This window comes from Enterococcus sp. DIV0970a (assembly GCF_051711265.1).
GTDB lineage: Bacteria > Bacillota > Bacilli > Lactobacillales > Enterococcaceae > Enterococcus_D > Enterococcus_D casseliflavus.
Genome location: NZ_JBIOMF010000001.1, coordinates 2,397,501 through 2,628,186, shown reverse-complemented (window position 1 = coordinate 2,628,186; position 230,686 = coordinate 2,397,501). Strand labels below are relative to the sequence as shown.

Sequence of the window (230,686 nt, the reverse complement as noted above, 5' to 3'; positions counted from 1 at the left end):
AAATACGGCAAACCAATCGTGAATATTCCCCCGCAAGCATATATTCCGATACCGATCGGGATCGAGAAATTAGCACAGCTAGTCAAAGAAAGCATTGCATTAGAGAAAAGTGCGAAATAAATGGAGGTAGGCTATGGATAGTGAAAAAATTCAAGAAATATCCTTTGAACTTATTTTAGCAAGCGGTGATGCCCGCACGATGATTCATCAAGCCTTTGAACAGATGCGAATCAGCAGTTGCCAAGAAGCGCAAGAGTTGTTGGACACAGCCAATGATTCATTAGTCAAAGCCCACCGCATCCAGTCAAAAATGCTGCAAGAATATGCTTCAGGGACTTCATTTACCTGCGATATCTTGTTGATCCATGCACAAGATCATTTGATGACAACCATGACCCTCAGAGAAGTTGCACTAGAAATGCTAGGGATTTATCAAAAAATGAGTAGCCTTGAAGAAGCGATCCAATGCAGGAGTGCAGATGGCGAGTAAGCAAGCAAAAGTTGCTCAAAGAGATGCGTCGCAAAAACTGACGAAGAAAAATCTCTATTTTCAACGTCTGTTGCTATTGCGGTACTTAGTGGCATTCTTTTTCTTTTTTAACCTATATTGGCTGTTGGCTGCTTCTTTGGCAGGGCAATGGCTGCGCGTGGTTCCACTGAGCCTGTTGCTTTTTTCAATGGGAGCGATCAGTGAGTTTATCCGCTTATATGGACACCACGCAACCATCGTTTCCAAGCAACTCTTTTTTACAACTTGGTATTTACGCCTTCAAATGGGGACAATGGTCATTCTTTTTTTATTGACTTTTTTTGGAGTGACAGAAGTTATTTTCCCCTATTTCACCTCGCAAAGTACCGAGTATATTCGCATAGTTCTCTGGATAAGCGGCGTCTTTGCTTGGAGTGGTATCAGAAAATTGAAGAAAATTTTTCGCAATGAAGACCGACATTGGCAATGGATACGCGAATTTGAAGAGATAGAAAGAAAGGGTGATTGATTTGACAGAATCGAACAATAAACTATTTCAACTTTTGGAAAAAGCAGTAATGGGTCCGATGGGAAAGATTTCCCAATACAAAATCGTTCGTAGTATCATGGCGGCAGGTATGGCGTCGATTCCTTTTACGATCGTAGGCTCAATGTTTTTAGTATTCAACATTTTACCGATCACGTTTCCGTTTTTAGCTAACTTTTTTGAAGCGACTTTTTTGAATTTCAGTGATTTGTATATGTTAGCAAATAGTACGACCATGGGGTTATTGGCATTATATTTTTGTATCGTTCTGGGCTATGAGTATTCCAAGATCATTCAAGTCGAGGAGAATCTCGACCTGACGCCGATCAATGGGGCGTTATTAGGTGTTTTTGCTACATTGATGTCGATTCCTCAGCTTGTTTTTGATGGCGGAAAAATGATACGGATCAATGATGTGGAAGAAGGGCTGATCAATGGTTGGTTGATTGGTGCCGATGGGGTCGCACGTTTAGGAACTGTTGGTATTTTCACTGGGATCGTGATGGCGGTCGTTGCCGTTCAGCTGTATCGTCTCTGTGTAAAAAACAACTGGGTCATCAAAATGCCTGAAGAAGTGCCTGAAGGTGTGGCTCGTAGTTTTACGGCACTGATACCAGCCTTTGTGGTAGCAGTCGTGGTTCTGACCATCAATGGTGTTTTAGTGGCTTTAGGGACGGATATTTTTCAACTAGTAGCAATTCCGTTCGGGTTTGTTACCCACCTTACGGATAGCTGGTTGGGAATCATGGTGATTTACTTCCTCGCACATGCCTTGTGGTTGGTAGGGATTCATGGATTCAATATCATTAGTCCACTGATCACACCAATCATGTTAGCTAATTTAGCTGCCAATGTTGAAGGGGCGAGTTTCCCATTAGCAGGCCAATTTACCAACGGGTACGTGACATTAGGTGGTTCGGGAGCAACCCTTGGTTTTACCTTATTTATGATCTACATTGCTAAATCGAAACAGATGAAAGTATTAGGGAGAGCTGCCATCGTCCCGTCGATTTTCAATATCAATGAACCGATCATTTTCGGCGTGCCGATCATCTATAACCCTTATTTAGCAATTCCTTTCTTGTTAGCACCGATGGCATCCGCCACGATCGTGTATTTTGCCACAAGGATGGAATTGATTCGTCCCATGATCGCCAATATTCCTTTCCCAACACCCGTTGGACTTGGTGGCTTTATTGGCACCGGTGGAGACTGGCGTGCAGGCGTCGTTGCCATTGTTTGTGCAGTAGTTTCTTTCTTGATCTATTTTCCATTTGCGAAGTTTTATGACACAAAATTGCTGAAAGAAGAACAAGAAGCCGCATAAGACGAGTAGTTGGGAAAACAGCAAGTAGCTACATTATCCCTATAAGAAAAAAACAGTTGTCCCTTTGCAGTTGAAGGGATAACTGTTTTTACAATGGTCCTTCTTTTTCATGGTAAAATAAAGAAAAGCAAATCGAGGAGGGTCCTTATGAAGTATGAATGGCGCAAACTAGAAAAAGAGCTCTATCTTCCCAAAAAACCAACAGTGATCGAGGTGCCAACGTATCAATTTATCAGTTTGAGCGGCAGCGGCGATCCGAATCGTCCTGAATTCAGCGAAGAGATCGCCGCTTTATATACGATTTCTTATTCACTCAGGATGGGATTAAAAAAAGGGGCTTTTGGCAATGAACCCTTTGAATACACGGTCTTTCCTTTAGAAGGTGTGTGGACCTCTCTGACAAAGCCAGACGGTGCCGTCAACAAAGAAGAATTGATCTACAAAATCATGATTCGCCAACCAGAACCAGTCACGGAAACACTGTTTCAAGAACAGCTCTTGGCCGTCAAAGAGAAGAAAGACAATCCAAATCTAGAAAAGCTCATCTTTGAGCGCTATGAAGAAGGATTGTGTCTGCAAGCGATGCATACAGGTTCTTTTGACACTGAAGCGGAAACATTTGCGCAAATGAAGGAGCTGTTAAAACAAGAGCAGTTAGTGATCCGTCCAACGATGGACACGTTCCAGCATCGAGAAATCTATTTGTCTGATCCGCGAAAAGTTTCACCAGATAAAGCCAAAACCGTCCTGCGATGGGCAGTAGAAGCAGAAGGTGGGATTCAGTGAATAAAAACTATTTAAGCATCGACATCGGCGGCACGAAAATCAAATCGGCTGTCATTGATCGCTCGGGGAATATTGTGACACGAGGACGGATGGATACGCCGAAAAATCTTACGGAATTTCTGACAGGGATTGAAACGATCGTTGAAGACGTTCATGGAAGCATTCGGGGCATTGCTGTTAGTACTCCAGGAAAAGTCAACCCAGAGACAGGGACGATCTCGTTTGGCGGGGCATTGCCTTTTTTAGATGGAGTCTCCTTAAAACAGCTGCTGGCAAAGTATCAAGTGCCGCTGGCTGTGACCAACGATGGCAAAGCAGCCGCATTAGCTGAATGGTGGCTAGGAAACCTTAAAGGGATTCAAAATGGGGCTGCCATAACATTAGGTACTGGTTTGGGCGGTGGTGTGATCGTTGAAGGAAAACTGATCCAAGGTGCACATTTTCAAGCAGGGGAATTAAGTTTTCTACTAAATGCCACTAAGAGAAGCGATGCTCCAGAAAACGCTGAGCAACCAAATAATCAGGGATTGACCCTGCAGCAATTGGCAGGTTTTAGCGGTTCAGCGGTCGCCATGATTCGCCGCAGCGCCCAACTGCTAGGCTTAGCTGATCTTGCGGATGGTGAAGCAGTTTTTGACGCTATCAATCAAAAAGAGCCACAGGTCTGGGCACTGTTTACAGCGTATTGCCGAGAAATCGCGTGTGTCATACTCAATGTTCAAGCCGTGATTGACTTAGAGCGCTTCGTGATTGGTGGTGGCATCAGTGCCCAAGCGATCGTGGTGGAAGAAATCGACCGTCAGTATCAGCAACTGCTGGCTAGTTTACCGATTTTGCAGCAGACCTTGACGAAGCCGGAAATCCAAGCCTGCAAATTTCAAAATGACGCCAATTTATTAGGGGCGCTCTATCATTTCTTTTTGGAACATGAGATGAAATAAAATAGAAAAAAACTGCCGCGAACCAACGATTCGCGGCAGTTTTTTAGGCTTTTTTCTTGGTGCCTTTGTCTTCATCACCTAGGTAATCTTTGCTAGTGAAGGCACTGTGGAAGTATTTGCCGTCTTGACCGTAATAGCGGTTGTAGCGCTGCTTGAATTTGCGGAACACGTAAACGACAAGAACTTTTAGCAGACAATAAATCGGGATTCCGAAAATCACCCCAACGATTCCCATCAAATCACCCATCACCAATAAAACAACCAGAATCGTAATAGGATGGATTTTCAATCGGTCACCCATCACACGGGGCACGACTAAATCGCCATGAAGCAGCTGTACAGCAAACCAAGCAATCAAAAACTTAACCAACATCCCGGTGGAGTCTTGTGCGGCAATGAAAAGCCCCGGGAAAAAGACGATAAAAGGTCCGATATAGGGGATGATGCAAAGCAGACCAGCAGCGATCGCCAGAATACTGGCATACTCTAGGCCGATCAAGAGAAAAACGACCCAATAGATCGCCCCTAAAATCAAGGATGAAATGATTTGTCCTTTCAAAAAGGCACCGACTTGTAAGTCAGAGATCTTGACGATTTCATTAAAGTCTTTGCGAAAACGTGGTGGCACTAATGAGAGGACCGAAAAATAAAACTTGTTTGGGTTACGCAATAAGAAAAAGGCAATGATCGGTCCAGTAAACAAAGCAATGAACAAGGTCGAAATGGTTGAAAACAAACTGCTGAGCCCAGCGGCACCAGTTTGCCAATAGTCTCCAATAAAACTCATGATATTACTGGTGATATTTTGTAGTGTGTCTGTAATTTGTGCCATCTCATCTTGAAATGGGGTATTTTCTAAAAAGGCGGTCGCGTTTTTCTCAAAGTCACTGACCAAACTTGGTAAGCTATTGATCAGATCGGTGGTTTGCTGCTCCAAAATCGGATAAAGCTGGAAACCAGCAAAGACGATCAACAAAAGAATCAACAGATAGATCCCAGCAATCGAAGCACTGCGGGGAATTTTTTTCGTTTCCAATTTATCGACCACCGGATTAAACAGATAGTAAAGGATCAGCCCAAATAAAAAGGGTGGGATAATAGCTGTAAGAATGGCTGAAAAGGGTGTAAATAAAAAAGAAATCTGATTTAGCAAAAAGACAGCAACTGCCGACAAGATAATCAGTCCTAAGACATAATAGCTTGTTTTGCCGCCTAAAAAGTGGATCAATCGGTTATTTTTCATAATAAGCCTCGCTTTCTTAGCTACATTATAACGAAAGACCCCTATTCTGTAAAAAAACAACGTACCTTTCGAAAAAACCACGCTCACATTCTCAATAGCTTTATAATGAAAGAATATCTTTAATAAGGCGTTGACTGGTGACCACTTTCTTCAAAACAGACCAAAAAACGCTCCCGTGAGCACAATGCAGGAGCGTAAAGGATTATTTGCGCACAGTCGTTAAGGTGCAGCGCCCAACGGCAGTTTTTAACCCGCTAGCTAACCAAATAGTGGCTTGCCAAGTTTGGATACGAGCGCCGATACGATCAGGACTAGCTTCTACAATCAGGGTTCCTTCTTGGGCGGCGGCTAGATGGTTGACTTGCAGGTCAACGCCGGCGGCAAAGGCTTCTTCTTGAGCCAAAGCTTGATTGGCACCGATGCTGCAGGCAGTCTCGATCAAAACGCCGTTAATGCCACCGTGAACGAGACCAAAAGGCTGTTTGTGCTGTTCTTTGATGGGCATCCGTAAACGAACAAAATCGGCTGTTGCTGCTTCTACTTCGATTTCTAAAGCTTCTAGTAAGTTCATTTTTTGCTCCTTTTTCTAAGAAAGTTACCATGATTATAGCACGAGTTTTGGTAGAAATAGCCGAAGTTCTAAGAAAGACAGCAACAGGTGGAGAAGTCTTAAGAAATTCCCTTAAACAAAGCAATTTCTAACGAAAAGCGACTAGATATGTGTATAATAGAGCTATGTGAATTGAGGAGGAACAAGTAATGAGAGAATGGAAAACCTTAAAAGAGTACGATGAAATTTTATTTGAACAACATGGAAAAGTGGCGAAAATCACTATCAACCGCCCAGAAGTCCACAATGCGTTTACACCAAAAACGGTGTTTGAAATGATTGATGCGTTTTCAATCAGTCGCGATGAACCAGGCATCGGCGTGATTATTTTGACAGGCGCCGGCGACAAAGCCTTTTGTTCAGGCGGAGACCAAAAAGTCCGTGGTCACGGTGGCTATGTTGGGGAAGATCAGGTTCCTCGCTTAAACGTATTGGATCTGCAACGCTTGATCCGTACGTTGCCAAAACCGGTGATCGCCATGGTCAAAGGCTGGTCGATCGGCGGCGGGAATGTTTTACAATTAGTTTGTGATTTAACGATTGCCGCTGACAATGCTAAATTTGGTCAAACAGGACCAAATGTCGGTAGTTTTGATGGTGGCTATGGTTCGGGCTATCTTGCACGGACGATCGGACATAAAAAAGCCAAGGAAGTTTGGTTCATGACAAAACAATATACTGCCGAAGAAGCATTGGCGATGAACTGGATCAATACAGTCGTTCCTCTTGATCGAGTAGAAGATGAAACGATGGAATGGGCCGAAACGATGTTGCAAAAGAGCCCGTTGGCGTTACGTATGATCAAAGCATCAATGAATGCCGATACGGATGGATTAGCTGGCATTCAGCAATTAGCCGGCGATGCGACCTTATTGTATTACACGATGGATGAAGCCAAAGAAGGTCGTGACGCGTTTAAAGAAAAACGTCAACCAAACTTCGACCAATTCCCTAAATTCCCATAATGACTGGGAGTTGGCTGCAAAGGCAAGCACAACTTCATCCAGAACGACCAGCTTTTTATTGGCATGAAAAAAGCTGGTCGTTTGCTGCCTTGCAAAAAGAGGTTTATGCTTACGCTGCTTATTATCAAGCCCAGTTCGTTGATCAGCCAAACCGGGTAGCCCTTTTTAGCAATAACTCCCCTGAAATGGTTTTTACGATCCTTGCGTTGTGGGAGTTGGGGATCGAAGTCCAGCTGTTGAATACGCGATTGACAGCCGCTGAAATCACCTTCCAATTGCAAGATGCCCACTGCGACTGGCTGATCACGGCAGATCAAGCTGCAGTCCCAGGTGTTCGCAGCATGGCCTTTGGACAAGCGATCAAACAGGCGGAGGCTTTTGTCGGTTCTGTTGTTCCTTCGTTTGTTCCTAATAAAGCAATCTATCAAGCAGAACAAGTGGCTTCGATTATGTATACATCCGGTACGACGGGCAATCCCAAGGGTGTGCCGCAAACCTTTAGGAATCATCTAGCAAGTGCCGAAGCGACTCAAAAGAACTTAACGATCACTAGTGAGGATTGTTGGCTTTGTGCAGTTCCGCTGTATCATATCAGTGGATTATCAATTCTCTTGCGTTCCTTGCGACTTGGAATGAGTGTTCGTTTGTATGAGCGCTTTGATGCTGTAGAAATGGCGAAAGATCTTGAGGCAGGAAAAGGGACGATCGTTTCTTTGGTGGCGAAAATGTTGACAGATTTGCTGCCGTTGGTGCCTCAACAAGGCTTTGATTCGTTGCGTTATGTACTGCTAGGCGGCGGGCCCATTGCCAAAAGTATATTGGAAAAATGCCAGCAAAAACAGCTTTCTGTGATCCAATCCTATGGGATGACAGAAACCTGTTCACAAGTGGTGGCATTGCCGCCAGAAAAAGCTTCAGAAAAAATCGGCTCCTCAGGGGTTCCCCTGCAAGGTGTCCATTTACGAATTGCGGTTGATGCGAAAATGGCAGATCATCAGACTGCTGAAAGTACCCAGTCGATCGGAGAGATCCAACTGCAAGGACCGGCGATCACGACCCGTTACTTAAACGATCGCAGTCCACAGCAGTGGGACCAAGAGGGCTGGTTTGCCACAGGAGATCTAGGGTATCTTGATCAAGAGGGCTTTTTGTATGTAGTCAGTCGTGCAAGCGAACTGATCATATCTGGTGGAGAAAACATCTATCCCGCAGAAGTGGAGCAAGCCTTGTTGCAGCATCCAGCGGTCAAAGAGGCAGCTGTGGTGGGGGAACCAGACGAGGAGTGGGGACAATCTGTCGCGGCTTATTTAACGTTAAATGAGTCCGTCCGACTCCAAGCGTTGTTGGATACATTAGAAGGGCAGATCGCCCATTATAAATTTCCGCGCCGTTTTTATCACGTGCGAGAAATGCCGCGCACAGCAAGCGGCAAACTTTTAAAACGGCTATTGCTGAGTGAAGAAAGAGTGAACTACATTGAACAGCAAATCAACAAGTAATTATGAAGCAGCGATCGCTGCCGGGAAAACCTATTTGAGTGAGTATCAGCCTTTAGAAAGGTGTGACTTACTGGCTCTTTATGCAGCGGCACAAGAATATCAAGGGGAACGCTATTTCTGGCGTACTCCTGATGAAACGACTAGTATGGTAGGGTTGGGTTGGTTAGTCACTTTTTCGCAACCCAAACTTGCAGACTTTTCAGAAGTCCGATCTCTCTTAAAGCAAGCCCATTATCAACCAGAGGCACCTTTGCAGGCGCAGTTGGTTGGTGGTTTTGCTTTTGATGAACAGGCAGAAGTCAGTCAGGATTGGGCTGAGCTAGGTGCCGGTCTCTTTGCGTTGCCAGAAATACTGGTCAGCAAAACTGGTGATCAGTGTGGCGTCGTTTATACAGTAGCCGCTTCTTCCGAGGAACAACGACAACAAAAAGTCGATGCCTTACAGGAAAAAGTCGCAAGCTGGTTGAATGCCAACCCGGACAAGAGTCTTGTAGCAGAAACGCCTGTTTTTCAGGCACAAGAGGAACTAGAGGTGCCCCAATGGCTGCAAGCGGTCGAAGAGACAGTGGCAGCCATTCGCTCGACTGAAACACCGTTGAAAAAAGTGGTTCTGGCCAGGAGAATGAAGATAGAAACGAAGCAGTCGATCATTAGTGCTGCGGTGTTGCAACGGTTGGCGCAACAGCAGCCGAATACCTATCTTTTTGCCATCGAACATGGGGGCCATGTTTTTGCTGGTGCGACGCCAGAACGCTTGCTAAAAGCGACTGTCGATCAATTTGAAACGGTAAGTATCGCAGGTTCCGCACCAAGAGGCAAAACCAAAGAAGAAGATGAGGCACTGGCACAAGCCCTCTTAGCGGACGCAAAAAATACCCATGAACATCAAGTAGTTGTCGATCGCTTAGAAACGGCATTGGCCACTTTGTTAGCTGACGGCTTTCAATCAGAAGCCCGTTCCGTGATCAAAAATCGTGACATTCAGCATTTGTTTGTTCCTTTGGCAGGGCAAAGAAAAGCAGGAGTCAATTTTCTGAGCGCCGTGCAAAAACTACACCCGACCCCAGCATTGGGGGGAGAACCGAAAGAAGCAGCCGTCTCATGGATTCGTACCCATGAACCAGCCAGCAGAGGGATGTACGGTGGACCGATCGGTTGGTTGGGTATTCAAGAAGATATTGGCGAGTTTGCTGTGGCGATCCGCTCAGGATTCTTTAGCGGCAATCAAGCAACGCTGTATGCGGGTTGTGGGATCGTTGCCGATTCAGATGCGGAATCCGAACGTCAAGAAACACGGTTAAAATTTCAACCGATGAGGAGAGGGATCTTAGGAGATGAATAACCAGACAGTCATGACAGACTATTTACTAGCGGCAATCCAAGGACTAAAAGCAGCGGGTGCGAAGCGAGCAGTCATTAGTCCCGGTTCACGCTCCACGCCATTGGCGCTACTATTGCATCGTGATCCTGAGATCACCTGTACGGTGGCTGTCGACGAACGTTCGGCTGCTTTTTTTGCTTTAGGGATGGCCAAAGTTGATCTCCAGCCGACGATCTTACTGTGTACCTCTGGAACTGCAGCAGCCAATTATTATCCAGCTGTTTGTGAAGCAGAAGCTACCAACTTGCCACTGATCGTCTTAACGGCTGATCGCCCACCAGAACTGCGGGGCGTTGGGGCGCCACAGGCAATGGATCAACAGAATTTGTATGCCTCTCATGTCAAAAAGATGGTAGAGATGACGGTGCCAGAAAACGATCCTGCTTTGTTGCGTTATAGTTTTTGGCAAGCTGCAACTTGCACGATCGAAGCGCAAAAACAGCCGAAAGGCCCTGTCCAAATCAACTTTCCATTACGGGAGCCGCTGTTGCCTGACTTTAGTCGCCAATGCAGTATGCAGCAAGACGTGAGCTATCTGGCACCACAACAAGAGCTGTCAGCAGAGATGATCACCCAGCTAGCCCCATACTTTGATAAAAAAGGTATTCTGATTGCTGGAGAAAGCCTTACGATCGAAGAAGCGCAGCAGTTGCTGGCTTTTTCGGAGAAATTAGGCTGGCCGATCGTCGGCGATCCATTGACCAATCTGGCGACAGCCGGTACCAAAGTAGGAACATTTATCAGTCAAGCCGATCTTGTTTTCCCGCAATTGACTTCTGTCTTCCAACCAGAAGTGGTCGTGCGTTTTGGTCGCTTACCAGTCACCAAAAATGTCCTATTATGGTTGAACAAAGCAGCGGATACGACGACGTGGCTCTTTGTTGATCCATCGGGGCAGTGGCAAGATCAGCTGCATCGGGCAAACTATTTGATCGAAGCAGCGATCAGCACTTTCGTGGCGGCCATCACCCAGTTGCCGATCGTCAAACATACGGCGTGGCAACAACAATGGCAAGCACTTCAAGCGCGGGCAGATCAGGTGATTGCTGCAAGTCCCCAGTTGCAACAATGGGATGAGAGCAGCGCTGTGCGCATGCTCCAACAATGTTTGCCTGAAGAAGCGCAAATTCTTTTGGCAAACAGTAATGCGATTCGTTTCTTTGATCGCTACGGCAGCAAAACTACCTCCACTTATCGAGTGTATGGAAACCGAGGCGTCAATGGGATCGACGGCCTTGTCTCAACCGTGGCTGGGATTGCTTCCGCCAGTCAAAAGCCTACCTACTTGTTGATTGGTGATTTAGCGTTGTACCATGATATGAACGGCCTACAACTACTGCGCCAGTATCAATTGCCAGTAACGATCATTTTACTGAATAATAACGGTGGTGGGATCTTTTCCTTTCTGTCACAAAACACCTTAGAACCAAACGACTTTGTCCCGCTCTTTGGTACTCCGTTAGATCTTGAGTTTCAAAAAGTGGCGGCCTTATATGAGGCAGATTGGCACACACCGACCTCTTTGCTAGAGTTTCAAACGATTTTAACGGAAACAAATCAACAGCCGCGCTTTCAAATAATCGAAGTGAAGGGTGAGCAAAAAGATCCGGTCAACACTTGGCAAGCACTCCAACAGCAGTTTAGCGAGGCGGGAACGCAGCAATGAAGGACACGATAAATGGCGTCAGTTATTTTTATCAGTGGTTGCAGCCGTATCGTCCATCCTTACCAACCCTTGTGGCATTGCATGGCTTCACGGGTTCTTCGGAAAGCTTTCGACCGGTTTTTGCAGAGGAAGGTTCTTACAATGTATTGGCAATCGATTTGATTGGACATGGACGCTCATCGATTTATGTCCATCCCATGCGTTATGAACTTCCTTTACTGGTGGAGGATCTCGCACACCTTTTAACGAAGTTAGGGATTGAACGTTATGGCCTTTATGGCTACTCGATGGGGGCGCGAATCGCACTTGTCTGGGCGGTCATGGAACCAACGGCAGTGACCCATCTTTTGCTTGAGAGTGGTTCACCCGGGTTAGCTGATCCAGCGGAACGACTCGCTCGACAGCGACACGATCGTCGCTTAGCGTTGCGATTACTAAGGGAGCCTTTGGTCGATTTTGTCGATTACTGGCAAGAACTGCCGTTGTTTGCTAGTCAAAAGGAGCTACCTTTAGCGCAGCAGGCTGCTGTACGGCAAGGACGCTTGCAGCAAAACAAATTTGGCTTGGCAGTAAGCTTGGTTTACGGTGGTACTGGCAAACAGCCAAGTTGTTGGTCGGCACTTCCGCAGCTAGCTTGTGAAATTCTTTATTTAGCGGGGGAAAAAGATTTAAAGTTTCGTAAAATCGCCCACCAAATGAAGCAGCTGCAACCAGAGATGACCATCAAAGTCGTTGCTAATGCTGGACATTGTATCCATTTAGAACAGCCGACACAGGTTCGTCATGAAATCGATCAATGGTTTGTAAAAGGATCGGGGCCACAGTCAGCTGATTGACAAGGAGAGAACGCAATGAAGATTGAAAAAATTGAACGCATCGCCTGTCGCTTGCCCCTCAAACAACCCTTTGTGACAAGTTATGGACAATTAACAGAAAAAGCTTTTGATCTTTATTTGGTGACAACAGAGGATAAAACGATGGGCATCGGTGAATTGGTCGCTTTTGAGCAGCCAGATTACATTGAAGAAACCCTCTTTTCTGCTCGACAAGTGATTGAAACAGCACTGATCCCATTATTGATTGACCAAGAGATCGAGCATCCGCAAGAAGTTTGTCAGCTGTTTCAAACGGTCCAAGGAAACTACATGGCAAAATCGGCTTTGGAAACAGCGATTTGGGATCTATATGGCAAGCAAACGCATCAAAGTGTGAAAGAGCTTTATACCGCAACCCGACCGAGTGTCGCTGTTGGCGTTAGTCTTGGCATACAAGACTCTGTCGAAAAACTAGTGGCTCTTGTTGCCGATTATGTCGCCCAAGGGTATCAACGAATCAAATTAAAAATCAAGCCTGGGCAAGATCTGGTACCCTTGCGAGCGATTCGACAAGCCTTTCCAGAATTGCTTTTGATGGCAGATGCAAACGGAGCCTATCAGAGTGAGCCAGAACGCATTTTGGCACTTGATGACTTAGGCTTGGTGATGATCGAGCAACCACTTAAGGTACGAGATCTGGTGGGGCACAGTCAGCTGCAGCGGCAGATGAAGACGCCTCTATGTTTGGATGAAGATATTCGAACGGCAGAAGACGTCGATACCGTCGCAGCCCTGGACAGCTGCCGTGCGATCAACCTGAAAATCCCCCGTGTCGGTGGGATCACCGAAGCCTTGCGAATCCTTGATCGATGTCAAACCCATGGACTACTCGTTTGGTTAGGCGGCATGTTTGAGTCTGGTGTGGGGCGAGCCATGAATTTGCAATTTGCGAGTCAAGATATTTTCCATTTTCCTGGGGATCTTTCCGCTTCTGATCGTTACTTTTATGATGATGTCATTACACAGCCTGCAACTTTGCATGAAGGCAAGCTGCTGGTACCTGATGGAAAGGGCTTTGGCATCACGTTAGCAGAAACAAAGCTAAGTCAGTATGGGCAACCTAAAGAATGCATCTACTCAATAAAACGATCAGCGAAAGAATAACATCATCAAAGAAAAAACAGTAAAAATAAAAGAAATGGCCAGCAGGGAAATCTGCTGGCCATTTCTTTTGCTTTATTCTGCGTTTTTGAATTCTTTTTCAATTTGTAGTCGTTGGACTTTCATGGTTGCTGTTCGTGGGATATCTTCGTAGTCGCGTAAAATTGGCTGATTGAGGTGAGGGAGATCTTCCACCATTTTCCACCAAGCATCCCAATCCATTTGACGATTTGGTGCTAAAGCAATGATTGGTTGCGGTGAGTTTTCTTTGTCGCGAACGATCACGACTTCGGCAAGGAAGTCTAAATGATCCAGCAAAAGGTCTTCCAAGGCAAGATTGCTTTCAATATTTTTGATCAAGTCCACTTGACGGTCTTTTAAGTAAAGATGTCCCTGATCATCCATCATGCCGTAATCACCACTGTCCCACCAAGCGCCATAGACATTGTCAGCAAAACGCTGATCTTCTTTATAATAGGTCAACGCGCGTCCTTTTGAAAGGAAATGGATGTGCCCATCGGTATTGGCTGGCAGCTCGTTGCCCTCAGCATCGGCGATCCGTGCTCTCGTTAAGTCCTCCAGACCGACACCCATATCACGGGCATCGTTGGTAGCGATGCTTTCTAAGGTATGTGCTTTTAGGATCATTGGCCCGCATTCACTTTGGCCATAGACTTGTAAAAAGAGTGCTTCTTTTGTTGCTGAAGTATTTAAAAAAGTCGCCATTGTTTGATTGTTGATGGCATCAAAGGTTGAGTGATAGTAACGAATATTGGCGAAAGCATCTGGTTGTTCTTTTGCCACAAAGCTCCATTGGACAAAATTGTTTGGATGAGTTTCCAAAGCGATCGGTGGGTATTCTTTTAACATGCCTACGACATGAGCACCGTTGGCATTGGCTAATGGCATCATCGGGAAGCCCATCGCCATCAAGGAGGAGATACCGATGTTGAAGCGGGAGTGCACCGGTGAAATATGGAACGCAATTAAATCAGAGTCAGCTTTGGTGCGATCGATCTTGGTGAAGATCGTTTTTTGCCATTTTGTCCGCCAGCCCATGGAGTTTGCTGAATGACAAATCAATTTTGGAATACCCGTCGTTCCAGAAGTATGGGTCATATAGGAAATTTGATCCACCGGTAATTCAGTTTGTTCCACTGGTTCCTCTGTTTGTTGTAGCAAATGGCGAACAGCGATCTGTTTGTCAGTACTGCTATTTTTCACTTGTGCGACGCGGCCTTCGGTTTCTTCATCAAATAAGATGTAAGGATCTTCTAAGCGATCCACAAACACTTCGATGGTTTCAGCAGGAAAATGATAGGAGATCATAGCAGGAACGGCACCAAGGTAAGAAGCAGCCGTTGCTAACAAATACGTATCGAATTTTGAAGATTTATACAGAATGATTTTATCTCCTGCTTGCACGCCAAGTGAGGCAAGTTGATAAGCACGCTTTAAAATCATTTCATGGCTCGAACGGTAGGTACTACGATAGCCAAGCTCAGGAAATGCTGGCAACACTTCATCATGGATGATGGGGGTGTCAGGAAACGTCTCAGCAGCTTCGCGATAATTGGTGTATAGATTCAATGGACGATAGTCTAAAATGGACAAATAGAACACTCCTTTAAAAGTTCGTGAAAAACTTCATTTGATTTCTCCATTTTAGCACAGGAATTCCTCGATACAATAGATATTTTGTGTTTTTTATTTATTTCTAAAAAATCATCCGGGCAAAGACTTTCGAAGAATGAATGATTGTGATGTGTTATCATTCATTCCTCGTACTAAGCGGAAAAAGTGCATAATCAACGGGTGTATTTTGCTACAAAATCTTTGATTGGGAGGCGAAAGTCTAAATAGCGTGCTTTTAATTCTGCACGATTCCAATTCCACCAAGCGATTTCTTGCAAAGCAGTGATCGTTTCTGGATCAAAGCGGTATTTGATCACTTTTGCTGGAACCCCGCCGACGATCGCATAAGGCGGCACATCTTTGGTTACGACTGCGTTTGAGGCGATCACGGCACCATCACCGACGGTCAAACCAGATTGGATCACGGCACCGTGGCCGATCCAGACATCATTGCCAATGACGGTCGTTTTTGCTTTGCGTTTTTCTAAGAAGGACTCGTCCTTTGGCGCAAATCCATAGCCTTCGCCATTATAGGCAAAAAGATGCTGACTAGGGCGTTCATAGGGATGATTGGTAGGGCCGATGCGGACCATCGCTGCGATACTGATAAAACGTCCTAATTGGCTGTTCTGAATAAAGCAATATTGCCCCGTATAGGTATAATTGCCGATGGAAGAATGATCAATGTGATTGGCTTCGCCAATTTCGACATAGTCTCCTAAAGTTGTGTCTTGAAGCTGCGAGTCTTTGCCAACGATCGGCTGTTCATCTGGAAAATTTGTGATCGATAGGTGCATAGAAATCATCCTCTCTTGCGTATTGCTATCATTTTACCGCACTTTTTTGTACTATTTGACTAATACGCACTAAAGACAAAAGGAGGTCTGCTTTATGGAGACGATTTATCAGTTAGATAAGATGACCGAAACGATAGCTAAGCGAGCAATCAAAAAAGGATACTCGTTAAAAAATCAAGCGGCCCCAGAGGCGCTGTTTGTGCGCAGTTCAACGGTTCCTAACGAATTGATCACACCAGAATTAGCTGTGATCGCTCGCTCAGGAACAGGCACCAATACGATCGATTTGGCACGGTGTACTCAAAATGGCACAGTAGTTTTCAATAGTCCTGGTGTCAATGCCAATGCAGTCAAAGAGTTGGTGCTATCCAATTTATTTCTCAGCGTCCGCCCCTTATTCAAAGCGATCCAGACGGTAGCCGATTTGCAAGAAGAACTAACGTCCGGTCAATTTGAAGCAGAAGAGGTGTTGAAGGTAGCTGAAGAACGGCGAAAAGAAGTGATTGGCGAAGAATTAGCTGGAAAAACCATCGGTATTTTAGGGTTAGGAGAGATCGGTGAACGGGTGGCAAAAGCCTGTCATCAGCTAGGGATGGAGGTTTTGGGCTATGCCCGAACGAAGAAAGCAGCACACGATTACGAGCAAGTCAGTGACCTGCAAATGCTGTTGACCGAATCAGATTTTGTGGTGGTCTTGCTCCCTTTAAGTCAAGAGACCAAAGGCATGCTGAATCGACAAACGATTCAGCAGATGAAAAAAAATGCAGTGTTGATGAATTTTGGTCGCGGGGAAATCGTGGAAGAAGCAGCCGTCTTAGAAGCATTAGCCAAAAATCAGCTCAAACAATACATCACTGATTTTCCTAGTGCGGGCTTGATCGGACAACCGAAAGTGTTGTGTTATCCGCATATCGGCGGCAGTACTACCAATGCCTTGGAAAAGGGGGACCACGTAGTTTTTGATCGCATGCATGCCTATTTACGCGCTGGGACGATTCAAGAATCGGTCAATTTCCCCCATGCAGAGTTGCCTTTTTTGGCACCGTATCGCTTAGCGCTGTTTTATCACGACAAGCCTGGTGCTTTTGCCCCATTATTGCGGATCATTTCTGAAGCAGGCGTGGATATCGATAATTTGGCGAGTGAGAGAAAAGCCGGAGTTGCCTATACTTTGATTGATCTTGATGAGACAAATGAAACACTGCTGCAAGATCTACAGCAGCAGATACGGCAAGAAACAGCGATCATTCGTGCCCGCTTGATCAAAAATTCGCGAACCAGTGAATAGTTGCCACCAACAATGTTTCTTGTTATGATGAAAAAAAAGTAAAGGAAGTTCATCATGACGAATAAGTTTCAAGATAAAAAGAAGGTCGCTTTGCCTCGTTATCAGCAGATTGCCGTAGCGATCGCGGAACGAATCGTTGAAAATCGCTACCAAGTTGGGCAAAAGATCCATGCACGCTCAACGTTAGCCAGCAATTTCAATGTCTCTCCTGAAACAGCCCGCAAAGCGATCAATGTATTAGTTGATTTAGAAATCATGGACGTCCGTCATGGCAGCGGCGCCTATATTGCTTCAAAGGAAAAAGCACAGGCCTTTGTGGAACAATACCAAGATGTGCAGTCGATCCAAGAAATTAGACAAGATATTTTAGACAGTGTGGAGCGGCAGCAGCAAGAGCTGGATAATTTTTCTGACTTGTTGAACACGCTAGTGCAGCAAACCAAAAAGGTACACCACATGAGTCCGTTTGTGCCCTTTGAGCTTCAGCTGACGGAACAGGCGCAGCATTTAGAAAAAAGTATCAACGAATTGAATGTTTGGCAGGCAACAGGGGCGACGATCATCGCGATCCAAACAACCGAAGAATTGTTGTTGTCACCGGGACCTTATGCGAAATTCAGTGCAGGCAATACGATTTATTTTGTCGGGAATGAATTGGCGTTGCAGCGCATGACCAATTTCTTCTATCCAACGGACCATTCAGCGTAATTCTTTTTCCTGATTCCCATGCTTTTTTTGCAAAAGAAAAAGCAGTGGGAAATTTTTTTTGACAAAGTGACCACATCTTGTTAAGATAGTATGGTCACTTTCGTGAAATTTTTCAGAAAAAGGAGTATTAATCATTTGAGTAAAGTTAAAGTGGAACACTTAACCAAAATCTTCGGTAAGAAAAAGCAGCAAGCTCTTGCCATGGTCAAAGAACAACGCAGCAAAAACGAGATTTTAGAAAAAACGGGTGCCACCGTTGGGGTCTATGATGTGAACTTTGAAGTCAACGAAGGCGAGATTTTCGTCATCATGGGCCTTTCTGGAAGCGGGAAGTCAACATTGATTCGACTATTGAATCGATTGATCGAGCCGTCTGGCGGAGATATTTACATAGATGGCGTGGATGTTGCCAAAATGAGTAAAGAGGAACTACGAGAAGTTCGCCGTCACAAAATCAACATGGTTTTCCAAAGCTTTGGCCTTTTCCCTCATCGGACAATTTTAGAGAACACAGAATACGGACTAGAAGTCCGTGGGGTCTCGAAAGAAGAACGAACAGCGAAAGCGGAAAAAGCGTTAGAAAACTCAGGATTGCTTTCTTTTAAAGACCAATACCCTGACCAGCTGTCTGGAGGGATGCAACAGCGTGTGGGACTTGCCCGTGCGTTAGCCAATGATCCAGAGATCCTCTTGATGGATGAGGCCTTTTCAGCATTAGATCCGCTGATTCGCCGTGAAATGCAAGATGAACTTTTAGAATTGCAAGCCAATGTTCAAAAAACGATTATCTTTATCACCCATGATTTGAACGAGGCCTTGCGGATCGGTGACCGGATCGCTTTAATGAAAGATGGTCAGATCATGCAGATCGGTACAGGAGAAGATATTTTGACGAATCCTGCCAACCAATACGTGCGTGATTTCGTGGAAGATGTCGATCGTTCCAAAGTCTTGACTGCGCAAAACATCATGGTCCCAGCATTGACGACGAACATCGAGATCGATGGACCAAGCGTAGCATTGAACCGGATGCGGAAAGAAGAAGTCAGCATGCTGTTAGCCGTCGACAAACGTCGTCACCTAAAAGGAAGCCTGACAGCCGAGTCTGCTCGTGAGGCACGGAAAAACAATCTGACCTTGAAGGAAGTTATTGATAAAAATGTTAAAAAGATCGATAAAGATATGCTGGTAACGGATATCTTCAATTTGATCTATGATTCGCCTACACCTTTAGCCGTGGTAGAAAACGATCGCTTGATCGGAGTCGTGATCCGCGGAAGTGTGATTGAAGCATTGGCTGAGACTGATTCAGCCGCTCAAGCAGAGGAAGGGGTAGTGACAAATGGATAATTTCTTACAACATACGATTCCGGTGGCTGATTGGGTCGAAAACTTTACTGATTGGCTAACAGGAACTTTCAGTGGATTGTTTTCAGCCTTACAGTCTTTCGGACAATTTATCATGGACGCTATTACAAATGTATTACTGTTTGTACCACCGTTATTAATGATCGTCTTATTGACGGCTGCTGCCTTTTTCGTTTCACGCAAAAAATTCGGCTTGCCAGCTTTTACTTTTGTCGGGTTGCTGTTCATCTATAACCAAGGGTTATGGACAGACTTGATGAACACCGTCACGTTGGTCTTATTGTCGAGTTTGGTTTCGATCATCATTGGGATTCCACTAGGAATCTTAATGGCGAAAAGCGAAAAAGCGCAAAGTATCGTGACGCCGATCTTAGACTTTATGCAAACGATGCCTGGTTTCGTTTATTTGATTCCTGCGGTTGCTTTCTTTGGGATCGGGATGGTTCCTGGGGTCTTCGCCTCAGTGATCTTTGCTCTACCACCAACCGTTCGGATGACGAACTTAGGGATTCGCCAAATTTCTCGTGAATTGGTGGAAGCCTCTGATTCCTTCGGTGGGACTGGCTGGCAAAAACTGATCAAATTAGAATTGCCACTAGCCAAAAGCACTATTTTGGCTGGGGTCAACCAAACCACGATGCTGGCATTATCAATGGTCGTGATCGCGTCAATGATCGGTGCTCCTGGGTTAGGGCGCGGCGTCTTGTCCGCCTTGCAACGAGCACAAGTCGGTAACGGATTTGTCAGTGGGGTATCCTTAGTTATTTTGGCGATCATCATGGATCGCTTTACCCAGAATTTGAATCGTTCGGCACATCAAAAAGCAGCCAGCAAGACAAGTCGCAAACAAAAACGTCTTTTTGGCGGGATTGCTGCAGCGGCAGTCGTTGCTTTGATTGGAGCATCGTTTGCCTTTGGAAATGTTTCTGACAGCAAAGGCACGGTGAACTTGGCGTATGTCGAATGGGATACGGAAGTTGCATCTACCCATGTGGTGGCAGAAGTTTTGTCGCAAATGGGCTACGAAGTCAATACGACGCCTTTGGATAATGCCATCATGTGGGAATCGGTGGCAAAAGGGGAAGTTGACGGGATGGTCGCTGCTTGGCTGCCATCTACGCATCAATCCCAGTATGAACAGTACCAAGACCAAGTTGAAAACTTAGGTCCTAACTTAGAGGGGGCAAAACTGGGGATCGTTGTACCAAGTTATATGGATGTAGATTCCATCGCTGACCTTTCTGACGAAGCTGGAAAAACCATCACTGGTATCGAACCAGGCGCTGGTGTCGTAAATGCAGCGGAAAATACAGTTGCAACGTATGACAACCTTTCAGATTGGAATGTCGCTACCTCTTCTTCAGGAGCGATGACAGTGGCATTAGGCCAAGCCATCAAGAACCAAGATGAGATCGTTATTACTGGCTGGTCTCCACATTGGATGTTTGCGAAATATGATCTGAAATATCTGGATGATCCAGAAGGAACAATGGGTGAAGCAGAAAGCATCAACACTGTTGTACGCCAAGGATTAGCAGATGACATGCCAGAAGTCTACGAAGTACTTGATCGTTTCAACTGGACACAAGAAGACATGGAAGAAGTCATGTTAGCAATCAATGACGGAACGTCAGCCGAAGATGCAGCCAAAGATTGGGTAGCCAATCACCCAGAAGAAGTTGCTGCTTGGACGAACTAACGTCTAAAAAAGAACGACCGCAGATTAAAGCGGTCGTTCCAGACTGTAGACAAAGTACTAGTTTTTAGTGCTTTGTCTTTTTTTATCCGTTAAAATAAGAGTATCAATTGGAGGTGTATCCAGATGCTCTCAAAACAAGATATGAGTAAACGCGCACAAATCGGTTTCTTTTCTCTTGAAGACTTGGTCCCACAGGACCATTTATTGCGGCAAATAGATCAATGTATTGATTTCTCCTTTATTTATGAATTGGTTAAAGAGAAATACGATGAAATCCAAGGACGTCCTAGCTTGGATCCTATTCTTCTAATTAAATTACCAATGATTCAATATCTATTTGGTATTAAAAGTATGAGACAAACAATAAAAGAAATAGAAGTGAATATCGCTTATCGCTGGTTTTTAGGTTTGAGTTTAGAAGATCCCGTTCCTCATTTTTCAACATTTGGTAAAAACTATACGCGACGGTTCAAAGGAACAGATCTCTTTGAAAAAATTTTTTATGAAATTCTAGAACAATGTATCGCTGAAGGTATCGTAGATACTTCCAAAGTATTTATTGATAGTACGCATATTAAAGCACATGCGAATCGTAACAAAAAAGAATCTGTCGAAGTAATGGAACAAGCTGTTTTTTATACAGATAAGCTGACAAAAGAAATCACCAAGAATCGAGAAAAACATTTAAAAAAGCCCTTAAAAGAAACAAACGCAGAAAGTAAAACTTCCTTGAAAAAAAGAAGTACGACTGATCCTGAAAGTGGTTGGTTTCATAAAGGTGAACACAAAGAAGTTTTTGCCTATAGCTCACAAGTGGCGTGTGATAAACATGGATGGATATTAGGTTATACTACACACCCAGGGAACTTTCATGACAGTCGTACGTTTGTTTCTTTATTTAACAAGCTCAAAGGAGCTTTTCCCCTAGAAAAATTAATTATGGATGCTGGGTATAAGACACCAGCAATTGCACATTTACTACTCGAACATAAATTGACCCCAATTTTCCCATACAAACGTCCTATGACTAAAAAAGGCTATTTCAAGAAACATGAATATGTTTATGACGATTACTATAATTGTTATATCTGTCCCAATAATAAAATACTCTCTTATGCCACTACCAATCGCAAAGGATATATCGAATACAAAAGCAATCCAAAGGATTGTAAAAATTGTCCTTTCTTGTCTAAGTGTACCAACTCAAAAAATCATACCAAAGTAATCACTAGACACATTTGGGCTGAAGCTATAGAGACCTGTGAAGAGATACGCCATCAAAGTTGGTTCAAAGAACTTTATAAAAAGAGAAAAGAAACCATTGAACGAATTTTTGGGACAGCAAAAGAATTTCATGGGTTACGTTATACCAATCAAATAGGAATTGAAAAAATGCACATGAAAATTGGGCTTACTTTTGCGTGTCTTAATATGAAAAAGCTAGCAAAAATAAAAAGGATCAGAGCGCAAAAGAGACGTTTTCCTAAAGGAAAACTGCCTAATCTATCGATTATCCATAGAATATTACATAGAAAAAAGACAAACCTCATGTTTGTATAAGGTTTGTCTACAGTCTGGAACGACCGCAGATTAAAGCGGTCGTTCTTTTTTTGTTTAAAATACTTAGGTTCGTAACGAAAGACGAGGGGATGATTTTTGCAAAAGACGGAGCTTTTGTGCAGGTTAAGCAAAACGATGAAAAATCGGCTGCATCTGTTCAAACGTACAGAGCTTTGTAAATCCTAATGACCGTAAAAGATCTTGTCCCTCTTTGATTTGAAACCCGAGGTGCTCTGATTTATGACTGTCGCTGCCGATGGTTATCACGCTTCCCCCCAAGTCACGATAAAGCTTGAGGATCTCGATCGATGGCGTATACCCGTTGATTCCGTAACGGTGGGAAGAGGTATTCAGTTCAATGCCTTTGCCATTTTTGATCACGACTTTCAAGATCTCTGCGATTTGTTCTTTCGTTTGTTCAAAAGCGTCCTTCTCTTTATCTAAATAACGACGAATCAAATCCATATGGGCTAAGACGGAATACTCTTTATATGTCGTGACCAGCTGATACATTTCATCATAATAGCGCTCGTAGCATTCCTGTTGGCTGCGTCCTTTTTGAAATTCTCCAGTCCAAAATTCTTGATCGTCTACCTGATGAACGGAAAGTAAAATGAAGTCAAAGGGATGCGAATGATAAAGACGGGTAAATTGTGGGATCGTGTGCATTTGCATCCCAAATTCCAGCCCAGTTTTTAGCTTGATTTGGTCACTGTATGTTTCCTTTAAGCGTGCCAGTTCGTTAAAATACAAGTCGTAGTAGACATTTTTTACGACTTTATTGGCTCCGACGAGGTACGTATCCGTCGCTTGCCAGTCTTCTTTGACCCCATAATCCACATGATCGGTAAAGCAGATTTCTGCTAAGCCTAGTTTAATGGCGTCTTTGACTACATCTTCCATCAAATACCAAGAATCATCGCTGTAATCACTATGGACGTGATAGTCTGTAAAAATCATGGCGTCTCCTTTTGTTTCGTTATTTTTGCTGCTTCTGCCAGTCTGCTCGTTTTTGATGATAGAGCTGGGCGGCAGTTTCCCAATGTTCTTTGTCAGCCGGCTGAATCTCACGGATCACACGGGCTGGATTGCCGCCGACGATCGTATTCGGCGGCACATCTTTTGTGACGACGGAACCAGCAGCGACGATGGTATGTTTGCCGATCGTGACACCTGGTAAAATCGTACTATTGCCCCCGATCCAAACGTAATCTTCGACGGTGATCGGTAGGCCAAATTCCAAATCTTGACTGCGGACCACAGAATCGATTGGATGACCGGCGGTATAGAAGCTGACCCGTGGTCCCACCATCACATGATCACCAATCAGAATCTTATTGACATCTAAAAAAATGCAATCCATATTGGCATAAAAGTGATCACCAATCTCAACATGGCGACCATAATCAACATAAAGGGGTGGTTGGACAAAGCAATGCTGCCCAAATTTGCCAAAGAGTGCTTTTTCTTTGGCGATGATTCGTTCTCGGTCATTGACTGGTAAATGGTTGATTTCCTGGGCACGTTTTTTTCCCTCCGCTGAACCATTCTCAGGGAGAATGCCAGCAGCTTGATACAATTGACCAGCCAACATCGCTTGATAATCAAAGTCTTCTTTCATTGTAAAATCCTTTCTAAGACGGTAAATCGTCGGTGGTTAATTCAATCAAATTGCCTTCGGGGTCTTGGACAACTGCTTCATAATAGCCATCGCCTGTTGTACGAGGACCATTTAAAAGAGGGTAGCCATCTTCAACAAACCGTTGAGCGTATCGATCGACGTCAGCTTGATCACCAACTGCAATCGCAAGGTGAGTGTAGCCTAAGCTTTCGCTGATACGAGGGCTTAAAAATTTCTTGGTCGTTAATTCTAACCGACTTCCAGAATCAAAGGTCAAAAAATAGGACTGAAAGCCTGTTTTCGGATTATGGTATTTTGTGTTGCTGACCGCCTGAAAGTAGGTTTCATAAAATGTCCTCATTTTTTCCAAATCATTGACATATAGTGCGATGTGTTCAATTTTCATTATCGACAACTCCTTTAATAAGCAATATAGATCGTTTTTTTTGAACCTAGTAAACTTTGTTTAATAAGTTGCTTCTATTATACCTTTGTTAACAAAATTAATAAAGGTATATTCCCAGCTTTTTATCTGTTAAAATAGAAGCGTTGAGGGGGAGAAAAATGAAAGCTTATCAGCCAACGACCATTAAATTACATAATCAGGCAGTATTGCTGGATTTGCTAAAACAGCAGCAAGCGCCTATGACCAAGCGCCAACTGGCAGATGCCTCTCAATTAAGCGTGGTAACGATCAACAAGCTGCTTCCTGAATTGATTGAAAAGCAGTTGCTTTTGACGACGGATCAACCGCAACGAACGGGAGGACGTCAAGCTGCGGCTTACCAGTACAATGCGCAACGGACACTGTTGTTGATCATTCAGTTTATCGAAGAAGACCAGCAGATCGTGATTCGTTTTTCAGTCGTCGATCTCGTCGGGAACATTTTGCATCATGAGCAGTCAGCAGAGGGCCGATTGCCGCAGTTCTTGCAAGCGATTCGTCAGATAAAACAGGAATACCCGAAAATCAGCTTGGCAGTCGTGGGAATTCCTGGTGTGGAAATTGCTGGAAGACTGAAGATCATGGATGCTCCAGCATTTAAGGACATGGCGCTAGGGGAATTGATTGAAAAGGAGATCGCTGTAAAAACGCTTATTGAGAATGACGTGAATGCTGCGGTATTTCATTTCAAAGAAGAGAAAAAAATCGTGGCTGGCATTTATTTTCCGAAAAATTATCCGCCAGGTGCGGGACTGGTCATCGACCAACAGCTCTTTAAAGGAGCCAACCATTTAAGTGGCGAAATCAAGCATTTGCCGCATCTCTACACGGCTTCTTACCCTTTGGCAACAGAGGCGATCCCAGAACAAGTGACTGCCACTCTTCAAGCGATCGTGGCAGTGACGGACCCGCATCAAGTCATTTTGTTTTTGCCCTCTGAATGGCAGGCGCTCGTGTCGCGCTCCTTTTTGGAAAAGCAGCTGGCAGCAGTATTTCAATATGGCGTCTTGCCAAAATTACACTTTTCCGATCGGTTTTCAGAAAATTATTTGGCTGGGTTGATCACGATGGGAATCGAAGCAGCTGGCTTAGGGCTTTGATTCCCAGCATTCAACTGGTACTGAGGACAAAAACTGCCGCTGCTTCCTTTATTCAGAAGTAGCGGCAGTTTTTTTGAAAATACGAGAACTCACAGCTTGGCGAGTTTCTGTGCTTTTTCGGTATTCGCAAAATGCAGTTTGGCATATTGACCTAATAGTGCTATGCCACCTTGCTGCAGTAATTTTGCGGCAACTTGATCAGCAGCTGCGTGGGCGCCAGAAGGCAAGCGCAAACCGACTTCTTTAGAGGCTGCATCTAATTCATCCAAAAAGACTGTACGACATAAAATAGAGGCTGCCGCTACTGCTAAATGATATTGTTCACCTTTCGTCGCAAAATAGAGCTTTTCAGTGACCGCTACTTGTTCCGACTTTAAATAGGTGCGATAATTTTTTTCGCTCGTGAACTGATCGATCAAAATGGCATCTGGTGTCTCAGGAGCAATCTTTTGCAAAAGCAAACGAATGGCTTGATTATGCAAAGCAACTTTCATTCGGACTGTGTTGTATTTTGGTTGGATCTCGTTGTATTTGCTGGGCGTGACGGTGAGCAATTGGTAAGGAACCAATTCTTTGATTTTCGGCGCCATCTTACGGATCTCTGGATCTGTCAGCATTTTTGAGTCCTTGACTCCTAAAGCTTTCAGCTGTGGTAATTGCTCTTTTTTTGCATAGACGGCACAGACCACCAAAGGACCGAAATAACTGCCATTACCGACCTCGTCACTGCCGACGACGCTTTTTTCGCTAAATCCTGCTGGCAACGCAGTGGATGAAACAGTCGCTTTTTTCTTATCTGGTACAGCACTTGCCGTATCGCCCCATAAGGAAGCTTCTTTTTCAGCAGTCGCTCCTTGGAACATGACTTTTCCTGACGTATAAGCAGTGATCGTCGTTGGCCCTTTTTTGGCGACAAACACTGTATAAGGAACTTTCTTAGCTAGCAAATCTCGTTGGTAAAATTGCTGCATCTTTTGGATAGTTGAAGTTGGTACTTTGATAACGATCGTACTCATTTGATTCCTCCTGATTTTTTGTCTTTTTTTAGGTAGACAAAAGGATACTTTAAGATTTTACCATACTTCTTATTCTTTTTTACTAAGACGATCAGCAAACAAACGATTGGCATGGAAATTCATAAGAAAATCACGTATAATAGTTAAGAGTTTGCGACACATGTTCAATAAGTGATAGAATAGAGCAGAATGTAAGCAATGGGAGGAAATATTCCTATGACGGAGCAAAAGAAACGTTATAAAGCAGTTATCGCGAATCAAAGTTACACGATTATTGGACGCGAAAGCAAAGAACACATGGATATGGTGACAAGATTGGTCAATGACCAACTGCTTGAGATCATGCAATTATCGCCACAAACCGATCAAGAACAAGCGTCGATCTTATTAGCGATCAACGCTGTTTCCGACCAGCTGAAAAAACAAGAACAGCTTTTGGTCCTACAAAAAAAGGTGGACGAGCTGCGAGGACAAGCCATTAAAGCAACGGAGCTTGAGAATCGCATTAAGCGGATCGAAGCGATTGAATCCGAAGCACGGAAAGTTCTCGATGAGACAGGTCGCAGTGATGTGGAGATCCATAATCATGTGGAAGCACAACAGATCTTAAATGAACAAAGGAAACGAAAAATTCAAGAAAAGACAGCCCATGGGTAGTGCGGCGTAGAAAGGATACCTAAATGATTGGATTATTTGTCTTGGTTTTGTTGTTGGCAGCCTTTTACGGCGGCGCACGGCGCGGAACCAGTTTACAATTGGTCTCAGTTTTGGGCTATTTGATCTCTTTTTTCTTTGCAGTAGCAAATTACCAAGAAATTGCGAAGAAAATTGAGCTCTATGTTCCTTATATGTCAGTAACGGCGGACTCAAAGTTAAAATACTACGATATGGAACTGGCTTTAGATTTAGACAAAGCCTATTATGCAGCCATCGCTTTTGTGATGGTGCTCTTTGCTGGATGGCTGATCACAAAACTAGTGGTGATTTTTGCAGACAGTTTGCGTTACAAACGCCTAAGTTTTTTAGGTGGTTATGACTGGGCAGTTGCGGGTGTTTTGAATGTTATCTTGATGTATATCAATTTGTACATGTTTTTCATGATTCTCTCAATGATCCCGTTTGCCACGATTCAAAATCTGTTTGAAACGAGCGGAACTGCGAATTTCATCGTTGATCGGTCGCCGATTCTCTCAGATTACTTCTATCGATTGTGGATCACAGATGTGATTGGGTAAAAAGCAGGCAGATGGTTGCAGAGCCATTCTGCCTTTTTCTTAGGAACAAAAAGTTAAAACAAAGCAGGTGAGAAAAGAATGAATACTAAGATCCTTGATGTTTTAGGATTTGAACAAGTAAAGAGTCAAATCGGTCAGTATATTGTAACAGCCCAAGGGAAAGAAGCTTTAGCAAAGCTTGTGCCATCAAGTGATGTGCAAGTCATTTCCTCTTGGCTGGCAGAAACAGAAGACGCGATCAAGATCCAACGTTTAAGAGGCGGAATCCCTGTACCAAAGATTGAGAATATTCGTCCCCAAATGAAACGGATCGAAATTGGCGCCGATTTAAACGGCATTGAGTTGGCACAAGTTGCCCGTGTCTTATCAACTACGCAGGAATTGAAACGCTTTTTTGCTGATTTGTCTGAAAGCGAGATTGAATTTTCCCGCTTGTATCACTGGGAAGAACAGTTGGTGTCTTTGCCAACCTTGAATCGACGCTTGAAAGAAGCTATCGATGAGGATGGCCGAGTCACAGATGATGCCTCTCCAGCACTACGTGGAATTCGCCAATCGATCCGACGAGCAGAACGGACGATTCGCGAGACATTGGATGGCATCGTCCGAGGTGGCAATGCAAAGTATCTAAGTGATACGATCGTAACCATGCGAAATGAGCGTTATGTGATTCCAGTCAAACAAGAGTACCGAGGTGTTTTCGGCGGGGTAGTCCACGACCAAAGTTCCTCTGGTCAAACCTTGTTTATCGAACCGAAACAAGTAGTGGAACAAAATAACCGTTTGCGCCAGCATCAAATTGCGGAACGGGATGAAATTACACGTATTCTAGCAGAATTGTCAGCAGAGTTAGCCCCATATCAAAGAGAGATTCTCCATAATGCGTATGTGATCGGGATCATGGATTTCATGAATGCCAAGGCTCGTTTTGGAAAAGAGATGAAGGCAATCGTACCAGCGATCAATCAAGACAACCATGTCTTTTTTAAGCAAGCACGTCATCCATTGATCGATCAAGAAAAAGTCGTTCCTAACGATATTACGATTGGAAAAGACTATCAAGCCGTTGTCATTACTGGGCCGAATACCGGTGGGAAAACGATCACCTTAAAAACATTAGGGCTATTGCAAATCATGGGCCAAGCTGGTTTACCAATTCTGGCAGAAGAAGAAAGCCAAATGGGTGTCTTCAATGAGATTTTTGCGGACATTGGGGATGAACAATCCATTGAGCAAAGTCTATCGACCTTTTCTTCTCATATGACAACGATCGTTGATGTGTTGAATAAAGTCGACGAAACAAGTCTGGTGCTTTTTGATGAACTAGGTGCTGGAACCGATCCCCAAGAAGGGGCGGCACTAGCGATTGCGATTTTGGACGAACTAGGGGCTAAGTCGGCTTATGTCATGGCGACGACCCATTATCCTGAACTGAAGGTTTATGGCTATAACCGATCCAATACGATCAATGCCTCTATGGAATTTGATGTTGATACCTTAAGTCCGACCTATCGCTTGTTGATCGGGGTTCCAGGACGAAGCAATGCGTTTGAGATTTCGAAAAGACTTGGCTTGCCAGAGACGATCATTGATCAAGCCAAAGAGATCATGGATGGAGAAAGCCAAGACCTGAATGAAATGATCGCTGATTTAGAAAATCGAAGAAAAATGACGGAAACCGAGTATCTTGAAGTCCGTCATCATGTAAAAGAAGCGGCCCGCTTGCACCAAGAGCTAGAAGCAGCCTATAGTTATTTCTTTGAAGAACGTGAAAAAGAATTGGCGAAAGCTCGGCAAAAAGCCAATCAGATCGTTGAAGAAGCCAAAGAAGAATCTGAAAAAATCATTGCCGATATTCGTAAAATGCAGTTAGCCGGCGGTCAAACGAAGGTCAAAGAACACGAGCTGATTGACGCGCGCACCAAGTTATCAGGGCTACAGCAAGAAGAACATCTGCAAAAAAACAAGGTTCTGCAAAAAGCCAAGGCAGCCAAGACGCTGAAAGAAGGAGACGAAGTGCTGGTAACTTCTTATGGGCAGCGAGGAGTCTTGTTGAAAAAAGCAGGCAAAAATCAATGGCAAGTCCAAATCGGTATTTTGAAAATGAATTTGCCAGAAACAGATCTCCAACCAGCAGCGCCAGTGAAGGAGCCTACACAGCGTATCGTCAATACGATTCGTTCTGCTGACAGCAGTCCAGTGGTCAATCAGTTGGATTTACGAGGCAAGCGGTACGAAGAAGCCCTCAATGAAGTGGATCAGTATTTGGATGCGGCGATTTTGGCAGGCTATCCGCAAGTGACGATCGTCCACGGAAAAGGAACCGGTGCGCTGCGTCAAGGGATTACCGATTATTTGAAAAACCATCGCTCGGTGAAAAGTTTTGAATTTGCCCCAGCAAATCAAGGGGGCAATGGGGCGACCATTGTGAAGTTTAATTAACCTTTAAGAACCCTTACCTTTTGTAAGCAGACGATTTTAAAAAACTTCCGATACGTGGTATACTTTTTTTAGTTTTAAAAATGGAGGGGAAGTACGATGGCAAAAGAAATTACTGATAAAACTTTTTCAGAAGAAACCGATAAAGGCTTAGTCCTTATTGATTTTTGGGCAACTTGGTGTGGTCCATGTCGGATGCAAGCGCCGATCTTGGAACAATTAGCGAATGAATATGAGGAAGACGAATTGAAGATCGTGAAAATGGATGTGGATGAAAATCCTGAAACACCAGCTTCATTCGGGATCATGTCTATTCCAACTTTGTTGTTGAAAAAAGACGGCCAAGTCGTTGATAAAGCAATTGGGGTGCATACAAAAGATCAATTGAAAGCTTTAGTTGCGGAACATATGTAATAGAAGAAACGTTTTTGAAGCAATAGCCGAAAGTGGCTATTGCTTTTTTTATTTTGGGGACAAAGTCTTTGAAGAATGCCTTTGACGTTTCTAACTTCTACTCTTTGTTCCATGCACTGCTGCTGGGGTTCACTCAATTGCTAACGAGAAAAGTGAGAATGAACATTAAGAAAGCAGTCATTCTCCAGCAATGTTAGCAGATCAGAAAAAAAAGATTGACGCTGGTTATATCATTCGATAATATATCATTAAGTGATATAGCTAGTGGGACGGAGGAATCAAATGGATGAGGCATTGACAGATTCAACCTATTTGATTTTATTAGCGCTTTTAAAGCCGAAACATGGGTATCTCATCATGAAACAGATCCATGAGCTAAGCCAAGGGACGTTTGAGATTGGTCCCGCAACGATGTATACGATTTTAAAGAAGCTGACGAAAAAGGGGTGGATCGATTTAGAGGAGAGCGTTGACCGAAAAAAAATCTATCAGATTACACCAGAAGGAAGACAAGTTCTGGAGAGAGATATTCAACGGCGCAAATTATTTTATCAAATCGGAGAACAGGTTTTCGAAGCGTTAGGGGGAGAGCAAGATGGGCATCAATAAGAAATACCTTCTTTCACTTGGTGTAGCCTATTACCCAGAAAAGGAAATGGTTCGTCTGCAAAAACAAGCGTCGTTAGGGTGGCACTTTGTGAAGATGAATCGGTTAGGGTTTTTGAAGTTTATCAAAGGAGACCCAGAAACGACCAAATATGCAGTAGACTTTTTCGAAGGAGAGCCCTCTGAGATCGTTGATTACTTAGCGATGTATCAAGCAGGAGGCTGGACTTATATCAGCAATTATAAAGATCGCTATTTTTATTTTAAAGCGTCTCCTGACACACCAGCGATTTTCAGTGACCAAGAAAGCTATCAAGAACGGATCGATAATGAAACACGGTATTTAATGAAAAAATCTATTCTACTTTCGGTGATCAGTTTAGTGATATTGGCAGCGATTTACTTTTTGATCCGTTATTTCAATATTCGCACAAATCCATTTTGGTCCTTTGGACTAGGTTTGATTACGGGGCTGGTGTTTATCCCGATTGGGGTAGGATTGACCACGATCCTGATGAAATTCTTATATAAAAATCGAGCAAGTTATTACAATGAACCAGAGAAACTGGCGAAGCGTCAACGAGTGATCCGCGATACCGTCATCTTGATGTTTGTCGGAGCGATCATTGGCGCCGTTATCGGCTTTTTCTTTAGTGATATATTTTATTAGACAGGGAAGGTGAGCATGTGTTAGAAGCAAAACAATTAGTAAAAACATTTGGCGATTATACAGCAGTCGATCAATTGTCCTTTACCATCAATGATGGACAGATCATGGGCTTGATTGGTCAAAATGGTGCTGGTAAAACGACGACATTCCGATTGATCTTGGATTTCTTGAAAGCCGATCAAGGGGAAGTATTGTGGGATGACCATAAAATTAGTGAAAAAGAATACAATATTATCGGCTATCTGCCAGAAGAACGCGGCTTGTTTCCAAAAGTAACGATTGAAGATCAATTGATCTATTTCGCGCGGTTACGAGGCAAGAAGAAAGAAGACATCGTACCAAAAATCGACTATTGGATGGACAAATTTAAAGTCAAAGGCAAGAAAACCGATAAAGTCAAATCGCTATCAAAAGGAAATCAGCAAAAAGTTCAGCTGATCTCAACGTTGATCCATGAACCAAAATTGGTGATTTTAGATGAACCATTTAGTGGGTTAGACCCCGTCAATGCAGAACTGTTGAAAAATGGGATCATTGAACTGAAAAAAAATGGCTCATGTGTCATTTTCTCCAGTCATAATATGGATAATGTGGAAAAAATCTGCGATCACTTGATTATGCTGCGGGATGGTCAAACCGTCTTAAACGGAAAAGTTCATGAAATTCGTGAATCCTTTGGGCGGACGAAAGTCTATTTAGAATCCAACTTGACGAAAGAACAGCTCTTGGCAGTGGCAGGTGTCGAGGAAGTTCTTGCCAGAGAAGATGGCAGCTATGATATTACGATCGCTGATCCTGCAGTAGGAAAAACCTTATTTGATTTAGCAACGGCGGATGGTTATATCCCTATGTTCAATCAACAACCACCAACGTTAGAAGAAATCTTTAAGCGGAAGGCGGGAAAAATGAATGAGTAAGTTTTGGGTAATCGCATTAGATGTTTATAAAAAAAATATCAAATCAATTTCGTTTTTGATTATGATTCTCGTGCCATTTATTGCAACGGGGGCATTTTATCTCATTGGTTATTTTGCTGATGGTATGAACAGTGTCGATAAAATTGCCGTTTATGCGAATGAACCAGCCATTGCGCAGACCTTTGTGGACCAAAGCGGCGATGATTTTGAATTTGAAATTGTTGACAGCGAAGAACAAGGGCAGCAACAGATGGCAGACAAAGATGCTGATGCTTTGTTACTTATTACTGCTTCTGGGGATACGCTGCAAGGGGAATTATTAAGCGAGTCCTCGATGGGGCAAGCTTTAGAGCTGACGATCCAACAGTTATTGACGGGTTTGCAGTCTTCCTATAGAGCTAGTGAGCTTGGCCTGACTGCTGAGCAAGTGGCAGTCCTTAGTGAAGTCGCACCGCTTGATCGTCAAAAAGTTTCCTTCGGTGAAGATGGCGAAATGACTTATGGGGAAGACAATACCGCGATGCAATCAGTAGTTAGTATGATCGCAACAGTGATCCTCTTTTTCTTTATCATTACTTACGCACAGATCATTGCACAAGAGATTGCCTCTGAAAAAGGCACACGCATCATGGAAGTCATTTTGTCTAGTACACGGGCGCAAATCCATTACTATGCCAAATTGACGGGTGTAATCATGGTTGCAGCGACCCAGCTAGTTGCTTATGTTGCGATTTTTGGTGGGAGCTATTTCTGGATCAAGGATAACCCAATGGTAAAAGACTTGTTGGCAAACTTTTCGACAGATGGCATTTTTGGTCCCTTCCTGGTGTTTGCGATCGTTTTCGTCTTCTTAGGAATTTTGATCTACTCGGTCTTGTCAGCCCTTTGCGGGTCGTTAGTGAACAAAGCAGAAGATACGGCGAAAGCCATCATTCCAGTGACGTATCTTTCATTGGGCGGGTATATGCTTGGAATCGTGCTAGGCGGTATGGATCCTCATAACGTGGTCTTACGAGTAACTTCCTATGTACCATTTTTATCTTCCTTCATTATGCCAGTACGGCTTGCTAATGATACAGTGGGTATCGGCGGTGCATTGATTTCAGTAGGAATCCTTGCTGTTACCACGATCGTCCTGATGCTGGTTTCTGCAAAAATGTACAAATCAAATGTCCTGATCTATAACGACAATGGCATTTTAGCAACGTTGAAACAATCATTAGTGTTAATGAAAAACGAAAAATAAGCAAAACGCCCGATCCTTTTCGTGATCGGGCGTTTTTTATTCGCTAAAATCTAGAAACAAGATGCAAGCCTTTAGAATTCCTGCACAAAAAAGTTGAAGATCGATTGCTCAGAAGGCAGCTTGTGAGCGGCTAGCTCAGGATGCCACTGAATGCCTAAGATCGGTGCGCCATAGGCAGTGGATTCAATGGCTTCAACGACACCATCAGGAGCGGTCGCAATCACGTTGAAATCATCCGCAACTGTTTTGACCGCTTGGTGATGAAAAGAATTGACGTGATAGGTTGTGCCTAAAAGAGCAGCCAAACGACTGTCTTCCTTGATTTTTACCCGATGTGTAGGGAATTGAAAGAACGTCGGCAATTGCACGTGTTTGATCGTTGGGTGATCGATCAAAGAGAGATCTTGGTACAAACTCCCACCAAATGCGACATTGAGTAACTGCATGCCGCGGCAGATTCCAAAGATCGGTTTGTTTTGAGCCACTGCTTCTTTGATCAATGCCAATTCAAAGACATCACGATCAGGATGAATGCCTTGAATCAAGGGATGAGGATCTTCGCCATAGTGAACAGGGGAGACATCGTGACCACCGGCTAACAAGAGTTTATCGATTTTGCTGATGTAAGTCGCAGCATCTTCCACGACACCCATTGGTAATAATAGGGGAATGCCTTGGGCTTGTTGGATATGGGTCACAAAATTTTTGGGTGTATAGGACAACCAATGTTCTGCTTCTTCAATCATTGGTCGTTCATTAGCAGCGATGCCGATAATGGGTTTCATTTGATCAAACCTTTCTACTAGTAAATGGATCGAAAAAGAAAAAAGGACACGAGGTCCTTTTTTCGATCACCTTCGCTTTATTTTTCGCGAATAACTTCGATTTTGTAGCCATCAGGATCTTTCACAAAATAGTAAGAAGGAGAAGTTCCTGGGAGTCCTTTCAGATCAGTGACATCAAATCCAGCCGCTTGGTGCTTCTCATGAAGCGCTTCTAGATCATCGGTACTGATGGCGATATGGCCATAGCCGTCGCCTAACTCATAGCCAGGATGGTCATAGTTATAGGTCAACTCTAGCTCGTAATCATCACCAGGCAAAGTTAAGTAAACCAAAGTAAATTTATGTTCAGGAAAATCACGACGGCGAGATTCTTCAAAACCAAAGGCAGTTTGATAAAAATCTAGAGAAGCCGTTAAGTCTTTGACGCGGACACATGTGTGAGCCATTTTCATGGGTAAATCATCCTTTCGATCTTGATAGTTGTATGATAACATATTTTCTCTTTTTGTAACGAATAAAAGACAACCGAGCGTTATTTCCAGCTTGTCCAGACTATTGGCATAGGGTAAAATGGAAAGAAAGTGTTGGTGGAGGGAATCATGCCAGAAAAGGAAATTGTGTTCGGGGAAAAAGAAGCGGGGAAACCATACAAATCAAGATATGGGGCGTATGTCGTTCTTCCAAACGAAAAAAATGAAGTGATCTTGGTGCAAGCACCCAACGGCGCATACTTTTTGCCCGGTGGTGAAATTGAGCCAAATGAAAGCAAAGAAGAAGCGATCCAACGAGAATTGATTGAAGAACTTGGATTTGAAGGGGAGATTGCTGAGTATTTAGGGGAGGCAGTTGAATACTTCTATTCGCGCCATCGCGATACATTTTACCATCACCCGGGCTATTTCTATTTAATGACACAGTGGAAAAAAGTTTGCGAACCGACAGAAGAAACCAATCAATTGTCTTGGTACACGCCAGAAGAAGCGATCCAACGATTGAAACGCGGCAGCCATAAATGGGCAGTTGAACAGTGGTTGGCAAAATAAAAAAGTCAGGCTTCCGATAAAAAGGAAACCTGACTTTTTTGCACTTAGTTATTTGTTAAAACATACTTGTTGATCACTTCTGCTACACCGTCTTCTTCATTTGAAGCGGTTAGGACATCTGCGGCATTTTTCACGTTTTCAGTAGCATTGGCCATCGCCACACCGATACCAGCATATTCCACCATGGTTAAATCATTTTCATTATCGCCGATCGCCATGACTTCTTCTTGTTTGATGCCTAAGTGCTCCGCCAATTTTTTGACAGCAGCTCCTTTATGGGCTTGTTTATTTAGGACTTCCAAGAAGTATGGAGCACTTTTAACCACATTGTAGTTGTCGGTCAAACTGCTCGGCAATTGTGGGATGATCTGATCCAGTATTGCGGGATCATCGATCATCATCATTTTGATGATATTCAAGTCAGCAGTCATTTCTTCTGGTGTCCGATATTTCAATGGCATGTTGACTAAGAAGGCTTCATAAATCGTGTAAGGACTGATATCGCGGTTAGCGGTATACATGGTATCCTCAGTTTCTACATGAAGGTGAACCCCTAATTTTCTCGCAGTCATCTCAACAAAGAGATAGTCATCTTGGGACAAGCCGAATTCAGAGATGATCTCTTGATTTTTGGTTTTTTGAACCAAAGAGCCATTGTAGGTAATCACGAAATCATTGTCCGTAAATAAGTCTAGTTCCTTCAATAAATCTTGGACACCAGTTAAGGGGCGTCCCGTACACAAAACGATGCGCACGCCTTGTGCTTCTGCGTCTTTTAATGCTTTGTAAACTGCTGGAGTGATCTTGCGGTCGTTGTTCAGCAGGGTGCCATCGATATCGATGGCGATCAGTTTGATACTCATAAGTTCCTCCTAGTGGCTTGGTTTGATCAAAGCACCATTGCGAATGTGCTTGGCAAACTCTTGATACGTCTCTCCAAATAAATCATAGTGATTTTGGATGTTGGGGTCAATCATTTCTTTTGGAAAATAAAAGCGTTGGTCACCTTGGGTTTGTCCCGCTAAGGCTGCAACAAGCTGACTGGCTTGGGATAATTCCACAAGGGAACCATCTTTTTCCTGTAATTCGATTTGTGTCCGATGTTTGCCTGAAGTCGGCCGATAAAAATCATAAGGCAGATCGAAGCTTGAATTGATGGCAGTATAATAGCGGGGATTAAAGCCGACTTTTTCCACCAGTCCCTGCATTTCTTCAATCATCGGCAACTGCGTCTCATCGTCAAAGCGGGCGGATTTCAACGGTTTACGATTTAAGAACCGCTTGGCCAAATCGCTGAGGATTGGATCATTTTCTTCTGTCCATTGGGTAAAGTAGGTATTCAACACGCCATCGTCGAGTTTCAAGTATTCATCTAAAGTGAATTCTTGTTTTAAAAATGGGAGAAGCAGTTGCGAATGGCTTTGAAACATTTCCTGATCCACTTGATAAAGTTCTGCAGCACGATCCAGCAAGTGGGCTAAGATCACTTCCATCCCTCGAGAACTCGCATGGAAATAAACTTGCACATACATTTGGTAACGACTGACGATGTAGTCCTCCACAGCGTGCATGCCATTCATAGAAAAAGCAATACCGCCTTCGTACGGACGAATCACTCGTAAAATTCTGGTCAGATCAAACGTGCCATATTCAGTGCCGGTAAAATAAGCATCGCGCAGCAAGTAGTCCATCCGATCAGCATCGATTTGACTGGAAATCATTTGAACGACTTGGGGATTTGGATAGGTTTTAGTGATGACACTTGCCACTTTCTCAGGAAATCCAGCTTCCACTCGGTTCAATATCTGATGAACTTCCGTTTCAGGAGAAGTGATGATCGCCACTGTGATGGCTTCATGATCCGTATGAAAAATATGCTCGAAGGTGTGGGAGTATGGTCCATGGCCCACATCATGAAGCAATGCTGCACACAAGGTCACTAAACGCTCTTTATCATCCCAGCCGTTCGGTCCGACTTTTTCAATCGAATAATTGCGTTGGAAAATATCGCAAATGCGGCGGCTGATTTCATAAACCCCCAAGGAGTGAGAAAAGCGGCTGTGTTCTGCTCCGTGAAAGGTGAAAGAAGCAGTCCCTAGTTGTTTAATTCGTCGCAAACGCTGCACTTCTTTGGAATTGATCAAGTCTAAAATCACTTGGTGCTGCACATGGACATAGTTATGAACAGGGTCACGAAATACTTTTTCTATCGCTAAGGTTTGATATTTATATGGTAGGCTCATCGCTAAACTCCTTTATTGGTTGGTTTCGCTTTTCCATGCCAGCTAAGCGTTGCTGCATTTGTTCGCTAAGGTTATTTTCTGAAAGCCATTGATCCAGTGACTCAAGCGGATATAGGGATTGGTCTGTGATCAAGAAAAGCAGGGCTTTTTGCAAGCGGTCAATCACCTCTTGTGTGGTAAACTTACGGCCGAGAGCCGCTTCTAAAGTGGTCATGCTCGCAGGATTGACGGCTGGATAGCCATCCGTACCAAAGCGCTCTTTTAAACCTGCTTGGTAAAAACGACGAACGAGAGAGCCGCGGGCTGGTTGGTCGCCATTGATGCTCAGGTACATCATGACAGCCACGCCTTCTTTGATCCGTCGTTGTGCGGTGCCAGCAATTTTTTTTCCGTCAATACTCAGGTCATAGGTGCCTGGGCAGTACGAGTCAGCAATTTCATAAGCTAAAATTGTCCGCTCAGGAAAGGCTGTTTGCAACAATGTCGCCATCATTTCATAGGCTGCATCCGTAGTGGCAGCCAAATGTTTAGGGAAAATGAGGGAGACATTCAAAATACCGGCATCATTGATGACCCCAAGTCCGCCTGAGTTGCGGATGATCGAGTCATAGCCAGCTTCTTTCAAAACCTGCAGACCATCTATCAAAAAAGGCAGCCGGGTATCTTTCATTCCTAAAATCATCGTATCGGACAACTGCCAAAAATGACAATAAACTTGTTCAAGTTTGCCAGCAGCTTCGGTGGCAACATCGGTGAAAGCAAACGGCTCATAAGGATTGTGGATACGTGGTAAGGTTTGATCCATTATATAGATAGTCAAATCGGTTAAACTCCTTTAAAAATACCTGTTATCCTTATTATATACGATTCTTGGAAAATTACTTGGAGAAAAGAATGAAAACTTGCTTTTGTTTTCGCTTTTTTATTTTCAATGAAGAAATAGACCAAGGAGAATCAACTGAAATGATTGACAAACGAATGAAAAAAAGCAAGAATGAAACTGAAATCTTCAAAGGAGGCACACGTACATGCAAGAATTATCAAAAGGAATCCCAATCTCGATTCATTTAACAACCAATGTACGTCAAGCAGGGGAAACAGAGAACTTTCTGTTTGATCTGCAAGGACAAGCAGTCAAGATCGGTGATACCTTATATATCCGTTACAAAGAGATCCAGCCAGACGGTACCGACGTTCCCGTCACGATGAAAATCATGCCAGACGGATTGATTCAATTGATTCGCTCAGGGGAAATGCGCATGCGTTTGAAATTTTCTTATAAGGAACGGTTAGAGACGAGCTACCAAACCCCGTATGGTTTGATGATGTTCCACACCTTCACCAATCACCTGCACGTTAGCTTGAAAGACCGTCCATACTCGGGAAAGATCGATATCGATTATGACTTGTTCATGGCTGCTGACAAAGTCGGCGAATACAAACTATCTTTAGAATTTACCGCTTGATCAAAGGGAAATTGAAAGAAAAAATTGCAATTTGAGACGTAATTTTGTATGATTAGGAGTAGACTGTGAAAGGACGTGTCCCGTTTGGAAATTAATGTATTTGAAGGTGTAAATAAAAACGAATTGTCGATGATTGAAGTTGCCCATGCGATTTTAGAGCAGCGCGGTGACGTGATGGATTTTTCTGATTTGGTCAACCAAATTCAAAACTATCTTGAAACTTCAGACAGCGAGATTCGTGATTCATTGGCGCAGTTTTATACAGACTTGAATATCGACGGTAGTTTTATTTCTTTAGGCGACAATCGTTGGGGCTTACGTTCATGGTACGCCATTGATTCGATCGATGAAGAAGTCAACCATGGCATCGAAGACGAGGATGAAGATACACCACGTCGTCGCAAACGTAAAAAAGTCAATGCCTTTATCAACGATGATGAAGACGCAATCGATTATAACGATGATGATCCTGAGGATACTGATTTGTCAGATGACGAAGAAGATGATCTCTTTGATGATGATGATGAAGAGGATGAAGAAATCTCGGCATACAATTCAGACTTGCAAGAAATCGGCGCCGACAATAGCACCGATGATGAAGAAGAATTACCTGACAGCATTGAGGAAGATCTAACCATTATCGATGACGATGATGAAGATGATTTTGCGGATGAAGAGGAAGAAGAGGAGTAATCCTCTTCTTTTTTTCGCCTTATGGCTGCAAGCAGCTTTTAATCGTTGAAGGACGAGTTCGCCTTCTTACATAGATACAAATAAAAAAGGAACCGCATCAGCGGTCCCTAAGTGCTTTTGAATTATTGATTTGAATCGAGTATACTTGTAACGAAAAGAAAAAACGCGCCTTGAGGGAATCGAACCCCCGTCTCAAGAACCGGAATCTTACGTGATATCCACTACACTAAAGGCGCGAAGCACAAATATTAGTTTAACCAATTTCAGTGAAAAAAACAAGAGGTAGAATGATGAAATTTCAACAGCAATTTTCACAACAACAAAAACAGACGCAAAAGCTTGCTATGACGCAGAAATTACAGCAATCGATCCAAGTGTTGCAATTTTCTGCAGACGAATTATTGTCCTTCATAGATAACCAAGCATTAGAAAATCCATTGATTGATCTGGGGGAATATGATTCGCCCATCACACCAAGCAAAAGCAATGGCTCATCAGAACAATTGATGGATTATTTAAGCCAGATCCCTGACCAGCATACGTCTTTATTCGAATACCTCATTGATCAAGTGCATTTAAACTACCGAGATACCTTCTTGCGGACGATCGTTTTATTTTTAGTCGAGTACATTGATTTAAACGGCTTTTTGACGATTGATCTGGAAGAAGCTGGAAAGCTTGTTGGTGGGACCCCAATCCAAATGCTCGATGCCTTGACCTTGATCCAGCAGCTAGATCCAGCAGGCGTCGGTGCTCGTGATCTAAGAGAGTGTTTGATGCTGCAAACGGAAAGAGATGACTATGCGCCGCCAATGGCCTATCTCATTTTAGAAGAATTTTTTACGGAAATGGCAGAGCGCAAGTGGGACAAAATCAGCAAAGCGCTGCAGATTCCATTAACTGAGATCCAAAAGGTCTTTGACTATGTTCAAACATTGACCCCCACACCAGGGGCTGCGTTTGGGGCAACCGATGGGCTTTACATCGTTCCTGACCTGCGGGTGACGGTTGAAAAAGGACAGCCGATCGTGAAATCAAACAAACGCGCCTTGCCAGAGGTTCGCTTTCAGCAGCAGTATTTTGATCAATTGAAGCAAAGCGGTGATCCAGAGGTATTAAGTTATTTAGACAATAAAGCCCAAGAGTTCGAGTGGCTGAAAAAGACCTTGCTGCAACGAGGGGATACCATCTATCGTGTCGGGGTGCAGATCGTTGCACGGCAAAAGGAGTTTTTCACTCAACCAGATCGCCCATTAAAGCCATTGGTTTTAAGAGAAGTTGCCGAAGAATTAGGGATTCATGAATCAACGGTCAGCCGAGCGGTCAACGGGAAATACTTGGAAACCTCCTTTGGGGTGTTTGAATTAAAACTATTTTTTGGACAGAAAGTTTCGACACAAGAAAGCGGTGATGACCTGACGACGGCATCGATCAAACAGCAGCTAAAGGCACTGATCGATGAAGAAAACAAAAATAAACCATTGTCAGATCAGAAGTTGACAGATGCCCTCAAAGCCCAGGGCATCGATATTTCCAGACGAACGGTGGCAAAGTATCGTGAAGCTATGAATATCCCAGGTTCTTCCAAGCGGAAACGATTCGAGTAAAGCAAAACGTACTATTAACGAGTAGGAAAGGCAGCAAAGCCTTTCCTTTTTTTATCGATCCTTTCCTCTTTTTCAAATTATGACGATTTTATGAAAAGCAAGATTTTGTGACTGAAATAGTTGCGTATCAAGGCGATAAGTGCTACTATTATTGGTGTAGGAAACAGATTTAAATTTTTTTTGCAATCGATGGGTCATTTTAAGTCATTGTAGGACGAAAATTGTCCAACGGGAGGATATAAAATGCTCGATGAATTAAAATTGATTGAGGCAATCACCCCGGATATTCTCGCTGTACTCCAGGAACGTTACCGTATCTTAAGAAATATTTATTGGATGCAGCCCGTTGGCCGCCGGACACTTTCGGAAAGTTTATCAATGACGGAACGCGTGTTGAGGACGGAAACAGATATCCTTAAAAAGCTAAAACTGATCGACTCTTCAAAAAGCGGCATGCAATTGACCGCCTATGGAGAAGAAGTGTACACGAAGATCGGTGCACTGATGGATCAGCTGTTCGGAATGCACCAAATCGAAAAACGATTATCAGAGACCTTTGGCATCGAACGTTGTTTGATTGCGAGCGGCGATGGTGATCGACAACCGAAAGTGATTGCTGAATTTGGCCAGTTGCTGAATGAATCGTTGGATCTCTTATTGCCAGAAGGCAAAAACACCATCGCAGTGATGGGAGGGACGACAATGGCGAAAGTTGCCGAGGAATTGGGCAATTTGGAAACCGCCAAACGTCATAACTTGTTTGTTCCAGCCCGTGGCGGTATCGGAGAATCAGTCAACGTGCAAGCAAACTCAGTCAGCTCAGTAATGGCGATGCAGACAAACGGCGATTATCGCTCCTTGTTTGTACCAGAACAATTAAGCATGAACACCTACGAGTTTCTCTTGAAAGAACCCGCCATCGTTGATGTCTTAAACTTGATAAGTCAAGCGAATTGTGTTATTCATAGTATTGGACGGGCGTTGCATATGGCGGCTCGACGAAAAATGTCAGAACAAGAAATTCTGATGTTAAAACAAAAAAATGCAGTTGCAGAATCCTTTGGGTATTTCTTTAACGAAGCTGGCGAGGTCGTCTACAAAGTTCCTCGCATCGGACTTCAATTAAAAGATTTGCAAAAAGTCCCAATCATTTTTGCGGTCGCTGGCGGACAATCAAAAGCCAAAGCGGTCAATGCATACATGAAAAATGCACCAAAACAAACCTGGCTCATCACCGATGAAGCTTGCGCAAATGAGATTTTAAAAGGGGCAACCCTTTAAAATAAATATTTTTATGATTTTCATAAGGAGGAAATCTTAAATGACAGTTAAAGTAGGTATTAATGGATTTGGACGTATCGGACGCTTAGCATTTCGTCGTATCCAAGAAGTAGAAGGAATCGAAGTTGTGGCTATCAATGACTTAACAGATGCTAAAATGTTAGCTCACTTGTTAAAATATGATACAACACAAGGACGTTTCAACGGTACAGTTGAAGTTCACGAAGGTTCATTCAATGTGAACGGAAACGAAATCAAAGTTTTAGCTAACCGCAACCCTGAAGAATTGCCTTGGGGCGAACTAGGTGTTGAAATCGTGTTAGAATGTACTGGATTCTTCACTTCTAAAGCAGCTGCTGAAAAACATTTAACAGCTGGTGCAAAACGTGTAGTTATCTCAGCTCCTGGTGGAAACGATGTTCCAACAATCGTTTACAACACAAACCATGAAACTTTAACAGGTGAAGAAACAGTTATCTCTGGTGCTTCATGTACAACAAACTGTTTAGCTCCTATGGCGAAAACATTGAACGACAAATTTGGTGTAGTTGAAGGATTAATGACTACAATCCATGCTTACACAGGTGACCAAATGACTCTAGACGGACCACACCCTAAAGGTGACTTCCGCCGTGCCCGTGCTGCTGCTGCAAACATCGTGCCTAACTCAACTGGTGCTGCTAAAGCGATCGGCTTAGTAATCCCAGAATTGAACGGCAAATTAGATGGTGCTGCTCAACGTGTTCCTGTTGCAACTGGTTCATTAACTGAATTAGTTACTGTTCTTGACAAAGAAGTAACTGTTGATGAAATCAATGCAGCAATGAAAGAAGCTTCAAACGAATCTTACGGTTACAACACAGACGAAATCGTTTCTTCTGATATCGTTGGTATGACTTACGGTTCATTATTTGATGCAACTCAAACAAAAGTTATGACTGTTGGCGACAAACAATTAGTTAAAACTGTTGCTTGGTACGACAATGAAATGTCATACACTGCACAATTAGTACGTACTTTAGAATACTTCGCTAACCTATAAGAGTTGCGAACGACTTTAATTTAAACCATCGCAAGAGAAAGCGGGGAAGCATCGCGCTTCTCCGCTTTTTTTAACAATTATGCTAGGAGGAATCTGTTCATGGCGAAAATGACAGTTCAAGATATCGATTTAAAAGATAAAAAAGTTCTTGTACGTGTGGACTTCAACGTTCCATTGAAAGATGGAGTGATCGGAGATGATACACGGATCAAAGCAGCATTACCAACAATCAATTACGTGATCGAAAACGGCGGAAAAGCAATTCTTTTCTCACACTTAGGTCGTGTGAAAGAAGAAGCAGATAAAGCTGGAAAATCTTTAGCGCCAGTTGCGAAACGTCTAGGCGAATTGTTAGGCAAAGAAGTAACTTTCGTGGATGAAACCCGCGGCGAAAAATTAGAAGCAGCGATCAACAACATGCAAGATGGCGATGTCGTTGTTTTTGAAAACACTCGTTTCGAAGACATCGATGGCAAAAAAGAAAGCAAAAACGATCCTGAACTAGGTAAATACTGGGCTTCTTTAGGCGATGTTTTTGTAAATGATGCATTTGGTACCGCACACCGCGCACACGCTTCAAACGTAGGGATCGCTTCAACAGGTATCCCAACAGTTGCTGGTTTCTTAATGGAAAAAGAAATCAAATTCATCGGTGAAGCAGTCGAAGAACCAAAACGTCCAATGATCGCGATTCTTGGTGGAGCAAAAGTATCTGACAAAATCGGCGTAATCGAAAACTTGATTCCTAAAGCAGACAAAATCTTGATCGGCGGCGGAATGACGTATACGTTCTACAAAGCAAAAGGTATGGAAATCGGTAATTCTCTTGTGGAAGCAGACAAAGTAGAATTAGCAAAAGAATTGATCGAAAAAGCTGGCGATAAATTAGTATTACCAGTTGATTCAATCACTGCTGCTGAATTTTCAAATGATGTCCCAACAGAAGAACATACTGGTGATGTTCCTGAAGGACAAATGGGCTTAGATATCGGACCTGAAACTATCGCTTTGTTTGCTGAAACATTAAAAGGCGCAAAAACAGTCGTTTGGAACGGACCTATGGGTGTGTTTGAAATGTCTAACTTCGCAAACGGTACGATCGGTGTTTGTGAAGCAATTGCCAACCTTGAAGATGCAACAACGATCATCGGTGGCGGTGACTCTGCAGCTGCAGCAGAACAATTAGGTTTTGCTGACAAATTTACCCACATCTCAACAGGTGGCGGTGCCAGCCTTGAATTGCTAGAAGGAAAAACACTTCCTGGCCTAGCTGCGATCAACGATAAATAATCAATGACAAGCCGTGCAAAGGAGATCCTTTGCACGCTTGATAACGAAAAGGAGTGCCAGAACATGCGCAAACCAATTATTGCCGGAAACTGGAAAATGAACAAAACTGCGAAAGAAGCAAAAGAATTTGCTGAAGCAGTCAAAACAAAAATTCCTAGCAACGATACAGTTGACTCTGTGATCGGTTCGCCAGCTCTATTCTTAGAAACATTAGTGAATGCTGCTGAAGGAACAGAATTAAAAATTGCTGCTCAAAACAGCTACTGGGAAAATGAAGGTGCCTTTACTGGTGAAACTTCACCAGCAGCTTTAGCAGATCTAGGTGTTGACTATGTCATCATTGGTCATTCAGAACGTCGTGAATACTTCCATGAGACAGATGAAGACATCAACAAAAAAGCCAAAGCAATCTTTTCAAACGGCATGATCCCAATCCTATGCTGTGGTGAATCTTTAGAAACCTATGAAGCTGGCAAAACAGCGGAGTGGATCGAAGGACAAATCACTGCTGGCTTAGACGGTTTAACAGACGGTCAAGTAAGTAATCTTGTGATTGCGTACGAACCAATCTGGGCGATCGGTACTGGTAAATCAGCGGATGCAAACATCGCAGACGAAATTTGTGGCGTTGTCCGCAAAACCGTTGAAAAATTATACGGCAAAGAAGTTTCAGATAGCGTGCGTATCCAATACGGCGGTTCTGTAAAACCTGAAAACATTGCTGAATACATGGCAAAAGAAAATGTTGACGGAGCATTAGTTGGCGGCGCAAGCTTGCAAGCTGATTCATTCCTAGCATTATTAGATGCTGTAAAATAATTTCATTTTCATGAAAATAACATTTGCAGAATCGTGATTTTTTCACTACAATTAAGTTGTTCGCAAGGGGCTTTCCCCTTAAGATAAAACAAACTCAAAGGAGAGACAAAACATGTCAATTATTACTGATGTTTACGCACGCGAAGTCTTAGACTCACGTGGTAACCCAACTATCGAAGTAGAAGTCTACACAGAATCAGGTGCTTTCGGCCGCGGAATGGTTCCTTCAGGAGCTTCAACAGGTGAACACGAAGCAGTTGAATTACGTGATGGCGACAAAGCTCGTTATGGCGGTAAAGGTGTAACGAAAGCAGTTGACAATGTAAATAACATCATTGCAGAAGCTATCATCGGCTACGATGTACGTGACCAAATGGCTATCGATAAAGCAATGATCGCTTTAGACGGAACTCCTAACAAAGGCAAATTAGGCGCAAACGCGATTCTTGGTGTTTCTATCGCTGTTGCTCGTGCAGCTGCTGATTACCTAGAAGTACCTTTATACCACTACTTAGGCGGATTCAATACAAAAGTATTGCCAACTCCTATGATGAACATCGTCAACGGTGGTTCTCACTCTGACGCACCAATCGCTTTCCAAGAATTCATGATCTTGCCTGTAGGCGCACCTACATTCAAAGAAGGCTTACGTTGGGGTACTGAAGTATTCCACGCTTTGAAATCAATCTTGTCTAAACGTGGTTTAGAAACTTCAGTAGGTGACGAAGGTGGTTTCGCTCCTCGTTTTGAAGGAACTGAAGACGGTGTTGAAACAATCTTAGAAGCAATCAAAGCTGCTGGTTTAGAACCAGGTAAAGATGTATACCTAGGATTTGACTGTGCATCATCAGAATTCTACGAAAACGGTGTTTACGACTACTCTAAATTTGAAGGCGAAAACGGCGTAAAACGTACTGCTGCTGAACAAGTTGACTACTTAGAAGAATTAGTTAACAAATACCCAATCATCACTATCGAAGACGGTATGGATGAAAACGACTGGGATGGTTGGAAACTATTAACTGAACGCTTAGGCGACAAAGTTCAATTAGTAGGGGATGACTTGTTCGTTACAAATACTGAAATCCTTGAAAAAGGAATCAAAAACGGTATCGGTAACTCAATCCTGATCAAAGTTAACCAAATCGGTACATTGACTGAAACATTCAATGCTATCGAAATGGCGAAAGAAGCTGGTTACACTGCAGTCGTTTCTCACCGTTCAGGTGAAACAGAAGATTCAACAATCTCTGATATCGCAGTTGCAACAAACGCTGGCCAAATCAAAACTGGTTCTCTTTCACGTACTGACCGTATTGCAAAATACAACCAATTGCTACGTATCGAAGACCAACTTGGTGAAGTTGCTGAATACAAAGGCTTGCAAGCATTCTACAACTTAAAAAATAAATAATTTCAGTTTGATCAAACATTTTCGTTTGGCTGTACTGAAATGATGGTAAAGTCCTCTCATGTTAAATGACATGGGGGGACTTTTTTACGAGTTTTATCGGTATGCTAATTGTATGATAGACTATAGGAAAACTTAGTATTTTAGGAGAGAATGCTGATGAAAAAATTGTACATAAATAATGTAGTATCAAAGGAAGTAGAACATATTGTTTCCGCTGCAGGAATTATTGACCTATTTCCAAAAGATGTGATCCTCCAGTATAATTGGCTGATTACCGATTATTCAGGTGACATAAGTATTTTGCATTCGATTGAAAAGAAGAAAAATGGAAAGTCGCTTATTTGGCTGAGCGGCCATAATTTATTGGATGCAATCAAAGATACTTATCTTTATGAAGGGGTGCTAACTGGTTTTTTACCCAGCATTTCTTTGGATGATCTTTTGATCTTTGATTCTTACCCTGAGTGGGAAGGCTGGAATCGTGATGTAGATCTTCCGTACATTCAGCATCCATTAGGCAGCTTAGAACTAATCATTGATGATGGTAGCTCATATTCTGTCGTTACAGACGATACCGATCTATTGGTATATATAGAAAAGCATTATAAGGATATAGCTGTGTCTGATTCATGTGATGAAAGACCAGACAGATTGTTTGGCGATCTTTATAGTCAACAGTTGCTACCCACAACTGTTGGCAACTGGTGGTTAACCTTTAACGGTGAGCCGATTTCTTTTAAAGTAATCGATGGTCATAGCAATTTTTCGAGTGACTACGGTGAAAGTCATCCAGATTGGGTCAGCGAAATAATCGGTCGCTTTATCTTATTGCCTAATTTAAAAATGATCAAAGGGAAGGGAAAAATTGAGATAAAAACGAATCTTCCTCGACACTCTTTCCGTGATTTTGAAATCGTTAGTGGGCAAAGATACTATGGCGCGCAATATTTGTTAAAAAAATCTGCCAATAACCTTAATTTTGCTGTAACTCAATATTATGACGATGAGTGTTTCCTGAAAAAATCCGGGGGTGTATATCAACTTGACAGATCTGACTCGGGATTCCCAGCTTATTATATTGAGGGGAATCAAAGTCCAGCTGATTTAAGATTTTGTTTGTCATGGGGTGCATTGGCTACTGCAGATTCTTTGTCCTTGGATGTGGCTTGTGACTTTGATCAAGAGGAGATTGTTCAAACTTTTAGTAATTAAAAGTGAATGAAAGCTATATAGAAAAAATCTGTTTCTAGTAGATGAACAAGGAACAGTTTTTTTCTATAGAATGTAAGTTGAAAAGTTAAGAGAACTTATAAATAGAGGGAAAATAACAATAAGATTTTAAAGAATCTGCTAAAATTTTTGTAACCAAAAATGAAAATAATATGATTGTTTATGAAAATTTTCATTTTCAGTTTACATTTTTTTTTTTGACAAGTGAAATTTTAGCGAGTAGCCAATCACTCCTGGTGTTTAAGAGTTTTCAATGAAAGAACTTTTATCACAAACAAAAGATTCTTTCTGGATTTTGAGTATTTATAATGAAAAAAATATTCTATTGTTTTTCAAACAAAAGAAATCCTATTTCATTTTCACAAATTTCCTTGAGAGCAGGACCCATTTTTCGGTTTTTGCTCTCATTTTTCTCACAGAATCAAAATTTGGGTCATTTTGCATTTTCTCTTTTTTCCGATTAGGATAATCACCTGAGTAAAATTTGTTGTTTGGAGGAAGAGAAATGCGTACTTATGTGAAAAAAATATCTTACCCGATTGTTATGTTGTCTTTACTTGTAATGTCCTATGTGACACCATTGTTACCAGTCGTTACAGCTCATGCGGACACCGAGGGAAACACCAAAATAATTCTATTTCAAAATGAAAAAGGAACAGCGCAAGTGACCTCATCACCAAATCCTACGACAGGAGAAATCACTTGGACGATCGAGGTAGAAAAGAATCAGCAATCTGCTGCTAATCAACTGGCATTCAGCTTGAGTGAAGGAGAACGAACGGTTCTGCCAGAATCAATCCAAAGCAACGGCACGCCATTTACATATGATCCGCAAAGACAGCAGCTGATGGAAGAAAGTACTAGCAGCTCCTTTAGCCAAATGACGCTAACGTTTCAAACAAAAGCTCTTGAAACATTGATAATCAAATCCGCATTTCTTCAAGCAGATGAAGAAAATGGACAAGTGAAAGAAGACATTATCAACACAACAGATGTAGCAGTTGTTCTACCTGACAATCAATCCACAGAAGCAACGAGTGCCGAAGCAGTGCTTGCTGACAGTCAGGAACAAACAGAAGCTTCCGAAAAACAGCCTGCAACAAAAAGCAGCGAATCACAACCACAAGCAGAGTCAACTACCGCATCAACAGCAATAGAATCAACGCCTGATACACAAGTAAGTGCGCCATCAGCTGCACAACTATCAAGTGGCGGCAGCTTTAAAAATGATGTACCAGAAGTTGATGACGCACTTCTAGGAGAAGCCCAATATTTTCATATTTTTGCTAACCATGCGACGCTAAATACCCACACGAACGGAAACTTAGCAGTGGGAGAACTAAATGGAAATGTCAATTTTGGAACCAGTATTCAGGATGGTTCGTTGGCAACAGAAATCAATTATATTCAAAAGGTCAATACGATCGCAAATTCTTCTTTTGTGTCAGGAACTGATAGCAGAAAAAACAAAGTTGTCTTTGGCCCATCAGTCACAGTAGATTTAGCAGATCAAAATCAACAACCTGCCGTTTTTGTAAATGGACAGAGAATGGATCACTTGAAAACTTCCGAAGTTTTCCAAGATCAATCTGCAAGTGAACCGTATATAGATTTTAAAAAGGTATTTTCAACGTTACAGGCGACGTCAGAAAGGCTAGGAGCCTATCCGCAAACACCCGGTGTAACCAAAGATTTTACTGATAATAATCAGCGGGTCATTAATACCGCCCGTGCTGAAAATGATACGCAAGAGGTGGTGTTGACCTTAACGGATGAACAAGGAAACCCGCTTGATGACGGTGTTTACGAACTTCAAAATAAAAAGACACATAAAGAGGTTGATGAAGAGGTCACAAATGATGATGGACAAGTAATCGAAACGGATCTTCCAGAAGGGGACTATTCCTTTGTTGAAACAGAAGCGCCAGATGGTTATCTAATCGACAAGAAACCAATTTCTTTTTCGGCAGATACTATTGATGAAGAAGATCAAAAGGTAGTCGTTACTCTTTCAAAAACAGAATTAGAAAAAGATACACCAATTACCATCAAAGGGCTAACAAAAGGCACGTCTCCTGTACTCATCAATGTGGATACCGAAGGAGCAAGTACCGTTAATATCAAGTCGCAAATCAAACTAGAATATACAGATGGCACGACGCGCAATAGTCATGAAACAGAAGCGTTTGATGATGCCATTATCCTGTGGAATTTTATTAATCAGCCAGAAAATCAAATGCTTTCGATTAATAGTCCCTTCCAAGGAACGATTTTGGCTGTTGGTGATACAGTTGATGTCCACCAAAATGTTGACGGCAGTATCATTGCTGATACGGTATTGGTCAATGCGGAAACTCACCGCTGGGATCTTCAAGCCAATGAAACGATTGTACCGATAATCAAACTAGCTGCAATGAATCACCTGCTGTCTCTTGATACAACGACAGTCAGCGGAACCAAAACGTGGGACGATTATGACAACAAATTTAATACCCGTCCGACAAGCATTACGGTTCAATTACTGCAAAACGGTGAAATGTTCCAAACAAAAACGGTTACCCCGAATAAAGAGGGGGAATGGCATTATGAATTTACCGATCTACCAACAACCGACGAATCTGGTCAGACCTATGACTACGCAATTCAAGAAACACCCGTTGAAGGATACACCATCAAAGTAAATGGCTATGACTTAGTCAACACCTACCGTAACACCGAAACGACAGAAGTATCGGGAACGAAGACGTGGAATGATTATGGTAACAAGTTCAATACCCGTCCTGAAAGCATCACTGTCAAGCTGATGCAAAATGATAAGGAAATCGACAAGCAAGTCGTAAAATCAGATAGCCACGGCAACTGGACTTATCGCTTTGATAAGCTGCCAAAATACGATGCCGAAGGAAAAGCCTATACCTACACGATCCAAGAAGGAAAAGTTCCAGGATACACCAGTGAAATCAACGGTTATGATCTAGTCAATACGTACCGCAATACGGAAACAACAACAGTTTCAGGTACGAAAACATGGAATGATAACAACAATCAGCTCAACATCCGACCAGAAAGTATTACTGTCGAATTAATGCAAAACGGTAAAGAGATCGACAATCAAATCGTAAAAGCCGATAAAGAAGGGAACTGGACTTATCGCTTTGATAATTTGCCTAAATATGATGCCGAAGGAAAAGCCTGCACTTACACGATTCAAGAAGCAGACGTTTCTGGATATATCAGTGAAGTAAACGGCTATGACCTAGTCAATACGGAAACAACCACAGTTTCAGGCAGAAAAACTTGGAATGACAACGACAATCAATTCAATACCCGTCCTGAAAGCATCACTGTCAATCTGATGCGAAACGGCGAAAAATACGCAGAAAAAATCGTAAAAGCAGATAAAGAAGGGAACTGGACCTATCGCTTTGATAAGCTGCCAAAATACGATGCCGAAGGAAAAGCCTATACCTACACGATCCAAGAAGGAAAAGTTCCAGATTACACCACCAAAATAAATGGCTATAACTTAGTCAACACTTATACAGGGCCAGAGACACCAAAAACACCGAGTGATCCTAAAAAGCCGCAGGTCCCGTTGTCACCTAAAAAGCCAGATACTTCTAAACAATCGGAAGATGACAACAAGAATGACGCAAACCATGCGACTACTGAAAAACGATTGCCTAAGACAAACGAGCGCTCTTCTTATGAGTGGAGTATCCTTGGAAGTATTTTACTCGTTACAAGCGTTGGCATACTTTATCGACGAAAACATAGTTAACCAATTAAAACTTTGTCCTGCTTCTCTGCTAGAAGTCAGGGCAAAGTTTTTTTAAAGTATAGGACTTATTTAAGACGTGCGACAAAACTTTGGCTGAAATCCATTGTAAATGGTAAACTAAAATTAAGGGGGGATCCTATGGTTTGGCTATTGCTACTACTGCTTATTTTTGGTTTTTTGGTGTACTATGTATATCGCACGTCTGTTTTGAAAAAGGGCGTACGCTATTTTGTTTCGGCGATCATTATGCGAAACAATGAATGGTATGAAAAAGAAGGCAGAAAGAAACTGGGGATTCCATACAAAGAGCGGATCGCAACAAAGAGTTCGGCTTTTTGGGCACAAGGTTCGGAATGTACGGTAACGACCGCCGATGATCTGATCCTAACAGCGGAAGTCTTTGATCAGTGTGCAAAAACGTGGGTGATCTGCTTGCATGGGTATCGCAGTGATGGGCAAGCAGATTGTCAAGAGGCAGCCGAGAAATTCTGGTCTGCTGGTTACAATGTTTTAGTTCCTGATTTACGTGCACATGGCCGCAGTGAAGGCAAAGAGATCGGCTTAGGGTGGCTAGATCGGATGGATCTGCTTTTGTGGATCGATAAGATTTTGGAAAAAGACCCACAAACACAAATCTTCCTCTATGGTTTAGGAATGGGGGCTGCGACCTTGCTGCTGGCTAGTGGAGAAGTCATGCCGGTGCAAGTGGCTGGGTTGATCTCAGACAGCAGCTATACGTCCGTTTACAGTGCGATCCGATCAAGCTTGCCGCAATTTTCTCGGTTACCGATCAAACGCTTTTTGCGCTTAGCGAATCGCTATAGCAAACAATTAGTCGGTTATCCCTTCTTGCAGATCTCGGTGACCCGACAAGTCGGCAGCAACCATTTACCTGTGCTGTTTTTACAAGGAGAAAAAGATTTTTTTCTTTCGGAAAAAGAGATCAATACCTTAATGGAAGCAACGGCTGGACCGAAACAAAAAGTCCTCTTTGCGAATATGGGACATTTACAGGCAGTGAAAGATGCACCAGAATATTGGCCAACCGTTTTGCAATTCATTGAGAATATCAAACAAAATACAGACATCGTCTGATAGAAAGGAAGAAAGCAATGGAAATCAAAGAAGAAAATAAACGTTTTGCTTTGTATGATGGAGAAAAAGAGGTGGGAGAAATCACATGGCAAGAAACGCCAGATGATGTTCTAGAAGTAGACCACACCTTCGTCAACCCTGATTATCGCGGCCAGCAATTGGCGCAAAAATTACTCAAAGCGGTTGTTGAAAAAGCAAGACGGGAAGAGAAAAAAATTATGCCTGTCTGCTCCTTTGCGGTCAGAGAGTTCAAAGAAAAACCAGAATACGATGACGTACTCGTTCGCTGATTTGAACGAAAGTGATCTATGAGAAAAAGGCTGTCAGAAAGGACAGTCTTTTTTTTTAACCGTCATGCAACGATCAATGACAAAAAGAGAGTAGTAATTTCCAGCGGAAAATGCTAAAATGGAAAGGACGACTTTAGCAAGCAAGGAGGAGCTAACGTGTATAACATCTTATTAACTGCTGTGATCGTTATTTCGATTTTAATGGTCATTACGATCATGATGCAGCCTAGCAAGCAAAATAGTGCAGCTAGTGCCTTTACTGGCGGTGCAGATCAATTGTTTGGTAAGCAAAAAGCCCGTGGATTTGAAGCGGTGATGCAGCGTTCAACGGCCATTTTAGGTTTTGTTTGGATGGTCTTGCTCTTTATTTTGGCTTTTCTTTCATCAAACTAATCACTTTGTTAGCGAACCTCTCGTAAAGAGAGGTTTTTTTCTTTTTAACGGGAAGATTTTGATCGCATTTGTCGAAGTATTCTTGCTAACTATGGTAGAATTGGACGTGAGGTGAAAGGAAACATGAAAACATTTAATCAACCAAAACCGGTTTTTGCTGAACACGGCAAACGAGCGGTCATTTTGTTCCATGCCTATTCAGGCAGTCCTAACGATGTGCGCATGCTTTGTCGTTCGTTAGAACAAAAAGACTACACGGTTTATACACCGATGTTTACTGGACATGGTACACCGAATCCAGATGATATCTTAAATCAAGGAATGACTGTTTGGCAGCAGGATGCTGCGGATGCAGTTGCTTATGTGAAAGAAAAAGGCTATGAGGAAGTTGCCGTTCTTGGACTTTCGATGGGTGGGATTTTAGCGATGGATCGTTTGACGCAAGACCCAACATTGATGGGCGGCGGTCTTTTTTGCTCACCGTTATTTGAAACCAAGAACGAAGTACCAGTCAATTTTGAAAAGTATGCTGAAATGGTCATACCCTACGCTGATTTAGATGAGGCGACCCAAAAAGAAATATTGGCAGAAGTCCCTCGTAAGGTCAGAGAACAACTGCAAGGAATCGAAACAGTCGGACAAACCACAGCTGAGCATTTAGGAAAAATCGAGCGCCCAGTCTTCTTGGCGCAAGCAGGAAGGGACCAAATGATCGATCCACAGACGGTTTTCAAAACCGCAGCGGCATTGTCCCATGTTCCCTATACGCTTCAATGGTATCCCGAAAGCGGTCATGTGGTGACCGTGGGACCAGAACGGAAAAAATTAGAGCAGGATGTGTTTGCTTTCTTAGAAGCACTTGCTTGGAAAGAGTGAGTTATGACAGAAACGATTAAAACAAAAATTGTTCAGTTTCTCGAAGAAAGCCGTAAAAAAAGTTTTTCAATGGAAGAAATTGCTGAAGGTCTAGGACTTCAAAAAAGTACAGACTTTAAGAATCTTGTCCAGACAGTAGCGGCGATGGAACGAGAAGGCAGTGTGATTTTTAACAAAAAAGGCAAAGTGAAATTACCAATGAAACGAGTGTTTGTGGAAGGAACCTTCCGTGCCAACGAGCGGGGCTTCGGCTTTGTCACGTTGGATGAAGAAGAAGACGATATTTATATCCCTAAAGAAGCAACAGGCTATGCCATGGACGGCGATACCGTTGCTGTAGACATCGTGCATGTTGCCGATCCTTTTTCAGATCGCGGCGCAGAGGGAAAGGTCGTAGAAATCAAGCAACGCGCCATCAGTCAGTTGGTCGGCGAGTTTACATTATTTGACGAAAAAGAGATCGAAGAATCGGATCTATATGGCGTTGTTCAACCTAAAGATAAAAAACTAAGCGATTTAAAGGTGTTTATCGGCGCCCAAGGAATTCGTCCAGTAGACGGCAGCATCGTGATCGTTGAGATCAGCCATTATCCAGAAAAAGGCTATTCGAAAAGCTTAGAGGGGTTGATCACAAAAGTTGTGGGGCATAAAAACGATCCTGGAATGGATATTTTATCGATCGTCGTGGCGAATGGGATTCCCACAAAATTTGAGGAAGAAACCTTGGCAGCGGCAGATGCAGTACCCGATACGATCGATCCTGCTGACTTTCCAGAACGACGGGATTTGCGAGATCAACAGATCGTAACGATCGATGGAGCGGATGCCAAAGATTTGGATGATGCGGTGACGGTAAAAGCATTGCCTGACGGCAGCTTCTATTTGGGCGTGCATATCGCAGATGTTTCTTATTATGTGACAGAAAACAGTGCGTTGGACAAAGAAGCTTTTGAGCGGGGAACGAGTGTCTATCTAACGGATCGAGTGATCCCGATGATCCCACAACGTTTATCAAACGGGATCTGTTCGTTGAATCCGAATGTTCCAAGGTTGGCCATGAGCTGTGAAATGTGGATCAACCAAGAGGGGATCGTCACGGATTACAATATTTTCCAAAGTATTATTCAAACAAGTGCCCGCATGACTTATCAGGCAGTCAATCAAATTATTGAAGACAATAATCCAGAAACCAGCAAAGAATATGGGGAACTAGTACCGATGTTCCATGATATGGCCGCCTTGCACCACGTGTTAGAAACGATGCGGATCAAGCGTGGGGCGGTTTCTTTTGAAGACCGCGAAGCGAAAGTCTTGGTCGATGGAGAAGGACACCCGCAAGAAATCGTTCTGCGAGAACGTGGCGTCGGCGAACGATTGATCGAGTCCTTCATGTTGGCAGCCAATGAAACCGTGGCGCGCCATTTCAATCGGAAGCATTTACCATTTATTTATCGGATCCATGAGGAACCAAAAGAAGAGAAAATGCGTCGCTTCTTTGATTTTGCTTCTGCTTTAGGGATTGTAGTCAAACAAACCAACGGCTCGATCTCACCAAAACAACTGCAAAAAGTGGTTGAAGATGTCGCAGATAAGCCAGAGGCAATGGTTGTCAATACGATGCTGCTCAGAAGTATGCAGCAAGCGAAGTATTCAGAAGAAAACGTCGGCCACTATGGTTTGGCAGCGGAAGATTATACCCACTTCACGTCACCGATCCGTCGGTACCCCGACTTGATCGTGCATCGCTTGATTCGTTCTTACAGTGAAGATGTCTCTGAAGCCAACCAAAACAAATGGGCTGAAATCTTGCCTGACATCGCAATGCACAGCTCCCAAATGGAACGACGAGCAGTCGATGCAGAAAGAGAAGTCGATGCGCTTAAAAAAGCTGAGTATATGGCCGATAAAGTAGGAGAAGAGTTTGACGGTATCATCAGTTCCGTCGTTAAGTTTGGCTTGTTTATTGAATTGCCTAACACGATTGAAGGGCTGATCCATATCAATAATCTGAAGCAAGATTACTTCCATTATTTGGAAAACCATCTGGCACTTGTAGGTGAACGGACAGGCTTGACCTTTAAAATTGGTCAAAAAGTTCGTATCAAAGTCGTGAAAGCTGATCCTGAAACAAGAGAGATCGATTTCGAATTGGTAGCAGCAGAAGAAGTCGAAAAACTGCAAGCACCAAAAGCCAACAAACGAAACAACCATCAAAAAAATGAAGCGAACCGTCGCGGGAAAAAACAATACAACCCTGAGAAAAAACAAGGGAAACGCTTTGAACAAACCGGTAAAGGCAAGTCAAAGAAAGCTGGCAAAGTGAAAAAGAAAAAACCTTTTTACAAAGGAATCAAGAAAAAATAATTGGAGGGATGGCCCGTGCCTAAAGGAGAAGGGAAATTAATCGCCCAAAACAAAAAGGCCCGCCATGATTACACGATCCTCGATACGATCGAAGCGGGGATCGTCTTACAGGGAACAGAGATCAAAGCGATCCGTAACAGTCGGATCAATTTGAAAGACGGCTTTGTACGCATTCGCAATGGTGAGGCATTCTTAGTCAATGTGCATATCAGCCCATACGAGCAAGGAAACATTTTTAATCATGATCCACTACGGACAAGAAAACTGTTACTGCATAAAAAGCAGATTGCTCGTCTGATTGGCGAAACAAAAAATACAGGCATGACGATCGTTCCGTTAAAGGTGTATATCAAGGATGGTTATGCCAAAGTTTTGATTGGTTTAGCGAAAGGAAAACGCGAATATGACAAGCGGGAATCCTTGAAACGCAAAGATCAAGAAAGACAAATTGACCGAGTTCTTAGAAATTTCTAATTTTCTAAGAACTTCTTTTAGAATCCGATAGAGGTTATTGCTTTGAAAATCGCGCTAAATTTGGTAGCATTTAAGGGAAAGCTGTTGATATAACAGGCTTTTTCTTCCACATAGCGACACGGGGATTTTTCATTTAATTTAGGATTTTTGGCATTGTGAGTTTTTTGTCTAATTTTCTTGAAAATGCTTTGAAATTTTCCATTCGTGGTGGTATGATACCGATTGTTATGAGAGGAAACGCATTGTAACACCAGATTTTTTTCTGGAGATGACAGGAAAAGAGGTGAGAAAGATTGGAAGATAAATCGCTTATGTTTCATATCGGTCCTATATGGTTTGATGGAACTGTAGCTATGATGACAATCATTTCTTGTATTATTGTTTTTTTGGTGGTCTTTATTTGTACACGTAATCTGCAAATGAAACCGAAAGGGAAGCAGAACTTCATTGAATGGGTCATTGACTTTGTTCGCGGTATCGTAGCGGACAATCTACCAGGATCTCAAGTGAACAACTTTCATTTGCTCGGTGTAACAATGTTTCTTTTTGTGTTTGTGGCAAATGAGATCGGGTTAGTCACAAAAATCGTGACGACAGATGACATTACCTTATGGAAAAGTCCGACAGCAGACCCGTTTGTTACACTGACACTCGCACTTATGGTTATTTCCTTGACACATTTCTTTGGGATCAAGTCGTTGGGCTTCAAAAATTACTTGATCAATTCGTACTTGAAACCGGTGGGGTTCTTATTACCGCTAAAAATCATCGAAGAATTTACGAATGTCATCACGTTAGGCTTGCGTTTATATGGAAATATATTCGCGGGGGAAGTGTTATTAGGATTGATTGCCAACATGTTTATTAGTCTTGGTTGGTGGTCATTACCGATCGTGATGCCGCTAGAAATGATCTGGATTGGCTTCTCACTCTTTATTGGAGCGATCCAAGCTTATGTATTTGTTACATTGACCATGGTATTTATGAGCCACAAAATCGTGGCAGAACATTAATCGAATCGACATACAATTAGGAGGAAAAAAGAATGAACTTTATTGGAGCAGGATTAGCAATTATCGGAGCAGCAATTGGTGCAGGATATGGTAACGGACAAGTAATCGCAAAAACGATCGAATCAATGGCACGCCAACCTGAAATGTCAGGTCAACTACGTTCAACAATGTTTATCGGGGTCGCGTTAGTCGAAGCTGTACCGATTCTAGGGGTAGTTATCGCGCTGTTATTAGTCTTCCGATAAGACAAGCACGAAAAGGCAGAAACGAACAATTGCACTCGTTTTTGCTTTTTTCTAATGAAACAATGACTTTCAGAAAGGAAGAATCGTTATGCTAAATCAGTTGGTTATAGCGGAAGTTCAAAATCCAATGCTTGGCAATATTATTGTTGTCAGCGGATCAATTCTTCTTTTGCTATTCTTATTGAAACATTTTGCATGGGATGCCATCAGCAGCATGATGCAAAAACGGGAAGATAAAATCGCCAATGATTTGGATTCAGCGGAACAATCACGCTTGAATGCAGCAAAATTAGAAAAAGAACGCCAAGAAAAATTGGCACGTTCTCATTCTGAAGCTGCGGAGATCATCAAGAGCGCCAAAGATAGCGGGGAATTGAGTCGACAAAATATTTTGAGCGAGACTAAAGAAGAAGTGGCTCGTTTGAAAGAAAAAGCAAACTCAGACATCACCCTTGAAAAAGAAACTGCGTTAAAAGAAGTGAAAGATGATGTTGCAGAACTTTCGCTTCAAATCGCAGAAAAAATCTTAGGACGCGAATTGACTCCCGAAAATCATGAATCCCTAATCAATCAATATATCGAAGGATTGGGTTCAGTTAATGAAACTCGATAAATTCACAGTGGGAAAACGCTATGGAAAAGCCTTGTTCGAATTGGCGATGGAAGAACAGCGCTTGACAGAAGTTTACCAAGAATTAATGACCTTGCGTCAGATTTATCAGGAGATTCCAACATTCGGTCAGATCGTGACGGATAACCGCTTGGATCTCCATGAAAAAAGACAATTAGTCGATCAATTGCTGAAGGGCTTTGAAGGCTTGGTCAGAAATTTCTTAGAGATCGTTTATGAATATGATCGCATGGATGATCTATTGCTGATCATTGATGAATACGAACGTCGTTACGATGAATATCAAGGTCTTGTTCTCGGAACGATCACAACGGCTGTTGCTTTGTCAGCAGAACAAAAAAGCAAAATCGAAAAGCAAATCGCCGATAAGCTTGGGTACAAGCAGGCACAATTGAAAGAAACGGTCGATCCAACGATTTTAGGCGGAGTCATCGTTGAAGCAAATCATCAAGTGATCGACGGTAGTATTAAGAGCCAACTGGATTATCTGCGACAAAAAATCGGCAGATAAACAAGAGATAAGAGGTGAATCGGATGGCCATCAAAGCAGAAGAAATTAGTGCCTTGATCAAAGAGCAAATTAAAAATTATCAGAACGAACTTTCTGTAGAAGAAATCGGTACTGTCACATATGTTGGGGACGGGATCGCCCGCGCCCACGGTTTAGAAAATGCCATGAGTGGAGAACTGCTTGAGTTTTCAAACGGTTCTTATGGGATGGCACAAAACTTAGAATCAAACGACGTCGGGATCATCATCCTAGGTGATTTTGAAACCATTCGTGAAGGAGACAAAGTAAAACGAACCGGCAAAATCATGGAAGTTCCTGTCGGCGATGCATTAATTGGCCGGGTAGTGAATCCATTGGGGCAACCGATCGATGGCTTAGGTCCGATCGAAACAGACAAATCACGCCCAGTTGAAGCAGCCGCACCAGGTGTAATGCAACGGAAATCCGTATCGGAACCAATGCAAACAGGGTTGAAAGCTATTGATGCTTTAGTGCCAATCGGACGTGGCCAACGGGAATTAGTCATCGGTGACCGGAAAACCGGGAAAACAACGATTGCGATCGATGCGATCATCAACCAAAAAGGGCAAGACATGATCTGTATCTATGTCGCTATTGGCCAAAAAGACTCAACGGTTCGTGCACAAGTAGAAACATTACGCCGTTACGGTGCACTTGATTACACGATCGTTGTTTCAGCAGGTGCTTCACAACCAGCACCATTGCTTTACATCGCACCTTATGCCGGGGCAGCAATGGGAGAAGAATTCATGTATAACGGCAAACATGTTTTGATCGTCTTTGATGACTTATCAAAACAAGCAGTCGCTTACCGTGAACTTTCTCTACTTCTACGCCGTCCGCCAGGTCGTGAAGCATACCCAGGGGATGTCTTCTACTTGCACTCTCGTTTATTGGAACGTGCAGCGAAATTAAGTGATGAACTAGGTGGCGGATCAATGACGGCACTGCCGTTCGTTGAAACGCAAGCGGGGGATATCTCAGCCTATATCCCAACCAACGTGATTTCTATCACAGATGGACAAATTTTCTTAGAAAATGACCTGTTCTATTCAGGTGTGCGTCCTGCCGTAGCGGCTGGATTGTCCGTTTCACGGGTTGGTGGTTCTGCACAGATCAAAGCGATGAAGAAAGTTGCTGGAACCTTGCGTTTGGACTTGGCAAGTTACCGCGAGCTAGAAGCCTTCACACAATTTGGGTCTGATCTAGATGCTGCGACACAAGCCAAATTAAACCGCGGTCGTCGTACCGTTGAAATCTTAAAGCAAAAACTACATGAACCATTGGCAGTCGAAAAACAAGTCGTGATTCTTTATGCGTTGACGCATGGATTCATTGATAGTGTACCTGTCAATAAATTATTGGACTTTGAAGCAGAATTATTTGAGTATATCGAAGCAAACGCAGCAACGATTTTTGAAACCATTCGGACAACGAAAGACTTGCCAGAAGAAAGCTTGTTAGATGACACCATTAAAGCATTCAAAGATATTTTCATGGCATCCAACAGTTCTCGGGTGACACCGCAAGATAAAATATCGACAATGCAAAACGCATAAAAGAGGTGAGAGAAAATGGCTGCTTCATTAAATGAAATCAAGCAACGAATTGCCTCAACAAAGAAAACCAGCCAAATCACAAAGGCCATGCAAATGGTTTCAGCTGCAAAATTAACAAAATCTGAAGCTCATTCGAAACAGTTTCAAGTGTATGCCAACAAAGTACGTGAAATCGTTACGCATTTGACTGCGCAGCAGCTTTCCGATCTTGCAGGTTCTGGTCCTAAAGATGGTGTGAACTATAACAGTATGTTGGTTAGTCGCCCGGTCAAACGCACAGGCTATATCGTCATCACTTCTGATGGCGGTCTAGTGGGCGGCTATAATAGTTCCATCTTAAAACAAATGATGGCCATGCTGGATGAAGACCATGCAAAAGAAGAAGAGTATGTCATGATTGCCATAGGTGCAACTGGCGCTGACTTTTTCAAAGCACGGGGCATCAATTTGGCGTACGAGTTAAGAAACCTTTCGGATCAACCAAGCTTTGATGAGGTACGTAAAATCGTAACATTGGCAACCACGATGTACCAAAACGAGGTCTTCGATGAATTATATGTGTGTTATAACCATCACATCAATTCATTGACTAGCCAATTTCGTGTGGAGAAAATGTTGCCGATATCCGATTTAGATCCTGAAGAAGCCGAAAGTTATGAACAAGAATACTTGTTTGAACCTTCCAGAGAAGCGATTTTGAATCAATTACTGCCTCAATACGCTGAAAGCTTGATTTATGGTGCGATTGTTGACGCAAAAACAGCCGAGCATGCTGCCGGAATGACAGCGATGAAAACAGCAACAGATAATGCCAAAAATATTATTGGGGACTTGACGATCTCATACAACCGAGCGCGCCAAGGAGCGATCACTCAAGAAATTACTGAAATTGTGGCGGGGGCATCCGCGTTAGAATAGTTTCAAGAACGAATGGAGGAATACGAATGAGTTCAGGCAAGATTGTTCAAGTCATTGGTCCCGTTGTTGACGTGGAATTCTCTCTAGACCAATCATTACCAGATATCAACAATGCGTTGATTGTTTACAAAAAAGATGAGCAGAAAACAAAAGTTGTGTTAGAAGCTGCCCTAGAACTTGGCGACGGCGTTATCCGTACGATTGCCATGGAATCAACAGATGGCTTACAACGAGGAATGGAAGTAATCGATACAGGCGCCTCCATCTCTGTTCCAGTTGGGACAGAAACATTAGGACGGGTATTTAATGTCCTAGGCGATACCATCGATTTAGAAGCACCATTTCCTGAAGAGGCACCCCGCAGTGGGATTCACAAAAAAGCACCTGACTTTGATGAATTGTCAACAAGTACGGAGATCCTTGAAACTGGGATCAAAGTCATTGATTTGTTAGCTCCTTATTTAAAAGGGGGGAAAGTTGGACTTTTCGGTGGTGCCGGTGTTGGTAAAACCGTCTTGATCCAAGAATTGATCCACAACATCGCCCAAGAGCATGGTGGGATCTCTGTCTTCACAGGTGTTGGTGAACGGACACGTGAAGGAAATGACCTTTATAATGAAATGAAAGAATCTGGCGTTATCGAAAAAACAGCCATGGTGTTTGGACAAATGAATGAACCACCAGGTGCCCGGATGCGGGTGGCCTTGACTGGTTTGACATTAGCCGAGTACTTCCGTGATGTGGAAGGACAAGACGTGCTCTTGTTTATCGATAATATCTTCCGCTTCACTCAAGCAGGTTCTGAAGTATCTGCCTTACTAGGTCGGATGCCGTCGGCCGTTGGGTATCAGCCAACATTAGCAACTGAGATGGGGCAATTACAAGAACGGATCACATCGACGAAAAAAGGTTCCGTTACGTCTATTCAAGCCATCTATGTCCCTGCCGATGACTATACAGACCCAGCACCTGCGACTGCTTTTGCCCATTTGGATGCAACAACCAACTTGGAACGTAAATTGACCGAACAAGGGATCTATCCTGCCGTTGATCCACTGGCGTCTTCTTCTAGTGCGTTAGCACCTGAAATCGTTGGTGAAAAACATTATGAAGTAGCGACTGAAGTACAGCATGCGTTGCAACGTTATCGGGAATTACAAGACATCATCGCCATCTTAGGGATGGATGAACTGTCTGATGATGAAAAAACCTTAGTTGCCCGCGCACGCCGCATTCAATTCTTCTTGTCACAAAACTTCCACGTAGCGGAACAGTTTACGGGACAACCTGGTTCTTATGTGCCAGTTGAAGAAACCATCAAAGGATTTGCAGAGATTCTTGAAGGAAAATATGATGATCTTCCAGAAGAAGCCTTCCGCAGTGTTGGCCGAATTGAAGATGTCATTGAAAAAGCGAAAAAAATTGGCTATTAATTAACCAGCCTTGAAGAAAGAGGGGAACCTCATGGATCAATTTTTAACAGTCAATGTGGTGACACCTGCTGGTTTGGTTTACGATCATCACGCGAAAATCGTGGTTGCACGTACGACAGATGGTGAGATCGGTATTTTGCCGCACCATGCCCCAATCATCGTTCCATTGACGATTGATGAAGTCCGGGTCAAACGGATTGATTCAGATACCCATGTCGACTGGGTCGCTGTCAACGGCGGTATATTAGAAGTGCGAGACAATGTTGTCTCGATCGTAGCCGATAGTGCGGAACGTGATCGTGACATCGACGTTTCACGTGCAGAAAGAGCAAAACAGCGTGCAGAACGCCAAATCGAAGAAGCCAAACAAGTCGAGGATATCGACCAGCTTCGGCGCGCAACGGTTGCTTTGCACCGCGCCATCAATCGAATCAACGTGTCAAAACATTCCTAAAAAACAAGGGCATCTTGCCTTTGTTTTTTTGTTTCTTCAAGAAAACGTTTTAAAAACTTTTTAAAGTCTTTTCATGAAGGTTTCAAGAAAGATTATTTTTTATCTTGACATCTTTGTGGTATGATAGGAATGTTCAATTATGAAAAAAGGAGCAGGAAGTATGCAAGTGTATGGAATTGATGCAATCATTCGAATCGTGAGTCATTTAGCGTTCATCTATTTAGCATTTTGGGCATTGCAATCTGTGCGGATCGATGCTTTTTTTAAAGCTTTACGAACGACTCAGATACGAATGGTCATGGTGTTTCTTGCGATTGCATTAGGCTACATCGCCAGTACTTTTTTCCTTGAGTTGATTGCGCTATGTCGTAATTTATTTTTAACAGGTTTTTAAGAATTTCATTAATATATGCAAAAACACCGAATATTATGCTATAATTGGCAAGATTTGTGTGAGTCACTGCATTATTTGGAGGGAACATAAATGGAAGAGATGATCGTTCAAGGTGGTAATCGATTAACTGGAACAGTGAAGATCGAAGGGGCAAAAAATGCTGTTCTACCTATCTTAGCGGCAAGCTTATTAGCGGAAGAAGGAACAACGACATTAACAAATGTACCGATCCTTTCCGATGTATTAACAATGAAAGAAGTGATTCGGCATTTAAATGTCGCAATCGATTTTGAAGAAGAAAACAACACAATGACGATCGATGCGTCACAAGAATTAGCAATCGAAGCACCGTATGAGTATGTGAGCCAAATGCGCGCTTCAATCGTAGTCATGGGGCCTTTGTTAGCCCGTAATGGACATGCCAAAGTGGCAATGCCTGGCGGCTGTGCAATCGGCAAACGACCAATTGATTTACATTTGAAGGGATTTCAAGCACTAGGCGCGCAAATCATCCAAAAAGATGGATACATAGAAGCGATCGCCGATGAGTTAAAAGGCAATAGCATTTACTTGGATTTCCCAAGTGTCGGCGCCACGCAAAATATCATGATGGCTGCCGTAAAAGCTAAAGGCATCACCATCATCGAAAACGTCGCTCGTGAGCCAGAAATCGTTGATTTAGCAAACATTTTGAATAAAATGGGTGCCAAGGTCTTTGGTGCAGGAACCGAAACGATGCGTATTGAAGGTGTCGAACACCTGCATGCAGTAGAACATTCGATCGTCCAAGACCGTATCGAAGCAGGAACCTTTATGGTTGCAGCAGCAATGACTCAAGGAGACGTTATTATTAAAGATGCGATCTCAGAGCACAATCGTCCATTGATTTCAAAATTGATCGAAATGGGCGCAGAAGTGACTGAAGTCGCTGAAGGGATTCGTGTGGTCGGACCAGAACGCTTGAAAGCGACTGATGTAAAAACGATGCCACATCCAGGTTTTCCTACGGACATGCAAGCGCAAATGTCTGCTATTCAATTATTAGCACAAGGAACGAGTGTTGTGAATGAAACGGTATTTGAGAATCGTTTCCAACATTTAGAAGAAATGCGTCGCATGAATGCCCATGTAAAAATTGACGGCAACGTTGCAGTGATCGAAGGCGGTCATGAATTACAAGGTGCGCTGGTCTATGCGACAGATTTACGTGCCGCAGCAGCGTTGATTTTATTAGGTTTGCGTTCAACGGGACGGACGCGTGTTCGCAATCTAAAATATTTGGATCGCGGCTACTACAAATTCCACGAAAAATTGCAACAATTAGGGGCATCTGTTGAACGAGTTTCTGACGCAGTAGAAGAAGTCGTACCAGTTAACGCCTAATAGGAGTAGGAGAGAAAAAAGTGAAGTTGAACCGTTATATTTTAACTAGCTTGATAAAAATTTTAATCGTCATTTTATTAGCTATTTTATTGTTCCTAGCAGGAACGATGATTGGTTATGGAGTGATCGGTGACGGCAGTCCTTTTAAAGTATTCTCTCCAAGTCTTTGGAATCATATCTTTGAGTTTATGAAATAAACCATAACTAGGACTTACGCCACGTGCTGAGTCCTAGTTTTTTCTATCTATCTTTACTGAATCGTACGCTAAAAAGAAAGGCTGGCAAGGAATGAGTAAACTTTTGATCGGCTTTGTTCGTTTCTATCAACGTTTTATTTCCCCATTATTTCCTCCTAGCTGTCGTTATTATCCGACTTGCTCAGGATACATGATCCAAGCCATCCAAGTCCATGGAGCAGCCAAAGGAGGCTTGATGGGGGTAGTTCGTATCTTACGCTGCCATCCCTTTGTAAAAGGCGGAATAGATTACGTACCCCAGACGTTTACTTTAAAACGAAATACGAAAGACAAAGTCAAACCAACGTACCGTTATCGGAAAAGTTAAAAGGAATCAACAGAAATATAAAAAAGGAGCCAAAAAGCCATGATTCGTCCAATCGCCCCTAATGAAGCGTATCCTTGGGCGTTGCTGCTGGATGCAGATCCTGATAAAGCAGTCGTAGAAAGCTATCTATATAATAGCCAAACACTTGTTTATGAAGAAGCTGGAGAAATGATTGGTGTGCTAGTTTATCAAAATCAAGGCAAGAACTGGGAGATTATGAATGTGGCCGTTTCGCCAGAAAAGCAAGGAATGGGCATCGGTCGTCAATTGCTGCAAGCTGCCGAAGAAGCGATCCTCAGTCAGCGCCTCGGGGCAAAACGGCCGATCGTAGTGATCAAAACTGGTAGTCTGCCCTCTGCAGCCTTGACTTTGTACCAAAAGCAAGGCTATGTTGAAAAAGAGCGGGTGAAGAATTATTTCACCACCCACTATGTCGAACCGATTTTTGAGAATGGGCAGCAGCTGTTCGATCAAGTGATTTTGGAAAAACAACTCTAATGGATGAAGAGACAGTCTAAGTGAATGAGACTGTTTTTTTTCTTGTCCTCGGAAATCGCTTTCTTCAAGCGCTGACTTGCGGTAAAATAGACAGTATCAGAATAATAAAGGATTGAGGGAAAAAAATGGCGATTTTAGTCTTTGATATGGGTGGTTCAGCAGTAAAATATGGCGTCTGGGCACAAGATTCTTTGGTGAGTAAAGGGAAGTTCACTACTCCAAATACTTGGGAGGAAATGAAAGCACAGCTGCAGCAAGTGAGGGCAAGCGTAGATGAAGAGATTGAAGGCGTTGGAATCAGTGCGCCAGGTGCGGTCAATGCCCAAGAACGGCGGATCGACGGCATTAGTGCGATCCCTTATATCCATGGGTTTGATATTTACTCAGAACTCGAAGCAGCGTTTGGGGTACCCGTAACCATCGAAAATGATGCCAATTGCGCTGGGATGGCTGAGTTTTATCAAGGAGCGGGCAAAGAGTATCAGCAAGCAGCCTTCGTTGTGATCGGAACAGGCGTTGGCGGTACCTTGTTTCAAAATGGTGAGCTAGTCCGTGGGGCACATTTATACGGTGGCGAATTTGGGTTGATGATCCTAGATCAAGGCAAAACATTTTCGCAACTAGGGACAGCGGTTCAGATGGCCTGGCGGTATTGTGATCGGATCGGAGTGGATCGAACGACGATTACCGGTGAAGAGGTCTTTCAACGTGCAGAAGATGGCGATGCCATTGCGATCGAGGAAGTCAATAAATTTTACAACTATTTAGCACAAGGACTGTTCAGTATTCAGTTTGCTTTTGATCCTGAAGTGATCATTATCGGCGGTGGTGTCAGTGCCAAAAAAGGCTTGTTAGAAGAAGTTGACCAGCGCTTGAAAAAAATGTTGGCGGATCAAGCATTAAATGATTTCGTCCCACTGATCAAGCTATGTGACTATCGCAATGATGCCAATTTAGTTGGGGCGGCGGCAAATTTTCAAGCATTGTATCCACGAAACAGCCGCTAACATGAGGATGTAATGTTTTCAAACGTCCGTTTGATGAAAAAAGTAGCGAATCAAAGCATACCAGCAGCAAGCAAAGGGGAAAAAACTTTGCTTGCTTTTCTTTTTATCCAACAATTAGAAAAGCGATTCCATTGTTGCTGGATCAATGTTTTAAAAGCACCGTTTTTTATCGGCGAAAAAAATAAATTCTGAATAGGTGAAATATTCTGATAATTCGTTGACATTTCCTCGATTTTTCAGTATATTGGATAACATATTCAGGGGAAGTAAAGGAGAGGAAAATTATGAAAAAGAAATTTGCATTTTTGTTTGCGAGTTTGTTTTTATTGACAGCTTGTAGTGCAGGACCAACAGGTGGACCAACGGATAGCAGTGGTGCTGCTGAAGGTGGCAATAAACAAGAGGGAGATACCATTAAGATTGGTGCCAACTTAGAGTTGTCTGGAGCAGTTGCTGCTTATGGGACGGCTGAAAAAGAGGGGATCGACTTGGCAGTCGAAGAAATCAATGCTGCCGGCGGCGTTCTTGGAAAACAAATTGAAATCATTTCGAAAGATAACAAATCAGATAACAATGAAGCGGCGACAGTAGCAGCCAACTTAGCAACCAACGATAAAGTCGTTGCCATTATTGGACCAGCAACTTCAGGTGCCACAAAGGCGGCTTTACCGAATGTGACGAGAGCCCAAGTACCGATGGTCACTCCTTCAGGTACCGATGATGCGATTACTTACACCAGTGGAAAAGTCCAAGAATTTGCGTTCCGTTCTTGTTTCCAAGATAGCTTCCAAGGAACAATCTTGGCAAAATATGCAGCAGAAAATTTGGATGCTTCAAAAGCCGTAATTTTGGGTGATAACTCAAGTGACTACGCAATTGGTTTGACGGAAGCATTTAAAGAAAGCTACCCAGGCGAAATCGTCTTAGAGGATAACTTTACCGAAGGCGACAAAGATTTCCAAGCAGTTCTTACAAGAATCAAAGATGTCGACTTCGATGTCTTGTTCATTCCAGGCTACTACACAGAAGCTGGTTTGATCATCAAGCAAGCGCGAGAATTAGGAATTGATCAAGCAATCATTGGTGCGGATGGATTCGGTGATGAAAAAATGGTTCAAACAGCTGGTGCAGAAAATGTCAGCAATGTTTACTATACAGGTCACTTCTCTACCAAAGCACCAGCAAACGACAAAGTTGAGCCGTTTGTGGCAGCATTCAATGAAAAATATGGCAAAGAGCCTTCTGCTTTTAATGCATTAGCCTATGATGCCGTTTATATGATCAAACAAGCGATCGAAGATCAAAACTCAGCAGATTCATTGGCGATCGCAGCTGGTTTGTCTGAACTGAAAGACTTTGTCGGTGTGACCGGTGAAATCACGATGGATGAAAATCATAACCCTGAAAAATCAGCAGTTGTTTTAGGATTGACTGACGGGAAAGAAACCTCAGCAGACACTGTGGAACCTTAAAAACCTGCAGTTGTTTGGCAGTGAAAACTGGGACAGACCTGATGTGTTTGTCTCAGTTTCTTTTCTCTGACGAGAAGAACCATAATAAATGATATTGGAAGTGAGTATATGGAAATGATGATCCAACAATTGATCAACGGCTTGTTTCTAGGCAGTATCTATGCCTTGTTAGCGTTGGGTTATACGATGGTGTATGGCATCATCAAGTTGATCAACTTCGCCCACGGAGAAGTTTATATGATCGGTAGTTTTATCGGTTACTTTTTGATCAATCAATGGCAATTAGGGTTTTTCCCAGCGTTGTTTATTTCAATGATCGCCAGTGCAGCTCTTGGGGTAACGATCGAATTTTTAGCGTATCGTCCTTTGAGAAATTCCACGCGAATTTCGGCACTGATCACGGCAATCGGGGTTTCTTATTTTTTGCAAAATGTCATGATCTTTTTCTTTTCAGCCAATGTGCGCCCCTTTCCGCAAGCGATTGAACGACAAACTTATTCCATCGGATTTGTTCAAGTAAGTAATGTCCAGTTATTGATCTTGGCTGTTTCGGTTACCTTAATGATTCTCTTGCAATTGATCGTGAAAAAGACCCGTATGGGAAAAGCGATGCGGGCAGTAAGTGTTGATGCAGATGCCGCGCGTTTGATGGGGATCAATGTCAATCGAACGATTTCCTTTACCTTTGCCTTAGGCTCGGCTTTGGCTGCAGCTGGCGGGATGCTGATCGGTTTGTATTATAATTCCATTGATCCATCAATGGGCGTCGTTCCTGGTCTGAAATCTTTTGTTGCAGCGGTTCTTGGCGGGATCGGGATCATTCCTGGAGCAGCCTTAGGTGGCTTTGTGATCGGTTTGGTGGAAACAGCAGCGACAGCGCTTGGTTTTTCTGATTATAAGGATGCTTTAGTGTATGTCATTTTAATAATTATATTGTTGGTTCGTCCAGCTGGGATCCTCGGCAAAAATATCAAAGAGAAAGTGTAGGTGGCAGAAATGAAAAAGAATTTACGTTACAACTTAATCTGGCTCGCTCTGGCAGCTATTCTTTATTTTGGATTATTTGCAGCCTACAATGGCGGAATGATCAATTTGTTCTCTGATGCCATCATCGTCAATATCGGAATCAATATCATCTTGGCAGTCAGTTTGAATCTGATCATCGGCTTTTCAGGGCAATTCTCCTTAGGACATGCTGGATTTATGGCAATCGGTGCTTATGCTGGCGCGATCCTGTCGGCAAGCAATCCAACCTTTGGCGGCTTTTTAACTGGTTTACTGGTGGGGATGCTGGTTTCTGGTGCAGTCGCATTAGTGGTTGGGATTCCGACCCTCCGTTTAAAAGGCGACTATCTAGCGATCGCTACCCTAGGTGTGGCAGAGATCATTCGGATCTTGTTGGTGAACCTACGAGGCTTGACCAATGGTCCTGCAGGAATTTTCGGATTGCCCCAATTCAGTAATTGGCAGATCGTCTTTCTCTTTGCCGTTCTATCGATTCTTGTCGTTTCAAACTTTATCCATAGCGGACCAGGTCGGGCGACTTTAGCGATTCGTGAAGATGAGATCGCTGCAGAATCGATGGGGGTCAACACAACGAAATACAAGGTAATTGCGTTTGTGATGGGGGCAGTGATGGCAAGCATTGCTGGTACCCTTTATGCCAGCTATCAGCAGTCGGTTTTCCCACGAGATTACGGTTTTATGAAATCGATCGATGTATTGATCATCGTCGTTTTTGGAGGGCTTGGGAGTACCACAGGAGCAGTTGTTTCGGCAGTAGTGCTAGGAATCTTAAACATGTACTTGCAAGGCTTCTCTGATTTGCGCATGATCATTTATGCATTGGCTTTGATCATCATTATGATCTTTAAACCAAGCGGACTTTTAGGGACATGGGAATTCTCCGTAAAAGGACTGCTGGATAAATTTAGAAAAAAGGGGGATGACAACGATGCCTCTATTAGAAGTTAAAAGCTTAACGAAAAACTTCGGCGGTTTAGCTGCTGTTTCTCATGTAGACCTCCATCTAGATACCAATGAGCTGGTCGGGTTGATTGGACCAAACGGTGCCGGCAAGACAACGCTCTTTAACCTCCTGACAGGTGTGTATGAGCCTAGTGAAGGCGAAGTACTTTTTGAGACCCAAGGTAAGCCAAAACGTTTAAATGGCGTGAAGCCTTATAAAATTGCGGATTTAGGCCTTTCAAGAACCTTCCAAAACATTCGCTTGTTTAAAAACTTGACCGTGATGGACAACGTTTTGATCGCTATGAACAGTAAGCATAAAGAAGGACTGCTGACCAGCATCTTGCGTTTGCCAAAGTATTACAAAAACGAAGAATCCATGAAGAAAAAAGCCTTAGAGCTGTTACGGATCTTTGATATGGATGGCAAAAGTCAAACGTTAGCGAAAAATTTGCCTTATGGCGAGCAGCGTCGGTTAGAGATCGTACGCGCATTGGCTACAGAACCAAAAATTCTGTTTCTTGACGAGCCGGCTGCGGGGATGAATCCTCAAGAAACAACAGAACTGACAAAGCTGATCTATAAGATCCAAAAAGATTTTCAATTGACGATCCTCTTGATTGAGCATGATATGAGTTTGGTCATGGAAGTGTGCGAACGGATCTATGTGCTGGAATACGGCCAAGTCATCGCCCACGGTGAACCAGAAGAGATCAAAAACAATCCGCGGGTGATCGAAGCTTATCTAGGAGGGGAAATCTGATGCTGGAAATTCAAAATTTAAGTGTCCACTACGGCATGATCCAAGCGGTCCATGATGTTTCCTTCCACGTCAATCAAGGGGAGATCGTTTCACTGATTGGTGCCAATGGTGCAGGGAAAACCACGATTTTACGGACGATTTCTGGATTGATCCGCCCCTCAAATGGCTCAGTCACTTTTGAAGGAAAGCAAATTGAGAAAGAAGCACCGCAAAAAATTGTTGCAAACGGCTTGTCACAAGTGCCAGAAGGGCGGCACGTCTTTTCAGGTTTGACGGTTCAAGAAAACTTAGAGATGGGGGCCTTCTTGCGTAAAGACAGTGGTGTCAAAGACGACTATGAACAAGTTTACCGCAAGTTTCCTGTATTGAAAGAACGCCTCTCGCAAGATGCGTCGACATTATCTGGCGGTGAGCAGCAGATGTTGGCAATGGGGCGGGCATTGATGTCAAAACCGCGCTTGCTTTTGCTGGATGAGCCTTCGATGGGCTTGGCACCGATTTTTATCAAAGAAATTTTTTCAATCATTCAAGAAATCAAGCAGCAAGGAACGACTGTGCTGCTGATTGAACAAAATGCAAAAATGGCTTTATCGATTGCCGATCGCGGCTATGTATTAGAAACGGGGAAAATCGTTTTAGAAGGTACTGGAGAAGAATTACTAGCAAGTGATGAAGTAAGAAAAGCGTATCTAGGAGGCTAAACAATGAGTGTAAGTGATTTTATGACGAAGACGGTCGTCACCGTCGATTCGCAGACACCGATCTTTGATGCAGTAGATTTAATGAAGCAGCACGATATCCACCGTCTGCCCGTCGTTGACGATGGTAAATTAGTAGGGTTGATCACAGAAGGAACGATCGCTGAAGCAACTCCCTCAAAAGCGACAAGCTTAAGCGTTTATGAAATGAACTATCTCTTAAATAAAACGACGGTCGCTGATATCATGTTGAAAAAAGTGACCACGATTGAACCAGATGCACTATTAGAGGACGCCATTTCCGTCATGCGTAGTGAAAACGTGGGGGTTTTACCAGTCATGGATGATGATACCCTAGTGGGAATCATTACCAACAATGATATTTTCGATGCCTTTTTGAAAATCACTGGCTACCACGATGGCGGAACCCGAGTGTCCATCGAGATCACGGATGACCATGTAGGCGTGTTAGCAGACGTGACCAAGCTGCTTGCCGATCATCAGATGAGTATTTTGACCATCGTAGTCAATCGGATGGCGCTAAAAACGATTGTTGAGATCCAAGTAGAGTCGCGCCAAGTCGCAGCGATTGAGAAAATCTTAAGCGATGCTGGGTATACCGTAACCAGTGCTGTCTTGACGAACCAGAAATGAGACAAAGCAGCAAAAGTAGTCGATCGTAACGATTGACTACTTTTTTTCGTTCCAGATGAGATTTTCTTTTTCTTTTGCTGGTTTTCTGTTAAAATAGGAAGGTGCTGTAAAGAAAGAGGTGCAATCATGTCTAAGAAAAATAAAGATATCGAAGTCCGTATTGAAGAAACAACGAAAGCCATTCATGGCAAATACTATACCGTTAATGAATTATTTATTGGTAAAAAACGTATCGGTGAGATTTTAACGACTGGACCGAAAGAATTTCAAAGCTTTTTAGGGGATGAAGATCTAGGTTCAAGCAGAAGTTTAGAAGCTGCCATCGAGATGATTATTCGCCAATGGAATTTACATGAATAATTTCTAGAAAAATTTACTTTTTGCTCTTGCAATTTGTTATCTTTTTCGGTATTATAACTATTGTCAGGTTTGAGAAAAACCTTTTGGAGGAGTAGCGAAGTGGCTAAACGCGACGGACTGTAAATCCGTTCCTTAGGGTTCAGTGGTTCGAATCCACTCTCCTCCACCATTATTGGGGTATAGCCAAGCGGTAAGGCAACGGACTTTGACTCCGTCATGCGTTGGTTCGAATCCAGCTACCCCAGTCAGATGAATACGCAGAAAAAAACAGCAAGTAGTCTTGCTGTTTTTTTCGTTATTTAACCATTATTTTTTTTGGTTTGAGGAAGGGCTATAAGTTGAAGATTTTTTTTATTTGCGATACGCTAGTAGTAAAGCATTCGGGAGATGAAAACACATGAAATTTAAACTGAATCTAAAAGAAAAAGTAACGGAAGTTGCAGAGCATGTCTATGACGTTGTCAAAAAGGAAGACTATGCGATTCGTGTGGCTCCAAAAGGAATCAAAGTAACAAAACAGCGTAAGACAAAAGACACGATCAAATGGCGCGCAAAAAATCATTGATTAAAGGGCAATTAGCATAAGAGAAACTGCATATAGGCAGTTTCTTTTTTTATTCCTCAATTTCAATCCCCAAGACAGTTAGGTGACCGTTTGCCACTAGTTTGATGACGAGTTTTGCTAAATGGTCGGCGTGCATCGTTGTTTCTGCCGTTAGCCACCAATGCAGCGTGCCAACAAATATTGAGGTCATATAATCAATGATGAAGTCTAAGGGCACTTCAAGATCGCCTTCTGTAATCTTCAAGGTTGAAAAGATCTCTTGATACCGTTCCGTTAAAATCAGCCCCAGTTTTTTACGAATGATCTCAATGGCAGAGGCATCCATGATCGTCAAATAAAAAGAGCGATTCTTTTGAATGTGTAAAAAAAGTTCGGTCATGGCCGCTTCGATTTTACGGATCTTGATTCGATTGCCTTGGACGAAATCTTCAAAGTCAAGGATCGAGGTAAAAGATTCGACGGCCAAGTCAAATATTTTTTCATACAAGTCTTGCTTGTCTTTGTAATGGGCATAGAAGGTCGCGCGGTTGATCATGGCTTCGTCTGCGATATTTTGGACAGTCACTTGCTCGAAGCCTTTTTCTTCAACTAAGCGAATAAAGGCTTCAATAATGTACTTATTGGTTCGTTTGACACGTAAATCCAATTTTTTCATATTGTGAATTTCCTTTCAAAATAAACGACAAAAAACGTCTAATTGTTGTTTATCCCACACCTTCGTTGGAATTGTTTGTTGAATTATCAATTAAAAGAATTACAATGAACATAAGTATTATAACAAACGGCTTGTTATATAATCAACAAAGTGTTGTTTAGATGGAGGCAACAAATGAAAAAATATAAGGCGGGCATCGATGTCGGTTCAACAACGGTCAAGATGGTTCTGTTAGATGAACGCAATCAAACGTGTTTTTCAAGGTATGAACGACACTATGCAGACATCCAAAAGGCAGCGGAAAAAATTATTAAAGAAGCGCAAGCAGTAATCCAAGATCAGCCAGTTGCGCTGGCGATTACCGGATCAGGCGGAATGGGGCTGGCAGAAGTTTTGCGGATTCCTTTTGTCCAAGAGGTCATCGCTTGTACCAAAACAGTCGAGACAGTGATCCCAGAAACGGATGTGGCGATCGAATTAGGCGGTGAAGATGCGAAGATCACCTTTTTTGAAGGTGCGTTGGAGCAGCGGATGAATGGTAGTTGTGCCGGTGGGACCGGTGCGTTTATTGATCAGATGGCGGTTTTATTGAAAACGGATGCCAATGGGGTCAATGAGCTAGCCAAGGGATACCAAACCCTTTATCCGATTGCCTCACGCTGCGGGGTCTTTGCCAAAACTGATGTGCAGCCGCTGATCAATGAAGGAGCGGCAAAAGCGGACATTGCTGCAAGTATTTTTCAAGCGGTGGTCAATCAAACGATTGCTGGCTTAGCTGCTGGTCGTAAAATCAAAGGCAAGGTAGCCTTCTTAGGCGGTCCACTGACGTTTATGTCGGAATTGCGTCAACGATTTATCGATACGTTGAACCTGCAAGAAGCAGATATCATTTTTCCCGAGAATCCAGAACTGTTTGTGGCGATGGGGGCTGCACTGTATGCAGAAGAAGCGCAGCAGCTTTCTGTACTATGCGACCGCTTAGCCAATGAAGAAGACGGCACACTTGCGCCAACAGATACGCTAGATCCTTTATTCAAAGACGAAGCAGAACTGGCTGCTTTTCGTGCCCGCCATGCCCAAGCGGTTGCTGCAGAAAAACCTTTGTCGGAGCATAAAGGTGCTGCTTATTTGGGTATCGATGCTGGATCAACGACAACGAAAGTCGTCTTGATCAATGATGCAGGGGATTTGTTGTTTTCTTTTTATGGCAACAATGAAGGCGAGCCGTTAGCGACAACGATGGCGGTTTTCCAAGAGCTTTATCGTCAGATGCCTTCTGACGTTTACATCGCAAAGTCAACGATCACAGGGTACGGTGAGCATCTGATCAAACATGCACTGAAGGTCGATATCGGTGAAGTCGAAACGATGGCCCATTACAAAGCTGCTGAACATTTCCAGCCAGGGGTTGATTTTATCTTGGACATTGGTGGGCAAGACATGAAGGCGATGACAGTCAAAGACGGTGCACTTTCTTCGATTCAGCTAAATGAAGCCTGTTCGTCAGGATGCGGCTCGTTCATTGAGACCTTTGCCAAATCTATGAATCAGGATGTCAAAGAATTTGCGCTGGCAGCGACAAAAGCCCAAGCGCCGGTTGACCTGGGTTCGCGTTGTACCGTCTTTATGAACTCAAAAGTCAAACAGGTCCAAAAAGAAGGATCCTCTGTTGGCGACATTTCGGCTGGCTTGTCTTACTCGGTCATAAAGAATGCTATCTATAAAGTGATCAAGGTTCGGCGCCCCGAAGATCTTGGCGAGAAAATCGTCTGCCAAGGAGGGACTTTCTATAATGAAGCGGTTCTGCGCGCCTTTGAATTGATCAGCGGCCGTGAAGTCGTACGACCATCGATCGCTGGCTTGATGGGCGCTTATGGGGCGGCGTTGATCGCGTTAGAAGAAGCGGCGATCGACGATGTCAGTACGTTGTTGTCTCCTGCAGAAATGGCCGATTTTCAAGCAGAAAAAGAATTTACAAATTGCGGTCTTTGCGAAAACAATTGTTTATTAACCGTGACCCTCTTTTCGGATGGTCGAAAGTTCATTACGGGGAATCGCTGCGAACGTGGTGCGCGGATCAAAATCAAAAAAGAAGACCGCAAAGTCAATCTCGTGGATGAAAAATACCGCCGCTTGTTCAAGTACCGTTCTTTGCGTAAAAAAGATGCCCTCCATGGGGAAATCGGCTTACCAAGAGTGTTGAATCTTTATGAAAATTATCCGCTATGGCATACCTTTTTCACCCAGTTAGGGTTTCGGGTAACCTTGTCGCCGCGTTCTAATAAAGAACTATATGAGCAAGGGATCGAAACGATTCCTAGCGATACCGTTTGTTACCCAGCCAAACTAGCCCATGGACACATCCAAGCACTGATCGATCAAAACATACCGTTGATCTTTTATCCAGGAGTCATTTTTGAGCGAGTAGAGAACACTGCCGCTGAAAATCATTTTAACTGTCCAATCGTACAAAGCTATCCAGAAGTGATTCGTAACAACGTCGATGCGATTCGTGAAGGGGCGGTTGACTACCGCTGTCCATTTTTAAATCTGGCAGATGAAGCCTCAATGGTCAAAACCTTAATGGGGACGTTTCAAGATTTTGGTTTTTCTGAAGACGAAATTGCCCAAGCGCTGCGCAGCGGCTTCGAGGAACTAGATCAGTTCAAAGCAGATATTGCGCAACGGGGAGAAGAAACGCTGCGAATGCTGATGACGACCAACCAAAAAGGGATCGTTTTATCTGGAAGACCGTATCATTTGGACCCTGAAATCAACCATGGGATAGCGGAAGTCATTACCCAAGAAGGCTTTCATGTACTGACCGAGGACAGTATTGCTCATTTAGCAAATGTCGGCGATCTGCGGGTCGTGGATCAATGGGTCTATCATTCACGGTTGTATGCGGCTGCACGAGTGGTGGCGAAAAACAAGCAGTTGGAATTGGTTCAATTAAACTCCTTCGGCTGCGGGATCGATGCAGTGACCACCGATCAAGTCGAAGAGATCATGGCGCAATATGGCAAGCTGTATACGGTGTTGAAAATCGATGAGGGTGCAAACCTTGGAGCGATTCGGATTCGGTTGCGTTCCTTGAAAGCAGCAGTCAACGAACGGGATAAACAGCACTTTGTTCCTAAAAAGCAATACGAGGAACCAGCAAAGATTATTTTTACCAAAGAAATGCGAAAGCAGCACACGCTCTTATTGCCGATGTTGAGTCCCATCCACCAAAGCGGATTAGTAGATGTCGCTTTGCAGGCTTCCGGGTATCAAGTGGTCTGTCTGCCCAGTGAAGATCGAGAAGCAGTCAATGTCGGTTTGCGCTTTGTCAATAACGATGCCTGCTACCCGGCCATCATTTCCATTGGACAGCTGGTAGAAGCGTTACAAAGCGGGGAATATGACGTCGAAAACACCAGCGTATTGATGACCCAGACGGGCGGTGGGTGTCGCGCAACGAACTATATTCCCTTGTTACGTAAAGCATTGAACGATGCAGGATTTCCGCAAGTACCGGTGGTATCTATTTCGATGGGGAATACTGGTGTTGAATCAAATCCTGGCTTTCGCTTTACCTTGCCGATGATGAAACGCTTGGCGGTGGCATTTTTATACGGAGATCTCTTTGAACGGGTCGTTTATCGCACCCGTCCATATGAGCAAGAAGCAGGGGCTGTCGATCGGCTCCACCAAGAATGGCTGGAAAAAATTGCCAAAAATGTCCGCAATGGCTCCTTCAGCCTCTTTAATCGCAATATGAAGAAAATCATTCAAGACTTTGATCAAGTGCCGTTAAATGCTATCAAGAAGCCACGTGTCGGTGTCGTGGGAGAGATTTTAGTGAAGTATTCACCGACTGCCAATAATGATGTCGTTCACCTGTTAGAAGCAGAAGGAGCGGAAGCGGTCGTACCAGATATTGTCGGCTTCATGAATTATTCCCTCTACAATCAGATTTGGCGCTACGAGCATTTGGGGATGGCGAAGAAAAGCAAAATGATCGCTGATTTTGCGATCATGGCGATTGAACGGCTCCAAAAACCAATGGATAAAGCGTTGCGGGCGTCAACGCGCTTTGAGGGCATTCATTCGATCCATCAGCTTGCCGAGCAAGCGAGCGAGATTGTTTCCATCGGCAATCATACGGGAGAAGGCTGGTTCTTGACCGGTGAGATGATCGATCTGTTGGAAAATGATGTCAACAATATCATTTGTCTGCAACCATTTGGCTGTCTGCCTAACCATGTAGTAGGAAAAGGCGTCATGAAAGAGCTGCGTCGCCAATACCCACAGGCGAACATTGCAGCGATTGATTACGATCCAGGTGTTTCGATCGTCAATCAATTGAATCGCATTCGCTTGCTCATGGCAACTGCCAATAAAGCGTTGGCTGAATAAATTCTCAAGCCAGCGACCGAACCAATTTAAAAGCAAAGAGACTGCTCTTGTTTGGACAATTTGTGATAACTTCTCTTTCTGCCTATAAAATGGGGAAAGAGTTCGCACAAATTGAGAAAAACTGAGCAGTTTTTGCTTTTTTTATTAGCTATTTAGGTATATACCAGTTATAATAGGGGGGGGAACGGAGGAATGTGTAGTGGTGGAAAAATTACCTGTTTATATCCAGATTCATGATCAAATCAAAGCCAATATCGAAAACAATACATACAAAATCGGGGATCGTCTGCCTTCAGAACGGGAGTTGTCAAAACAATTCGGCGTGAGTCGCATGACGTTGCGGCAAGCGATCCAAACCTTAGCGGATGAGGGGATTCTTGAGCGCAAAATCGGTTCTGGCACTTATGTGGCTCGCCAAAAAGTACAAGAGAAAATGACGGGCACGACGAGTTTTACCGAAATTATGAATTCTCTTGGTCGTAAGCCTTCCAGCAAAGCGGTCGCTTATTTCTTGACGGCACCTAGCTCCAGTGAGATGGAAAAGCTGCAATTAGAAGGACACGAAACGATTTTACGGATGGAGCGGATTCGGTATGCGGATGATGTGCCGATCTGTTTTGAAGTAGCGAGTATCCCTGAAAAGTTTATTCATGATTTTAGCAAGGAGGAGATCATCTCTTCCCTCTATAAAGTGTTGGAAGAAAAAGGACAGCGGAAAATCGGCGGTGCTTCGCAAACGATCTCAGCTATGGTCGCTTCCGAGCAAATTGCTGATTATTTACAAATCAAACGCGGCGATGCGATTTTACGTATGCGGCAAATCACTTCATTTGAAGATGGGCAACCATTTGAATATGTGCGCACCCAATATGTCGGCAATCGTTTCGAATTTTATATGGAAAAATAAGCTGCCTGAGACGGCTGGAAACAAAAAAGACGCGAAAAAGCCGAAAGGACACTGCGAGCATACGTGCTGTTGCTCCGCATCGGTCAATTCGGTTTTTCAACGATTGGGCGTTTCTGCATTCGCTGCAGCAAGCGGCATTAGAGTCCGTGCTTTGAGGAAAAGAGCAAACCTGACAGGTGCTTGTCCTGCATAGTTACTCGGTTGGCTCCTCGATGAGGCGCTCTACATATTCGGTCTTGCCTTTGTTTAGCTGCACTTGCCCTTGCAGCAAATCAATCAAAGCGGCTTCTTGGTCGGCAAGCGTTGCTTCAGGAATCATTAAGGTAACAACGATTTTCTCGGTATAAGCAATGTCTTTTACGTAGATGTTCTGCAGTTCTAAATAGTTTTGCAGCTTACCTAAAAGGGGATAATCAATGGTCAATGCAAGCTCTTGATGCAAAACGCCTTCGACGATTCCCACCGCCTTGATGCCAGCGGAAGCTGAACTGGAATAAGCGCGGATCAATCCGCCAGCGCCAAGTTTCGTTCCACCGAAGTAGCGGGTAACGACAGCGACCATATTGATCAAGTCATTTTTCTTCAATACTTCTAAAATCGGTACTCCAGCGGTGCCGTTAGGTTCACCATCATCACTGCTGCGTTGGATCTCATGGTTTTCACCCAATACATAGGCGCTGCAATGATGATTCGCCTTCCAATGTTCTTTTTTGAGGGCTTGTATAAACGCTTTGGCTTCATCTTCTGATTGGATTCGTTTTAACGAACAGATGAAACGCGATTTTTTGATTTCTATTTCCGTTTCTCCATCTTGTCGGATCGTTCGATAAGTCACGCGTACGATCGCCTCCTTTATGTTTCTAGTATAGGCAATCGGAAGGAAAGTTACAAATAGAAGAAAGAAAAAGGCACCAACACAGACCTGAAAAAGAGGAGGCAGTTGCTTTGGGTAGACGCAAAAAGTACGATACGATCACGCACTATTTAAAAAACAACGGCGGTTCACAAATTACGTTAACCTTTACCCAGTTTGATGAATTTCTTTTCCCAGCATCTGGCTTGCCCAAAAGTGCCCGCACGAGTACGGATTGGTGGGCAAATGATTACCGACATCCTGAAAACGGGGCCTATGCGTGGCTGAATGCCGGCTATGAGGTAGTCCACGTCAATTTAAAAAAAGAGTATGTCGTTTTTAACCGTTTAGTAAAATCAAACTGGCTGCTGGATAGAAAGCGTTGACAAATTTCAAACTTGTTCTATACTAGAGATAGGAAATGTTATCTTATTCTTAAAATTCAAGGAGTGTTCGATATGGCGAAAAAAACAATTATGTTAGTTTGTTCTGCAGGAATGAGTACAAGCTTATTAGTAACAAAAATGCAAAAAGCAGCTGAAGCAAAAGGATTAGAAGCAGATATTTTTGCAGTTTCCGCTTCAGAAGCAGATCAACATTTAGAAAGCAAAGACGTAAATGTTTTATTATTAGGACCACAAGTTCGTTTCATGAAAGGCGATTTTGAGAAACGTCTAGCGCCAAAAGGAATTCCTTTAGAAGTAATCAACATGGCAGATTACGGCATGATGAACGGTGAAAAAGTCTTAGATCAAGCATTGACATTAATCGGCGAATAAGCAAGACCTGCTGTTGAAGCAAACAAGAAACCTGTAATCGGTTCAAGTACTTTTCAAAAAGTACTTGAACCGATTTTTTTGCGTACTTAAAACTGAGGTGTATGTTATGACCAATCAAAAAGGAAGACAATTTTTTGTTTTAGATGAAACAATGAGTGTAGGAAAACTCTTTGATTCTCGACCGGCAATGCTCGAGCAGGGGCAGAGAATCGTTTGTCAGCGATGCGGTTCTTCCCACCGCAAGCCGTCGGTGCAATTACCGATAGGCAGCTATTACTGTCCAACCTGTATTCGCTATGGTCGGATCACATCAAATGGGCGACTGGTGATTCAACCTACGGATAGTCCAGCCATTGATCACCACATCGTCTGGCCAGGAGCGTTGACGCAGTTTCAGCAAAAAATTTCCCAGCAATTGGTGTCTAATTGTCGACAAAAGCGATCCTCGCTTGTTTGGTCGGTCACGGGTTCAGGGAAGACCGAAATGATCTTTGAAACGATCCGCTACGTTCGGCAAGAAGGTGGTCGAGTGGCGATCGTCTCACCTCGGATCGATGTTTGTCGTGAATTGTTTCCGCGGATTCAGCAAGCATTTCCACAAGAGGAAAGCTTGCTCCTTTATGGAAAATCAGAAGAGCCTTATCGCTACACAAACATCCTTATTGCGACCACCCATCAGCTACTGCATTTTTATCGGAGCTTTCAACTGATCGTGGTGGATGAGGTAGATGCATTTCCCTACGAGGGCGATGCGCAGCTGCGTTACGGATTATACAATGCCTTAGCCAAAAACGGGTGTCTGATCTATTTAAGTGCGACGCCTTCAGAACGACTGCTGCAAGAAATTCGTGGAAAATTCGCTGTCTTGAGAATGCCGCTGCGGTTTCATCAGCGTCCATTGATCGTTCCAAAACCTGTTCATTATAGTCACTGGGCGCAGGCTTATCGCAGAAAACGTTGGCTGCGACCATTGCTGCAGCAGTTGCAGCGGCTGCTTCAAAAAAACTTTTCTTGGTGTTTTGTCCAAGCATTGCGCTGATGAAGGAAGTAGAAGCGGCTGTCCGCCGACAAGGCACGTCATGGTCTTTGACTAGCGTTTCGTCGCAAGATCAAAAACGGAGCGAAAAAGTAGCGTCTGCTCGTCGACAGATTTACAAGGTGTTGTTTACAACGATGATTTTAGAGCGTGGGGTGACGTTTGAAAACGTCTCAGTCATCGTATTGGGTGCTAATCATCCAGTCTTTACAAAATCGGCGCTCGTGCAAATTGCTGGTCGTGTCGATCGTAAAGGGACCTATACGGAAGGGGAGGTCATTTTTTTCTACGACCAAATGACGGAAGCGATCCGAAAAGCACTCAACGAAATCAAGGAAATGAACCAATTGGCAAAAAGCTGGCTGACCGATGGTGTGTAGTTGGTGTAAAAGGACTTTTCCTAGAGAACGAACGATCATTGAGGTGTTGGCTCCTTGGCGTATCCCAGAAAATGAATTGTGCCCGCAATGTGCCCAACAGTTTTCAGTGATCGATTGGCGAACCTGCTGCCCTTCGTGTGGAAAAAAAGAAACTGAGTTTTGCAGCGATTGTCTCTATTGGGAAGAAACGTGTCCCATGATACAATTGCAGCACCGAGCGCTATTTGCTTACGATCAAGGAATGAAGGATTGGCTTCACGAATACAAACTGATGGGAAACTATCAGTTGCGGGGGACGTTTGCGCCTGTGATCAAACAGAAACTCAACAGGTTTGACTATGAGTGTTTGATTCCCATCCCACTATCGGCAGAGCGTTACCAACAGCGAGGGTTTAATCAAGTCACCGCTGTGCTGGAAGCCGCCGGAGTCAGATTTCAAGAGTTACTGGAGAAAGTTGTTGATACCGCACCACAGGCACAACGTTCTCGCAGGCAACGATTAGTAGAGGCGCAACCCTTTGCAGTGAAGCCAGATGTAGCGTGTGAAATCAAAGGGAAAAAATTATTGTTGATCGATGATGTGTATACTACCGGTAGAACGTTATATCATGCAGCTGAAGCACTGCAGTCCTTTGGCCCCCAGTCGATTCGTTCTTTTTCTATTGCTCGTTGAAACGTTATTTTGAAAACGCTTAAAGAAAATTGTTCGATTTACTAGGCAAATGACCAAGAGTTCGATATAATAGAGTTAAGAAGAAGAAAAGAGTGGTCCTTTTCCTTCTTTACTGGTAGACGAAAGGGGTAATTTTTATGTTTAGATATAATGTGCGTGGCGAAAATATCGAGGTAACAGAAGCGATCCGTGATTACGTCGAGAAAAAAGTAGGTAAATTAGAACGTTATTTTAATGATGTGCCAGAAGCAACAGCACACGTTAATTTGAAAGTTTATACAGAAAAAACTGCAAAAGTAGAAGTAACGATTCCTTTACCATTCCTAGTTCTACGTGCGGAAGAAACTTCACCTGATCTATATGCTAGTATCGATTTGGTTGTTGACAAATTGGAACGCCAAATCCGCAAATTCAAAACAAAAATCAATCGCAAATCTCGTGAGACAGCGTTGGTTCCGCCAAAAGATGGTGATTTGTTCACAACTGAAGCAAACGATGAAGAAACCAATGGATCTGATTTAGACATCGTACGTACAAAACGTTTGTCTTTAAAACCAATGGATAGTGAAGAAGCTGTTTTACAAATGAACATGCTTGGACACAACTTCTTTATCTTTGAAGATGCGGAAACGAATGGAACGAGCATTGTGTATCGTCGGAAAGATGGTAAATACGGGTTGATCGAAACGGATTAACACGTGTGGGATCCTTTTCTCGACACCCCAAAAAAAGTCTTTTTTGACAGAGTAGCTGAGAAGCTGCTCTGTTTTTTTATCTTTTGTAATGAAGCAAGAAATCTTTCTATATAAAAGTTGGCTTTGTTTCTCTTTTGTTTTATTGTGTTATACTATAGATGAAATCATACAGGGAGAGTGAATCATGACTACGTTAGCAGATGTCGCCAAAAAAGCAAATGTTTCCGCAATGACCGTTTCTCGAGTGATCAACCATCCAGATAAAGTGACCGAAGAGCTAAAGCAGCTCGTTCATCAAGCAATGCTAGAACTGGATTATCAACCGAATATTGCTGCCAAATCATTAGTTTCCAAGCGTTCCCATATCATCAAAGTGTATATCTTAGAGGAGATGGACACGACGGAGCCATACTATATGAATTTATTAGTGGGGATCGCTCGTTCCATCGGCAAAGCGCATTATTCTTTGCAGCTGGTTACGACGGATGGGGTGGATCGTGGCCCAGCAGATGGTTGTATCATTACGGGATTTCGCCAAAAGGATATGGACTGGATAAAAAATTTAAAGAAACCCGTCGTTCTATTTGGTGAAAATGAAGCTGGATTCAGCTTTGTTGATAGTGACAACTACCAAGGGATCATTTCTGCTTGTAAACACGCCCTCGATACTGGCTATCAACACTTGGTCTATATTGGTTTAGAGTTGGAAGAAGCATTTACGAAAAGCCGAGAAAAAGGGTACATAGATACAGTCACAAAAACAGGACAAGCACCAAAAATCCATCGTTTTGAGAACCGTTCTTCCGCAGCCCGCACCTTTATCACAGCACAGAAGGAGCAATTTGCGGAAAATACTTGTTTTATTTGTGCGACGGATCGTTTGGCACTAGGCATCAATCAAGGCTTGCAGTCGATTGGCGCGCAGATACCAAAGGATTTTGGGATTGTCGGCTACGATGGGGTATTCTTGGATCAGGTCAGCTCACCCAAGTTGACGACTATGAAGCAAGCCATCGTTGAGATGGGCGAAGCTTGTGGTGAATTACTGATTCAAAAAATTGAACAGAACGATACGAGCCTGCGACAACAGCGCTTTTTACCGCAACTCGTGGTTCGTGAATCCACAAGGTGAAAAATTAAGCAAATGGTTGCGCAATTTCTTTTCAATTCCTCAATATCTTAATTTAAAGGCTTTTTCAATTTTTGTTATCGCTAACATTTAGAAAATGTTTGCCATTTTAAGAAACCGGTTGCATAATAGAGTTACAAATTGCAGGAGGTAAACAGGATGAAAGTGAATTGGAAAAAGGCAGCTCTAAGATTAGTTTCAGGAAGTGCGTTGTTAGCGCTTGCAGCATGTGGCGGCAACGGAGGTAGTACCGATGATAGTAATGCAGATGCAGGTTCAGGTAGCGATGAAAAAACGATCACGGTCTCTGTAGGCGCAGACTATATTGATTATATCAATGAAGTGAAATCTGACTTTGAATCTGAAAATGATGTCACCATCAACGTTGTGGAAATGGACATGTTCGATCAAATGGATGCGCTTCAATTAGACGGTCCTGCTGGGAAAGGCCCAGATGTTACGATGTCTCCTTATGACCGTGTGGGTCAAGTAGGCTCCCAAGGGCATTTGGCAGAAATGACTTTGCCAGATGATGGACGGTACAGCGATACAGACAAGCAACAAGTGACCATCGATGATAAGATCTATGGCGCACCAGCAATGATCGAAGCGGTTGTCATGTTCTACAACAAAGACTTGATCGATGAAGCACCAGCAACTTTTTCTGATTTAGAAGAACTAGCAAAAGATGATCGTTTTGCAGAAGGCGATGACAATGTTGGTTTCTTAGCTCGTTGGACGGACTTTTATTATACGTATGGTCTATTAGCGGGGCATGGCGGGTATGTCTTTGGTGATGAAGGAACAGATCCATCTGATCTAGGGCTGAACAATGAAGGTTCTGTTGAAGCAATCACGTATGCAACTAATTGGTTCCAAAATGTCTGGCCGCAAGGAATGCTTGATGTATCAGCCAACGAAAACTTGATGTTGGATTACTTCAATCAAGGCAAAACAGCAGCTATCATTTATGGACCATGGGGCGTGAACGGCTTTGAAGAAGCAGGCATCAACTATGGAGTATCGAAAATCCCAACGCTAAACAACGGCAACGACTATGAAACATTTGGCGGCGGAAAAGCGTGGGTGGTATCTAACTACTCACAAAACAAAGACGTTTCTCAACAATTTGTCGAGTATTTGACCAACGAAGCCAATCAAGAGAAATTGTATGAAATGCGTCATGATATTCCAGCGAACATTATGGCTCAAGAAACAGTCGCTGCTTCTGATGATCCAGTAGCAAAAGCAGTGATTGAGCAATACAGTGTTTCACAACCAATGCCAAATATCCCTGAAATGTCTGAGGTTTGGGTAGGGGCTGAAAACATGCTGTTTGATGCAGGTTCAGGCAATATGACTCCTCAAGAAGCAGCGGATAATGCTGCCAAAACAATCGAAGAAGCGATTGAGCAGAAATACTAATAATTAGCCGATTACGGTCTGTCATTCATGTCGACGATTCTATAGAGGATGTTTGTCAAAAGGATTCCTTGCAACGTAGCACGCAAGAAATTGCTTGACGAGATTGTTTTCTATCGATCGTCGGCCGCTTGGCAGACTTTCGATTTTAAGGAGGATACATATGAGGACGAATTCACAAGCCATGCAGACAGCGCTTCTTTCAATCATCCCTGGTGGGGGACAATTCAAAAATGGTCAGAAATTCAAAGCGGGTCTCTTTTTTGCAGCCTTTCTGATTTTTCTGGTCGAAATGCTTTTGTTTGGTGGACAAGCACTTTATAACTTTGTCACACTCGGATCAGTACCGATGGAAGACAACTCTTTGTTCTTGTTGATTGAAGGAACACTGCAGGTCATCGTTACCGTTATTTTCATTATCTTTTGGGTTTTAAATATCAAAGATGCTTATCAGGTTCGGCAAAGCATTGAAAAAGGCTTCCCGGTAGCTGTTACGAGAAAAGAATTTTTCAAAAAATTATACGAAGATGGGTTCGCGTACTTACTGACGATCCCTGCCTACTTGGTAATGATCGTAGCAATTATTTTTCCAGTAATGGTGACGCTCTTTATGGCATTTACCAACTATGATTTTCGACACATTCCGCCAGCAAACTTAATCGACTGGATCGGTTTTTCGAATTTCACGAATATCTTCACCTTAAGTTCTTACCGCGACACCTTTGTAAAAGTATTCAGTTGGACGGTGATTTGGACCGTTTTAGCAACCACCTTGCAAATTACACTCGGCATACTGACAGCAGTTGTTGCCAACCAAAAATTCGTGAAGTTTCGTCGCGTCTTTGGGGTGATTTTCTTGCTTCCTTGGGCGGTGCCAGCGTTTATCACAATCATGAGTTTTTCAAATATGTTTAATGATACCGCAGGAGCGATCAATACGCAGGTGATCCCGCTATTGAACAATCTGCCCTTTGTGGATATTGGGAACATTGCTTGGAAGACCGATCCGTTTTGGACGAAAACGGCGATTATTTTGATTCAGGGTTGGTTAGGGTTTCCTTACATCTATGTAATGGTTTCGGGGATTTTACAATCCATTTCCGAAGATTTGTATGAAGCAGCAAAAATGGATGGAGCCAATGCGTTGCAGCGTTTTCGAAACATTACGCTGCCGGCAATCTTTTTGGTAGCAGCCCCAACCTTCGTTACGCAATATACAGGGAACTTTAATAACTTCTCGATGATCTATCTATTTAACGAAGGTGGACCAGGAAGTTTAGGCGGAAATGCTGGATCGACAGATATTTTGATTTCATGGATCTACAAACTGACGACCGGCGGCTCACCACAATATTCGATTGCTTCTGCATTGACCTTGATCATTTCCTTTGTGGTGATCTCCATTTCATTACTGGTGTTTAAAAAGACGAATGCATTTAATATGGAGGATTGAGGATGAAAAAGAAGAAGTTTTCTTTCAGCAAATTATTTACCTACTTGTTTATGATCGCGTTATCGATCATTATCATCTATCCCTTGTTGATTACCGCAACCTCAGCCTTCAAGGCAGGGAACATGATCGCTTTTCGCTTAGATTTTGATGCGGATTGGACATTGAACAACTTTCGACGTTTATTCAATGAAACCCCGTATTTGACATGGTATAAAAACACCTTGATCGTGGCCGTTTCGACGATGATCATTCAAGTAATGATCGTAACGTTAGCAGGGTATACTTACAGTCGTTACCGTTTTGCTGGTCGTAAAAGTAGTCTGATGGTGTTCTTGATCGTTCAAATGGTACCGACAATGTCGGCGTTGACCGCTTTTTATGTCATGGGCTTATTAGCAAACGGTCTAGATAGCTTCTGGTTCTTGACACTGATTTATATCGGTGGTGGGATTCCGATGAATACTTGGCTGATGAAGGGGTACTTTGATACGGTACCCATCGACTTGGATGAATCAGCAAAACTTGATGGTGCAGGGCATTTTCGTATCTTTTGGCAAATCGTTTTGCCCCTCGTAAAACCAATGGTTGCCGTCCAAGCATTGTGGGCCTTTATGGGACCATTCGGCGAATTCTTGCTGGCGCGATTCTTGCTTCGCTCACAAGAGCGTTTGACCGTCGCAGTCGGGCTGCAAACCTTTATCAATGATCCCCGTAACCAACGGGTCGCACTCTTTGCGGCAGGGGCGATTTTGATCGCCGTACCGATCGCTGCACTGTTTTTCTTCTTACAAAAATACTTTGTTTCAGGTTTGACCTCTGGCGGAACAAAAGGATAGGAATGATAGGATGTCTGAACAACGATTTCCCTTAACGTACTTTGGGGCCATTTTTTCTCCAACAAAAGTCTATGCATGGCGTAAAAAATTAAATCGCTGGCAGCAAGTGTTCGTCTATGTTTTCTTGATGTCCTTGCTGATGATCCCGTTGACCTTAATGATCAGCAAGCAAACGGATCAAGCCTTTGCGGCATTTTTTCCCCATGCAAAAACACTCGTGACGGCAGAAACGGCAGCAAAATACAATGAGTTGCAGCTGGAAGATGGCAAACTTTTAGCGGATGAGTCACAAGTCTTTTCCCAAACAGAAGCGGGGATCATAGGCGTTGCGCTTTCAGAAGCGGCTCTTGAAAAAGCGAAATACGCCATCAATTTTCGGGAAACAGACTGGACCATCAAAGAAGAAATCGATGGACAAACCTATCACTATGAAATGCGTTACACGGCGGAAATGGCACCTGATCAAGTAGATGATGCGGCTTCGTTTCAAAAAGCAATCGAAGACGGCTTCTATCGCAACAACGAGACAGCGATTTTCTTCAGTCAGACGATCACAGTGGCATTTTTATTGGTGGCAATGAATAGTATTCTAGTCATAGGCGCAGCGTTTTTCCTCTGGTTGACGAAAAAATCACGACTATCGACAATCGGCAGCTTCAAAGAAAGTACGAACGTGATTTTAAATGCACTGGGGGCAGGCTCTCTCGTTGCGATGTTGGCAGGATTTATTGGCGCTGATATCGTCTTGATGATCGGGATTCAGTCTTTAGGCATGCTACTGATGCTCTTCTTAGCTTTCTTAAAAACCCGTTTTAAAACGGCATAATTTGCAAACCTTCGCAACAAGACGTTTGGGCGTGTACTGGACTTTCAGCGCCGATCAATGGCTTGTTGCGTGTTTTTTTTCCTGCGTTTCTTTAAAATCTGTGAAAAAAGGTTAAGAATCCGTTTATCACGCAAGATTGATGCGATAGTTCTATCGAAAAATATTTCATTTATGGTGAACTAGTGCTAAAATAGTTAGGAGAGTTTCCAGCTAGGATAATGCAGAAGTAAAAGGAGAATTATTAAGGTATGGCCAATTTTTTTAGAAAATTAATCGAAAACGACAAAAAAGAATTAAAACGTCTTGACCATATTGCGAATCAAGTTGAATCACATGCGGATGAAATGGCCGCTTTATCTGATGAACAATTACGCGGGAAAACCGATGAATTTCGTCGTCGTTTCCAAGAGGGAGAGACTTTGGATAAATTATTACCTGAAGCCTTTGCAGTAGTACGTGAAGCTGCAAAACGCGTTTTGGGCCTTTATCCTTACCACGTCCAATTAATGGGTGGGATCGTCTTGCATGATGGGAATATCCCAGAGATGCGTACGGGTGAAGGGAAAACCTTGACGGCGACATTACCTGTTTATTTGAATGCTTTGAGCGGTCAAGGTGTCCACGTCGTAACTGTCAATGAATACTTGGCAACTCGTGACTCGACTGAGATGGGGGAGCTGTACAACTTTTTAGGGTTGACGGTCGGCTTGAACATCAACTCAAAATCAGCAGAAGAAAAGCGTGCGGCATATGCTTGTGACATCACTTATAGTACAAACAATGAATTAGGGTTTGACTATTTGCGGGACAACATGGTGGTTTACCGTCATCAAATGGTACAGCGTCCATTAAACTATGCCATCGTCGATGAGGTCGATTCGATCTTGATCGATGAAGCGAGAACACCGTTGATCATTTCAGGACAAGCAGAAAAATCAACTGCGCTATACAATCGTGTCGACAATTTTGTCAAACGCTTGACGGAAGAAGAAGACTACAAAATCGATATCCAATCAAAAACGATCGGTTTGACAGAACGTGGGATCGAAAAAGCGGAAGAGACCTTCGGCTTAGAAAACTTGTATGATATTGAAAACACGGCATTGACCCATCACTTGGATCAAGCACTACGAGCGAATTACATTATGATTCGCGATATCGATTATGTCGTGCAAGATGGAAAAGTAATGATCGTTGACCAATTTACAGGTCGGATCATGGATGGTCGCCGATATTCTGATGGGCTCCATCAAGCGATCGAAGCGAAAGAAAGTGTCGAAATCGAAGATGAAACCAAAACGATGGCGACGATCACATTCCAGAACTACTTCCGGATGTACAAAAAACTGTCTGGGATGACTGGTACAGCGAAAACGGAAGAAGAAGAGTTTCGAGAAATCTATAACATGCAAGTCATTCAGATTCCTACAAACAAACCAATCTTACGGGATGATCGTGCGGACTTGCTTTATCCAACGCTTACGAGCAAATTCCAAGCAGTCGTTCAAGACATCAAAGAGCGTCACCGCAAAGGACAACCCGTGCTTGTAGGGACGGTCGCTGTTGAGACTTCTGAATTACTGTCATCGATGCTTGATCGTGAGAAAGTTCCTCATGAAGTATTGAATGCCAAGAATCACTTTAAAGAAGCAGAAATCATTTTGAATGCGGGACAAAAAGGTGCTGTAACGATCGCGACCAATATGGCTGGTCGGGGAACGGATATCAAGTTAGGTCTTGGTGTTGCAGAACTAGGCGGCTTGGCAGTTATCGGTACTGAGCGTCATGAATCACGACGGATCGATAATCAGTTGCGGGGACGTGCGGGACGTCAAGGAGATCCAGGGATGTCGCAATTTTACTTGTCGTTAGAAGATGATTTAATGAAGCGTTTTGGTTCTGAACGAATCAAAGTGTTCTTGGATCGGATGAAGATCGATGAAGGCGACGCCGTGATCCAAAGCAAGATGCTTTCAAAACAAGTAGAATCTGCCCAACGACGAGTGGAAGGCAATAACTACGATACTCGGAAAAACGTCTTGCAATACGATGACGTGATGCGAGAACAGCGGGAAGTTATTTACGGACAACGTCAAGAAGTGATCATGGAAGAAACGGATCTTTCACCACAATTAATGAATATGGTGAAACGTTCCATCAGCCGAGTCGTCGACAGTCATACGCAATTAGAAGAAAGCAATTGGAACTACGAAGGAATCGTTGATTTTGCGGCGAATGCACTTGTTCATGAAGATACTATCAGTATCGAGGACATCAAGGGCAAATCAGCTCAAGAGATCAAAGACTACCTAAACCAACGGGCAGAAGAAGTCTTTGAACAAAAGAAAGCACAACTTAATAGTCCAGAACAATTACTGGAATTTGAAAAAGTCGTCATCTTACGAGTTGTCGATACGAAGTGGACCGACCACATCGATGCTATGGATCAGCTGCGTCAATCGGTTGGGTTACGGGCTTATGGACAAAACAATCCATTAGTTGAGTACCAAACAGAAGGATTCAATATGTTTGAGAACATGGTTGGAGCGATCGAATATGAAGTAACTCGTCTCTTTATGAAGGCAGAGATTCGTCAAAACATTCAACGGGAACAAGTTGCTCAAGGGGAAGCACAAGGGGTAGAAGAAGCACCTGCTGCCCAAGCACCAAGTTTCAAAAACGTTGGTCGTAACGATCCTTGTCCATGCGGCAGCGGGAAAAAATTCAAGAATTGCCACGGGAAAAATATGTAACACGTTTTGAAAAAGTTGAGAGTAGGCTGGCAGACGTTTTTGTCCAGTCTACTTTCGTTTGTAAGAAAAAAAGAAAGAAGGAATTTTAATGGAAATCGCAGATATTCGGAATCAATTGACCCAGATGAATGAAAAAATAATCAGTTTTAGGGGGTCTCTTTGACTTAGATCAGTTAGAAGAGGACATTGCGGAAGCGGAACACCAAATGGCAGATCCCACCTTTTGGGATGACTCAGAAAAAGCTCAACAAGTCATTAACGCAAACAATACCAACAAAGAGACCTACGATCAGTTCAATCAGTTAGCAGAAGAATTGGAAGAGCTGGAAGTGATGTTGGAAATGATTCAAGAAGAAGCAGACCCAGAAATGGAAGCAGAACTTGAAGCACGGATCACGAAGCTAAACGAGAAAATGGCGTCTTATGAATTGTCGATGCTGTTAGATGAACCCTATGATCGAAATAACGCCATCATCGAGCTTCATCCTGGTGCAGGCGGTACCGAATCACAAGACTGGGGCAGCATGCTGTTACGGATGTATACTCGTTTTTGCGAACAACACGGGTATCAAGTAGAGACCCTCGACTATCAAGCTGGTGATGAAGCGGGGATCAAAAGTGTCACTTTACTTGTAAAAGGCCACAACGCCTATGGGTATTTGAAATCGGAAAAAGGCGTTCATCGTTTAGTTCGGATCTCACCTTTTGATTCAGCCAAGAGACGGCACACGTCATTTTGCTCGGTGGATGTGATGCCAGAATTAGATGGGGCGATCGATGTGGAAATCAACTCAGATGATTTGAAAATCGATACGTACCGCGCAAGTGGTGCGGGTGGACAGCACATCAACAAAACCGAATCTGCTGTGCGGATCACCCATATTCCGACAGGAACGGTCGTTGCTAGCCAAGCCCAGCGCTCACAATTGAAAAACCGTGAGCAAGCGATGGGGATTTTGAAAGCCAAGCTGTATCAATTAGAAGTGGAAAAGAAAGAGCAAGAGGCAGCAGCTTTGCGAGGCGAGCAGTTAGAAATTGGTTGGGGCTCGCAAATCCGTTCTTATGTCTTCCATCCCTATTCGATGGTCAAAGATCACCGAACGAATTTCGAAACTGGGAATGTACAGGCAGTCATGGATGGCGATTTGGATGGCTTTATCGACGCGTATTTGAAGCTGAAACTGAATCAAAAATAACCTTGTGTGACTTAAACAGATTGAAACATAATTGTAATCTGTTGCAAGCAAGGTGAAATATATTCATGCTATAATAAGCCAGAATGAAAATTTGAGATGGAGAGATAGCTGTATGATAGAAATGAAAGATATAATGAAAAAGTACTCTAATGGTACGACTGCTATCCGTAACCTTTCGATTTCAATTGATCAAGGAGAGTTTGTTTATGTCGTGGGCCCATCGGGTGCCGGTAAATCAACCTTTATCAAATTGATGTATCGGGAAGAAAAAGCAACTAAAGGCGTTTTGAATGTCGCAGGATATGATTTGGTCGGCATGAAAAACCGCGAGATCCCATTGATGCGTCGGGAAATCGGCGTGGTCTTTCAGGATTATAAACTTTTACCACGGAAAACGGTCTTTGAAAATGTTGCTTATGCAATGCAAGTTATCGGCCGCAAACCTCGTGATATCAAAAAACGGGTGATGGAAGTGTTAGACTTGGTCGGCCTGAAACATAAGGTGCGGGTATTTCCAAGTGAGCTTTCCGGTGGGGAACAACAGCGGGTGTCGATCGCTCGTGCGATCGTAAATACGCCGAAAGTATTGATTGCGGATGAACCAACGGGGAATCTAGATCCTGAAAACTCATGGGAAATCATGAAGCTGCTTGATCGGATCAATGCCCAAGGAACAACGGTCGTTATGGCGACCCATAATAGTACGATCGTAAATACGATTCGTCATCGCGTGATCGCGATTGAAAATGGCCGCATTATTCGCGACCAAGCGGAAGGAGAATATGGTTACGATGATTAGAACATTTTTCCGTCATCTCCTGGAGAGTATCAAAAGTTTAAAGCGTAACGGCTGGATGACTATTGCGTCATTGAGTGCGGTAACGATCACACTGACATTAGTCGGTATTTTTCTAGGTGTAATCTTAAATGCAACAAAACTAGCCGAAGACATTCGCGAGAATGTGGACGTTTCGGTTTTCGTTGATATTGGTACGGAACAAGAAGACATGGATGCTTTGGAACAGTCCTTAAATGATCTGCCGAACGTTTCAGAAGTGAAATTTTCTAGCCGAGACGAAGAATTGCAGAAGATCCAAGATGCAATGGGGGATTCATGGAACTTGTTCGAAGGCGACAGCAATCCGCTGTATAACGTGTTTGTCGTCAGTGCAACAGATCCAGAGTATACGACAGAGATCGCTGAGCAAGCTGGCGAATTGCCAAATGTTTTCAAAGCCGATTACGGCGGAGATTCTTCTGACCGAATCTTTGAATTGTCTGCTGCTGTGCGGACTTGGGGCTTAGCTGCTGCTGTCTTATTGATTTTTGTGGCAATGTTCCTGATCTCTAATACGATTCGGATCACGATTTTGTCTCGTCAAAGAGAAATTCAGATCATGCGTCTGGTGGGGGCGAAAAACGGCTACATTCGTTGGCCATTCTTCCTTGAAGGCGGCTGGATCGGACTCTTAGGTTCGATCGTTCCGATTGCATTAATGTACTTCGGCTACCACCAAGTTTATGCAATGGTCAATCCATCCTTACTGCGTTCAAATTACAGTTTAATTGCACCAAATATGTTTCTATTACAAGTTTGCGGTGTGATGGCAATGATTGGGATCGTGATCGGTTCACTTGGTTCTGTCTTATCAATGCGCCGTTTCTTAAAATTCTAAACCGATGTTTTCTGGCTCTTCGACATTTAGTGTTGGTAGAGAAAGATACAACTGAAAATTTAGTCATAACCAGTTAGGCAGATTGCTTAACTGGTTTTTGTTTTACTTGGAAGATTAAGCCTTGAATGAGATAAATTCTTGCTCGAAAGTTGTGGAAATTTCGATAGCCGTAGGCTACTCGTTTTATCACTTTTATCTTGTTGTTTCTTCCTTCTAATGCCCCATTACTATACCTGGTTTTTAAAGCATATTGAATCCCTAATTTGTATTTATTTAAAAACGTCAGCTTCTTACAAAACCATTGTGGGCGGCGTTGATCTAAGCTGTTGATCGTATCGAAAAAGCTTTGGCTGTCCTTGTGTTTAAAGTGATAGAGGAGGAGCTGACAAGTCTCGTAAGCCCTTGTTAATTGTTCGTCATAACTCAAAAGTTCATCGACGATCGCTTTTTGCGTCATTGGTCTACGAAAGGATCGATCATATTGATAATTGGAACTATCCAGATCATAAGCATGCTTAAGGAGCAATTTCCAGAATCGCTTCAATCGTCGATACTTTGTCGGTTCCGTTTTTTGAAAGCTGTTCATTGTTTTAATTCGCAACTGGTTTAACGCACGAGTGATTTGTTGGACAATGTGAAAGCGATCGGTCACGATTTTTGCGTTTGGGAAGACCGCCTTTACAAGTTCAAAATAAGGGGCATTCATATCCATCACGACGTATTTCACGTTCGCTCGTGCTTTTCGGGTGAATTTAAGGAAATATGGTTTTAAGAATGCAAGGCGACGATTCTCCAATACGCCGATCAATTGTTGGGTCTGCCCATTCATAAAGACAAAACTCATTTTTCCGCTGCAGGACTTCATTGATTTGAACTCATCAAAACAAAGGACCGAAGGTAACGTATCAAAACGAGGATGATACGTTTTTAAACAGGTGTGTAGGACACGCAGAACGGTTACGTCAGAGACAAAATAGCGATCGGCAATTTCTTTTCTTGTTGTATTCTTGGCCAGCTCCAAGGCGATTTGAACCTTTAATTCTTTTGAAAGATAGCAGTTTTCATCCACCAAGTTTGTCTGAGCATTGAATGTCGACTGACATTCTTTACAGTAAAAGCGCGTACGTACCAAGCGTAATTCTGTTTTGGTGTCTCGATAAGGCAAAAGTTGAACTTTTGTTTTGTGTGAGCCATTCTTGATGATTTGTCCTTCATTTTTGATGCCACATTTACGGCAATGGCTTGGTATATAGCTAAGTTTGGCATGGATAAGATTGATGCGAAACCCCTCTTCTTCTACTGTCTCTAACCATTCTTCTTCGAAGAATAAATTTTCATCTGTTAAACCTAACAATTTTCTAGTACAATGATCCATGGAGATATCCTTTCTTGGTTTGGTTTTGTTTTAGACGACTAAATTCTACCAGTTAGGCTATCTCTTTTTCTATCTTTTTTTACAAAAAAAGTGTCAATAGAAAATCCGTAGATTTTCCACCAACACTAAATATTGTAGAACCTGTTTTCTTAAAGTCGATCGTCAAGATCGGCTTTTTTTGTTTCATCACAGTGTTTCTTTACTTTAGGTACTATTTTTTGATATGCTTTAGTAGCGGGAAATCGGGGAAGAGGTGGAGAAATGGTTGTAATGGATAATTTGGTAACTATTTTATTTATAGTCAATATTTTGTTATCAATCATTATCATTTTCAGAGAAAGGCGGCAGACTGCTCAAACGTGGGCCTGGCTTTTGGTCTTGATGTTCATTCCAATCGTTGGCTTTGTGCTTTACTTTTTCTTTGGTAGAGGGATCTCTAAGGAAAAGATCTTTGATATGCGCTCACAGGCAAAGGTGGGGCTGAATGTTGAATTAGAAGAACAAAAACAAGCGCTCGCTCGTCAGCTGTTTCCGCATCCGCCGACCGCGCAGGTAGAAGTGCAGCAGCTGGTCTACCTGTTGACAGTCTTTGGGCAATCCCTGTATACGACAGCGAATAGTATGACGCTTTATACCGACGGACGGCAGAAATTTGATGCCTTGATCGCGGATATCGAGCAGGCAAAAAATCACATTCATATGGAATATTACATTTATCGCAGTGATACATTGGGAAATGAAGTCAAAGAGGCACTAGTGCGCGCGGCGAAGCGAGGCGTAAAAGTAAGAGTCTTATTAGATGCTTGGGGCAGCACCCAAGTATCATTAAAGTTTTTTGATGAGTTGCGTCTGCATGGCGGTCAAATTGCCTTCTTCTTTCCTTTATTCGTTCCTTATGTCAATCCGCGAATCAATTATCGAAATCATCGGAAAATCGTGGTGATCGATGGAGAAATTGGCTATACAGGCGGTTTTAATGTGGGAGATGAATATCTAGGGCAAGTGGAAAAATTCGGTTATTGGCGAGACAATCACTTGCGAATTGCCGGTTCAGCTGTCTATTCGCTGCAAAATCGGTTTTTGATGGATTGGAATTCACAACATGCGTTGGAGATCAAATATGATCCTTCCTTGTTTCCTGAAATCAAACAAGTCGGGACAGTTGCAGCCCAAGTCATCACGAGTGGTCCTGATACGGAACATGAAGAAATCAAAATGACCTATCTGAAAATGATCAACTTAGCCAAAAAGGAAATCTTAATCCAAACACCTTATTATATTCCGGATGAAGCCATTCACAATGCCTTGAAGTTGGCACTGCTTTCTGGGGTGAAAGTCCATATACAAATCCCTAACAAACCGGATCATCCCTTGGTATATTGGGCGACCTATTCCTTTGCGGCTGAGCTGCTGCATTTTGGGGCAGTCATCGAAACTTATGAGAAAGGGTTTATGCATGCAAAAACGATGATCATTGACAGTGGGCTCGTTTCGATTGGTTCGGCAAATATCGATGTTCGTTCGTTTCGTTTAGACTTTGAGGTCAATACGATCATCTACGATGCACAACTCGCGACGCAAACGAAAGAAGCGTTTCTGGCGGATTCGATCGATTCCAAGCACTTAACGATCGAAGCGTATCAGCAAAGAAAGCTGACGATCAAAATCAAAGAAGGTCTGGCACGCCTTGTGTCACCCTTGCTGTAAAAAAAGTGCCCTTTTCCAAAAGATGGAAGCCATCATTTTGGAAAAGGGCACTTTTTTAATAGGATTAACCCATAATACTTGTGTATGCTGCTAAGAAAATCGAGCCAACAGTGAGAATAAGCATGGTCCAGATCACGACTTGCGTGATTTTTGCAAAGGTACTTTTTGGTTTTTTCTCGTTCATTCTAATCCACCTTTTAGAGTTATTCTAGTGACAGTTTACCCTCAAATACACAAGAACTCAAGTTGAACCAAGGAGAAATTAAGAAATTTTCAGTTTCAGGACAAAAAAAATCATTAGAATGGCAAGATAGACTTGTTGAAGATACGCCCTTCTGTTTTAATAGGTAAAGAAATGCATTCTTCAAGACTTTCAAAAGTCAGCTGGTGAACAAAGAGGCTCCTTAAAAAATTTCATGACTGTCTTATTCCAGCTCAGATTTTTAAAAGAACTGAAACACGGATGTAAAGAAAATAAAGTATAGTGACACTAGTTGTTAGAAAGGATTTTGCTGTATGTCTGGATTTAATCCAATCGTTTTGTTTTGGTATATCTTCCCTGTGCTCGTCTATTTCGCCTGTCGGTTTATTGTTTCCGCGCTGTCCTTGAATGATCGTTACCACGTGAAGGCACCGGATTTAGCAGTACCGTTTTTGATGGTCGGGATTCATCAATTATCAAAGTATACTTTTGATCAAGCGATCACATTGTACTATTTGATCTCCATTTTTTTATTAGGGATTCTGCTGGCAGTTTTTCAGGCATATTACTATGAGGAGATCCAATATGGTCGCTATTTAAAGATGTATTGGCGTAGTATTTTTCTATTTACGATCATTTTTCATGTCGTTTTGATCATTCTAAATATTGTTAGTTACTTATAGTGTTTTGACTCTTGATAAACGCCCATTTTTTCACTTAAAGTTTTTTTAAAAACTTTAAGTAGTCGGTTTTCCTCTTTTTCCTCATTTGGTAAAGAAAAGTCAAACAACTTCCCTTTCAAATTTCATATAATTTGTGGTAGAAAGTGGGGGATTGTGGTAGACTGTGAATATCAGGTGGAGATCGGGGGTTATTTATCGATGTTTATGGGTGAATTTCAACATTCGATAGATGCAAAAGGCCGACTAATCGTCCCTTCAAAACTACGAGAAAAACTCGGAGAAAAATTTGTTGTGACACGTGGATTAGATGGCTGTTTATTTGGCTACCCCTTATCTGAATGGGAAAAACTTGAAGAAAAACTAAACGAAATGCCTTTAGCGAAAAAGGACGCTCGGACATTTGTCCGCTTCTTTTATTCTGCTGCAACAGAGTGCGAAATCGATAAACAAGGACGAATCAATATCCCTGTTACATTGAGAAATCATGCAGACCTTACCAAAAGCTGTGTGATCATCGGCGTTTCAAACCGAATCGAGATTTGGGATGAAACGCGTTGGCAAGCATTCTCTGAAGAAGCAGAAGAAAACTTTGATGAAATTGCTGAAACAATGATTGATTTTGGCTTATAGGCTTGATAGGAAGAGGAAAAAACACATGGCAGATTTTCAACACTACACCGTTATGCTACAGGAGACCGTTGATGGGTTAAAGATTCGTCCAGAAGGCGTCTATGTCGATTGTACATTAGGTGGAGCCGGTCATAGTGAATATTTATTGTCGCAACTGTCTGAAGAGGGACATCTCTTTGCTTTTGATCAAGACCAAACTGCTATCGATCATGCGAAAGAACGTTTAGCACCATATGTTGCTAAAGGAATGGTTACGTTCATTAAAAGTAATTTCCGCTATTTAAAGGAAGCATTGCATCAACACGGTGTGAGCCGAGTCGATGGGATTTTGTACGATTTAGGTGTTTCCTCACCCCAATTAGATGAAGCCGAACGCGGCTTTAGCTACCACCAAGATGCACCGCTGGATATGCGGATGGATCAAACTGCAACATTGACTGCCTATGAAGTAGTCAATCAATTCGACTACCACCAATTAGTCAAAATCTTCTTCCGTTATGGAGAAGAAAAATTCTCGAAACAAATCGCTCGTGAAATCGAGCGGGTGCGACAAGATCATCCAATCGAAACAACGGGTGAGTTGGTCGATATCATCAAAACAGCCATTCCTGCGCCAGCAAGAAGAAAAGGCGGACACCCTGCAAAACGGGTTTTCCAAGCCATTCGCATTGCAGTCAATGATGAGCTAGGTGTGATTGAAGAATCACTTGAACAAGCGATTCATCTTTTAGCAGTCAACGGACGTGTGAGTGTCATCACGTTTCACTCTTTAGAAGATCGCATCGTGAAATCGATGTTCAAGGAATACAGCACACCGAAGGATATGCCGCCAGGTTTGCCGATGATACCAGAAGAATTCCAACCAACACTTAAACTTATAACAAGAAAACCACTACTTCCAACTGAGGAAGAAGTAGCTGAAAATAATCGTTCTCGCAGTGCGAAACTGCGAATCGCGGAAAAAATCAAGGAAAGCGAAGGGTAACAACTATGGCAGAACTAAAAGTTCATGACTATGAATTCAGAGAACCACTTGAATCACAACCTATGGAACACTCTGAACCGACAACTGAAAAACTGCCTACTGATCCCCAGCGTCCTGAGGTCATCCGCGTACCAGCATCTCCGGCTCGTCGGTTAAAAAGCATTTCTACTCTGGAAAAACTGATCGCTGCCTTTGTGATCATCTCTGTATTGACGTTGGCGATCTTGACCATCAATATTCGAACCAATATCAGTCAAGTCGAACACGATATTTCTTTGATCCAATCGGATATCAATGAAAAAACAACACAAGCAGAACAGTTGGAACAAGAGAAAAATGAACTTTCTAAAACCGAGCGCATCCAAAAGATTGCTGAGGATAATGGATTGTCGATCGATGACGGCAATTTAAGGAAAGTGGACTAAATGAAGTTAACAGATAAATTCAAGCAATACTTAAAAAAGAACAATCAAACTACAACGAACAATCGCAAAAAAGTAGGTATTATTCTCTTTGCTACGAGTATTGGATTGTTCTTTTTGTTTGTCACGCGTTTGAGCTACATCGTCATTGTCGGAGATGTCGCTGGGACTTCCTTAGCTGAAAAAACGAAAAATCTTTATGAAGGCAGTGAAGTCATCAAAGCGAAACGTGGAACGATCTATGACCGCAATGGGATTCCAATTGCTGAAGATGTGACTTCCTATTCAATTTACGCTGTTTTGAACCAAAATTACAAAGATGGCAAAAAGAATCTTTTTGCAGAAAAAGCAAACTTCAATAAATTGGGCAAAATCTTGTCGGATGTATTGTCCATCGACCAAGAAACAGCAGTCAATACATTAGAAGAAGGGCTTGAGCAACAATTATGGCGTGTTTCTTTTGGAAGCAAAGGGAACAATATTACATTAGAAAAAAAGAATGCGATTGAAGATGCAATGGAAAAAGAAGGGATTGCTGGCTTTCATTTTGACAGTCATCCAGCTCGTCTTTATCCGAATGGTGTCTTTTCTTCTCACTTTATCGGGTATGCTGTTGCCAATGATGACGATACTGGTCTAGTTGGGAAAACCGGGCTAGAAGCTGCCTACAATGACGTGCTTTCAGGGACCGATGGCGAGATCGTTTATCAAAAAGACAACAATCAAAATCCGTTGCCAGGAACCGTAGCCGAAACTGTTGCAGCGGTGGATGGGAAAGACGTCTATACGACCATCGATAGTCGGATCCAAAGCTACTTGGAAACGCTGATGGACAGTGTCTTTAAAGAAAACAAACCAGAAAACTTAACAGCGAACTTAATGGATGCAAAAACGGGTGAAATCGTGGCGATGGCGCAACGACCAACCTATAATCCAGAAAATTTGGATTCCATCAATGATTGGCAAAACCTATTAGTTGAGGACAACTACGAGCCAGGATCAACCATGAAGATCTTGACGACGGCAGCAGCGATCGATCAAGGGATCTTTAATGAAAACGAAACTTTTACCCCAAGCCCTGATGGAATGAAACTTTATGATGCAACCATCAACGACTGGGACTTCGGTCAAAAAGGAACACTGACGATGCGCCAAGCACTTTCATGGTCGAGTAATATTGGAATGGTGACCTTGGAACAGCGAATGGCAGATCGTTGGCAGCAATACTTAAAAGAATTTGGTTTTGGTCGCAGTACCTATTCAGGATTGCCTAACGAAAATACTGGGATCACACCAGAGGATAACCCTGTCAGCCAAGCGATGACGTCATTTGGTCAAGCGATTGGTGTGACGAATTTCCAAATGATGCAGGCCTTTACGTCGGTGGCAAATAACGGAACGATGTTGAAACCACAATTTATTAGTAAAATCGTTGATGGCAATACAGGAGAAGAAACGGTCACACAACCAGAAGAAGTTGGCCATCCCATCACAGCAGAAGCGGCAACAAAAGTACGGGAATATATGCGTGATGTTGTCGAAAGTGAAAATTACGGAAGTGCTTATGGTGTCTATGAACTACCGGGCTACAATATTTCCGCGAAAACGGGGACAGCCCAAGTAGCCGATCCAACGACCGGTAAGTATTTGTCTGGTGGTACCAATTATCTGTATTCTGTTGTTTTGATGTTTCCTTCAGAAGAACCTGAATATATTTTGTATTTGACGATCAAATTGCCAGAGAAGCACGAAAGCACCGTGTTGGGTGAAATTGCCAATCCATTGATGAAACGAGTCATGGATCTGAAAAATTCTGCATTAGAAGATAGTACAACCTCAGGTAGTGAAACGACTGTAGGGGATTATCGTAATCTTGATACAGAATCAGCGGCAACTGACGTTCAAAAAGCTGGGTTGACCCCTGTTGTCATCGGTGATGGCGAGAAGGTCATCGCACAGTCCGTTGACAGCGGCACTTCGATCATGCCTGGCGGACGAGTACTGCTGATTACGGATAGCGACAAGTATTACATGCCTGATACGACTTCCTGGTCCAAAGCAGATTTGATCAAATTTGGCAGTCTGTTGAATGTGGACGTCAGTTTTGAAGGGGACGGCTATTGTACCAAACAGAGCGTGGAGCCTTATACTGAGTTATCGGGTCAATCGATCAAGTTTACACTAAGCGAAAACGAATAGAATAATAGGAGAGAACGATATGGAATGGACAGAGATGATATTACCTTTGGCAAGTGGCTTTGCGATCGTAACAGCCGCAATGCCTTTGTTTATCGGCTATTTTCAAATGAAGAAATACGGACAGGAAATACGTGGTGACGGCCCTAAATGGCATAACGTAAAGGCTGGTACACCAACGATGGGTGGGTTTGTATTTTTGATTTCTGCAATGATCACTGCAATTTGGGTAGGGGCATGGCAAAATCAACTGACTGCTTCATTGTTCATTCTTTTGTTCATTACCTTGGTTTATGGTGCATTAGGATTTCTTGACGATTTCATCAAGATTTTCCGCAAAAGAAATATGGGCTTAAACTCGCTGCAAAAATTGATTGGACAAATTTTAGGCGGACTCGTCTTTTACTTTGTTTTTCGAGCGGAAGGCAATGCAGACGTGTTAAATTTCTTTGGGATCGATGTGCCACTGTCGATCTTTTACGGAGTGTTCGTCATCTTTTGGCTGGTCGGTTTTTCAAATGCAGTCAACTTGACCGACGGTATCGATGGTCTGGTCGCAGGACTGGGCACGATTTCTTTTTCAACTTACGCACTGATTGCTTGGCGGCAAGATCAAATCGATGTATTGATCGTTTGTCTAGCAATCATTGGCGGATTGATCGGCTTCTTTCCGTACAATCGCAAACCGGCTAAAATTTTTATGGGGGATGTCGGCTCACTGGCTTTAGGCGGTCTGCTGGCAGCAATTTCGATTCTTTTACACCAAGAATGGACCCTCTTGCTTGTCGGACTGGTCTATGTTTGTGAAACAGCAAGCGTGATGCTGCAAGTTGCCTCATTCAAATTAACGGGCAAACGAATCTTCAAGATGTCACCCATCCACCATCATTTTGAAATGAGCGGATGGTCTGAGTGGAAGATCGACACTGTTTTTTGGTGTATTGCGTTAGGTTGCTCGTTGCTCACAATAGCCCTTGTATGGTAGGAGATGAAGAAAATGAAAAAAATTAAAACATATCAAAATAAAAAAGTTCTTGTGCTAGGATTAGCGCGTAGTGGATTCAGTGCGGCCAAATTGTTACATGATTTGGGCGCACTTGTGACCGTTAATGACGGCAAGCCATTTGCTGAAAATCCCGAAGCACAAGATCTTTTGGCGTTAGGGGTCAAAGTGATCACTGGCAGCCACCCAATCGAATTATTGGATGAAGGCTTTTCGTTAGTTGTGAAAAATCCAGGAATCCCTTATTCACAGCCCCTTGTTCAAAAAGCTTTAGAGAAAAAAATTTCTGTAATCACGGAAGTGGAGCTAGCGTATCAAATCTCTGAGGCTCCGATTATCGGCATTACTGGTACGAACGGAAAAACCACCACAACGACCATGATCGCCAATGTCTTAAACGCCGGGATGCAAAAAGGGCAGGCACTGCTTTCTGGGAACATTGGGTTTCCTGCAAGTTCCGTTGCTCAAACAGCCAAAGCAGAAGACCGATTAGTCATGGAATTGTCTAGCTTCCAATTGATGGGGATCGATACTTTGCGACCAAAAATCGCCGTGATCACCAATATTTATGAAGCCCATATCGATTACCATGGCAGTCGTCCAGAGTATGTCCTAGCAAAATGGCGTTTGCAACAGCGAATGACTGCAGATGATTATTTGGTGATCAACTGGAACCAACCAGAGCTAGAAGCATTGTCGGCAAAATCAAAAGCGCAAATCATTCCTTTTTCCACCAAGGAAAAAGTAGCAGGCGCGTACATGCTTGACGGTATCCTCTATTATAAAGAAGAAGTGATCATGGCAGCTGATGAACTTGGCGTGCCAGGAGATCATAATATTGAAAATGCATTAGCAGCGATTGCTGTCGGTAAACTTTGCGATATGCCAAACGAAGCCATTAAGCAAGCGTTACAAACCTTTACAGGCGTGCCCCATCGGACTCAGTATGTCACCACCATCAATCAGGTGAAATTTTTCAATGACTCCAAAGCAACAAACATTCTAGCCACAGAAATGGCATTAGGCGGCTTTGACAATGAGAAACTGATTTTATTGGCAGGTGGTTTGGATCGGGGGAACAGCTTTGATGACTTAGTTCCCGCACTAAAAGGGCTAAAAGCCATCGTGTTGTTTGGTGAAACAAAAGAAAAATTAGCCGCTGCTGCTCAAGCAGCAGGGGTAAAAACAATTGAAATGACAGACAATGTTGAAACAGCCGTCCCATTAGCCTTTTCTTTAAGTGCTGCTGGAGATACGATTTTATTGTCACCTGCGAATGCAAGTTGGGATCAATACCCTAATTTTGAAGTTCGCGGCGACAAATTTATGGCGGCAGTAGCAGAACTTAAATAGAAATGAGTGACGGATATGAAAATACTTGTGACTGGCGGCGGTACTGGCGGACATATTTATCCAGCGTTGTCTTTCGTCGATTATGTAAAAGAGATTGACCCGACAGCCGAATTTTTATACATTGGTGCAACAAGGGGCTTGGAAAATAAAATCGTCCCTCCAACAGGTATTCCTTTTAAAACATTAGAAATCCAAGGCTTTAAGCGTAAGTTGTCCTTCGATAATGTAAAAACGATCCAACTTTTCATGAAAAGTTATTACGCAGCCAAAAAAATCATCAAGGAGTTTCAACCGGATGTGGTGATCGGCACCGGCGGCTACGTTTCTGGCGCGGTGGTCTTTGCTGCAGCGAAGTTGAAAATACCTACAATTATTCATGAACAAAATAGTGTTCCCGGAATCACGAATAAATTTCTAACCAAATATGTGGATAAAATCGCCATTGCCTTTCACGATGCGTCCCAGTACTTTCCAGCGAAGAAAACGGTGCTGGTGGGGAATCCTCGAGGTCAAGAAGTACGCAACAGTCAAAAGTCAGCGATTTTGTCTTCCTACGATTTAAATCCGGCGAAAAAGACGGTCTTGGTTTTTGGTGGGAGTCAAGGAGCACTGAAAATCAATCAAGCGATCATTGATGCGTTGCCGCTGTTTGCTCAAAAAGAGTATCAGCTTCTCTATGCGTCAGGTGAACGGTATTACAAAGAGATCGAAGAAAAAATCGGCATGTCAAAAGATGCCTTTCCTAATATCAGTATTCGCCCTTACATTGATCAGATGGCAGAAGTGATGGCAAATAGTGATTTGTTGATTGGACGAGCAGGAGCCACATCGATCGCAGAATTCACTGCATTAGGGATTCCAGCGATTTTGATTCCTAGTCCTTATGTGACCAATGACCACCAAACGAAGAACGCCCAAAGTTTAGCCAATGCAGGAGCAGTCAAAATGATTGCCGATCATGAACTAAACAGTCAAAACCTCGTGGAAGCAGTAGACAGTATCATGCAAGATGAAGCCCTTCGTAGTAAGATGGCAAAAGCCTCAAAAGAACAAGGGATCAGCGATGCCTCAGAACGATTATTTCGACTTGTGCAAGAGGTAATCAAATAGTACAATGTGTGGGATAGAAAGGAGCGATTATCATTAGTAAAGACAAAACACCTCATGATGATCAAACCCCCTCGTCAACGGAAGAGTTGACCCCTTGGCAAAAAGAAAATCTAAAGTATTTGCAAGAAAAAGGCAATCAGCCAGCTTGGTCTTCTCCTGCTCCTGAAGAAACAGAAGATACGTCCAAAGACCATGAAGACGAGCAAGAAGAAACATTTTTTGAAGCAGATGAAGTAATGGAAGAGTCCGTTGATGAGAAGGAAGCATTGCCAGAGCCAGAAAAAAAGGCCCGCTCCTTTGCTGATCGGCTGCCTAACCTAAAGGCGTATCGCAACCAAGTGTTGATTCGCCGTTTAGCCTTGATTATTGGATTGTTGATGATTCCTTTATTGATTGTTTTGTATTTCGTTTCGCCCCTTAGTCGTTTGGCGAATGTGGTCGTCAAAGGCAATCATGAAGTATCCGCAGAAGCAATTCTCGAAAATTCGGACCTAACCGTCAATGAAGAGATGTGGCCGCAATTTTTCGAACGTAATCAAAGCGTGTCTGCCATCAAAAAAGAATTGCCACGTATAAAAAATGCCTCAATTTCTCTATCTGGTATCAATCGCTTCGATATCACTGTCACTGAATTTCAAGAAGTTGCTTTACTAGCCCAAGATGGTGGCTATGCGCCGGTTTTAGAAAATGGCGTTGTGTTAGATGAAATCAGTGAGCAGCCAGTGGAAGGATTGCCGGTTTTAGAAAATTTTTCGGCTGAAGATAAAATCAAAGCAACACTTAGTGCCTATCAAGAATTAAGTTCAGAAATTCGCGATGGCGTTTCTCAAATCAAATATACCCCCCGTGACAGCAATGATGAGCTGCTGACTCTCTTTATGAATGATGGCAATCAAGTGATCGTCAACATTTCGAATATGGTGAGTCAAATGCAGTATTATCCGCAAATTGCCAAAGATTTGACCGAGGACAGTATTGTGGATATGGAAGTTGGAATCTTTACTTACCCAATTTCAAATACACAAGAAGACGATGCAGACGAAAATCAAACAGCTGATAGTGATTCTTAGGAAAAATTCAAGAGTTTTTTTCATTAACTTGTTTCTAAAAAGCGCCATTATATGGTAGAATTGGTAACAGTGAACAAATTATTCGAATGAACTCTAAAAACGGACTGTGATGGTTCGCTATATATCCAATTTAAGTAGGAGGGAACCCCATCCATGGCAAAAACGGGAATGTATGTTGGCCTTGATATCGGTACGACATCTGTAAAAGTTGTAGTAGCCGAATACGTTGACAGCCAAATGAATATCATTGGTGTAGGTAATGCAAAATCAGAAGGAATCAACCGTGGGATCATTGTAGATATCGATAAAACGGTACAAGCCATTCAAAGAGCAGTAAGACAAGCAGAAGAAAAAGCAGGAATTCAAATTCGCAGTGTAAGTGTTGGTGTACCAGCCAATCTTCTTGAAGTGGAAAATTGTCAAGGAATGATCGCTGTCAATAGTGAATCAAAAGAGATCACCGACGAAGACGTGCGTAATGTTGCCTCCGCAGCACTCGTTCGTTCTACCCCTCCTGAAAGACAGATCATTGCTATTTTACCGCAGGAATTTACCGTTGATGGTTTTGAAGGAATCAAAGATCCTCGTGGCATGATCGGGGTTCGCCTAGAAATGTTTGGTGTTGTGTATACAGGACCAAAAACCATCATTCACAACATTCGCAAATGTGTTGAAAAATCTGGTTTGATTGTTAATGAAGTAGTCATTACGCCATTAGCACTAACAGAATCGATTTTATCAGACGGTGAAAAAGATTTTGGTACGATCGTCATCGACATTGGTGGCGGCCAAACAACCACAGCAGCGATGCACGACAAGCAATTGAAATTCACCCATGTGAACCAAGAGGGCGGCGAATTTGTCACAAAAGACATTTCGACGGTTTTAAATACCTCTTTCAACAATGCAGAAGCATTGAAGATCAATTATGGGGATGCGTATCCTGAACGCACTTCAGCCAGCGAAGAATTTCCGGTTGATGTGATCGGAAAATCAGAACCAGTGAAAATCGATGAACGCTATTTATCAGAAATCATTGAAGCCCGTATGGAACAAATCTTCACCAAATCAAAAGAAGTCCTAGACGAAATCGATGGACTTGATTTACCGGGTGGCGTGATCTTGACTGGTGGCGCTGCAAGTCTTCCTGGTGTCGTAGATCTTGCTCAAGAAGTATTCGAAACAAACGTCAAGCTTTACGTTCCTAATCATATGGGACTTAGAAATCCTGTTTTCACGAATGTGATCAGTATCGTTGACTATTCGGCAAACTTAAGCGAAGTGTACCAGCTTGCCAAAAGTGCGATCACTGGTGAAAAAACAGTGGCGCAACAGCCCGTTGCTATTCAACAACAAGAAGTGCATTACGAACAATATGAAGCGCCAGAAGAAACTTATGAAGAAGCAGAAGAAGAGAAAAAAGGTGAGTCGATCACAAACCGAGTAAAAGATTTCTTCTCAAATATCTTTGAATAATCTAAAACGATTCTCAGGAGGAAGATAAATTATGGAATTTTCAATTGATAATAACATCAATGACGGCGCTGTGATCAAAGTCATCGGAGTCGGTGGCGGTGGCGGCAACGCAGTTAATCGTATGATCGAAGAAAATGTCAAGGGCGTAGAATTTATTGCAGCCAACACTGACGTTCAAGCGTTAAAAAACTCAAAAGCAGAAACAGTCATTCAATTAGGCCCTAAATATACCCGCGGACTTGGTGCGGGCTCTCAACCAGAAGTTGGTCAAAAAGCAGCGGAAGAAAGTGAAGATTCTATTCGCGAATCATTAGAAGGCGCAGACATGATTTTCATTACCGCTGGTATGGGTGGCGGAACCGGAACAGGTGCTGCACCGATCGTAGCGAAAATCGCTAAAGAAATCGGCGCGTTGACAGTCGGTGTCGTTACTCGTCCGTTTACATTTGAAGGACCAAAACGTGGCCGTTTTGCGGCTGAAGGCATCGCTAAATTAAAAGAGAATGTCGATACCTTATTGATCATCTCAAACAACCGTTTATTAGAAGTTGTTGACAAGAAAACGCCAATGCTTGAAGCATTCCGTGAAGCAGACAATGTCTTGCGTCAAGGGGTTCAAGGGATCTCAGACTTGATCACTGCACCTGGCTATGTCAACTTAGACTTCGCTGATGTGAAAACAGTAATGGAAAATCAAGGCACAGCCTTGATGGGAATCGGTGTTGCTAGCGGGGAAGAACGTGTGATCGAAGCAACGAAAAAAGCGATCTCTTCACCATTACTAGAAACGTCGATCGATGGCGCAGAACAAGTGCTATTGAACATCACTGGCGGATTGGATATGACTTTATTTGAAGCACAAGATGCTTCTGATATCGTCGCTCATGCGGCAACAGGCGACGTAAACATTATCTTAGGTACATCAATCAATGAAGACTTAGGCGATGAGATCCGTGTGACTGTCATTGCAACCGGCATTGACCCTTCAAAAAAAGAACGGGGTTCTCGCTCTAGCAGACAAAGCCAAGGTCAAATTCATTCTATCCCTCAAAAACCAACATTAGATATGGATCAAGCACGCCCAGCGCAAGCAGAAGAAAGCAATGGCTTTGGTGATTGGGATATCCGCAAAGAACAAAATGTACGACCTAAAGTAGAAGAAAACACATTTGAAAATGTAGAAAAGAAAGAATTCGATACCTTCAGCCGTGATGAAGTACGTTCGAATGATGACGACGAATTAAGCACACCACCATTTTTCCGTCGTAAACGCTAGGGGGCAGAGCACATGATTTCTGAGAACTTGCACAAGATTCAGCAAGAGATACAGGATTCCTGTGCTCTTGTTTCTAGAAATGCCAATGATGTCTGTTTGACAGCTGTGACAAAATCCGTCGATACAGAAACAACAAGAGTCCTTTTAGAAAATGGTGTGCGGGATTGTGCAGAAAATCGAGTAGAAAAACTACTTGAAAAGAAGGCAGCACTAAAGGATTATCCAGATGTCCGTTGGCATTTTATTGGCAATTTGCAACGCAGAAAGGTAAAATCAATTATAAATGAGATTGATTTTTTCCATGCGTTAGATTCAATCAAACTGGCACAAGAAATTCAAAAACGAGCAGAGCATCCGATCAACTGCTTTGTGGAAGTGAATGTTTCGCAGGAAGCAACGAAACAAGGGATTTTTGTTGAAGAGGTAATGGCTTTTATTGAAGCACTTGCTTCGTTCGACAAAATTAGTGTTGTTGGATTGATGACGATGGCCCCGCTCACTGCTTCCAAAGACGAGCAGCATCAGATTTTTAAAGAATTAAAAAGGATTCAACAACAGATCGCTGACCTGCATCTTACACATGCCCCTTGCTTAGAAACGAGTATGGGAATGAGTAATGATTTTCCCATTGCGATTCAAGAAGGTGCAACATTTATTCGTGTAGGAACAGCATTATTTCAATAAAAAAGGAGGTTGACCGATGTCGCTCAAAGAGAAACTGACCAATTTTTTTGGATTGACTGACGAAGAAGATTACTACGAAGAAACATTTGCCACGGAAGAACCGGCACGCACAGCGTCTAAACAAGCTGTGAACCAAGGAGGAGCTTTTACAGCCCCCAGAGCAACCACGAATACGTATGCATCTGGCCAAGCGGCAACACGTACAACAAGTCAACCACAAAATCAAGCCTATCAATACAGACAGCAACCACAAGCAGCTGTCTATCAACAAGCCTCAGCTGCGGCTGAACGGGTAAGACCGGTGACGAAGACGGAAGAAAAAGTCGTTCCGATGGCACAACAAAGAAGCAATACGAGAGTCAAAGAAACAAAAGCAAAAGAAACACCCGCACAAGCAGCTGGTAAAATAACGATCGTAGAGCCACGCGTCTATTCCGAAGCGATGGGGATTGCCAAGCAGGTCATCAATGGGGATGCTGTACTTGTTAATTTTCATTTAATTGAAGAGTACCAAGCTCGTCGAATAGTTGATTTTTTAACAGGAACAGTGTACGCTGAAGATGGTGATATCAAGCGTGTTGGCGATGAAATTTTTCTTTGCACGCCTAAGGGTATGGAAATTGAAGGCACTGCCCAAACATTAGCAGATACCAATTTTTTTGATATCTAAAGTGAGGAGGAACGCCAATTTTATTTTTGAGATTCGTTAAATTACTAAGTGATGCTGTTTATCTGTATACCATTTTATTAGTGATCTATGCACTTTTGTCTTGGTTTCCAGGAGGGTATCAATCCGCTTTTGGCCGTTTCTTAGCAAAAGTGTGTGAACCGTATTTGAGTTTATTTGATCGATTGAAATTAAGTTTTGCTGGTATTGATTTTACGATTGCGTTTGCAATTATCGTCTTACAGCTAGCATCACAAGCATTGATATTGATCTTACAATCAATTTTATTTTAACGTAAGGGGTGGTTATCGGTGAACGCAAATGTCTATCAACATTTTCGAAACGATGAACGCCCTTTTATTGATTCCGCTCAAGGATGGATCGAACAAGTGCAAATGCAGTATGCGCCTTACTTAACTGATTTTTTAGATCCGAGACAAGCGTATATTTTAGAAAGCTTGATTCGTCAATCAACGGATTTAAGCTTCCGCTTTTTTGGTGGTTACGAAGCTGCTGAAAGACGACGTTGTTTGATTTATCCCGATTATTATGAGCCCACCACCGATGAGTTTGACATGACTTTGTTTACGATTCAATACCCGAAAAAATTTACGGTGTTGAGTCATGGAAAAGTTTTAGGCACGTTAATGGGGACTGGAGTCAAGAGGGAATACTTTGGAGACATTCTTTCCGATGGTGAAATATGGCAAGTATTCGTTGCCGCTGAAGTCAGTCATTTTATCCAACTCCAAGTGGATAAAATCGGAAACGTATCGGTGCGCTTGGAAGAAACAAAATACACCGAGTTGATCGTTCCTAAAGATGGCTGGACCGAGGAAAGAGAAACGGTTAGTTCATTGCGTCTTGATACAGTGATCTCTGCCGTATACAACATCTCACGTCAGCGTTCGAAACAGTTGATCGAATCAGGAAAAGTAAAAGTAAACTGGACAGAAGCACTACGACCAGATTTTGTTCTGGATTTACTGGATATCGTTTCAGTAAGAGGATTTGGTCGGATTCAAATACAGGGGTTAGAAGGAACCACGAAAAAAGAAAAAGTTAGATTGTTATTAGGTGTATTACGTAAATAAATCAAAGAGGTGTATAGAATATGGCATTAACTCCATTAGACATTCAAAATAAAAACTTTTCAGTAAAAATGAGAGGATACAACCAAGACGAAGTCGATGACTTTTTGGATATGATCGTCCGCGATTATGAAGAAGCGGTTCAACGCAATCGCGAGTTAGAGAAATCATTGAAACACGCCGAAGAAAAACTAGAGTATTTCAATGAACTGAAAGACGCCTTGAACCAATCCATCATCGTGGCTCAAGATACCGCGGATAAAGTAAAAACAAGCGCAAGCAAAGAATCAGAAGTGATCGTTACGTCTGCCCAAAACCGTGCGGATGAAATGGTTGCTACTGCAGAAAAACATGCCCATGCCTTGATGACCTCAGCGGAAGAAAAAGCCAAAGAGATTTTGACGGATGCAACAGACAATGCCCGTCAATTGGCAACAGAAACAAATGACTTGAAGAAGAAAACCAGAGTCTTCCATAACAACTTATTGGTTATGTTACAAACCCAATTAGAACAAGTGAAGAGCCCCGAGTGGGAAGAGATTTTGGCGCCATTTTCAAGCTACGTGCAAGATTCCCATCAAGTAATCAGAGAAGTTTTATCAAAAGAACTTGACAGTGAAAATGGTTCTGGAGTAAACTCAGAAGCAGTGGACACATTTGATGTGGACGTTGTTGAATCAGATGAAAAAATCGTTGATGTAAGCGAAAGCCCTGAAGTGAAAACATTAGATGATGCGAGAAACTTATTAGACGAATTGAACAAAACAGATAACAACTAAGACACAGAACAGAAAAATTTCTTATATTTTTCAAGCGAGTTTGGGAGAGTGGAAGCCAAATAAAACCCTGTAAGAAATCAGATCATCTGTGAGTTGCGTTCTTTAAAGAGCCGATTATCCAAAGACTCAAGTAGAGAACGACGCCTGATCCCGTTACCGATCATCAAAGAATTGTCTAACGACAATAAAAATTTGGGTGGTACCACGAACACGTTCGTCCCTTGCCAGGGACGGACGTGTTTTTTGCTGTGAATCACTATGATTGGCTTGCGAAGCAAGACAGAATAGATGATGAACAGTACTAGGCGACCATAGGGAGCGTAGTAACCCTACTAGGAATCACTAGGATTGATTTTTAAAATCAGTGAGACCTAAACACAAGAAAGTCATGGCAACCAATCCATTTTGATACGTTCAATTGAAGCAATTGATTGGTCGAGTCAATGGATTTAGAAATTATACGGAAACGTAATGAGACGAAAAGGAGCGAAACAAGAATGAAAATGAAAGAAACACTGCATCTTGGAAAAACCGCTTTTCCAATGCGAGGCAACTTGCCGAACCGCGAAGTGGATTGGCAAAAAGAATGGGAAGAAAATCGATTGTATCAACGCCGTCAAGAATTAAATGAAGGCAAGCCAACCTTTGTCTTACACGATGGTCCTCCTTATGCAAATGGGAACATCCATATCGGACACTCATTGAACAAAATCAGTAAAGACATTATCGTACGTTCCAAATCAATGTCAGGTTTCCGTTCCCCTTATGTACCTGGTTGGGATACCCATGGTTTGCCGATCGAGCAAGTGTTGACGAATAAAGGAATCAAGCGCAAAGAAATGAGCTTGGCAGAATACCGCAAAAAATGTGAAGAATATGCTTTGACACAAGTGGATACACAAAGAGCTGACTTCAAACGTTTAGGGGTTTCTGGTGATTGGGAGCACCCATACATCACACTGACGCCCGATTATGAAGCTGCAGAAATTCGCGTTTTCGGAAAAATGGCAGAAAAAGGCTATATCTACAAAGGATTAAAACCAATCTACTGGTCACCATCTAGTGAATCATCACTAGCAGAAGCCGAGATCGAATACAAAGATGTGAAATCACCATCGATCTATGTTGCTTTCCCAGTCGCAGATGGCAAAGATTTGCTTGATTCAGATACATCTTTTGTTATCTGGACGACGACGCCATGGACCTTGCCAGCGAATCTAGGAATCTCTGTGAATCCAACCTTTGCCTATGTTCAAATCTTGGCTGATGGTCGTAAATTTGTCGTGGCAAAAGATTTATTAGAAACCGTGACGAATGAGATTGGTTGGGAATCTGTCGAAGTATTGCAAGAATTGGCAGGCGATCAATTAGAAAAAATGACGGCGCAACATCCTTTCTATGACCGTACGTCTCTGTTGATGTTAGGGGATCATGTGACATTGGATGCCGGTACTGGTTTGGTCCACACTGCACCAGGACACGGGGAAGATGACTACATCGTCAGCAAAAAATATGGACTGGATGTCTTATCACCAGTCGATAGCCGTGGGGTCTTCACAGAAGAAGCACCAGGATTTGAAGGGGTCTTTTATGACAAAGCCAATCCAATGATCACTGAGCTTTTAGAAGAAAAAGGGGCGCTATTAAAACTAAACTTCTTTACTCACAGCTATCCACATGATTGGCGGACGAAAAAACCAGTCATCTATCGGGCAACGCCACAATGGTTTGCTTCAATTGATAAGTTCCGTCAAAACATTTTGGATGAGATCGAAAAAGTAGATTGGATCATTCCATGGGGCAAAACCCGTTTATACAATATGATTCGCGATCGCGGCGACTGGGTGATCTCTCGTCAACGTGCGTGGGGTGTACCATTGCCAATCTTTTATGCAGAAAACGGCGAAGCCATCATCACACCTGAAACGATCGAGCATGTGGCAAACTTGTTTGCTGAACATGGTTCAACGATTTGGTTTGAAAAAGAAGCCGAAGAATTGCTGCCGGCTGGCTTCACGCATCCAGGCTCACCAAACGGTAAATTCTCGAAAGAAACTGACATCATGGATGTTTGGTTTGATTCAGGTTCTTCTCACGAAGCCGTGTTACGTCAACGTCCAGAATTGACGTTCCCAGCTGACATGTACTTGGAAGGTTCTGATCAATATCGCGGGTGGTTCAACTCAAGTATCACAACTAGTGTGGCGATCAATGAAGTCGCACCATACAAAGCCGTCTTGTCTCAAGGCTTCACCTTAGATGGCGAAGGCCGTAAGATGAGTAAATCTCTTGGTAATACCATTGCACCAGAAAAAGTGATCAACCAAATGGGTGCGGATATTTTGCGCCTTTGGGTCAGCAGTGTTGACTACGAAGCGGATGTCCGAGTGTCTATGGATATCTTGAATCAAGTATCAGAAGTCTATCGGAAAATTCGCAATACCATGCGTTTCCTATTAGCGAACACGAGTGATTTTGATCCAGCAAAAGACAGCGTACCATTTGAAAACTTGCGTTCTGTCGATAAATACATGATGGTTCGTTTGAATCAAACGATCAAAACGATCCGAGAAGATGGTTATGAAAAATACAACTTCTTGCATATTTACCGAACAGTCATTAACTTCTTGACAGTCGATATGTCATCCTTCTATTTGGATTTTGCGAAAGATGTCGTTTATATCGAAGCTGAAAATGATTTCCAACGTCGCGCCATGCAAACCGTCTTCTATCAAACAGCGGTTGCGTTGACGAAATTACTGACGCCGATCATTCCGCATACGGCAGAAGAAATCTGGTCACATTTGAAAGAAGAAGAGGAATATGTCCAATTAGCGGAGTTCCCTGGCTATGGTACATTTGCTAACCAAGAAGAGCTGCTTGATTTATGGCGTGCTTTCCTTGATTTCCGTGACAATGTCTTAAAAGCATTGGAAGAAGCACGTAATGCAAAATTGATCGGGAAATCGTTTGAAGCGAAAGTCACTGTTTATCCAACTGAGCCAGTTGCGGCACTACTAAAAGCTATCGATTCAGATATCGCTCAGTTGCTGATCATTTCACCGGACTTCTTAACGATCAAAGAAGCAGGTGAAGCAGCACCAGAAGCGGCCTATCAATTCGAAGACGTGGCGATCTTAGTGGAAAAAGCCGAAGGTGAAGTCTGCGAACGTTGTCGTCAAGTCCGTGTGGATGTCGGTGTAGAAGAGCAGCTACCAACACTTTGCGGCCATTGCGCAGCTATTGTCAAAGAAAACTATCCTGAAGCGGTTGCAGAAGGCTTTGAAAAATAAAAAAACGGAAAAAGATGATCCCATTGCGGGTCATCTTTTTTTTGAAATCAGTCAAGCTTGTTCCTTGAAAATGGGACATAAGCAGCTGTTTGTGACATCCAAATGAGAAAATTCGCGTTAATTGATAACGATTCTCATTTTTTTGCAATAATTTTCCGACAGTTTATTGTATAATAAAAAAACCTTATTAGACGAAGATTCCTGCCTGTGATTTACAAGTCACTATTTGTTCTATGGATTTAAGTAACCCTTGAAGGAAGAAATCAACTAGATCGGATCAAGTAAAAAAAACTTGCCAGATAGAAAATCAGGTTGTAAACTGTTAAAAATCGGAATATTCAGAATATTGAAAGAAAGTGTGATTCCATGAGTGATTTAGAGATGATGAAAACAACGAACCAAACGATGTACGATGCCGCTTTTGAAAAAGATGCTTGTGGGATGGGGTTCATTGCTCAGAAAAATGGTCATTATTCCCGAGAGCTCGTCCAAAATGCCTTAACGATGTTAGAACGGATGAATCATCGAGGGGGAACTGGCGCTGAACCTGACACGGGGGACGGAGCGGGAATCTTGATGGCGATGCCAGATCCTTTTTTTCAGCAGCGGGCAAAAGAGGCAGCAATCCCATTGCCTGAAAAAGGCGCCTATGCTGTTGGGATGTTTTTTTTACCGAAAGAAAAGCTCCGAGCAGCACAGGTCCAAGAAGAAGTAGCTAAAGATATTCAACAAATGGGTTTTACGGTTTTATGGCAGCGCGACGTTCCATATGATTATTATCAGTGTGGGCCGGGGGCGCAAAAAGTCATGCCATCTTTTGTGCAAGTCTTTATTGAAAAGCCTGTCGATGTAGCAGCTGGCCGTCCCTTTGAAGATCAGCTTTACCGGCTACGGCGTAAACTGGAAAAAACGTATCATACCGATGAGTTGTCTATCTGCAGCTTGTCCAGTAAGACAGTTGTTTATAAAGGGATGCTGCATGCCTATCAAGTTGGCTTGTTTTTCAAAGATCTTCAAAGCCCAGAAATGACTTCGAGTATTGCTTTGACCCATTCTCGCTTTTCAACGAATACCTTTCCAAGCTGGAGTCGGGCGCAACCTTTTCGTTTCTTAGCCCATAATGGCGAAATCAACACGTTACGCGGGGCGGAAAATTGGATGCATGGACATCAGATCGAAGTCTACGATGACGAAAACTCCGATTCTGCGAAGCTGGAAAATTGTATGGAATACTTGTATCGTCAAGGTCGAGACATTCCCCAAGCACTGTTGATGATGGTGCCAGAAGCGTGGTCTAAAGAAGCTGGCTTGACGCCAGAACTGACGGCTTTTAATGAATACAATGCAAGCTTTATGGCTCCTTGGGATGGACCAGCAGCTTTATGCTTTACCGATGGGGAGATGGTGGGAGCTGCCCTTGATCGTAATGGATTGCGACCATCTCGCTACTCAATCACGAAAGCTGGTTTTGTTGTCGTGGCCTCTGAGTCAGGCGTGGTGGATTTACCAGCGTCAGAAGTGATTGAAAAAGGGGTGCTTGGACCAGCAAATATGTTTTTGGTGGATACCCAAAAAGGGATGATCTTACGAAATCAAGAAATCAAAGCGCATTATGCGAATGCCTATCCTTACCAGGAGTGGCTAGCGGAACACCTATTGACACCAGAGCTGCTTCCTGGGACTGAGAAGCAGGAGGAAACAGCAGACGATGCGATCCAGACCCTTTGGAAACGAAATGGCTACACGGATGAGATCATACGCACGTTGATTTTACCAATGGCTCAAACGGGAGAAGAACCAGTGATCTCCATGGGGTTTGATTCACCCTTAGCTATTTTGAGCGAACGTCCCCAATCCTTGTTTACGTACTTCAAGCAACAATTCGCCCAAGTGACCAATCCACCCATTGATGCGATTCGCGAAAAATTAGTAATCGGTACCGAGCTTTTTTTAGGTCGAGATGGGGATGTTTCAAAGGACATCCGAATCAATTGTAATAAGCTGAAGATTGCTAGTCCTGTGTTAAAAACGAGTGAATATGAAAAGATCAAACAGTTAAATCAAAATGGTCAAAAAGCGGTTTTACAGTCGATTCTTTATGATTATGTACCAGAAAACGGGGTAGCTTTGCAACAAGCGTTAGAAGCGCTTTTTAAAGAAACGGAGCAAAAAATCGATGCTGGGGCAACGATCGTCATTTTAAGTGATCGGGAAGTCATCCAAGCGCAAGAAGGAAAAGTGGCGATTCCGATTCTCTTGGCGGTATCAGGCCTGCACAATTATTTGGTGCGAAAAGGCAAACGTTCCTTGGCATCGATCGTTGCGGATACAGCGGAAGTCTGTGAGGTCCATCATTATGCCATGTTAGTCGGCTACGGAGCAAGTGGGGTCCATCCTTATGGGGCTTACCAGACATTGGCGCATTTTGAGCTTTCAGAGAAGATCGAAAGTTACCGTAAGGCATGTGAAAAGGGCATTGTCAAAATCATGTCACGAATGGGAATCTCAACGATCGCCGGTTACCACGGGGCACAATTGTTTGAAGCGGTTGGCATCTCTGAGAAAGTCATCGCTGAATATTTTACCGGCACGGTTACCCGTATCGGTGGACTCTCATTAGCGCAAATCGAGCAAGAATATCTGACGCGTTATGAGGCAGCATATGGTGAAAAACGAATGGATTATCTTGATTCTGGCGGTAGTTTCCAGTACAAAGCCGATGGGGAGCATCATTTGTTCAATCCAAAAACGATCTATGGGTTCCAAAAGGCCGTTCGCACAGGCAGTTATGAGCTCTATAAAGAATACGCGGCGGAAATGAACCAAGAGGCATTAGACAATCCAACGACGTTACGCTCTATGTGGACCTTTGCGAACACAAGACGCAGTATTCCGTTAGCTGAGGTGGAGCCTGTCGAAACGATCGTCAAACGATTTAAAGTCGGGGCGATGTCTTACGGCTCACTAAGTGAAGAAGCGCATCGCTGTATTGCTGAAGGAATGAATGCGATCGGGGCAAAATCCAACAGTGGAGAAGGTGGAGAAAACCGAAATCGTTTCAAACCAGTGAAGGGCATTAATTATAATAGTCGCATCAAACAAGTAGCTTCTGGCCGTTTTGGTGTCAACGCCGAATATTTAATGAGTGCAGATGAACTCCAGATCAAAATGGCGCAAGGAGCGAAACCTGGAGAAGGCGGTCAATTACCAGGCAATAAAGTCTTCCCGTGGGTCGCCGAGATTCGAGGGTCTACGCCTGGTGTTCGATTGATTTCGCCGCCACCACATCACGACATTTATTCGATTGAAGATCTAGCCCAGCTGATCTATGACTTAAAAGCAATCAACCCGTATGCACGGATCAATGTCAAATTGGTTTCTAGTACGGGCGTGGGTACGATCGCTACCGGTGTCGTCAAAGCTGGCGCAGACGTAGTCGTGATCTCAGGCTATGACGGTGGGACTGGTGCTTCTCCGAGAAATTCGATCCGTGATGCTGGCTTGCCTTGGGAGATGGGGCTTGCAGAAGCCCATCAAACGTTAGCTATGAATCATTTGCGGCAGCGAATGACCTTAGAGACAGATGGAAAATTGATGACGGGTCGGGACATCGCCATTGCTGCTCTTTTAGGAGCAGAAGAATATAGCTTTGCCTCTTTAGCGCTAGTTGCGATTGGTTGTGTCATGATGCGGGTATGCAGTATCAATACATGTCCTGTCGGCATTGCTACACAGAACCCAGCGTTGCGAAAATTTTTTGCTGGAAAACCTGAGCACATCATCAACACGATGTACTTTTTAGCAGAAGATCTACGGGAAACGATGGCTGAGTTAGGCTTTCGTACCATCGATGAGATGGTAGGACATGCGGAATTGTTGACACCACGCTTCGTTGCTAAAGGCAAAGCAAAATCATTAGACTTTTCGAAGATGATTGGGACGACGATCCCAATCGAACGCAAAGTGACGGATCCATTCCTTGAGAAACGTCAATGGCCAGAATTAGATGCTTTTGCACAAGCTGCTATCGACAACAATCAAGAAATCGTGACGAATCATACGATCAATAATGTTCAACGCTCAGTCGGTGCGCGTTTAGGTGGCTGGATCGCGGAACGTTTTGGCAATTATGAAGTTACGCCAGGTCTGTTGCAGTTTACGTATCGAGGTATTGCTGGACAAAGCTTTGGGGCTTTTGCCACCCAGGGCATCCAGTTGAAACTGATCGGTGAGGCCAACGATTATGTAGCCAAAGGGTTAAGCGGTGCCCGCTTGATCATTGTGCCACCTGAAGATGCCGCTTATGACGCAGAGCATTCACCAATTGTTGGTAATGTAGCGTGCTTCGGGGCAAATCGAGGCGAAGGCTATTTCCGTGGCATTGCTGGTGAACGCTTTTGTGTCCGTAACAGTGGAGCCAATGTCGTTGTCGAAGGCGTTGGCGATCATGGCTGTGAGTACATGACTGGCGGCGTCGTGGTGATATTAGGAAAAACCGGCCGCAACTTCGGTGCTGGAATGTCCGGTGGCGTGGCGTATGTTTACGACCCCGATCAAACCTTTGCCGATAAATGCAATCGGGAAATGGTTGATTTATATCGGATTGGCGAAAGCGGCGATGACCACCAACTAAAAGAGATGATCCAGCAGCATTTCGCCTATACAGATTCATTGAAGGCGGCTGAGATCCTAGAAGATTGGGAAAATCAGAAGCACCATTTCATCAAAGTCTATCCGACAGAATACCATCAGATGATCCAAGCGACGGAGACCTTGGCGGACCAAGGGTTTGTCGGAGATGAACTTGTGACGAAAGCATTCGAAGCTGTCGTCGGTCCACAATTGACCATCCCAGGGAAGGAGCGTGACTAATATGGCAGATCCATTTGGTTTTTTAAAGTACCCAAGAGTAGAAAATCCTACCCGACCAGTGGCAGAACGAATCGAAGACTGGCAAGAATTACAGACGCCATTGCCTGAAAATGAGCGTCAAGAGCAAGCAGCACGCTGTATGAACTGCGGGATTCCTTTTTGTCATACCGGTTCTTTTTACGGGGGGCAACGAGCGGTTTCAGGTTGTCCCAATGACAACCTGATTCCTGAATGGAATGACTTGGTTTATCAAGGGCGTTTCCAAGCCGCTTTTGAGCGTCTTGCCAAAACCAACCCATTACCTGAAATGACTGGTCGTGTTTGTCCAGCTCCTTGTGAAAAAGGCTGTACCGAAGCACTGAATGGCTCGGGTGTCACGATCCACGACAATGAACGCTTTATTATCGATACTGCTTTTGAAAATGATTGGGTCAAAGCCTCGGGATTGCCTCAAGAAGCGACTGGGTTCAAAGTTGCCATCGTCGGCAGCGGACCAGCTGGTTTATCCGCTGCATGGCGCTTGAATCAACTAGGGCATCAAGTGACGGTCTATGAACGCAGTGATCGCTTTGGCGGTTTACTGATGTACGGTATTCCAAATATGAAATTAGATAAAGACGTCGTTCAGCGACGGATTGACTTGATGGCAGAGCTAGGCGTGACCTTTGTCGCTAATACGGAGGTCGGTCGTGACTTGTCAGCAGAAGAATTGGCCGCTCAGTATGATCGGGTCATCTTGGCAACAGGAGCTAGTGTTCCTCGTGACTTGAAGATTCCAGGTCGTGAATTGACTGGGGTGCAATTTGCAGTCGATTATCTGACGGAAGCAACCAAAGATGTGTTAAAGCATGGCAAAGCGGCAACCAGTAAAAAACTTGCTGGCAAGCATGTTATCGTGATTGGTGGCGGCGACACTGGAAATGACTGTATTGGTTCAGCGATTCGGCAAGGAGCCGCTTCTGTGCGTCAATTGGAGATCACGCCCCAACTGCCATTGACACGGACCGACAGCAATCCTTGGCCAGAATACCCAATGACAGCCCGCACAGGATATGGGCAAGAAGAAGCGGCTGAAGTGCTACAAACACAAGTGACGTATCATGGGGTGTCCACAACGGCCTTTATCGGCGCCGAACGCGGCCAGTTGATCGCCATCGAAACGGTCTCAGTGGATCAACAGTTTCAGCCGATCCCTGGCACAGAGCAAGTGATCAAGGCGGATTTGGTCTTGCTGGCAATGGGCTTTGTTGGTGCAGAGACCCAACTCTTCGATGCCTTTGGTGTGCGAGAAGTGTACGATGATTACACGACGAACAATGAACGAGTGTTAGTCGCAGGAGATGCCAAAAGAGGACCGAGTTTAGTCATCTGGGCGATTCGTGAAGGACGCTTAGCGGCAGAAAAAGTCGATCAAGCGTTACGATCTTTGGTGTATCAATAAGCAATCAATAAAAAACAACCTGAGCAGCTATTCCTCCTTCTGAATTAGAAGGGGAGCAGCGAAATGCTCAGGTTGTTTGCCTGTTAAGCGGTTGGTTCAGATGGATGGGGCTTTGACAGCTGTTCATTTTTTTCCATTGCTGCCTTCGGTAGGCGAATCGAAAAGACGATGGTTTCATCACGGCTTTCCGCCCAAATCTTTCCACCTAATGCTTCAACGATTTCTTTGGCGATCGGCAAACCAAGACCCGTCCCACCCGTCGCTGTTGCTCGGGAAGAATCCATGCGGTAGAAAGGCTCAAAAATCAAGCCGATCTTTTCAGCTGGGATCGTTTTTCCTTGATTGGTCAAACGAATCAGGATATCATCAGACTCGCTGATGGCTAATCGCAAAGGGGAGTTAGGATAGCTATAATTGATGGCATTGCGGATCAAGTTATCAAAAACGCGTTCCATTTTCTCCGTATCAACGGTCGCAAAGACTTTTTTCTGTAGCTGAAGTTGCCAATGGAGGTTTTTTTCTTCTAACAGCGGCAAAAATTCAAACGTCAATTGTTCCAGCATCAAGCTCAGATCCGTGGTTTCAGTTTGCAAGGCGATCGTTGTAAGATTAAAGCGGGTGATTTCGAAAAATTCGCTGATCAATAGTTCCAGCCGTTGGGCTTTTTGCAAGGCGATCTTCGTATAGCGTGCGCGTAGTTCGGTAGAAAGCTGTGGTTCCTCTTCTAAAAGCGTCAAATAGCCGATCACACTGGTCAAAGGCGTTCGTAAATCATGTGCGAGATAGACGATCAAATCATTTTTTCGTTGTTCCGCTTCTTTGGCGGCTCGTTGATCCTGTAAGTTTTTCTCTCGCAACTGGTTCATTTCTTCTTGCACATCAATCATATTGCTGGAAAGAACGATTCGCTTCGTGGGTTCGGCAATCAGTTGGTTTGTGGCTTGGATCGTTTCATTCAAATAACTGATAGCTTTACTCATATAATAAATCGTTGTGCTCACCCAAATCAGTAAGGCCCCGATGGCTAAGCAAAGAAGCCAATAGTCAGCAAAAAGACGTAAAATTTGATAAATGGGTTCATAGCCATACCAGACCCTCATTCCAGCAACGAAGCGTACTGCGAAAGGAATGATGATCAAGATCGCCATCAAGATGCCCGTGGTGATAAAGTATTGGGTCAAGAGCTTGCGGATCAATGGACTTCTATTTTTCAATGATATAGCCGACCCCCCATACGGTTTTGATTAATTTCGGTTTGCGGGGTTGTTCATTCAGTTTTTCCCGCAAACGGGCGATATGTGCCATCACTGTGTTATTGTTGTCTAGATACTTTTCTTTCCAAACTGCTTCAAAAAGGGTTTCCGAGGCAACGACCGATCCTTGGTGTTCAAATAAGTAAAGCAAGATTTTAAATTCGATGGGGGTCAAGATAACCTCTTTGCCATAAAGAAAACATTGGTGGCTGTTGATTTTCAACAGTAAGCCTTCCTTTTCGTATTCTTCAATCTTCTGGGGATTCGCTGACTGGTTGTAACGCTGGTATCGCCGCAGCTGCGTTTTGACCCGAGCAACGACTTCTAAAGGATTGAAGGGCTTGGTCACATAATCATCTGCCCCAAGGCTTAGACCGGTGATTTTATCCAAGTCTTCCCCTTTTGCCGTGAGCATCAGTACTGGGAAAAAGTGGGTCTTACGAATTTGCTGCAGCAGCTGAAAGCCGTCGATATCCGGCAGCATCACATCTAAAACCGCCACGTCGACCGTTTCTTTTTCAAGATAAGCCAAAGCGCTCGTTCCATCATAAAAAGGTTCTACTTGGAAGCCTTCATTCCTTAGAAACGTCGTGACTAACTCCGCGATTTCTTTTTCATCATCAACAACAATTATTTTTTCTGCCATCCTTGATTCACTCCAACTATCTACGATCATTTTTCATTTACACTACCATTTACTCTACACCCATCATACCGTAATCGGTAAGCGAATGCATTCGTTTTCTACTTTGAACTAGAGGTGATGCGGGAACCTAGGCGGCTGATCAATTCATTGGTAATGGTTTGTGCTTGATAAGCGGTAGTCGTCCAATCGCTGATTACTTCGAGCGAACTTTCGACCGCCAGTTCTGGATAGTCCGTTAAATCGATCAAGAGCATATCCATACAAACCAACCCAATCTGCGGGAGTAAAGCACCCTGATAAGAAAGTTGGAACCCTTGGTTTGATAGGGCACGTGGAACCCCGTCGCAGTAGCCGATGCTAACGATCCCAATCGTGGCTGGTCGATCAAAAACAGTGCCTAATCCATAGCCGATCGCTTCACCAGCGGCAACTGTTTTTTTGTCTACCAGTAAGGCTTTGAGTGTCAAAATTGGTTGTACGTTTATCTTCTGCTTCGTTGGTTCGTTCGGGACGCTCAATGAACCAGTTAGAAGAATACCTGGACGTACATAATCATAGTGTTTCTCTGGGTAATTCAATATTCCGTAGCTGCTTTGCAGATGTGTCAGTCCATAGGCGATATTTCTAGCGGATAAGCCAGCCAACAGATCATCAAAACAAGTGATTTGGGCTTGTGTCCGCAAGATACTTGCCGTATCCAGCTGATCTGAAGAGCCTAGATGGGAAAAAATGCCTGTGATCTTGAGAGATGGCAAGGCGTAAAGTCCAGTAACTGTCTCAAGATCAGGTGCAACGCCTAAGCGGTGCATACCAGTATCTACCGCTAAATGGCATTCGATCGGAATGCTTGTTTGGGCTAAAGCATGCCCATGGGCCTCACTAACGATGGTTTGAATCAAGGAATAATGTTTCAGCTCTTTGGCACGTTGGGCAGAAGTGTACCCTAAAATCAGTAAGCGACTTTTGATGCCAGCTCGCCGTAATTCAATGGCTTCTTCAAGGGTAGCAACGGCAAAGAAATCGACGCCGGCTCTTTCTAGGGTACTGGCGACCGTCTTCGCATCACAACCATAAGCATCCGCTTTAACCACCGCCATCACTTTAGTTGTTGCTGGGATCAATCGCTTGATTTCCTGCAGGTTGTGCAACAAAGCGGGGGCGGAAAATTCTTTGGTTGCTCGCTGCAAGTGGGGCGGCGTTTTTTTCGGAAACGGGAACAGCTTTTGCAAAGCAAAGAGACCATGCACCACCCCAATGGTCAGTCCTAAGACCACGAAGAAATTGATCAGATTGTTTTGCAGCAAGGGCAGTTTTTGACTAAGAAAATGGGTCACTGCAATGGTATAAGGATGGAGCAAATAGAGCCAAAGGGACAGTCGACCCGCTTGTTTCCAGATTATGGGTGCTTGCCATTGCTGGATGATCGGAAATAAAAACAACAGGACGAAGGGCAAAAAAATATACATGCTGTCATGTTTCGGCGTGGTAAAGTGATGCAAAAGGTAACTTTCCAAAAGCAAGCAAATCAGACTGATCAGCAGATAACTATAGCGATGGGGAGAAGCTGGTTTCTTGGCAAATCTTCTGGCTAGTACCCCTAAGATCAAAAACAAAGGAGCAAAGAAAATGCCGTTGCGAGTTCCATCCAATAGTTGAAAAATCCGTGAATAGAGTGGCGTGATGGGTGTTTGGGCAGCCAGGCCAGACCAACTGTCCCCACCTAAACCAACCACATACAAGCCGACAGCAGTGAAAAACACCTGCTTGAAAGAAAGACGTGTCAAGAGGCCCATCACTAATAGACTGCCGGTAATGATCGCAGGAAAATACCATAGATGATAAAGGATGCCATTGACCAGCAAAGTTTGAATAAAAGTGCCTAGTGGCATGTTCAACCCTAGCATGCCGCTGTACCAAGCAAGCGGCAAAAAGAGCAGTGTGGCTATGAGGTAGACTTGCAGCTGCTTTTTAATAAACTGCCAGACACGATGTCTGGCAGGATAGCTGTTTTGGGTGGCTAAGTCGCTGAACACGTAATATCCGCTGATCATAAAAAAGAAGGGAACGGCAATTCTGAAGAGCGTCAACGTGATCAGGGTATCACCGTCAGGCCATAAGTGATGAAGAGGCAGACAGTGGATCGCCACCACCATCATCGCCAAAATCACCCGAAATTGCTCGATTCCTTGATTCTTCTTCATGCGAACTGCCTCGCCGTTTGTTCAAGGTATTGATGGTATTCTTCCAAGGTCCACTGTTGGCTGGCGATGATTTGACTATGGGGCAGACCGACATAACGAAAATGCCATGGTTCATAGCCAATCCCTGTAATTTCCTGTTTGTCCGCGGGATAGCGTAAAATAAACCCATAGTTCATCATTTCCTGGGTAAATAAATCAGCGGCTGCGCTGTCACGAAATCGTGGGCAGATCAAATCATCCTGGCTGCCTTTTAAACCAACATCGATCGCTAAGCCTAACTGATGTTCACTGCACCCGGGCAATGCCACAAATTGTTTCGTATAGGCTAGCCCATTTTCTTTCAAGGAATATTCCCATAAATACCGTTGCTGCTTTTCGGTTCGGTAGCCATCTAATAAGCAGATCTCGTCTTCAAGCTTTAAAGCTTTGACTAGCCGTTTCCATTGTTTGGCTGCTTCTGGTTGCAAGTAAACCTCGTCTTCACTGAAGGCAGCAAGGACTAAATGAGGCGGCTCTTGGTTTTTTTCTAACGGAAATTCTTTGCTAACTAACTGTAGATAGGGATTCATTTGACTTCCTCCTTTGCTAAGACAAGTAGTTTTTGTAGTAGTTCTTGATAGGATAACCCGACCGCTGCCATCATGGCAGGATAGCGGGAGTGACTCGTAAAGCCCGGCATAGTATTGATTTCATTCAAGTATAGTTCTCCTTGATCCGTGACAAAAAAGTCGATGCGAGCAAGACCTTTAAGTCCAAGACTACGATAGAGCAGCTGAGCTTGTTCTTTGACCTTAGTTTCAATCGTTTCAGGCAATGGCGCAGGGACGGTGATTTTGGCGCTGATCAGCTGGTACTTTTCTTCAAAATCGAAAAAGCCGTCTACTAATGAAATGGCGTCACAAGCACCGACAGTCAAAGAGTCGTTGCCCAAAATACCGCAACCGATCTCAACACCGGCAATATTTTTTTGTAGGAGCACTGCGGAACAATAAGTAAAGGCTTCTTTTAAGGCAGAAGCGATTTCTTCAACGCAGGTGACTTTAGTGATCCCTTTTGAGGAACCCGCTTCATTAGGCTTAAAGAAAACTGGAAAGCCATGGGTCTGGATAAAAGCTTCGATTTGTTCTTGCTGGTTGGCGTGATTTGTCAAGAGAATCGTAGGAGCACTTTGTACGCCAATGGCTGCTGCAGCTTGATGCAGCAACCATTTGTTCATACATAAGGCAGAACCTGCCACCCCGCAGCCTACATAAGGTAGCTTCATCAATTCAAACAATCCTTGGATACTGCCATCTTCCCCGTATTTGCCATGCATAATGGGAAATAAAACATCAGGTACCAACGTTTGCTGCTCTTCACTTAACCAAAAGCCGTTTCCTTCGAATAGCGGCTGTATTTTCTGTTTCTGTTTCGTATCCAACAACCACGTGTCTTGTCGGATGTTTTCCAGTTCTCCTGTATACAAGTACCAATCCATAGCATCTGGGGCGATCCCGATCAAAGAGAGGTCGTAGTCATAGGGAGATGATTGGAGTGCTTCGATTGCGCTAGTTGCTGAAGCTAAAGAAACGGTGTATTCCGGTGAATTGCCTCCAAAAATAATGGCGATTTTTTTCATGTTTTTCTTCCTTCCGCTTTTCGATTCTTACTACATTCAGTCTATCAAGGAAAGAAAAAAGAAATTTGCGGGCTTACTGGTATCTTTCTTTTCTTTTTGTGATGAAATTCTGACGAATTTATGACAAAAGGAAGGCGACAGCTGCCGCTCTTTTTACACCAGAAAGAAACTAGCCTTTGAAGTAAAAAAAGCTGACATAAGATGGAGTGGAAAAAATAGTGAAAAAAGAGCACTTTTAAGGAAGGAAAGGAGAGGCAATAGCAGGAACGTTGACACAAAAAAAGCACGCCGAAGCATGCTTTTGAAGCGACCCCCAAAAGTTAGACCAAAAAATCTAACTTTTGGGGGTCGTTATTTGTATGGCAAAATATGCTTTTGAATTAAAACTAAAAATCGTTAAAGAATATCTTAGTGGCGTGGGTGGATATCGGTATCTTGCCAACAAATACGGTATTTCAAGCAAGTCTCAAGTAAGTGATTGGGTGAATGCCTATCGTGAATACGGAGAGGAAGGTCTATTGAGAAAGCATCAAAATCAGAAATATTTTGTTCAATTTAAGTTAAATGCGCTAGAGTTATATCAAACAAGTGAGATGTCCTATCGAGAAGTTGCCAGCACTTTAGAAATGAACAACCCTGCGCTTATTGCCAATTGGATGCGTAATTTCAGAGAAGCAGGTATTGAGGGGCTCTCAAAAGAGAAAGGGCGACCACTTACTTTGGCTAGAAAAAAAGAAAACAAAAAAGAAAATACAACAACTGAAGAACGCGATCGTATCAAGGCATTAGAAAAGCAAGTCCGATCCCTTCAAATTGAGAATGCCTTTTTAAAAGAGTTGAGGAAGCTGCGAAAACAGGAAGCCCAGCAAAGACGCAAGAATCAATCGCACGAATCATCGCCAGCCTCCGAGGATCATTCAAACTAGTTGAGCTTCTTGAAACATTGAAATTTCCTAAAGCAACCTATATGTATTGGCAGAAACGGTTTGACAGACCAAACCCAGACCAAGAAATTGAAGAAAAAATCCTTGAAATTCGCAAGGAGCATAAAGACTATGGCTGTCTGCGACTAAAAAAAGAATTAGAGAATCAAGGGATTCATGTCAATAAAAAGAAGATTCAACGTCTGATAAAAAAACTAGGTATCGAAGTAAAGTCTTACACTCGAAAATCTCGACGGTACAATTCTTATCGTGGGAAGGTTGGTACTGTCGCCAAAAATCGTATTCATCGTCGGTTCTATACAAATATCTGTCACCAAAAAATTACAACTGACACCACAGAGTTTAAGTATTATGAAGTAGACACCACAGGTGTCGTTCGTCAGAAAAAGCTGTATTTAGATCCTTTCATGGATTTCTACAATAGTGAAATTCTATCTTATCGGATTTCTGAAAAACCAAACGCACTAGCCATAATGGAAGGATTAGAAGAAGCAATCCAGATGACAAATGATTGCCCATTTCGTAGAACCTTCCATTCAGATCAAGGATGGGCCTATCAAATGAATGCTTATAAGAATAAATTGAAGCAGCATAAAATCTTCCAGAGTATGTCTCGTAAAGGGAATTGTTTAGATAACTCACCTATGGAAAACTTCTTTGGTTTATTAAAGCAAGAGATTTTTTATGGAGAAGTCTATCGGAGTTTAGATGAATTGAAAACAAAAATTGACCAATATATCTATTATTACAACCATAAACGCATCAAAAAGAAATTAAAGTGGCGAAGTCCGGTTCAGTTTCGAGAAGCTGTAAAAACAGCTGTCTAACAGTTAATTTTATCGTACAAAAAAGGAGTGGATTTCTCCACTCCATAAAAGTCTAACTTTTTGGGGTCACTACATTTTTCTTTTTGATGAGGGCTTTTCGATTATTATACGATTCGCTTATTGTGCGTAATGCGCACGAGGACCACCAATATATTTGGGCCGTGATCCCAGAGCTGTGACATGGGCAGCGCCGAGGGACTTGATAGAGGGACGGATCGGGATTTGAACATGTTTGACATGCATGCCGATCGCTGTGTCGCCAATATCGATGCCAGCTTTTGCTACTATGTGCTCCACTTCAATAGGCTCATCGAACAGCTGGAAAGCCGCAACTGAGCAAGCACCGCCTGCATGCAGCTGGGGCACTACAGCGACTTCTTCTAAGTGATAGAGCTGAGCCGTTTTACGCTCAACAGCTAAAGCCCGATTGAGGTGTTCACAGCCTTGAACGGCTAAATGAATATTTTTAGGACGCAAGATCGATCGCAGTGTTTCGACGATGATCATGCCTACTTCTTGACTGGAATTTTTGCCAATCAAGCCGCCAACGACTTCACTTGTTGAACAGCCGAGGACAAAAAGATCGTTTTCACCAACGTTCGCTGTCGTAATGACTTCTTCAACGATCGTAGTTAAATCCGTTTTTAATTGATTGATATCTGTCATAAGAATCACCTTTCATTTAAAGAAAACTTTTTCGTGCGGCGCAAGGCATGCGTCAGGGGTAAAGCAACGATGCTGCCAAAGACCGTTTGGATCAAATTACTTGGAATCGAGGCGATCCCAGCACCTAAACCGAATAGCAAAATCGTTGCTGCTGCATAGCCGGCGATCATGATCAAGCTGCCGACAATGACGGCTGCTAGTGGCCGGTGGCTCATTCTGCCTACGATCCAGCCTTGCACACCATGAATCACGATGGAAAAGAAGGCCCATTCAGGGTAACCTGATAGAAAATCAATGATGCCGCCGCTCATTCCACCGACGAAGGCACCGGCGCTAGGTCCGAACAACAGGGCCGAGATATAGATCCCTGCTTCACATAAGGTCACAAAGCCCTTCGTTTGCGGAACAGGAATGATAAAGGTCAATGAAAGTGCACACGTGAGTGCCGTCAGCATAGCGATCGTCGTTAGGTTTCTTACTTTCATAGGTGTTCCTCCTTTTTAAAATAGGCGAGCTGATTGACGTTGCCAGAGGTACCTAAAGGCAAACCGTCTTCAATCCCTGCCCAAACAAATGCTTTTGCGGTTTGGATAGCTGCTTCCAACGAAGTACCTTTAGTAAGCATTGCGGCAATCGCTGATGAGAGGGTACAGCCAGCACCGTTGGTTGTGGTTCGCGTACTTTTTTCTGCCTCAAAAACGGTAAATTGTCCTTCTTGATACAAAACATCATAGGCTGTTTCCCCAGTTAGTCGACTGCCACCTTTGATCAGAACATTTGGGGCACCAAGCGCATGGATTTTTTTTGCCGCCGTTTTCATCTCTGCTAAAGAGGTAATGCTTTGTCCAGATAAGTGTTGTGCTTCGAGCAGATTAGGTGTCACTAATGCTGTGTAAGGAAACAATGAGATCAATCCTGCTTGATAGGAGTGGTTAAAGGCAGTATCTCCTTCTTTGAAGGCGAGAACGGGATCGAGCACGATCGGTCCGGTAAATGTTTGTAAAAAATCTCGCAGCAATTCAATGATGGCCGTTTGATGAAGCAGCCCGATTTTGATTGCATCTAGGGATACGACCGAACGTAGTGAATCCAGCTGTGCTTGGATCACAGGCTCAGGGAGATCATGGAACATAAGATCATCCTTGATGGCGACCACACATGTTAATAGGGCATGGCCAAACACCCCGAATTCCTCAAATGTTTTCAAATCAGCCGTCATGCCGCCACCTGCCAAACTGTCGAGACCGGCGATCGATAAGACTTGTTTCATGTCTGCTGCTCCTTTCATTTCTCATTTCTTTCTATTATAATCAGTCGGTAAAAAAGAAAAACGGCCAATTGGATGTTTTTTCCTCATCCAATTGACCATTTGCTTATTTCTCATTTAGTAAATCTCGCTCACGATACCATTCATCGGGACGCCAGATCCATTCAAAGCCATCGGCAGCTAAGAGATCATAGGCTGCTTGGGGGCCCATCGTTCCTGCGGCATAATTTGGAAAATCAGGTGTCTCTTGGTCCCAAGCATGACGGATCACATCAACGATGCGCCAAGATTGGGCAACTTCATCCCAGTGGGTAAAGTTAGTGCCATCACCGTTCAAGGCATCTAGAATCAGTTTTTCGTAAGCTTCAGGGGTGTTTTCGACGATTTCAGTACTATTTCGGTAATCGAGCTTCACTGGCAATGTCTCAAACCCTTGGCCAATTTCTTTTCCGTTCAAGGAAAGAGAGAAGCCTTCCGTCGGTTGAATGTAAATCGTCAGCACATTCGGTGCCAAACTCTCGATTTGCTTTTGTTCATTCAGGTCTTGCTTAAAGACATTGACTGGGACTTGTTTAAAGACAATGTTGATGCGAGTGCCTTTTTCCGTCAACCGTTTCCCAGTGCGTACATAAAATGGTACGCCGGACCAGCGGAAGTTATCGATCAAAAATTTCCCAGCAACGAAGGTTTCCGTTGCCGATTCTTCATCCACATTGGCTTCTTCACGGTAGCCAACAAATTTCTTGTCTTCTAATTGTCCCTTATCGTATTGCCCACGAACGAAGTGTTGTTTCACTTCTTCTTCGGAGTAGATACGGATCGCATTTAAGGCTTTGATTTTTTCTGTCCGTAATTCTTTTTCAGAAAAAGCCACTGGCGGTTCCATGGCTAATAAGGAAAGAATCTGCAGAATATGATTTTGGACCATATCTTTCAAGGCACCGCTCTTATCATAATAGCCGCCGCGTTCTTCTACGCCTAAGTTTTCTGCGATATTGATCTGAACATTGTCAATGTAACGATTGTTCCACATTGACTCAAAAATGTTATTGGCAAAACGAATCGCAGAAATATTTTGGATCATTTCTTTTCCTAAATAGTGATCGATTCGGTAGATTTCTTGTTCCGTAAAGACTTGATTGATCTCTTCATTCAATTCTTTTGCTGAATTATAGTCGCTTCCAAACGGTTTCTCGATGATCACCCGATGGTAGCCGTCAGTATCTAACATTCCTTGGGATTTCAAGTGAGAAACGATCGTCCCAAAGAAATTAGGGGACATTGCTAAGTAAAAAATCTGATTGCCTTCTAAATGGTATTTCTGATCTAAGGTTTCCGCCAAATCCTTTAATGAATCATAATGGCTCGTATCGGTTACATCATGTGATTGGTAGTAGAAATGAGAAGCGAATGTCTCTGCTTGTTCTTGTGAGTCACTCAACTCTTTGATCGTACCCATCACCACTTCACGATAGTGTTCATCCGACCAAGGACGGCGTGCAGTACCAATGACTGCAAAATCTTCTTTCAAATCGCCTTTTTTGTACAACCGAAACAAAGAAGGGTATAGTTTGCGTTGGGCAAGGTCGCCCGTACCGCCAAAAATCGTAAAAAGGACCTTTTTTTCCATCATCTTCACTCCTTACAGTTTATCGACAAAAATCGTGCTGGCGGCTTTGTAGCTGACAGCAATTTCTTTTGTGTCATTTTTGATCGTAATCGGACCCTCGTATGCTGCCGCATCGATGATCTCGTATTCTTCATGAATATTCAATTGGATCGAAACGAGATAATCCAGCAGTTCTCGTTCGTCAAGGACACGGGCGATACGAATCTTGGTTCCTACCGGATAAGAACTCATGGTGTTTTTTTCGCCTTCGTGAATGAGTTCTCCTTGTTCAGGAATCATTCCGCCATGTGGGCAATATCGAGGATGATCAAGGTAGGCTTCTAAGCGGCTCGCCAATGTTTCTGAGGTGACATGTTCTAAAACTTCTGCGTCATCATGAACTTCATTCCATGAATAATGCAGGTGCTCCACAAGAAAGACTTCCCATAAACGATGTTTACGAATGAGGGCACTTGCAGAAGCTAAACCAGTTTCAGTCAACTGTACCCCTTGATAAGGTGAATGTTCCACTAAGCCTTCTTTTAATAATTTTGAAATCATTTCACTTACTGAAGCTGCTGAGACGTCCAGACCTGACACGATTTGTTTGTTATTGATCTTCTTTTGGTCACCACCAAGCTCCAAGATGAGCTTTAAATAATCTTCACGATTTGGTGTCATCGGATCCATCCTCTCTTATCAAAGACTATCAAAGTAGATTTTATCAAAAAAGCCAGCTGATTACTATGAAAAAAGCCGCCGGTTCTCAATATTCTATGTAAAAAGAAGACCGAGGGGAGCAACTCCACCTCAGCCTTTTTTTATTAAGCCCAATCACCATTGCGGAAGACAGGAACTGTGGTGCCATCTTCTTTGATGCCATAGATGGACATTTGGTCAGAGCCGACCATGAAGTCTACGTGGGTTTGGCTGCGGTTTAAACCAGCCGCTGCCAGTTCTTCTTCACTCATCTCAGTGCCGCCTTGTAAGCTGAAGGCATAAGCGGAGCCTAAAGCCAAATGGTTTGAGGCATTTTCATCAAACAACGTATTGAAGAAGATGATGCCAGATTGTGAGATAGGGGAAGGATCAGGGACTAAAGCGACTTCACCTAAAGATTTCGCTCCTTCATCGATCGCTAGCAATTTGCCTAACACTTCTTCGCCTTGTTCTGCAGAAAAGTCCACGACTTTACCGTCTTTGAAGGTGAATTTCATGCCAGAGATGATGGTGCCTGCGTAGCTCAATGGTTTCGTACTTGAAATATAGCCATCGATGCGACGATTATCTGGGGCAGTAAAGACTTCTTCTGTCGGCATGTTCGCCATGAATTTTTCATTGCGGGTGTTGTAGCTGCCAGCACCTTCCCACAAGTGATTTTTTGGTAGGCCGATGATCAAATCAGTACCCGGTGCCGTATAGTGCAGAGCACTGAATTGTTCTTTGTTCAATTCTTCTGCCTTGACTTGCAGCGTTTCATCATGTTTTTTCCAAGCAGCAACAGGATCTTCTTCGTAGATACGCGTCGTTTTGAAAATTTGATCCCAAAGCTTGTCTTGTGCTTCTTCAGGGGAAGCGTCAGGGAATACTTTTTGTGCCCAATCTTGACCAGCCGCCGCAACCACAGTCCAGCTGACTTTGTTGGCTTGTGTTGCTTGACGTAATTTCATCATCGCTTTACCAGAAGCAGCTTGGAAAGTTGCCACTCGGTCTGAGTCGACGCCCGCTAACGCATCGGGATTGGCAGAAACGACACTGATGCGGCTCGCACCTTTTTCGACCCAATCTTCTGTTTGATCAATTTTGTGTTGAGGGATCGTAGACAAACGATCCTCAGCTGCATGCGCAAGAAATTCTTTTTGAACCACATCGTCGGTCCATTGAACGATTACTTCATCAGCGCCTAGCTCATACGCTTTTTTTGTCAATAGTCGAGCTAACGGTGCTTGGTCCACGGCGATTTGGATGACGATGGTGTGCCCTTTTTGGACATTTACACCAACTTCTGTGATCAGTTGGGCATATTTTTCAAGGTTCTGATTAAAGTTTGGTAAAACCATTAAAATTCCTCCATTTATTCTAAAATTATAACTGTCTTCATGATAGCACTAAGTATTTTTGAAAACAAACGAAAAAGAGAGCAAAAAAACAGAGGTCTTCAAATTGAAAAACTGAAAACACTAGGGGCAATAATTTTAAAAGTTTTTTTGCAAACTTAAAAAAACATGATACAATAAGTAAAAGGTATTTCTGAAAGCGATGTATAGCAGAATTAAGGAGATTAAAAAATTATGGCAAGAAAGAAAACTATTACTAGAGACCAGATTTTAAAAGCTGCCTATGAAGTTGTCGCAACCGAAGGATTTACACGTTTTACCGCACGCAATATCGCAGCGAAGATGAAATGTTCAACGCAACCGATCTACTTAGAATTTAAAAATATGGATGACTTAAAAAATGCATTGATCAATCAGATTTACGACTACTTAGCGGCAGAAGTTTTTCCAGTTGAAAGACGGGGAGATGTCATCGTTGACTTAACGTTAAATTATATTGGCTTTGCAAATAAAGAGAAACGATTATACCGAGCGCTATACTTAGAAGAGCATGGTGGTGGGGATTCCATGCAGCAGTTTTCATTTGACCTTTTTGTGAAATCAGTGAAAAAAGAACCAAAGTATCAAGATCTATCTGATGTAAAATTACAATCCTTGCATACCGGTGTCTGGATCGTCGCTACTGGCTTAGCGGCATTGATGTCTTCGGGGATCATTCATCCCACAGAAGATCAGATTGCTAAGCTGATGACGGAAACCACCGATAATATTTTAGCAAGAGAAACACCCATCGATATCAGTTATCATTAAGCAAACAAGAAAACCTCCGACAGAATCAAGTGATTTTGTCAGAGGTTTTCTTGTTTTATTCTGCAAATGCTTCCGCTAGCTTTTTGGCAAAGGCTTCTAGGTTTTGAATATCGTCTTCTTCCGCAGCCAAGTCGACCTTGACGCTATCTGCCCCTTTTGTTGCACCTGTCTTACTAAAGACGGCTTCAAAGTCATCGACGGACTTACAAAAGTCATCATAAAACGTATCGCCAGAGCCGCAGACCCCAAAGATTTTGCCACTTAAATCAAGTTCTTGCAAATCTTCGTAAAAATCGACGATCTCATCAGGCAATTCACCGTCACCGTATGTATAGGTTGCGACGATACAGATATCGGCGTCTTCAAACTCATCGGCATCCACTTGGGTACACTCATTCATTTCAACTTCCATGTCAAGATTTTCAAGGGCTTCAGAAACGATATCTGCAATTTCTTCCGTATTCCCCGTCATGCTTGCATAGACGATTTTTGCTAAAGCCATGGGCTTTTTCCTCCAATCTCATTCCTATTCTCAAGGAAAACTCTCTTACAGATTATAGCAAATGCATGAAAGATTGAAAACAAAACTTGAAAAACTCTTTACAATGTCTGTGAATTTTGTAAAATAAGGGATTTCTATGGTAAAATAAGAGGAATTTAATTAAGGGAGACGAGAACATGATTACATTAAAATCTGCCAGAGAAATTGACCGCATGGCCGAATCCGGCGCGCTGTTAGCAGATGTCCACAAACAATTACGCAGTTTCATCAAACCAGGTATCACGAGTTGGGATATCGAAGTGTTTGTCAGAGATTATATTGAAAGCCACGGCGGCATCGCTGCCCAAATTGGTTTTGAAGATTACAAATATGCCACTTGCTGCAGTATCAATGATGAGATTTGTCACGGGTTTCCTCGAAAAAAACCATTGAAAGACGGCGATCTGATCAAAGTCGACATGTGTATTGATTTAAAAGGCGCCATTTCTGATTCTTGCTGGAGTTATGTGGTAGGAAACTCGACGCCTGAGATCGATCGTTTAATGGAAGTAACCAAAAAAGCGTTGTATCTAGGAATCGAACAAGCCCAAGTTGGCAACCGAATCGGTGACATCGGTCATGCCATTCAAACCTATGCGGAAAAAGAAGGCTACGGTGTCGTGCGCGATTTCGTAGGACACGGCATTGGCCCAACGATCCATGAAAGTCCGATGATTCCTCACTACGGAGAAGCCGGCAAAGGCTTACGTTTAAAAGAAGGAATGGTTATTACCATCGAACCTATGATCAATACAGGGACGTGGAAAATGAAAATGGATCCTAACGGCTGGACCGCCTATACTCTAGATGGTGGCTTAAGTTGCCAATACGAGCATAGTTTGGCGATCACCAAAGAAGGGCCACGCATTTTGACTTCTCAAGGAGAAGAAGGAACCTACTAAATTTTGGCGGTAGGAGACTTCTGATTGTTACGTATGACAAAGAAAAAAAGGCAGATGATTCGCTGGCGGAGGAAGAAACATGAAAATCGTTGATAAAGTAAAAAGCAATCAAAAGCTGATGCGTTTCATTGAAACAACGCAAAATAGAATAACCTATTCAGAGATGGGGACCACATCGGTCGTCGTCGCCTACTATTTATTGCTTTCACTTTTCCCGTTAATGATTGCGCTGGGAAATCTGTTGCCTTATTTATCGATTGATCCGAACACGGTTTTATCTTATGTACAAGAATTGATCCCTAGTCAAATCTATGACTTTATCGGATCAGCGATCGAAAACCTCCTCACCACAAGCTCTGGCGGGTTGTTATCGATCTCCGCCTTGGCTGCGTTGTGGTCTGCGAGTCAAAGTATCAATGCCTTGCAAATTGCGATGAACAAAGCCTTCGGTGTGGACCAACGTTCCAATTTTATCGTGGTGCGCGCAGTATCATTTGTGATCATCCTGCTCTTTATGATTGCGATCGTTGGTGTTACGATGGTATTTGGGCTTGGAAAAATCATTCTTGATTTTTTGCAGCCGATTTTTAAGTTTCAAGACAATCTGATCGATACGTTCCAAACAGTCAAATGGCCAGTCACGATCGTTGCTTTGCTGTTTATCATGATGCTGATCTATTGGTTAGTGCCGAATGCAAAGGTCAAGTTGCGTTCGACTTTGCCAGGGGCGATCTTTGCAACGATTGGCTGGATGTTGCTGTCACAAGTGTTTGGCTTATACGCCCGTTACTTTGCTGCGAAAATCATTGGCTATCAAATTATTGGAAGTTTTATTGTTTTAATGATCTGGTTGAATCTTGCTGCGACGATTATTATCTTGGGTGGAATCATCAACGCAGTGGTAGAAGAGTATGTGTCGGGACAAGAGATCAAAGAACGAACAGATCCTGTTCAGCGGATTTCTTCGAAAATCGAAGATACATTTACCAATAAAGAGAAATAACGGAAAGCGAGAATAAACGATGGATTTTGCATTCAAATTTGTAATGCGCTTATTTATAACAATGATCGTGTCTTTATTATTGACACCAGTCATCAAATTGATATCTTGCAAGATTGGTGCAGTTGATCGTCCAGGAGAGCGTCGGATCAATACGAAGACCATGCCTTCAGCTGGGGGATTAAGTATTTTTTTAGCCTTTTCTTTTGCGCTGCTTTGGGAATTTCGAACAATGATTCCTTTCGACTTCGTTTGGCCGATTCTTTTAGGTGCAACAATAGTGGTGATTACAGGATTGTTGGATGATATATTTGAACTGTCGCCAATGCAAAAATTAATAGGTCTGACATTCGCAGCGCTGGAAATTTATTTCGTTGCTGGAATAAAAATCAGCACAGTCACGATTCCTTATTTTGGCTTTATTGATCTGGGATGGTTTGCCTTGCCTATGACTTTGATTTGGATACTGGCAATTACCAATGCGGTGAACTTAATCGATGGTCTCGATGGGTTGGCGAGCGGCGTCTCTATTATCAGTTTGACGACGATAGGGATTATCAGCTATTTCTTTCTGCCGAATTTTGTGGAAGTACCAATGGTCATTTTTACTTTGATCGCAGCAATCATCGGTTTCTTTCCATATAATTTTTATCCAGCAACCATTTTTCTAGGAGATACCGGAGCATTGTTTTTAGGATTTATGATCTCTGTGCTCTCACTACAAGGATTGAAAAACGCAACTTTTATTTCTGTTCTGACGCCCATGTTTATTCTCGGTGTACCGATCACGGATACCGTTTATGCGATGATTCGAAGAAAGTTTAATAAACAGAAGATTTCCTCTGCCGATAAAATGCATTTGCATCATCGATTGTTGTCGTTAGGGTTTTCTCATCGCGGCACAGTGTTAACGATCTATGCCTTAGCATTAGTCTTTTCTTTTATTGCTTTACTAATGAATTACGCGAGCAATACAGCGATTGTTTTATTAATCATTAGCACAGGATTTGGAATTGAGCTGTTTATTGAGCTGATTGGATTAGTCGGTGAAAATCGTCAACCACTCATGTGTGCGTTAAAGTTTCTGGGAAATCGGCGATTCAGACAAAGTGTACTAACTGAACGTGCTGAAAGAAGAAATGCTGATCAAGAAAAAGAAAACAAAGATTTGGCTGCTAATGTTTCTCAGACTAAAGAAAAGCGACGAAAGAGAAAACATTACCAAGCAAAACACAAAAAATAACCGATGACAGTTGCGGCAAAAGAACCCAACGGATGAAATGGATATTGATAGAAACCAAACGGTAAAAAATCAGGCCGGGAATCCTGATTTTTGCCGAGCAGCTGCGTATCAATGATTCATAAAAATCAGTGGGGTGCTCTTGCCGCTTTTTTGAAGTGGCAGAAGCAAAGCCGTTTCCTGTCGAATTCTTCCGTCTTGAATTGACGGATCTAGCCCTTAACGGCTATACTTAAAAAGAGTAGCAGACTAACCAAAGAAAGAAGGATATGAACGAATGCCAAATGTGAAACAACTGACGTCAGAAAAAATGGCAACAATTTATGAGCTTTCCAATGATAGCGGTACCATCGTAAGGCTAAGTCCTGAAGGCGCACGCTTATTGGATTGGGTCGTTCCAGTAGAAGAAGGTCGCGACATTGTGGTCGGTTATGACACGATCGAAGGACATCGCCAAGCACGTTATTATGGCGCAACGATCGGCCCTGTGGCGGGAAGGATCGCAGGTACTCGCTTTGAGATCGACGGACAAGAATACCAAACGGAAAACAATGATGGAGGCAATACGCTTCATGGCGGTTCAAAGGGGCTGGATACTGATACATGGATCACTGAAACCTTTGAAGAAGCAGACAAAGCTGGGGTGATTTTTACTACCACACGGCAAGATGGCGATGGCGGGTTTCCTGGGAATGTTCGTTATCAAGTCACCTATACGTTGACGAATGACAATGAACTATTGCTTGCTTATGATGCCAACACTGACAAAGCGACTTTATTTAACCCAACGAACCACGGTTATTTCAATTTGACAGGTGATACCCAACAGCCGATCGATGACCATTTGGTTCAAATCAATGCCGAACATGTGGCTGAAACGAATGACGATGTGACGACGACCGGTGAAAAAACGCCTGTCGCAGGCACAAAGTTTGATTTTAGACAAGAACGCCCGATGGGAACGACGATGTTGGATGATCCGTTCTTATTAGACCATACGCAAGAGTGGGATCTAAAAGTAACCAGTCCCGATCAAAAAGTGCAGCTGACTGTAACTACTGACCGTCCTGCCGTTGTTATTTACACAACGGGTGAGGGAGAAGCTGGTGCATCAATGAAGACTGGTCCTTTTGCCAATCATGGCGGGATGGCGATCGAAACACAAGGTGTTCCTGGCTCTGAGAAATTTACCCACTTTGGTGAGATCGTGTTGCGTCCAGAAGAACCCTTCCACTCTGTGACGACGTATCAGGTCCACTTTTAAGCATAGGAACCAAATCATTTTTAATGAAATAGAAAAAAGCATTGTCAAAACGCAGAAAGTTTGGCGATGCTTTTTTTTGACAAAATCCGATTACAGATGTAAACTTAAAAATGTGAATCACTTATGAAAGGAAGTGGACAAATGCAATCTGTGGTCGAACCAATCAAAATCAGCGATTCTGAATGGGAAGTCATGCGTGTGATCTGGACATTAGGACAATCCGACGCGAAAGAGATCACCGCTTTATTGAGCGAAAATAAAAATTGGAAAGCAGCAACGGTCAAGACGCTTTTAGGACGACTCGTCAAAAAAGGCGTATTGAAAACAGAAAGCCAAGGAAAAAAATTTGTTTATTCGCCGCTTGTTTCCGAAGAAGCAACCGTTCGCAGCGCAGCTGAGAATCTTTTTTCTCATATTTGTGCCAAAAAAGTTGGGCAGACATTAGCAGAAATGATCCAAGAAGCAGCATTGACGGCAGAAGATTTGGCGATGCTCCAAGCAGCAGTCGACCAAAAAGTGCCAGTAGCAGCGATTTCATGTAATTGTATTCCTGGTCAGTGCCAATGCAAAACCCATGCAACAAAATAAGTAGCCGACGAACTGTTAAAAGAAATGAGGAATCGTAATGAAAAAAAACATGCAAATCAGCGGAATGAATTGTGCCCATTGTGCCGCAAAAGTTGAAAAAGCGCTTAGTGAAGTACCGGGTGTGAAAAAAGCCAAAGTGGACTTGAAAAAAGCTCGCGGAACAGTCAAGTTTGACGAGTCGCAAGTGACAGAAACAGCCTTAGTCAATGCGGTCACCGAAGCGGGTTATCAAGGGGTATTTGAGTAAGCAATGGAATTGCTAAAGTGAAAATGAAAAATCAAAACAAATGAAAAGTGTCCAGCCGCTTGAAGCTTTTGTATGAAGGAGCAAGACTGTACGCACATTCAGTGAAATAGGAAGGGGAATACTAGGATGAATCAGAAAAAAACGTCTTCCGCAAGTAATAGTCAGACGTCAAGCCATCATAGGCATGAACCTGCTTTGAATGAGCGGGATAATGGTACACAGGGAAAAGAGCAACATGCGCAATCACAAGTGACAGAAGTCCCTGAGCCTAGCCATGAGATGAATGGGATGGATCATCACAGGGCGACATCAAAACAGCAGGAGCTTGAAAGCTCTGATAGTAACCATGGTCCTATGGATCATGAAGTGTCCAGCATGGATTATAGCCATAAGGGCCATGAGATATCTGGCATGGATCACGGCCACAAGGACCATGAGATGTCTGGCATGAACCATAGTCACATGAATCATGAGATGTCTGGCATGGAACATGGTCACACGGATCATGAGATGTCTGGCATGGATCACGGTCACATGAATCATGAGATGTCTGGTATGGATCATAGTCAGATGGATCATGGAATGGGTGGCATGGATCATAGTATGCATATGGGAAATTTTAAGCAAAAGTTTTGGCTATCCTTGGTTTTGGCGATTCCAATCGTCATTTTATCGCCAATGATGGGCATCGAATTGCCCTTTCAATTCACGTTTCCTGGCTCAGATTGGGTCGTATTACTTTTAGGAACGATCCTGTTTTTCTATGGAGGGCAGCCGTTTTTAAGTGGTGCGAAAATGGAATTGAAACAAAAAAGCCCAGCCATGATGACGTTGATTGCTATGGGGATCACGGTTTCTTATTTTTATAGTCTTTACGCGTTTATCGCCAATCATTTTCTTGCTGTTCCTCATGTAATGGATTTCTTCTGGGAACTAGCGACTTTGATCGTGATCATGTTGTTGGGGCATTGGATCGAGATGAATGCAGTTTCTAATGCTGGCAATGCATTACAGAAATTAGCAGAACTATTGCCAAAAGAAGTGATTCGGAAAAATGCGGATGGATCAGAAGAACAGATTCCATTAGAAGAAGTGACCAACAAAACACAGTTGATCGTTCGCTCAGGAGATAAGATTCCTACAGACGGAACGATCCTTGAAGGAGAAACAACGATCGATGAGTCGGCAGTTACTGGTGAATCCAGACGGGTACCTAAAACCATCGGCAGTACTGTCATTGGAGGATCTGTCAACGGCAATGGTACCATCACGATGGAAGTCAAAGGAACTGGGGAAGACAGCTACTTAGCGAAAGTCATGGAAATGGTGCGAAAAGCCCAAGCTGATAAATCCCGCTTAGAAGCACTTTCGGACAAAGTGGCAAAATGGTTGTTTTATATTGCGTTAGTTGCTGGTGTCTTAGCATTTGCTGTATGGCTGTTTGTTGCTGACCTACCGACTGCTCTTGATCGAATGGTCACGGTATTCGTCATTGCCTGTCCCCATGCGTTAGGGCTAGCGATTCCCCTCGTAGTTGCTCGTTCGACATCGATCGCTGCCAAAAATGGCTTGCTCTTAAAAAATCGCAACGCACTGGAGAATGCGCATCATGTTGATTATCTGATCCTCGATAAGACCGGTACGTTAACAGAAGGAACGTTTACCGTAACTGGCATCGAGGCGACAGGCAGTCTTTCTGCATCAGAAGTACTAGCTTACCTAGCAGGTCTTGAGAAAACCGCCAATCATCCGATCGCAGAAGGCATTTTAGCCGAAGCTGAAAAGGAAAACATCACAGCCAAAAAGGCGACTGATGTTCAAACAAGGACAGGGATTGGTCTGGAAGGCGTGATCGATGGACAGAAGTGGTTGATCGTCAATCAAAAAGGATTGGAGCAATTAGCCATTCAGTATCAAGGAAACTCCTTGGAAAATTATCAAGAACAGGGCAATACCATCAGCTATTTGGTTCATGACGGCAAAGTGGAAGGAATCGTCGCATTAGGGGATAAGGTGAAACCAGAAGCGAGTCAATTTATTCAAAAAGTGAAAGACTTAGGCATCACGCCAGTTATGGCTACTGGAGACAACCAAGAAGCGGCGCAAGCCGTAGCCGATTACCTAGGAATCGAAGCCTTCCATGCGGCAATGTTGCCAGACGATAAAGAATGTCTAGTAAGTGACTATGTCAAAGAAGGCAAGCGCGTCGTAATGGTAGGCGATGGGATCAATGACGCCCCAAGTCTTGCAAGAGCGACGATCGGGATTGCGATCGGGGCTGGTACCGATGTAGCGATCGATTCAGCCGATGTCGTTTTGACGAATAGCGAACCTCAAGACATCTTGCACTTCTTGACGTTGGCGAAAAAAACAAGACGCAAGATGATTCAAAATCTCTGGTGGGGCGCAGGATACAATATTTTTGCCATTCCTTTGGCAGCTGGCGTCCTCGCACCAATCGGGATCATTTTGAACCCAGCAGTCGGAGCTGTCTTGATGTCTATGAGCACGATCATCGTTGCCATCAATGCAATGACCTTATCAATCGAAAAAAGCGGCGATTAGCCGCTTTTTTGTTTCTTTTCCTAGGAGCAGTGAAATACCTCTATAATCTGCTTCTTGATTTATGCTATAATGTGTTCGTTGAGACAAGGAGGACGTTGATTATGGAACTGAAGAAATTGGATGTTCCCACTACTTCAATTACTGAAGTAAAAAAATCTCCGATGGATGTATTTAATCAAGCGCGAGAAGCAGGAACAGCAGTATATGTATTCAATCGTGAAAAAGTGGCGGGGGTCATGTTGACACAAGAGCAGTATGAAACGTTATTGCAGGAATTAGATTATTTGCGTCAGCGACCGATGATGGAAGAAGAACCCGAACAGCCGCCAGTGGCAGGGCTAGAGGAATTCTTACAAATCATGCGGCAAGCGCTGATCACCGGTGCGAGCATCTCGGCAAAAAATTTAGATGAGCGAATGGTGGCGCTAGGGTTCATCACTCGTAAAACTGGTTTTGGCGGTGTCGTTGACATGGTGAACGAATTGAAAGAAACAGGCAAGATCGTTTACCAGCTACGTAAAAAACAAGATGGTAAATCGGTGACCGCTGAAGTCATTGGAGAACAAGACAATCAAACGCAATTATTTGATAAATTGATCATCAAAAAAATCTTTCTAAAAGAAAAATAAACGCTGGAACTTGTCCCAGCGTTTCAGACGGTAGACAAAGTACGGATGTTTTCGTACTTTGTCTTTTTTTGTTGTAAAAAAGTGGAGATTATTAACTTTTTTTAAACTGTGAAAGATACTGCTCATCCAACCAACAAAAGTTCCAGCCAGTTACAGACTAGGTTTTAAGTCAGCCAGTAAGTTTTCCCGTCTTTCGTCCGTTGCATAAATCCGTATTCGATCAAATAACGTCGGACAGTGACGTAATCGGTGATCGCTTGTTTTAATACATCGTTGACAGCAGCTTCTGAATAATTTTTCTTCGGATCAAATTTTTGTGCCAGTACACTCAAGACAACAATCTTGCGCTTTTCTTTGCTGGGAAACTGTTTGATAAACCCCGTTTCATCAAAATAAGTGGCAATGATCTTTTCTCTTTCACTAGCCGTAATGGCATAGCGATCATCAAGCATCGTCGCCCCTTTATGAGGCGGCAGCAACGGGGTATCTTGCAACAAGGACATGATACTTAAAAAAACAGTCGCTTGTCGCTGTTTTTCTTTTAGTTTAAAGCGATGATTCCTGACAGTCGAAGAAGAGATACCTAAGCGCTGGGCAATCACAGTATCGCTAACATCTTGGGCAAACAGTTGTAAAATCTCCTGTTGGCTCTCTGATAAGCCTGTTTGTTCTTTGGGTAAAGCCAATAATGCGGATAAAACGGTTCCGTGATGCTCAGTGATATGCTGCATCATTCGTTTTTTTGCTGTAAAAAAGGCGCCATCAACGGGATAGATTTCTTCTTTGTCGAAGGTCTCCTGACAAAATACGCAACAATAATCCGTTGGTGTTGCGACATATCCTTGCTGATAATCAGAAATGGTAAACTCTTGATAAGGTTTCATTTTGGGTTCTCCTTTTGTTGTTTATATATATACTAACATAACTTGAATTTGTTTGTAAATAAGCAAACGTATTTATCGTTATTAGATTAATTTCATCCGTTGCTTAAAATCGTTGCCTTTTTGTGTTAGGATTAACAACAATAGCGAATGAATTTGCTTAATTCAAAGGAGTGATACTATGGCAGACGTAAGCCAACGCTTCAATCACGAAGTGTACAATATAGCTGTTTCATTGATTCGTAAATTTGATGAACGGGTTTCTTCAATTCCTGATATTTTAAAGTTAACGTTAGGCGAGCCGGATTTCAACACACCGGAGCACGTGAAAAAATCGGGTGTCCAAGCAATCGAACAAAATTTCAGCCACTATTCTGGAATGGCAGGCTTAGCAGATGTTCGGCAAGCAGCCAGTCTCTTTTTGAAAAATAAATATCAGCTTGATTACGACTTTCAATCAGAAGTATTAGTGACGATCGGTGCAACGGAAGCAATCTCAGCTTCTTTATTAGCCACGTTAGAACCTGGTGATAAAGTGATTCTACCAGCACCAATTTATCCAGGCTATGAACCAGTCATCCATTTAGCTCATGCCAAACCGATTTATCTTGATACGACGGACAATGACTTTGTTTTAGCGCCAGAAGTTTTGGAAGCAGCCTTAAAAGAACATGGGGAGCAAGTCAAGGCAGTCATTTTGAATTATCCTAGCAATCCAACAGGGGTCGTTTATACCCGAGAACAAGTCAAAGCATTGGCAGAAGTTTTAGAAAAATACCCCGTTTTTGTTATTAGCGATGAAATTTATAGTGAGTTGACTTATGATGAAACCCACGTATCCATTGCTGAATACTTGCGGGATCAAACGATTGTAATCAACGGCTTGTCGAAATCACACGCGATGACTGGTTGGCGCGTCGGCTTCATTTTTGCACCAGCAGCGTTGACTGCTCAGATCATTAAGGTCCACCAATACTTAGTGACCGCGGCATCAACGATTTCTCAAAAAGCCGCAGTGCGGGCATTGATCGAAGGCATCAACGATGCAGAAGTCATGAAAGCCGATTACCGTCAACGCCGAGATTACTTGTTTGAAAAGATGACTGCCCTTGGTTTTGAAATGGCGAAGCCATCTGGTGCATTCTACATTTTTGCCAAAATACCAGCAGGTTTCAACCAAGATTCAATGGCTTTTTGTGTCGACTTAGCCGAAAAGAATCAATTAGCAATCATTCCAGGGATCGCCTTTGGTCCCGAAGCAGAAGGCTATGTTCGTTTAAGCTATGCGGCAAGTATGGAAAACTTGGTGGAAGCGATGGATCGCTTGACACGCTATATGCAAAGCAATTGATTCTACAAACGTTTCTTTCGTTCATAAGTGTTAGATAAAGTAAGCCCCCTCTGATGGATGCAGCGGGGGCTTTTTTAGGCAATCGACGAACTTTACAAAAGATTTACATCGCTTTATCGATTCTTTACATGAAATCCATCAAGGGTTTACACCGCCTTGCTAAACTAAGCATATAACGAAAGGAGATTTACTAAATGAAAAAATTGGGACTTTTACTTTTTGCAACTGGATTATTATTAGCTGGCTGTGGGAGCGGTGGCGCAAGCACTGAGAGCAGTCAAGCATCAGGCGGATCTTCATCAGGTGCCGCATCAAATGAAAATGTAGAAATTTTAGCTGTGGGCTCAACGGCATTGCAACCCTTGGTTGAAGCAGCAGGTGAAAGCTTCTCAGCAGACAATCCCAATTATACAATTACGGTTCAAGGTGGCGGCAGCGGAACTGGCTTAAGTCAAGTAGAAGCAGGCGCGGTGACGATCGGCAATTCCGATGTGTTTGCGGATGAAAAAGATGGTGTGGATGCTAGCAAATTAGTTGACCATAAAGTAGCCGTAGTTGGTATGGCACCAGTGGTAAATAAAGACGCAGGCGTTACGGACCTTAGCCAACAAGATTTAATCGATATTTTTACAGGCAAAGTGAAGAATTGGTCTGAACTAGGCGGAGCAGATCAAGAAATCTCTGTAATCAACCGCGCATCAGGCAGCGGTACGAGAGCGACCTTTGAAAAATGGGGCTTAGATGGTGCAGAGACGATCCAAACACAAGAGCAAGATTCTTCTGGAACAGTCCGTAAAATCGTTGCTGAAACACCAGGAGCAATCAGCTACCTTGCTTTATCCTATTTGGACGATTCGATCCAAGCGCTATCTCTTGATGGGGTAGAAGCGACTCCTGAAAATATTGCAGATAACAAATGGCCAATCTGGTCTTATGAGCATATGTACACGAACGGCGAGCCAGATGCAAACGTCAAAGCGTTTCTTGATTACATCATGACAGACGATGTCCAACAAGGAATCGTTATCGAATTAGGTTACTTGCCAATCACTGATATGAAAGTAGAACGCAGTGTAGACGGCGAAGTAACGAATGTTGAATAGTGAAATGACCGAAGAAGGAGAATGCTCCTTCTTTTTTTGTGTTTAAAGCATCAAGAAGATGGTATTGGCTGGTGCTTCATTTGGTAATGAAAAACAACTACGAAAACAGCCGATAACAATTATTCACCTGTTATCGGCTGTTTTTTATCAATAATCATCTTTTTCATGAAGCGGCAAAGTCACCGTAAAGGTAGAACCAATTTTGGGGAAACTGTCAACCTTGATGCTGCCGCCTAATAATTTGGTATAGTCTTTAACGATAGCCAGCCCAAGTCCAGTGCCGCCAGAATTGCGAGCGCGGGCTTTGTCCACCCGATAAAACCGCTCAAAAATCCGTTCCTGATCTTCTTCATCGATGCCGATGCCTTGATCCTGCACTTGAAATAACAGCTGGTCGTCTTGCTCTGAATAGGATAATGTGATGACACCACCAGGTTTTGAATAGGTGACAGCATTTTCTACCAGATTTTTTACGATGGGCTGCAGCAGCTCTTTTTTGGTAGATAAAATGAAGGGTTCGGGTCCTTCAAATTGAAAGGTCAATTGCTTCTTAGCAGCTGCGGGACCATAGGTTTGAACGACTTGTTGCAGCAGCTCAGAAAAGTTGATCGGTTGGTCGACATACTGGAAAGAATCACTGTCTTGAGATAGTTGGATGATATCTTGTATTAGATTTTTCAAGCGATAAGCATCTTTTTGAATGATCTCTAAAAAGGTCTGCAACGTTTCTGGGTCTTCTTTGGCGCCGTCCAGCAGTGTTTCAGTAAACCCGATCAATGAAGTTACCGGCGTTTTTAATTCATGGGAAACATTGCCGACAAAATCTTTTTGCATTTTTTCTAATTGTCGAATGCGCGTCAAGTCATAAGAAATACCAATCAACTGGTTTTCTTGGAAGCTTCGCAAGGTAACATCCAAGACTTTTGAACGTTCCCCGCTAAGGGTGGTTTCCGCATGGAAAATAGGGGTCTCGTCGTTAAATTGATAGATCAATTGGATCAGTTGTGTGTCATGAATCACTTCAGTGAAGGGCTGCGGCAAGGTTGGCGCAGTTTCCATCCCCAACTGTTCTTGCATCGTCGGATTCAACAGCAGCAGTTGATTTTCTTCATTAATGATAAAGACACCGATCATCAGTTCACTGAGCAGTCCATACAACTGTTGTTCAGATGCCGCATAGGCCCGATAGGTCTGGCTCATTTGTTCGCTCAGCTGATTGATCAGTTGATACAACTCGTCATGTTCAGGGGTTTCTTGCATAATGATTGCTTGTTGATCGGGCGAGGTGATCATTTTTTTTACGACGGGCAGAATCGTTTGGATTGGACGATTCCGCTGACGCAGCGTGTGAAAAATCAGCAGGCTGATCAAGAAACAAAAGACAAGATAGACAATCAAGATCGATTGCTTGATTCCTTGGTTTTTCGTAAAAAAAGCAGCAGTCGGTTCTGCGATCCGCAAGATTTGAGTTAAGTTTCCATCTTCTTTGACAGGAATCGCCACATAAAGCAATTCTTCATGCAAGGTGTCGCTTTCCCGCAACGATTGACCAACGGCGCTTCCGCGCAAAACGGCTTGAACCTCTGGACGATCGGAGCGGTTTTCATGGAGGGTATGATCATAAGTATCGAAAATGATTTGGCCTTGATCATCTAACAAAGTGATGCGGCTATTGCTGTCTTGAACATAGGCATCGGCAAATTGTTCGAGCGCTGCGGTTTGGTTATCTGAGAGATTCAAAAACACAGCGGCTTTCTCTTGCAGAAAATCCACTTGCTGGGCGATGACTTGCTGACGGTAAAAACTGCTTAGAACTTGCCAACACAGGAAAAAAATCAGCAATAGACCGATTGACCATAAACCATAGCCATAGCGTTTTTTCATTGGGTCGGCTCCTGAAATTTATACCCAAATCCTCGAACGGTCACCAAGTATTCTGGACGCTTGGGATCAGCTTCCAATTTTTCTCTTAAATGACTGATGTGAACATCCACGATGCGACTTTGTCCATCAAAGTCAAAATTCCAAATACGATTGAGTAAGGTATCGCGATCGATCACGCGGCCTTTACGTTTCATAAAGTAAACCAGCAGCTCGAACTCTTTCGGTGTCAGGAAGATTTTCTCCCCATTCACACTGACCTGGAAATTGGTCAGATCGGCTTGAATTCCGCCGATTTGCAAGATTTCTGCAGGTTGATCTTCTTCTCGTGCTTGTTGACGAGGTTCTAAGCGACGGAAGATGGCCTTCATTCGAGCCAATACTTCTCGAGGGCTGAAGGGTTTCGTCAAGTAGTCGTCAGCCCCGATCTCTAAGCCCAAGATCCGGTCGATCGGATCATCTTTTGCGGTCAAGACGAGGATCGGTGTCTCGATTTTTTCTTGACGTAATTTCTTTGTGATTTCGATACCGTCCAAATTCGGCAGCATGACATCCAAGATGATAAAGTCAAAAGGTTTTGACAACGCCAAGTCGAAGGCTTTTTGACCATCTGAGGCGGAAACGACTTGGTAGCCCTCTTTTTCTAAATTAAAGGTTAAAAGTGTGACGATTGAAGGTTCATCATCGACAACGAGTATTTTTTTCATGATAGACTCCTTTCGTTTCTTTTTTTCAAGAAACGATTAAATTTCAACGAACAAGTCCTATTTTAGCATGAATAGACAATTGGTACTATTGCAACCACTAAATAAATGCTATAATAAAGGACGATTTCATAGGAAAGCTGAGGGTGCTAAATGATTGGAATCAGTGCGTGTCTAGGCGGTGCCCTTTGCCGCTACGATGGAAAACATCAAGCAGTACCACAATTGATCGAACTTGTTCGTGCGGGTCAAGCCATGATGGTCTGTCCAGAAGTTCTTGGCGGCTTGCCGATTCCACGTGAACCGGCCGAAATCGTCGGTGGCGATGGGGTGGATGTTTGGGCGCAACGAGCGAAGGTCGTCACCATTTCAGGAGAAGACGTGACGGAACAATTTACTAAAGGTGCGAAAATTGCTTATCAAAAATTGCAAGAGCAAGGCATCACCCAACTGATCCTAAAAGAGAAAAGTCCCTCTTGTGGCAGTCAGACGATTTATGATGGCAATTTTTCTGGAATCAAAAAAACAGGGGTCGGTGTCGCTTGTGCCTATTTTCGACAAAAAGGCATGACTGTTTTGTCCGATGTCGAATGGCTTGCAAAACAGGAGGAAGCAAATGGAAATTGAAAAGACCAATCGCATGAATGCGTTGTTTGAGTTTTATTCCACGTTATTGACGGAAAAACAGATGAATTACATGGAATTGTATTACGCAGATGATTTTTCTCTAGGAGAAATCGCTGAAGAGTATCAAGTTAGCCGTCAAGCAGTCTATGACAACATCAAACGCACCGAACGTATTTTAGAAGACTATGAAAAAAAACTACATATGTTTTCGGATTATATCATGCGGGAAGACTTGCTGGATCAGCTAAGCGAGTATACGAAAACCCACTATCCAAAAGACGAAACCTTACAGGGGTTTATTCAACAGCTCCAAGAAATTGAAGAATAAAGGAATGAATAAAAATGGCATTTGAAAGTTTAACTGAACGCCTCCAGCAGGCAATGAGCAAACTGCGCAGAAAAGGAAAAGTATCTGAAGCAGATGTAAAAGAAATGATGCGTGAGATTCGTCTAGCTTTATTAGAAGCCGACGTCAATCTGCAAGTTGTAAAAGAGTTTACCAAAAATGTCCGTGAACGGGCAGTGGGGGTAGAAGTATTAGAAAGCCTATCTCCAGCGCAACAAATCGTTAAGATCGTTGATGAAGAATTAACCAAAACATTAGGATCAGAAACAGTTGGGATCGAAAAATCACCGAAGATCCCAACGATCATCATGATGGCTGGTTTGCAAGGGGCAGGGAAAACCACCTTTGCTGGGAAATTAGCCAACCATTTGATCAAAACCGAAAACGCACGTCCATTAATGATCGCTGGTGACGTGTACCGTCCAGCTGCGATCGACCAGTTGAAAGTATTAGGGCAGCAATTGGATGTACCTGTTTTTGATATGGGAACTGATGTCAGCCCAGTTGAAATCGTCCGCCAAGGATTGGCTTTGGCTCGGGAAAAGAAAAATGACTACGTTTTGATCGATACGGCAGGTCGCTTGCATATCGATGAAAACTTGATGGAAGAGCTAAAACAAATCAAGGACTTGGCACAGCCAAATGAAATTTTACTGGTAGTGGATGCGATGACAGGACAAGATGCTGTCAACGTGGCGGAAAGCTTCAATCAACAACTGGGGATCACAGGGGTAGTAATCACCAAACTAGATGGCGATACTCGTGGCGGGGCGGCATTGTCGATTCGTCAAGTTACGGGCGCTCCAATCAAGTTCACTGGTACCGGTGAAAAATTGACCGACCTTGAAGTATTCCATCCAGATCGGATGTCTAGTCGGATTCTCGGTATGGGTGATATGCTGACTTTGATCGAAAAAGCACAGCAAGATTACGACGAGAAAAAAGCAGAAGAGCTTGCTCAAAAAATGAAGGAAAACTCCTTCGATTTCAATGACTTTGTCGAACAGATCGATCAAGTTATGGGCATGGGCCCAATTGAAGATCTCTTAAAAATGATTCCGGGAATGAGTCAAATGCCTGGTATCGAAAATGTCAAAGTTGATCCGAAACAAATTGCTCGACAAAAAGCCATGGTTTATTCTATGACACCAGCTGAACGGGAAAATCCTGATTTGTTGAATCCAAGCCGTCGCCGCCGTATTGCTGCTGGTTCTGGAAACAGTGTCGTCGAAGTCAACCGTATGATCAAACAATTCAAAGAATCTCGCAAAATGATGCAGCAAATGAGTAAAGGGAATATGAACATTCCTGGCATGGATCAAATGTTTGGCGGTGGGGTCAAAGGGAAACTTGGAAAAATGGCCATGAACCGCATGGTCAAGAAACAAAAGAAGAAAAAGAAAAAACGCAAATAATCGTTTCACACTGATAGGAACTGAGAACTGAACCTTATCTTCGTGTAATTAAAAACATGATCTGAAAAGGCACCAAATCGAGAAGCTGTACCTGCTAATTCTAGCAACTGCAGCTCCTCAGATTGCCTTCTTCAGGTCATGTTTTTTTATGCTCACAGCGTCCTCTTTAAATGAACTCCTTCAAAGAACATCAAATAAAACATCTAGAGAACATCCTTTTTTATAGAGAAAGCCAGCTTTCTACCGAATATCTCAAATCGTCCAAGAGTCAAAAATAGCGATCAACTATCGTTGCGGACAACTCTAATAATAGGATAGAAGCAGAACATTCGTGCTTTTTGTTAAATGGTGCTACTATTAATTTATAGCAAGTATGAAAGGAGTTTTTTACGATGACAAACAAAGATCGCATTGAAGGAAAAGTAACCGAAACAAAAGGGAAACTTACAGGAGATGACTCCGAAGAATTAAAAGGCAAAACCCAAAATAAATATGGGAAAGCCAAAGATAAGGTTGAAGATTTTGCGGATGATGTTTCTCGTAAAGTAAATGACTTCTTTGACAAAAAAGACAACGACAAACCTAAACATTAAACTTAAAAGCATCCCTGCAACAAGAACATGTTGCAGGGATGCTTTTTTATATTCCACTGATTTGTTTGTTTTTTCGTTTGTACCACCAATTCATCAGCGCTTTAGGATAGACAAGCAGCAAACTGATGAATAAGCAGGCAACCAGTAATAAACCGAGCCGAAGAGCGATGTTCCAGAGACTGACATCATACCCCTCATAGAGATTACGGTAAAAAATTTCTAGTGGGTAATAAGAAATCATGGATAAATAGAACCAGGTTCCCAAAGAAAGCAGCCAATAAACTGGTGCGCGCAATTTAGGGATCGTTAAATAATCACCGTCATTTTCTAAAGAGATTTTCGAGAACACTTTTTCGGCAGCAAGAATCAGCAAGCCGCTCAAGCCGAGGTAAAGGAGCAGCAGCCACCAAGGGTAGACATATCCTTGCGGCCAATCGATCCACGTTTGAAAAGGAATCAGAAAATCCCCATGACCAAGAAACACAAAACTAAAAAACTCGCGGGTACATTGGAAAAAGCTATACCCCATTGATCCTAGAGAAATAGTGAAGAAGACCGAGAGCATGCCAGTAAACAGATTCCCCAGCAAAACGCCTAACAAGAGACCTGCAGCAAATACTAGCAGATTCGTTGCCAAGGTACTAAGGGCAGAAAGCAGCACGTCTTGAAGCGGCACAGCGAGATAGCGAGCTGGGATCATCGTGTATTCGATCAGGATATGACCTAACAGACCCAAGACTAAACAAGCGGTCAAGGGTAAGCCGATAAAAAGCAGTTTCTTGTGAAAGACGTGCTTTCTGCTAAAGGGTAAAGCAAATAAAAAGCGATTGAAATTGGTGCGGCCATCGACAAAAAAGGACAAGAAGCCCCAAATAAACAGGAAGACAATCACAAATTGATTCATGGTGGTCATATAAGGGCGATTGTAATAAATCTCATCAGGAGACTCATTGCTGATCGTCAATACCGCATCGCGGTACTCTGTTGCCGAATCAAAGTAAACCGGGGTTTCACCCTTGTAGCTTTTGACATAGTACTCTCGATTTTCGTTGAAATCTTTGATAAATTCTTCAGATGTCAAATAGCGTTCTTGCTGATGCCAGGCTTTTTGTGATTGCCAGCCATCACCAAGGTACATTAAGAGTAAGACAAAACAAAAGCCGATCAGCAGCTTGCCGTAGCGTTCTTTAAATATATTGCTTAACATCGTTTTCCACCTCTATCCTTCCACTAATGCCTCTTGTCGTAAATTTGCTTCAAACAGATCTTCCAAGGTCAATGGCAATTCTTCGAAAACCAAAGGATCAAGTTGCTGGATCTCAGCCGCCAGCTCCTCTGTGTAATTGTCAAACAAAGCGGTCAGAACCCGTCCTTGTTTTTGAATCAGCTTGGAGCGCTGCTTGATAAGGGGAGGAATCTGTTTGCTGCGAAAGACAAGTTGGAGTTTGCGAGATTGTTCGCGAATCGTTTCCAAACGGTAGTCTCCTTCAATCGTTTTCCCTTTGATCAACAAGGCACGATCAATAATATGCTCTAATTCATTTAGATTATGGGAAGCGATCAATGCGGTACGATTCGACTCACTGAGGCTTTCCAGCAATAGTCCGATCACTTTTTTACGGACGATCACATCAAGCCCACCAAAAGGTTCGTCTAACAGTAAGAACGTCGCATTTGAAGCGATCGCTAGAATCATCTTATAAAGACCTTGCATTCCTTTTGACAATCGCCGGTAAGAAAGCGTTAGCGGCAGACCATGGCTTTGCATCAATTCTAAATAAAGATTTTGATCAAAATTCGGATAAGCAAGCCGATTAAATTGATTGATTTTTTTTAACGAGTAGGCAGCCAGAAAGTTTTCTTTTTCATCGATATAAAAAAGCTGTTCTTTTAATTCCGGGTGCTGATCCAGGCGTTGGTTATCGATTGAAATCTCGCCATCATCTAGTAAATAATGTCCAGCGACCGTCCGAAACAACGTGGTTTTCCCAGAACCATTGCGGCCGATCAATCCTACGAGTTCTCCTTTTTCCAAAGAGAAGTTCACGTTTTCTAAGATAGTTGTTTGTTCCATTTTCTTGGTCACATGTTCGATCTTCACTGTGGATCGCCTCCTAACTCTTGTTCAAAGCCATTCATCCAATCGCTCAGCTCACGCATGCTGATCTGTAAATGGCGTGCTTCGATCACCAATTCTTTCAAACGTTCTTTCACTTGTAAGATCCGAATCTCATCGCGTGGCAGATCCTCAGTAACTTTCACAAAGGTGCCTTTTCCTTTGATGGTGACAAGCACTTGCTCATTTTCCAATACCTTGTAGGCTTTGCTGACGGTATTTGGATTCATCAACAGGTGCTTGGCCATTTCACGAACCGAAGGTACTTGGTCTCCAGCGGTTAGAACACCGTTCAGAATATCTTCTTTGATACTTAAAACTAATTGCTCATAGTAAGGTTTGCTGCTGGCTTTGTTAATGCGAACCACAAAATCAGCTCCTTTCATTTATGTGTACTAGTATACGTAGTACACTAGTGGAAGTAAAGTCTTTTATGATAAAATAAACAAAAAGGAGCTGATGAGGACAATGGAACGATGTGAGTGGGCCAACAGTACACCAGCAATGCAGGAGTATCATGATACAATCTGGGGGAAACCTGAATACGAGGATCAGCAGTTGTTTCGAAAATTGGTGTTAGATATGAATCAAGCAGGGTTGAGCTGGCAAACGATTTTAAATAAAATGGCGAATTTTGATGCGGCGTATGATCAGTTTGAAATCACCAAAGTAGCGAACTATACGGAAGAAAAAGTGGAAGAACTGATGATGAATCCAGGCATCATCCGCAATCGGCGAAAGATTGAAGCGGCGATCATCAATGCCCAAGAAGTTTTAAAAATCCAGCAAGAATACGGCAGTTTCTCCGCATTCTTGTGGCGATATGTCGATCATCAGCCAATCATTAATGAATTTCAGCAGCAATCCGATGTACCGACCCATTCGGAAATCTCTGATCAGCTAGCGAAAGATTTGAAAAAGCGAGGGTTTAAATTTGTCGGAACGACAATTGTTTACGCTTTTATGGAAGCTGTGGGCATGGTCAACGATCATTTAGTCACTTGTGTTTGTCGAACATCAGCAGCAAACGTAGAATAAAGGAGCGAGGATAATGGGAAAAGTGATATTCTATGGTGCGATCAGCCTCGATGGCTATTTAGCAGGTCTGGAGGATCAACTGGATTGGCTATTTCAAACCGATACCGGTGTCGCCACGTCCTATGAAGCATTTTTTGCGACTATTGACACGACCGTGATGGGAAGAAAAACCTATCAAGAAGCGAAAAAACTGATGGATGAGGGACCGTTGTATCCTGAAACGACAAATTATGTTTTTTCCCATACCCGAAAAGAACCGCTGCCGGATGCAATCCTAGTGGCATCGGATCCAGTTGCATTTGTTTCAGCATTGAAACAAGAGAAAAACGTATGGGTAGTGGGTGGGGGTTCCCTATTAAAACCCTTACTAGAAGCGGATCTGATTGATGAATGGTTTATTCAAATTGCGCCGGTGCTTTTAGGAGACGGCAAACGATTGTTTGAAGCAGGGGATTATGCGAGGCGCTTGACGTTTGTTGAAACAAAACAGATGGGGGAACTGACAGAACTTCATTATGTTCGAAAAGCTGAGCAAGTAAGCAAGTAAAAAATACAAACTATTTTTCTACGCAAAAAAGACCAAGAAACTCAACGCTGAGTTCCTTGGTCTTTTGATACAGATTCATGGATTAGTTGAATCGTTGAAAGAATTCAATATATTTTGCAATGATTGTTTCGAAGAAGCTTACTGTATCTGGGTTGATTTCATTGTTTTCATCGATCAAGTTTGTGATACCGCCAATGTAGGCTTCTGGTTGTTGCAGAGTAGGCATATCCAAAAAGACTAATGATTGACGCAAGTGATGGTTCGCACCAAATCCAGCGATCGCTCCTGGAGAAACGCTGACGACTAAGGCTGGTTTGCCACCCCAACTGCTCGCACCGTAAGGACGAGAACCAACGTCTAAAGCATTTTTCAAGGCTGCAGGAACAGAGCGGTTGTATTCTGGTGTAAAGAAGAAGACCCCATCAACGGCGCTTAATGCTTCACGAAATGCTGTCCATTCAGCAGGAACTTTTCCTTCAACTTCCAAATCTTCATTGTAAAAAGGCAAGTTGCCGATCTCGATGAAAGATGCTTCAAAACCTTCTGGTAATAGTGATGCGAATTTTTTCGCTACGAGTTTATTAAATGAACCTTCCCGTAAGCTGCCGACGATAAAACCAATTTTTTTTGTCATGTAAAATTCCTCCTTGTTGTTTTCTACTCATTTAGCTTACCAAAAGTAAGTGAATGGTGCAAATAAAACGATTTGTTCTTAAAAAGGTTTCTCTAGTATTCATGATACGCGTCCAGATTCATTCTGGCAAAAGATAACCATGCCGAAAAAACAGGAAAGAAAAACTTTTTTCAGCTGTAAAGAAAAAACTCTTTACACCATCAGAAAAACCTGTTAAACTAGCTCTTGTGATTAAATCAATGGAGGTGTAAATAATGGCAGTAAAAATTCGTTTAAAACGCATGGGTTCTAAAAAGAAACCTTTTTACCGTATCGTCGTAGCAGATTCACGTTCTCCTCGTGACGGACGTTTCATCGAAACAGTTGGTACTTACAATCCTTTACTAGACCCAGCTGAAGTAACAATCAAAGAAGATCTAGTTCTTGATTGGTTATCTAAAGGTGCGCAACCTTCAGATACAGTTCGTAACATCCTTTCTAAAGAAGGCGTTATGAAAAAACACCACGAAGCAAAATTCACTAAGAAATAAGGTGACTTTGGATGAAAGATTTGCAAGAATTAGTCTTAACGATCGTTTCACCACTTGTTACCAAACCTGAGGATATCAAGCTTGAGCTGGTAGAGTCAGATGATTTCTTGGAATATAATCTTACTGTGGCACCAGAAGATATTGGTCGTATCATCGGTAAACAGGGGCGGGTTGCCAAAGCAATTCGAACGATCGTTTACAGTGTACGGACAAATGGACCAAAGAAAGTTCGTTTGAATATCATTGATGGTAAATAAGCAAGAATGAAAAGCATTTCTCTTTGAGGAATGCTTTTTTTGTAAAATTCATGCTTAAGATGGAGGACAAAAAAAGGTGGTTTTGAGATAATCAAAAATGAGGAGGTGCTTGTATGTCTCAACTAATCGCATGGATCGTTGTTCTTTTGATTCTCGTCTTTATTTATAAAATCGGTTCTTTTCTTTGGCGAACGCTAGGGATCTTGCTACTACTTTTTTTGATTTGGGTCTATCGTGAGGAAATCATGACCCAACTGAACCAATGGACACAAAACTTTCGTTGGGGTGACCTATCGACGATCGCTAATCAAGTTTGGCAATGGATCAAGGATGGCTTTCAATCGCTGCAAAATTGGGTGACAAATCTTTAAAAAATCAACAAAAAAATGACAGACAATCTGACTTGTTTGTCATTTTTTTTATTGAGGGGTATCCTTTGTATAAGGAGGGGAACATCATGAAAAAAGAACTAGGATTATTTGTTACGCTGCTAACGATCGGAACCTTGGCTGGCTGTACTAATCAAAAAGACCAAGAAACCAGTCAAGCCAGTACAGCTGAAACAACAGCAACGACTATGGTGGAAAGTACCCAAACACAAAAAAGTAGTCAATCAGAAACCAGTCAATCAACTGCATCGACTAGTCAGGCGGTTTCTGAGGATTCTTCAAATACGAGTAGCACCACAGACATCTATAGCCAAATACAAGCGGTATTCCCTGATCTTGTCTTGCCAAAGGACGTTCCGCTTGCTTCGGGTAAAGTGTTGAATGCGGCCACAGCTGGCAGTCAATCCGATGCCTCGATTCTTTATTATGGACTTGATCAGCAATTGTCTCTCGATGACAAGGCATTGAACGAGGAAACACCGATTGCTGCTTTTCAATCAAAAGAGTATCAATCTGCTGATGAAGCGGCCGCAGCGGTCAATGTAACAGCGGATGATGGCGGACAAGCCGTCGATCTCGGATATGGGATAACTGGGCATATGCAAGGAGCTGCTGGCTCCAGTTATTTGAGCTGGCAAGAAGGAAATTGGTCATTGACTGTTCGAGCAGTCAACCAAGAAGAACAAGATCCTGTGCCGGTTGCCAAAGAAGTGGTGGCGTATCTGGAAGAAGCTATGCTCCCAGCGCCTGAGGTCGGTCAAATCACCATCGATATGGGAAAAAATGACCATACAGCAACTACCGTGGTCTGGCAACAAGAAAAGACCCTTCGAACGGTGCAACATCAAGATGCACGTTCAGCATTGGAAATGGCCGTTTCAATGGATCAATAAGTTTCAGATTAGGACAATGCCCCTTTGATCAAGCGTCGAAGGGGCGTTTTTCGCGCGATGATTTTGAGGAAAACAGGGGGCGCTTGGAAACGGCTAGAATTCGCTACTTTGCTATGCTAAAATAGAACAGAAGTTAGAAGAAATGGGGAACGAACGTGACAGAATATTTAAACGTAGGGAAAATCGTCAATACACATGGGATCCGTGGAGAAGTACGAGTGATATCACAAACGGATTTTCCAGAAGAACGCTACCGTAAAGGGGCTGAATTGACACTTTTTCGTGAAAATAAAGAGCCATTACCATTGATTGTTTCAGGTCATCGCAAACATAAAAATTTTGATTTGTTAACGTTTGAGGGCTATCCCAACATCAACGACGTTGAACCGTTTCGTAACGGCATTTTAAAAGTTACCAAGGATGATTTGGTGGATCTAGCAGAAAATGAGTTTTACTACCATGAAATTATTGGTCTGGAAGTCGTCGAAGAAGATGGCACAGTCATTGGTAAAGTCAAAGAGATCCTTTCACCAGGCGCCAATGATGTTTGGGTGGTACAGCGAAAAGGGAAGAAGGATGCCTTGATTCCTTATATCGAATCTGTTGTTCATACCATCGATCTTGAAAATGGTCAGGTCATCGTTGAGATCCCAGAAGGGTTGTTAGACGATGAGAATTGATGTGCTGACACTATTTCCACGAATGTTTGAAGGGCCTCTTGGAGAATCGATCATCGGTAAAGCACGGGAAAAGGGATTGTTAGAAATCAATGTCTCTAATTTCCGTGATTATTCTGACAACAAGCATCAAACAGTGGATGACTATCCTTATGGTGGCGGAGCAGGAATGTTATTAAAAGTCCAACCTGTCTATGACAATATCAAAGCGATCGAAGAAGCAACACCAGAAACGAAAAAGCGTGTGATCCTATTAGACCCAGCGGGAAAACCCTTTGATCAAAAGATGGCGGAAGAATTCTCTACCGAAGAGCACCTTGTTTTTATTTGCGGTCACTATGAAGGCTATGATGAACGAATCCGTTCATTGGTCACTGATGAAGTGTCACTGGGCGATTACGTCTTGACTGGCGGCGAATTGGGGGCAATGGTCATGATCGATGCGACGGTCAGGCTATTACCAGAAGTTTTGGGCAATCAAACCTCCGCACAAACTGATTCTCATTCCACTGGTTTATTAGAGCATCCGCAATATACACGCCCGGCAGAGTTCAAAGGCATGAAAGTGCCGGAAGTTTTGATGAATGGCAATCATAAATTGATCGAGCAGTGGCAATTAAAAGAATCATTGCGCCGAACGTATCAGCGACGTCCAGATATGCTGGAAACTTATCCGCTGACCGCTGAAATGCAGAAGCTTTTAAAAGAAATTGAAGACGAAGCGAAGACTGGCAACTAAAATAGTGCCAGTTTTTTTGATATTCTGCGCCATGACAAGAAAATTCTCTTTACAGCCTATGGTCGACTGTGGTAAGATATTTCAGTGAGTGTAAACTCAACTATTACGATGTTCCGCTGGAGCTTTCATGCTTTAAGAATGTTTGGGAATAAGGAGAATGATAAACATGAATCCATTGATTCAAGAACTAACTCAAGAACAATTACGTACTGACATCCCAGCTTTCCGTCCTGGGGACACTGTTCGCGTTCACGCGAAAGTTGTCGAAGGAACTCGCGAACGTATTCAGTTATTTGAAGGTGTTGTCATCAAACGCCGCGGTGCTGGTATCAGCGAAACTTATACAGTTCGTAAAGTATCAAACGGTGTAGGTGTTGAACGTACCTTCCCATTGCACACACCACGTGTTGCACAAATCGAAGTTGTTCGTTACGGTAAAGTACGTCGTGCAAAATTGTACTACTTGCGTGCATTACACGGAAAAGCAGCTCGTATCAAAGAAATTCGTCGTTAATCATTTATTATCAGATGAAGCAAAAGCCCTTGATTTCAAGGGCTTTTTTCTTTTGTTCGGCGTTATGTTCTATCATTTTAAAGTTCTAGAATTGATTAATTGTGGAAAAAGGGTAGGCTGTTACAGTGTTTTCTTTCTTCATGGATAAAAAGACAAAGTACTGGTTATAGTACTTTGTCTATCGAGAGGCTGTCCATTGTTAGGACGAGCTTTTTTTAATTAGCTTTGTCTATTCATCCCTTGAAACAACAACCATAGATTTGATCGTTTTTCGTTCCTGCATATCGGCATAGGCTTGGTTGATATCATCTAAATCATAGGTTTGGGTGAAAACGCGGCCTGGATTGATAGTACCATCAAGCACCGCTTTTAACAGGATTTCCTTATCATATGTTGTGACCGATGCAGATCCTCCTGCAATGGAAATGTTTTGAGCAAAAGTGGAACCGATTGGTCGATTGTCATAGTGAGGGACGCCGACATAACCTACACGACCACCATTATGCAATACACCAAGGGCTTGTGTAATGGCAGCTTCTGTACCAACACATTCAAGAGCAGCATCCGCGCCTCCGCCAAGGATCTCGCGTACCTTCGCGATTCCCTCTTCACCACGCTCAGCCACAACAGCTGTAGCACCTGATTGAAGAGCCATTTCTTGTCGATCTTTATGACGGCTCATTAAAATAATTTGGGAAGCCCCACGCATTTTTGCCGCGATGACAGCACATTGTCCTACGGCACCATCGCCAATCACGACGACTTTATCCCCTTTTTCTACATGTGCACAACGTGCCGCATGATATCCTGTGGGCATAACATCTGCCAAAGTTAAAAGAGACTTGATCATACCTTCCGTATAATCAGCTGGCTGACCTGGAACTTTTACAAGGGCCCAGTTGCCGTAATGGAAGTTGATATACTCAGATTGGAAACCGTTAGACCAATTCGTTGTACCTTGATGACGGTCGCATGTGCCATCAAAGCCGGCACGGCAAGCATCACATTCACCACAACCATGGGTGAAGGGGACGATGACAAAATCTCCAGGTTTCACAGTCGTAATGTCTGGACCGATTTCTTCAACGATGCCTAATGCCTCATGACCATCATTAACTGAATGAGGTTCTTTACTATCGCCATGGGCATACGACCAAAGATCAGAACCGCAAACACATGCTCGGACAACTTTAATAATAACATCATCGGCTGCTTGCAAAGTTGGCTTTTTTACTTCTTCCACTTTAACTAATCCTGCTTTTTCAAAAATTGCTGCTTTCATATAAATCCTTCTTTCTTAAGTTAGTATTGTTAGTATAAATGTTGAAGTTAACTTTAGGTCAAGAAAAAGACACATCAAGAAATGACGTTCTCTAAAAAATTCCATTCAGGTTTTCCTTCAAGAGCAAACGTAGTGCTAACAAAAATAATTATTTCTATTCGTTAGCCGTTTCTTACGATGTTTCAAGTGGAGCATGCGCAAATGACGCCTGGAGACGGTTTGTCATTCAAACCGCCTGCCGTTTCTGAAACTTCTATCCAACTTCCCTCAATGCTTCATTTGGCGCAACAAAAATTACATGTACGTCAGAGTAACTTTTTTCATAAATGATTTTAGCTTATCTAGCAGAGGATACCATGAAATGATCGTCTAAAGTTTTGCGAAGACAGAATACTTTCTTCAGATTCAAGTTTATTTCCCTCTCAACAAATGTTACTGATCAGCAGTTTTTTATAAAAAAGGCAAAGAGGCAATAAACGGAGATTTTAATTAAACGTTCACTACACATTTAGGCTATAGAAGTTCATTTTGAGTGATTAGGTAGTTGCTGATTGATTACTATGTTTTTCCGTATTATGTGCCGATCGTAGTTGGGGAGCCTTTTGGGCTTTTTGATTTTGACACAGTAAGGCCAGGAAGCAGGTTATGGGATGTTTCTTATGCTGCGTACCGCTGGGTACCCTTGTATTTTGATGGGAACAGTCGTCTGAGTGAAACACAATGCCATCGATTGAAACTTTTTGTGGATACTTATCGGCTGTCCAATAATGACAGAGTACAGATTGTCGATTGTTTGATCGACCGCCTTTGTGCACTAGTTGCTTTTATGAGTAGAAAAGGAGAAGAAGGGAATGGAAATTTTCAGAAAAACATTGACGAGGGACATCTTGCTAAATACCAATATGACATTCAGCGCCTGAAAGAAAATAAATCGCAAGTCATCGAAGGGATAAAAATAGAAGAATAGAAGAACAGTGAGTACAAATCATCCTACAGTCTTCTATCAGATCGTCTTGGTGTTTTTTATTGAAACGATTGTTATTTATATAGATGAATTATCTCTATCTTTTTAATTTTTAATTTTATGTAATCTGGAAATAAAGAAAAAATTTTGAATGATTTCATTATTGTTTTCTAATAAATGATTACAGAAAAAAAGCAATAAATTCCCCTTTTTTTGATGATTTCTATGGTAATCTTCTCGATAGAGAACTTTCTTTTATCTAGCTATTGCTGACCTCTATGCGTTAGTTAATTACTTCACAAATAAAAGAAAGTTCTTTATTTAATCGAATTGAAAGAGGTGTCTTTGTGAAAGCAGCTGTAGTATCTAAAGATAAGGTTGTAAAAATCGAGGAAAAAGAATTAAGAGCGCTTCGTCCGAATGAAGCATTATTGAAAATGGAGTGTTGCGGTGTCTGCCATACTGACTTGCATGTAAAAGATGGCGACTTTGGAGATGCATCTGGGATCGTACTCGGACACGAGGGAATCGGTAAAGTGGTTGCAATCGGTGATGATGTTACTTCTCTAGCGATCGGTGACCGTGCAAGTGTCGCTTGGTTGTATGAAAGCTGTGGATCATGCGAATACTGTGTGAACGGGAATGAATCATTATGCCGTTCGGTTAGAAATGCCGGCTATTCTGTAGATGGTGGTATGGCTGAAGAATGTATCGTTGTAGCTGACTATGCAGTGAAAGTTCCAGAGGACTTAGGTTCTGCTGAAGCCAGCAGCATTACTTGTGCAGGTGTAACCACATATAAAGCGGTAAAAGTTTCTGACATTAAACCAGGTCAATGGATCGCCATCTATGGTTTAGGGGGACTAGGAAACCTAGCCTTACAATATGCTAAAAATGTCTTTAATGCAAAAGTGATTGGAATCGATATCAACGACAAACAGTTGGACTTCGCAAAAGATCATGGCGCTGATCTTGTAATCAATCCTGCGAAAGAAGATGCGGCAAAAATCATTCAAGAAGCAACCGGAGGCGCGCATGCAGCCGTAGTAACAGCTGTTTCAAAAGCAGCCTTCAATTCTGCTGTTGATGCTGTTCGTGCGGGCGGTACGATTGTAGCGGTCGGTCTCCCACCAGAAAGCATGGACTTGAACATACCTCGACTTGTATTGGATGGGATTAAGATTGTCGGTTCCCTTGTTGGAACACGAACTGATTTAGCAGAAGCTTTCCAATTTGCAGCGGAAGGAAAAGTTGTTCCTAAAGTTGTCATGCGTCAGTTAGAAGAGATTAACGATATTTTTGATGAAATGCTTTCTGGAAAAATCAAAGGACGGATGGTCATTGATTTTCAAGAAAAATAAACGAAAATAGAGAAATCAACTATGAATTTTTAGCGAAGGAGAAAATTTCGTGTGTAATTTATTGATCATTGACAGCGAAGAGCGAAGAGCAGTTAGCGAGATGATTCGTTTGATTGATCGTCATTTCCCAAATGTCATCTTGCTTCCAATGGTTGATTCGAAAAAAGCACTTCAGCGTACCTGTCTTGAGCAGATGGTTGACATTGCAGTGATCAATGCGGATGGCGAAGAAGACTGTTTTGAATTATACAAAGAATTGCTTTCTTTTTACCCGAATGCAAAAGCAATTTTGTATTCTGTAGTAGAAAGCTTTGCTATCGCTCAAAAAGCGTTGCGTTACGACTTGATCGATTATTTGGTCGAACCGATCACCAATGATTTTGTTTATGCATTGGACCGAGGGATTCAATCCATCAATCAGATTTCCTTGCTGCACGTCGAGAAAAACAATGAAGCTTCTCCTTCGCTTTCTTTAAGACATAAGATATTGCGCTATATTCATGAAAATTATAGAGAACATATTACGTTAGACACTTTAGCAGATCATCTGCATTTAAGTCGGTATCACACCAGCCGTTTGATCAAGAATACATTAGGAATGACCTTTTCATTATACTTGATGATTTATCGTATTGAAGTTGCCAAAAAAGAACTCTCAACAAGTGATCGATCAATCAGTGAAATTTCTGTTAGAGTAGGATTCAATGATCCAAATTATTTTAGTAAGAAATTTAAAAAAGCAACTTCTTATACGCCCAAAGAGTATCGAAAAATTTATCGTGGGAAAGTAACCGTGATCGACTCAAGACTTGAGCTTTGAGTATTAAATAAAGTAGTTTGGGCTGATTGTATTAGCGAAAACATGATTCTTTGCTAATGCTTATCAAGTTACTTTTTCATAGATGAGAAAAGCTAAAAGGCCTATGCGTGCAAGGTCTTTTTTACTTGAAAAAAATTTTGGATCAGGTTTTTCAGACTAGCAGCAGAGGACAAAGACTGATGTTTTTGTGAATGAACCGATAGGTGCTATAATGAGAACGGATTCAGCAGTGCAGCTTACCAAAGAAAGGAAGCAAGAAAATGGCGAACAAAATGGTGTTTATTAACTTGCCTGTCACTGATATCAAACGTGCAACATCCTTTTATGAAGCGCTGGGGTTTGTAAAAAATGAAGAGTTCTCAAACGAGACCAGCAGTGGAATGGTTTGGAGTGAATCGATTTGGTTAATGCTGTTAGAACATGCGTTTTACCAACAATTTCTAAATGGTAGAAGTATTGCAGATACAAAGAAGACGAGTGGCGCATTGATCGCGTTTAGTTTTGACACACCAGAAGAAGCAAAGAATTTTGCAAAAATCGCTGAAGAAAATGGTGGACAGTCGTTCCAAGTTGATATGGGGATTCCAGAGGACATGATGGTCAGCTATGAAATCGTTGATCCTGACGGCAATCAGATTGAGTCTGCTTGGATGAAGGGCTATTAGCAAAGTGCTCGTTTAAATAAAAAGGAAAAAAATGGTTCAGTATGCAGTTCCCTCAAGAAGTTAGGCTTTTGTGCTAACTTTTTGAGGGCTGCTTTTTCTTGATGGGATCCTCGAGTTTTGTAAGATTGGTCAGTACCCTTTGTCTAAATCTGAAAAAAGAGGTATGATACAAGAAAAAGGAGTGGAGACGAAGTGAAATATTCAACGAAATACAGCGACGCCATTCACATCCTCGCTTACATCCACCTCTTTAAAGGAACTGATCTATCAAGTGATCGGATCGCCCAGAGTGTTGAAACGAATCCTGCTTATGTTCGCCGGATTATGAGTGATCTGCGTATTGCCGGATTGATCGAAAGCCAAAGAGGAAAACCAAACCCTAAACTAACGAAGGAACCAAATGAGATTTCTTTGTTGGACATCTATGCGAGTGTTGAAAAAGATCAGCATCTTTTACATGCGGACAAAAAGACCAATCCCAATTGCTTGATTGGGGGGAATATCCAAACGGTATTAGAGGAAACTTACGATGTGCTGCAAAAGAAAATTGAGCAGGAAATGAGCGCTATCTCGCTACAATCCATCATTGACGGCATTCAAGTAGAAGCCAATCATTAAAAGTGTCACATAATAGGCTGTAAAAAAAGAACTTTCACCTGCTAGGCAAATTCTTGACAGGGAAGAAAGTTTCTTTTATGCTCTAGTTGTAACATAATTAGTAACAACTGATTTTGAAAAAAACAAAAGTAGGAAGGATGATCATTATGAAAATCGGTATTATTGGCGCAACAGGGAATGCAGGTTCAGCAATTTATCAAGAAGCAGTACAGAGAGGACACGAAGTGACTGCTATCGTGAGAAATGAAGCGAAGGCCAAAGAACAACTTGGTGAGACGGTCAAAACACTTACAAAGGATGCTTTTTCTCTCACAGAAGAAGAGCTCAGTGACTTTGATGTGCTGGTCGACGCGTTTGCGACAAGTCCTGACAAAGCCTACTTGCATGTGGATCTGGCAGCAAAATTAGTGCACCTGTTTCGAGAAAAAAACACTCGCTTGTTCTTCATCTTAGGAGCCGGCAGTTTATTCAATGAAGCGGGGGAACGTAATCTCTCTGAGTTGAAAAAAGCACCAGGAAGCGAAAGTTGGATTGCGATTCCAGAAAATCAGCTAGACGAATATCTCTTTTTAGAAACAGTCAAAAATGTCCCTTGGGTGGGGATTTCTCCTGGGAATGTCTTTCAAGAAGGACTAGCTAAACCAGCGATTTTAGGGAAAGATCACTTACTATTCAACGAACAAAAGCAATCGGTGACATCTAGCGGTACGTTAGCTAAGGCAATTATCGATGAGATCGAAACAGTACAACATGAAAATACCCGCTTTACTGTGATTGATGCCTAGTAAGTTTTCAAAGACGACTGAGAAGGAAATGCCATGAGTAGCGTTGACTATTGGTACGAGTGGATGGATAGGCTATTTTAGGCAACAGTTCTTTTTTCACATTATTGTTTCCCATACTCAGTAATTTAGACAAGACAAATCCTCTGTCTTTGCTTATAATCAAGGACAGAGGTGAGAAAATGAATAAAAAAATCGAAGCGTATGAATTGATGCTTCTGCAATTAAAAGGATTACTAGAAACAGAGAGTAATTGGATCGCTAATCTAGCAAACTCTTCTGCTTTATTAAATGAAACATTGGAAGATACGGTGTTTGCCGGCTACTATTTGTTTGAAGAAGGCGAACTGATCTTAGGCCCGTTCCAAGGAAGAGTATCTTGCACCAGAATCACTATGGGCAAAGGAGTTTGTGGAGAGTCAGCGGCAAAACAAACGACATTGATTGTCCCGAATGTCAAAGAACATGAGAACTATATCTCTTGTGACTCGGCAGCTATGTCTGAAATCGTTGTTCCTATGATAGCTGATGATCAATTGATTGGTGTGTTGGATATCGATAGTGGCAAAACGAACAGCTATGATGAGATCGATCAGAAATATCTTGAAGAATTTGCGGCGATCCTAGTAGCGAGTCGTAAATAAATCGTCATTTCTTAATAATTAGCAAAAAACAATATAACGTTTAAAAGGGAAGTGTTCATTGAATAATGGGCACTTTTTTTGTTTTTGTTTTAAATAGATATGCATATTGCTTTATTTAATTAAAATTAGATGATAAGATGATAATACAATTAGAAAAATGAGTTTTTAAGGAGAGAATTATGGAAGCAGAAACAATTGTATTAGGTAAAGCATATGAATGTCAACCAGTCGGCTTAGAAAGCCGCGTTATCGGAGAAGTGGTCAGAAAAATGGAACGTTGTGCCGTTTTGCATGTGATCCGTTATGAAGAGACCGATCATGACGAGCTTGAAGAACGTTGTGGACGAGTTGTGGCAAAATACAACGAGATCTATCAACCAGCATTGGTTGAATGCTTTTCTAGCTAAGGGTTAATCCCAATCAAACGAAGCCATGTACGTAAACCAATTCCCTTAACAAAGGGGCTGTTTCTTGGAAGCAGCCTCTTTTTTTGATTCTTGGACACCGCTGCGTAGAAAAATACATGCTATAATGGGCGAGAAACTAGCAGAAAGCAGGGAGCGAAATGGAATTAGAAAAAACGATCATTGATGACAAACAGATGCTTTTTGAATTGCCGAAGGAAGCAGGGCAACTGCAAATTGTTAAAGGAAAACTTATTGAAACAAAAGAAAATACCGTCCTCTTAGCCATAAAAGAAGGCCAATTACTATCAGTCGCAGATGAGAAAACATTTGATGACAAGCAAGAATATGATCGCTTAATGATCCTTACACCACCTTGGGAGATCATGGCGCCATACTTAGCAGCCTATTATCAAGAGAAATATCAACTGACCAGTGCTTCCAACACACCTATCGTGATTCCACAGGAACTGCAACAAGGGGTCGCTGCTTGTGCGGAACCGTTTGATTGCTTGATCGATTTTCTGGGTTATGTATCCACCAGCAAAAAGGAAGCGAAAGAGGTAAAAAAAGGGGGCAAGCCTCGTCATAAATGGTCAAAAGAATTACAAGATGAACCCTTTATGGTGGATTATCAAGGAAGTACAGCAACGGTTTATTGGCAGAAACGCAACGAGGTTCGAATTGAAAAAGGCGCTACCTTGCGTCAAGAGGTTCCTTTGAACAAAGACGGCTCGGTGGGCTTTTCAGCTCGATTAGCAGAAAAGATACGGCAAGAGAATCAATCAGCGATCAAAGAGGGACGAACGATTGAAGACGTCGTATTAAAAAGTGTCAATGAGGTCGGCATGTTTCTTTACTATGGGGGGACCAATGGCTGGCTTCAATTAAAAGATCAGCAAGGAAGAACCCTGAACGAGCGAACGGTGGAATAGAAAAGAGAGATACTGAACAAGAAAGCGATCCACCAAGGCGAACGGAATCAGCTTTGGTGGATCGCTCGTATAGTTTAACTAGGAGTAAGCTCTTCATCGATCAAGACAAATTCTTGACCTGTTTTGGACAAAACAAGGCTCGGTTTTGCAGTTCCTTCCTTTTCAGCTCGATACGCCTCTCGGTGCTTTTGCAGATGTTCGGGGCGTTTTAACCAAGCTTGAAATGCTTTTTTCTCAGTCCATTTTGACACCAGCTGGAAAACGAGGCGGTCTTTTGATTCTGAAAACCAAGCTTCAGCAGACTGACAGCCAGCGAATGTTTTCATTGAGGCGGTATCTTTTTTTATTTTAGCAAGAAAGATGTCTTTGCCTTCTGGAATGACTTCAAAGGCGACGGTACGGATATACATGAAATTCCTCCTTTGACTGTGAGTGATTTCATTTAGTATAGCGCTAATTGAGAATCATTGTCAATTAGCATGAGAAATTTGAACGTTTTTATCGATTATAGATTTTTGATCAAATCATTCAAAAGCCTTGAACAAATGAAAAAAGTACGTATAATTAATATACGTACTGAAGAGTCCGAAGAGTATTGGAGAAAATGGATACTTGGGGAAGTCTTTCTTTTCTCACGTGCAGTACTCTTCGTTTGTTTAGTGTACCACTCCCATTTTAAAATAGATACGTTTTTTTTACTTTCTGAGGAGATTTCTTTTATTCCTTGAGTTGAAAGGCAAAAAAGTGGGAAGGTTCTGAGAAAGCGCTATGAAGACGGAATTTGTGTCTTCTTTTTTTGTATGAAAGGGAAGGAAAATTAAGAAAGTTTTTTTATCCATTTTACCTGCGAAATGATGTATAAGAAAGTATTATAAGTTCTGATCTCTAGAAGATCAGGACTTTTTTGTATGCTTTCTTGGCACGACTCCTTTCAACGATATTCAGCATAAAGTCGCTCTTTTCTACTTTTTACATTCAGAAGAGCGTTTCTGACACAACTATGTAACCTCTTACATTTTTTGGTCGTGTTAAATTGACAGGCTGCATAAACATGCGGTAAACTCGGTACAACAAACAGAATTTTTTGAATTATCTGAATGTTAGAAAGGGATGAGTAGAAATGGGGAAACGTAGCAAATATGCAGTATCGCTTGTGTTACTAGGCAGCTTATTTTTAGCAGCTTGTCAAAATGGCAATCAAGATAACGAGACGGATTCATCAGCAGCTTCTTCTGCAGAGCAAGTGATCAATGTGCAATTTTCGGCAGAGATGGGCAGTGCAGATATTTCTTTAGCAACCGACTCTTACAGCTTTATCACGTTAAACAACGCCTATGAAGGTCTTTATCGCTTAGATGAAAACAATGTTCCTGTGATTGCTGGCGCAAGCGAAGAAGCTGAAGTTAGTGAAGATGGGCTTTCTTACATCATTTCACTGCGGGAAGAGGCAAAATGGTCCAATGGCGATCCAGTTACTGCAGCTGATTATGTTTTTAGCTGGCAGCGAACCGTTGATCCAGCCACTGCTTCCAATTATGCTTATATGCTGGCACCCGTTAAAAACGCTGCCGCTATTTCAGATGGTACGCTAGATAAAAGCGAGTTAGGGATCGAAGCAGTCAATGATTATCAATTGAAAATCACGTTAGAAAAACCGACGCCTTACTTTTTATCTTTACTGGCTTTTCCAACTTTCTTCCCGCAAAACGAGCGTGTCGTGGAAGAGTTCGGTGACCAATATGCCTTAACCAGTGAAAACGCGGCGTACAATGGACCATTCCTATTGACCAATTATGCTGGACCAGGCACCGACATCCAATGGACATTGGCGAAAAATCCCGATTATTGGGATGCTGATTCGGTCAAACTTGAAACAATTAATTTTGATGTCGTGAAAGACTCATCGACCGCTTATAACTTGTACGAAAGCGGACAAGCCGATGACATTATTTTAAGCGGTGAATTGGCGATGCAGAATGTGAATCATCCTGATTACATTGTTCAGCCTAGTGCAACCACTCAGTATTTAGAAATGAATCAAGCACCAGAAGATTCGCCTTTTCGAAATGCAAATCTGCGCCAGGCCATTTCGTATAGTATGAATCGACAACAAATCGTTGACAATATTTTAGGCAACGGCTCCTTACCGGCTGTCGGTTTTGTTCCTTCTGACCTAGCGTTTAATCCAGAGACAAAGGCTGATTTTGTCGAGGATGCGGCAACCACGTTAGCCTTTGACGAAGAAAAAGCCCAAGAATATTGGGAAAAGGCAAAAGCTGAACTGGGTATCGATACATTGTCTTTTGAACTGTTGACATCAGATACCGATCAATCGAAAAAAATGGCAGAATACATTCAAGGCACCTTGCAGCAAACACTGGATGGGCTGACTGTCGAAGTCACAAACGTTCCATTTTCTGTGCGCTTGGATCGTTCAAATAGCGGCGATTTTGAGATGGTCATGAACAACTGGATCGGGGATTATGCAGACCCAATCAACTTTTTGGAATTGTTCAAAAAAGACAGTTCCTATAATCGTGGAAAATGGCTAAATGATGACTACAATCAATTGATCGAACAAGCCTCCAATGAAAATGCTAACGATCCAGAAGCCCGTTGGGAAAATATGGTAGCAGCAGAAAAAATCTTAAACGACGACTTAGGCGTTATTCCACTCTTCCAAAGTGCTGAAGCACATCTACGGTCGCCAAAAATCAAAGGCCTCATCGTTCATAGTGTTGGCGCGGCCTATGATTATAAAAATGTCTTTGTCGAAGAATAAGGAGAAAAAAGCACCTTTCGTCTATTCATTGTCTGACTTCGTTAAAGAGGGTAGCAGACGAGAAAAACGTTACTAGAATGTTTAGCAACTTGATAACAAGGAATAAAGCAGTTCTTTTTCTAGCAGCGAACAATGACGTATTCATTTTAGCTAGATAAGAACTGCTTTTCTTTTTGGGAGGAACACCAATGAAAATCACAGCAGTTGAAACCAAACGAATTCCGATCCAGCTGAATGCACCCTTTAAAACGGCGCTCAGAGAAGTGCACGCCGTCGAAGTGATTCGAGTGCTGCTTTTTTTTGATAATGGGATCGTTGGCATCGGAGAAGCAGCACCTACCGAAGTGATCACCGGTGATACAAAAGAAAGTATTTTAAAAGATATCGAAACGGTCTTTGCCCCGTTCCTGTTAGGCAGAAAGGTAGATGCCCAATTGCTAGTAATGGATGAGCTTCATGCGCTGATCCAGCATCATACGAGCCCTAAAGCGGCGATTGACATCGCGTTGCATGATGCACTGGCAAAAGCGGCCAACTTGCCTCTTTACCGCTATTTAGGTGGTTCTGCCAATACACTGACAACCGACTATACGATCAGTGTTGGCTCACAGGAGCAGATGCTGCATGATGCCCAAGCGAAAGTCCAGGCGGGATTTCGCTCCTTGAAAATCAAACTAGGGGCAGGAACGATCGAAGAGGAAGTTGCGAAAATTCGCCGCATCAATGAACGCTTGGCAGGAAAGATTCCCTTTCGAATTGATGCGAATCAAGGCTGGACCAAAGAAGAAGCGGTGCAGATTTTAGACCAATGGCAAGACATTCCGATCGAGTTTGTTGAACAGCCAGTAAAAGCCCATGATTTTGCTGGACTCAGCTATGTGACTGCTCGTACGACGATTCCAATCATGGCCGATGAAAGTCTTTTTTCCTATGAGGATGCCAAGCGTTTGATTGCTGAAAACTGCTGCAATTATTTGAACATTAAATTGATGAAAAGCGGCGGGATCAAAGAGGGAAAAAAAATTTATCACTTGGCAAAAGAGCATCAAATGCCAGTGATGGTCGGTTCGATGATTGAAGGGTATGGGGGGATGGCGGCAGCCGCCCATTTTGCCTTGGGGATGGCCGACGTCCAATTTTATGATCTGGACGTTCCTTTTATGTGGGAGACCCAAATGACTTCGCCTGAAATGCAAGGGATTCTTCAGCGTCCAGGTAGCTTGAGGGTCACCGAACGCATCGGTCTAGGAATCAACGAATAAATAGTTATGAGAGGAGCAAAGATGAAACAAATTGTTCAGGCTGGCTCTTCCTTCTTATGGAAGGAACCCAAAGAAAACAAAGTACTATCAAAAATCAAAGCATTTCCTTTAGAAGCGCTGCACACTTTTTTGACTGATGAAGATACGATGCGGCTTTATCAGGAAAGCTTAGTGGACTCCGAAGTATTATATGGGACGATAGTAGAAGTCATCACCCAAACGGATGGTTGGTCACAGGTGATCGTCTTGGATCAAAAAAGCAATAAACACCCACTCGGGTATCCCGGTTATCTGCCGAACGAGGTATTGAAGCCATTGCCACCAGATTATGCAACAGCTAAAAGAAGGATTGGGGTGATTGCAAAAGAAGCCGTGCTTGTTTTTGACTCGACCACACGACTTGTTTCTTTTGGAACAGTTTTACCACTTGTTGGGGAAACCGCAGATTCCTATCAAGTGGCTACGCCTAATGGACCAGCAACGATCGCTAAAGCTTTTGCTCACGTCCTATCGGACACATGGGCAAAGCTCCCAGAAAAAATAATAGCCTTGGCAGAACAATTTATAAACCAGCCCTATGTCTGGGCAGGCATTAGCGGCAGTGGCTTTGATTGTTCTGGATTCATGTATTCGCTGCATCGACTTCATGGTATTTTAATCCCCCGAGATACGATCGAGCAAGCACAACAAGCAAACATCGTACCTTACAGTCAGGCACAACCAGGGGATCTGCTGTTGTTTGCTTATGAAGAAGGAAAAGGCGAAGTCCATCATGTCGGTCTATATTTGGGGGATGACGAAATGATTCATTCAAGAACACCTGGGTCACGGGTCATGAAAACCAAAATCACTGGCTCTAATTATGAACCAGAACTCGCAGTTGTGGCGCGTTATTGGCAAAACCAGCCGAATGCATCACAGGAATGCTCATGAACATTCTTTTCATGATCGTAAGGAAAGGGGCATTTGATGGGAAAAGATGACTTGCGTGTAGCAATTAAGCCTATTCTAGAAAACTATCAGACAACCTTGGAAATGGGTTTATGGATCGGTACGCCAACGGAATGTCTCATTGACTATCAGAGTCAAAAGTCGTTTTCGGCAGCGAGTATCAGTAAGCTTGTTTTGTATGCCTATTATCTTGAACAGATTATCGAAGAAAAAATCGATCCGCAACAGCTGATCGCTGTGAACGCCGTTGATCTGACAGAGGGTGCTGGGGTGATCCGTCTTTTTCCTCAGAAGAAAGGTTGGACCATCAGTGAGCTTCTCACGGCGATGATCGCCGTATCTGATAATACTGCGACCAATGTACTATTGGACTTAGTAGGGTTGCCCACGCTTCAGGCCTGGATTCAGGAGCCAGAGATTCAATTTGAACGGTATATGATGCGACCGATCAAAGACAAAGAGAACCGCTTGACCCCCTCGGCGGCTGCTAAACTACTACTAAGGTGTGTTAAACGAGAAGAAGCTGCACTAGGGTTTTCACCCTTAAATCAGCAGCAATTTCAAGAAGGATTAGCGGGAAATTTTGCGGAAACTGCGCAGCCCGCTTGCCGCATTTTTAATAAGACAGGCCGTCTTGACCGCATCGAACACGATGTAGCGTATTTACAAGCCAATGAAACGACGATCATCATTGCGGCATTTTCCTATGATAAAACCGGTAGTGGTCAAGGGATCAGTTGGCTAAGAGAAATTGGTCAAACAGTCTATCAGCAATATTTTTAAGTAAAATGCGCTGCGTATCGCTCCTCACTTAGAGGCACTTGATCCGCAGCGTATTAATTATTTACAACAATAAAATCCCCCATATCATAGCGGTGCCGTGATTGGGAAAATTCAAAAGGCGTCCCATCGCCGAGGTAAACCGTTTGCTCAACTTCTAAAATGGGATCGGTGGCAGCACAAGCTAAGTATTGCTGGTCATAGGTGTCTGCACGATCCGCTTTGATACGACGGACAGATGTTCCAATCGAAGAGTGTAGTTGGTTCGTGATGTAGCTATAGACTGAAGAGGATAAGACTTCTTCGGTAATGCCAGGAATGACATGAAGCGGCATGATGGTATACTCTAAAACAACGGGTACATCGTCAAATAGACGCAGACGAACGATATCATAAATTTGCTGGTCACTGCGAATTTTTAGTTTTTCTTGTTCTTTCTCATCGGGAAAAAGAATGGCAAAAGAAATGATCTTGCTGGTGATTTTTCCTGTCTCTCCAAGGCGCTTCGTCAGCCCGCGATTGATCTTGGCGTTGTAATCGAAGGTTGAATAGGAATCACTGATAAACGTACCCGTGCCTTTTTTACCGTAAATAATGCCTTCCATTTGTAAAATATTCAATGCTTTTTGAATCGTCACGCGGCTCGTTTGATAATCCGCAGCCAGTTCGGATTGCTTCGGCAATTTTTTCTCTTCTTCGTAAAACCCGTGATTGATTTTGCTCCGTAAATCGGCAGCGATGTCATGGTAGTTCGCCATTTGCTTCACCTCAAAATAATAATAAGTGATAAAACAAAGTATGTAAACTTGGAGCTTTACATACCCTGTTTTGAAGGCTTTTCCTGCGTTTACATTCTTCAGGAAATGAATTACATTTGTAATGTAATCGTTTTCTAACAATTGAAGAATAGGGGTATAGGAGGGAGTTTTATGCAAGGATTTATGGATCGACTCGCTGACGTTTTAGGAAAGTTTGCCAATAGGATCAATAATTTACGCTACATCATGGTCATTAAAAATGCCTTTGCTGCTTTGATTCCAGTAATCATTACAGGGGCGTTTGGTACATTGTTTTCAGCAATGGTTTTTGATGCTGAAAATGGATTGGCACAAATCGAGGCACTGCGCTTTTTAGAAAGTTTAAAACCGATCTCATCTGCGGTCAGTTATGTGACGTTGAGTTTCTTAACGATCTATGCAGTGTTTCTGATTGGGATTGAGCTAGCAAAATTAAATAAGATTTCTGGGGTCTTTCCAGGAATCATCGCAGTGATGTCTTATCTTTCTGTTAATCCAATGATCTTTGAATTTTTGCACGAAGATGCGACGGTGGTTGCCGAAAACGTGCTGGCTAAGCAATATACTGACACGAAAGGCCTATTTTTAGGCATGTTCGTTGCGATCGTTTCCATCGAGCTTTATGCGTGGTTAGGAAGACAAAAACGGCTGCAGATCACGATGCCTGATAGTGTTCCAGGGAATGTTTCGGCAAGTTTTTCGGCATTGTTTCCAACGATTTTCACCGTGACCATCATCGCCACCGCTGGTTTTGCTATCAAAGCACTCACAGGGATGTATGCTTACGATATCATCTACAATGTCGTCCAACGACCACTGGAAGGGATCGTCCAAGGATTGCCAGGTATCTTGTTGTTGATGTTTATCGCACAAGTTTTTTGGGTCATCGGGATTCATGGGAACCAGATGGTCAAACCCCTTCGCGAACCATTGTTGCTGGCAGCGATCGCCGTCAATACGGAAGCTTTTGAAGCTGGAAAAGAAGTACCCAACATTATTACGATGCCGTTTTGGGATATGTATATGAGTATGGGCGGCTCTGGGGTTACGATTGGGTTGCTGATTGCGATTTTGATCGTCGGCAAGCGGGAGGACATGCGCCAAATCACTAAATTGTCATTAGCACCTGGGATTTTCAATATCAATGAGCCAGTGATCTTCGGAATGCCAATTATGCTGAATCCCATTTTGGCGATTCCCTTTATCCTGACACCGTTAGTAACAGGAACGATTGGGTACGTGGCGACAAGTCTAGGCTTTGCCGCTAAAGCCGTGGTAATGGTCCCATGGCCGATGCCACCGATCGTCAATGCTTATCTAGCTACTGCTGGGGATATCGGGGCTGTGATCACGCAAGTTATCTGTATTGTCGTGGCAATTTTGATCTATCTACCTTTTGTTTTGGTAATGAATCGTACGACCAATGAAGTTGCATAAAGGAGTTTTAAAAAAATGGTAAAAATACCTGAAACATTTATTTTAGGGGCTGCTTCGTCTGCTTGGCAGACAGAAGGCTGGCAAGGAAAGAAAGAAGGGCAAGATTCGTATCTCGACCGCTGGTACAAAGAAGAACGCTTTGTCTGGCATAATGGCTACGGGCCGGCTGTTGCGACGAATTTTATGGAAAAGTTTTCAGAGGATGTTGAACTGATGCAGGAGGTTCATTTGACCCATTACCGAACATCGATCAACTGGGCGCGCTTCTTTACCGACCATGAACAGCTGATCGTTGATGAAGATTATGCTGCTCATATCGATCAGCTTATCGACCAATTGCTTGCGGCTGGGGTCGAACCGATGCTTTGTTTGGAACATTATGAACTGCCAGCTAGTTTGATGGATGCCTATGATGGCTGGAGCTCGCGGAAAGTGGTCGATCTATATACTCGTTATGCCGAAATCGCCTTCGAGCGTTACGGTGATCGAGTCAAACAGTGGTTTACCTTCAATGAGCCGATCGTTATTCAGACTCGTTGCTATCTCGATGCGATCCGCTGGCCCCATGAGCAAAACACAAAAAAATGGATGCTTTGGAACTATCACAAAGTATTGGCGTCCGCCCAAGCGGTGGCTGTCTATCATGAAAAGGGCTACGAGGGGCGCATCGGTTGTGTGCTAAATCCAGAAATGGTTTACGCACGCTCTTCCTCACCAGAGGATCAAAACGCGCAAAAAATGTACGATCTTTTTTTCAACCGAATCTTTTTTGATCCAATGGTTAAGGGGCATTATCCAGATGAACTTATCACACTTTGCCAAACCTATGACATCTACTTTGATCCGACAGAAGAAGATTTGGAAACGATCCGCACCCATACGGTGGATTTCTTAGGTGTCAATCAGTACTACCCGAAACGCGTGCGGGCACCACGATATCAATGGCATTCGGATACACCATTTCATCCAGAAATGTTTTATGAGACCTTTGATTTGCCAGGAAAACAAATGAATAACTCCCGTGGCTGGGAAATCTATCCGAAGGTCATGTACGATATGGCTAATTATCTTAAAGAAAATTATGGCAATATTCCATGGCTGATCACTGAAAATGGTATGGGGCGGGAAAATGAAGAACAGTATATGGATGCCACAGGTCAAGTCCAAGATGATTATCGGATTCAGTTTATTACCGAACATCTTTACTGGCTGCTAAAAGCCGTCGAGGAAGGCGCCAACTGCGAAGGCTATATGCTTTGGGCATTTACCGATTGTGTTTCACCTATGAATGCGTTCAAAAATCGCTATGGTCTCGTACGAATCGAGCTAAATGAAGAACGGACTCGGTCATTAAAAAAATCAGCCGCTTGGTATCGTTCCCTGATTGATGAACGGTGGCTTCCATTTGAAGAAAAACCATTGATTCTGTAATAAAAACCCACGCTGATTTCCTCATCCTAAAGGAAATCAGCGTGGGTTTTCAGTTAAAAGGGTTGTTTATGAGGAGCAAGTTTCTCCCAGTCAAAGGTGACGCCAATCCCTGATTCTTCTGGGGCAATCGCACAGCCATCGGATGGATCGATCACTAACGGTCTCGTGGTGTATTGATCGATGGGGAAACTGTGCATTTCGAGATACCCAGCATTAGGCATCGCTGCTAGTAGACTAACGTGCAATTCTTGCATGCCATGTGTAGAAACAGATAAGTTACTTGTTTGTGTTAAGGCAGCAATTTTCAACCAGCCGGTGATCCCACCGCAATTGGAAGCGTCGGGTTGCGGAAAATCGACATTGCCATATTTGATCATATGAGCAAATTCGATAGGGGTGCGCAAGTTTTCTCCGCCTGCCACCGCAATTTGCCCTTCTTTAGCGATACGAGCGTAGCCTTCGTAATCTTCGGGGATCGTTGGTTCTTCAAGGAACAAAATGTCATAAGGCGCCATCAGTTTGGCGGCTTTGATCGCTTTTTCAACAGACCAGCTCATGTTGGCATCCACCATAAAGACAACATCGGGACCAATCAATTCTCTGACCGCTTTTAATCCCATGTCTAAATATTTTTGATTATTGGCTAAGAGTTTTTCAAGAGGAAAGTTTAGATCAATCGCACCACCATAGCATTTTACTTTGTTGCTTGCGCCGCCTAAAAGTTTGTAGAGGGGTTCTTGTGCTTTTTTCGCACGTAAGTCCCACAAGGCGATATCACAAGCCGCAATGGCGAAACTTGCTAAACCGCCTCTGGCAACATAGTGGATTCCCCAGTTCATCTGATCCCACAAGGCTTCCACACATGCTGGATCTTTCCCTAAAAGGATCGCTTTTAGTTCTTTATCGATCAGTTTGGCGATCGATTCGCCACCGAAGCCACCAGTATACGTATAGCCGACCCCTTCACGTCCATCATCAGTAACGATCTTGACGATAGGCACTTCAAAGTGGGTGTGTAAGCCATGCTTCGCATCTTCCATGATTTCTGGAAGAGGTATCCGATAATACGCTGTTTGTACATCTGTAATTTTTGCCATTAAAAATCCTCCTCAAATTAATGTTCACGTGTGCATTTTAATGTTAACGTTTGCATAACCATGGTAGCATGGGAAGGCGAGATTGACAAGGCTGAATTTCCTCAAATTCAAAACTTTAAAAGAAGGAGGATCGCTATCGAAGGGATCGCATCTCATCAACTGATGCTTCATGGAACCATTTAGAATATAAACAGATATAGGGAATATTAGCTAGAAATGAAGTGAAACCCCTGTAAATTGTCACAAAATAGCATTTTGTTTATTTTTAAAGCATAGTTATTGAATAAAAATCATTTTTGTATTATGATTATCTTAACAACGAGCAATGAAGAGTACTGGGGCAAATGAAAGCTTGGGGAAGTCTTTTATTTGGGATACCCAGTACTCTTATCTTTGTTAAACGACAAGTGAAATACAAAAGAACGACTGAACTTCTTTGGTTCAGTCGTTCTTTTGTATTTCATAAAGCGAGCGAGAGTAACTTATCGTAAGGAAGAACAAGTTTTTCTCAATTGACAAAGGAATAATCATTGGCGGTTAAAACAGTACGAGCTTGTTCTACCTGATGTTCCTTGATTAAAATATAATCAGTATTGAAGGTAGAAACAGCAAAAATACTGATTGACTCCTCGGCTAGAAGGGAAGAGATTTTTGCAATAATGCCAATTAAGCTAAAATCCAGCACACCAATTATTTTCATCGCTTTCCATCCATCTTCTCTGTTTAGTGTTTCAGCTGGAACCTTTGCCGTTGGTAACACCAAAGAAAGTTCTTCTGACGTATGGGCAAAAAATAGAGGAACGATCTTCAGTATCGAAGGATCAATACGCTCTACTTGGATGACAGAAAAAGAGGGTGCCAATAAGGTCAGTTTCATTTAATCACGTCCTTCGTTTGATGCAATCATCATATCAAAGGATAAGAAAGAAGGGAAGGCGATTATCATTTGATCACGTATGATTCTAAGCGTTGTGTCGTTTCTGCGAGACGTAACAGATGGGTAGATTCTATACAGAAGAAAATAAGCGGTTAAAACTGATGGGTATACCTCTGTTTCTGGAGAAGAAGAAATATCAATTGGATCCGCAATCTATGCTGAATCAGATTTGAAATCAATCGAGTTAATAGAAGATAAATAGCACTCAATCATAAATCAATGGTTGAGTACTATTATTGTACATAAAATTATGGTGGACAGAGGAATGGAATATAAATCACTAATTGTTTGATTGGAAGAAAAATTGATACTGAGGATCATAAAGAGAAGAAGGAACATGCTAAATTTTACGAAGACCTTACAAGATTCAAGGAGAAGGTAAAGAACGCTCTGTAATATTTTGATAAACTTTAGTCAAGGAGGTGTGATAAATGGATAAATTTTTCAACTTTATTGAAAAAGGACTTTCCGAAGAAATTAATTTTTTTATGTTTTCCATAGATTTGGAACATTATTTAGTCGATCACTACGAGGAAATGTATACCGAAAACAAAGAAGCTACATTGTACCTGAATGATTTACTTCCTGATGAGGCTGAGAAAATGGAACCTGGAATGAATCCAGATAGTTTTTGTGAACGAGTAAAGGAAATTGTAGAGAAATCGAAAACACTTTAATTAGCACTTTTTTTGCTGAGGCAGAGTCAGATCAAGCCAGCAACGAACTATCATAGATTGTTGATGATCAAGCAGATTATGAAACTTACATCAAGCTTTGATGATAAGAAACATCTTCAAAAAATTTCATGCGATGAGGCAGGGAAAATAACTATTGTAGAAGCAAAGAAAGCCGTTTAGAACGCAAAACAGGAGTGAAAAAAAGTGTATCTAAAGATACTAAGGAGTAAAAAGCCTTAAATCAAAAATAGAGTAAAAAAATCAGCCCAAGAAAAACTCGCAAAAAAAGAGATTCGTATACAATTTGGTGAAAAGGTACGCCATTGAAGAGCATTGATTGCTTAAAAAAAGCATCTGACTTCACTTGAACAATTAATGTAGGTTCAATCGGTATAAGAAATACAATCTAAGAAAAGCGAGGAATAGCACATCGGTTTAAAGCTGATAATTAACCACCATTTGACTACCAAACAAGAAAACTACGAAAAACATTGTGGAACTGAAAATACAAAAAAAGTGTTCAAAACCTCTTTAAATCAAGGCTTTGAACACTTAGGAAAAACTACGAAAATCTAATCGATTTTTCTTTATGGAGATGGCGGGAGTCGAACCCGCGTCCAAACATATTGCTACCTAAAAATCTACGCTCATAGTCAACTCATTTGAAGGTTCGCTTTACAGCTTGCCGAGTGACAGGCAGTCTGTATCGCTAGTCTGATGCTCTCTTTTTTATCTTACAGACGGAAAGATAAAACGTATCCCACTTAGAATAGGACCCTTACTCGAGCACATGGGCGATGCCGAGAGGATCTACGCTAACTGTTTTTAGGCAGCTAAAGCGTAAGAGTTTTCGTTTTTAGCAGTTATATTTAACTGTAACGTTTTAACGTAGACGTAACCTACGAAGCGCAATTCAGGCTCAACTATGCCTGTCGAATCCGTAACATCCCCTTGATAAAAGGGGTATCGCTACCATTCATTAGTATACCATAGTTTTGCCTGTATGCAAAGAATCAGATTAAGTCAAAGTGTTTCAGGGCGTGCACGATCCCGCCTTCGGTATTTTTCAGGGTCACGAAGTCTGCCAACTCTTTCAACTCTTGAATTCCATTTCCCATTGCAATTTTGTGGTCGCAGGCTTCTAAAAGAGCGAAGTCGTTGCTGCCGTCACCAAAGCCGAAGGTAGGTACATCTTCTAGACCCAACAATTCTACCAAGGTTTTTACGCCCGTCCCTTTAGAGGTGCCAGATTTTACGACATCGATGGAAAAGGGGGTATTACGATAAAAAGTTAATTCTGGAAAACGCTCATGATAATAAGCATCGTTGCCGACACCTAAAACCAACAACATATTGGTCCGATCTGTTTCATAATGCAGAGGATCGATTTCTGGTAAAGGGCTGCGGACATAGTTGTACGCACCAATCATTTCCTCGGTATGTCCAGTCGCCCAATAGCCTTTCTCATTGTAATAGCACAGTTCATCACCATTGTCTTTGACTGCTTGGAACATCCGTGCGCAAAGTTCAGGTTCAAGGGTATCGGAAAAAACTTCTTTGCCGTCAATACGGATAAAGGCGCCGTTCATGACGATGTTCGAGGTGATCCCAGCTGCTTCACGAATGGCGGTAACTTCAGGTTCGGTTCTTCCTGTTGCAATGATCGGCAGTACTTGGTTTTTTCGCAACATCGTCATTGCTTCAGCGATTTCGGATGTGATTTGCGAGTGTTCATCTAAAAGCGTACCGTCAAGATCAAAAAAAGTTAATGCTTTATAGGTCATGTATCTTACTCCTAAGGTTTATAGTCATAGTCCACTCACAATCTTATCAAAGATTGAAAAAAAGGCAAACCTTTATGAATAATCGGTGAAGTTGTTGGTAGAAGAAAGAAATTCGAGTATACTATAGGAAGAATGGAGTGAAACGATGATTTTTTTAGTAATTGGCATCATTTTTTTCTTGATTGGTCTCACTTTTTTTCTTTTTCCATCAAAAAAAATGAACCTTATTTATGGCTACCGTTCCTATTTAGCAAAACAAAATGAACGCAACTGGCGGCATGCTCAGAAACTATGCGCCCGTTATTTTCTGCTTTTTGGCGGAATCATGGCGCTCATTGGGTTTGTCTTGAAATGGCAAGAATGGACCAATTTTTTCCTAGTTGAAATGATCGCGATCCCTTGGTTCATCGTGCCGATCTTTGGCCTGATCGAAGAGAATCTGCAACGATTTGATAAAGAACATAGAGGTGAAGAAAATGAATATATTAATGATTGAAGACAACGAATCTGTTTCTGAAATGATGCAAATGTTTTTCTTGAATGAAGGATGGGAAGCGGCTTTTAAGTACGACGGCAAAGAAGGACTGGAAGCCTTTGCTGCTGAACCAGACAAATGGGACATGATCACCCTTGACTTGAACCTTCCTTCCATGGATGGCATGATGGTGGCGCGAGAAATTCGCAAAATCTCCAGTACAGTACCTATTATTATGTTGACGGCCCGTGATTCAGAAAGCGATCAAGTCATCGGGTTGGAGATGGGGGCAGATGACTATGTGACGAAACCTTTTAGTCCACTGACCTTGATCGCGCGGATCAAAGCCTTACACCGCCGAAGTGAGTTGGTTGAAAAAACAACGCCTGAAGCTTCCGATGCAACTTTTGATGTTGTGACCGATCATTTCAAAATGAACACAAAAACACGGGAAGCCTATTTAAATGGCAAACCCATCGATGGGTTGACGCCGAAGGAATTTGATTTGCTTTATACGTTAGCGAAAAAACCGCGGCAAGTCTTTTCACGAGAGCAATTGTTAGAACTAGTTTGGGATTACCAATATTTTGGTGATGAACGGACGGTTGATGCGCACATCAAAAAACTAAGACAAAAAATAGAAAAAGTGGGACCTCAGATCATTCAAACCGTCTGGGGTGTGGGGTATAAATTTGACGATGCAGGTGCTGCTTAATGCGCTACTTGTATCAACAGCTGATTGCGTTTTTTGTTGTGATCTTCGTGATTTTGATGACGATTGGTATTGCGTTTACACAAATGACGCGCCAAACATTACAAGAACGAAATTATGAGCAGTTAATGGGGTATGCTTCGTCGGTCGCGACGATTTCGCAAATCAGCGATTCAGAATATTTGCAGCAAAATATGACGCGAGATGGCTATCTGCAATATTCTCTGCATTTGGCTGAAAATATTTTGAGCAACCAAGACATTTCTTTTGCTTTCTTTAAAAGCCCCGATGACATCATTTATCCATTAGATACGACTCGTGCGGTAGATTTTCCAATTTCTGAAAAAGACTGGCAATCCTTAGAAAACGGGGCGCGTCTGCAACTGACATCACCCACGAATCTATATGGGGAAAAAGAACTGACTTCCTATGTTTTGATTCCTTTTTCTGTCAACCGAACGGATTTTTACGGGGTGATGGTGGTTTCGCAATCAGCAAGCAGCATCTTGAATCTTGTCAGTGCTTTTAACCAAAACTTGTTTAAAGTATGTTTGATCTCGATCGTCGTTTCCTTATTGATCAGTTACCTATTTGCTACGTTCCAAGTAAGGCGGATCAATCGCATGAAACGAGCAACCAAGGAGATCACCAATGGCAATTTTGATATCTTCTTGCCAGTGCATAATCGGGATGAATTTGATGAGTTAGCCGAAGATTTTAATTTAATGACGAAATCCTTAAAAGAGTCGCAAGAGGAAATTGAACGACAAGAAGAACGTCGTCGACAATTTATGGCAGACGCTTCGCATGAGATGCGTACGCCTTTGACGACCATCAATGGCTTATTGGAAGGGTTAGAGTACAACGCGATTCCTGAAAATCAAAAGGACAATGCGATCCGCTTGATGAAAAATGAAACCAATCGCTTAATTCGGTTAGTCAACGAAAACCTTGACTACGAGAAAATCCGAACCAATCAAATCTCGATGGTCATCAAAAAATTCGATGCAACGCAAACCATCAAAAATCTGCTGACGCAACTTGAGAGCAAGGCAGAAATCGCCAAAGATGTGTTGATTTTAGAAACAACAGAGCCAATTGACGTCTATGCCGACTACGATCGTTTCGTCCAAATCATGGTCAATATTTTACAAAATGCGATCCAGTTTACGGAAGATGGAGAAATTCGGGTTCGAATCGAAAAAGGCTACTTGGAAACGATCATCGAAATCAGTGATACGGGAATCGGCATGTCTGAAGAACAAGTCAAGAATATTTGGGATCGTTATTACAAAGTCGATCCTTCCCGTAAAAACCGTCAATTTGGTGAATCAGGTTTGGGCCTATCGATCGTTGAACAGCTCGTACGCCTGCACAAAGGAAAGATCAGTGTAGAAAGTGAACTTGGCAAAGGCACGACGTTTAAAATCTCTTTTCCTGATATCGACTTAAATGAAGAATAGCAATCGACCGGCAGCAATTCGCTTAGCCGGTCGATTTTTTTTGCGGTTCAGTGGCAGCAGTCCAAACAAAAAGACCTGCTTTTGCAAGCAAGCCTTCTTGTTTGGGGGCTATGTAAACTATAGATAAGTAGTATAAGGGGTATGGGCAAAGCATTCGTCTTCATGAATCAAATAGATGGCAACAGCAAATTGTTCGGCGATTTCTTGACACAAGGGCAACAGGGTTTGAACCTCGTTCGTTGTTAATGTGCTCAAGACATTTTCGATTAAAAGGGTTTCTCTTTCTGAAAGCAAAGCTAAGAGCAGTTGAATTTTGAGCTCCTCAAAGGGTGTTAACTCTGTTCGATCTTTTTTCAAAGCCGATAAGGGAAGCTGTACATAAGGCAGCACTTCCTCTAAATCGCCCCCTTTTTTATTTGCAAGAGATACATTGTCCATGACTGATAAAAAGGGGACGGAGGGCCACTGTGCGCGAATCAAGATTGCTTTTTTTTGTGAAAGCAGCAAACTTAATTCAGATGTTTTTGTTTCATTGTCTTTCGCAACATAAAAGAAACCAATTGATTTCGTTAGCTGAGTTGGTTTTTCCATTGTTTTTTCCTCCAATACAGACTATGTCCGCTAGCAATCAGACCAGTAAAGCTGGTAACAGCGGCAATCAATACGATAAGTGTGTGGCGCGTACTTTCAAATAAAATAGCCAGCCAGGTGGTGCTGTTCAAGTCAACATTTTGGACAAGAATTTGACTGTTTTGTGGGATCGTAATGGCGAATTCTTGACCAGGAAGACTTTGAACAGCCTCCCAAAAGTGATCCGAAGCACGCTCACGATCAAGAGCGATGATATGCCCGCTAAGCAATTCTCGCTGGAAATAAGGCTGGAAGAGCAGCAATAACACAAAGGCGGTCACGGCAGCTGCTAAAAGCGGCAAGAGCATTTCAAGCAACTGCATCGCCACCCATTGTCTGGTGGTGGCACCACTTGCTAACCAGGCAGTGTATTCTGAGCGTTTCGATAATTGGTAATAAACTTGAAAGCCGATAAAGACCAGTGTAAAGGCGCTAAAAATCAAATAGAACAGTTGATGATAGATCGTCGTGACTGGTTGGATCTCTTCCGCTACTTTCGTTTGCAAATCTTCTGTTGTTAAGAGATCTCTGGTTTGAGCGATCACTTGATCCATTGAGTAGATCAAAGCGAAGGTCACGATCAAGCCAATCACGGCAAAGAAGGATACAAGCGTATAAAGCACCATGGCTTTTTTATGATAAAATATGCTGGCAATCGCAAAATGTATAGTTTTCATCTAGTTCACCTCATCCTATTTCATAGTATAAAAGGGGAGTTTGAATAAAGTATGAAGTTCTTGTAGTAAAATATCGAAGCTAAAAAAGCAATAGAAAAAATCGGGTTTTTACGAACAAAACAGCCGAAAAAAATCCAGCAAAGCATCCGCCTTGCTGGATCGATCTTGTAGTACTTATAGGTTATTCTCCGCTATCTTGTTCCGTCATCTGCTGGTATTCTTGGAAGGTTTTTGTTTGGTACAGATCGACGGTCGATTGATTGCCGTTTTGAGAAAAGGCGCTGGTTGAATCACTGCCTAGATTCTGTTCGATAGCCATCATTTGCTGAAGGGCGTCTTTGTAATTATAGGTCGAAGGATCGACTTCTTCTAAACCGCTCTTCGCATAGAAACGTAAGAGATCACCATTGTTGATCTGATCAGAAACCGACAGCTGTTTGTCAACTTTGGCTTTCCACTCATCGACTTTCGCTTGCAGTTCATCGGATGGATCGTTGATCGGCATGCCGGTACGATTGTCATACAATGTACTGCTATAGTAAGTGTAGTCTGGTGTCACAAAGTCGCCATCGCGGAAGGCAACCAGTTGTTCATTTTGATCAGAGAATAAATCTTGTCCCAATTGAATATAGTTCGATGTATCTACACCGAGTAAGTGCAAGAGGGTTGGCAACGCATCAACTTGGCCACCATACGTATGATTGATGCCGCCGTTTGATTGTCCTGGAATATGGATCATATAAGGGACACGTTGCAATGAAGCATTGTCAAAGTTTGTCCAAGTCGAACTTGTTTTTCCAAGCAATTCTGCTAAGTTGCGGTTCCGAGAATTGGAAATTCCGTAATGGTCACCATATAAAACGATGACTGAGTTTTCGTACAAGCCGCTTTCTTTCAAGTAATTAAAGAACTCTTCTACGGCTTTATCTAAATAATTCGCGGTTGCGAAATACCCATTGATCGTTTGATCAGAAGTGTTCGCTAGCGGGAAGCCGCCTTCTTCATTGGTAAATTCAGAATATGGGTAGTGGTTAGAAACTGCAATGAATTTTGAATAGAACGGTTGTTGCAGACGTTCTAAGTATTGTACCGATTGTTCAAAGAACGGTTTGTCATGTAAACCGTATTGGAATGAATTTTCATCATTGACATCATAATACGATGCGTCGAAGAAATAATCATAGCCAAACCGTTTGTAGGTTTCATTTCGGTTCCAGAAGGTACCCGTATTTCCGTGGAAAACCGCACTGGTATAGCCTTGGGTTTGACCTAAAATATCTGGCGCTGCCTCAAAGGTATTTTTCCCACCCAGTTGAGTGAATAATGCCCCCTGATTCAATCCGAACAAGGAATTTTCGAATAACGTTTCCGCATCACTGGTCTTCCCAGCTTTTACTTGATGGAAGAAATTATCGAAACTAAAGGTGCTATCGCTATGATACAAACTATTGATAAATGGCATGACTTCATGTTCAACACCATTTTCATCTTTTAATTTATAATCGATCAAGAATTGCTGAACACTTTCTAAGTGAATATAAATGACGTTCTTGCCTTTTGCGATACCGAACAGATCATCATTCGGTTCCGCGTAATGTTCTCTGACATAGCTTTCTACTTCGTTCATGTCGTTGGGACTCGCTTCGGCACGTACTTGCGAAGCTTGATAGGTTTGCACGCCATCATAAACCGTAAAGGCGTTGATCCCAAGGTATTTCACTAAATAGTCACGAGAAAACGTTCGAGTAAGCAATTCAGGACGGTCCGCTTCTGCTAAGAAAAGATTGGCAGAAAAGACCATGACAGCTAAGGTTGAAATCGCAAAAGCCATCCGTGCCCGCACAGGACGAGTGTCCATTTTGATTTTTTTCATTGAAAAGGCTGCGATCAGCACGATAAAGTCAATGAAATACAACACATCGTAGGGACGGAACAAGCGAATTGCGCTTTCTCCTAGACCACTTGCCACTTTTCCTACACCAAGCATCGTGTTGATGGTGATAAAGTCAGTGAATTCTCGATAGTACGAAACATTGGAGAACAACAGCAGAGTCATCAAGAAATAAATCACAAGCATCGTGATATAAGCTGCTTTGGTTCTTCTTACGTACAATGCGATCGATAGCAGCAACAAAGTCGTTGCTATCGGATTGATGAATAAGATGAAGTACTGAATGCTGCTTTCAATACCTAGGTGGAAGTCCACCATATAGGCAAAGATATTTTTTAGCCAAAATAATAGGGCTAATAGGAAAAAAAAGCCCATTCTTGTATTCACAAAGGTGGATACTTTATTTTTTTTCAAAGGAATCGTCCTCTCTTTTTCCAGTATAACCGGTAAATTACGATTTTACATCACAGTACATTTTACTAGGCTGTGAAAGACGTGTCAAATGAATTCCTTGTCATGACGCGGAATTAAGTATTTCTTTACTTTCAAGGATACAGACAATACAGTCGCTTTTTGCTATACTAAAATGGAGAATGAATGGAGCAGATGAACATGAAAATAAAACTAACGAAGCAAGGATCAGCGAAGCTTCGCAAAAAGAATCCGTTGATCCAAAGAGAAGATCTTCAACAAGCAATCGAGACGAAGGAGTGGGTCACCTTTATTGATCAGGCCAACCATTTCTTAGGTGTCGGCTATCTTGGGGAACAAAATAAAGGGATCGGATGGGTCGTATCCTTTGAAGAAACAGTGATCGACCAAGCATTCTTTGCGCAACGCTTTGCGAAAGCAAAAGGCAAACGCATTGCTTACTATCAAGATGACCTGACAGATGCCTTTCGTCTGTTTAATGGCGAGGGGGATCAATTGGGGGGACTTACCGTAGATTTGTATGGCGAGTATGTCGTTTTTTCTTGGTACAATGCCACCCTTTATCAACATAAAAAAGCGATCGTGGCGGCTTTTCGTCAAATATTTCCCGAGATCAAAGGGGCTTATGAAAAAATCCGCTTTACGTCTGAACTGCCTGAATCAGCATGGGTCTATGGAAAAACGGCACCTGAACCCTTACTGGTGAAGGAAAATGGCGTCACGTATGCGACGTATTTGAACGAAGGACTAATGACGGGCATCTTTTTGGATCAAAAAGAAGTTCGTGGGCAACTTGTTGATGGCTTGGCAGCTGGCAAGACGGTTTTAAATATGTTCAGTTATACGGGGGCGTTTTCTGTCGCTGCTGCTGTCGGTGGCGCTGCTCAAACAACGAGCGTCGATTTGGCAAAACGCAGTCTAGAAAAGACCCGCGAACAATTTGCAGTCAACGGCATTGATCCAGATACCCAGCGTATCCATGTCATGGATGTTTTCAATTACTTCAATTATGCCAGCAAAAAAGATTTGCGCTTTGATGTGATCGTTTTAGATCCGCCGAGTTTTGCCCGCAACAAGAAAAAGGTCTTCTCGGTTGCGAAAAATTATGGCGACTTAGTCACTGATAGTTTGGCGATTTTAGCGCCTGATGGCTTGTTGATCGCCTCAACGAATGCGGCCAATCTTTCACCGAGGAAGTTTCAAGAAATGATCGAAGCATCCTTAGAGAAAGCACACGTTGCTTATGAATGTATTCAAAGTTATCGTCTACCAGCTGATTTTGCGGTAGATAAGCATTTTTCCGAAGGGAACTATCTGAAAGTATTCTTTTATCAAATGAAAAAGGAGTGAAGTAGATGAGCCGATCAAAACCAGTAACGTTAGACGGGAAAACACCGTTGATTTGTGTGCCATTGATTGGGAAAACCAATGAAGAGATCTTGAAACAAGCCATTGCTGCTGAGGAATCAGAGGCACAGATCGTCGAATGGCGTGTTGATCATTACAAACATGTCGAAGACCAGCAAGCTGTCTTAGATGCGTTATCACATATTCGCACGACATTGAAGCACAAAGAGCTGCTCTTAACTTTTCGAACCTTGGAAGAAGGGGGCGAGCGGGCGTTCACATTGACCCAGTACAAAGAATTGTGTTTAGCTGCTGCTGATTCAGGCTTGATCGATTGGATCGATGTCGAATTAGAGAAAGCTGAATTTTTAGGTCGAGCCTTTATTCAAGAAATCAAAAAGGCACAGGTAAAGCTGATATTGAGCAATCATGATTTTGAGAAAACGCCAGAAGATGCTGTGTTGATTTTAAAGATCGGCGTAATGAATCAATTTGGTGCCGATGTTGGTAAGTTAGCGATGATGCCCAAGCAAGTCCAAGATGTTTTGCGTTTGATGGGGATCATTACTAAAGCGCGTGGCTTCAACCAACTGCCGTTGGCGATCATGTCGATGGGGGAGCTGGGGAAAATCAGCCGGGTTAGTGGGGCATTGACTGGTTCGGTCTTTACTTTTGCTTCGTTGCAAGGTGCTTCAGCACCTGGACAAATACCGATCGAACGAATGACCAACTACTTACAAGAATTTTCACTCAATGAGTAAGACCAGCCAAGGCCTTCTCTTAAAAGAAACCAAAACAAAAGAGGGATAAAATGGCGAAGAAGAAACAAAAAACCAATGCGATCCGTCAAGTAGAACAACAGAAAATCGCTTATAACGAATACACCTATGAGTGGTCGGAAGACCATCTCGATGCGCAATCCGTCGCTGTGCAACTAGCACGCCCGCAAGCCATCTACAAAACGCTGGTGGCAGTGGGCAACAAAACAGGTCCGCTGGTGGCTGTGATTCCTGGAAACAGAGAAGTGGATCTGAAAAAGTTAGCCAAAGTCAGTGGAAACAAAAAAGTAGAGATGCTGCATCTGAGAGATTTAGAAGAAACGACTGGCTACATTCGCGGCGGCTGTTCGCCGATCGGGATGAAAAAGCTCTTTCCTACTTATATTGATCATAAGGCAGAGACACTGGAAGAAATCGTGGTTTCTGCAGGAAAGCGCGGGTTGCAGATGGGGCTTGCCCCACAAGCGTTGCAACAATTGACTAGGGCGGTCTTTGCCGATTTGTTGGCACCTGAACACGAATAAAAAATCCCCGTGAACCATCTTGAAATGCCGTTCACGGGGATTATTTTGTACTATTTTATTCCATTACTTCAATATCGAAAACCTCAATATTTTCTAAACCACCATAAAAGTCAAACCATGGAGTGGCATATTGTTTTAGAATGGCGTTTAATTCTTCAACATTTTCTTTCCCTTGGGTGTCCAGCCATTCCAGTAATGCTTTGGCGCCTTGCTTCCCATAGATTTCCACACTATCGCGCCAAGTTGCTCGTCCACCTAAGATTCCTGAGAATTTAGCACCATGTTGACCAGCAAAGGTCAATTCATCGCGAAAGACATTCGCTGGGACACCCGCACTCAAATAGATAAATGGTCGCGTCGCAGCGTCACTAGCTTCTTTGAAGTAATTGGCGGCTTCTTCTTGCGTATAGACGGCCTCTAAGCCTTCTTTTTGGAAACCTTCAACTAAGTCGAACTGAACCGGTACTTCGACTTTCAAAATATCGATATGGTAGTGATCTTTCGTCAGTTCCTGAATGGTTCGGATGACCTTGCTCGGTTTGATCTTGGCAAAAGCAGGTGATTTGTCATCTGTGATCTCATCGTCGTAAACGATTGGCTCTACAAATAACGGAATATCGGCCGCTTGTGCCTCCGTACCTAAACGTTCTAAAAACGCATGTTTGGTATCTAAAATCTCTTGCGGTTCATCTGGATTATAATAAACCAAGACTTTTGCAGCATCTGCCCCTTTTTTCACTAAGCGCTGCAGCGATTCATTGGGTAGAATTTCTGGCAAACGACCCGGCGTATTGACATCATACCCTGTTTTTTCATAGGAAAGGATCAAGCCAGCGTTGGGATTCTTTGCTTCGATCCCTAAGAAGCCATATTCCTCGTCTAACAAAATACTGCTGACATATTTGGTCAATTCTTGGGAAACCAACTGCTTGAATTCATAAATGTGTTCCATCGTAAAGTCATCCGGTCCAGTTGCCGCCTTCATCATTTTTTTCATGGAACCACGTTGGTCGATCGCTAGTGCGGCAATCACACCATCCTCATTTGAAAGTTTTTGCATTCGTTCAAATTTACCTCTTGAAATTCGTTTCATTAAAAAAACCTCCCTCGATCTTGCTATCTTTAGTCTACGCCTACTTTGAGAAAAACCCAACTAATAAGCAAAAAGAGAGGAGACCCAGGTGTTGGTAGCAACGGCAAGGATATTGCTGCCAACACCTGGGTCATCGATCAATAACTGAAATAACTAGCTGTTTCTGCTGCGTTTTTCCCTGAAACATGTCCAGTACAAAACGCTGCTGTAATGTTGAAACCACCTGTATACCCATTGATATCCAATAATTCACCAGCAAAATACAAGCCGTTGATTTTCTTGCTCTCCATGGTTTTTGGATTGATTTCTTTCAGATGGACCCCGCCACCAGTCACGAAAGACTTTTCTAACGGGAACGTGCGAACGATAGTGACTGAAAAGCCTTTGATCAAGGAAGCGAGCGCAGCCAACTGTTCTGGTGAGGCTTTTTCAGCAACCAGCTCATGCAGGTCTAGCTGCTGCAAAAAGAAGGTCATCAAGCGCTCAGGCAAAAAGCCAGCTAAAGCATTCGGCAATTGTTTCTTCGAAGCCGCAGACTGAATCAATTCCTGGGTCAAGGCTTCATGGGATTTTGCTGGCAGACAATCCAGAACAACCGTCACGGGTTGTTGCTTTTTCAATTCTTGGTTCACAAAAGAGGAACAGCGTAAAGCAGCTGGACCAGATAACCCAAAGTGGGTAAACAAAAGATCCATGGTATGGGCGACGATGGGCTTTCCTTTTTGATCCAAGACACTCAACGTGATGTCTTGCAAGGAAATGCCTTGCAACGTCCGCTCTTGAATAAAGGAGTCTTCTGAAACAAGCGGCGATTCGGTTGGATAAAGTGGCGTAATGGTATGGCCGACTTTTTTTGCCATCTTATAGCCGTCCCCCGTTGCGCCCGTGGAAGGATAGGTGCGGCCACCTGTCGTCAAAATCACACTAGGGGCAGAGAACTCATCGGTTTCGGTTCGCACGCCGCGAATTTGACTGCCGTCATGGATCAGCTTTGTGACGACCGTGTTCGTCAATAGGGTGACGTGATGATCGTTGATTGCTTGAAGCAACGCTTCGACGATGGTTTTTGATTTGTTCGTCACAGGGAACATCCGTCCGTGGTCTTCTTCTTTTAAGACGACACCTAAGTCTGCGAAAAACGCCATTACATCATAATTATTGAATTGAGAAAACGTGCTATACAAAAACTTGCCGTTTCCTGGAATATGAGCAACTAAATCATCTACCGGCCGATTATTGGTTACATTGCAGCGTCCGCCGCCAGTCATCAATAATTTCTTGCCGATTTTTTTGTTTTTTTCGATTAATAACACCCGCGCACCTTGTTTGGCAGCAGTGATCGCAGCCATCATGCCGCTCGTACCTGCACCAACAACAATGACATCATAGGTTTTTTCCATTCTTTTCACCTCTTTGGGATTGTAACACATCGGCTATGAGTGCTGAAAGGATTGGTCGATTTTTTTCGAATAATAAAAAATTCTGACAATTCTAAAAAAAAGCGTGCAATTTCAGAAAATTTCTTTAAAATAGAAAATATCTTAAAGGAGGTAATGCACTATGACCAAAGCTTCAGCTTACGTGAAAGAAATTCAAGCGAAGATTCATGAGAAAGACCAACACCAACCGGAATTTCTTCAAGCAATTGATGAATTTTTGCCTACGATCGTTCCCTTTTTAGAGGAGCATCCAGAATATATTGAATCAAATATCCTTGCACTCTTAACTGAACCAGAACGTTTTATCCAATTCAGAGTCCCGTGGCAAGATGATCAAGGCAACTGGCAAGTAAACCGTGGCTATCGGATTCAATTCAACTCGGCAATGGGGCCTTACAAAGGCGGCTTGCGTTTTCACCCAAGTGTAAACTTGAGTATCTTGAAGTTTTTGGCGTTTGAGCAAATCTTCAAAAACAGCTTGACAGGTCTGCCGATCGGCGGCGGCAAAGGCGGAAGTGATTTTGATCCAAAAGGCAAATCAGATGCCGAAGTGATGCGTTTTTGCCAAAGCTTTATGACGGAGCTGTCAAAACATATCGGACCTGACTTAGATGTTCCAGCTGGCGACATTGGTGTCGGAGGCCGAGAAATCGGCTATTTGTTTGGTGCCTACAAACGATTGAAGCAATACGATGCTGGTATTTTAACTGGTAAGCCATTAGACTTCTGGGGCAGTAAAAACCGCACAGAAGCAACGGGTTATGGCGCCGTTTATTTCGTTAAGCATTTATTGACAGACCTAGGTGAAACCTTTGCAGGCAAAAAAGCGATCGTTTCTGGAAGCGGCAATGTTGCGATCTATGCAATTGAGAAATTGCAAGAATTAGGTGCGATCCCTGTCACGTGTTCTGATTCCTCTGGTTTTATCTATGACAAAGACGGCATTGATCTGGCCTTGTTAAAAGAGATCAAAGAAGTGAAGCGTGAACGGTTGACGGCTTACGCCAAGGAACGTCTATCAGCCGAATATCATGAAGGGGCATCTGTCTGGGATTTTGATACACCAGCGGAATTAGCCTTTCCTTGCGCGACCCAAAACGAGATTGATCTCTCACAAGCCAAACGTGCAAAAGCCAATGGTGTCCGGGTCGTTTCTGAAGGCGCGAATATGCCTAGCTCATTAGAAGCAGCAGAATATTTTATTGAAGAAGGAATTTTCTACTGCCCAGGAAAAGCAGCCAATGCTGGCGGCGTAGCCGTTTCTGCGTTAGAAATGAGTCAAAACTCCCAACGACTGCAATGGGAAAAAGCTGAAGTCGATGCCAAATTGGACGATATCATGAAGTCGATCTATGAAGCATGCCGTGATACTGCTGAAACCTTCGATCAAAAAAATAATTTTATGTTAGGTGCGAACGTCGCAGGCTTTGAAAAAGTTGCTAAAGCAATGTTTGCTCAAGGACTTGTCTAAAATCACCCAACAGGCTACCTATCAGGAATTACTTGAAAAAAGTTGAAAAAAAACGTAAAGTAGGTAGTGTATGAAAAACTATTTTTTCAAGGAGGACAAATCATGTCACACATCAAGTTTGACTATTCGAAAGTAGCACCATTCGTGAACGAATACGAATTGAGCTACATGCAAAGTCAAGTTACAGCAGCAGACAAACAATTACGCGAAGGAACAGGTGCTGGTAGCGACTTTTTAGGTTGGATCGACCTTCCTAAAAACTATGACAAAGATGAATTTGCGCGTATCAAAAAAGCGGCTGAAAAAATTCAATCTGATTCTGAAGTATTAGTCGTGATCGGGATCGGCGGATCTTATTTAGGAGCGAAAGCAGCGATTGATTTCTTAAATCACTCTTTCTTTAACTTGCTACCAAATGAAGAACGCAAAGCACCACAAATCTTTTTTGCAGGTAATTCGATTTCTTCAACATACTTAGCAGATTTGATCGAAATCATCGGTGACCGTGACTTCTCTGTGAATGTGATCTCAAAATCAGGAACAACTACTGAGCCAGCGATCGCTTTTCGTGTTTTCAAAGAACGTTTGATTGAAAAATACGGCAAAGAAGAAGCCAACAAACGGATCTACGCAACAACGGATAAAGCGAAAGGTGCAGTAAAAGTTGAAGCAGATGCTGAAAACTGGGAAACCTTTGTGATTCCAGATGACGTCGGCGGCCGTTTCTCTGTATTGACTGCTGTTGGTTTATTGCCAATCGCTGCCAGCGGAGCAGATATCGATGCCTTGATGCAAGGGGCAGCAGATGCTAGCGATGCTTACGCAAGTGACGACCTTGAAAAAAATGAAGCGTATCAATATGCAGCAATGCGTAACATCCTTTATCGCAAAGGCAAAGTAACCGAATTGCTGATCAACTACGAACCAGGCATGCAATACTTCTCAGAATGGTGGAAACAATTATTCGGCGAGTCTGAAGGAAAAGACCAAAAAGGGATCTATCCTTCAAGCGCAAACTTCTCAACAGATTTGCATTCTCTTGGTCAATACATCCAAGAAGGCCGTCGCAATATCTTTGAAACTGTCGTAAAAGTTGAAAAACCACGCAAATCAATTGCGATCCCTACACAAGAAGCAGATCTTGATGGTCTTGGCTACTTAGAAGGAAAAGAAGTTGATTTTGTTAATACGAAAGCTTTTGAAGGAACGTTACTTGCCCATACAGATGGGGATGTACCTAATCTGTTAGTAAAAATTCCTACAATGGATGCGTACACGTTAGGTTACACGATGTACTTCTTTGAGATCGCTGTAGGTATCTCTGGTTACTTAAACGGGGTGAACCCATTTGACCAACCAGGGGTTGAAGCGTACAAGAAAAACATGTTCGCCTTACTTGGCAAACCAGGTTTCGAAGATCTTGCAAAAGAATTGAACGAACGTTTATAATTCGACAAAGAAACGCCTTGTGCCAGTTCTGATTGGCACAAGGCGTTGTTTTATTTTCGCGTTTGTTGTGTTACTCGATAGTTGATCCAAAAAATCAGCAGTCTTCTTTTAATCCCCAAAGCAACGCAGCAGACAATAGTCCAAAGATACAGGTTTGAATAATTGGCATTTGACTCATCTCCTTTTGATTTTCTTTAGTATAGAATGATTTTTAAGAAGTAGCACGAACAAACCAGTGCGTTTGAACGAACGAAACTGTCATTTCTTGGTGACAAATGCGTGATAAATTGAAATAAAACGTTTTCAATTTGATGCTTTTTTGTTATTATATCTTTATGAAAGAAAACGGTTGAGGTGAGGATATGGAGAATATTACGATCGGTGAAAAATATGTCTGCCAACCTGTCGGGGCGAGCAAGCCTGTGATCGGTGTGGTGGAAAAACTATACGTACATACGGCGTTGATCGTCGTTTCAAGTTATGAAGAAGAAGATCAAGCACAAGTAGAAGCTTGTAATCGTCGGATGATCGTCAGTTTCAATAAAATTTGTACGCAAACGAACGTTGCCTAACCAACTAGCAAAAAATGCTGCTCAACGGATCACCGTGAGCAGCATTTTTCTTTGTGTGAGATCAGCCAACGCCAATCACGAAATTCAATAGTTTGTCTGAATAAGTCATATCTTCTTCCGACAAACTCAACTCTTCATTTAAAATCCCCATTTGGTCAGTAATGATCCCGTCTACACCGTAAAAACGCATTCGGCTGATAGTATCCGCATCATTGGGGGTCCAAACGAACACTTCCTTGCCATCGGTCCGGGCAGAAGCGATGAAGTTGCGGTTGATCGTACTGTATTCCATTGTCAGAAAGTCGGCACTGGTCAGTGGCGGCCCTACGACATTGAAAGGCATGATGTATCCCGACGTCAATTCAGGCGCCTTCTCTTTTAATTCTTCAACAACTGTATGGGAGAGACTTTGCATAATATGCCCATTTGCAACTAAATCCTCTTGGTATCGTTCTAAGAAGGCATCTACGAGTGCCGCAGTATCTTTTTGTTGGGTTTTGATCTCCACCAGTAATTTTTGGTCCAACTGATTGGCAAGCGCCAAGTACTCGTCAAAAGTTGGAATACGGGCTGTCTGGTTGTTTTCTGAAACCGTCAGTGATTCGGCGTAACTCAAGGGCAATTGCTCGGGTTTTCCTTTGCCGCCTGTCAAAGGCCGGTAAGAAAAATCATGGTAGACAATAAAATGACCATCACTTGTTTGCTGGACGTCCATTTCCACGTAGTCCGGCTGATATTTCTCACTAGTAAAACGTAACGCTTCAAGGGAATTTTGGACCCCTTGTCCGTCGCTTACCCCTCGATGGGAGATCGTTACCGGATGGATCGAAGCAGCTGAGGTCAGATAGTTCATATTATACAGACTAACCCCAACACCAAAAAGTACCGTGACCAAGGTAAACAAGGAACTTTTCAGTCCTAGAAAATGTCGCTGGTTCAATGGTTCTTGGTGGAACCACGAAGGGATCTCTGGTAAAAAGCCTTCATCATCCATGAAATCAACGATGATGTAAAAAATAGCCACGGTCGATAAAATGACATTCAGTAACAAAATAAACTGCAAGAAAGTCATAATAAAAACAGCACTATACAACGCATAGTCCGGTGTAACAACTTCAATCACCGCTTGAAGGGTAATCAGCAGCGTGAAGCCCAGAGTCGTGATCAATAAGATACTACCACCGATAAAGACAAATTGACCAACGATGGCAAAAAAACGGCGTTTTGTTACTTGGAGGCTTTCTTTGATCGCTTTTCGAAAGGGCAGATCACGTAAAATCATTTCCGGTAAGGCAAAGATCACGCGAATCCCCAAGTAAATCAACAAAACATAAACCAAAAGCACTGCCCCGATGATCAAGACACGATTGGCAAAAATAAAGTCCATGATAAAAGCAGGGATTTTGATTTTTGCGAGTAAATCCGAATTAAAACTCAATCCACCGATGGGTAAAATCAGTAAGAAGTAAAAAAGGAAAAATAAAAAGGTCATCGGCCGTAATTTGCGCAATTGCAAAATAGTCATTCGTAACAATTGCCGCAAGCTGATGGGCTGCTTCTTTTTGATAAAATAGACACTCAGCAGCAAGAAAGTAAATTCAAAAAAGACGGCTAATAAGATCAAAAGCAAAATCAGGGTTAATGAGAGCAACACAACAGGGTGATCTGTAAAGATACTACCGATATTATCGAAAGAAAGGTAAGGCAAGCCGCCGCGCTTTAAGACGAACTTGGTGGAAGCCGATAATATCGGGATCACTAAGAACAACAAGGCACCGTGCATCAATAAAACATCACGGAAGTAGGCATTGCTGTCTTTCAAAAAATCCCAAGTGTTGACTAAGCTGTTTTTTAAATAATTCATGGTCGTCATCCTAACAAAAGTAAGTATTTTGGTTCCTATTTATTCTAAAAAGGCGGAAAAAAAGAGTCGAACAGTTTCAGAAGCACATTCGCCACAGGTATAGATCCCTGTATGAAAAGCAGCTCCTTCATGTTCGGCTCAATGAATTGATCGTTTTTCTTACCTATTTTTCTTATCCGCCTAACAAACCAGTTAAGAATGTTCCACCATAAATCAAAGCCATGCTGTACAAGAAAATTGAAGCAGGTTTTGCCAACAAAATAATCAGCGTAAATTTCTTCACTGTCATGTTGGTCAAGCCAGCCATTAGACAAAGGGCATCATCTGGGGCGACTGGTAGAAAGATTGCAAGGGCGAAAAGTTTTTCAAATCGGCTTTGGTTATCTAACCAGCCAATATATTTATCGTAAGTTTTGTCACTGATCATACTTAAAATGAATGGTTTACCGTATCGTCGGCCTAGCAGGAAAATAATGACAGAACCAATACTGATTCCTACATAGTTATAAACGAATCCTAGATAAGGACCGAAAATCAAGACACCTGCAGCGCTGGAGACACCACCGGGAATGATCGGGATCACTACTTGCAAGATCTGCAAAAGGATAAAGACGATTGGTCCTAAGATAACGGAATTTCCAACTAGACCTCGCAGTGCATTAATGTCTTTGAAAACACCTAGATTGATAAAATAGATCGTTAATGCGATAGATAAACCTAAGCCAATAATAGAAATCGTATTAATGATACGACGAGAAGTTGCTATGCTCACAGGACTTCATCTCCTTTATGTTTCATAATCCCACTATACGGGGTGAGACCAGAAAAATCCAGTAAAACAAATGACAAACGTCAAACAGTTTTGTAAGGTATGCCTTTATTATAAAAGAAGTCCGAAAAGAAAACATTGTACTAAAGTCTGAAATAAGAAAAATTTATAGTTTCTGCGCACCAATAGTTTCAGGAGATTTTTTTATCTGAGGGCTGTTTTTTCGTTCGCTTCATTTGCCAACGATTAACGATCTTTTCAACCACACTCGTCATCATGAAGCCTCCAGCGATCGCCCCAGCGGTGATGACAACGATCATCAGATTTTCAAAGCCGACAAAGTTGTCGCCCAAAGCGAATTCTCGAACGGCTTTGTAGGCAGGACCACCCGGTACGAGAGGAACGAGGCTAGGAATGTTAAAAATGATCATGGGCATTTTTTTTCTGCGGGAAAAAAAGATGCTGACGCAACCGACGGCAAATGCGGCTAAGAAGTTGGCGCTGCCTAGACCGTAGCCAATCGTTTTCAATGACCAATAGATCATCCAGCCAACCGTTCCAGCAATGCCTGTTGCAACTAAGGCTCTTTTAGGAATATTGGTTAAGATACCAAAGGTCACGGTGCTTAAAAAGCTAAAGGAAAGGTGAATAAAAATCGTCATGAGATCCCTCCAAATAAGGTGAAGACCGTGGCGATGCCAACACCGATCGCGGCAGCTGTGAAAATAGCTTCAGTTCCCCGAGCAGTCCCACTGATGAGATGGCCTGCCAAAATATCCCGAAAGGAATTGGTGATCGCTACACCAGGAACTAAGGGCATGACGGCACCGATAATCAAATTATCGACGTTTTGTGCGACATGAAGAGAGACCGCTAGAAGAGACAAAGTACCGATCAGTAAAGAGGCGCAAAACATATCCAAAAAGCGGATATCGATGACTTTTTTGACCCAATAGGCGCATAAAAATCCCAGACAGCCAATGACAAACGTTGCTAGAAAATCAAACCAAGCACCGCCGAAAATAATCATTAAAGTACTGCTGACCACGCCCGCACTAAACACCTGCAGCCAGTAAGGAAAACTTGGTGTCGTTGGATTGACCTTTTTTAATGCCTCGTGCAGTTCCACTAACGAGATTTTTTTTTCAGCATAGGCACGAGACAATCCGTTGACGGCAACAATTTTTTCGAGATTGATGACTCGATCATGAACATTTTCTACTTGTGCATAGTGGCTACTGCGTAAGCCCATAAAAAGTCCAGTTGCTGTTACATAACTAATGCTGCCTTGCTCTCCGGCATTTGCTGCAATTCGATTCATTGTATCTTCCACTCGATAGACTTCCGAGCCGTTTTCCATCATGATTTTTCCTGCCAACAAACAGGTCTCCAATAATAGCTCTTTTGATTCAGCCATTTCCAAACTCCTTTTTCAATCGAATTTGCGCACTACATTCTTAGTGTACAATTTCAGCGAGTTTTCAACAAGGAAGAAAAGTAGATTTGAAAAATAACTAGCAGCCAATGCGTAGGATTTTTTGTGATAAATGAAAGGAGAAGCACTTCTCTTTATTAGTAAACATTCGTTTTTAATGAACAAAGTGAATAGAAATAAGATAACGGATGGAGTGTTTTATTTTAAAAAAATGAATATCTCGGTTACAATTAAATAAATAAAAAAAGGGGGATTTATTGATGCGAAGGAAGGTCTATACAAGAGAGCACATTTTGAAGGCCGCTTATGAACTGATCAATAGAGAAGGTTTTGGCAATTTTACGGCCCGGAATATCGCTAAGCACATGGGAATTTCTACTCAACCGATTTATCTTGAGTTCGAAAATATGCAGGACTTAAAAAATACCTTGGTGGAGGCTGTTTTCAAAGATCTATCGGAAAATGTTTTTCCAGTTGTTCGAACAGGAGACAAACTTGTTGATTTAGGCCTGAATTATATACGCTTCGCTCAAGAGCAGCACAATCTCTACATCGCCCTTTTTATCGACGACTATGGCGGTGGGAAATTGATGCATGATTTTTCATCGACCTATTTCAAATCCTTGATCAAATCAGAAGAAAAATATGCGGATCTTTCAGAAGATGCGGTAAATGCACTACATAATGGCGCATGGATCGTTGTTACTGGTTTGGCTTCCTTAATGTCGGCGGGTATCATCACACCCACCGATGACCAGATCATCAAAATCATCAACGAGACTATTGAAGGCGTAATCGAAAAGAAAGATAGCTACATCTTCGATTAAAGAACAAAAAATCTGCATCCCATTACTTATTGGGTGCAGATTTTTCTTGACATTTTTAATAAAACTAGCGAAAATAACTGTTATGGAGAGTTGGCAGAGTGGTAATGCAGCGGACTCGAAATCCGCCGACCCGGTTCATCCCGGCGCGCAGGTTCAAATCCTGTACTCTCCTTATATCAACGCTTTGGAGCGTTTAGCCTATCTTTCGAGATAGGCTTTTTTGTTTGTTGTGGGCAGAAAAATGGGCAGAGAAGCTAACTGACTGCCGAGTTTGCTCGATGACCATCTGAAAAAACCTCAGCTTACACTCAATCGGGAAATCAACAGAAATGTACGCCAATTCGCTGGACCCTTTTTTCTTGTGGTGTGGCAACAAACGAAAAGAATCAATCGGGCAAACTCGCTAAGGCGTATTCAATTTGTTCAGAAGTAAAGCCTTCAAAGGAAAGTTGGTTCGCTACACGCTCATCTGATAAGGATAAATTTTGCGAGTAGCGAATTGCTTTTCTTAAAGCTTGCTCGTTCCAATCGGCATCCACGGTGGCTACGGCAAAGTCTGCTGCGCTCTCAGAAAAATCTTCATAGAGTAATTGACGTTTCAAGCTCGACTGAGAAAACGCATTGCTGGATAAGTATCTTTCTGCACGATTCAGTGCATTTCTTTCTTCACGAGAAAGTTCAGGTGTATGTTGCTCGTTGTTCGCGGGTTCTTCTTGTTGTGCGCTACTTGCTTCGTTGTTGCCAGTTTTTTGTTCTCCTTGTGGTTGTTCCATGGAAGCAGCGGCATCGCCAAAGGATTCGCTTTGCCTTGATTCGTTACGTAAAGAAAGGCTTAATTGTGCAGTGATGCTATCGAAAGATGTCACATCTTGGTAGAAGGACAAGCCACCATAAGAAAACAAGGCAATAAAAGCGGAAGCGACAATGATCAAAACGTTTCGATCTCGTTTGTTTTTTTGAGTTATCAACCCAATATAAAATAAGATAATGCCAAAAATGAAACCGATCAAACCGATAAAAAACAAACCAGCAAAAAATGTAGCCATAAGCATCCCCCCTAATAAAACAGTTTCCTAAAGTTAATAGTACTATGTCTGGAATCAGAAAACAGATTTGTCTTTTCATGAATAGAGGAAAAGAATGATTTGACAAATGTAACGTGTATGCTATTAATGGATCATTCATATGTATTAAAGAAGTGACGCTCAAGAATTACTGGTAAAATCGCTAGTAAACGAAATGAAAGTACAGTTGTATCAGTAGGAGGGAAGAGGATAGATTTTCAAGAAAAAGATTACTTTATGCGTTACACAAAAGTTGCGGCACAGGGATTGAGCAAATTTATTACGCAAGGATCTGTTGATGAAATCTTACAGCTAGATGAACAGCAAAGTGGACAGAAGCAAGAAGCGGATACTGCAAAAGACAAAAGCGAGCCAAAAAACAAGAAAGCACCTAGCTAATTTTTTCCTTAGCGAGGTGCTTTCAGTACGAATCGGTATCCTTCATTTGGATAAACTCCTTATGCAGTTTTTTTCAATTCTTGTACAGCTTGCTCGATCGTAATTCCAGTCGCAAAATGATTCGCATCTTTTTTATCGAAAACGATAAATAAATTCAATTTGGTATCCAGAGTTACACGATATTGTAGATCTGTGTTATAGAATGTCATAGTCATTCTCCTTTCTTAAAACTTGTCAATGAAAGGCAACGGTTAGTTGATAACGAAATTCCATAGTTAGAATAACACTTTTTTTCACATTCGTCCAATAAAACTATCAAACGAACGAATCTGACTGATCCTTTTCAAGAAATCAATGCCTGAGAATGGCAGCAAAAGAAGTTTCCTGGAGTCAGTAAATTCGGGAAAAGTATCTTTGTATATTTTCAGAAAAATAGAATTCATAAAAAATTTCTTAAGAATTTTGAGGATAGCTATTTTCTTAGATAACAAATTTGTAAGATTGAGAGTATGAGTTGGTTGGAAACCTTGATATCATAAGGTTTATCTCCAAATTATGTTTTGTGCAAAAATATATTGATTGTATTTTTTTGAAAAAGAGATCGTATCTCTTGAATTCTATGGTATGATTTACTTTAGAAAAATGAAAATGGATTATGAAAACGGATGTGAAAATATGTGCGGAATTGTCGGCTTTGTCAATTCAAAAGACCAAAAAGAAATCATTATTGAACGCATGATGGACCGGATCGTTCATCGCGGACCAAACAGTTCAGGAAAATTTACCGACGACCAAGTAGCGTTAGGGTTTCGTCGTTTATCGATCATCGACTTAGAAGGTGGCTCACAACCGATTTTTAACGAGGATCGAACAAAAGTCATTATTTTTAATGGGGAAATCTATAACTTTCAAGTGTTGCGGGAAGAATTGATCCAAGCGGGTCATGTTTTTTCTACCCATGCGGATACCGAAGTAGTCTTACATGGCTATGAGGAGTGGGGCATTGATGTTTTGCAGCGCCTGCGGGGAATGTTTGCTTTTGCCATCTGGGATACTCAAAAACAAGAGCTTTTCGGCGCACGGGATCACTTTGGGATCAAACCATATTACTATGCGCAAATGAATGGTAGTTTTATGTTTGGTTCTGAAATCAAGAGCTTTTTGCCTCATCCAGATTTCAAGAAAGAGTTGAACCAAGAGGCATTGAAACCTTATTTGACGTTTCAATACTCGCCTTTGAACGGAGAAACCTTCTTTAAAGGCGTTCATCGTTTGCAAGAAGGGCATTATTATTTGTTTAATGAACAGGGATTGACGATCAAGCAGTATTGGGATGCAGATTTTTCAGTGAAAGAAAATCATTCAAGAGAAGAATGGGTCGACAAAATCGATCAAGCAGTCCAGGAATCAATTGCCGCTCATCAAATCAGTGATGTTGAAGTCGGCTCATTTTTATCCAGTGGTGTCGATTCAAGTTACGTAGCTTCTGTCTTGCGACCAGATCGCTCGTTTTCAATCGGGTTCGATGACAAAACCTACAACGAAGCGATCGAGGCCCGCAAATTGACGGAAAAACTTGGTTTGAACAACACAGCAGCGGTCATCGATGGTGAAATGTCCTTTGAGGCATTCCCGTTGATTCAGTATCACTTGGACGAACCAGATTCTAACCCAAGCTGTGTCCCTTTGTACTTTTTAGCCAATCTGGCAGCACAGCAAGTGCGAGTCGTTCAATCTGGGGAAGGGGCAGATGAATTATTTGCCGGTTATGCTGCTTATGGCTTCCACACAAACTCTAAAGCGGTGCGCGTTTTTGCCCAAGGCTTGAAAAAACTGCCGCAAAACATCCGCTTTCGTTTAGGGCGTCAAATCGGCAAAATGAAAAACTTCCATGGTCGAATTCATCTTTATGAAGCAACGGCACCTGCCCAAGACTTCTTTATCGGGCAAGCCCTGGTCTTTGAAGAAGAGGAAGCACTACAGCTTTTAAAACCAACGTATCAAAAAGGACCATCTGTTGCTGAAATCGTTGCGCCTCATTATGAGAAAGTCAATGGTCTCAAAGACGAGGTCAACAAGATGCAATATTTGGATCTTCATCAATGGATGCCGAAGGATATCTTGTTAAAAGCAGACAAAATGTCCATGGCGAGTTCCTTGGAATTACGTGTTCCTTTATTGGATATCGAGATGCAGAAGTTGTCGCAAACGATCCCGACGAAATATTTGATCAATCAAAACAACACCAAAGATGTGTTTCGACAAGCGTCAAACCGTCATTTGCCAAAAGAGTGGGCAAACCGTGAAAAACTCGGCTTTCCTGTACCTATAAAGGCATGGCTGAAAGAAGGAACAGGGTATGAAGCAGTCAAGAGCCTTTTTGAGTCAGACTTTGCGGCAACCTTCTTCGATCAAACAGCAATTTTACAAATGCTTGAAGACCATCGCCAAGGAAAACCGAATCTTCAGCGAAAAATCTGGACGATCTTTACGTTCTTGACCTGGTATAAAGTATTCTTTATTGATGAATCGATTCCCGAAGCCAAAGAAATCGTTTATGAAACACTTTGATTTGAATATGGCAGCAAAAAAAAAGCTGATGCGGACATCCCGCATCGGCTTTTTTTATAGACCTAAATATTTTTCCAAGTAATCGACCATGCCATCTTCCGCATTGGTTTTGTCGGTAACATCATTGGCGATCGATTTTAATTGTTGCGTGCCATTCGCCATGGCAACGCCCCAGCCCGCATAATCTAGCATCTCCAAATCGTTGTGTTCATCACCAAAAGCGATGATATCTTGTCGATCCAAAGACAAAGAATCCGCGATCACCGAAAGACCAAGTGCTTTATGGACCCCTTTTGGTACGATCTCTAAGATAGCTTGAGGTCCGCCCCATGTTCGAACATCGACCGCATCGTCGAATTGATCCTTGATACGTAAAGAAACAGATTCTGCTAATTCATTTTCGGTTTTCACCAGTAATGAAGTGGGGTCCGTTTTTAAATTTGCTAATAGATTTTTTTCGGAAGCATTGCCCGAAAAGAAAAAGTGTTGATCAAATCCACTTAGGTCATCAATGAAAAAGGTTTCGCGATTTTCTGCTGCCACAAACGTCAGCCCCAGCTGCTCTTTTTGCGCTATGAGCTCAAACGCAATTTCTCGAGAGATCGAGTGCTCCATTTCATTTGCCCAGACTTGTCGAGGTTTATGGACCAACCCGCCGTTAAAATTGACCATTGGTGTTGTGAGCGCCAATTCTTTATAGAACTGATCGCTCATACGAAAAGGTCTTCCTGTAGCGATGGTAACAAAGTGTCCCGCTTTGGTGGCGCGAACCAGTACCTCACGTGTGCGAGGGGAAAGTTGGGATTCAGTATTTAAGGTTGTGCCATCTAAATCAATGGCGATGATTTTTGGTTTCAAAAGACTCGCTCCATTCTCTTATGGTAGTGGCTTAAGTGTAACATATTTCTGTCATTTCACAATACAAGTAAGTTTTCGATAAGTTTTCATAATAGTTGCAAAGCAAAACACGAACATTAAACGTTTTTGGTTCGTTTTATTCGGAAAAAGGTTTGAAAAGCGAAAATTATTCCCTTATAATTTGTAATTGTTCGATGAAAAGCGCAATTATTCATTTTTTCTTTTCATAGAAACGATTAAAGTTCAGGAGTGAAACATAACATGGAAAAGTTTTTCAAATTAAAGGAGAATAAAACGACGGTTTCCACAGAAGTGATGGCTGGGGTCACCACCTTCTTCGCGATGAGTTATATTTTGTTTGTGAATCCGACGATTTTATCTGCTGCAGGCATGCCGTTTCAAGCTGTTTTCTTAGCAACGATCATCGCTTCAGTGATTGGTACCCTGATCATGGGCTTATTTGCAAATGTGCCTTACGCGCAAGCGCCTGGAATGGGCCTTAATGCATTCTTCACCTTTACCGTCGTTTTTGGTTTGGGGTATACGTGGCAGCAAGGATTAGCAATGGTGTTCATCTGCGGCCTGATCAACATTTTTATCACGGTCACTCGAATCAGAAAACTGATCATTCACGCCATTCCTGAAAGCATGCAGCATGCAATTGGCGGCGGGATCGGGATCTTTGTGGCTTATGTAGGGATCAAAAATGCCAACTTGCTAAACTTCAGTGCAGACACTGCCGCAGTGACTGGTTCAGTTGTCGACGGTGAGACGATCGTGAGTGCCAATTTTAATGGGGGGATCGTCCCAGCTTTGGCGAATTTCAATAATGCACCTGTTTTGTTAGCAGTGATTGGTTTAGTAGTGACTACTTTATTAGTGGTGAAAAATGTTCGTGGGGCAATTATTTTTGGTATTTTAGGAACGACGATCATCGGTATTTTGATGGGTGTGGTGGATTTAAGTGCCATTGATTGGCACGGGAATTCATTAGGAAGTTCCATCAGCGAACTAGGCATCACATTTGGCGCTGCGTTTGGCTCTGAAGGAATGGGCTCACTATTCAGTGATTCTGCCAAAATCCCTCAAGTAATTATGACGATTTTAGCGTTTAGCTTATCAGATGTCTTTGATACGATCGGTACCTTTATCGGGACTGGACGTCGTACAGGGATCTTTTCGAAAAAAGATGAAGAAGCGGTTGAAAACAGTAACGGGTTGAACACGAAGATGGATAAAGCCCTTTTTGCAGATGCCGTAGCCACTTCTGTAGGTGCCATCGTAGGGACCTCAAATACAACGACTTATGTGGAATCAGCAGCTGGTATCGGTGCTGGTGGACGCACGGGCTTGACTTCTGTTGTAGTGGCAGCACTCTTTGCAATCAGCAGTATCTTTTCTCCACTGATCTCAATCGTTCCCGCACAAGCGACAGCACCAGCGTTGATCTTAGTTGGGGTAATGATGATTGCTTCGTTTGCAGACATCAAGTGGACCGATCTAGAAGAAGCAGTTCCCGCTTTCTTCGCGTCTATTTTTATGGGCTTGTCTTACAGTATTTCCAACGGGATCGCTGTTGGTTTCATTTTCTACGCATTAGTGAAAGTAGTGAAAGGAAAAGCCAACGAAGTGTCTCCGATCATCTGGGTCGTCAATGCGTTGTTTATCCTAAACTTTGTCATTTTGGCTTTGATCAGTTAAGTTTAATGAAGAAAATCTTTCTGTATGTTACCTGCAGAAAGATTTTTTTATTTGATTATTACTCACGATACGGTATAGTATTTGTGAAAGAAGGTTTGTAAATGAAGATTGATTGGAAACGAAATCTACTGATTTCATGGGTAGGTTGTTTTTTTACGGGTGCCAGTTTTAGTCTTGTCATGCCATTCATTCCCTTATATATAGAAGAGTTAGGCGCTCCAGAGAGTCAAATTGAGTTGTTTTCTGGATTAGCAATCTCAGTAACGGCGTTTGCGGCGGCTATCATTGCTCCAGTATGGGGAAATCTAGCAGATCAAAAAGGTCGTCGTTTAATGATGATTCGCGCGGCTGCGGGGATGACAGTGACGATGGGTTCTTTGGCTTTTGTACCGAATGTCTATTGGTTGTTGATCATGCGATTCTTTACTGGAATTTTATCGGGGTATATTCCCAATGCGACTGCGTTGATTGCTTCGCAGGCGCCTCGAGAAAAAAGTGGTTGGGCGCTTGGGACATTGGCTACAGGAGCCATCGCAGGGAATTTGATCGGTCCATCGATGGGTGGGGCGTTGGCGCAATGGTTCGGTATGAAAAATGTTTTTATCATTACTGGTGTTGTGCTGCTAATCACGCTCTTGCTTACGATTTTTCTCGTTCAAGAAGATTTTGAGCCGGTTGGAAAGGGCGATTTGCTGTCCATCAAAGAAATTTTTGGTCAAATCAAAAATATGCAGCTGCTTGTCGGTTTGTTTATTACGTCACTGATTTTACAGCTAGGTGTAACGAGTATCAGCCCGATCCTCACGTTATATATTCGTGATCTAAGCGGGAATAGTGGCAATATTTTGTTTGTCAGCGGATTGATCGTCTCTGTTGCTGGTGTTTCGGCAATCATCTCTTCGCCATTTTTAGGCAAAATAGGTGATCGTTACGGCAATCACAAGGTATTGTTAGGCGGTTTATTGCTGTCATTTTTCTGTTTCATTCCGATGGGCTTTGTCTCCACACCGTTTCAGTTGGGCGTGCTGCGCTTCTTGCTTGGTTTTTCGACGGGTGCGTTGATGCCGTCCATCAATACACTGATCAGTAAGATCACCCCGATGGAAGGGGTCAGCCGTATCTACAGCTACAACCAAATGTTCTCTAACTTTGGACAAGTGTTAGGTCCGATGGTCGGCTCAACGGTGGCAGCTGGCTTTGGTTATCCCGCCGTCTTTTGGGTAACTAGCGGGTTTGTACTGATCAATATTTTTATCTCAGGATTTAATTTCCGTAAAAGCTTGCGTAAAACGGACATCAGTGAATAGTTGAAAAGAAAAAAAAACCAGTTACAATAAAGGTAACTGGTTTTTTTTTAATGGCTTGTCTTTTCAGGCGCTGGTGCGATAATACCAACAAGAATGATCACCACACCTGTGACCAAAGAAATGATTGAAGTTAATTGAAAATCATAAGTTGCTCCAGCAAGTGAGCTGCCTAGATAGCCAACGACTTGACCTAATACAAAAGTCCAAAATAAAGTGACTAAGTAACGCATGACGACACCTCTTTTCTGCGTATCTTCCATTTCGACTTTAGTTTATCACAAAAATATTTATTGTAAAGATTTTCACTTTTTCATTTTGTTTTTCAAATCTAATTACTAGCAGAAAGAAAGAGAATTTTCATTTTTGGAGGGATTTCAATGTATTCACAGCTCACCACCTTAAGCGCCTATTCGTTGCTGCAAAGTACGATCAAAATTCCTCACTATATAGAGCAAGCCAAAAAGATGGGCTATCAGACGTTGGGTCTGACCGATCATAATGTTCTCTATGGCGCGGTCGAGTTTTATCAGCAATGCCTAGCACAGGGCATCAAGCCGATTTTTGGCGCTTTGTTCGACTGTACCTTCGGAGAGGGATCAATGTCCTTTCCGTTATACGTATTTGCAAAAAACCTCAAGGGCTATCAAACCTTGATGCGTTTATCAAGTGAAAAAATGATTACCGAGCAGTTGAATTTGGCTGCTTGTGATTCTTTGCAGGACCTCTTTGGTTTGCTGCCTGAAGGCGAGGGGTTTCTGCCTTCTCAGCACGATGATCTAGAAGCCAATCAAGAAGCACTGCGAGCAATCAGCCATAAATTTGATTCTGAGAGCTTGTTTTTAGGTATTACTAGCAAGGGGCTAGATCCAGAAACGATCGCTTGGTTTAACGAGCAAAACATTGCACCATGTGCCTATCAACCAATCGCTGCTTTAGCACAAGAAGAAGCCTTTGCAGTCAAAGTGATGACGCATATCAAAGAGGGCTCGCAAATTGAAGACTTTCGTCAGGCTAAAGAGCAAGGGGCTGCGCAGCTTTTTCTACAACCAGCAGACCAACTGACCGCGGCATTTGAAGAATGGTCGCAGGCATTGATGAATAATCAGCGGATTGCAGCTGAATGCGCCGTCGAGCTGCCGCTGCATCAGCGGCTGTTGCCTCATTACCCGCTACCAGCCGAAGAAAGCGCTGCGGACTATTTGCGGAAAATTTGTTTTGAGCGTCTGCCTCAGCGTGTTGCCCACGTTACATCGGCGTACGAACAGCGTTTGGATTATGAGTTGTCCGTCATCCATAAGATGGGCTTTGATGACTATTTCTTGATTATTTGGGATGTCATGGACTTTGCCCACCAACAAGAGATCGTTACCGGCGCTGGACGGGGATCGGCTGCTGGCGCACTGGTGGCATATGTTTTATCGATCACCGACGTGGATCCAATCAAATACGATCTTTTGTTTGAACGATTCTTGAATCCAGAACGTTACACGATGCCTGATATTGATTTAGACATTCCTGACAATCGCAGAGACGAGATTTTACAGTATGTGCGCCAAAAATACGGGCAAGAATATATGGCACAGATTGCGACGTTTGGCACCATGGCGGCCAAAATGGTTCTACGAGATGTTTCTCGTGTCTTTGGTCTTTCGCAAAGTGAAGCCAATCGCTGGTCAAAAGCCATCCCCAATGCCTTGAAAATGACCTTAGATTTTGCTTATGAACAATCCAATCAGCTGCGAGAATTGGTGTCGTTTAATGAGCGAAACCAAGTAATGTTTCAAGTCGCCAAAATTTTAGAAGGCTTGCCACGTCACGTATCGACTCATGCCGCTGGTGTGGTGATCAGTGACAAGAATTTGCTTGATCTGGTTCCCTTACAAGAAGGCAGCGATGGGATCTGGCTGACCCAATTTACCATGAATGACGTAGAAGCCATCGGCCTATTGAAGATGGACTTTTTAGGCTTGAGAAACTTATCGATCATTGATAATACCTTGAAAGGCATTAAACGAATCAGCCAACAAATCGTTACCCAAAAGGAGATTCCTCTTGATGATCCAGCAACATTGCGCTTGTTTCAAAAAGGCGAGACCGCAGGGATCTTCCAATTTGAATCAGCGGGGATACGCAATGTGCTGCGTAAGTTAGGACCAGAAAGCATCGAGGATATTGCCGCAGTCAATGCCTTGTATCGGCCAGGACCGATGCAAAATATCGATACCTTTATTAAGCGGAAAAAAGGACAAGAGCGTGTCTCTTATCCAGATGACAGCTTGATTCCGATTTTGCAAAACACTTACGGAATCATTGTCTACCAAGAGCAGATCATGCAGGTAGCTTCCAAAATGGCTGGTTTCAGCTTAGGACAAGCAGATATTTTGCGTCGAGCAATCAGTAAAAAGAAAAAAGACGTCTTGGATGAGGAACGTCGTCATTTTGTGCAAGGCGCCTTAGCCAATCAGTACGATGAAAAGACCGCCAATTTGGTCTATGACTATATCGAGCGGTTCGCCAATTACGGGTTTAATCGATCCCATGCGTTTGCCTATTCCTTTATCGGCTTTCAAATGGCCTATCTGAAGGTACACTATCCTGCACCATTTTTTGCTTCGATCTTACACTCGGTACGCAACACCGCCAGCAAAATGAAAGAATATTTAAATGAAGCCGCACGTTATGGCGTAGAAGTACTGCCGCCTTCGATCAATGCCAGTGGGTTTAGTTTTCAACTGCAAAATGAAAAACAAATTCGTTTTGGTTTCAGCAGTATCAAAGGAATCCGACGCGACATGATCCAAGACATTTTGGAAGAAAGAAAAGAGTATGGTAATTTCACGTCTATGGATCAATTTTTGCTTCGCTTGAATCAGCGGAACAGCAAATGGTTAAAATTGGATTATTTATTGCCGCTTTTGAGCATCGGCGTATTCGACGTGATCGCCCCCAATCGAAAACAAGCACTGATCCAGCTAGAAGGAAAGATCCAAAACATTACTTATAGTGGCGGCAGTTTGGATCTCTTAGAAACTATGGCATTAAAAGAAGAAGCCGTTGCCGATTACAAACTAGAAGAAAAACTGGCTTTGGAAGAAGAATACTTAGGTGTTTATTTGTCTGGCCATCCCGTGGAACAGTTTCAAAAATTGCACCAATTAAAACAAATCACTGATATTGCCGATCTGGTTCCGAATGAACGGGTGCGTATCCTTTTATATGTGCGTAAGATTCGAGAGATTCGAACGAAAAAGGGCGAACAAATGGCGTTTGTCGAAGGAACAGATGCCAGCAAAGAAGTGTCAGTAACGATTTTTCCCATCGTTTATCGACAAGTACGTTCCTTGATTGAAGAAAATGCTGTTCTTTATATCGAAGGAAAGGTCGAGGTAAGTCGTTACAATGGTGAAATCCAACTCATTGCTGATAAAATAGACTTAGCAGAAAACGTTCAAAATAAAATTGCGTCACAAACTTGTTACTTAAAGATTTCTGCTGAAGCTGAAACGTCGCACCTGCAAGCATTGTCGAAGGAAATGAAGCAGCATCACGGAAATATTCCAGTGGTGATGTTCTATGAAAGCAGTGGCAAAAAAGTGTTATTAGCAGAAGAAAACTGGGTGACGGATGAGCCAAACTTTGTCAAACAACTGATCGCATTATTAGGAAATGGAAATGTAATTTTCAAGTAATTTTCCGAAAACGGTAATTCAACTTACACTTTTTTCAACTTTTTCCCACTATTTCAAGACATTTTCATGGAATAATGGTAGAATATGTCTCGTGGTTATTACTTGAAAACTAGCAAACAGGGGCTTCCCTAAACAAAATCTTTTGATGAGGTGAAAGAATAATGAAACGCATTGGAATTCTAACCAGTGGCGGCGATGCACCAGGAATGAACGCAGCGATTCGCGCAGTTGTCAGAAAGGGTATTTTTGACGGACTTGAAGTATACGGAATCAACTATGGCTATGCCGGACTAGTCGCAGGCGACATTCGTCGCTTAGATGTTGCTGATGTTGGTGACAAAATTCAACGTGGTGGAACATTCTTATATTCAGCACGTTATCCAGAATTTGCGACACAAGAAGGACAATTAAAAGGAATCGAACAATTAAAGAAATTTGGCATCGAAGGGCTAGTCGTGATTGGTGGAGATGGATCTTACCATGGTGCGATGGCACTTACTCGTCACGGTTTCCCAGCGATCGGGATTCCAGGAACGATCGATAATGACATTCCAGGAACAGATTTCACGATTGGTTTTGATACAGCGATCAATACTGTCTTGGAATCGATTGACCGGATACGTGATACAGCGACATCACATGTCCGCACATTCGTGATCGAAGTAATGGGTCGTGGTGCTGGCGATATCGCTTTATGGTCAGGTGTGGCCGGTGGTGCGGATGAAATCATCATCCCAGAACATGATTTTGACATGCAAGTTGTTGCTGATCGTATCCGTGAAGGACGCGACCGCGGGAAAAAACATTGCTTGATCGTTTTAGCCGAAGGTGTGATGGGCGGAAATGATTTTGCTGACAAACTTTCTGAATACGGCGATTTCCATACCCGTGTATCCATTCTAGGACATGTTGTCCGTGGTGGTTCACCAAGCGCTCGTGACCGTGTGTTAGCAAGTAAATTTGGTTCATATGCCGTTGAATTATTGCAACAAGGCAAAGGCGGTCTATGTATCGGTATCGAAAACAATGAAATGATTGCTTCTGATATCATCGATACCCTTGAAAACAATCGTCACAAACCAGATCTTAGCTTGTATAACTTGAACAAAGAAATCTCATTCTAAAGAGATTTTTAAAGCAACGCAACAGTAATTTTGTAAAAAAAGCTTATTAGCTATTTTAAATAAATGAATAGGAGCGTTTAGTAATGAAAAAAACAAAGATCGTAAGTACATTAGGACCAGCAAGTAACAGTGTGGAAATTATTTCTCAACTGATTGAAGCCGGTGCGAATGTCTTCCGCTTTAACTTCTCTCATGGAGATCATGAAGAACAATTAGCGCGTATGACAATGGTTCGTGAAGCCGTAAAGAAAACTGGTAAAGATGTCGGTATCCTTTTAGATACAAAAGGTGCTGAAATCCGTACAACTGTACAAAATACGACAGAAGCAGACTTTGGTCGTGCTGGATACATCCAATTCAACGTTGGCGATGAAACACGTATTTCAATGGATCCAGAACACAAAGGAACAAAAGAAAAAATTGCTGTAACTTATCCTGGTTTATTTGAAGATGTTCATGTGGGCGGACACATCTTGTTTGATGATGGCTTGATCGACATGGAAATCAAAGAAAAAGACGAAGCAACCCGTGAATTAGTGGTTGTCGTTAAAAATGCTGGAATGTTAGGATCACGTAAAGGGGTCAATGCTCCTGGCGTATCAATCAGCTTACCTGGTATTACTGAAAAAGATGCAGAAGATATCCGTTTTGGTCTTGATAACGATATCGACTTCATTGCCGCTTCATTTGTACGTAAAGCGCAAGACGTTTTAGAAATTCGTGAAATTTTAGAAGAAAAAGACATGACTCATGTGCAAATCTTCTCTAAAATCGAATCACAAGAAGGTATCGATAATATCGATGAAATCATCAAAGTTTCTGATGGTATCATGGTTGCCCGTGGTGACATGGGTGTTGAGATCCCTGCTGAAGAAGTACCAATGGTTCAAAAGAGCATCATCAAAAAATGTAACGCTGCTGGTAAATCAGTTATCACAGCAACACAAATGTTAGAATCAATGCAACAAAACCCACGTCCAACTCGTGCAGAAGCTTCTGACGTTGCCAATGCTGTCTTTGACGGTACTGATGCAACAATGCTTTCTGGTGAGTCAGCAAACGGTGACTACCCTGTTGAAGCAGTAGCAACAATGGCACGTATCGACGTTGAAGCAGAAAAAGCTTTATCAGAAAACAGCACTTTCCAAATCAACCAATTTGATAAAACAGATGTAACGGAAACAATCGGTTTATCTGTTGCGCGTGCAGCGAAAAACTTAGGGGTTAAAACAATCGTTGCTGCCACTGAATCTGGCTACACTGCAAAAATGATCTCTAAATATCGTCCAGATGCTGACATTTTAGCTGTCACATTTGACGAACGCACAAAACGCGGCTTGATGCTTAACTGGGGTGTGTACCCAACCGTTGCTGAAAAACCATCAACAACTGATGAAATGTTTGAATTAGCAGCAAAACAAGCAGTGGATTTAGGCTTTGCTAAAGAAGGCGATCTAATCTTAATCACAGCCGGTGTTCCTGTTGGTGAACGCGGAACAACCAACGTAATGAAGATCCAATTGATCGGATCAAAATTGCTTGAAGCGCAAGGAATTGGTGAAAAATCAGTTGTTGCCAATGCCGTGATCGCTCACAGTGCTGAAGAAGCAATTGCGAAAGCAAAAGATGGCATGATTTTAGTTGTACCAACAACAGATAAAGAATATATGCCAGCAATCGAAAAAGCAGTAGCTTTAGTTGTTGAAGATGGCGGCTTGACTTCTCATGCAGCAGTTGTCGGAATCGCGAAAGATCTACCAGTGATCGTTGGTGCCAAAGACGCAACAACAACCATCAAAGATGGCGAATTGGTTACTCTTGATTCTCGTCGCGGTATCGTTTATCGTGGAGAAACAACAGCGATCTAATGATTTTTAACGATTGATCAAGCAACAGGCAAGTGCACGTTGTGCGCTTCCTGTTGTTTTTTTGAGAGTGTCGAAATCCCTTGAGAAAAGGCATTAAAATGACACGATCAAAAATGAAAAAGGTGTCAAGAAAATTTCATTGACAAAGCCTCAGAAGCCCTGTATAATTGCTTTTGTTGCTTAGGGGTGATAAAAATGAAATGGTCTTTATTGGAATTAAAAAAATACCAAGAGACACCGCTGATGTTTGAAGAAACACTTGACCTAAAAAGTCAACTGATAAAACGCGATGGACAGATCATTGATTTGTCTCCTGTAAAAGTAAAAGGGCTGATGAGTGTTGATAAGCAAGGATACTTGCTGCACTATCAAGTGGAAACGACGATGACATTGCCATCTACTCGTTCTTTGACACCTGTAGCGATTCCTTTTGATTTTTCAGTGGATGAACAATTCATGACACCAGAGCAATTTCAGCGTCGCGATGAAACGATCGTCGAAGAAGAAGTTTTGATCATTGAAGGTCAAACCATCAGCTTAGATGAATCGGTCGCTGATAACCTATTACTTGCGATTCCTTTGCAAGTCCTGACAGAAGAAGAAAAACAAGGTTCAGCAATGCCATCTGGCAACGATTGGGCTGTTTTGTCAGAAGAAGACTTTGCAAATCAAAAAGAAGCGCAAGCTCAACAAGTTGATCCTCGTCTTGCAAAATTATCCGAATTATTCAATGAATCAGATGACGATAACGCGTAGGATTGGAATAAATTGCAGCCTCAAGGTTGCGTTCATTAACAAGGAGGTGTAGCAAAATGGCAGTACCAGCTAGAAAAACTTCGAAAGCGAAGAAAGCAAAACGTCGTACACATTACAAATTGACAATCAACGGTTTGAACGAATGTGCAAACTGTGGTGAAATGAAAAAAAGCCACCATGTCTGCTCTAACTGTGGTCATTACGATGGCAAAGACGTAGCAACAAAAGAAGCATAATTCCTTTTTTTCAGAAAGAGGATTCTAAAACCTTAGGCTAACCATGGAGCCTGAGGTTTTTTTGTTTTTTTTTGGAAAAGATGGAACTTTTCAGAAATATTTTTTGTCCATCGAAAGAGAATAGTTCAAAAGCAGGTACATTTGCGCTATAATGAAAAAGATAATTGAATCTTAGGAGGATGAAAGATGACAAAACAACAAATCGGCGTTGTCGGTATGGCTGTTATGGGCAAAAACTTAGCGTTGAACATCGAAAGCCGCGGTTATTCAGTTGCCTTATTTAACCGTACTGGTTCAAAGACAGAAGAAGTAGTAAAAGAACATCCAGATAAAAATTTTAAAGCAACTTATACGATAGAAGAATTTGTCCAATCAATTGAAAAACCACGTCGTATTTTATTAATGGTAAAAGCAGGATTTGCGACGGATGCTACGATCCAAGAACTATTGCCTCATCTAGACAAAGGCGATATTTTGATCGATGGCGGAAATACCTTCTTTAAAGATACCGTTCGTCGTAACGAAGAGTTGGCAAACTCAGGAATCAACTTTATCGGTACGGGTGTTTCTGGTGGGGAAGAAGGCGCCTTGAAAGGTCCTTCGATCATGCCTGGTGGACAAAAAGAAGCATATGAATTGGTTGCACCGATCTTAGAACAAATTTCAGCAAAAGCTGAAGATGGTACACCTTGTGTAACTTATATTGGACCAAATGGTGCAGGCCATTATGTAAAAATGGTTCATAATGGGATCGAGTATGGCGACATGCAGCTGATTGCGGAGTCTTATGACTTGATGCAAAACATTTTAGGTCTATCTGTTGATGAAATGGCTGATATCTTTGCCGAATGGAATAAAGGTGAATTGGATAGCTACCTAATTGAGATCACAGCGGATATCTTGACACGTAAAGATGATCAAGGAACAGGCAAACCGATCGTTGATGTGATCTTAGATGCTGCAGGCAATAAAGGAACTGGGAAATGGACGAGCCAAAGTGCCTTAGATCTAGGTGTTCCATTGCCATTGATCACTGAATCTGTTTTTGCTCGCTATATCTCAGCTTACAAAGAAGAACGGGTCAATGCCAGCAAAGTATTACCGAAACCAGAAGCGGTTGCTTTTGAAGGAAACAAAGAAGAATTTATCAATAAGATCCGTGAAGCCTTATACTTCAGTAAAATCATGAGCTATGCACAAGGCTTCGCGCAATTACGTACAGCATCAAAAGAGTACGATTGGGATCTTCCTTTTGGTGAGATTGCCAAAATTTGGCGTGCAGGCTGTATCATCCGTGCGCAATTTTTACAAAAAATCACGGATGCTTATGACAAGAACGCTGACATCGAAAACTTATTATTAGATGATTACTTCAAAGACATCACCAAACACTATCAATCTTCTGTACGTGAAGTAGTTGCGCTAGCTGTCCAAGCGGGTGTCCCTGTGCCGACGTTCTCTTCTGCGATCGCGTACTTTGATTCGTATCGTTCTGATCGTTTGCCAGCGAACTTGATCCAAGCACAACGGGATTACTTCGGCGCGCATACGTATGAACGGACAGATAAAGAGGGAATTTTCCATTATTCATGGTATGACGAAGCGTAAGCTTCAAGAGAATTCAAAAGAGAAAGGCCGAAAGTGAGAACTTTCGGTCAATCTCTTTTTTATTTTTTAGATACATGATAAAATAAGACAGATAATGTCTATTTTAAAGGCAGAATAATCAATAAAGGGGCTATCAATAATGAGTAATATTCTAATCATTGAAGATGAAAAGAACTTAGCTCGATTTGTGGAATTAGAATTGAAGCATGAAGGGTATAATACCGAAGTTCATTACAACGGACGGACGGGACTGGATGCTGCGCTGAATAATGAATGGGATGCAATCTTATTGGATCTAATGCTTCCAGAGCTAAATGGGTTAGAAGTTTGCCGACGTGTGCGTCAATCGAAGAACACCCCGATCATCATGATGACCGCGAGAGATTCTGTGATTGATCGAGTATCAGGTTTGGATCATGGTGCTGATGATTATATTGTGAAGCCTTTTGCAATTGAAGAATTGCTGGCACGCTTACGTGCGTTGCTTCGCCGTATCGATATCGAAGGGGACAAAAACGTCGCAAAACAAACCACGATCACTTACCGCGATCTAACGATTGAAAAAGAAAACCGTGTCGTTCGACGTGGAACAGATGTCATTGAACTAACAAAACGCGAATATGAGCTATTGTTGACTTTAATGGAAAACGTCAATGTCGTTTTAGCCAGAGATGTTTTATTAAACAAAGTCTGGGGCTATGAGACAGAAGTTGAAACCAACGTTGTCGATGTTTACATCCGCTACTTACGAAATAAAATTGATGTGCCAGGGGAGGAAAGCTATATCCAAACCGTTCGTGGTACAGGTTATGTGATGCGGTCGTGAACCTTAAAAAAAGAATGAAAAAATTAAAAGAACTGAAGGGGCCTTCTTTAACTGTAAAGTGGGCCTTCGCAAGTTCTTTCTTTATATTCGTCGTATTTACGATCTTTGCTGTGATCACCTATAAAACATCGGTGAATTTGATCGTCGCTAAAGAAGAAAACAATGTGGAGCGAACGATGTCAGAGGTCGCTTCTCGTTTAGCCAATTCGGATCAAGAACTAACATTGGTTCGAACATATCGTAATTTAACCAAAAATGATGCGGGGACGACGAGCATTTATGATCGCACTTCAACGATCGATGGCAACTTAATGAAAATCGATTCCTTTATTTCGGAATTAGGCCAAGCGCCGTTGAGCTTGTTTGTTTATAATTTGAATGAGGATCTTGTGTTTAAAACCCATGAAAATGATTTAGCACTGATCGACACGCAGCGCAAAGCCCCAACCATCGTAACGCTGGATGGTATCACAGGCTTTCTCTCGATCCAACCCATCTATTCAAAAGGCACCAGAGAGCGGATTGGCTATGCACAAACATTTTATGAATTGACTTCTTTTTACGAAATACGCAGCAAACTGCTGCTGACTTTGATTATCTTAGAAGTCGTTTCTCTGATTCTTAGTAGTGTGCTTGGGTTCTTTTTATCAGCGTATTTCCTTCAGCCGTTAAAGGTCTTGCGAGATACGATGGAAACCGTTCGGAAAAACCCACAGTCAACCGTGCATATGCCAGAATTAAATACGAACGATGAACTGTCTGATTTAGCAGATATCTTTAACGAAATGCTGGATCGCATGCGCCTATACATTGAACAGCAAGAGCGATTCGTCGAAGACGTTTCTCATGAGTTGCGAACGCCTGTGGCGATCATTGAAGGACATATGAATCTGTTGCAGCGTTGGGGAAAAGACGATCCAGAGATTTTGGATGAGTCTCTGGCAGCCAGTATGCAAGAGATCAGTCGGATGAAGACGCTCGTACAGGAAATGTTGGATCTCTCAAGAGCGGAACAAGTGGATGTTCATTATGCAAATGAAACAACCAATGCAAAAGAAGTTGTCTATCAAGTCTTCAATAACTTTAAAATACTGTATCCGGATTTTGTTTTTACATTGGATGATGACTTATACCATGAGTTGAAGCTGAAAATCTATCGCAATCATTTTGAACAGATCATTATTATTGTCTTGGATAACGCAGTGAAATATTCCACTGATCGAAAAGAAGTTCATCTATCCATTTCGTTGGATCGGCAATCCTTTGAAATTGCCATTCAAGACTTTGGTGAGGGAATCTCCAAAGAAGACCTCGACAAGATCTTTAATCGTTTCTATCGGGTAGATAAAGCCCGTGCTAGAACCAAAGGCGGAAACGGGCTAGGGCTCTCTATTGCGAAACAGTTATTGGAAAGCTATAAAGGAAAAATTTCAGCAGAGAGTGTCATCGGTCAAGGAACGATCTTTCGAATCTATATACCGATCGTTCAATCAGAAGATCGGACGAAAAGAGAACGTTAGGCGAAAAGCTTAAGTTCTCTTTTTTTATCCATTAATGATAGATTTAGCCGCAAAATACTTCTTATAAACGAACGTTCGAATCGTTTGACAATGAATAATTCGCTTATAAAAATAGTTGCCAAAAAGCCTATTTTTTTAGTTGATTTTTCCTTTAAGAATTGCTATATTATTACTTGTCCTTGTTAAGGCATTTGTAACAAACACTGATTGATCTTTTTTGAAATTAGTTGTTGACGAAACATTTTACAAGTGTTATTATAACAAAGTCGAAAAAATATCATCTCTGAAAAACCTAATAAATCAAAAAAACTTTTCAAAAAAGTGTTTGACATATAACGGTTGAGATGGTAAGATAAAAAAGTCGCTGAGGTTAAGAAAGAAGTTAAATAACAACTTCTTGAAAAAACTTTTCAAAAAAGAGTTGACAAACAAACGTCGCTCTGATATGATATAAAAGTTGCTAACACAGCACGGTAGACCTTTGAAAACTGAACAAAGCAAGCAAACGAACCAATGTGTAGGACGTTTCAATTTATTGAAACAAATACATGCAAGCAATAGCTAGCAAAGTTAATTTTTATGAGCTTAATGACCGTATGGTCATTCAAACAAATCATTATGAGAGTTTGATCCTGGCTCAGGACGAACGCTGGCGGCGTGCCTAATACATGCAAGTCGAACGCTTTTTCTTTCACCGGAGCTTGCTCCACCGAAAGAAAAAGAGTGGCGAACGGGTGAGTAACACGTGGGTAACCTGCCCATCAGAAGGGGATAACACTTGGAAACAGGTGCTAATACCGTATAACACTATTTTCCGCATGGAAGAAAGTTGAAAGGCGCTTTTGCGTCACTGATGGATGGACCCGCGGTGCATTAGCTAGTTGGTGAGGTAACGGCTCACCAAGGCAACGATGCATAGCCGACCTGAGAGGGTGATCGGCCACACTGGGACTGAGACACGGCCCAGACTCCTACGGGAGGCAGCAGTAGGGAATCTTCGGCAATGGACGAAAGTCTGACCGAGCAACGCCGCGTGAGTGAAGAAGGTTTTCGGATCGTAAAACTCTGTTGTTAGAGAAGAACAAGGATGAGAGTAAAATGTTCATCCCTTGACGGTATCTAACCAGAAAGCCACGGCTAACTACGTGCCAGCAGCCGCGGTAATACGTAGGTGGCAAGCGTTGTCCGGATTTATTGGGCGTAAAGCGAGCGCAGGCGGTTTCTTAAGTCTGATGTGAAAGCCCCCGGCTCAACCGGGGAGGGTCATTGGAAACTGGGAGACTTGAGTGCAGAAGAGGAGAGTGGAATTCCATGTGTAGCGGTGAAATGCGTAGATATATGGAGGAACACCAGTGGCGAAGGCGGCTCTCTGGTCTGTAACTGACGCTGAGGCTCGAAAGCGTGGGGAGCGAACAGGATTAGATACCCTGGTAGTCCACGCCGTAAACGATGAGTGCTAAGTGTTGGAGGGTTTCCGCCCTTCAGTGCTGCAGCAAACGCATTAAGCACTCCGCCTGGGGAGTACGACCGCAAGGTTGAAACTCAAAGGAATTGACGGGGGCCCGCACAAGCGGTGGAGCATGTGGTTTAATTCGAAGCAACGCGAAGAACCTTACCAGGTCTTGACATCCTTTGACCACTCTAGAGATAGAGCTTCCCCTTCGGGGGCAAAGTGACAGGTGGTGCATGGTTGTCGTCAGCTCGTGTCGTGAGATGTTGGGTTAAGTCCCGCAACGAGCGCAACCCTTATTGTTAGTTGCCATCATTTAGTTGGGCACTCTAGCGAGACTGCCGGTGACAAACCGGAGGAAGGTGGGGATGACGTCAAATCATCATGCCCCTTATGACCTGGGCTACACACGTGCTACAATGGGAAGTACAACGAGTTGCGAAGTCGCGAGGCTAAGCTAATCTCTTAAAGCTTCTCTCAGTTCGGATTGTAGGCTGCAACTCGCCTACATGAAGCCGGAATCGCTAGTAATCGCGGATCAGCACGCCGCGGTGAATACGTTCCCGGGCCTTGTACACACCGCCCGTCACACCACGAGAGTTTGTAACACCCGAAGTCGGTGAGGTAACCTTTTTGGAGCCAGCCGCCTAAGGTGGGATAGATGATTGGGGTGAAGTCGTAACAAGGTAGCCGTATCGGAAGGTGCGGCTGGATCACCTCCTTTCTAAGGAATATTTCGGAAGACTACACATCGTTTGCCTTTGTTCAGTTTTGAGAGGTCTACTCTCAAGTAAATACCCGGGGCCTTAGCTCAGCTGGGAGAGCGCCTGCTTTGCACGCAGGAGGTCAGCGGTTCGATCCCGCTAGGCTCCATTAACGACAATGGTCGTTAAGCTTTGTTCATTGAAAACTGGATATCGAAGAAATAATCAAAACAAGTAACACACACCGAGTTGAAATGTTAAAAGAGTTTTTTAATAAGTTCAACGCTTATTTTCTTGAGCAACCTTCTATCGCTAGAAGAAGTACTCAAAACCGACCGTAAGGTCAGAGGTTAAGTGAATAAGGGCGCACGGTGGATGCCTTGGCACTAGGAGCCGATGAAGGACGGGACTAACACCGATATGCTTTGGGGAGCTGTAAGTAAGCTATGATCCAGAGATTTCCGAATGGGGGAACCCAGCATCTTTTATAGGATGTTACGTCTGCGTGAATACATAGCGCAGTCGAGGTAGACGCAGAGAACTGAAACATCTAAGTACCTGCAGGAAGAGAAAGAAAATTCGATTCCCTGAGTAGCGGCGAGCGAAACGGGAAAAGCCCAAACCAACAAGCTTGCTTGTTGGGGTTGTAGGACTCCGATATGGTAGTCTATTCAGATAGTCGAAATACTTGGAAAAGTATGTCAAAGAGGGTAAAAACCCCGTAGGCGAAATTTGGATAACACCTAGGAGGATCCTGAGTACGGCGGAACACGAGGAATTCCGTCGGAATCCGGGAGGACCATCTCCCAAGGCTAAATACTCCCTAGTGACCGATAGTGAACCAGTACCGTGAGGGAAAGGTGAAAAGCACCCCGGAAGGGGAGTGAAATAGATCCTGAAACCGTGTGCCTACAACAAGTTAGAGCCCGTTAATGGGTGATAGCGTGCCTTTTGTAGAATGAACCGGCGAGTTACGATAGCATGCGAGGTTAAGTTGAAGAGACGGAGCCGCAGCGAAAGCGAGTCTGAATAGGGCGAATGAGTATGTTGTCGTAGACCCGAAACCATGTGATCTACCCATGTCCAGGTTGAAGGTGCGGTAAAACGCACTGGAGGACCGAACCCACGTACGTTGAAAAGTGCGGGGATGAGGTGTGGGTAGCGGAGAAATTCCAAACGAA

General features: G+C 42.7%; 218 protein-coding genes, 5 tRNA genes, 2 rRNA genes, 1 other RNA gene and 3 pseudogenes (2 of these 229 only partly in view). 172 read left to right on the top strand and 57 right to left on the bottom strand.

Annotated elements, in window-relative coordinates; genetic code table 11:
- The 6 genes from IGK14_RS12655 to IGK14_RS12630 form a co-directional block, all read left to right on the top strand.
- Positions 1 to 120 carry the 3' end of a PTS cellobiose transporter subunit IIB gene (locus IGK14_RS12655; protein WP_010749837.1) on the top strand. Its footprint begins 216 nt before the window's first position, so the window shows 120 of its 336 coding nt (coding positions 217–336); its start codon lies off the left edge, out of view; the stop codon is at positions 118 to 120.
- Between the two features lie 13 nt (positions 121 to 133).
- Positions 134 to 490 carry a PTS lactose/cellobiose transporter subunit IIA gene (locus IGK14_RS12650; protein WP_010749836.1) on the top strand — a complete coding sequence of 119 codons (357 nt, stop codon included), beginning with the start codon at positions 134 to 136 and terminating at the stop codon, positions 488 to 490.
- Positions 480 to 998 carry a hypothetical protein gene (locus tag IGK14_RS12645; protein ID WP_010749835.1) on the top strand — a complete coding sequence of 173 codons (519 nt, stop codon included), beginning with the start codon at positions 480 to 482 and terminating at the stop codon, positions 996 to 998. The genes IGK14_RS12650 and IGK14_RS12645 overlap by 11 nt, the downstream gene beginning before the upstream one ends.
- Entirely contained in the window at positions 991 to 2,343 is a 1,353-nt protein-coding gene (celB, locus tag IGK14_RS12640; RefSeq protein WP_034696139.1) for a PTS cellobiose transporter subunit IIC, read from the top strand. The genes IGK14_RS12645 and celB overlap by 8 nt, the downstream gene beginning before the upstream one ends.
- A gap of 147 nt (positions 2,344 to 2,490) precedes the next feature.
- Complete coding sequence (locus IGK14_RS12635) at positions 2,491 to 3,129, top strand: GyrI-like domain-containing protein (RefSeq protein WP_010749833.1); 639 nt, start codon at positions 2,491 to 2,493, stop codon at positions 3,127 to 3,129.
- A complete protein-coding gene (locus IGK14_RS12630) occupies positions 3,126 to 4,070 on the top strand; it encodes an ROK family protein (protein ID WP_010749832.1) in 945 nt (314 codons plus the stop codon). The genes IGK14_RS12635 and IGK14_RS12630 overlap by 4 nt, the downstream gene beginning before the upstream one ends.
- A gap of 43 nt (positions 4,071 to 4,113) precedes the next feature.
- On the opposite strand, the gene IGK14_RS12625 is transcribed toward IGK14_RS12630, so the two are convergent.
- Positions 4,114 to 5,313, bottom strand: coding sequence for an AI-2E family transporter (locus IGK14_RS12625; RefSeq protein ID WP_010749831.1), 1,200 nt, complete (start codon positions 5,311 to 5,313; stop codon positions 4,114 to 4,116).
- A 202-nt stretch (positions 5,314 to 5,515) separates the two neighbouring features.
- Entirely contained in the window at positions 5,516 to 5,884 is a 369-nt protein-coding gene (locus IGK14_RS12620) for a PaaI family thioesterase (protein WP_005234285.1), read from the bottom strand.
- 188 nt (positions 5,885 to 6,072) lie between these two features.
- Between IGK14_RS12620 and menB the strand changes: the two genes are divergently transcribed.
- Genes menB through menC form a run of 6 tightly spaced genes read left to right on the top strand, consistent with a single transcriptional unit; the run spans position 6,073 to position 13,413 of the window.
- A complete protein-coding gene (menB, locus tag IGK14_RS12615; RefSeq protein WP_010749830.1) occupies positions 6,073 to 6,888 on the top strand; it encodes a 1,4-dihydroxy-2-naphthoyl-CoA synthase in 816 nt (271 codons plus the stop codon).
- Complete coding sequence (gene menE, locus IGK14_RS12610; protein ID WP_010749829.1) at positions 6,888 to 8,387, top strand: o-succinylbenzoate--CoA ligase; 1,500 nt, start codon at positions 6,888 to 6,890, stop codon at positions 8,385 to 8,387. The genes menB and menE overlap by 1 nt, the downstream gene beginning before the upstream one ends.
- Positions 8,365 to 9,729, top strand: coding sequence for an isochorismate synthase (locus tag IGK14_RS12605; RefSeq protein ID WP_010749828.1), 1,365 nt, complete (start codon positions 8,365 to 8,367; stop codon positions 9,727 to 9,729). Before menE ends, IGK14_RS12605 begins: the two co-directional genes overlap by 23 nt.
- On the top strand, positions 9,722 to 11,434 hold the full coding sequence (gene menD / locus IGK14_RS12600; RefSeq protein ID WP_010749827.1) for a 2-succinyl-5-enolpyruvyl-6-hydroxy-3-cyclohexene-1-carboxylic-acid synthase: 1,713 nt from the start codon (positions 9,722 to 9,724) through the stop codon (positions 11,432 to 11,434). The genes IGK14_RS12605 and menD overlap by 8 nt, the downstream gene beginning before the upstream one ends.
- Positions 11,431 to 12,270 (top strand): 2-succinyl-6-hydroxy-2,4-cyclohexadiene-1-carboxylate synthase, encoded by an 840-nt coding sequence (menH, locus tag IGK14_RS12595; RefSeq protein ID WP_010749826.1) that lies wholly within the window; start codon positions 11,431 to 11,433, stop codon positions 12,268 to 12,270. Before menD ends, menH begins: the two co-directional genes overlap by 4 nt.
- A gap of 15 nt (positions 12,271 to 12,285) precedes the next feature.
- Positions 12,286 to 13,413 (top strand): o-succinylbenzoate synthase, encoded by a 1,128-nt coding sequence (gene menC / locus IGK14_RS12590; RefSeq protein ID WP_010749825.1) that lies wholly within the window; start codon positions 12,286 to 12,288, stop codon positions 13,411 to 13,413.
- A gap of 72 nt (positions 13,414 to 13,485) precedes the next feature.
- On the opposite strand, the gene IGK14_RS12585 is transcribed toward menC, so the two are convergent.
- Both IGK14_RS12585 and IGK14_RS12580 read right to left on the bottom strand, forming a co-directional pair.
- Positions 13,486 to 15,024 carry an AMP-binding protein gene (locus IGK14_RS12585; protein WP_010749824.1) on the bottom strand — a complete coding sequence of 513 codons (1,539 nt, stop codon included), beginning with the start codon at positions 15,022 to 15,024 and terminating at the stop codon, positions 13,486 to 13,488.
- A gap of 194 nt (positions 15,025 to 15,218) precedes the next feature.
- Positions 15,219 to 15,842, bottom strand: coding sequence for a DapH/DapD/GlmU-related protein (locus tag IGK14_RS12580; protein ID WP_010749823.1), 624 nt, complete (start codon positions 15,840 to 15,842; stop codon positions 15,219 to 15,221).
- 94 nt (positions 15,843 to 15,936) lie between these two features.
- Here IGK14_RS12580 and IGK14_RS12575 point away from each other — a divergent pair, with 94 nt between their 5' ends.
- The 5 genes from IGK14_RS12575 to IGK14_RS12555 all read left to right on the top strand — a co-directional run bounded on the left by IGK14_RS12575 (position 15,937) and on the right by IGK14_RS12555 (position 22,465).
- Entirely contained in the window at positions 15,937 to 17,130 is a 1,194-nt protein-coding gene (locus tag IGK14_RS12575; protein ID WP_010749822.1) for a phosphoglycerate dehydrogenase, read from the top strand.
- A 54-nt stretch (positions 17,131 to 17,184) separates the two neighbouring features.
- Entirely contained in the window at positions 17,185 to 17,838 is a 654-nt protein-coding gene (locus IGK14_RS12570) for a GntR family transcriptional regulator (RefSeq protein WP_005228608.1), read from the top strand.
- A gap of 135 nt (positions 17,839 to 17,973) precedes the next feature.
- Positions 17,974 to 19,188 (top strand): quaternary amine ABC transporter ATP-binding protein, encoded by a 1,215-nt coding sequence (locus IGK14_RS12565; RefSeq protein ID WP_005228609.1) that lies wholly within the window; start codon positions 17,974 to 17,976, stop codon positions 19,186 to 19,188.
- Positions 19,181 to 20,905 carry an ABC transporter permease/substrate binding protein gene (locus tag IGK14_RS12560; protein WP_005228611.1) on the top strand — a complete coding sequence of 575 codons (1,725 nt, stop codon included), beginning with the start codon at positions 19,181 to 19,183 and terminating at the stop codon, positions 20,903 to 20,905. Before IGK14_RS12565 ends, IGK14_RS12560 begins: the two co-directional genes overlap by 8 nt.
- Positions 20,906 to 21,028: 123 nt before the next feature.
- Entirely contained in the window at positions 21,029 to 22,465 is a 1,437-nt protein-coding gene (locus IGK14_RS12555) for an IS1182 family transposase (protein WP_010749237.1), read from the top strand.
- A 123-nt stretch (positions 22,466 to 22,588) separates the two neighbouring features.
- Here IGK14_RS12555 and IGK14_RS12550 read toward each other — a convergent pair whose 3' ends face one another.
- The 3 genes from IGK14_RS12550 to IGK14_RS12540 are packed head-to-tail and all read right to left on the bottom strand — an operon-like array spanning position 22,589 to position 24,492.
- Complete coding sequence (locus IGK14_RS12550; protein WP_010749821.1) at positions 22,589 to 23,425, bottom strand: histidinol-phosphatase HisJ family protein; 837 nt, start codon at positions 23,423 to 23,425, stop codon at positions 22,589 to 22,591.
- A gap of 19 nt (positions 23,426 to 23,444) precedes the next feature.
- Positions 23,445 to 24,086, bottom strand: coding sequence for a sugar O-acetyltransferase (locus tag IGK14_RS12545; RefSeq protein ID WP_010749820.1), 642 nt, complete (start codon positions 24,084 to 24,086; stop codon positions 23,445 to 23,447).
- A 13-nt stretch (positions 24,087 to 24,099) separates the two neighbouring features.
- Complete coding sequence (locus IGK14_RS12540) at positions 24,100 to 24,492, bottom strand: VOC family protein (RefSeq protein ID WP_010749819.1); 393 nt, start codon at positions 24,490 to 24,492, stop codon at positions 24,100 to 24,102.
- A 158-nt stretch (positions 24,493 to 24,650) separates the two neighbouring features.
- Between IGK14_RS12540 and IGK14_RS12535 the strand changes: the two genes are divergently transcribed.
- Positions 24,651 to 25,631 carry an ROK family protein gene (locus tag IGK14_RS12535; RefSeq protein WP_010749818.1) on the top strand — a complete coding sequence of 327 codons (981 nt, stop codon included), beginning with the start codon at positions 24,651 to 24,653 and terminating at the stop codon, positions 25,629 to 25,631.
- 89 nt (positions 25,632 to 25,720) lie between these two features.
- On the opposite strand, the gene rnhC is transcribed toward IGK14_RS12535, so the two are convergent.
- The gene (gene rnhC / locus IGK14_RS12530) at positions 25,721 to 26,647 is read right to left on the bottom strand and encodes a ribonuclease HIII (RefSeq protein WP_005228632.1); all 927 of its coding nucleotides are present in this window, start codon (positions 26,645 to 26,647) and stop codon (positions 25,721 to 25,723) included.
- A gap of 216 nt (positions 26,648 to 26,863) precedes the next feature.
- On the opposite strand from rnhC, the gene zapA reads away from it, so the two are divergent.
- The 8 genes from zapA (at position 26,864) to IGK14_RS12490 (ending at position 34,174) form a co-directional block, all read left to right on the top strand.
- Positions 26,864 to 27,304, top strand: coding sequence for a cell division protein ZapA (zapA, locus tag IGK14_RS12525; protein WP_005228634.1), 441 nt, complete (start codon positions 26,864 to 26,866; stop codon positions 27,302 to 27,304).
- Positions 27,305 to 27,327: 23 nt separating this feature from the next.
- Positions 27,328 to 27,882: a CvpA family protein gene (locus IGK14_RS12520; protein WP_010749817.1), complete on the top strand. Its 555-nt coding sequence runs from the start codon at positions 27,328 to 27,330 to the stop codon at positions 27,880 to 27,882.
- Between the two features lie 78 nt (positions 27,883 to 27,960).
- Entirely contained in the window at positions 27,961 to 30,324 is a 2,364-nt protein-coding gene (locus IGK14_RS12515; RefSeq protein ID WP_010749816.1) for an endonuclease MutS2, read from the top strand.
- Positions 30,325 to 30,420: 96 nt separating this feature from the next.
- Entirely contained in the window at positions 30,421 to 30,735 is a 315-nt protein-coding gene (trxA, locus tag IGK14_RS12510) for a thioredoxin (RefSeq protein ID WP_005228645.1), read from the top strand.
- A 282-nt stretch (positions 30,736 to 31,017) separates the two neighbouring features.
- Complete coding sequence (locus IGK14_RS12505) at positions 31,018 to 31,344, top strand: PadR family transcriptional regulator (protein ID WP_010749815.1); 327 nt, start codon at positions 31,018 to 31,020, stop codon at positions 31,342 to 31,344.
- Positions 31,331 to 32,011 carry a DUF2812 domain-containing protein gene (locus IGK14_RS12500; protein ID WP_010749814.1) on the top strand — a complete coding sequence of 227 codons (681 nt, stop codon included), beginning with the start codon at positions 31,331 to 31,333 and terminating at the stop codon, positions 32,009 to 32,011. The genes IGK14_RS12505 and IGK14_RS12500 overlap by 14 nt, the downstream gene beginning before the upstream one ends.
- Positions 32,012 to 32,028: 17 nt before the next feature.
- Complete coding sequence (locus tag IGK14_RS12495; RefSeq protein WP_010749813.1) at positions 32,029 to 32,928, top strand: ABC transporter ATP-binding protein; 900 nt, start codon at positions 32,029 to 32,031, stop codon at positions 32,926 to 32,928.
- On the top strand, positions 32,921 to 34,174 hold the full coding sequence (locus tag IGK14_RS12490; protein ID WP_010749812.1) for an ABC transporter permease: 1,254 nt from the start codon (positions 32,921 to 32,923) through the stop codon (positions 34,172 to 34,174). The genes IGK14_RS12495 and IGK14_RS12490 overlap by 8 nt, the downstream gene beginning before the upstream one ends.
- A gap of 71 nt (positions 34,175 to 34,245) precedes the next feature.
- Here IGK14_RS12490 and IGK14_RS12485 read toward each other — a convergent pair whose 3' ends face one another.
- Both IGK14_RS12485 and gloA read right to left on the bottom strand, forming a co-directional pair.
- Positions 34,246 to 34,959, bottom strand: a complete 714-nt coding sequence (locus IGK14_RS12485; RefSeq protein ID WP_010749811.1) for a gamma-glutamyl-gamma-aminobutyrate hydrolase family protein — start codon at positions 34,957 to 34,959, stop codon at positions 34,246 to 34,248.
- Between the two features lie 77 nt (positions 34,960 to 35,036).
- Complete coding sequence (gene gloA, locus IGK14_RS12480; RefSeq protein WP_005228659.1) at positions 35,037 to 35,411, bottom strand: lactoylglutathione lyase; 375 nt, start codon at positions 35,409 to 35,411, stop codon at positions 35,037 to 35,039.
- Positions 35,412 to 35,558: 147 nt separating this feature from the next.
- Between gloA and IGK14_RS12475 the strand changes: the two genes are divergently transcribed.
- The gene (locus IGK14_RS12475; protein ID WP_010749810.1) at positions 35,559 to 36,002 is read left to right on the top strand and encodes an NUDIX hydrolase; all 444 of its coding nucleotides are present in this window, start codon (positions 35,559 to 35,561) and stop codon (positions 36,000 to 36,002) included.
- 44 nt (positions 36,003 to 36,046) lie between these two features.
- Here IGK14_RS12475 and yidA read toward each other — a convergent pair whose 3' ends face one another.
- The 3 genes from yidA to IGK14_RS12460 are packed head-to-tail and all read right to left on the bottom strand — an operon-like array spanning position 36,047 to position 39,050.
- Positions 36,047 to 36,865 carry a sugar-phosphatase gene (yidA, locus tag IGK14_RS12470; protein WP_005228663.1) on the bottom strand — a complete coding sequence of 273 codons (819 nt, stop codon included), beginning with the start codon at positions 36,863 to 36,865 and terminating at the stop codon, positions 36,047 to 36,049.
- Between the two features lie 9 nt (positions 36,866 to 36,874).
- Positions 36,875 to 38,245: an HD domain-containing protein gene (locus IGK14_RS12465; RefSeq protein WP_010749809.1), complete on the bottom strand. Its 1,371-nt coding sequence runs from the start codon at positions 38,243 to 38,245 to the stop codon at positions 36,875 to 36,877.
- Positions 38,229 to 39,050, bottom strand: a complete 822-nt coding sequence (locus IGK14_RS12460; RefSeq protein ID WP_034696135.1) for a lipoate--protein ligase family protein — start codon at positions 39,048 to 39,050, stop codon at positions 38,229 to 38,231. The genes IGK14_RS12465 and IGK14_RS12460 overlap by 17 nt, the downstream gene beginning before the upstream one ends.
- Positions 39,051 to 39,273: 223 nt before the next feature.
- Between IGK14_RS12460 and IGK14_RS12455 the strand changes: the two genes are divergently transcribed.
- A complete protein-coding gene (locus IGK14_RS12455) occupies positions 39,274 to 39,711 on the top strand; it encodes a DUF1934 domain-containing protein (protein ID WP_005228669.1) in 438 nt (145 codons plus the stop codon).
- Positions 39,712 to 39,795: 84 nt separating this feature from the next.
- A complete protein-coding gene (gene rpoE / locus IGK14_RS12450; RefSeq protein WP_154694599.1) occupies positions 39,796 to 40,404 on the top strand; it encodes a DNA-directed RNA polymerase subunit delta in 609 nt (202 codons plus the stop codon).
- Between the two features lie 164 nt (positions 40,405 to 40,568).
- Here rpoE and IGK14_RS12445 read toward each other — a convergent pair.
- Positions 40,569 to 40,640: transfer RNA gene (locus IGK14_RS12445), tRNA-Arg, on the bottom strand.
- A 51-nt stretch (positions 40,641 to 40,691) separates the two neighbouring features.
- Here IGK14_RS12445 and rpoN point away from each other — a divergent pair.
- From rpoN to IGK14_RS12255, 38 genes are all read left to right on the top strand, one after another.
- Positions 40,692 to 42,011 carry an RNA polymerase factor sigma-54 gene (rpoN, locus tag IGK14_RS12440; RefSeq protein ID WP_174273010.1) on the top strand — a complete coding sequence of 440 codons (1,320 nt, stop codon included), beginning with the start codon at positions 40,692 to 40,694 and terminating at the stop codon, positions 42,009 to 42,011.
- 243 nt (positions 42,012 to 42,254) lie between these two features.
- On the top strand, positions 42,255 to 43,292 hold the full coding sequence (locus tag IGK14_RS12435) for a sugar-binding transcriptional regulator (RefSeq protein WP_005228675.1): 1,038 nt from the start codon (positions 42,255 to 42,257) through the stop codon (positions 43,290 to 43,292).
- A gap of 40 nt (positions 43,293 to 43,332) precedes the next feature.
- Positions 43,333 to 44,334, top strand: a complete 1,002-nt coding sequence (gap, locus tag IGK14_RS12430) for a type I glyceraldehyde-3-phosphate dehydrogenase (RefSeq protein WP_005228677.1) — start codon at positions 43,333 to 43,335, stop codon at positions 44,332 to 44,334.
- Positions 44,335 to 44,433: 99 nt separating this feature from the next.
- Positions 44,434 to 45,624, top strand: a complete 1,191-nt coding sequence (locus IGK14_RS12425) for a phosphoglycerate kinase (RefSeq protein WP_005234355.1) — start codon at positions 44,434 to 44,436, stop codon at positions 45,622 to 45,624.
- Positions 45,625 to 45,687: 63 nt separating this feature from the next.
- Positions 45,688 to 46,443 (top strand): triose-phosphate isomerase, encoded by a 756-nt coding sequence (gene tpiA, locus IGK14_RS12420; protein ID WP_010749804.1) that lies wholly within the window; start codon positions 45,688 to 45,690, stop codon positions 46,441 to 46,443.
- 112 nt (positions 46,444 to 46,555) lie between these two features.
- On the top strand, positions 46,556 to 47,857 hold the full coding sequence (gene eno, locus IGK14_RS12415) for a surface-displayed alpha-enolase (RefSeq protein WP_005228686.1): 1,302 nt from the start codon (positions 46,556 to 46,558) through the stop codon (positions 47,855 to 47,857).
- Positions 47,858 to 48,013: 156 nt separating this feature from the next.
- Positions 48,014 to 49,069 (top strand): hypothetical protein, encoded by a 1,056-nt coding sequence (locus IGK14_RS12410; protein ID WP_010749803.1) that lies wholly within the window; start codon positions 48,014 to 48,016, stop codon positions 49,067 to 49,069.
- Positions 49,070 to 49,592: 523 nt separating this feature from the next.
- A complete protein-coding gene (locus IGK14_RS12405; RefSeq protein WP_010749802.1) occupies positions 49,593 to 52,868 on the top strand; it encodes a Cna B-type domain-containing protein in 3,276 nt (1,091 codons plus the stop codon).
- Between the two features lie 138 nt (positions 52,869 to 53,006).
- Positions 53,007 to 53,963: an alpha/beta hydrolase gene (locus tag IGK14_RS12400; protein WP_010749801.1), complete on the top strand. Its 957-nt coding sequence runs from the start codon at positions 53,007 to 53,009 to the stop codon at positions 53,961 to 53,963.
- A gap of 17 nt (positions 53,964 to 53,980) precedes the next feature.
- The gene (locus IGK14_RS12395) at positions 53,981 to 54,253 is read left to right on the top strand and encodes a GNAT family N-acetyltransferase (protein WP_010749800.1); all 273 of its coding nucleotides are present in this window, start codon (positions 53,981 to 53,983) and stop codon (positions 54,251 to 54,253) included.
- A gap of 156 nt (positions 54,254 to 54,409) precedes the next feature.
- Positions 54,410 to 54,646 (top strand): preprotein translocase subunit SecG, encoded by a 237-nt coding sequence (gene secG, locus IGK14_RS12390; RefSeq protein WP_005228700.1) that lies wholly within the window; start codon positions 54,410 to 54,412, stop codon positions 54,644 to 54,646.
- A 123-nt stretch (positions 54,647 to 54,769) separates the two neighbouring features.
- Complete coding sequence (locus IGK14_RS12385) at positions 54,770 to 55,522, top strand: alpha/beta hydrolase (RefSeq protein WP_010749799.1); 753 nt, start codon at positions 54,770 to 54,772, stop codon at positions 55,520 to 55,522.
- A gap of 3 nt (positions 55,523 to 55,525) precedes the next feature.
- Entirely contained in the window at positions 55,526 to 57,886 is a 2,361-nt protein-coding gene (rnr, locus tag IGK14_RS12380) for a ribonuclease R (RefSeq protein ID WP_154694596.1), read from the top strand.
- Between the two features lie 15 nt (positions 57,887 to 57,901).
- Positions 57,902 to 58,360, top strand: a complete 459-nt coding sequence (smpB, locus tag IGK14_RS12375; RefSeq protein ID WP_008380870.1) for an SsrA-binding protein SmpB — start codon at positions 57,902 to 57,904, stop codon at positions 58,358 to 58,360.
- Between the two features lie 293 nt (positions 58,361 to 58,653).
- Positions 58,654 to 59,373 carry a F0F1 ATP synthase subunit A gene (gene atpB / locus IGK14_RS12370; RefSeq protein WP_008380872.1) on the top strand — a complete coding sequence of 240 codons (720 nt, stop codon included), beginning with the start codon at positions 58,654 to 58,656 and terminating at the stop codon, positions 59,371 to 59,373.
- Positions 59,374 to 59,405: 32 nt separating this feature from the next.
- Positions 59,406 to 59,618 (top strand): ATP synthase F0 subunit C, encoded by a 213-nt coding sequence (atpE, locus tag IGK14_RS12365; protein WP_005228705.1) that lies wholly within the window; start codon positions 59,406 to 59,408, stop codon positions 59,616 to 59,618.
- Positions 59,619 to 59,706: 88 nt separating this feature from the next.
- Positions 59,707 to 60,231 carry a F0F1 ATP synthase subunit B gene (atpF, locus tag IGK14_RS12360; protein WP_005228706.1) on the top strand — a complete coding sequence of 175 codons (525 nt, stop codon included), beginning with the start codon at positions 59,707 to 59,709 and terminating at the stop codon, positions 60,229 to 60,231.
- On the top strand, positions 60,218 to 60,760 hold the full coding sequence (locus tag IGK14_RS12355; protein WP_010749797.1) for a F0F1 ATP synthase subunit delta: 543 nt from the start codon (positions 60,218 to 60,220) through the stop codon (positions 60,758 to 60,760). Before atpF ends, IGK14_RS12355 begins: the two co-directional genes overlap by 14 nt.
- A gap of 23 nt (positions 60,761 to 60,783) precedes the next feature.
- Positions 60,784 to 62,340 carry a F0F1 ATP synthase subunit alpha gene (atpA, locus tag IGK14_RS12350; RefSeq protein ID WP_005228708.1) on the top strand — a complete coding sequence of 519 codons (1,557 nt, stop codon included), beginning with the start codon at positions 60,784 to 60,786 and terminating at the stop codon, positions 62,338 to 62,340.
- 15 nt (positions 62,341 to 62,355) lie between these two features.
- Positions 62,356 to 63,258, top strand: coding sequence for a F0F1 ATP synthase subunit gamma (locus IGK14_RS12345; protein WP_010749796.1), 903 nt, complete (start codon positions 62,356 to 62,358; stop codon positions 63,256 to 63,258).
- Positions 63,259 to 63,284: 26 nt separating this feature from the next.
- Positions 63,285 to 64,691 (top strand): F0F1 ATP synthase subunit beta, encoded by a 1,407-nt coding sequence (atpD, locus tag IGK14_RS12340; protein WP_005231864.1) that lies wholly within the window; start codon positions 63,285 to 63,287, stop codon positions 64,689 to 64,691.
- A gap of 31 nt (positions 64,692 to 64,722) precedes the next feature.
- Positions 64,723 to 65,145 (top strand): F0F1 ATP synthase subunit epsilon, encoded by a 423-nt coding sequence (locus IGK14_RS12335; RefSeq protein ID WP_005228716.1) that lies wholly within the window; start codon positions 64,723 to 64,725, stop codon positions 65,143 to 65,145.
- A 160-nt stretch (positions 65,146 to 65,305) separates the two neighbouring features.
- Entirely contained in the window at positions 65,306 to 65,539 is a 234-nt protein-coding gene (locus IGK14_RS12330) for a DUF1146 family protein (RefSeq protein WP_010749795.1), read from the top strand.
- A 90-nt stretch (positions 65,540 to 65,629) separates the two neighbouring features.
- Positions 65,630 to 66,922: a UDP-N-acetylglucosamine 1-carboxyvinyltransferase gene (gene murA, locus IGK14_RS12325; RefSeq protein ID WP_010749794.1), complete on the top strand. Its 1,293-nt coding sequence runs from the start codon at positions 65,630 to 65,632 to the stop codon at positions 66,920 to 66,922.
- Positions 66,923 to 66,942: 20 nt separating this feature from the next.
- Positions 66,943 to 67,119, top strand: a complete 177-nt coding sequence (locus tag IGK14_RS12320) for a DNA-directed RNA polymerase subunit beta (protein ID WP_005228723.1) — start codon at positions 66,943 to 66,945, stop codon at positions 67,117 to 67,119.
- Positions 67,120 to 67,210: 91 nt separating this feature from the next.
- Positions 67,211 to 67,486 carry a membrane protein insertion efficiency factor YidD gene (gene yidD / locus IGK14_RS12315; protein WP_010749793.1) on the top strand — a complete coding sequence of 92 codons (276 nt, stop codon included), beginning with the start codon at positions 67,211 to 67,213 and terminating at the stop codon, positions 67,484 to 67,486.
- A gap of 39 nt (positions 67,487 to 67,525) precedes the next feature.
- Complete coding sequence (locus IGK14_RS12310) at positions 67,526 to 67,984, top strand: GNAT family N-acetyltransferase (RefSeq protein WP_010749792.1); 459 nt, start codon at positions 67,526 to 67,528, stop codon at positions 67,982 to 67,984.
- 125 nt (positions 67,985 to 68,109) lie between these two features.
- Positions 68,110 to 68,991 (top strand): ROK family protein, encoded by an 882-nt coding sequence (locus IGK14_RS12305; protein ID WP_005228730.1) that lies wholly within the window; start codon positions 68,110 to 68,112, stop codon positions 68,989 to 68,991.
- Positions 68,992 to 69,275: 284 nt separating this feature from the next.
- On the top strand, positions 69,276 to 70,463 hold the full coding sequence (locus tag IGK14_RS12300) for an ABC transporter substrate-binding protein (protein WP_010749790.1): 1,188 nt from the start codon (positions 69,276 to 69,278) through the stop codon (positions 70,461 to 70,463).
- A 108-nt stretch (positions 70,464 to 70,571) separates the two neighbouring features.
- Positions 70,572 to 71,450 (top strand): branched-chain amino acid ABC transporter permease, encoded by an 879-nt coding sequence (locus tag IGK14_RS12295; RefSeq protein WP_005228742.1) that lies wholly within the window; start codon positions 70,572 to 70,574, stop codon positions 71,448 to 71,450.
- Between the two features lie 9 nt (positions 71,451 to 71,459).
- Positions 71,460 to 72,437, top strand: a complete 978-nt coding sequence (locus IGK14_RS12290) for a branched-chain amino acid ABC transporter permease (RefSeq protein WP_005228744.1) — start codon at positions 71,460 to 71,462, stop codon at positions 72,435 to 72,437.
- Positions 72,418 to 73,194, top strand: a complete 777-nt coding sequence (locus tag IGK14_RS12285) for an ABC transporter ATP-binding protein (protein WP_008380898.1) — start codon at positions 72,418 to 72,420, stop codon at positions 73,192 to 73,194. The genes IGK14_RS12290 and IGK14_RS12285 overlap by 20 nt, the downstream gene beginning before the upstream one ends.
- Positions 73,194 to 73,895: an ABC transporter ATP-binding protein gene (locus tag IGK14_RS12280; RefSeq protein ID WP_010749789.1), complete on the top strand. Its 702-nt coding sequence runs from the start codon at positions 73,194 to 73,196 to the stop codon at positions 73,893 to 73,895. Before IGK14_RS12285 ends, IGK14_RS12280 begins: the two co-directional genes overlap by 1 nt.
- A gap of 3 nt (positions 73,896 to 73,898) precedes the next feature.
- Entirely contained in the window at positions 73,899 to 74,546 is a 648-nt protein-coding gene (locus tag IGK14_RS12275; protein WP_010749788.1) for a CBS and ACT domain-containing protein, read from the top strand.
- Positions 74,547 to 74,672: 126 nt separating this feature from the next.
- Positions 74,673 to 74,906: a DUF2969 domain-containing protein gene (locus IGK14_RS12270; RefSeq protein ID WP_010749787.1), complete on the top strand. Its 234-nt coding sequence runs from the start codon at positions 74,673 to 74,675 to the stop codon at positions 74,904 to 74,906.
- An 85-nt stretch (positions 74,907 to 74,991) separates the two neighbouring features.
- Positions 74,992 to 75,075, top strand: a tRNA-Tyr gene (locus IGK14_RS12265).
- Between the two features lie 4 nt (positions 75,076 to 75,079).
- Positions 75,080 to 75,151 (top strand) — tRNA-Gln (locus IGK14_RS12260).
- 152 nt (positions 75,152 to 75,303) lie between these two features.
- Positions 75,304 to 75,471: a hypothetical protein gene (locus IGK14_RS12255; protein WP_005228760.1), complete on the top strand. Its 168-nt coding sequence runs from the start codon at positions 75,304 to 75,306 to the stop codon at positions 75,469 to 75,471.
- Between the two features lie 49 nt (positions 75,472 to 75,520).
- Here the strand turns inward: IGK14_RS12255 and IGK14_RS12250 are convergent, their stop codons facing one another.
- On the bottom strand, positions 75,521 to 76,126 hold the full coding sequence (locus IGK14_RS12250; RefSeq protein WP_005228762.1) for a TetR/AcrR family transcriptional regulator: 606 nt from the start codon (positions 76,124 to 76,126) through the stop codon (positions 75,521 to 75,523).
- A gap of 174 nt (positions 76,127 to 76,300) precedes the next feature.
- Here IGK14_RS12250 and IGK14_RS12245 point away from each other — a divergent pair, with 174 nt between their 5' ends.
- Together IGK14_RS12245 and IGK14_RS12240 are read left to right on the top strand one after the other, a co-directional pair.
- Entirely contained in the window at positions 76,301 to 80,527 is a 4,227-nt protein-coding gene (locus tag IGK14_RS12245) for an acyl-CoA dehydratase activase-related protein (RefSeq protein ID WP_438712335.1), read from the top strand.
- A 199-nt stretch (positions 80,528 to 80,726) separates the two neighbouring features.
- On the top strand, positions 80,727 to 81,434 hold the full coding sequence (locus tag IGK14_RS12240) for a GntR family transcriptional regulator (RefSeq protein WP_005228765.1): 708 nt from the start codon (positions 80,727 to 80,729) through the stop codon (positions 81,432 to 81,434).
- 193 nt (positions 81,435 to 81,627) lie between these two features.
- Here the strand turns inward: IGK14_RS12240 and IGK14_RS12235 are convergent, their stop codons facing one another.
- A complete protein-coding gene (locus IGK14_RS12235; protein ID WP_010749785.1) occupies positions 81,628 to 82,269 on the bottom strand; it encodes a YigZ family protein in 642 nt (213 codons plus the stop codon).
- A gap of 110 nt (positions 82,270 to 82,379) precedes the next feature.
- On the opposite strand from IGK14_RS12235, the gene IGK14_RS12230 reads away from it, so the two are divergent.
- The 15 genes and pseudogenes from IGK14_RS12230 to ftsX all read left to right on the top strand — a co-directional run bounded on the left by IGK14_RS12230 (position 82,380) and on the right by ftsX (position 97,141).
- Positions 82,380 to 82,673, top strand: coding sequence for a DUF7662 domain-containing protein (locus IGK14_RS12230; RefSeq protein WP_010749784.1), 294 nt, complete (start codon positions 82,380 to 82,382; stop codon positions 82,671 to 82,673).
- Between the two features lie 72 nt (positions 82,674 to 82,745).
- Positions 82,746 to 83,066, top strand: a complete 321-nt coding sequence (locus tag IGK14_RS12225; protein WP_005228768.1) for a PTS sugar transporter subunit IIB — start codon at positions 82,746 to 82,748, stop codon at positions 83,064 to 83,066.
- A 106-nt stretch (positions 83,067 to 83,172) separates the two neighbouring features.
- Positions 83,173 to 84,482, top strand: a pseudogene (locus IGK14_RS12220) (DEAD/DEAH box helicase).
- 196 nt (positions 84,483 to 84,678) lie between these two features.
- On the top strand, positions 84,679 to 85,155 hold the full coding sequence (locus IGK14_RS12215) for a ComF family protein (RefSeq protein WP_016608760.1): 477 nt from the start codon (positions 84,679 to 84,681) through the stop codon (positions 85,153 to 85,155).
- A gap of 137 nt (positions 85,156 to 85,292) precedes the next feature.
- A complete protein-coding gene (gene hpf, locus IGK14_RS12210; protein ID WP_010749780.1) occupies positions 85,293 to 85,850 on the top strand; it encodes a ribosome hibernation-promoting factor, HPF/YfiA family in 558 nt (185 codons plus the stop codon).
- Between the two features lie 184 nt (positions 85,851 to 86,034).
- Positions 86,035 to 86,982, top strand: coding sequence for a LacI family DNA-binding transcriptional regulator (locus tag IGK14_RS12205; RefSeq protein ID WP_438712331.1), 948 nt, complete (start codon positions 86,035 to 86,037; stop codon positions 86,980 to 86,982).
- 156 nt (positions 86,983 to 87,138) lie between these two features.
- Positions 87,139 to 88,404 (top strand): extracellular solute-binding protein, encoded by a 1,266-nt coding sequence (locus tag IGK14_RS12200; RefSeq protein ID WP_438712329.1) that lies wholly within the window; start codon positions 87,139 to 87,141, stop codon positions 88,402 to 88,404.
- 160 nt (positions 88,405 to 88,564) lie between these two features.
- On the top strand, positions 88,565 to 89,854 hold the full coding sequence (locus tag IGK14_RS12195) for a carbohydrate ABC transporter permease (RefSeq protein ID WP_010749778.1): 1,290 nt from the start codon (positions 88,565 to 88,567) through the stop codon (positions 89,852 to 89,854).
- A gap of 2 nt (positions 89,855 to 89,856) precedes the next feature.
- Positions 89,857 to 90,690, top strand: a complete 834-nt coding sequence (locus tag IGK14_RS12190) for a sugar ABC transporter permease (RefSeq protein ID WP_010749777.1) — start codon at positions 89,857 to 89,859, stop codon at positions 90,688 to 90,690.
- Between the two features lie 10 nt (positions 90,691 to 90,700).
- Positions 90,701 to 91,516: a DUF1189 family protein gene (locus tag IGK14_RS12185; protein ID WP_010749776.1), complete on the top strand. Its 816-nt coding sequence runs from the start codon at positions 90,701 to 90,703 to the stop codon at positions 91,514 to 91,516.
- 248 nt (positions 91,517 to 91,764) lie between these two features.
- Positions 91,765 to 94,149, top strand: a pseudogene (gene secA / locus IGK14_RS12180) (preprotein translocase subunit SecA); the annotation flags it as partial.
- Positions 94,150 to 94,194: 45 nt separating this feature from the next.
- Positions 94,195 to 94,269, top strand: a pseudogene (locus IGK14_RS12175) (SEC-C metal-binding domain-containing protein); the annotation flags it as partial.
- An 88-nt stretch (positions 94,270 to 94,357) separates the two neighbouring features.
- Positions 94,358 to 95,465 (top strand): peptide chain release factor 2 gene (gene prfB, locus IGK14_RS12170; protein ID WP_438712325.1). Its coding sequence is split into 2 segments (ribosomal slippage): positions 94,358 to 94,429 and positions 94,431 to 95,465, totalling 1,107 coding nucleotides; the frame shifts between segments, so codons are not numbered across the junction.
- 112 nt (positions 95,466 to 95,577) lie between these two features.
- Positions 95,578 to 96,264 carry a cell division ATP-binding protein FtsE gene (gene ftsE / locus IGK14_RS12165; protein ID WP_005228783.1) on the top strand — a complete coding sequence of 229 codons (687 nt, stop codon included), beginning with the start codon at positions 95,578 to 95,580 and terminating at the stop codon, positions 96,262 to 96,264.
- Positions 96,257 to 97,141, top strand: a complete 885-nt coding sequence (gene ftsX, locus IGK14_RS12160) for a permease-like cell division protein FtsX (protein ID WP_438712323.1) — start codon at positions 96,257 to 96,259, stop codon at positions 97,139 to 97,141. Before ftsE ends, ftsX begins: the two co-directional genes overlap by 8 nt.
- A gap of 73 nt (positions 97,142 to 97,214) precedes the next feature.
- On the opposite strand, the gene IGK14_RS12155 is transcribed toward ftsX, so the two are convergent.
- Positions 97,215 to 98,516, bottom strand: a complete 1,302-nt coding sequence (locus tag IGK14_RS12155; RefSeq protein WP_154694593.1) for an ISL3 family transposase — start codon at positions 98,514 to 98,516, stop codon at positions 97,215 to 97,217.
- Between the two features lie 261 nt (positions 98,517 to 98,777).
- On the opposite strand from IGK14_RS12155, the gene cls reads away from it, so the two are divergent.
- Positions 98,778 to 100,223: a cardiolipin synthase gene (gene cls, locus IGK14_RS12150; RefSeq protein WP_005228785.1), complete on the top strand. Its 1,446-nt coding sequence runs from the start codon at positions 98,778 to 98,780 to the stop codon at positions 100,221 to 100,223.
- A gap of 64 nt (positions 100,224 to 100,287) precedes the next feature.
- On the opposite strand, the gene IGK14_RS12145 is transcribed toward cls, so the two are convergent.
- On the bottom strand, positions 100,288 to 100,407 hold the full coding sequence (locus IGK14_RS12145) for a DUF4044 domain-containing protein (protein ID WP_005237290.1): 120 nt from the start codon (positions 100,405 to 100,407) through the stop codon (positions 100,288 to 100,290).
- A gap of 332 nt (positions 100,408 to 100,739) precedes the next feature.
- Between IGK14_RS12145 and IGK14_RS12140 the strand changes: the two genes are divergently transcribed.
- From IGK14_RS12140 to IGK14_RS12050, 19 genes are all read left to right on the top strand, one after another.
- Complete coding sequence (locus IGK14_RS12140; RefSeq protein ID WP_005228786.1) at positions 100,740 to 101,108, top strand: DUF3397 domain-containing protein; 369 nt, start codon at positions 100,740 to 100,742, stop codon at positions 101,106 to 101,108.
- 198 nt (positions 101,109 to 101,306) lie between these two features.
- On the top strand, positions 101,307 to 101,738 hold the full coding sequence (gene mraZ / locus IGK14_RS12135; protein WP_005228792.1) for a division/cell wall cluster transcriptional repressor MraZ: 432 nt from the start codon (positions 101,307 to 101,309) through the stop codon (positions 101,736 to 101,738).
- 25 nt (positions 101,739 to 101,763) lie between these two features.
- Positions 101,764 to 102,723 (top strand): 16S rRNA (cytosine(1402)-N(4))-methyltransferase RsmH, encoded by a 960-nt coding sequence (gene rsmH, locus IGK14_RS12130; protein WP_010749771.1) that lies wholly within the window; start codon positions 101,764 to 101,766, stop codon positions 102,721 to 102,723.
- A 5-nt stretch (positions 102,724 to 102,728) separates the two neighbouring features.
- Entirely contained in the window at positions 102,729 to 103,148 is a 420-nt protein-coding gene (gene ftsL / locus IGK14_RS12125; RefSeq protein ID WP_005228796.1) for a cell division protein FtsL, read from the top strand.
- Positions 103,149 to 105,344 (top strand): penicillin-binding transpeptidase domain-containing protein, encoded by a 2,196-nt coding sequence (locus IGK14_RS12120; RefSeq protein WP_010749770.1) that lies wholly within the window; start codon positions 103,149 to 103,151, stop codon positions 105,342 to 105,344. It begins immediately after the preceding gene.
- A 19-nt stretch (positions 105,345 to 105,363) separates the two neighbouring features.
- The gene (gene mraY, locus IGK14_RS12115) at positions 105,364 to 106,326 is read left to right on the top strand and encodes a phospho-N-acetylmuramoyl-pentapeptide-transferase (protein ID WP_010749769.1); all 963 of its coding nucleotides are present in this window, start codon (positions 105,364 to 105,366) and stop codon (positions 106,324 to 106,326) included.
- 12 nt (positions 106,327 to 106,338) lie between these two features.
- A complete protein-coding gene (gene murD / locus IGK14_RS12110; RefSeq protein WP_010749768.1) occupies positions 106,339 to 107,697 on the top strand; it encodes a UDP-N-acetylmuramoyl-L-alanine--D-glutamate ligase in 1,359 nt (452 codons plus the stop codon).
- Positions 107,698 to 107,712: 15 nt separating this feature from the next.
- A complete protein-coding gene (gene murG / locus IGK14_RS12105; RefSeq protein ID WP_010749767.1) occupies positions 107,713 to 108,807 on the top strand; it encodes an undecaprenyldiphospho-muramoylpentapeptide beta-N-acetylglucosaminyltransferase in 1,095 nt (364 codons plus the stop codon).
- 86 nt (positions 108,808 to 108,893) lie between these two features.
- Positions 108,894 to 109,877 carry a cell division protein FtsQ/DivIB gene (locus IGK14_RS12100; RefSeq protein WP_010749766.1) on the top strand — a complete coding sequence of 328 codons (984 nt, stop codon included), beginning with the start codon at positions 108,894 to 108,896 and terminating at the stop codon, positions 109,875 to 109,877.
- A gap of 153 nt (positions 109,878 to 110,030) precedes the next feature.
- The gene (ftsA, locus tag IGK14_RS12095) at positions 110,031 to 111,353 is read left to right on the top strand and encodes a cell division protein FtsA (RefSeq protein WP_005228814.1); all 1,323 of its coding nucleotides are present in this window, start codon (positions 110,031 to 110,033) and stop codon (positions 111,351 to 111,353) included.
- A gap of 31 nt (positions 111,354 to 111,384) precedes the next feature.
- Positions 111,385 to 112,629, top strand: coding sequence for a cell division protein FtsZ (gene ftsZ, locus IGK14_RS12090; protein ID WP_005228816.1), 1,245 nt, complete (start codon positions 111,385 to 111,387; stop codon positions 112,627 to 112,629).
- Positions 112,630 to 112,641: 12 nt separating this feature from the next.
- Positions 112,642 to 113,313 (top strand): YggS family pyridoxal phosphate-dependent enzyme, encoded by a 672-nt coding sequence (locus tag IGK14_RS12085; RefSeq protein ID WP_010749765.1) that lies wholly within the window; start codon positions 112,642 to 112,644, stop codon positions 113,311 to 113,313.
- A gap of 16 nt (positions 113,314 to 113,329) precedes the next feature.
- Positions 113,330 to 113,983, top strand: coding sequence for a cell division protein SepF (locus IGK14_RS12080; RefSeq protein WP_010749764.1), 654 nt, complete (start codon positions 113,330 to 113,332; stop codon positions 113,981 to 113,983).
- A gap of 26 nt (positions 113,984 to 114,009) precedes the next feature.
- Positions 114,010 to 114,273: a YggT family protein gene (locus IGK14_RS12075; protein ID WP_005228822.1), complete on the top strand. Its 264-nt coding sequence runs from the start codon at positions 114,010 to 114,012 to the stop codon at positions 114,271 to 114,273.
- Positions 114,274 to 114,291: 18 nt separating this feature from the next.
- Positions 114,292 to 115,074, top strand: a complete 783-nt coding sequence (locus IGK14_RS12070) for an RNA-binding protein (protein WP_010749763.1) — start codon at positions 114,292 to 114,294, stop codon at positions 115,072 to 115,074.
- A 20-nt stretch (positions 115,075 to 115,094) separates the two neighbouring features.
- Positions 115,095 to 115,850 carry a DivIVA domain-containing protein gene (locus tag IGK14_RS12065; RefSeq protein ID WP_005228824.1) on the top strand — a complete coding sequence of 252 codons (756 nt, stop codon included), beginning with the start codon at positions 115,095 to 115,097 and terminating at the stop codon, positions 115,848 to 115,850.
- 497 nt (positions 115,851 to 116,347) lie between these two features.
- Positions 116,348 to 119,143 carry an isoleucine--tRNA ligase gene (ileS, locus tag IGK14_RS12060; protein WP_010749762.1) on the top strand — a complete coding sequence of 932 codons (2,796 nt, stop codon included), beginning with the start codon at positions 116,348 to 116,350 and terminating at the stop codon, positions 119,141 to 119,143.
- A gap of 366 nt (positions 119,144 to 119,509) precedes the next feature.
- Positions 119,510 to 124,015 (top strand): glutamate synthase large subunit, encoded by a 4,506-nt coding sequence (gene gltB, locus IGK14_RS12055; RefSeq protein WP_174273009.1) that lies wholly within the window; start codon positions 119,510 to 119,512, stop codon positions 124,013 to 124,015.
- Position 124,016: 1 nt separating this feature from the next.
- Entirely contained in the window at positions 124,017 to 125,456 is a 1,440-nt protein-coding gene (locus IGK14_RS12050) for a glutamate synthase subunit beta (RefSeq protein ID WP_010749760.1), read from the top strand.
- 83 nt (positions 125,457 to 125,539) lie between these two features.
- Here IGK14_RS12050 and vanS read toward each other — a convergent pair whose 3' ends face one another.
- The 5 genes from vanS to vanC form a co-directional block, all read right to left on the bottom strand.
- A complete protein-coding gene (gene vanS / locus IGK14_RS12045) occupies positions 125,540 to 126,670 on the bottom strand; it encodes a vancomycin resistance histidine kinase VanS (RefSeq protein WP_438712311.1) in 1,131 nt (376 codons plus the stop codon).
- Entirely contained in the window at positions 126,660 to 127,355 is a 696-nt protein-coding gene (gene vanR-C / locus IGK14_RS12040) for a vancomycin resistance response regulator transcription factor VanR-C (protein WP_438712309.1), read from the bottom strand. The genes vanS and vanR-C overlap by 11 nt, the downstream gene beginning before the upstream one ends.
- A gap of 98 nt (positions 127,356 to 127,453) precedes the next feature.
- On the bottom strand, positions 127,454 to 129,556 hold the full coding sequence (gene vanT / locus IGK14_RS12035) for a membrane-bound serine racemase VanT (RefSeq protein WP_010749758.1): 2,103 nt from the start codon (positions 129,554 to 129,556) through the stop codon (positions 127,454 to 127,456).
- A complete protein-coding gene (locus tag IGK14_RS12030) occupies positions 129,553 to 130,125 on the bottom strand; it encodes a D-Ala-D-Ala dipeptidase/D-Ala-D-Ala carboxypeptidase VanXY-C (protein ID WP_010749757.1) in 573 nt (190 codons plus the stop codon). Before IGK14_RS12030 ends, vanT begins: the two co-directional genes overlap by 4 nt.
- On the bottom strand, positions 130,122 to 131,174 hold the full coding sequence (gene vanC, locus IGK14_RS12025) for a D-alanine--D-serine ligase VanC (RefSeq protein ID WP_010749756.1): 1,053 nt from the start codon (positions 131,172 to 131,174) through the stop codon (positions 130,122 to 130,124). The genes IGK14_RS12030 and vanC overlap by 4 nt, the downstream gene beginning before the upstream one ends.
- A 359-nt stretch (positions 131,175 to 131,533) precedes the next feature.
- On the opposite strand from vanC, the gene IGK14_RS12020 reads away from it, so the two are divergent.
- Positions 131,534 to 132,100: a transposase gene (locus tag IGK14_RS12020; protein WP_438712306.1), complete on the top strand. Its 567-nt coding sequence runs from the start codon at positions 131,534 to 131,536 to the stop codon at positions 132,098 to 132,100.
- Positions 132,058 to 132,945 carry an IS3 family transposase gene (locus IGK14_RS12015; RefSeq protein WP_438712676.1) on the top strand — a complete coding sequence of 296 codons (888 nt, stop codon included), beginning with the start codon at positions 132,058 to 132,060 and terminating at the stop codon, positions 132,943 to 132,945. Before IGK14_RS12020 ends, IGK14_RS12015 begins: the two co-directional genes overlap by 43 nt.
- 117 nt (positions 132,946 to 133,062) lie before the next feature.
- Here IGK14_RS12015 and IGK14_RS12010 read toward each other — a convergent pair whose 3' ends face one another.
- The 6 genes from IGK14_RS12010 to IGK14_RS11985 form a co-directional block, all read right to left on the bottom strand.
- A complete protein-coding gene (locus IGK14_RS12010; RefSeq protein ID WP_010749752.1) occupies positions 133,063 to 133,611 on the bottom strand; it encodes a TIGR01440 family protein in 549 nt (182 codons plus the stop codon).
- Between the two features lie 5 nt (positions 133,612 to 133,616).
- Entirely contained in the window at positions 133,617 to 134,096 is a 480-nt protein-coding gene (locus IGK14_RS12005) for an ECF transporter S component (protein WP_010749751.1), read from the bottom strand.
- The gene (thiD, locus tag IGK14_RS12000) at positions 134,093 to 134,881 is read right to left on the bottom strand and encodes a bifunctional hydroxymethylpyrimidine kinase/phosphomethylpyrimidine kinase (RefSeq protein ID WP_010749750.1); all 789 of its coding nucleotides are present in this window, start codon (positions 134,879 to 134,881) and stop codon (positions 134,093 to 134,095) included. Before thiD ends, IGK14_RS12005 begins: the two co-directional genes overlap by 4 nt.
- 103 nt (positions 134,882 to 134,984) lie before the next feature.
- The gene (gene zwf / locus IGK14_RS11995; RefSeq protein WP_010749749.1) at positions 134,985 to 136,511 is read right to left on the bottom strand and encodes a glucose-6-phosphate dehydrogenase; all 1,527 of its coding nucleotides are present in this window, start codon (positions 136,509 to 136,511) and stop codon (positions 134,985 to 134,987) included.
- A 9-nt stretch (positions 136,512 to 136,520) separates the two neighbouring features.
- On the bottom strand, positions 136,521 to 137,168 hold the full coding sequence (locus IGK14_RS11990) for a metal-dependent transcriptional regulator (protein WP_008377371.1): 648 nt from the start codon (positions 137,166 to 137,168) through the stop codon (positions 136,521 to 136,523).
- Positions 137,169 to 137,311: 143 nt separating this feature from the next.
- On the bottom strand, positions 137,312 to 138,547 hold the full coding sequence (locus tag IGK14_RS11985; protein ID WP_010749748.1) for an aminopeptidase: 1,236 nt from the start codon (positions 138,545 to 138,547) through the stop codon (positions 137,312 to 137,314).
- A 231-nt stretch (positions 138,548 to 138,778) separates the two neighbouring features.
- On the opposite strand from IGK14_RS11985, the gene IGK14_RS11980 reads away from it, so the two are divergent.
- Complete coding sequence (locus tag IGK14_RS11980) at positions 138,779 to 139,354, top strand: TetR/AcrR family transcriptional regulator (protein WP_438712302.1); 576 nt, start codon at positions 138,779 to 138,781, stop codon at positions 139,352 to 139,354.
- 55 nt (positions 139,355 to 139,409) lie between these two features.
- Here IGK14_RS11980 and IGK14_RS11975 read toward each other — a convergent pair whose 3' ends face one another.
- A complete protein-coding gene (locus IGK14_RS11975) occupies positions 139,410 to 139,856 on the bottom strand; it encodes a flavodoxin (RefSeq protein WP_015510148.1) in 447 nt (148 codons plus the stop codon).
- A gap of 176 nt (positions 139,857 to 140,032) precedes the next feature.
- On the opposite strand from IGK14_RS11975, the gene map reads away from it, so the two are divergent.
- From map to IGK14_RS11935, 8 genes are all read left to right on the top strand, one after another.
- On the top strand, positions 140,033 to 140,797 hold the full coding sequence (gene map, locus IGK14_RS11970) for a type I methionyl aminopeptidase (RefSeq protein ID WP_005228863.1): 765 nt from the start codon (positions 140,033 to 140,035) through the stop codon (positions 140,795 to 140,797).
- Positions 140,798 to 140,876: 79 nt separating this feature from the next.
- Positions 140,877 to 141,800: a YihY/virulence factor BrkB family protein gene (locus tag IGK14_RS11965; RefSeq protein ID WP_438712299.1), complete on the top strand. Its 924-nt coding sequence runs from the start codon at positions 140,877 to 140,879 to the stop codon at positions 141,798 to 141,800.
- 19 nt (positions 141,801 to 141,819) lie between these two features.
- Positions 141,820 to 143,040, top strand: a complete 1,221-nt coding sequence (locus IGK14_RS11960) for a glycosyltransferase family 4 protein (protein WP_010749745.1) — start codon at positions 141,820 to 141,822, stop codon at positions 143,038 to 143,040.
- Between the two features lie 274 nt (positions 143,041 to 143,314).
- Positions 143,315 to 144,301 carry an aldose epimerase family protein gene (locus IGK14_RS11955; RefSeq protein WP_438712297.1) on the top strand — a complete coding sequence of 329 codons (987 nt, stop codon included), beginning with the start codon at positions 143,315 to 143,317 and terminating at the stop codon, positions 144,299 to 144,301.
- Between the two features lie 141 nt (positions 144,302 to 144,442).
- A complete protein-coding gene (locus tag IGK14_RS11950) occupies positions 144,443 to 144,889 on the top strand; it encodes a CopY/TcrY family copper transport repressor (RefSeq protein WP_008377382.1) in 447 nt (148 codons plus the stop codon).
- Positions 144,890 to 144,926: 37 nt separating this feature from the next.
- A complete protein-coding gene (gene copZ, locus IGK14_RS11945) occupies positions 144,927 to 145,136 on the top strand; it encodes a copper chaperone CopZ (RefSeq protein WP_005228873.1) in 210 nt (69 codons plus the stop codon).
- 126 nt (positions 145,137 to 145,262) lie between these two features.
- On the top strand, positions 145,263 to 147,701 hold the full coding sequence (locus IGK14_RS11940) for a heavy metal translocating P-type ATPase (RefSeq protein ID WP_154694590.1): 2,439 nt from the start codon (positions 145,263 to 145,265) through the stop codon (positions 147,699 to 147,701).
- A gap of 101 nt (positions 147,702 to 147,802) precedes the next feature.
- Positions 147,803 to 148,330, top strand: a complete 528-nt coding sequence (locus IGK14_RS11935) for a hypothetical protein (protein ID WP_010749742.1) — start codon at positions 147,803 to 147,805, stop codon at positions 148,328 to 148,330.
- A gap of 164 nt (positions 148,331 to 148,494) precedes the next feature.
- Here IGK14_RS11935 and IGK14_RS11930 read toward each other — a convergent pair whose 3' ends face one another.
- Positions 148,495 to 149,214: a DUF2087 domain-containing protein gene (locus IGK14_RS11930; protein ID WP_010749741.1), complete on the bottom strand. Its 720-nt coding sequence runs from the start codon at positions 149,212 to 149,214 to the stop codon at positions 148,495 to 148,497.
- 178 nt (positions 149,215 to 149,392) lie between these two features.
- Here IGK14_RS11930 and IGK14_RS11925 point away from each other — a divergent pair, with 178 nt between their 5' ends.
- A complete protein-coding gene (locus IGK14_RS11925; protein ID WP_010749740.1) occupies positions 149,393 to 150,562 on the top strand; it encodes a pyridoxal phosphate-dependent aminotransferase in 1,170 nt (389 codons plus the stop codon).
- A 194-nt stretch (positions 150,563 to 150,756) separates the two neighbouring features.
- Positions 150,757 to 151,665: a phosphate ABC transporter substrate-binding protein gene (locus IGK14_RS11920; RefSeq protein WP_010749739.1), complete on the top strand. Its 909-nt coding sequence runs from the start codon at positions 150,757 to 150,759 to the stop codon at positions 151,663 to 151,665.
- A 147-nt stretch (positions 151,666 to 151,812) separates the two neighbouring features.
- On the opposite strand, the gene pnpS is transcribed toward IGK14_RS11920, so the two are convergent.
- Both pnpS and IGK14_RS11910 read right to left on the bottom strand, forming a co-directional pair.
- A complete protein-coding gene (pnpS, locus tag IGK14_RS11915; RefSeq protein ID WP_010749738.1) occupies positions 151,813 to 153,549 on the bottom strand; it encodes a two-component system histidine kinase PnpS in 1,737 nt (578 codons plus the stop codon).
- Positions 153,546 to 154,253 (bottom strand): response regulator transcription factor, encoded by a 708-nt coding sequence (locus IGK14_RS11910; RefSeq protein WP_010749737.1) that lies wholly within the window; start codon positions 154,251 to 154,253, stop codon positions 153,546 to 153,548. The genes pnpS and IGK14_RS11910 overlap by 4 nt, the downstream gene beginning before the upstream one ends.
- Positions 154,254 to 154,403: 150 nt before the next feature.
- Between IGK14_RS11910 and IGK14_RS11905 the strand changes: the two genes are divergently transcribed.
- The 4 genes from IGK14_RS11905 to IGK14_RS11890 all read left to right on the top strand — a co-directional run bounded on the left by IGK14_RS11905 (position 154,404) and on the right by IGK14_RS11890 (position 157,231).
- Positions 154,404 to 154,877, top strand: coding sequence for a DUF523 domain-containing protein (locus IGK14_RS11905; RefSeq protein WP_010749736.1), 474 nt, complete (start codon positions 154,404 to 154,406; stop codon positions 154,875 to 154,877).
- Complete coding sequence (locus tag IGK14_RS11900) at positions 154,867 to 155,205, top strand: putative DNA-binding protein (RefSeq protein WP_005228897.1); 339 nt, start codon at positions 154,867 to 154,869, stop codon at positions 155,203 to 155,205. Before IGK14_RS11905 ends, IGK14_RS11900 begins: the two co-directional genes overlap by 11 nt.
- A 14-nt stretch (positions 155,206 to 155,219) precedes the next feature.
- Positions 155,220 to 156,638: a signal recognition particle protein gene (ffh, locus tag IGK14_RS11895; protein ID WP_005228902.1), complete on the top strand. Its 1,419-nt coding sequence runs from the start codon at positions 155,220 to 155,222 to the stop codon at positions 156,636 to 156,638.
- Between the two features lie 392 nt (positions 156,639 to 157,030).
- Positions 157,031 to 157,231, top strand: coding sequence for a CsbD family protein (locus tag IGK14_RS11890; protein ID WP_010749735.1), 201 nt, complete (start codon positions 157,031 to 157,033; stop codon positions 157,229 to 157,231).
- 46 nt (positions 157,232 to 157,277) lie between these two features.
- Here the strand turns inward: IGK14_RS11890 and IGK14_RS11885 are convergent, their stop codons facing one another.
- From IGK14_RS11885 to IGK14_RS11875, 3 genes are read right to left on the bottom strand one after another with little or no spacing between them, the layout of a single operon-like run.
- Entirely contained in the window at positions 157,278 to 158,438 is a 1,161-nt protein-coding gene (locus tag IGK14_RS11885) for an ABC transporter permease (protein ID WP_074536045.1), read from the bottom strand.
- A gap of 12 nt (positions 158,439 to 158,450) precedes the next feature.
- Positions 158,451 to 159,332 (bottom strand): ATP-binding cassette domain-containing protein, encoded by an 882-nt coding sequence (locus IGK14_RS11880; protein WP_438712290.1) that lies wholly within the window; start codon positions 159,330 to 159,332, stop codon positions 158,451 to 158,453.
- Positions 159,329 to 159,715, bottom strand: a complete 387-nt coding sequence (locus tag IGK14_RS11875) for a GntR family transcriptional regulator (RefSeq protein ID WP_005228910.1) — start codon at positions 159,713 to 159,715, stop codon at positions 159,329 to 159,331. The genes IGK14_RS11880 and IGK14_RS11875 overlap by 4 nt, the downstream gene beginning before the upstream one ends.
- Positions 159,716 to 159,815: 100 nt before the next feature.
- On the opposite strand from IGK14_RS11875, the gene IGK14_RS11870 reads away from it, so the two are divergent.
- Together IGK14_RS11870 and IGK14_RS11865 are read left to right on the top strand one after the other, a co-directional pair.
- Positions 159,816 to 160,385 (top strand): DNA-3-methyladenine glycosylase I, encoded by a 570-nt coding sequence (locus IGK14_RS11870; protein ID WP_010749732.1) that lies wholly within the window; start codon positions 159,816 to 159,818, stop codon positions 160,383 to 160,385.
- A 13-nt stretch (positions 160,386 to 160,398) separates the two neighbouring features.
- Entirely contained in the window at positions 160,399 to 160,932 is a 534-nt protein-coding gene (locus IGK14_RS11865) for a dihydrofolate reductase family protein (protein WP_010749731.1), read from the top strand.
- Between the two features lie 82 nt (positions 160,933 to 161,014).
- Here the strand turns inward: IGK14_RS11865 and IGK14_RS11860 are convergent, their stop codons facing one another.
- Positions 161,015 to 161,566 carry an NADPH-dependent FMN reductase gene (locus tag IGK14_RS11860; RefSeq protein ID WP_010749730.1) on the bottom strand — a complete coding sequence of 184 codons (552 nt, stop codon included), beginning with the start codon at positions 161,564 to 161,566 and terminating at the stop codon, positions 161,015 to 161,017.
- Between the two features lie 254 nt (positions 161,567 to 161,820).
- Here IGK14_RS11860 and rpsP point away from each other — a divergent pair, with 254 nt between their 5' ends.
- The 7 genes from rpsP to rplS all read left to right on the top strand — a co-directional run bounded on the left by rpsP (position 161,821) and on the right by rplS (position 165,565).
- Positions 161,821 to 162,096, top strand: coding sequence for a 30S ribosomal protein S16 (rpsP, locus tag IGK14_RS11855; protein WP_005228917.1), 276 nt, complete (start codon positions 161,821 to 161,823; stop codon positions 162,094 to 162,096).
- 11 nt (positions 162,097 to 162,107) lie between these two features.
- On the top strand, positions 162,108 to 162,353 hold the full coding sequence (locus IGK14_RS11850) for a KH domain-containing protein (RefSeq protein ID WP_005228918.1): 246 nt from the start codon (positions 162,108 to 162,110) through the stop codon (positions 162,351 to 162,353).
- Between the two features lie 113 nt (positions 162,354 to 162,466).
- On the top strand, positions 162,467 to 162,724 hold the full coding sequence (locus IGK14_RS11845; RefSeq protein WP_005228919.1) for a hypothetical protein: 258 nt from the start codon (positions 162,467 to 162,469) through the stop codon (positions 162,722 to 162,724).
- A gap of 86 nt (positions 162,725 to 162,810) precedes the next feature.
- On the top strand, positions 162,811 to 163,635 hold the full coding sequence (locus IGK14_RS11840; RefSeq protein ID WP_010749729.1) for a hypothetical protein: 825 nt from the start codon (positions 162,811 to 162,813) through the stop codon (positions 163,633 to 163,635).
- A 155-nt stretch (positions 163,636 to 163,790) separates the two neighbouring features.
- A complete protein-coding gene (rimM, locus tag IGK14_RS11835; RefSeq protein WP_010749728.1) occupies positions 163,791 to 164,315 on the top strand; it encodes a ribosome maturation factor RimM in 525 nt (174 codons plus the stop codon).
- Positions 164,305 to 165,051 carry a tRNA (guanosine(37)-N1)-methyltransferase TrmD gene (gene trmD, locus IGK14_RS11830; RefSeq protein WP_010749727.1) on the top strand — a complete coding sequence of 249 codons (747 nt, stop codon included), beginning with the start codon at positions 164,305 to 164,307 and terminating at the stop codon, positions 165,049 to 165,051. The genes rimM and trmD overlap by 11 nt, the downstream gene beginning before the upstream one ends.
- Before the next feature lie 166 nt (positions 165,052 to 165,217).
- Positions 165,218 to 165,565, top strand: a complete 348-nt coding sequence (gene rplS / locus IGK14_RS11825) for a 50S ribosomal protein L19 (protein WP_002357176.1) — start codon at positions 165,218 to 165,220, stop codon at positions 165,563 to 165,565.
- Between the two features lie 229 nt (positions 165,566 to 165,794).
- On the opposite strand, the gene IGK14_RS11820 is transcribed toward rplS, so the two are convergent.
- Entirely contained in the window at positions 165,795 to 166,847 is a 1,053-nt protein-coding gene (locus IGK14_RS11820) for a zinc-binding dehydrogenase (RefSeq protein WP_010749726.1), read from the bottom strand.
- Between the two features lie 544 nt (positions 166,848 to 167,391).
- On the opposite strand from IGK14_RS11820, the gene IGK14_RS11815 reads away from it, so the two are divergent.
- From IGK14_RS11815 to IGK14_RS11775, 9 genes are all read left to right on the top strand, one after another.
- Positions 167,392 to 167,814, top strand: a complete 423-nt coding sequence (locus IGK14_RS11815; protein ID WP_262420487.1) for a hypothetical protein — start codon at positions 167,392 to 167,394, stop codon at positions 167,812 to 167,814.
- A gap of 344 nt (positions 167,815 to 168,158) precedes the next feature.
- Positions 168,159 to 169,172: an alcohol dehydrogenase AdhP gene (gene adhP / locus IGK14_RS11810; protein WP_005229064.1), complete on the top strand. Its 1,014-nt coding sequence runs from the start codon at positions 168,159 to 168,161 to the stop codon at positions 169,170 to 169,172.
- Positions 169,173 to 169,272: 100 nt separating this feature from the next.
- Positions 169,273 to 169,992, top strand: coding sequence for a response regulator transcription factor (locus IGK14_RS11805; RefSeq protein ID WP_174273013.1), 720 nt, complete (start codon positions 169,273 to 169,275; stop codon positions 169,990 to 169,992).
- A gap of 260 nt (positions 169,993 to 170,252) precedes the next feature.
- The gene (locus IGK14_RS11800) at positions 170,253 to 170,657 is read left to right on the top strand and encodes a VOC family protein (RefSeq protein ID WP_010749723.1); all 405 of its coding nucleotides are present in this window, start codon (positions 170,253 to 170,255) and stop codon (positions 170,655 to 170,657) included.
- Positions 170,658 to 170,849: 192 nt separating this feature from the next.
- Complete coding sequence (locus tag IGK14_RS11795) at positions 170,850 to 171,275, top strand: Rrf2 family transcriptional regulator (RefSeq protein ID WP_010749722.1); 426 nt, start codon at positions 170,850 to 170,852, stop codon at positions 171,273 to 171,275.
- Between the two features lie 137 nt (positions 171,276 to 171,412).
- On the top strand, positions 171,413 to 172,060 hold the full coding sequence (locus IGK14_RS11790) for an NAD(P)H-binding protein (RefSeq protein ID WP_080646998.1): 648 nt from the start codon (positions 171,413 to 171,415) through the stop codon (positions 172,058 to 172,060).
- Positions 172,061 to 172,239: 179 nt separating this feature from the next.
- Complete coding sequence (locus IGK14_RS11785; protein ID WP_010749720.1) at positions 172,240 to 172,701, top strand: GAF domain-containing protein; 462 nt, start codon at positions 172,240 to 172,242, stop codon at positions 172,699 to 172,701.
- A gap of 179 nt (positions 172,702 to 172,880) precedes the next feature.
- A complete protein-coding gene (locus IGK14_RS11780) occupies positions 172,881 to 173,108 on the top strand; it encodes a hypothetical protein (protein ID WP_010749719.1) in 228 nt (75 codons plus the stop codon).
- 158 nt (positions 173,109 to 173,266) lie between these two features.
- Positions 173,267 to 174,040: a hypothetical protein gene (locus tag IGK14_RS11775; RefSeq protein ID WP_010749718.1), complete on the top strand. Its 774-nt coding sequence runs from the start codon at positions 173,267 to 173,269 to the stop codon at positions 174,038 to 174,040.
- A gap of 74 nt (positions 174,041 to 174,114) precedes the next feature.
- Here the strand turns inward: IGK14_RS11775 and IGK14_RS11770 are convergent, their stop codons facing one another.
- The gene (locus IGK14_RS11770; RefSeq protein ID WP_010749717.1) at positions 174,115 to 174,450 is read right to left on the bottom strand and encodes an antibiotic biosynthesis monooxygenase family protein; all 336 of its coding nucleotides are present in this window, start codon (positions 174,448 to 174,450) and stop codon (positions 174,115 to 174,117) included.
- A gap of 710 nt (positions 174,451 to 175,160) precedes the next feature.
- Here IGK14_RS11770 and IGK14_RS11765 point away from each other — a divergent pair.
- The 4 genes from IGK14_RS11765 (at position 175,161) to IGK14_RS11750 (ending at position 179,818) form a co-directional block, all read left to right on the top strand.
- Complete coding sequence (locus tag IGK14_RS11765) at positions 175,161 to 176,822, top strand: peptide ABC transporter substrate-binding protein (protein ID WP_438712281.1); 1,662 nt, start codon at positions 175,161 to 175,163, stop codon at positions 176,820 to 176,822.
- A 188-nt stretch (positions 176,823 to 177,010) separates the two neighbouring features.
- Complete coding sequence (locus IGK14_RS11760) at positions 177,011 to 178,084, top strand: dipeptide epimerase (RefSeq protein ID WP_010749715.1); 1,074 nt, start codon at positions 177,011 to 177,013, stop codon at positions 178,082 to 178,084.
- Positions 178,085 to 178,105: 21 nt separating this feature from the next.
- The gene (locus tag IGK14_RS11755) at positions 178,106 to 179,017 is read left to right on the top strand and encodes a C40 family peptidase (RefSeq protein WP_010749714.1); all 912 of its coding nucleotides are present in this window, start codon (positions 178,106 to 178,108) and stop codon (positions 179,015 to 179,017) included.
- Positions 179,018 to 179,053: 36 nt separating this feature from the next.
- Positions 179,054 to 179,818: a serine hydrolase gene (locus IGK14_RS11750; RefSeq protein ID WP_010749713.1), complete on the top strand. Its 765-nt coding sequence runs from the start codon at positions 179,054 to 179,056 to the stop codon at positions 179,816 to 179,818.
- Between the two features lie 53 nt (positions 179,819 to 179,871).
- On the opposite strand, the gene IGK14_RS11745 is transcribed toward IGK14_RS11750, so the two are convergent.
- Positions 179,872 to 180,573, bottom strand: coding sequence for a GntR family transcriptional regulator (locus IGK14_RS11745; RefSeq protein ID WP_010749712.1), 702 nt, complete (start codon positions 180,571 to 180,573; stop codon positions 179,872 to 179,874).
- A 171-nt stretch (positions 180,574 to 180,744) separates the two neighbouring features.
- Here IGK14_RS11745 and IGK14_RS11740 point away from each other — a divergent pair, with 171 nt between their 5' ends.
- Both IGK14_RS11740 and IGK14_RS11735 read left to right on the top strand, forming a co-directional pair.
- On the top strand, positions 180,745 to 182,049 hold the full coding sequence (locus IGK14_RS11740) for a PTS sugar transporter subunit IIC (protein ID WP_010749711.1): 1,305 nt from the start codon (positions 180,745 to 180,747) through the stop codon (positions 182,047 to 182,049).
- A gap of 15 nt (positions 182,050 to 182,064) precedes the next feature.
- Positions 182,065 to 183,480: a glycoside hydrolase family 1 protein gene (locus IGK14_RS11735; protein ID WP_010749710.1), complete on the top strand. Its 1,416-nt coding sequence runs from the start codon at positions 182,065 to 182,067 to the stop codon at positions 183,478 to 183,480.
- A 53-nt stretch (positions 183,481 to 183,533) separates the two neighbouring features.
- On the opposite strand, the gene IGK14_RS11730 is transcribed toward IGK14_RS11735, so the two are convergent.
- Together IGK14_RS11730 and IGK14_RS11725 are read right to left on the bottom strand one after the other, a co-directional pair.
- Positions 183,534 to 184,577 (bottom strand): mandelate racemase/muconate lactonizing enzyme family protein, encoded by a 1,044-nt coding sequence (locus IGK14_RS11730; RefSeq protein WP_010749709.1) that lies wholly within the window; start codon positions 184,575 to 184,577, stop codon positions 183,534 to 183,536.
- Between the two features lie 508 nt (positions 184,578 to 185,085).
- Complete coding sequence (locus IGK14_RS11725) at positions 185,086 to 185,454, bottom strand: ACT domain-containing protein (RefSeq protein WP_010749708.1); 369 nt, start codon at positions 185,452 to 185,454, stop codon at positions 185,086 to 185,088.
- Between the two features lie 491 nt (positions 185,455 to 185,945).
- Between IGK14_RS11725 and IGK14_RS11720 the strand changes: the two genes are divergently transcribed.
- Positions 185,946 to 186,191, top strand: a complete 246-nt coding sequence (locus IGK14_RS11720) for a hypothetical protein (RefSeq protein ID WP_010749707.1) — start codon at positions 185,946 to 185,948, stop codon at positions 186,189 to 186,191.
- 587 nt (positions 186,192 to 186,778) lie between these two features.
- Here the strand turns inward: IGK14_RS11720 and ssrA are convergent.
- Positions 186,779 to 187,142, bottom strand: a transfer-messenger RNA (tmRNA) gene (gene ssrA / locus IGK14_RS11715).
- A 62-nt stretch (positions 187,143 to 187,204) separates the two neighbouring features.
- Positions 187,205 to 187,975 (bottom strand): Cof-type HAD-IIB family hydrolase, encoded by a 771-nt coding sequence (locus IGK14_RS11710; RefSeq protein ID WP_010749706.1) that lies wholly within the window; start codon positions 187,973 to 187,975, stop codon positions 187,205 to 187,207.
- 145 nt (positions 187,976 to 188,120) lie between these two features.
- Between IGK14_RS11710 and IGK14_RS11705 the strand changes: the two genes are divergently transcribed.
- Genes IGK14_RS11705 through IGK14_RS11695 form a run of 3 tightly spaced genes read left to right on the top strand, consistent with a single transcriptional unit; the run spans position 188,121 to position 190,625 of the window.
- On the top strand, positions 188,121 to 188,471 hold the full coding sequence (locus tag IGK14_RS11705; RefSeq protein WP_010749705.1) for an SdpI family protein: 351 nt from the start codon (positions 188,121 to 188,123) through the stop codon (positions 188,469 to 188,471).
- Positions 188,452 to 189,165, top strand: coding sequence for a response regulator transcription factor (locus tag IGK14_RS11700; RefSeq protein WP_010749704.1), 714 nt, complete (start codon positions 188,452 to 188,454; stop codon positions 189,163 to 189,165). Before IGK14_RS11705 ends, IGK14_RS11700 begins: the two co-directional genes overlap by 20 nt.
- The gene (locus IGK14_RS11695; RefSeq protein WP_005229120.1) at positions 189,165 to 190,625 is read left to right on the top strand and encodes a sensor histidine kinase; all 1,461 of its coding nucleotides are present in this window, start codon (positions 189,165 to 189,167) and stop codon (positions 190,623 to 190,625) included. The genes IGK14_RS11700 and IGK14_RS11695 overlap by 1 nt, the downstream gene beginning before the upstream one ends.
- Positions 190,626 to 190,742: 117 nt before the next feature.
- Here IGK14_RS11695 and IGK14_RS11690 read toward each other — a convergent pair whose 3' ends face one another.
- The 3 genes from IGK14_RS11690 to IGK14_RS11680 all read right to left on the bottom strand — a co-directional run bounded on the left by IGK14_RS11690 (position 190,743) and on the right by IGK14_RS11680 (position 194,198).
- Complete coding sequence (locus IGK14_RS11690) at positions 190,743 to 191,216, bottom strand: hypothetical protein (protein ID WP_005229123.1); 474 nt, start codon at positions 191,214 to 191,216, stop codon at positions 190,743 to 190,745.
- Complete coding sequence (locus IGK14_RS11685) at positions 191,195 to 191,932, bottom strand: hypothetical protein (RefSeq protein WP_010749703.1); 738 nt, start codon at positions 191,930 to 191,932, stop codon at positions 191,195 to 191,197. The genes IGK14_RS11690 and IGK14_RS11685 overlap by 22 nt, the downstream gene beginning before the upstream one ends.
- A 181-nt stretch (positions 191,933 to 192,113) precedes the next feature.
- The gene (locus IGK14_RS11680; protein ID WP_051095406.1) at positions 192,114 to 194,198 is read right to left on the bottom strand and encodes an LTA synthase family protein; all 2,085 of its coding nucleotides are present in this window, start codon (positions 194,196 to 194,198) and stop codon (positions 192,114 to 192,116) included.
- Positions 194,199 to 194,435: 237 nt separating this feature from the next.
- Between IGK14_RS11680 and IGK14_RS11675 the strand changes: the two genes are divergently transcribed.
- Genes IGK14_RS11675 through ybaK form a run of 3 tightly spaced genes read left to right on the top strand, consistent with a single transcriptional unit; the run spans position 194,436 to position 196,905 of the window.
- The gene (locus tag IGK14_RS11675) at positions 194,436 to 195,605 is read left to right on the top strand and encodes a class I SAM-dependent rRNA methyltransferase (RefSeq protein WP_010749701.1); all 1,170 of its coding nucleotides are present in this window, start codon (positions 194,436 to 194,438) and stop codon (positions 195,603 to 195,605) included.
- Between the two features lie 5 nt (positions 195,606 to 195,610).
- Entirely contained in the window at positions 195,611 to 196,363 is a 753-nt protein-coding gene (gene aroD, locus IGK14_RS11670) for a type I 3-dehydroquinate dehydratase (RefSeq protein ID WP_010749700.1), read from the top strand.
- Between the two features lie 50 nt (positions 196,364 to 196,413).
- Positions 196,414 to 196,905 (top strand): Cys-tRNA(Pro) deacylase, encoded by a 492-nt coding sequence (gene ybaK, locus IGK14_RS11665; RefSeq protein WP_010749699.1) that lies wholly within the window; start codon positions 196,414 to 196,416, stop codon positions 196,903 to 196,905.
- Between the two features lie 55 nt (positions 196,906 to 196,960).
- Here the strand turns inward: ybaK and IGK14_RS11660 are convergent, their stop codons facing one another.
- Together IGK14_RS11660 and IGK14_RS11655 are read right to left on the bottom strand one after the other, a co-directional pair.
- Positions 196,961 to 197,998 (bottom strand): tagatose 1,6-diphosphate aldolase, encoded by a 1,038-nt coding sequence (locus IGK14_RS11660; RefSeq protein WP_005237193.1) that lies wholly within the window; start codon positions 197,996 to 197,998, stop codon positions 196,961 to 196,963.
- Positions 197,999 to 198,135: 137 nt separating this feature from the next.
- On the bottom strand, positions 198,136 to 199,398 hold the full coding sequence (locus IGK14_RS11655) for an NAD(P)/FAD-dependent oxidoreductase (protein WP_010749698.1): 1,263 nt from the start codon (positions 199,396 to 199,398) through the stop codon (positions 198,136 to 198,138).
- 160 nt (positions 199,399 to 199,558) lie between these two features.
- On the opposite strand from IGK14_RS11655, the gene gdhA reads away from it, so the two are divergent.
- The 3 genes from gdhA (at position 199,559) to IGK14_RS11640 (ending at position 202,929) form a co-directional block, all read left to right on the top strand.
- The gene (gene gdhA / locus IGK14_RS11650) at positions 199,559 to 200,908 is read left to right on the top strand and encodes an NADP-specific glutamate dehydrogenase (protein ID WP_438712272.1); all 1,350 of its coding nucleotides are present in this window, start codon (positions 199,559 to 199,561) and stop codon (positions 200,906 to 200,908) included.
- 102 nt (positions 200,909 to 201,010) lie between these two features.
- A complete protein-coding gene (locus IGK14_RS11645) occupies positions 201,011 to 202,357 on the top strand; it encodes a glucose-6-phosphate isomerase (RefSeq protein WP_005229134.1) in 1,347 nt (448 codons plus the stop codon).
- Positions 202,358 to 202,719: 362 nt separating this feature from the next.
- Positions 202,720 to 202,929: a hypothetical protein gene (locus tag IGK14_RS11640; RefSeq protein ID WP_005237189.1), complete on the top strand. Its 210-nt coding sequence runs from the start codon at positions 202,720 to 202,722 to the stop codon at positions 202,927 to 202,929.
- Between the two features lie 61 nt (positions 202,930 to 202,990).
- On the opposite strand, the gene IGK14_RS11635 is transcribed toward IGK14_RS11640, so the two are convergent.
- The 4 genes from IGK14_RS11635 to IGK14_RS11620 all read right to left on the bottom strand — a co-directional run bounded on the left by IGK14_RS11635 (position 202,991) and on the right by IGK14_RS11620 (position 206,979).
- The gene (locus IGK14_RS11635; RefSeq protein WP_010749696.1) at positions 202,991 to 204,793 is read right to left on the bottom strand and encodes a glycerophosphoryl diester phosphodiesterase membrane domain-containing protein; all 1,803 of its coding nucleotides are present in this window, start codon (positions 204,791 to 204,793) and stop codon (positions 202,991 to 202,993) included.
- Positions 204,794 to 204,965: 172 nt separating this feature from the next.
- Positions 204,966 to 205,565, bottom strand: coding sequence for a TVP38/TMEM64 family protein (locus tag IGK14_RS11630; protein ID WP_005229140.1), 600 nt, complete (start codon positions 205,563 to 205,565; stop codon positions 204,966 to 204,968).
- 188 nt (positions 205,566 to 205,753) lie between these two features.
- A complete protein-coding gene (locus IGK14_RS11625) occupies positions 205,754 to 206,224 on the bottom strand; it encodes a threonine/serine exporter family protein (protein ID WP_010749695.1) in 471 nt (156 codons plus the stop codon).
- Entirely contained in the window at positions 206,221 to 206,979 is a 759-nt protein-coding gene (locus tag IGK14_RS11620) for a threonine/serine exporter family protein (RefSeq protein WP_010749694.1), read from the bottom strand. The genes IGK14_RS11625 and IGK14_RS11620 overlap by 4 nt, the downstream gene beginning before the upstream one ends.
- A gap of 278 nt (positions 206,980 to 207,257) precedes the next feature.
- Here IGK14_RS11620 and IGK14_RS11615 point away from each other — a divergent pair, with 278 nt between their 5' ends.
- Together IGK14_RS11615 and IGK14_RS11610 are read left to right on the top strand one after the other, a co-directional pair.
- Complete coding sequence (locus IGK14_RS11615) at positions 207,258 to 207,824, top strand: TetR/AcrR family transcriptional regulator (RefSeq protein ID WP_010749693.1); 567 nt, start codon at positions 207,258 to 207,260, stop codon at positions 207,822 to 207,824.
- An 84-nt stretch (positions 207,825 to 207,908) separates the two neighbouring features.
- Positions 207,909 to 207,996: transfer RNA gene (locus IGK14_RS11610), tRNA-Ser, on the top strand.
- A 214-nt stretch (positions 207,997 to 208,210) separates the two neighbouring features.
- Here IGK14_RS11610 and IGK14_RS11605 read toward each other — a convergent pair.
- Positions 208,211 to 208,870: an Ltp family lipoprotein gene (locus tag IGK14_RS11605; RefSeq protein WP_010749665.1), complete on the bottom strand. Its 660-nt coding sequence runs from the start codon at positions 208,868 to 208,870 to the stop codon at positions 208,211 to 208,213.
- Positions 208,871 to 209,125: 255 nt separating this feature from the next.
- Here IGK14_RS11605 and IGK14_RS11600 point away from each other — a divergent pair, with 255 nt between their 5' ends.
- The gene (locus tag IGK14_RS11600; protein WP_228074162.1) at positions 209,126 to 209,287 is read left to right on the top strand and encodes a hypothetical protein; all 162 of its coding nucleotides are present in this window, start codon (positions 209,126 to 209,128) and stop codon (positions 209,285 to 209,287) included.
- Positions 209,288 to 209,346: 59 nt separating this feature from the next.
- Here the strand turns inward: IGK14_RS11600 and IGK14_RS11595 are convergent, their stop codons facing one another.
- Positions 209,347 to 209,496, bottom strand: coding sequence for a hypothetical protein (locus tag IGK14_RS11595; protein ID WP_005229155.1), 150 nt, complete (start codon positions 209,494 to 209,496; stop codon positions 209,347 to 209,349).
- A 466-nt stretch (positions 209,497 to 209,962) separates the two neighbouring features.
- On the opposite strand from IGK14_RS11595, the gene asnB reads away from it, so the two are divergent.
- Positions 209,963 to 211,858, top strand: coding sequence for an asparagine synthase (glutamine-hydrolyzing) (gene asnB / locus IGK14_RS11590; RefSeq protein ID WP_010749664.1), 1,896 nt, complete (start codon positions 209,963 to 209,965; stop codon positions 211,856 to 211,858).
- Positions 211,859 to 211,912: 54 nt separating this feature from the next.
- On the opposite strand, the gene IGK14_RS11585 is transcribed toward asnB, so the two are convergent.
- On the bottom strand, positions 211,913 to 212,716 hold the full coding sequence (locus IGK14_RS11585) for a Cof-type HAD-IIB family hydrolase (protein WP_086295600.1): 804 nt from the start codon (positions 212,714 to 212,716) through the stop codon (positions 211,913 to 211,915).
- Positions 212,717 to 212,977: 261 nt separating this feature from the next.
- Between IGK14_RS11585 and IGK14_RS11580 the strand changes: the two genes are divergently transcribed.
- Positions 212,978 to 214,417 (top strand): NCS2 family permease, encoded by a 1,440-nt coding sequence (locus tag IGK14_RS11580; protein ID WP_010749663.1) that lies wholly within the window; start codon positions 212,978 to 212,980, stop codon positions 214,415 to 214,417.
- 101 nt (positions 214,418 to 214,518) lie between these two features.
- Positions 214,519 to 215,724 carry a multidrug efflux MFS transporter gene (locus tag IGK14_RS11575; protein WP_438712267.1) on the top strand — a complete coding sequence of 402 codons (1,206 nt, stop codon included), beginning with the start codon at positions 214,519 to 214,521 and terminating at the stop codon, positions 215,722 to 215,724.
- A gap of 47 nt (positions 215,725 to 215,771) precedes the next feature.
- Here the strand turns inward: IGK14_RS11575 and IGK14_RS11570 are convergent, their stop codons facing one another.
- Complete coding sequence (locus IGK14_RS11570) at positions 215,772 to 215,954, bottom strand: YjzD family protein (protein ID WP_008377814.1); 183 nt, start codon at positions 215,952 to 215,954, stop codon at positions 215,772 to 215,774.
- Positions 215,955 to 216,101: 147 nt separating this feature from the next.
- On the opposite strand from IGK14_RS11570, the gene dnaE reads away from it, so the two are divergent.
- From dnaE to IGK14_RS11515, 11 genes are all read left to right on the top strand, one after another.
- Positions 216,102 to 219,413: a DNA polymerase III subunit alpha gene (gene dnaE, locus IGK14_RS11565; protein WP_010749662.1), complete on the top strand. Its 3,312-nt coding sequence runs from the start codon at positions 216,102 to 216,104 to the stop codon at positions 219,411 to 219,413.
- 161 nt (positions 219,414 to 219,574) lie between these two features.
- The gene (pfkA, locus tag IGK14_RS11560) at positions 219,575 to 220,537 is read left to right on the top strand and encodes a 6-phosphofructokinase (RefSeq protein ID WP_005229169.1); all 963 of its coding nucleotides are present in this window, start codon (positions 219,575 to 219,577) and stop codon (positions 220,535 to 220,537) included.
- 83 nt (positions 220,538 to 220,620) lie between these two features.
- The gene (pyk, locus tag IGK14_RS11555) at positions 220,621 to 222,405 is read left to right on the top strand and encodes a pyruvate kinase (protein ID WP_438712264.1); all 1,785 of its coding nucleotides are present in this window, start codon (positions 220,621 to 220,623) and stop codon (positions 222,403 to 222,405) included.
- Positions 222,406 to 222,600: 195 nt separating this feature from the next.
- The gene (locus IGK14_RS11550) at positions 222,601 to 223,161 is read left to right on the top strand and encodes a YceD family protein (protein ID WP_010749661.1); all 561 of its coding nucleotides are present in this window, start codon (positions 222,601 to 222,603) and stop codon (positions 223,159 to 223,161) included.
- A gap of 56 nt (positions 223,162 to 223,217) precedes the next feature.
- The gene (gene rpmF / locus IGK14_RS11545; RefSeq protein WP_005229191.1) at positions 223,218 to 223,397 is read left to right on the top strand and encodes a 50S ribosomal protein L32; all 180 of its coding nucleotides are present in this window, start codon (positions 223,218 to 223,220) and stop codon (positions 223,395 to 223,397) included.
- 186 nt (positions 223,398 to 223,583) lie between these two features.
- The gene (gene gndA, locus IGK14_RS11540; protein WP_010749660.1) at positions 223,584 to 225,005 is read left to right on the top strand and encodes an NADP-dependent phosphogluconate dehydrogenase; all 1,422 of its coding nucleotides are present in this window, start codon (positions 223,584 to 223,586) and stop codon (positions 225,003 to 225,005) included.
- Positions 225,006 to 225,144: 139 nt separating this feature from the next.
- Positions 225,145 to 225,831 (top strand): response regulator transcription factor, encoded by a 687-nt coding sequence (locus tag IGK14_RS11535; RefSeq protein WP_005229193.1) that lies wholly within the window; start codon positions 225,145 to 225,147, stop codon positions 225,829 to 225,831.
- Between the two features lie 14 nt (positions 225,832 to 225,845).
- Entirely contained in the window at positions 225,846 to 227,351 is a 1,506-nt protein-coding gene (locus IGK14_RS11530; RefSeq protein WP_034696083.1) for a HAMP domain-containing sensor histidine kinase, read from the top strand.
- A gap of 614 nt (positions 227,352 to 227,965) precedes the next feature.
- A 16S ribosomal RNA gene (locus tag IGK14_RS11525) occupies positions 227,966 to 229,525 on the top strand.
- Positions 229,526 to 229,601: 76 nt separating this feature from the next.
- Positions 229,602 to 229,674, top strand: a tRNA-Ala gene (locus IGK14_RS11520).
- Between the two features lie 179 nt (positions 229,675 to 229,853).
- Positions 229,854 to 230,686: ribosomal RNA gene (locus IGK14_RS11515) — 23S ribosomal RNA — on the top strand; it runs 2,082 nt beyond the window's last position.
- The 16S and 23S rRNA genes sit together here with 1 tRNA gene alongside, the layout of an rRNA operon.

Bases quoted from the DNA above. Each gene is read 5' to 3' on its own strand.
- IGK14_RS11735 (WP_010749710.1), top strand. From the start codon at position 182,065: ATGGTAAAAATACCTGAAACATTTATTTTAGGGGCTGCTTCGTCTGCT.
- IGK14_RS11885 (WP_074536045.1), bottom strand. From the start codon at position 158,438: ATGTTAAGCAATATATTTAAAGAACGCTACGGCAAGCTGCTGATCGGC.
- pfkA (WP_005229169.1), top strand. From the start codon at position 219,575: ATGAAACGCATTGGAATTCTAACCAGTGGCGGCGATGCACCAGGAATG.
- gndA (WP_010749660.1), top strand. From the start codon at position 223,584: ATGACAAAACAACAAATCGGCGTTGTCGGTATGGCTGTTATGGGCAAA.
- zwf (WP_010749749.1), bottom strand. From the start codon at position 136,511: ATGATGGAAAAAAAGGTCCTTTTTACGATTTTTGGCGGTACGGGCGAC.
- IGK14_RS12085 (WP_010749765.1), top strand. From the start codon at position 112,642: ATGATTTCTGAGAACTTGCACAAGATTCAGCAAGAGATACAGGATTCC.
- cls (WP_005228785.1), top strand. From the start codon at position 98,778: ATGGTTGTAATGGATAATTTGGTAACTATTTTATTTATAGTCAATATT.
- IGK14_RS11745 (WP_010749712.1), bottom strand. From the start codon at position 180,573: ATGGCGAACTACCATGACATCGCTGCCGATTTACGGAGCAAAATCAAT.
- IGK14_RS12650 (WP_010749836.1), top strand. From the start codon at position 134: ATGGATAGTGAAAAAATTCAAGAAATATCCTTTGAACTTATTTTAGCA.
- murA (WP_010749794.1), top strand. From the start codon at position 65,630: ATGGAAGAGATGATCGTTCAAGGTGGTAATCGATTAACTGGAACAGTG.
- IGK14_RS11575 (WP_438712267.1), top strand. From the start codon at position 214,519: ATGAAGATTGATTGGAAACGAAATCTACTGATTTCATGGGTAGGTTGT.
- IGK14_RS12485 (WP_010749811.1), bottom strand. From the start codon at position 34,959: ATGAAACCCATTATCGGCATCGCTGCTAATGAACGACCAATGATTGAA.
- IGK14_RS12455 (WP_005228669.1), top strand. From the start codon at position 39,274: ATGCAAGAATTATCAAAAGGAATCCCAATCTCGATTCATTTAACAACC.
- IGK14_RS12205 (WP_438712331.1), top strand. From the start codon at position 86,035: ATGACTACGTTAGCAGATGTCGCCAAAAAAGCAAATGTTTCCGCAATG.
- mraZ (WP_005228792.1), top strand. From the start codon at position 101,307: ATGTTTATGGGTGAATTTCAACATTCGATAGATGCAAAAGGCCGACTA.
- IGK14_RS11595 (WP_005229155.1), bottom strand. From the start codon at position 209,496: ATGACATTCTATAACACAGATCTACAATATCGTGTAACTCTGGATACC.
- IGK14_RS12570 (WP_005228608.1), top strand. From the start codon at position 17,185: ATGACGAATAAGTTTCAAGATAAAAAGAAGGTCGCTTTGCCTCGTTAT.
- zapA (WP_005228634.1), top strand. From the start codon at position 26,864: ATGACGGAGCAAAAGAAACGTTATAAAGCAGTTATCGCGAATCAAAGT.
- rpoN (WP_174273010.1), top strand. From the start codon at position 40,692: ATGATGAAATTTCAACAGCAATTTTCACAACAACAAAAACAGACGCAA.
- menH (WP_010749826.1), top strand. From the start codon at position 11,431: ATGAAGGACACGATAAATGGCGTCAGTTATTTTTATCAGTGGTTGCAG.
- tpiA (WP_010749804.1), top strand. From the start codon at position 45,688: ATGCGCAAACCAATTATTGCCGGAAACTGGAAAATGAACAAAACTGCG.
- menE (WP_010749829.1), top strand. From the start codon at position 6,888: ATGACTGGGAGTTGGCTGCAAAGGCAAGCACAACTTCATCCAGAACGA.
- IGK14_RS11930 (WP_010749741.1), bottom strand. From the start codon at position 149,214: ATGAAACCTTATCAAGAGTTTACCATTTCTGATTATCAGCAAGGATAT.
- IGK14_RS11910 (WP_010749737.1), bottom strand. From the start codon at position 154,253: ATGAAAAAAATACTCGTTGTCGATGATGAACCTTCAATCGTCACACTT.
- IGK14_RS11790 (WP_080646998.1), top strand. From the start codon at position 171,413: ATGATCATTATGAAAATCGGTATTATTGGCGCAACAGGGAATGCAGGT.
- IGK14_RS11850 (WP_005228918.1), top strand. From the start codon at position 162,108: ATGAAAGATTTGCAAGAATTAGTCTTAACGATCGTTTCACCACTTGTT.
- IGK14_RS11870 (WP_010749732.1), top strand. From the start codon at position 159,816: ATGGAACGATGTGAGTGGGCCAACAGTACACCAGCAATGCAGGAGTAT.
- copZ (WP_005228873.1), top strand. From the start codon at position 144,927: ATGAAAAAAAACATGCAAATCAGCGGAATGAATTGTGCCCATTGTGCC.
- IGK14_RS12255 (WP_005228760.1), top strand. From the start codon at position 75,304: ATGAAATTTAAACTGAATCTAAAAGAAAAAGTAACGGAAGTTGCAGAG.
- IGK14_RS11725 (WP_010749708.1), bottom strand. From the start codon at position 185,454: ATGAAACTGACCTTATTGGCACCCTCTTTTTCTGTCATCCAAGTAGAG.
- IGK14_RS11535 (WP_005229193.1), top strand. From the start codon at position 225,145: ATGAGTAATATTCTAATCATTGAAGATGAAAAGAACTTAGCTCGATTT.
- IGK14_RS11925 (WP_010749740.1), top strand. From the start codon at position 149,393: ATGGCAGACGTAAGCCAACGCTTCAATCACGAAGTGTACAATATAGCT.
- IGK14_RS12250 (WP_005228762.1), bottom strand. From the start codon at position 76,126: ATGAAAAAATTGGATTTACGTGTCAAACGAACCAATAAGTACATTATT.
- IGK14_RS12555 (WP_010749237.1), top strand. From the start codon at position 21,029: ATGCTCTCAAAACAAGATATGAGTAAACGCGCACAAATCGGTTTCTTT.
- IGK14_RS12215 (WP_016608760.1), top strand. From the start codon at position 84,679: ATGATACAATTGCAGCACCGAGCGCTATTTGCTTACGATCAAGGAATG.
- IGK14_RS12225 (WP_005228768.1), top strand. From the start codon at position 82,746: ATGGCGAAAAAAACAATTATGTTAGTTTGTTCTGCAGGAATGAGTACA.
- IGK14_RS11690 (WP_005229123.1), bottom strand. From the start codon at position 191,216: ATGGAAAAACCAACTCAGCTAACGAAATCAATTGGTTTCTTTTATGTT.
- IGK14_RS11710 (WP_010749706.1), bottom strand. From the start codon at position 187,975: ATGACCTATAAAGCATTAACTTTTTTTGATCTTGACGGTACGCTTTTA.
- IGK14_RS11780 (WP_010749719.1), top strand. From the start codon at position 172,881: ATGGAAGCAGAAACAATTGTATTAGGTAAAGCATATGAATGTCAACCA.
- rpsP (WP_005228917.1), top strand. From the start codon at position 161,821: ATGGCAGTAAAAATTCGTTTAAAACGCATGGGTTCTAAAAAGAAACCT.
- IGK14_RS12400 (WP_010749801.1), top strand. From the start codon at position 53,007: ATGGTTTGGCTATTGCTACTACTGCTTATTTTTGGTTTTTTGGTGTAC.
- IGK14_RS12425 (WP_005234355.1), top strand. From the start codon at position 44,434: ATGGCGAAAATGACAGTTCAAGATATCGATTTAAAAGATAAAAAAGTT.
- IGK14_RS11755 (WP_010749714.1), top strand. From the start codon at position 178,106: ATGAAACAAATTGTTCAGGCTGGCTCTTCCTTCTTATGGAAGGAACCC.
- trxA (WP_005228645.1), top strand. From the start codon at position 30,421: ATGGCAAAAGAAATTACTGATAAAACTTTTTCAGAAGAAACCGATAAA.
- IGK14_RS11700 (WP_010749704.1), top strand. From the start codon at position 188,452: ATGAATATATTAATGATTGAAGACAACGAATCTGTTTCTGAAATGATG.
- pnpS (WP_010749738.1), bottom strand. From the start codon at position 153,549: ATGAAAAAACGCTATGGCTATGGTTTATGGTCAATCGGTCTATTGCTG.
- IGK14_RS11635 (WP_010749696.1), bottom strand. From the start codon at position 204,793: ATGAATTATTTAAAAAACAGCTTAGTCAACACTTGGGATTTTTTGAAA.
- IGK14_RS11695 (WP_005229120.1), top strand. From the start codon at position 189,165: ATGCGCTACTTGTATCAACAGCTGATTGCGTTTTTTGTTGTGATCTTC.
- IGK14_RS12310 (WP_010749792.1), top strand. From the start codon at position 67,526: ATGATTCGTCCAATCGCCCCTAATGAAGCGTATCCTTGGGCGTTGCTG.
- murD (WP_010749768.1), top strand. From the start codon at position 106,339: ATGAAAAAAATTAAAACATATCAAAATAAAAAAGTTCTTGTGCTAGGA.
- rplS (WP_002357176.1), top strand. From the start codon at position 165,218: ATGAATCCATTGATTCAAGAACTAACTCAAGAACAATTACGTACTGAC.
- IGK14_RS12560 (WP_005228611.1), top strand. From the start codon at position 19,181: ATGGATAATTTCTTACAACATACGATTCCGGTGGCTGATTGGGTCGAA.
- rnhC (WP_005228632.1), bottom strand. From the start codon at position 26,647: ATGAGTACGATCGTTATCAAAGTACCAACTTCAACTATCCAAAAGATG.
- IGK14_RS11605 (WP_010749665.1), bottom strand. From the start codon at position 208,870: ATGGCTACATTTTTTGCTGGTTTGTTTTTTATCGGTTTGATCGGTTTC.
- IGK14_RS11905 (WP_010749736.1), top strand. From the start codon at position 154,404: ATGATTGGAATCAGTGCGTGTCTAGGCGGTGCCCTTTGCCGCTACGAT.
- asnB (WP_010749664.1), top strand. From the start codon at position 209,963: ATGTGCGGAATTGTCGGCTTTGTCAATTCAAAAGACCAAAAAGAAATC.
- IGK14_RS11955 (WP_438712297.1), top strand. From the start codon at position 143,315: ATGCCAAATGTGAAACAACTGACGTCAGAAAAAATGGCAACAATTTAT.
- IGK14_RS12545 (WP_010749820.1), bottom strand. From the start codon at position 24,086: ATGAAAGAAGACTTTGATTATCAAGCGATGTTGGCTGGTCAATTGTAT.
- IGK14_RS12275 (WP_010749788.1), top strand. From the start codon at position 73,899: ATGAGTGTAAGTGATTTTATGACGAAGACGGTCGTCACCGTCGATTCG.
- IGK14_RS12305 (WP_005228730.1), top strand. From the start codon at position 68,110: ATGGCGATTTTAGTCTTTGATATGGGTGGTTCAGCAGTAAAATATGGC.
- IGK14_RS11940 (WP_154694590.1), top strand. From the start codon at position 145,263: ATGAATCAGAAAAAAACGTCTTCCGCAAGTAATAGTCAGACGTCAAGC.
- IGK14_RS12550 (WP_010749821.1), bottom strand. From the start codon at position 23,425: ATGATTTTTACAGACTATCACGTCCATAGTGATTACAGCGATGATTCT.
- hpf (WP_010749780.1), top strand. From the start codon at position 85,293: ATGTTTAGATATAATGTGCGTGGCGAAAATATCGAGGTAACAGAAGCG.
- pyk (WP_438712264.1), top strand. From the start codon at position 220,621: ATGAAAAAAACAAAGATCGTAAGTACATTAGGACCAGCAAGTAACAGT.
- vanC (WP_010749756.1), bottom strand. From the start codon at position 131,174: ATGAAAAAAATCGCCATTATTTTTGGAGGCAATTCACCGGAATACACC.
- yidD (WP_010749793.1), top strand. From the start codon at position 67,211: ATGAGTAAACTTTTGATCGGCTTTGTTCGTTTCTATCAACGTTTTATT.
- trmD (WP_010749727.1), top strand. From the start codon at position 164,305: ATGAGAATTGATGTGCTGACACTATTTCCACGAATGTTTGAAGGGCCT.
- IGK14_RS12330 (WP_010749795.1), top strand. From the start codon at position 65,306: ATGCAAGTGTATGGAATTGATGCAATCATTCGAATCGTGAGTCATTTA.
- dnaE (WP_010749662.1), top strand. From the start codon at position 216,102: ATGTATTCACAGCTCACCACCTTAAGCGCCTATTCGTTGCTGCAAAGT.
- IGK14_RS12520 (WP_010749817.1), top strand. From the start codon at position 27,328: ATGATTGGATTATTTGTCTTGGTTTTGTTGTTGGCAGCCTTTTACGGC.
- IGK14_RS12355 (WP_010749797.1), top strand. From the start codon at position 60,218: ATGAAACTCGATAAATTCACAGTGGGAAAACGCTATGGAAAAGCCTTG.
- IGK14_RS12120 (WP_010749770.1), top strand. From the start codon at position 103,149: ATGAAGTTAACAGATAAATTCAAGCAATACTTAAAAAAGAACAATCAA.
- atpA (WP_005228708.1), top strand. From the start codon at position 60,784: ATGGCCATCAAAGCAGAAGAAATTAGTGCCTTGATCAAAGAGCAAATT.
- IGK14_RS11580 (WP_010749663.1), top strand. From the start codon at position 212,978: ATGGAAAAGTTTTTCAAATTAAAGGAGAATAAAACGACGGTTTCCACA.
- IGK14_RS12140 (WP_005228786.1), top strand. From the start codon at position 100,740: ATGTCTGGATTTAATCCAATCGTTTTGTTTTGGTATATCTTCCCTGTG.
- IGK14_RS11935 (WP_010749742.1), top strand. From the start codon at position 147,803: ATGGAACTGAAGAAATTGGATGTTCCCACTACTTCAATTACTGAAGTA.
- gloA (WP_005228659.1), bottom strand. From the start codon at position 35,411: ATGAAAATGGCTCACACATGTGTCCGCGTCAAAGACTTAACGGCTTCT.
- IGK14_RS12405 (WP_010749802.1), top strand. From the start codon at position 49,593: ATGCGTACTTATGTGAAAAAAATATCTTACCCGATTGTTATGTTGTCT.
- IGK14_RS11660 (WP_005237193.1), bottom strand. From the start codon at position 197,998: ATGAAACGAATTTCAAGAGGTAAATTTGAACGAATGCAAAAACTTTCA.
- IGK14_RS12575 (WP_010749822.1), top strand. From the start codon at position 15,937: ATGGAGACGATTTATCAGTTAGATAAGATGACCGAAACGATAGCTAAG.
- IGK14_RS12300 (WP_010749790.1), top strand. From the start codon at position 69,276: ATGAAAAAGAAATTTGCATTTTTGTTTGCGAGTTTGTTTTTATTGACA.
- ybaK (WP_010749699.1), top strand. From the start codon at position 196,414: ATGGCGAAGAAGAAACAAAAAACCAATGCGATCCGTCAAGTAGAACAA.
- IGK14_RS11765 (WP_438712281.1), top strand. From the start codon at position 175,161: ATGGGGAAACGTAGCAAATATGCAGTATCGCTTGTGTTACTAGGCAGC.
- IGK14_RS11960 (WP_010749745.1), top strand. From the start codon at position 141,820: ATGGATTTTGCATTCAAATTTGTAATGCGCTTATTTATAACAATGATC.
- IGK14_RS12335 (WP_005228716.1), top strand. From the start codon at position 64,723: ATGGATCAATTTTTAACAGTCAATGTGGTGACACCTGCTGGTTTGGTT.
- IGK14_RS11570 (WP_008377814.1), bottom strand. From the start codon at position 215,954: ATGCGTTACTTAGTCACTTTATTTTGGACTTTTGTATTAGGTCAAGTC.
- ftsL (WP_005228796.1), top strand. From the start codon at position 102,729: ATGGCAGAACTAAAAGTTCATGACTATGAATTCAGAGAACCACTTGAA.
- yidA (WP_005228663.1), bottom strand. From the start codon at position 36,865: ATGAGTATCAAACTGATCGCCATCGATATCGATGGCACCCTGCTGAAC.
- IGK14_RS11620 (WP_010749694.1), bottom strand. From the start codon at position 206,979: ATGGCTGAATCAAAAGAGCTATTATTGGAGACCTGTTTGTTGGCAGGA.
- IGK14_RS12195 (WP_010749778.1), top strand. From the start codon at position 88,565: ATGAGGACGAATTCACAAGCCATGCAGACAGCGCTTCTTTCAATCATC.
- IGK14_RS11645 (WP_005229134.1), top strand. From the start codon at position 201,011: ATGTCACACATCAAGTTTGACTATTCGAAAGTAGCACCATTCGTGAAC.
- gdhA (WP_438712272.1), top strand. From the start codon at position 199,559: ATGACCAAAGCTTCAGCTTACGTGAAAGAAATTCAAGCGAAGATTCAT.
- IGK14_RS12295 (WP_005228742.1), top strand. From the start codon at position 70,572: ATGGAAATGATGATCCAACAATTGATCAACGGCTTGTTTCTAGGCAGT.
- ftsX (WP_438712323.1), top strand. From the start codon at position 96,257: ATGATTAGAACATTTTTCCGTCATCTCCTGGAGAGTATCAAAAGTTTA.
- IGK14_RS11845 (WP_005228919.1), top strand. From the start codon at position 162,467: ATGTCTCAACTAATCGCATGGATCGTTGTTCTTTTGATTCTCGTCTTT.
- thiD (WP_010749750.1), bottom strand. From the start codon at position 134,881: ATGAAACAAGTCTTATCGATCGCCGGTCTCGACAGTTTGGCAGGTGGC.
- IGK14_RS12500 (WP_010749814.1), top strand. From the start codon at position 31,331: ATGGGCATCAATAAGAAATACCTTCTTTCACTTGGTGTAGCCTATTAC.
- IGK14_RS12465 (WP_010749809.1), bottom strand. From the start codon at position 38,245: ATGAGCCTACCATATAAATATCAAACCTTAGCGATAGAAAAAGTATTT.
- IGK14_RS12020 (WP_438712306.1), top strand. From the start codon at position 131,534: ATGGCAAAATATGCTTTTGAATTAAAACTAAAAATCGTTAAAGAATAT.
- IGK14_RS12535 (WP_010749818.1), top strand. From the start codon at position 24,651: ATGAAAGCTTATCAGCCAACGACCATTAAATTACATAATCAGGCAGTA.
- mraY (WP_010749769.1), top strand. From the start codon at position 105,364: ATGGAATGGACAGAGATGATATTACCTTTGGCAAGTGGCTTTGCGATC.
- atpD (WP_005231864.1), top strand. From the start codon at position 63,285: ATGAGTTCAGGCAAGATTGTTCAAGTCATTGGTCCCGTTGTTGACGTG.
- eno (WP_005228686.1), top strand. From the start codon at position 46,556: ATGTCAATTATTACTGATGTTTACGCACGCGAAGTCTTAGACTCACGT.
- rpmF (WP_005229191.1), top strand. From the start codon at position 223,218: ATGGCAGTACCAGCTAGAAAAACTTCGAAAGCGAAGAAAGCAAAACGT.
- IGK14_RS12270 (WP_010749787.1), top strand. From the start codon at position 74,673: ATGTCTAAGAAAAATAAAGATATCGAAGTCCGTATTGAAGAAACAACG.
- IGK14_RS11770 (WP_010749717.1), bottom strand. From the start codon at position 174,450: ATGTATATCCGTACCGTCGCCTTTGAAGTCATTCCAGAAGGCAAAGAC.
- IGK14_RS11800 (WP_010749723.1), top strand. From the start codon at position 170,253: ATGGCGAACAAAATGGTGTTTATTAACTTGCCTGTCACTGATATCAAA.
- IGK14_RS11840 (WP_010749729.1), top strand. From the start codon at position 162,811: ATGAAAAAAGAACTAGGATTATTTGTTACGCTGCTAACGATCGGAACC.
- IGK14_RS11760 (WP_010749715.1), top strand. From the start codon at position 177,011: ATGAAAATCACAGCAGTTGAAACCAAACGAATTCCGATCCAGCTGAAT.
- IGK14_RS12155 (WP_154694593.1), bottom strand. From the start codon at position 98,516: ATGGATCATTGTACTAGAAAATTGTTAGGTTTAACAGATGAAAATTTA.
- IGK14_RS12285 (WP_008380898.1), top strand. From the start codon at position 72,418: ATGCCTCTATTAGAAGTTAAAAGCTTAACGAAAAACTTCGGCGGTTTA.
- atpE (WP_005228705.1), top strand. From the start codon at position 59,406: ATGAACTTTATTGGAGCAGGATTAGCAATTATCGGAGCAGCAATTGGT.
- IGK14_RS11890 (WP_010749735.1), top strand. From the start codon at position 157,031: ATGACAAACAAAGATCGCATTGAAGGAAAAGTAACCGAAACAAAAGGG.
- IGK14_RS11900 (WP_005228897.1), top strand. From the start codon at position 154,867: ATGGAAATTGAAAAGACCAATCGCATGAATGCGTTGTTTGAGTTTTAT.
- IGK14_RS12490 (WP_010749812.1), top strand. From the start codon at position 32,921: ATGAGTAAGTTTTGGGTAATCGCATTAGATGTTTATAAAAAAAATATC.
- IGK14_RS12010 (WP_010749752.1), bottom strand. From the start codon at position 133,611: ATGACAGATATCAATCAATTAAAAACGGATTTAACTACGATCGTTGAA.
- IGK14_RS11720 (WP_010749707.1), top strand. From the start codon at position 185,946: ATGGATAAATTTTTCAACTTTATTGAAAAAGGACTTTCCGAAGAAATT.
- IGK14_RS11950 (WP_008377382.1), top strand. From the start codon at position 144,443: ATGCAATCTGTGGTCGAACCAATCAAAATCAGCGATTCTGAATGGGAA.
- gap (WP_005228677.1), top strand. From the start codon at position 43,333: ATGACAGTTAAAGTAGGTATTAATGGATTTGGACGTATCGGACGCTTA.
- ileS (WP_010749762.1), top strand. From the start codon at position 116,348: ATGAAAATGAAAGAAACACTGCATCTTGGAAAAACCGCTTTTCCAATG.
- IGK14_RS12080 (WP_010749764.1), top strand. From the start codon at position 113,330: ATGTCGCTCAAAGAGAAACTGACCAATTTTTTTGGATTGACTGACGAA.
- IGK14_RS11675 (WP_010749701.1), top strand. From the start codon at position 194,436: ATGAAAATAAAACTAACGAAGCAAGGATCAGCGAAGCTTCGCAAAAAG.
- IGK14_RS11990 (WP_008377371.1), bottom strand. From the start codon at position 137,168: ATGACACCAAATCGTGAAGATTATTTAAAGCTCATCTTGGAGCTTGGT.
- IGK14_RS12385 (WP_010749799.1), top strand. From the start codon at position 54,770: ATGAAAACATTTAATCAACCAAAACCGGTTTTTGCTGAACACGGCAAA.
- IGK14_RS11805 (WP_174273013.1), top strand. From the start codon at position 169,273: ATGATTCGTTTGATTGATCGTCATTTCCCAAATGTCATCTTGCTTCCA.
- IGK14_RS12635 (WP_010749833.1), top strand. From the start codon at position 2,491: ATGAAGTATGAATGGCGCAAACTAGAAAAAGAGCTCTATCTTCCCAAA.
- menD (WP_010749827.1), top strand. From the start codon at position 9,722: ATGAATAACCAGACAGTCATGACAGACTATTTACTAGCGGCAATCCAA.
- IGK14_RS11680 (WP_051095406.1), bottom strand. From the start codon at position 194,198: ATGGGCTTTTTTTTCCTATTAGCCCTATTATTTTGGCTAAAAAATATC.
- ftsE (WP_005228783.1), top strand. From the start codon at position 95,578: ATGATAGAAATGAAAGATATAATGAAAAAGTACTCTAATGGTACGACT.
- IGK14_RS12345 (WP_010749796.1), top strand. From the start codon at position 62,356: ATGGCTGCTTCATTAAATGAAATCAAGCAACGAATTGCCTCAACAAAG.
- IGK14_RS11965 (WP_438712299.1), top strand. From the start codon at position 140,877: ATGAAAATCGTTGATAAAGTAAAAAGCAATCAAAAGCTGATGCGTTTC.
- IGK14_RS12475 (WP_010749810.1), top strand. From the start codon at position 35,559: ATGCCAGAAAAGGAAATTGTGTTCGGGGAAAAAGAAGCGGGGAAACCA.
- IGK14_RS11550 (WP_010749661.1), top strand. From the start codon at position 222,601: ATGAAATGGTCTTTATTGGAATTAAAAAAATACCAAGAGACACCGCTG.
- menC (WP_010749825.1), top strand. From the start codon at position 12,286: ATGAAGATTGAAAAAATTGAACGCATCGCCTGTCGCTTGCCCCTCAAA.
- IGK14_RS11740 (WP_010749711.1), top strand. From the start codon at position 180,745: ATGCAAGGATTTATGGATCGACTCGCTGACGTTTTAGGAAAGTTTGCC.
- IGK14_RS12065 (WP_005228824.1), top strand. From the start codon at position 115,095: ATGGCATTAACTCCATTAGACATTCAAAATAAAAACTTTTCAGTAAAA.
- murG (WP_010749767.1), top strand. From the start codon at position 107,713: ATGAAAATACTTGTGACTGGCGGCGGTACTGGCGGACATATTTATCCA.
- vanR-C (WP_438712309.1), bottom strand. From the start codon at position 127,355: ATGGCAGAAAAAATAATTGTTGTTGATGATGAAAAAGAAATCGCGGAG.
- IGK14_RS11865 (WP_010749731.1), top strand. From the start codon at position 160,399: ATGGGAAAAGTGATATTCTATGGTGCGATCAGCCTCGATGGCTATTTA.
- IGK14_RS11655 (WP_010749698.1), bottom strand. From the start codon at position 199,398: ATGGAAAAAACCTATGATGTCATTGTTGTTGGTGCAGGTACGAGCGGC.
- IGK14_RS11860 (WP_010749730.1), bottom strand. From the start codon at position 161,566: ATGACAAAAAAAATTGGTTTTATCGTCGGCAGCTTACGGGAAGGTTCA.
- IGK14_RS11820 (WP_010749726.1), bottom strand. From the start codon at position 166,847: ATGAAAGCAGCAATTTTTGAAAAAGCAGGATTAGTTAAAGTGGAAGAA.
- gltB (WP_174273009.1), top strand. From the start codon at position 119,510: ATGAGTGATTTAGAGATGATGAAAACAACGAACCAAACGATGTACGAT.
- IGK14_RS12050 (WP_010749760.1), top strand. From the start codon at position 124,017: ATGGCAGATCCATTTGGTTTTTTAAAGTACCCAAGAGTAGAAAATCCT.
- IGK14_RS12145 (WP_005237290.1), bottom strand. From the start codon at position 100,407: ATGAACGAGAAAAAACCAAAAAGTACCTTTGCAAAAATCACGCAAGTC.
- IGK14_RS12245 (WP_438712335.1), top strand. From the start codon at position 76,301: ATGAAAAAATATAAGGCGGGCATCGATGTCGGTTCAACAACGGTCAAG.
- IGK14_RS12030 (WP_010749757.1), bottom strand. From the start codon at position 130,125: ATGAATCCCTATCTACAGTTAGTTAGCAAAGAATTTCCGTTAGAAAAA.
- IGK14_RS11750 (WP_010749713.1), top strand. From the start codon at position 179,054: ATGGGAAAAGATGACTTGCGTGTAGCAATTAAGCCTATTCTAGAAAAC.
- IGK14_RS11625 (WP_010749695.1), bottom strand. From the start codon at position 206,224: ATGACGATTTTTATTCACCTTTCCTTTAGCTTTTTAAGCACCGTGACC.
- IGK14_RS12540 (WP_010749819.1), bottom strand. From the start codon at position 24,492: ATGAAAATTGAACACATCGCACTATATGTCAATGATTTGGAAAAAATG.
- IGK14_RS11775 (WP_010749718.1), top strand. From the start codon at position 173,267: ATGGAATTAGAAAAAACGATCATTGATGACAAACAGATGCTTTTTGAA.
- aroD (WP_010749700.1), top strand. From the start codon at position 195,611: ATGAGCCGATCAAAACCAGTAACGTTAGACGGGAAAACACCGTTGATT.
- atpF (WP_005228706.1), top strand. From the start codon at position 59,707: ATGCTAAATCAGTTGGTTATAGCGGAAGTTCAAAATCCAATGCTTGGC.
- IGK14_RS12190 (WP_010749777.1), top strand. From the start codon at position 89,857: ATGAAAAAGAAGAAGTTTTCTTTCAGCAAATTATTTACCTACTTGTTT.
- menB (WP_010749830.1), top strand. From the start codon at position 6,073: ATGAGAGAATGGAAAACCTTAAAAGAGTACGATGAAATTTTATTTGAA.
- IGK14_RS12625 (WP_010749831.1), bottom strand. From the start codon at position 5,313: ATGAAAAATAACCGATTGATCCACTTTTTAGGCGGCAAAACAAGCTAT.
- IGK14_RS12435 (WP_005228675.1), top strand. From the start codon at position 42,255: ATGCTCGATGAATTAAAATTGATTGAGGCAATCACCCCGGATATTCTC.
- ftsA (WP_005228814.1), top strand. From the start codon at position 110,031: ATGGCAAAAACGGGAATGTATGTTGGCCTTGATATCGGTACGACATCT.
- IGK14_RS11615 (WP_010749693.1), top strand. From the start codon at position 207,258: ATGCGAAGGAAGGTCTATACAAGAGAGCACATTTTGAAGGCCGCTTAT.
- IGK14_RS11530 (WP_034696083.1), top strand. From the start codon at position 225,846: ATGAAAAAATTAAAAGAACTGAAGGGGCCTTCTTTAACTGTAAAGTGG.
- ffh (WP_005228902.1), top strand. From the start codon at position 155,220: ATGGCATTTGAAAGTTTAACTGAACGCCTCCAGCAGGCAATGAGCAAA.
- IGK14_RS12460 (WP_034696135.1), bottom strand. From the start codon at position 39,050: ATGGATCAAACCTTACCACGTATCCACAATCCTTATGAGCCGTTTGCT.
- IGK14_RS11920 (WP_010749739.1), top strand. From the start codon at position 150,757: ATGAAAAAATTGGGACTTTTACTTTTTGCAACTGGATTATTATTAGCT.
- IGK14_RS12505 (WP_010749815.1), top strand. From the start codon at position 31,018: ATGGATGAGGCATTGACAGATTCAACCTATTTGATTTTATTAGCGCTT.
- IGK14_RS11640 (WP_005237189.1), top strand. From the start codon at position 202,720: ATGGAGAATATTACGATCGGTGAAAAATATGTCTGCCAACCTGTCGGG.
- IGK14_RS11730 (WP_010749709.1), bottom strand. From the start codon at position 184,577: ATGGCAAAAATTACAGATGTACAAACAGCGTATTATCGGATACCTCTT.
- IGK14_RS12410 (WP_010749803.1), top strand. From the start codon at position 48,014: ATGAAAAAATTGTACATAAATAATGTAGTATCAAAGGAAGTAGAACAT.
- IGK14_RS11980 (WP_438712302.1), top strand. From the start codon at position 138,779: ATGGCAAGAAAGAAAACTATTACTAGAGACCAGATTTTAAAAGCTGCC.
- IGK14_RS12580 (WP_010749823.1), bottom strand. From the start codon at position 15,842: ATGCACCTATCGATCACAAATTTTCCAGATGAACAGCCGATCGTTGGC.
- IGK14_RS11985 (WP_010749748.1), bottom strand. From the start codon at position 138,547: ATGGTTTTACCAAACTTTAATCAGAACCTTGAAAAATATGCCCAACTG.
- IGK14_RS11975 (WP_015510148.1), bottom strand. From the start codon at position 139,856: ATGGCTTTAGCAAAAATCGTCTATGCAAGCATGACGGGGAATACGGAA.
- ftsZ (WP_005228816.1), top strand. From the start codon at position 111,385: ATGGAATTTTCAATTGATAATAACATCAATGACGGCGCTGTGATCAAA.
- rsmH (WP_010749771.1), top strand. From the start codon at position 101,764: ATGGCAGATTTTCAACACTACACCGTTATGCTACAGGAGACCGTTGAT.
- IGK14_RS12290 (WP_005228744.1), top strand. From the start codon at position 71,460: ATGAAAAAGAATTTACGTTACAACTTAATCTGGCTCGCTCTGGCAGCT.
- IGK14_RS12395 (WP_010749800.1), top strand. From the start codon at position 53,981: ATGGAAATCAAAGAAGAAAATAAACGTTTTGCTTTGTATGATGGAGAA.
- IGK14_RS12005 (WP_010749751.1), bottom strand. From the start codon at position 134,096: ATGAAAGTAAGAAACCTAACGACGATCGCTATGCTGACGGCACTCACG.
- IGK14_RS12645 (WP_010749835.1), top strand. From the start codon at position 480: ATGGCGAGTAAGCAAGCAAAAGTTGCTCAAAGAGATGCGTCGCAAAAA.
- IGK14_RS11785 (WP_010749720.1), top strand. From the start codon at position 172,240: ATGAATAAAAAAATCGAAGCGTATGAATTGATGCTTCTGCAATTAAAA.
- IGK14_RS11600 (WP_228074162.1), top strand. From the start codon at position 209,126: ATGCGTTACACAAAAGTTGCGGCACAGGGATTGAGCAAATTTATTACG.
- map (WP_005228863.1), top strand. From the start codon at position 140,033: ATGATTACATTAAAATCTGCCAGAGAAATTGACCGCATGGCCGAATCC.
- IGK14_RS12185 (WP_010749776.1), top strand. From the start codon at position 90,701: ATGTCTGAACAACGATTTCCCTTAACGTACTTTGGGGCCATTTTTTCT.
- IGK14_RS12515 (WP_010749816.1), top strand. From the start codon at position 27,961: ATGAATACTAAGATCCTTGATGTTTTAGGATTTGAACAAGTAAAGAGT.
- IGK14_RS11705 (WP_010749705.1), top strand. From the start codon at position 188,121: ATGATTTTTTTAGTAATTGGCATCATTTTTTTCTTGATTGGTCTCACT.
- vanT (WP_010749758.1), bottom strand. From the start codon at position 129,556: ATGAAGAAGAATCAAGGAATCGAGCAATTTCGGGTGATTTTGGCGATG.
- IGK14_RS11685 (WP_010749703.1), bottom strand. From the start codon at position 191,932: ATGAAAACTATACATTTTGCGATTGCCAGCATATTTTATCATAAAAAA.
- IGK14_RS12620 (WP_005234285.1), bottom strand. From the start codon at position 5,884: ATGAACTTACTAGAAGCTTTAGAAATCGAAGTAGAAGCAGCAACAGCC.
- IGK14_RS12280 (WP_010749789.1), top strand. From the start codon at position 73,194: ATGCTGGAAATTCAAAATTTAAGTGTCCACTACGGCATGATCCAAGCG.
- rnr (WP_154694596.1), top strand. From the start codon at position 55,526: ATGACAGAAACGATTAAAACAAAAATTGTTCAGTTTCTCGAAGAAAGC.
- IGK14_RS12200 (WP_438712329.1), top strand. From the start codon at position 87,139: ATGAAAGTGAATTGGAAAAAGGCAGCTCTAAGATTAGTTTCAGGAAGT.